This is a genomic window from Salegentibacter sp. Hel_I_6 (assembly GCF_000745315.1).
Taxonomy (GTDB): Bacteria; Bacteroidota; Bacteroidia; order Flavobacteriales; family Flavobacteriaceae; genus Salegentibacter.
In genome coordinates, this window is sequence record NZ_JQNQ01000001.1 from 115343 (window position 1) to 346028 (window position 230686).

At 36.9% G+C, this 230686-nt stretch carries 226 protein-coding genes, 1 tRNA gene, 3 pseudogenes and 1 riboswitch (2 of these 231 cut by a window edge); of the genes and pseudogenes, 102 read left to right on the forward strand and 128 right to left on the reverse strand.

Going from position 1 to position 230686, the window contains the following annotated elements; translation table 11 throughout:
• The 4 genes from FG27_RS00480 to FG27_RS00495 all read left to right on the forward strand — a co-directional run.
• A protein-coding gene (locus FG27_RS00480; RefSeq protein WP_037314130.1) for an ATP-dependent DNA helicase RecQ crosses the window boundary here: on the forward strand, positions 1-898 show its end. 1004 nt of this gene lie to the left of the window's left edge; only the last 898 of its 1902 coding nucleotides appear in the window; the start codon falls outside the window, past its left edge; its stop codon occupies positions 896-898.
• Positions 898-1845 carry a methionyl-tRNA formyltransferase gene (fmt, locus tag FG27_RS00485; protein ID WP_037314133.1) on the forward strand — a complete coding sequence of 316 codons (948 nt, stop codon included), beginning with the start codon at positions 898-900 and terminating at the stop codon, positions 1843-1845. The genes FG27_RS00480 and fmt overlap by 1 nt, the downstream gene beginning before the upstream one ends.
• 186 nt (positions 1846-2031) lie before the next feature.
• Entirely contained in the window at positions 2032-2304 is a 273-nt protein-coding gene (locus FG27_RS00490; RefSeq protein ID WP_006990442.1) for an HU family DNA-binding protein, read from the forward strand.
• 121 nt (positions 2305-2425) lie between these two features.
• Positions 2426-2986: a YqgE/AlgH family protein gene (locus tag FG27_RS00495; protein ID WP_037314139.1), complete on the forward strand. Its 561-nt coding sequence runs from the start codon at positions 2426-2428 to the stop codon at positions 2984-2986.
• 1 nt (position 2987) lies between these two features.
• On the opposite strand, the gene FG27_RS00500 is transcribed toward FG27_RS00495, so the two are convergent.
• A complete protein-coding gene (locus FG27_RS00500; protein WP_037314142.1) occupies positions 2988-3833 on the reverse strand; it encodes an aminotransferase class IV in 846 nt (281 codons plus the stop codon).
• Positions 3834-3884: 51 nt separating this feature from the next.
• The gene (locus FG27_RS00505) at positions 3885-4274 is read right to left on the reverse strand and encodes an START-like domain-containing protein (protein WP_037314147.1); all 390 of its coding nucleotides are present in this window, start codon (positions 4272-4274) and stop codon (positions 3885-3887) included.
• Between the two features lie 183 nt (positions 4275-4457).
• Here FG27_RS00505 and FG27_RS00510 point away from each other — a divergent pair.
• Together FG27_RS00510 and FG27_RS00515 are read left to right on the forward strand one after the other, a co-directional pair.
• Positions 4458-4531, forward strand: a tRNA-Met gene (locus FG27_RS00510).
• 484 nt (positions 4532-5015) lie between these two features.
• Positions 5016-5417, forward strand: coding sequence for a hypothetical protein (locus FG27_RS00515; RefSeq protein ID WP_037314149.1), 402 nt, complete (start codon positions 5016-5018; stop codon positions 5415-5417).
• On the opposite strand, the gene FG27_RS00520 is transcribed toward FG27_RS00515, so the two are convergent.
• Positions 5414-6034 (reverse strand): SOS response-associated peptidase, encoded by a 621-nt coding sequence (locus FG27_RS00520; protein WP_037314152.1) that lies wholly within the window; start codon positions 6032-6034, stop codon positions 5414-5416. The two genes, FG27_RS00515 and FG27_RS00520, sit on opposite strands and share 4 nt — an antisense overlap.
• Positions 6035-6143: 109 nt before the next feature.
• Here FG27_RS00520 and FG27_RS00525 point away from each other — a divergent pair, with 109 nt between their 5' ends.
• Positions 6144-6563: a hypothetical protein gene (locus FG27_RS00525; protein WP_037314155.1), complete on the forward strand. Its 420-nt coding sequence runs from the start codon at positions 6144-6146 to the stop codon at positions 6561-6563.
• A gap of 123 nt (positions 6564-6686) precedes the next feature.
• Here FG27_RS00525 and FG27_RS00530 read toward each other — a convergent pair whose 3' ends face one another.
• From FG27_RS00530 to FG27_RS00565, 9 genes are all read right to left on the reverse strand, one after another.
• A complete protein-coding gene (locus FG27_RS00530) occupies positions 6687-7598 on the reverse strand; it encodes a pentapeptide repeat-containing protein (RefSeq protein WP_037314158.1) in 912 nt (303 codons plus the stop codon).
• Positions 7599-7662: 64 nt separating this feature from the next.
• Positions 7663-8172 carry a hypothetical protein gene (locus FG27_RS00535; protein ID WP_037314161.1) on the reverse strand — a complete coding sequence of 170 codons (510 nt, stop codon included), beginning with the start codon at positions 8170-8172 and terminating at the stop codon, positions 7663-7665.
• Positions 8173-8478: 306 nt separating this feature from the next.
• Entirely contained in the window at positions 8479-9660 is a 1182-nt protein-coding gene (locus tag FG27_RS00540; protein WP_051935714.1) for a serine hydrolase, read from the reverse strand.
• Between the two features lie 31 nt (positions 9661-9691).
• Positions 9692-10714: a hypothetical protein gene (locus tag FG27_RS00545; RefSeq protein ID WP_037314164.1), complete on the reverse strand. Its 1023-nt coding sequence runs from the start codon at positions 10712-10714 to the stop codon at positions 9692-9694.
• A 6-nt stretch (positions 10715-10720) separates the two neighbouring features.
• On the reverse strand, positions 10721-11431 hold the full coding sequence (locus FG27_RS00550; protein ID WP_369794078.1) for a DUF5655 domain-containing protein: 711 nt from the start codon (positions 11429-11431) through the stop codon (positions 10721-10723).
• Positions 11403-11636: a hypothetical protein gene (locus tag FG27_RS19570; RefSeq protein WP_369794079.1), complete on the reverse strand. Its 234-nt coding sequence runs from the start codon at positions 11634-11636 to the stop codon at positions 11403-11405. Before FG27_RS19570 ends, FG27_RS00550 begins: the two co-directional genes overlap by 29 nt.
• Before the next feature lie 131 nt (positions 11637-11767).
• Positions 11768-14785 carry an AAA family ATPase gene (locus FG27_RS00555; RefSeq protein WP_037314171.1) on the reverse strand — a complete coding sequence of 1006 codons (3018 nt, stop codon included), beginning with the start codon at positions 14783-14785 and terminating at the stop codon, positions 11768-11770.
• Positions 14786-14791: 6 nt separating this feature from the next.
• Positions 14792-16540, reverse strand: a complete 1749-nt coding sequence (locus tag FG27_RS00560) for a hypothetical protein (RefSeq protein WP_037314174.1) — start codon at positions 16538-16540, stop codon at positions 14792-14794.
• 52 nt (positions 16541-16592) lie between these two features.
• Entirely contained in the window at positions 16593-20384 is a 3792-nt protein-coding gene (locus FG27_RS00565) for a TaqI-like C-terminal specificity domain-containing protein (RefSeq protein ID WP_037314176.1), read from the reverse strand.
• 363 nt (positions 20385-20747) lie between these two features.
• Between FG27_RS00565 and FG27_RS00570 the strand changes: the two genes are divergently transcribed.
• Entirely contained in the window at positions 20748-21722 is a 975-nt protein-coding gene (locus FG27_RS00570) for a hypothetical protein (RefSeq protein WP_037314179.1), read from the forward strand.
• Positions 21723-21776: 54 nt separating this feature from the next.
• Positions 21777-22502 (forward strand): annotated as a pseudogene (locus FG27_RS00575) (IS110 family transposase); the annotation flags it as partial.
• A gap of 40 nt (positions 22503-22542) precedes the next feature.
• Here the strand turns inward: FG27_RS00575 and FG27_RS00580 are convergent.
• On the reverse strand, positions 22543-22956 hold the full coding sequence (locus tag FG27_RS00580) for a cytochrome c oxidase assembly factor Coa1 family protein (protein WP_037314181.1): 414 nt from the start codon (positions 22954-22956) through the stop codon (positions 22543-22545).
• Between the two features lie 10 nt (positions 22957-22966).
• Entirely contained in the window at positions 22967-23368 is a 402-nt protein-coding gene (locus FG27_RS00585) for a hypothetical protein (protein ID WP_037314183.1), read from the reverse strand.
• A 340-nt stretch (positions 23369-23708) separates the two neighbouring features.
• On the opposite strand from FG27_RS00585, the gene FG27_RS00590 reads away from it, so the two are divergent.
• Positions 23709-24674, forward strand: a complete 966-nt coding sequence (locus FG27_RS00590) for an IS110 family transposase (protein ID WP_037321858.1) — start codon at positions 23709-23711, stop codon at positions 24672-24674.
• A gap of 55 nt (positions 24675-24729) precedes the next feature.
• Here FG27_RS00590 and FG27_RS18560 read toward each other — a convergent pair whose 3' ends face one another.
• Positions 24730-27024 (reverse strand): restriction endonuclease, encoded by a 2295-nt coding sequence (locus tag FG27_RS18560; protein WP_051935715.1) that lies wholly within the window; start codon positions 27022-27024, stop codon positions 24730-24732.
• A 416-nt stretch (positions 27025-27440) separates the two neighbouring features.
• Between FG27_RS18560 and FG27_RS00600 the strand changes: the two genes are divergently transcribed.
• From FG27_RS00600 to FG27_RS19495, 4 genes are all read left to right on the forward strand, one after another.
• Positions 27441-28406, forward strand: coding sequence for an IS110 family transposase (locus FG27_RS00600; protein ID WP_037321858.1), 966 nt, complete (start codon positions 27441-27443; stop codon positions 28404-28406).
• Between the two features lie 311 nt (positions 28407-28717).
• The gene (locus FG27_RS00605; protein ID WP_369794080.1) at positions 28718-29422 is read left to right on the forward strand and encodes a tyrosine-type recombinase/integrase; all 705 of its coding nucleotides are present in this window, start codon (positions 28718-28720) and stop codon (positions 29420-29422) included.
• A 2-nt stretch (positions 29423-29424) separates the two neighbouring features.
• A complete protein-coding gene (locus tag FG27_RS00610) occupies positions 29425-30549 on the forward strand; it encodes an IS91 family transposase (RefSeq protein ID WP_037314187.1) in 1125 nt (374 codons plus the stop codon).
• 2 nt (positions 30550-30551) lie between these two features.
• Complete coding sequence (locus tag FG27_RS19495; protein ID WP_255351501.1) at positions 30552-30674, forward strand: hypothetical protein; 123 nt, start codon at positions 30552-30554, stop codon at positions 30672-30674.
• Between the two features lie 168 nt (positions 30675-30842).
• Here FG27_RS19495 and FG27_RS00615 read toward each other — a convergent pair whose 3' ends face one another.
• Genes FG27_RS00615 through FG27_RS00625 form a run of 3 tightly spaced genes read right to left on the reverse strand, consistent with a single transcriptional unit; the run spans position 30843 to position 32087 of the window.
• Positions 30843-31271, reverse strand: coding sequence for a protein-export chaperone SecB (locus tag FG27_RS00615; RefSeq protein ID WP_037314190.1), 429 nt, complete (start codon positions 31269-31271; stop codon positions 30843-30845).
• A gap of 2 nt (positions 31272-31273) precedes the next feature.
• Complete coding sequence (locus FG27_RS00620; protein WP_037314192.1) at positions 31274-31516, reverse strand: hypothetical protein; 243 nt, start codon at positions 31514-31516, stop codon at positions 31274-31276.
• Between the two features lies 1 nt (position 31517).
• Entirely contained in the window at positions 31518-32087 is a 570-nt protein-coding gene (locus FG27_RS00625) for a hypothetical protein (protein WP_037314195.1), read from the reverse strand.
• Positions 32088-32774: 687 nt separating this feature from the next.
• Here FG27_RS00625 and ltrA (FG27_RS00630) point away from each other — a divergent pair.
• Positions 32775-34037, forward strand: coding sequence for a group II intron reverse transcriptase/maturase (gene ltrA / locus FG27_RS00630; RefSeq protein WP_037314197.1), 1263 nt, complete (start codon positions 32775-32777; stop codon positions 34035-34037).
• Positions 34038-34148: 111 nt separating this feature from the next.
• Here ltrA (FG27_RS00630) and FG27_RS00635 read toward each other — a convergent pair whose 3' ends face one another.
• From FG27_RS00635 to FG27_RS00645, 3 genes are all read right to left on the reverse strand, one after another.
• Positions 34149-34556 (reverse strand): hypothetical protein, encoded by a 408-nt coding sequence (locus FG27_RS00635; RefSeq protein WP_156101169.1) that lies wholly within the window; start codon positions 34554-34556, stop codon positions 34149-34151.
• A gap of 289 nt (positions 34557-34845) precedes the next feature.
• Positions 34846-35760: an AraC family transcriptional regulator gene (locus tag FG27_RS00640; protein ID WP_037314203.1), complete on the reverse strand. Its 915-nt coding sequence runs from the start codon at positions 35758-35760 to the stop codon at positions 34846-34848.
• A gap of 9 nt (positions 35761-35769) precedes the next feature.
• A complete protein-coding gene (locus FG27_RS00645; RefSeq protein ID WP_037314205.1) occupies positions 35770-36648 on the reverse strand; it encodes an NAD(P)H-binding protein in 879 nt (292 codons plus the stop codon).
• A gap of 757 nt (positions 36649-37405) precedes the next feature.
• Here FG27_RS00645 and ltrA (FG27_RS00650) point away from each other — a divergent pair.
• On the forward strand, positions 37406-38668 hold the full coding sequence (ltrA, locus tag FG27_RS00650; protein ID WP_037314197.1) for a group II intron reverse transcriptase/maturase: 1263 nt from the start codon (positions 37406-37408) through the stop codon (positions 38666-38668).
• Positions 38669-38801: 133 nt separating this feature from the next.
• On the opposite strand, the gene FG27_RS00655 is transcribed toward ltrA (FG27_RS00650), so the two are convergent.
• The 3 genes from FG27_RS00655 to FG27_RS00665 all read right to left on the reverse strand — a co-directional run bounded on the left by FG27_RS00655 (position 38802) and on the right by FG27_RS00665 (position 41354).
• Positions 38802-39191, reverse strand: a complete 390-nt coding sequence (locus FG27_RS00655) for a RidA family protein (RefSeq protein ID WP_037321860.1) — start codon at positions 39189-39191, stop codon at positions 38802-38804.
• A 173-nt stretch (positions 39192-39364) separates the two neighbouring features.
• Positions 39365-39928: a Crp/Fnr family transcriptional regulator gene (locus FG27_RS00660; RefSeq protein WP_037314208.1), complete on the reverse strand. Its 564-nt coding sequence runs from the start codon at positions 39926-39928 to the stop codon at positions 39365-39367.
• 202 nt (positions 39929-40130) lie between these two features.
• On the reverse strand, positions 40131-41354 hold the full coding sequence (locus FG27_RS00665; RefSeq protein ID WP_037314212.1) for a hypothetical protein: 1224 nt from the start codon (positions 41352-41354) through the stop codon (positions 40131-40133).
• Positions 41355-42090: 736 nt separating this feature from the next.
• Between FG27_RS00665 and ltrA (FG27_RS00670) the strand changes: the two genes are divergently transcribed.
• Positions 42091-43353 carry a group II intron reverse transcriptase/maturase gene (ltrA, locus tag FG27_RS00670; RefSeq protein ID WP_037314197.1) on the forward strand — a complete coding sequence of 421 codons (1263 nt, stop codon included), beginning with the start codon at positions 42091-42093 and terminating at the stop codon, positions 43351-43353.
• Positions 43354-43444: 91 nt separating this feature from the next.
• Here ltrA (FG27_RS00670) and FG27_RS00675 read toward each other — a convergent pair whose 3' ends face one another.
• Entirely contained in the window at positions 43445-44416 is a 972-nt protein-coding gene (locus FG27_RS00675; RefSeq protein ID WP_156101170.1) for a hypothetical protein, read from the reverse strand.
• Between the two features lie 433 nt (positions 44417-44849).
• On the opposite strand from FG27_RS00675, the gene FG27_RS00680 reads away from it, so the two are divergent.
• From FG27_RS00680 to FG27_RS19500, 3 genes are read left to right on the forward strand one after another with little or no spacing between them, the layout of a single operon-like run.
• Positions 44850-45554, forward strand: coding sequence for a tyrosine-type recombinase/integrase (locus FG27_RS00680; RefSeq protein WP_369794080.1), 705 nt, complete (start codon positions 44850-44852; stop codon positions 45552-45554).
• A 2-nt stretch (positions 45555-45556) separates the two neighbouring features.
• A complete protein-coding gene (locus tag FG27_RS00685; protein WP_037314187.1) occupies positions 45557-46681 on the forward strand; it encodes an IS91 family transposase in 1125 nt (374 codons plus the stop codon).
• 2 nt (positions 46682-46683) lie between these two features.
• Positions 46684-46806: a hypothetical protein gene (locus tag FG27_RS19500; protein ID WP_255351501.1), complete on the forward strand. Its 123-nt coding sequence runs from the start codon at positions 46684-46686 to the stop codon at positions 46804-46806.
• A gap of 174 nt (positions 46807-46980) precedes the next feature.
• Here the strand turns inward: FG27_RS19500 and FG27_RS00690 are convergent, their stop codons facing one another.
• Together FG27_RS00690 and FG27_RS00695 are read right to left on the reverse strand one after the other, a co-directional pair.
• Entirely contained in the window at positions 46981-47691 is a 711-nt protein-coding gene (locus FG27_RS00690; RefSeq protein WP_156101171.1) for an N-acetyltransferase, read from the reverse strand.
• A gap of 162 nt (positions 47692-47853) precedes the next feature.
• The gene (locus FG27_RS00695; RefSeq protein WP_037314222.1) at positions 47854-48132 is read right to left on the reverse strand and encodes a hypothetical protein; all 279 of its coding nucleotides are present in this window, start codon (positions 48130-48132) and stop codon (positions 47854-47856) included.
• Positions 48133-48852: 720 nt separating this feature from the next.
• On the opposite strand from FG27_RS00695, the gene FG27_RS00700 reads away from it, so the two are divergent.
• The 3 genes from FG27_RS00700 to FG27_RS00710 are packed head-to-tail and all read left to right on the forward strand — an operon-like array spanning position 48853 to position 56150.
• Positions 48853-51843 (forward strand): SusC/RagA family TonB-linked outer membrane protein, encoded by a 2991-nt coding sequence (locus FG27_RS00700; protein ID WP_037314225.1) that lies wholly within the window; start codon positions 48853-48855, stop codon positions 51841-51843.
• A gap of 10 nt (positions 51844-51853) precedes the next feature.
• Positions 51854-53260, forward strand: coding sequence for a RagB/SusD family nutrient uptake outer membrane protein (locus FG27_RS00705; RefSeq protein WP_037314228.1), 1407 nt, complete (start codon positions 51854-51856; stop codon positions 53258-53260).
• A gap of 1 nt (position 53261) precedes the next feature.
• Complete coding sequence (locus FG27_RS00710) at positions 53262-56150, forward strand: pitrilysin family protein (protein WP_037314231.1); 2889 nt, start codon at positions 53262-53264, stop codon at positions 56148-56150.
• Between the two features lie 63 nt (positions 56151-56213).
• Here FG27_RS00710 and FG27_RS00715 read toward each other — a convergent pair whose 3' ends face one another.
• From FG27_RS00715 to FG27_RS00725, 3 genes are all read right to left on the reverse strand, one after another.
• Positions 56214-56501: a DUF6520 family protein gene (locus FG27_RS00715; protein WP_037321861.1), complete on the reverse strand. Its 288-nt coding sequence runs from the start codon at positions 56499-56501 to the stop codon at positions 56214-56216.
• A 218-nt stretch (positions 56502-56719) separates the two neighbouring features.
• Positions 56720-57643: an AraC family transcriptional regulator gene (locus FG27_RS00720; RefSeq protein WP_037314234.1), complete on the reverse strand. Its 924-nt coding sequence runs from the start codon at positions 57641-57643 to the stop codon at positions 56720-56722.
• 13 nt (positions 57644-57656) lie between these two features.
• Positions 57657-58034, reverse strand: a complete 378-nt coding sequence (locus FG27_RS00725; protein ID WP_037314236.1) for a hypothetical protein — start codon at positions 58032-58034, stop codon at positions 57657-57659.
• 224 nt (positions 58035-58258) lie between these two features.
• Here FG27_RS00725 and FG27_RS00730 point away from each other — a divergent pair, with 224 nt between their 5' ends.
• From FG27_RS00730 to FG27_RS00750, 5 genes are all read left to right on the forward strand, one after another.
• Complete coding sequence (locus tag FG27_RS00730; RefSeq protein WP_037314239.1) at positions 58259-60676, forward strand: aminotransferase class I/II-fold pyridoxal phosphate-dependent enzyme; 2418 nt, start codon at positions 58259-58261, stop codon at positions 60674-60676.
• A gap of 102 nt (positions 60677-60778) precedes the next feature.
• Positions 60779-61612, forward strand: coding sequence for an RteC domain-containing protein (locus FG27_RS00735; protein WP_037314246.1), 834 nt, complete (start codon positions 60779-60781; stop codon positions 61610-61612).
• 251 nt (positions 61613-61863) lie between these two features.
• On the forward strand, positions 61864-62145 hold the full coding sequence (locus tag FG27_RS00740; protein ID WP_037314261.1) for a helix-turn-helix domain-containing protein: 282 nt from the start codon (positions 61864-61866) through the stop codon (positions 62143-62145).
• A gap of 3 nt (positions 62146-62148) precedes the next feature.
• The gene (locus FG27_RS00745) at positions 62149-62868 is read left to right on the forward strand and encodes a hypothetical protein (RefSeq protein WP_037314265.1); all 720 of its coding nucleotides are present in this window, start codon (positions 62149-62151) and stop codon (positions 62866-62868) included.
• Positions 62852-63514, forward strand: coding sequence for an ATP-binding protein (locus FG27_RS00750; protein WP_037314268.1), 663 nt, complete (start codon positions 62852-62854; stop codon positions 63512-63514). The genes FG27_RS00745 and FG27_RS00750 overlap by 17 nt, the downstream gene beginning before the upstream one ends.
• Before the next feature lie 16 nt (positions 63515-63530).
• On the opposite strand, the gene FG27_RS00755 is transcribed toward FG27_RS00750, so the two are convergent.
• The 5 genes from FG27_RS00755 to FG27_RS00775 are packed head-to-tail and all read right to left on the reverse strand — an operon-like array spanning position 63531 to position 67105.
• Positions 63531-64025, reverse strand: coding sequence for a GNAT family N-acetyltransferase (locus tag FG27_RS00755; RefSeq protein ID WP_051935716.1), 495 nt, complete (start codon positions 64023-64025; stop codon positions 63531-63533).
• Between the two features lie 14 nt (positions 64026-64039).
• A complete protein-coding gene (locus FG27_RS18565; protein WP_051935717.1) occupies positions 64040-64942 on the reverse strand; it encodes a bifunctional helix-turn-helix transcriptional regulator/GNAT family N-acetyltransferase in 903 nt (300 codons plus the stop codon).
• A gap of 10 nt (positions 64943-64952) precedes the next feature.
• Positions 64953-65885 (reverse strand): NADP-dependent oxidoreductase, encoded by a 933-nt coding sequence (locus FG27_RS00765; RefSeq protein WP_037314271.1) that lies wholly within the window; start codon positions 65883-65885, stop codon positions 64953-64955.
• Between the two features lie 12 nt (positions 65886-65897).
• A complete protein-coding gene (locus FG27_RS00770) occupies positions 65898-66251 on the reverse strand; it encodes a RidA family protein (RefSeq protein WP_037314274.1) in 354 nt (117 codons plus the stop codon).
• A 44-nt stretch (positions 66252-66295) separates the two neighbouring features.
• Positions 66296-67105, reverse strand: coding sequence for a hypothetical protein (locus FG27_RS00775; RefSeq protein WP_037314277.1), 810 nt, complete (start codon positions 67103-67105; stop codon positions 66296-66298).
• Between the two features lie 367 nt (positions 67106-67472).
• On the opposite strand from FG27_RS00775, the gene FG27_RS18840 reads away from it, so the two are divergent.
• The 8 genes from FG27_RS18840 to FG27_RS00810 all read left to right on the forward strand — a co-directional run bounded on the left by FG27_RS18840 (position 67473) and on the right by FG27_RS00810 (position 74462).
• On the forward strand, positions 67473-67760 hold the full coding sequence (locus FG27_RS18840; protein WP_037317126.1) for a hypothetical protein: 288 nt from the start codon (positions 67473-67475) through the stop codon (positions 67758-67760).
• A 37-nt stretch (positions 67761-67797) separates the two neighbouring features.
• Positions 67798-68082, forward strand: coding sequence for a hypothetical protein (locus tag FG27_RS00780; protein WP_037314279.1), 285 nt, complete (start codon positions 67798-67800; stop codon positions 68080-68082).
• Entirely contained in the window at positions 68069-70471 is a 2403-nt protein-coding gene (locus FG27_RS00785; RefSeq protein ID WP_037314283.1) for a TraG family conjugative transposon ATPase, read from the forward strand. Before FG27_RS00780 ends, FG27_RS00785 begins: the two co-directional genes overlap by 14 nt.
• Before the next feature lie 29 nt (positions 70472-70500).
• Positions 70501-71082, forward strand: coding sequence for a hypothetical protein (locus FG27_RS00790; RefSeq protein WP_034892241.1), 582 nt, complete (start codon positions 70501-70503; stop codon positions 71080-71082).
• Entirely contained in the window at positions 71082-71927 is an 846-nt protein-coding gene (locus tag FG27_RS00795) for a hypothetical protein (RefSeq protein WP_369794081.1), read from the forward strand. The genes FG27_RS00790 and FG27_RS00795 overlap by 1 nt, the downstream gene beginning before the upstream one ends.
• A 78-nt stretch (positions 71928-72005) precedes the next feature.
• Positions 72006-72620 carry a conjugal transfer protein TraK gene (locus tag FG27_RS00800; RefSeq protein WP_034892238.1) on the forward strand — a complete coding sequence of 205 codons (615 nt, stop codon included), beginning with the start codon at positions 72006-72008 and terminating at the stop codon, positions 72618-72620.
• An 11-nt stretch (positions 72621-72631) separates the two neighbouring features.
• Positions 72632-73618, forward strand: coding sequence for a conjugative transposon protein TraM (gene traM, locus FG27_RS00805; protein WP_037314289.1), 987 nt, complete (start codon positions 72632-72634; stop codon positions 73616-73618).
• A 10-nt stretch (positions 73619-73628) separates the two neighbouring features.
• Positions 73629-74462 (forward strand): DUF4138 domain-containing protein, encoded by an 834-nt coding sequence (locus FG27_RS00810; protein ID WP_037314292.1) that lies wholly within the window; start codon positions 73629-73631, stop codon positions 74460-74462.
• 34 nt (positions 74463-74496) lie between these two features.
• On the opposite strand, the gene FG27_RS00815 is transcribed toward FG27_RS00810, so the two are convergent.
• The 7 genes from FG27_RS00815 to FG27_RS00845 all read right to left on the reverse strand — a co-directional run bounded on the left by FG27_RS00815 (position 74497) and on the right by FG27_RS00845 (position 80942).
• Positions 74497-75474: a nucleotidyl transferase AbiEii/AbiGii toxin family protein gene (locus FG27_RS00815; RefSeq protein ID WP_037314294.1), complete on the reverse strand. Its 978-nt coding sequence runs from the start codon at positions 75472-75474 to the stop codon at positions 74497-74499.
• Entirely contained in the window at positions 75474-76199 is a 726-nt protein-coding gene (locus FG27_RS00820; RefSeq protein WP_034892224.1) for a DUF6088 family protein, read from the reverse strand. Before FG27_RS00820 ends, FG27_RS00815 begins: the two co-directional genes overlap by 1 nt.
• Positions 76200-76303: 104 nt before the next feature.
• Positions 76304-77893, reverse strand: coding sequence for a type IV secretory system conjugative DNA transfer family protein (locus FG27_RS00825; protein ID WP_037314297.1), 1590 nt, complete (start codon positions 77891-77893; stop codon positions 76304-76306).
• Positions 77894-77904: 11 nt separating this feature from the next.
• A complete protein-coding gene (gene mobB, locus FG27_RS00830; protein WP_037314300.1) occupies positions 77905-78936 on the reverse strand; it encodes a MobB family relaxase in 1032 nt (343 codons plus the stop codon).
• Between the two features lie 11 nt (positions 78937-78947).
• Positions 78948-79349 carry a BfmA/BtgA family mobilization protein gene (locus FG27_RS00835; protein WP_081912567.1) on the reverse strand — a complete coding sequence of 134 codons (402 nt, stop codon included), beginning with the start codon at positions 79347-79349 and terminating at the stop codon, positions 78948-78950.
• Positions 79350-80040: 691 nt separating this feature from the next.
• Positions 80041-80490: a RadC family protein gene (locus FG27_RS00840; RefSeq protein WP_037314303.1), complete on the reverse strand. Its 450-nt coding sequence runs from the start codon at positions 80488-80490 to the stop codon at positions 80041-80043.
• Between the two features lie 104 nt (positions 80491-80594).
• On the reverse strand, positions 80595-80942 hold the full coding sequence (locus FG27_RS00845; protein WP_037314305.1) for a single-stranded DNA-binding protein: 348 nt from the start codon (positions 80940-80942) through the stop codon (positions 80595-80597).
• A gap of 702 nt (positions 80943-81644) precedes the next feature.
• Here FG27_RS00845 and FG27_RS00850 point away from each other — a divergent pair.
• The 15 genes from FG27_RS00850 (at position 81645) to FG27_RS00915 (ending at position 91968) form a co-directional block, all read left to right on the forward strand.
• On the forward strand, positions 81645-82016 hold the full coding sequence (locus tag FG27_RS00850) for a metalloregulator ArsR/SmtB family transcription factor (protein ID WP_037314308.1): 372 nt from the start codon (positions 81645-81647) through the stop codon (positions 82014-82016).
• A 42-nt stretch (positions 82017-82058) separates the two neighbouring features.
• The gene (gene merTP, locus FG27_RS00855; RefSeq protein ID WP_037314311.1) at positions 82059-82682 is read left to right on the forward strand and encodes a mercuric transport protein MerTP; all 624 of its coding nucleotides are present in this window, start codon (positions 82059-82061) and stop codon (positions 82680-82682) included.
• A 16-nt stretch (positions 82683-82698) separates the two neighbouring features.
• Positions 82699-83061 carry a heavy-metal-associated domain-containing protein gene (locus tag FG27_RS00860; protein WP_225572116.1) on the forward strand — a complete coding sequence of 121 codons (363 nt, stop codon included), beginning with the start codon at positions 82699-82701 and terminating at the stop codon, positions 83059-83061.
• Positions 83062-83282: 221 nt separating this feature from the next.
• Positions 83283-84005: a hypothetical protein gene (locus FG27_RS00865; RefSeq protein WP_037314313.1), complete on the forward strand. Its 723-nt coding sequence runs from the start codon at positions 83283-83285 to the stop codon at positions 84003-84005.
• A 51-nt stretch (positions 84006-84056) separates the two neighbouring features.
• Positions 84057-85700, forward strand: coding sequence for a mercury(II) reductase (merA, locus tag FG27_RS00870; protein WP_037314316.1), 1644 nt, complete (start codon positions 84057-84059; stop codon positions 85698-85700).
• Positions 85690-86307, forward strand: coding sequence for a DUF2652 domain-containing protein (locus FG27_RS00875; protein ID WP_156101172.1), 618 nt, complete (start codon positions 85690-85692; stop codon positions 86305-86307). The genes merA and FG27_RS00875 overlap by 11 nt, the downstream gene beginning before the upstream one ends.
• A 19-nt stretch (positions 86308-86326) precedes the next feature.
• Complete coding sequence (merB, locus tag FG27_RS00880; RefSeq protein ID WP_013073413.1) at positions 86327-86938, forward strand: organomercurial lyase; 612 nt, start codon at positions 86327-86329, stop codon at positions 86936-86938.
• Between the two features lie 106 nt (positions 86939-87044).
• Entirely contained in the window at positions 87045-88391 is a 1347-nt protein-coding gene (locus tag FG27_RS00885) for an NAD(P)/FAD-dependent oxidoreductase (RefSeq protein WP_013073414.1), read from the forward strand.
• A 13-nt stretch (positions 88392-88404) separates the two neighbouring features.
• Positions 88405-88611, forward strand: coding sequence for a GDCCVxC domain-containing (seleno)protein (locus tag FG27_RS18845; protein ID WP_075325753.1), 207 nt, complete (start codon positions 88405-88407; stop codon positions 88609-88611).
• Positions 88612-88673: 62 nt separating this feature from the next.
• Complete coding sequence (locus FG27_RS00890; RefSeq protein WP_037321868.1) at positions 88674-89048, forward strand: metal-sensitive transcriptional regulator; 375 nt, start codon at positions 88674-88676, stop codon at positions 89046-89048.
• A gap of 158 nt (positions 89049-89206) precedes the next feature.
• Positions 89207-89479 (forward strand): thioredoxin family protein, encoded by a 273-nt coding sequence (locus FG27_RS00895; protein ID WP_013073416.1) that lies wholly within the window; start codon positions 89207-89209, stop codon positions 89477-89479.
• A 404-nt stretch (positions 89480-89883) separates the two neighbouring features.
• Entirely contained in the window at positions 89884-90132 is a 249-nt protein-coding gene (locus tag FG27_RS19045) for a hypothetical protein (RefSeq protein ID WP_156101173.1), read from the forward strand.
• Between the two features lie 74 nt (positions 90133-90206).
• A complete protein-coding gene (locus tag FG27_RS00905; RefSeq protein ID WP_037314326.1) occupies positions 90207-90605 on the forward strand; it encodes a hypothetical protein in 399 nt (132 codons plus the stop codon).
• A 145-nt stretch (positions 90606-90750) separates the two neighbouring features.
• Positions 90751-91455: a hypothetical protein gene (locus tag FG27_RS00910; protein ID WP_231563215.1), complete on the forward strand. Its 705-nt coding sequence runs from the start codon at positions 90751-90753 to the stop codon at positions 91453-91455.
• Positions 91456-91482: 27 nt separating this feature from the next.
• The gene (locus tag FG27_RS00915) at positions 91483-91968 is read left to right on the forward strand and encodes a heavy-metal-associated domain-containing protein (RefSeq protein WP_037314331.1); all 486 of its coding nucleotides are present in this window, start codon (positions 91483-91485) and stop codon (positions 91966-91968) included.
• 86 nt (positions 91969-92054) lie between these two features.
• On the opposite strand, the gene FG27_RS00920 is transcribed toward FG27_RS00915, so the two are convergent.
• From FG27_RS00920 to FG27_RS01000, 16 genes are all read right to left on the reverse strand, one after another.
• Entirely contained in the window at positions 92055-95135 is a 3081-nt protein-coding gene (locus tag FG27_RS00920; protein WP_037314334.1) for an efflux RND transporter permease subunit, read from the reverse strand.
• 18 nt (positions 95136-95153) lie between these two features.
• Positions 95154-96650 carry an efflux RND transporter periplasmic adaptor subunit gene (locus FG27_RS00925; RefSeq protein WP_037314337.1) on the reverse strand — a complete coding sequence of 499 codons (1497 nt, stop codon included), beginning with the start codon at positions 96648-96650 and terminating at the stop codon, positions 95154-95156.
• A 15-nt stretch (positions 96651-96665) separates the two neighbouring features.
• Positions 96666-96947: a hypothetical protein gene (locus FG27_RS00930; RefSeq protein WP_037314340.1), complete on the reverse strand. Its 282-nt coding sequence runs from the start codon at positions 96945-96947 to the stop codon at positions 96666-96668.
• Between the two features lie 15 nt (positions 96948-96962).
• Positions 96963-98147 carry a TolC family protein gene (locus tag FG27_RS00935; RefSeq protein WP_037314344.1) on the reverse strand — a complete coding sequence of 395 codons (1185 nt, stop codon included), beginning with the start codon at positions 98145-98147 and terminating at the stop codon, positions 96963-96965.
• Positions 98148-98218: 71 nt separating this feature from the next.
• The gene (locus tag FG27_RS00940; protein WP_081912569.1) at positions 98219-98650 is read right to left on the reverse strand and encodes a hypothetical protein; all 432 of its coding nucleotides are present in this window, start codon (positions 98648-98650) and stop codon (positions 98219-98221) included.
• 600 nt (positions 98651-99250) lie between these two features.
• The gene (locus tag FG27_RS00950; protein ID WP_011709190.1) at positions 99251-99883 is read right to left on the reverse strand and encodes a hypothetical protein; all 633 of its coding nucleotides are present in this window, start codon (positions 99881-99883) and stop codon (positions 99251-99253) included.
• Positions 99884-99894: 11 nt separating this feature from the next.
• Positions 99895-100584 carry a HupE/UreJ family protein gene (locus FG27_RS00955; protein ID WP_037314357.1) on the reverse strand — a complete coding sequence of 230 codons (690 nt, stop codon included), beginning with the start codon at positions 100582-100584 and terminating at the stop codon, positions 99895-99897.
• Positions 100585-100637: 53 nt separating this feature from the next.
• Positions 100638-100838 carry a hypothetical protein gene (locus tag FG27_RS00960; protein ID WP_037314360.1) on the reverse strand — a complete coding sequence of 67 codons (201 nt, stop codon included), beginning with the start codon at positions 100836-100838 and terminating at the stop codon, positions 100638-100640.
• A 72-nt stretch (positions 100839-100910) separates the two neighbouring features.
• Positions 100911-101177 carry a (2Fe-2S) ferredoxin domain-containing protein gene (locus tag FG27_RS19315; RefSeq protein WP_037314363.1) on the reverse strand — a complete coding sequence of 89 codons (267 nt, stop codon included), beginning with the start codon at positions 101175-101177 and terminating at the stop codon, positions 100911-100913.
• Between the two features lie 15 nt (positions 101178-101192).
• Positions 101193-102461 (reverse strand): MFS transporter, encoded by a 1269-nt coding sequence (locus FG27_RS00970; RefSeq protein ID WP_037314365.1) that lies wholly within the window; start codon positions 102459-102461, stop codon positions 101193-101195.
• A gap of 36 nt (positions 102462-102497) precedes the next feature.
• Positions 102498-103691, reverse strand: a complete 1194-nt coding sequence (locus FG27_RS00975) for an efflux RND transporter periplasmic adaptor subunit (protein ID WP_037314368.1) — start codon at positions 103689-103691, stop codon at positions 102498-102500.
• Between the two features lie 32 nt (positions 103692-103723).
• Complete coding sequence (locus FG27_RS00980) at positions 103724-108124, reverse strand: CusA/CzcA family heavy metal efflux RND transporter (protein WP_037314370.1); 4401 nt, start codon at positions 108122-108124, stop codon at positions 103724-103726.
• A gap of 216 nt (positions 108125-108340) precedes the next feature.
• A complete protein-coding gene (locus FG27_RS00985; protein ID WP_037314372.1) occupies positions 108341-108742 on the reverse strand; it encodes a hypothetical protein in 402 nt (133 codons plus the stop codon).
• A 164-nt stretch (positions 108743-108906) separates the two neighbouring features.
• Entirely contained in the window at positions 108907-109329 is a 423-nt protein-coding gene (locus tag FG27_RS00990) for a DsrE family protein (protein ID WP_037314375.1), read from the reverse strand.
• 2 nt (positions 109330-109331) lie between these two features.
• Entirely contained in the window at positions 109332-109733 is a 402-nt protein-coding gene (locus tag FG27_RS00995; RefSeq protein ID WP_037314378.1) for a DoxX family protein, read from the reverse strand.
• A 65-nt stretch (positions 109734-109798) separates the two neighbouring features.
• Positions 109799-110161, reverse strand: coding sequence for a hypothetical protein (locus tag FG27_RS01000; RefSeq protein ID WP_037314380.1), 363 nt, complete (start codon positions 110159-110161; stop codon positions 109799-109801).
• A 140-nt stretch (positions 110162-110301) separates the two neighbouring features.
• Between FG27_RS01000 and FG27_RS01005 the strand changes: the two genes are divergently transcribed.
• The gene (locus FG27_RS01005; protein ID WP_037314385.1) at positions 110302-110688 is read left to right on the forward strand and encodes a DUF302 domain-containing protein; all 387 of its coding nucleotides are present in this window, start codon (positions 110302-110304) and stop codon (positions 110686-110688) included.
• 18 nt (positions 110689-110706) lie between these two features.
• Positions 110707-111039 carry a DUF302 domain-containing protein gene (locus FG27_RS01010; RefSeq protein ID WP_051935720.1) on the forward strand — a complete coding sequence of 111 codons (333 nt, stop codon included), beginning with the start codon at positions 110707-110709 and terminating at the stop codon, positions 111037-111039.
• Positions 111040-111240: 201 nt separating this feature from the next.
• On the opposite strand, the gene FG27_RS01015 is transcribed toward FG27_RS01010, so the two are convergent.
• From FG27_RS01015 to FG27_RS01020, 3 genes are all read right to left on the reverse strand, one after another.
• The gene (locus FG27_RS01015; protein ID WP_037314388.1) at positions 111241-111534 is read right to left on the reverse strand and encodes a hypothetical protein; all 294 of its coding nucleotides are present in this window, start codon (positions 111532-111534) and stop codon (positions 111241-111243) included.
• 114 nt (positions 111535-111648) lie between these two features.
• Positions 111649-111810 carry a hypothetical protein gene (locus tag FG27_RS19050; protein ID WP_156101174.1) on the reverse strand — a complete coding sequence of 54 codons (162 nt, stop codon included), beginning with the start codon at positions 111808-111810 and terminating at the stop codon, positions 111649-111651.
• A gap of 205 nt (positions 111811-112015) precedes the next feature.
• The gene (locus FG27_RS01020) at positions 112016-113047 is read right to left on the reverse strand and encodes a c-type cytochrome (RefSeq protein ID WP_037314391.1); all 1032 of its coding nucleotides are present in this window, start codon (positions 113045-113047) and stop codon (positions 112016-112018) included.
• 245 nt (positions 113048-113292) lie between these two features.
• Between FG27_RS01020 and FG27_RS01025 the strand changes: the two genes are divergently transcribed.
• Both FG27_RS01025 and FG27_RS01030 read left to right on the forward strand, forming a co-directional pair.
• Positions 113293-114816: a bifunctional UDP-sugar hydrolase/5'-nucleotidase gene (locus FG27_RS01025; protein WP_231563217.1), complete on the forward strand. Its 1524-nt coding sequence runs from the start codon at positions 113293-113295 to the stop codon at positions 114814-114816.
• Between the two features lie 24 nt (positions 114817-114840).
• Positions 114841-115368, forward strand: a complete 528-nt coding sequence (locus FG27_RS01030) for a DsrE family protein (protein WP_051935721.1) — start codon at positions 114841-114843, stop codon at positions 115366-115368.
• 44 nt (positions 115369-115412) lie between these two features.
• On the opposite strand, the gene FG27_RS01035 is transcribed toward FG27_RS01030, so the two are convergent.
• The 38 genes and pseudogenes from FG27_RS01035 to FG27_RS01200 all read right to left on the reverse strand — a co-directional run bounded on the left by FG27_RS01035 (position 115413) and on the right by FG27_RS01200 (position 150865).
• A complete protein-coding gene (locus FG27_RS01035; RefSeq protein WP_037314398.1) occupies positions 115413-116183 on the reverse strand; it encodes a DUF2490 domain-containing protein in 771 nt (256 codons plus the stop codon).
• A 115-nt stretch (positions 116184-116298) separates the two neighbouring features.
• The gene (locus FG27_RS01040; RefSeq protein ID WP_037314401.1) at positions 116299-117726 is read right to left on the reverse strand and encodes a bifunctional UDP-sugar hydrolase/5'-nucleotidase; all 1428 of its coding nucleotides are present in this window, start codon (positions 117724-117726) and stop codon (positions 116299-116301) included.
• A 61-nt stretch (positions 117727-117787) separates the two neighbouring features.
• The gene (locus FG27_RS01045) at positions 117788-119842 is read right to left on the reverse strand and encodes a protein-disulfide reductase DsbD (protein ID WP_037314404.1); all 2055 of its coding nucleotides are present in this window, start codon (positions 119840-119842) and stop codon (positions 117788-117790) included.
• Positions 119843-119865: 23 nt separating this feature from the next.
• Entirely contained in the window at positions 119866-120498 is a 633-nt protein-coding gene (locus tag FG27_RS01050) for a TlpA disulfide reductase family protein (RefSeq protein ID WP_037314406.1), read from the reverse strand.
• A gap of 8 nt (positions 120499-120506) precedes the next feature.
• The gene (locus FG27_RS01055) at positions 120507-122162 is read right to left on the reverse strand and encodes a bifunctional UDP-sugar hydrolase/5'-nucleotidase (protein WP_037314409.1); all 1656 of its coding nucleotides are present in this window, start codon (positions 122160-122162) and stop codon (positions 120507-120509) included.
• Between the two features lie 2 nt (positions 122163-122164).
• The gene (locus FG27_RS01060; protein ID WP_037321871.1) at positions 122165-122581 is read right to left on the reverse strand and encodes a sulfur reduction protein DsrE; all 417 of its coding nucleotides are present in this window, start codon (positions 122579-122581) and stop codon (positions 122165-122167) included.
• 1 nt (position 122582) lies between these two features.
• Entirely contained in the window at positions 122583-122987 is a 405-nt protein-coding gene (locus tag FG27_RS01065; RefSeq protein WP_037321872.1) for a DoxX family protein, read from the reverse strand.
• A gap of 73 nt (positions 122988-123060) precedes the next feature.
• Positions 123061-123420, reverse strand: coding sequence for a hypothetical protein (locus FG27_RS01070; RefSeq protein WP_037314412.1), 360 nt, complete (start codon positions 123418-123420; stop codon positions 123061-123063).
• A gap of 64 nt (positions 123421-123484) precedes the next feature.
• Positions 123485-123985 (reverse strand): annotated as a pseudogene (locus FG27_RS01075) (Crp/Fnr family transcriptional regulator); the annotation flags it as partial.
• Between the two features lie 137 nt (positions 123986-124122).
• Positions 124123-124357, reverse strand: a pseudogene (locus tag FG27_RS18855) (ArsR family transcriptional regulator); the annotation flags it as partial.
• 119 nt (positions 124358-124476) lie between these two features.
• Positions 124477-124689, reverse strand: coding sequence for a hypothetical protein (locus tag FG27_RS19575; protein ID WP_346014347.1), 213 nt, complete (start codon positions 124687-124689; stop codon positions 124477-124479).
• Between the two features lie 5 nt (positions 124690-124694).
• Complete coding sequence (locus tag FG27_RS19320; protein ID WP_075327055.1) at positions 124695-124889, reverse strand: hypothetical protein; 195 nt, start codon at positions 124887-124889, stop codon at positions 124695-124697.
• Between the two features lie 415 nt (positions 124890-125304).
• Positions 125305-125469 carry a hypothetical protein gene (locus tag FG27_RS19180; protein ID WP_197051650.1) on the reverse strand — a complete coding sequence of 55 codons (165 nt, stop codon included), beginning with the start codon at positions 125467-125469 and terminating at the stop codon, positions 125305-125307.
• A 335-nt stretch (positions 125470-125804) separates the two neighbouring features.
• Positions 125805-126125, reverse strand: a complete 321-nt coding sequence (locus FG27_RS01085) for a four-helix bundle copper-binding protein (RefSeq protein WP_034892172.1) — start codon at positions 126123-126125, stop codon at positions 125805-125807.
• 113 nt (positions 126126-126238) lie between these two features.
• Complete coding sequence (locus FG27_RS01090) at positions 126239-127246, reverse strand: potassium channel family protein (protein ID WP_051931249.1); 1008 nt, start codon at positions 127244-127246, stop codon at positions 126239-126241.
• Positions 127247-127324: 78 nt separating this feature from the next.
• Positions 127325-127603: an AraC family transcriptional regulator gene (locus FG27_RS18570; RefSeq protein WP_051931248.1), complete on the reverse strand. Its 279-nt coding sequence runs from the start codon at positions 127601-127603 to the stop codon at positions 127325-127327.
• Positions 127604-127943: 340 nt separating this feature from the next.
• Positions 127944-128516 (reverse strand): DUF3347 domain-containing protein, encoded by a 573-nt coding sequence (locus tag FG27_RS01100; RefSeq protein ID WP_051931246.1) that lies wholly within the window; start codon positions 128514-128516, stop codon positions 127944-127946.
• A gap of 37 nt (positions 128517-128553) precedes the next feature.
• Positions 128554-129261, reverse strand: coding sequence for a PepSY domain-containing protein (locus tag FG27_RS01105; RefSeq protein ID WP_034892168.1), 708 nt, complete (start codon positions 129259-129261; stop codon positions 128554-128556).
• 102 nt (positions 129262-129363) lie between these two features.
• Complete coding sequence (locus tag FG27_RS01110) at positions 129364-130860, reverse strand: FMN-binding glutamate synthase family protein (RefSeq protein WP_037314417.1); 1497 nt, start codon at positions 130858-130860, stop codon at positions 129364-129366.
• A 9-nt stretch (positions 130861-130869) separates the two neighbouring features.
• The gene (locus FG27_RS01115; RefSeq protein WP_075327981.1) at positions 130870-131556 is read right to left on the reverse strand and encodes a DUF2231 domain-containing protein; all 687 of its coding nucleotides are present in this window, start codon (positions 131554-131556) and stop codon (positions 130870-130872) included.
• Positions 131557-131957: 401 nt separating this feature from the next.
• On the reverse strand, positions 131958-132131 hold the full coding sequence (locus FG27_RS19055) for a hypothetical protein (protein WP_156101175.1): 174 nt from the start codon (positions 132129-132131) through the stop codon (positions 131958-131960).
• Positions 132132-132146: 15 nt separating this feature from the next.
• Positions 132147-132533, reverse strand: coding sequence for a DUF302 domain-containing protein (locus FG27_RS01120; RefSeq protein WP_037314420.1), 387 nt, complete (start codon positions 132531-132533; stop codon positions 132147-132149).
• Between the two features lie 48 nt (positions 132534-132581).
• Positions 132582-133154 (reverse strand): hypothetical protein, encoded by a 573-nt coding sequence (locus FG27_RS01125; RefSeq protein ID WP_037321876.1) that lies wholly within the window; start codon positions 133152-133154, stop codon positions 132582-132584.
• 74 nt (positions 133155-133228) lie between these two features.
• Positions 133229-134908, reverse strand: a complete 1680-nt coding sequence (locus FG27_RS01130) for a multicopper oxidase family protein (RefSeq protein WP_037321878.1) — start codon at positions 134906-134908, stop codon at positions 133229-133231.
• 107 nt (positions 134909-135015) lie between these two features.
• Positions 135016-136332: an APC family permease gene (locus FG27_RS01135; RefSeq protein WP_037314422.1), complete on the reverse strand. Its 1317-nt coding sequence runs from the start codon at positions 136330-136332 to the stop codon at positions 135016-135018.
• A gap of 5 nt (positions 136333-136337) precedes the next feature.
• The gene (locus FG27_RS01140; RefSeq protein ID WP_037314424.1) at positions 136338-138782 is read right to left on the reverse strand and encodes a multicopper oxidase domain-containing protein; all 2445 of its coding nucleotides are present in this window, start codon (positions 138780-138782) and stop codon (positions 136338-136340) included.
• An 11-nt stretch (positions 138783-138793) separates the two neighbouring features.
• On the reverse strand, positions 138794-139288 hold the full coding sequence (locus FG27_RS01145; protein ID WP_037314426.1) for a DUF305 domain-containing protein: 495 nt from the start codon (positions 139286-139288) through the stop codon (positions 138794-138796).
• Positions 139289-139316: 28 nt separating this feature from the next.
• Entirely contained in the window at positions 139317-139865 is a 549-nt protein-coding gene (locus tag FG27_RS01150; protein ID WP_051935723.1) for a DUF3347 domain-containing protein, read from the reverse strand.
• 76 nt (positions 139866-139941) lie between these two features.
• Positions 139942-140484, reverse strand: coding sequence for an AraC family transcriptional regulator (locus FG27_RS01155; protein WP_081912647.1), 543 nt, complete (start codon positions 140482-140484; stop codon positions 139942-139944).
• Between the two features lie 307 nt (positions 140485-140791).
• Positions 140792-141244, reverse strand: a complete 453-nt coding sequence (locus tag FG27_RS01160) for a heme-binding domain-containing protein (protein ID WP_034892144.1) — start codon at positions 141242-141244, stop codon at positions 140792-140794.
• Positions 141245-141832 carry a DUF3347 domain-containing protein gene (locus tag FG27_RS01165; RefSeq protein ID WP_034894378.1) on the reverse strand — a complete coding sequence of 196 codons (588 nt, stop codon included), beginning with the start codon at positions 141830-141832 and terminating at the stop codon, positions 141245-141247.
• Positions 141833-141956: 124 nt separating this feature from the next.
• Positions 141957-142289, reverse strand: a complete 333-nt coding sequence (locus tag FG27_RS01170) for a P-II family nitrogen regulator (RefSeq protein WP_037314433.1) — start codon at positions 142287-142289, stop codon at positions 141957-141959.
• Positions 142290-142326: 37 nt separating this feature from the next.
• Complete coding sequence (locus tag FG27_RS19185) at positions 142327-142773, reverse strand: hypothetical protein (protein WP_037314436.1); 447 nt, start codon at positions 142771-142773, stop codon at positions 142327-142329.
• A gap of 73 nt (positions 142774-142846) precedes the next feature.
• Complete coding sequence (locus FG27_RS01180; protein ID WP_034892138.1) at positions 142847-143359, reverse strand: DUF3347 domain-containing protein; 513 nt, start codon at positions 143357-143359, stop codon at positions 142847-142849.
• Between the two features lie 43 nt (positions 143360-143402).
• On the reverse strand, positions 143403-145232 hold the full coding sequence (locus FG27_RS01185) for an efflux RND transporter periplasmic adaptor subunit (RefSeq protein WP_037314438.1): 1830 nt from the start codon (positions 145230-145232) through the stop codon (positions 143403-143405).
• Positions 145233-145257: 25 nt separating this feature from the next.
• A complete protein-coding gene (locus tag FG27_RS01190; protein WP_037321882.1) occupies positions 145258-146466 on the reverse strand; it encodes a TolC family protein in 1209 nt (402 codons plus the stop codon).
• A gap of 64 nt (positions 146467-146530) precedes the next feature.
• On the reverse strand, positions 146531-150313 hold the full coding sequence (locus FG27_RS01195) for an efflux RND transporter permease subunit (RefSeq protein ID WP_051935724.1): 3783 nt from the start codon (positions 150311-150313) through the stop codon (positions 146531-146533).
• A gap of 135 nt (positions 150314-150448) precedes the next feature.
• Positions 150449-150865 (reverse strand): hypothetical protein, encoded by a 417-nt coding sequence (locus FG27_RS01200; RefSeq protein ID WP_037314440.1) that lies wholly within the window; start codon positions 150863-150865, stop codon positions 150449-150451.
• A gap of 256 nt (positions 150866-151121) precedes the next feature.
• Between FG27_RS01200 and FG27_RS01205 the strand changes: the two genes are divergently transcribed.
• From FG27_RS01205 to FG27_RS01340, 28 genes are all read left to right on the forward strand, one after another.
• On the forward strand, positions 151122-151538 hold the full coding sequence (locus FG27_RS01205; RefSeq protein WP_027884435.1) for a hypothetical protein: 417 nt from the start codon (positions 151122-151124) through the stop codon (positions 151536-151538).
• A 176-nt stretch (positions 151539-151714) separates the two neighbouring features.
• Positions 151715-152296 (forward strand): AraC family transcriptional regulator, encoded by a 582-nt coding sequence (locus tag FG27_RS01210; RefSeq protein WP_037314444.1) that lies wholly within the window; start codon positions 151715-151717, stop codon positions 152294-152296.
• A 182-nt stretch (positions 152297-152478) separates the two neighbouring features.
• A complete protein-coding gene (locus tag FG27_RS01215; protein WP_034892122.1) occupies positions 152479-152706 on the forward strand; it encodes a hypothetical protein in 228 nt (75 codons plus the stop codon).
• 10 nt (positions 152707-152716) lie between these two features.
• Positions 152717-152929: a heavy-metal-associated domain-containing protein gene (locus FG27_RS01220; protein WP_027884438.1), complete on the forward strand. Its 213-nt coding sequence runs from the start codon at positions 152717-152719 to the stop codon at positions 152927-152929.
• Between the two features lie 22 nt (positions 152930-152951).
• A complete protein-coding gene (locus FG27_RS01225) occupies positions 152952-153176 on the forward strand; it encodes an SHOCT domain-containing protein (protein ID WP_027884439.1) in 225 nt (74 codons plus the stop codon).
• Positions 153177-153188: 12 nt separating this feature from the next.
• Positions 153189-153464, forward strand: coding sequence for a DUF5676 family membrane protein (locus tag FG27_RS01230; protein WP_027884440.1), 276 nt, complete (start codon positions 153189-153191; stop codon positions 153462-153464).
• A gap of 94 nt (positions 153465-153558) precedes the next feature.
• Positions 153559-154377, forward strand: coding sequence for a helix-turn-helix domain-containing protein (locus FG27_RS01235; protein ID WP_037314446.1), 819 nt, complete (start codon positions 153559-153561; stop codon positions 154375-154377).
• Positions 154378-154509: 132 nt separating this feature from the next.
• On the forward strand, positions 154510-154971 hold the full coding sequence (locus FG27_RS01240) for a universal stress protein (RefSeq protein WP_037321886.1): 462 nt from the start codon (positions 154510-154512) through the stop codon (positions 154969-154971).
• On the forward strand, positions 154968-156323 hold the full coding sequence (locus FG27_RS01245; protein ID WP_037314448.1) for an NAD(P)/FAD-dependent oxidoreductase: 1356 nt from the start codon (positions 154968-154970) through the stop codon (positions 156321-156323). The genes FG27_RS01240 and FG27_RS01245 overlap by 4 nt, the downstream gene beginning before the upstream one ends.
• Before the next feature lie 7 nt (positions 156324-156330).
• Positions 156331-157686, forward strand: coding sequence for an APC family permease (locus tag FG27_RS01250; RefSeq protein ID WP_037314450.1), 1356 nt, complete (start codon positions 156331-156333; stop codon positions 157684-157686).
• Positions 157687-157705: 19 nt separating this feature from the next.
• Positions 157706-158719, forward strand: a complete 1014-nt coding sequence (locus tag FG27_RS01255; protein WP_037314452.1) for a type II glyceraldehyde-3-phosphate dehydrogenase — start codon at positions 157706-157708, stop codon at positions 158717-158719.
• An 11-nt stretch (positions 158720-158730) separates the two neighbouring features.
• On the forward strand, positions 158731-159792 hold the full coding sequence (locus FG27_RS01260) for a class I fructose-bisphosphate aldolase (protein ID WP_037314454.1): 1062 nt from the start codon (positions 158731-158733) through the stop codon (positions 159790-159792).
• An 8-nt stretch (positions 159793-159800) separates the two neighbouring features.
• Complete coding sequence (locus FG27_RS01265; RefSeq protein ID WP_037314456.1) at positions 159801-161141, forward strand: dicarboxylate/amino acid:cation symporter; 1341 nt, start codon at positions 159801-159803, stop codon at positions 161139-161141.
• A gap of 2 nt (positions 161142-161143) precedes the next feature.
• Entirely contained in the window at positions 161144-162115 is a 972-nt protein-coding gene (locus tag FG27_RS01270) for a 6-phosphofructokinase (protein ID WP_037314458.1), read from the forward strand.
• A 10-nt stretch (positions 162116-162125) separates the two neighbouring features.
• A complete protein-coding gene (locus FG27_RS01275; protein ID WP_037314460.1) occupies positions 162126-162476 on the forward strand; it encodes a phosphomannose isomerase type II C-terminal cupin domain in 351 nt (116 codons plus the stop codon).
• A 9-nt stretch (positions 162477-162485) separates the two neighbouring features.
• Positions 162486-163568 carry a pesticidal protein Cry7Aa gene (locus FG27_RS01280; protein WP_037314462.1) on the forward strand — a complete coding sequence of 361 codons (1083 nt, stop codon included), beginning with the start codon at positions 162486-162488 and terminating at the stop codon, positions 163566-163568.
• Positions 163569-163652: 84 nt separating this feature from the next.
• Positions 163653-165989: a glycosyltransferase gene (locus tag FG27_RS01285; RefSeq protein WP_037314464.1), complete on the forward strand. Its 2337-nt coding sequence runs from the start codon at positions 163653-163655 to the stop codon at positions 165987-165989.
• Positions 165990-166042: 53 nt separating this feature from the next.
• On the forward strand, positions 166043-166816 hold the full coding sequence (locus tag FG27_RS01290; RefSeq protein ID WP_037314466.1) for an SDR family oxidoreductase: 774 nt from the start codon (positions 166043-166045) through the stop codon (positions 166814-166816).
• Positions 166817-166842: 26 nt separating this feature from the next.
• A complete protein-coding gene (locus tag FG27_RS01295; protein ID WP_037314467.1) occupies positions 166843-167673 on the forward strand; it encodes a universal stress protein in 831 nt (276 codons plus the stop codon).
• A gap of 2 nt (positions 167674-167675) precedes the next feature.
• Entirely contained in the window at positions 167676-168518 is an 843-nt protein-coding gene (locus tag FG27_RS01300; protein ID WP_037314469.1) for an ATP cone domain-containing protein, read from the forward strand.
• A gap of 41 nt (positions 168519-168559) precedes the next feature.
• Entirely contained in the window at positions 168560-168814 is a 255-nt protein-coding gene (locus FG27_RS01305; protein ID WP_013072813.1) for a hypothetical protein, read from the forward strand.
• A gap of 15 nt (positions 168815-168829) precedes the next feature.
• Positions 168830-170206, forward strand: coding sequence for an MBL fold metallo-hydrolase RNA specificity domain-containing protein (locus tag FG27_RS01310; RefSeq protein ID WP_037314473.1), 1377 nt, complete (start codon positions 168830-168832; stop codon positions 170204-170206).
• Positions 170207-170234: 28 nt separating this feature from the next.
• The gene (locus tag FG27_RS01315; protein ID WP_037314474.1) at positions 170235-171737 is read left to right on the forward strand and encodes a thymidine phosphorylase family protein; all 1503 of its coding nucleotides are present in this window, start codon (positions 170235-170237) and stop codon (positions 171735-171737) included.
• A 6-nt stretch (positions 171738-171743) separates the two neighbouring features.
• Positions 171744-172637 (forward strand): ribose-phosphate pyrophosphokinase, encoded by an 894-nt coding sequence (locus tag FG27_RS01320; RefSeq protein ID WP_034886808.1) that lies wholly within the window; start codon positions 171744-171746, stop codon positions 172635-172637.
• Positions 172634-173278 carry a hypothetical protein gene (locus FG27_RS01325; protein ID WP_037314483.1) on the forward strand — a complete coding sequence of 215 codons (645 nt, stop codon included), beginning with the start codon at positions 172634-172636 and terminating at the stop codon, positions 173276-173278. The genes FG27_RS01320 and FG27_RS01325 overlap by 4 nt, the downstream gene beginning before the upstream one ends.
• Positions 173279-173284: 6 nt before the next feature.
• Complete coding sequence (locus FG27_RS01330; protein WP_009778877.1) at positions 173285-173578, forward strand: hypothetical protein; 294 nt, start codon at positions 173285-173287, stop codon at positions 173576-173578.
• Between the two features lie 18 nt (positions 173579-173596).
• Positions 173597-175699, forward strand: a complete 2103-nt coding sequence (locus FG27_RS01335) for a copper-translocating P-type ATPase (protein ID WP_037314489.1) — start codon at positions 173597-173599, stop codon at positions 175697-175699.
• The gene (locus FG27_RS01340) at positions 175700-176953 is read left to right on the forward strand and encodes an MFS transporter (RefSeq protein WP_051935725.1); all 1254 of its coding nucleotides are present in this window, start codon (positions 175700-175702) and stop codon (positions 176951-176953) included.
• 267 nt (positions 176954-177220) lie between these two features.
• Here FG27_RS01340 and FG27_RS19060 read toward each other — a convergent pair whose 3' ends face one another.
• On the reverse strand, positions 177221-177433 hold the full coding sequence (locus FG27_RS19060; RefSeq protein WP_156101176.1) for a hypothetical protein: 213 nt from the start codon (positions 177431-177433) through the stop codon (positions 177221-177223).
• 345 nt (positions 177434-177778) lie between these two features.
• Entirely contained in the window at positions 177779-179110 is a 1332-nt protein-coding gene (locus FG27_RS01345) for a site-specific integrase (protein ID WP_037314492.1), read from the reverse strand.
• Between the two features lie 452 nt (positions 179111-179562).
• On the opposite strand from FG27_RS01345, the gene rlmF reads away from it, so the two are divergent.
• Entirely contained in the window at positions 179563-180510 is a 948-nt protein-coding gene (gene rlmF, locus FG27_RS01350) for a 23S rRNA (adenine(1618)-N(6))-methyltransferase RlmF (RefSeq protein ID WP_037314495.1), read from the forward strand.
• A gap of 328 nt (positions 180511-180838) precedes the next feature.
• Positions 180839-181501 (forward strand): haloacid dehalogenase type II, encoded by a 663-nt coding sequence (locus FG27_RS01355; RefSeq protein ID WP_037314498.1) that lies wholly within the window; start codon positions 180839-180841, stop codon positions 181499-181501.
• Here FG27_RS01355 and FG27_RS01360 read toward each other — a convergent pair.
• Complete coding sequence (locus FG27_RS01360) at positions 181498-181950, reverse strand: hypothetical protein (protein WP_051935726.1); 453 nt, start codon at positions 181948-181950, stop codon at positions 181498-181500. The two genes, FG27_RS01355 and FG27_RS01360, sit on opposite strands and share 4 nt — an antisense overlap.
• A 258-nt stretch (positions 181951-182208) precedes the next feature.
• Here FG27_RS01360 and FG27_RS01365 point away from each other — a divergent pair, with 258 nt between their 5' ends.
• Positions 182209-182421 carry an MMPL family transporter gene (locus FG27_RS01365; RefSeq protein ID WP_156101177.1) on the forward strand — a complete coding sequence of 71 codons (213 nt, stop codon included), beginning with the start codon at positions 182209-182211 and terminating at the stop codon, positions 182419-182421.
• Between the two features lie 153 nt (positions 182422-182574).
• Positions 182575-183531, forward strand: a complete 957-nt coding sequence (locus FG27_RS01370; RefSeq protein ID WP_037314504.1) for an aldo/keto reductase — start codon at positions 182575-182577, stop codon at positions 183529-183531.
• Positions 183532-183717: 186 nt separating this feature from the next.
• Here FG27_RS01370 and hisS read toward each other — a convergent pair whose 3' ends face one another.
• Positions 183718-185088 (reverse strand): histidine--tRNA ligase, encoded by a 1371-nt coding sequence (gene hisS / locus FG27_RS01375; protein ID WP_037314507.1) that lies wholly within the window; start codon positions 185086-185088, stop codon positions 183718-183720.
• Positions 185089-185254: 166 nt separating this feature from the next.
• Between hisS and FG27_RS01380 the strand changes: the two genes are divergently transcribed.
• Positions 185255-186502 carry an ABC transporter permease gene (locus FG27_RS01380; RefSeq protein WP_037314510.1) on the forward strand — a complete coding sequence of 416 codons (1248 nt, stop codon included), beginning with the start codon at positions 185255-185257 and terminating at the stop codon, positions 186500-186502.
• A gap of 103 nt (positions 186503-186605) precedes the next feature.
• Here FG27_RS01380 and FG27_RS01385 read toward each other — a convergent pair whose 3' ends face one another.
• From FG27_RS01385 to rpsF, 4 genes are all read right to left on the reverse strand, one after another.
• The gene (locus FG27_RS01385) at positions 186606-187082 is read right to left on the reverse strand and encodes a DUF6495 family protein (RefSeq protein ID WP_037314513.1); all 477 of its coding nucleotides are present in this window, start codon (positions 187080-187082) and stop codon (positions 186606-186608) included.
• A gap of 243 nt (positions 187083-187325) precedes the next feature.
• Positions 187326-187775 carry a 50S ribosomal protein L9 gene (gene rplI / locus FG27_RS01390; RefSeq protein WP_037314515.1) on the reverse strand — a complete coding sequence of 150 codons (450 nt, stop codon included), beginning with the start codon at positions 187773-187775 and terminating at the stop codon, positions 187326-187328.
• A 12-nt stretch (positions 187776-187787) separates the two neighbouring features.
• On the reverse strand, positions 187788-188087 hold the full coding sequence (gene rpsR / locus FG27_RS01395) for a 30S ribosomal protein S18 (protein WP_037314517.1): 300 nt from the start codon (positions 188085-188087) through the stop codon (positions 187788-187790).
• Between the two features lie 2 nt (positions 188088-188089).
• Positions 188090-188431, reverse strand: a complete 342-nt coding sequence (gene rpsF, locus FG27_RS01400) for a 30S ribosomal protein S6 (protein ID WP_037314519.1) — start codon at positions 188429-188431, stop codon at positions 188090-188092.
• Positions 188432-188688: 257 nt separating this feature from the next.
• Between rpsF and FG27_RS01405 the strand changes: the two genes are divergently transcribed.
• Positions 188689-189402 (forward strand): LytTR family DNA-binding domain-containing protein, encoded by a 714-nt coding sequence (locus FG27_RS01405; protein ID WP_037321890.1) that lies wholly within the window; start codon positions 188689-188691, stop codon positions 189400-189402.
• Positions 189403-189528: 126 nt separating this feature from the next.
• Here the strand turns inward: FG27_RS01405 and priA are convergent, their stop codons facing one another.
• The 5 genes from priA to nadC all read right to left on the reverse strand — a co-directional run bounded on the left by priA (position 189529) and on the right by nadC (position 194884).
• Positions 189529-191982, reverse strand: a complete 2454-nt coding sequence (priA, locus tag FG27_RS01410; protein ID WP_037314521.1) for a primosomal protein N' — start codon at positions 191980-191982, stop codon at positions 189529-189531.
• A gap of 81 nt (positions 191983-192063) precedes the next feature.
• A complete protein-coding gene (locus FG27_RS01415; protein WP_037314523.1) occupies positions 192064-192501 on the reverse strand; it encodes a DUF2147 domain-containing protein in 438 nt (145 codons plus the stop codon).
• Positions 192502-192512: 11 nt separating this feature from the next.
• Entirely contained in the window at positions 192513-193076 is a 564-nt protein-coding gene (locus FG27_RS01420; RefSeq protein WP_037314525.1) for a chalcone isomerase family protein, read from the reverse strand.
• 26 nt (positions 193077-193102) lie between these two features.
• The gene (locus FG27_RS01425) at positions 193103-194023 is read right to left on the reverse strand and encodes a YihY/virulence factor BrkB family protein (protein ID WP_037314526.1); all 921 of its coding nucleotides are present in this window, start codon (positions 194021-194023) and stop codon (positions 193103-193105) included.
• A gap of 3 nt (positions 194024-194026) precedes the next feature.
• The gene (nadC, locus tag FG27_RS01430) at positions 194027-194884 is read right to left on the reverse strand and encodes a carboxylating nicotinate-nucleotide diphosphorylase (RefSeq protein ID WP_037314528.1); all 858 of its coding nucleotides are present in this window, start codon (positions 194882-194884) and stop codon (positions 194027-194029) included.
• A gap of 51 nt (positions 194885-194935) precedes the next feature.
• On the opposite strand from nadC, the gene rlmH reads away from it, so the two are divergent.
• The 4 genes from rlmH to FG27_RS01450 all read left to right on the forward strand — a co-directional run bounded on the left by rlmH (position 194936) and on the right by FG27_RS01450 (position 198678).
• Positions 194936-195409: a 23S rRNA (pseudouridine(1915)-N(3))-methyltransferase RlmH gene (rlmH, locus tag FG27_RS01435; protein ID WP_037314530.1), complete on the forward strand. Its 474-nt coding sequence runs from the start codon at positions 194936-194938 to the stop codon at positions 195407-195409.
• A gap of 10 nt (positions 195410-195419) precedes the next feature.
• Positions 195420-195992: a non-canonical purine NTP diphosphatase gene (locus tag FG27_RS01440; RefSeq protein ID WP_037321891.1), complete on the forward strand. Its 573-nt coding sequence runs from the start codon at positions 195420-195422 to the stop codon at positions 195990-195992.
• Positions 195993-196055: 63 nt separating this feature from the next.
• Positions 196056-197846, forward strand: a complete 1791-nt coding sequence (locus FG27_RS01445) for a DEAD/DEAH box helicase (RefSeq protein ID WP_037314533.1) — start codon at positions 196056-196058, stop codon at positions 197844-197846.
• 76 nt (positions 197847-197922) lie between these two features.
• Entirely contained in the window at positions 197923-198678 is a 756-nt protein-coding gene (locus tag FG27_RS01450; protein WP_037314537.1) for a carboxypeptidase-like regulatory domain-containing protein, read from the forward strand.
• Here the strand turns inward: FG27_RS01450 and FG27_RS01455 are convergent.
• The 4 genes from FG27_RS01455 to FG27_RS01470 form a co-directional block, all read right to left on the reverse strand.
• Positions 198675-199217, reverse strand: a complete 543-nt coding sequence (locus FG27_RS01455; protein WP_037314540.1) for an SRPBCC family protein — start codon at positions 199215-199217, stop codon at positions 198675-198677. The two genes, FG27_RS01450 and FG27_RS01455, sit on opposite strands and share 4 nt — an antisense overlap.
• Before the next feature lie 22 nt (positions 199218-199239).
• Positions 199240-199899 carry an RNA methyltransferase gene (locus FG27_RS01460; protein ID WP_037314543.1) on the reverse strand — a complete coding sequence of 220 codons (660 nt, stop codon included), beginning with the start codon at positions 199897-199899 and terminating at the stop codon, positions 199240-199242.
• A 136-nt stretch (positions 199900-200035) separates the two neighbouring features.
• On the reverse strand, positions 200036-202003 hold the full coding sequence (locus FG27_RS19190) for a CHRD domain-containing protein (RefSeq protein WP_197051651.1): 1968 nt from the start codon (positions 202001-202003) through the stop codon (positions 200036-200038).
• A 426-nt stretch (positions 202004-202429) separates the two neighbouring features.
• Complete coding sequence (locus tag FG27_RS01470; RefSeq protein WP_037314545.1) at positions 202430-203272, reverse strand: CHRD domain-containing protein; 843 nt, start codon at positions 203270-203272, stop codon at positions 202430-202432.
• A 210-nt stretch (positions 203273-203482) separates the two neighbouring features.
• Between FG27_RS01470 and FG27_RS01475 the strand changes: the two genes are divergently transcribed.
• Entirely contained in the window at positions 203483-204172 is a 690-nt protein-coding gene (locus FG27_RS01475) for an NAD-dependent deacylase (protein WP_037314548.1), read from the forward strand.
• A 97-nt stretch (positions 204173-204269) separates the two neighbouring features.
• Positions 204270-205607, forward strand: a complete 1338-nt coding sequence (gene purB, locus FG27_RS01480) for an adenylosuccinate lyase (RefSeq protein WP_037314550.1) — start codon at positions 204270-204272, stop codon at positions 205605-205607.
• A gap of 60 nt (positions 205608-205667) precedes the next feature.
• Here purB and FG27_RS01485 read toward each other — a convergent pair whose 3' ends face one another.
• The 5 genes from FG27_RS01485 to FG27_RS01505 all read right to left on the reverse strand — a co-directional run bounded on the left by FG27_RS01485 (position 205668) and on the right by FG27_RS01505 (position 209139).
• A complete protein-coding gene (locus FG27_RS01485; protein ID WP_037314553.1) occupies positions 205668-206864 on the reverse strand; it encodes an IS256 family transposase in 1197 nt (398 codons plus the stop codon).
• Between the two features lie 229 nt (positions 206865-207093).
• A complete protein-coding gene (locus FG27_RS01490; RefSeq protein ID WP_037314556.1) occupies positions 207094-207639 on the reverse strand; it encodes a DUF4252 domain-containing protein in 546 nt (181 codons plus the stop codon).
• Positions 207640-207659: 20 nt separating this feature from the next.
• Entirely contained in the window at positions 207660-208187 is a 528-nt protein-coding gene (locus FG27_RS01495) for a DUF4252 domain-containing protein (RefSeq protein WP_037314559.1), read from the reverse strand.
• A gap of 6 nt (positions 208188-208193) precedes the next feature.
• Positions 208194-208643: a hypothetical protein gene (locus FG27_RS01500; RefSeq protein WP_156101178.1), complete on the reverse strand. Its 450-nt coding sequence runs from the start codon at positions 208641-208643 to the stop codon at positions 208194-208196.
• The gene (locus tag FG27_RS01505; protein WP_037314565.1) at positions 208624-209139 is read right to left on the reverse strand and encodes an RNA polymerase sigma factor; all 516 of its coding nucleotides are present in this window, start codon (positions 209137-209139) and stop codon (positions 208624-208626) included. The genes FG27_RS01500 and FG27_RS01505 overlap by 20 nt, the downstream gene beginning before the upstream one ends.
• Positions 209140-209260: 121 nt before the next feature.
• Here FG27_RS01505 and FG27_RS01510 point away from each other — a divergent pair, with 121 nt between their 5' ends.
• Positions 209261-210751 carry a S41 family peptidase gene (locus tag FG27_RS01510; protein WP_037314567.1) on the forward strand — a complete coding sequence of 497 codons (1491 nt, stop codon included), beginning with the start codon at positions 209261-209263 and terminating at the stop codon, positions 210749-210751.
• 89 nt (positions 210752-210840) lie between these two features.
• Here the strand turns inward: FG27_RS01510 and FG27_RS01515 are convergent, their stop codons facing one another.
• Together FG27_RS01515 and FG27_RS01520 are read right to left on the reverse strand one after the other, a co-directional pair.
• Positions 210841-211890 (reverse strand): YncE family protein, encoded by a 1050-nt coding sequence (locus tag FG27_RS01515; protein WP_037314570.1) that lies wholly within the window; start codon positions 211888-211890, stop codon positions 210841-210843.
• Positions 211891-211893: 3 nt separating this feature from the next.
• Positions 211894-213735 (reverse strand): TonB-dependent siderophore receptor, encoded by a 1842-nt coding sequence (locus tag FG27_RS01520; protein ID WP_037314573.1) that lies wholly within the window; start codon positions 213733-213735, stop codon positions 211894-211896.
• A gap of 32 nt (positions 213736-213767) precedes the next feature.
• A riboswitch (cobalamin riboswitch) is annotated at positions 213768-214063 on the reverse strand.
• Between the two features lie 186 nt (positions 214064-214249).
• Here FG27_RS01520 and FG27_RS01525 point away from each other — a divergent pair.
• The 3 genes from FG27_RS01525 to FG27_RS01535 all read left to right on the forward strand — a co-directional run bounded on the left by FG27_RS01525 (position 214250) and on the right by FG27_RS01535 (position 217450).
• Entirely contained in the window at positions 214250-215404 is a 1155-nt protein-coding gene (locus FG27_RS01525) for an ABC transporter substrate-binding protein (RefSeq protein WP_051935727.1), read from the forward strand.
• Between the two features lie 217 nt (positions 215405-215621).
• A complete protein-coding gene (locus FG27_RS01530; RefSeq protein ID WP_037314576.1) occupies positions 215622-216653 on the forward strand; it encodes an iron ABC transporter permease in 1032 nt (343 codons plus the stop codon).
• Positions 216654-216655: 2 nt separating this feature from the next.
• A complete protein-coding gene (locus FG27_RS01535) occupies positions 216656-217450 on the forward strand; it encodes an ABC transporter ATP-binding protein (protein WP_037314579.1) in 795 nt (264 codons plus the stop codon).
• Here FG27_RS01535 and FG27_RS01540 read toward each other — a convergent pair.
• Genes FG27_RS01540 through pelF form a run of 5 tightly spaced genes read right to left on the reverse strand, consistent with a single transcriptional unit; the run spans position 217447 to position 227374 of the window.
• Complete coding sequence (locus FG27_RS01540) at positions 217447-221451, reverse strand: DUF2194 domain-containing protein (protein ID WP_037314582.1); 4005 nt, start codon at positions 221449-221451, stop codon at positions 217447-217449. The genes FG27_RS01535 and FG27_RS01540 overlap by 4 nt on opposite strands.
• Positions 221451-223427, reverse strand: a complete 1977-nt coding sequence (locus FG27_RS01545) for a hypothetical protein (RefSeq protein WP_037314585.1) — start codon at positions 223425-223427, stop codon at positions 221451-221453. Before FG27_RS01545 ends, FG27_RS01540 begins: the two co-directional genes overlap by 1 nt.
• A gap of 8 nt (positions 223428-223435) precedes the next feature.
• Positions 223436-224227: an endo alpha-1,4 polygalactosaminidase gene (locus FG27_RS01550; RefSeq protein WP_197051652.1), complete on the reverse strand. Its 792-nt coding sequence runs from the start codon at positions 224225-224227 to the stop codon at positions 223436-223438.
• 7 nt (positions 224228-224234) lie between these two features.
• Positions 224235-225848 (reverse strand): exopolysaccharide Pel transporter PelG, encoded by a 1614-nt coding sequence (locus tag FG27_RS01555; RefSeq protein ID WP_037314590.1) that lies wholly within the window; start codon positions 225846-225848, stop codon positions 224235-224237.
• Positions 225849-225850: 2 nt separating this feature from the next.
• On the reverse strand, positions 225851-227374 hold the full coding sequence (gene pelF, locus FG27_RS01560; RefSeq protein WP_037314593.1) for a GT4 family glycosyltransferase PelF: 1524 nt from the start codon (positions 227372-227374) through the stop codon (positions 225851-225853).
• Positions 227375-227653: 279 nt separating this feature from the next.
• Between pelF and FG27_RS01565 the strand changes: the two genes are divergently transcribed.
• From FG27_RS01565 to FG27_RS01575, 3 genes are all read left to right on the forward strand, one after another.
• The gene (locus tag FG27_RS01565; protein WP_037314596.1) at positions 227654-228634 is read left to right on the forward strand and encodes an endo alpha-1,4 polygalactosaminidase; all 981 of its coding nucleotides are present in this window, start codon (positions 227654-227656) and stop codon (positions 228632-228634) included.
• Between the two features lie 83 nt (positions 228635-228717).
• On the forward strand, positions 228718-230121 hold the full coding sequence (gene rmuC / locus FG27_RS01570) for a DNA recombination protein RmuC (RefSeq protein ID WP_037314599.1): 1404 nt from the start codon (positions 228718-228720) through the stop codon (positions 230119-230121).
• A gap of 78 nt (positions 230122-230199) precedes the next feature.
• Positions 230200-230686: the start of a serine hydrolase gene (locus tag FG27_RS01575; protein ID WP_037314602.1), read on the forward strand. 656 nt of this gene lie beyond the right edge of the window; only the first 487 of its 1143 coding nucleotides appear in the window; the start codon lies at positions 230200-230202; its stop codon lies off the right edge, out of view.

The window sequence follows — 230686 nt, forward strand, 5'->3', positions numbered from 1 at the left end:
TCCGGTTTTAAAAAATCAGTTTTTGGCAAATTTACCCCAACTGGAAGATGTAAAACTGGTATATAAGAAACTCAATACTTATTTTAGGATCGCTTATGGCGAAGGGGAACAAACCGAACATAATTTTAGCTTTTCAGAATTTTGTGCTCAATATGAACTTCCGTTCTTAAAAACCTACGAGGTACTTCAGCTATTAGACCGATGCAGCGTGCTAAAACTTTCAAAGGAATTTCATAAAAAAACCAGCATCCATTTTACCATTTCAGGAAAGCAACTTCAGTATTATTTAGACCAAAATGGGAAATTTGAAAGTTTTGTAAAGTCCCTGCTAAGAACTTATGGCGGAATTGTAGATAACAAAACCAATATAGATCTTGCTTCAATTTGTAAAAAATCTAACATAGACCAGAAAAAGGCGCTAAAATTCCTTGAAGAACTTCAACAAGACCATGTTTTGGAATACATTTTTGCTGAACAAGACGTGACCATCCTTTTCCTGGTACCAAGGGAAGACGATTCAGTTATTTTTCCACTAGCACCATATATCAAGCAGCATAACACCTCTAAAAAAGAGAAAATTGATTCGGTTCTAGCTTACCTAAAAAACAATGAAACTTGCAGAAGCAAGCAACTATTGGCTTACTTTGGTGAAAAAAAAGAGGAAAACTGTGGGATCTGTTCAGTTTGTGAAATACAAGCTGCGCCCTTAACCCGGGAAATAAAAAATGCCATTTATAAAGAGATAATAAAGGTTTTGAAAATCTCTGAAGCTTCTTCCCGAAAGCTAACCGAAACTATAAATTATCCTGAAAACCAGGTTATAGAGGTTTTAAGGCTATTATTAGATAAAGAATTAATTTCCCTGAAATCTGGGAATATTTACAAAATAAATAGATAATGAGATCATTAAGAATAGTATTTATGGGCACGCCAGATTTTGCTGTGGCAAGTTTGGAAAGTATTCTAAAAGCCGATTATAATGTGGTTGGTGTTATTACAGCCCCCGATAAACCTGCAGGACGCGGAAGAAAACTACAGGAAAGTCCGGTGAAGAAATTTGCGGTGAGCAAAAATTTAAAGGTTTTACAACCTACTAATTTAAAGAATACAGCATTTATTGAAGAATTAGAAGCACTTGCGCCAAATGTGCAGGTAGTGGTTGCCTTTAGAATGCTGCCTAAAGTAGTTTGGAATCTACCAGAATTTGGCACCTTTAATTTGCACGCTTCTTTGCTTCCGCAGTATCGCGGCGCCGCCCCTATAAATTGGGCAATTATTAATAACGAAACAAAAACAGGAGTAACTACTTTCTTTTTAGACGAAAAAATAGATACCGGCGCCATGATCCTTCAAAAAGAGATTGATATACCTGTTAAGGATACCGTTGGTGAGCTCCATGATAAATTGATGGAATTAGGATCTGGATTAGTAGTCGAAACGCTAGAACTTATTTCTAAAGGCAACATCACCCCCACTCCGCAACCCAATAATGATCTATTAAAAGAAGCACCAAAATTAAACAAGGAAAATACAAAGATTAACTGGAACGATTCTTTAGATCAAATTTACAACCTTATTCGCGGGCTAAACCCGTATCCAGCGGCCTGGTCAATTTTGTTTAACGGTGAAAAAGAGGAAAAAGTAAAAATCTTCCATTGCACAAAAGAAATTACCGATCATTCCTTAGAAAATGGAAAAATTTTAATTGAAGATAAAACGCTGAAGGTAGCAGGACAGGGAGGTTATCTAATTATTAAAGAATTACAGCTACCCGGAAAGCGTAAAATGGATGTAAAATCTCTCTTAAACGGATATAATTTTTCGGAAGGGGCAAAATTCCGCTAAGGCCTTATGGTTACTGAAACAGTGAAAAATCAACTAAATCAAGACTTGTTTATTAACAAAATAGCCGACTTATTAACAATAATCTGCATTTCCCTTGATATTACTTGCACGGCCGAGAATTCCATATAAATTTGTAAAGCAATTTAACAGAATGTTTAACCAACAATTTATTTAAAAATTCAAATTATGAACAAAACAGATTTAATTGACGCAATGGCTGAAAACGCTGGAATCTCAAAAGCAGCGGCAAAAAAAGCCTTAGAATCTTTTTTAGAAAACGTAGAAAAATCTCTTAAAAAGGGAGATCGCGTTTCTTTAGTAGGATTTGGTTCATGGTCAGTTTCAAAAAGAGCTGCACGTGAAGGAAGAAACCCACAAACCGGAAAAACCATTAAAATTGCTGCTAAAAATGTAGTTAAATTTAAGGCTGGTGCAGACTTACAAAAAGCTGTAAACTAATAATTTGTATTAGTAAAACATTGAAAGCCTCCCAAATGGGGGGCTTTTTTAATTAAAAATACTTTAGCATTTAATTTGATTTTTTTCAAATTAATGGTAGCTTAGATAAAAACATGCTAAAATGATCGCTTTAAAACCAACCAAAGGCCATCTATTGGTATCTGAACCTTCCATTATTGGGGATGTAGCATTTAACCGCTCTGTGGTTCTACTTGCCGAGCATTCTGAAGCGGGTTCTGTGGGTTTTATACTCAATAAAGTTTTAGATTTCACCTTAAAGGACCTCGTTCCTGAGCTTTCGGCAAATTTTAAAATTTATAATGGAGGACCTGTAGAACAGGATAATCTCTATTTTATTCATAAGATACCAAATCTTATTCCGCAAAGCGTAGAAATAGCCAACGGCATTTTCTGGGGTGGTAACTTTGATGTGGTTACAGAACTTATTAACCAGGGGTTAATAAGCGAAAAGGAAATAAGATTCTTCCTTGGTTATTCAGGTTGGGATGCAAACCAGCTAAATGAAGAATTAAATTCACATTCCTGGATCGTTACTACTAACGAAGATCCTAAAGACATTATTGAACGTCCCTACCATTCCTTCTGGAAGGATAAAATTATGCAATTGGGGGGCGAATACCTTTTATGGTCTAACGCGCCAGAAAATCCCAGCTACAATTAAATTACCCTAATCTTGCTTTTACATTTAATTTTGAAAGCAGGTCTTTAGCCACTTTATTATCAAAGCTTTTCTTTCGGTATTTTGTTACAGGCTGAATTCCCGTTATCACATTGGTAATAAATAATTCGTCGGCTTTTTGAAGTTCAAAAGGAGAAATTGAAGTTTCTTCCAGATTCAGATCTGGTAAAGTCTTAATAATTTCCAATAATTTCTTCCGGGTTATCCCATTTAATGCACCATCGGTAAGTGGTGGCGTTTTTATTTTATCACCTTTTACAAGGAATAAGTTTCCATTTAAGGCTTCAACCACATTTTTCTTTTCATTGATTAGAAAACAGTTTTCATATCCGTTTTCTGAAGCAAAAATACTTCCTAATACGTTTATTGCGCGATTGTTAGATTTAATTGTAGAGAATAAACCGCTGGTGATGTAATGATCTTTAAAAAGTTCTACCTCATAATGCTCTTCATTGAGTAAATAGAAAGCATCGGCAAGTTCTTCTGTGGTAATTATAAAGCCAATTTCCCTGGTCGTGGGGCGGTAATAACCCCCTTCTTCACGATATGCTGAAAATTTTACGCGGGCCGCCGTAGTATCTAATCCGTTTTCTTTAACCAGATCCAGGATCTCTTCTTCCAAAAATTCAGGAGAGAAATTTGAAGGTATTTCCATACGCATAATACGCATAGAAGCCATAAGTCTAAAATAATGATCTTCCCAGAACATTACTTTTCCGCTAATTACGCGAATGGTTTCAAAAACTGCATCTCCATAAGCAAATCCCCTGTTGGTTATTGAAAGTGATGCCTGATTATCTTCTATTAAATTTCCGTTTAGATTTATCATAAAAAAGCCCCGTTTTAGAACGGGGCAAAGGTAATGTTTATCTTAGGAATATTAAACCGATCCAAGCACCTGTTTAAGGTTTGAGATCATATTTTCCCATAGCATTTTGCCTTCTTCAATTTCATCGTCATCTTCGGCAAAATCTGTAATCATTATAGAAACGTCTTTGGTAATTTCGTCTACCTGAATTCTTATTTCGAAAAAATATGGAGTATCTTCATCGTCCAACCATTTAAATTTCACCCTCTCGTCGCTCTTTTTGCTTACCAACTTGGCTTTTTCTTCGCTGCCTTCCCATATAAAGGTGAACAATTCGCCTCGTGAATTTACATTATCTGCATACCATTCACTTAATCCTGAAGGTGTTGATATATATTGGTATAACAATGAAGGAGAAGCGTGAATGGGAAATTCCATTTCGTACTTGATCTTATCTTCCATTTATTAGATTTAATTAGTTTCGGGCAATATAGATATTAATTGGAAAGATAAAAAGAAAACAAATTAAATATTTTAGAAAATAATGTTTGCGCCAATACAAAATGTTTATATATTTGCACCCGCATTCACAGCCAGCAAGAATGCTTGTTAAGCCACGCCAACAGGCAGCTTACAACAAATAATGGCGAGGTAGCTCAGTTGGTTAGAGCGTCGGATTCATAACCCGGAGGTCCCGAGTTCAAATCTCGGTCTCGCTACTAGGAAAATCAAAGCCTCACAGAGATGTGGGGCTTTTTCTTTTTACACATAGTACAGAATAAGTACAGAATGAAAAATTTTGCATAAAAATTGTTGAAAAAATTTTCAATAATATCATTTAGTAGTAATTGAAAATAAAATTTATTTTTATTCACTCAGATTCAACTTCATAGCCCTAACCGTAACTTTCTGAACGATTTCCTATACTCTTAAAAAGGAGACCTTTCGATTTCTTAGCAAAATGACTTGGGATCAGCACCTCTCTTAAAATATTGTAAAATTCTAAAATACAATTGTTTGTATTTGGGACTCGTTTTTTATCGGTGAATTAAATCCATATTTCTGATATTGTATGTTGGAATTGCATTGAATATCCTAAGGTTCTCGTTCTGCAAAACATTACTACTAATTATTTCTTTAATTGGAATAATTCCTGATATTGGATATATTCCTATATTTGAGATAAATTATTATTCTAAAATTATGTACGAATCACCCTTAAAAGAATTTTCAAGAACTGATTTTTTTGATAAAACTACCATCCACAGTGATATGGCTGAATACAAATTGGATTATTTCTTTTGCGGCAAACGTATAGGATCAGGTAAGAATCTTATAGATCTGTTTGTTGTAACCTGGATTATGGATGATGCTGAAAATTTATTTATTCGTTACGTTAATTATTCCGGGGATAAATCGGCCTGGAGAAACAAAATTAGCGAACAGTTAAAAAAGCTTATGTATGATATAGATGTAAGTAAGGAAGTTGCTAGTGGACGGTTGCGATATTTTGAAGTGGAATCAGAAAAATTTTTACCTACTGAAGCTTTTGAAAAAAAATTCTTGGAACTCAAATCTAAAATGAAACGATTTAAAGAAAATTAAGCAACTTCCGTTGCAATTAATGGTACTTCATATGGAAATGCAAAATTAGAATGATCATGACCATTTAGCCAGGACTGGTGGTCCTGCTGTTTTAGGACTACTGGCATTCTTTTCATATTATTATGAATTTCAGCCATCAACTCATTTGCTTCCGTAGTTACTATGGAATAAGTATTAAGAGCTTCGTTTGTTTGTGGATTTACCCAGGTAGAATAAATTCCTGCAAAAGCAAAAATTTCCTGATCTGTCGGAGTAATTAAAAACTTCTGTTTATTCTTGCCTTTAGGATCTTTCCATTGCCATTCATAATAGCCGTCAGCGATAATCAAGCAACGTTTTTTTACTGAATTTCTAAAGGAAGGTTTTTCCGATATAGTCTCAATTTTAGCGTTAAGAGTCATTTTTTTAATCTTATCATCTTTAGCCCAAAATGGAATTAATCCCCAATTAAACATTTGAATTTCTCCCTGGTTTTCATCCGAAATTACAGGTGTTTTAGAAAACGTAAAAGCATTGATTTCCAATTGTGGTTTATAAGCATCTGGCTCAATAAAACGAGCCTCTAAAGTCCGCTCTATGTCGTTCAATTTTGAATTGAGTTTAGTTCGGTAGCACATTGTTCTAATTTTATATCAATTTACTAAAATCTGTTGAATTTTATGAGTAAGTTAAACCAACACATAATCCTACCATCATAATCAATTTAATATCATATCTTTAATATGAATGAAAACGCTTTGTCTGATAATATTACTTATACCATCATTTTTTATTGGACAGGAAGTTTATTATTCTCCTTTTACTGAAACCTATCCTAACATATATAGATCAGAATTTGAACAGATTAACCGTAGAATTGTTTTTGAACCCAATGCTGTTACTATTGTAACAGAAACTCCAAAAGGAAAGGATATAGAGATTTTAAATATCCAGGAAACCCAAGTTTTAGATGACAGACTTACGCTAATTTGTGAAAACAGAAGTAAACGTAAAATAACAATCGTATTTCCTAAAGAAAGGGAGGATTTTTTGTACATAGATTATTATTACCGCTCCCCTACCACCAATGAAGAGATTCAAATAAGGTTACACGTTGAAGAAATGCAAATTGACCCAAGGGAGCCGATCAAAATTAGGAATGGTTAAAATTGTTAGGAGTCAATTATCTTATTTTACATTAAAAAGTAAAATTTGCTTAAAAGGATTTTAACTTACCTGGAAAATAAACCAGGAGGACTAATTCAGATTCTAATTAAAAATCCACAAAGTTTATTCTGAAAAAGCCTCTTTACTTTTCCAGCTTTCAAGGTATTTACAAACGTGAAACAATTCTTCTTCAATTTCATAATCCATTCTTAAAGGGTCTAAACCTGTCCGGGGAAATTCATTTCGAACTTCCTCGATAAATTCTTTTGAGGTGCCTCTAAAAATACCTTGTTCTTTATTTTTCCAGGAAGGCAGTTTCCACCAGACCACATCAGAATCTATGGCATACAAAACCCTACTGTTTTCATTTTCTATTTCAGTAAACCTCTCTCTTTTTGTAAAATCAAAATAAATATCGTGAAGATTAGAATCCCAGAAAAAAAGTTTTGATATATCCTTTACATATTCCATACTACACTCTTTAAATGAGCAACTTAAAAAAGTGGTATTATTCATCCAGCCGGAATTAGGTTGAGGATGCACAAAACTGGAATTATCAAGTCGGCATTTATTAAAAATAGTTTTTAAAAGATCGGTGGTGTGAAAACCTATATGAGTTAGATCACAATTATAAAAGGAAGCATATGCCAGTTCACATTCTATTAAAAAGCTACTGTGCCAGGTAGAATTTCTAATATTGGTGTGGCTTAAATTACTTTCGGCGCAATACAAACTTTTAATTTTGCAGTTTTTGAATATTGAACCTGCCAAATCGGAAGATGTAATACCTAAAAAATCATATGTACAATCAATAAATTTGTTTTTCTTCATTGAACAATTCTCAAAGCTAAAAGAACTCGAACTCGCTCCTTTCCAATCTACATTGTTTATTTCTTCATTTACAGCACGTAAACCTGTTAAATCAATCCCCACAGAAATAGCTTCAACAAGTACAGAACGGTAACTGGGAAAAAGTTCAGATTTCTCCAATTCGTAAAGAACTTTATTTTCCCTCGTTTTTAGTTGAATTTTCATTATTAATTTTAACTGAGATATTTAAGAATGCGGCTTACCGGATATTACTTAGGTTTATAAATTTTTATTCGAGAATACCATATTTTTTATATTTTCTAATCAATTTTATCAAGCCCTGCATCGAAATGGTTTCAGCATTATTTACGTAAGTTAGTCCTTTTTGATCAGCACTCCTGGTAACTTTAGCAATTCCCCTTACTGTACTTTCTGAAATAAGTTCCTGGGTATTAAGGTTGTAAATTTTAATCAGAATAGCGGCTTCATTTGTTTTGGTTGTACTCCCCATTGCCGGTTTAGATGGAAAAGAATTCATTTCATCTTTAATCATATTTGATTGTACGTTGATCAAATAATCTTTATCCGTCGCAGTTTGTAAGTCCTGGAGGTATTGCTTTGAAGGATCAAAAGTTAATTGTGCCGGAACAAACATTTTTCTCCTTAATTCCTCTATTGGAATTAAGGAGTCGTCAAGAATTTTTTTGAATTCTCTATATGCTATATTCCCAATTCTTTCTACATTATAATTAGTGTAAGGCCTGTTAAGAATCCATTCCCCTTCCGTAAAATCTATCATTCTTCCTCTTTCAAAATGGTAATGATATTTGGTGTTGCCACAGGAGCTAAAAAAAAAAAACTAAAAAAGCAAGAGCTATAAAATTTTTAAATATCAAGGAGAAGATTTTGATCTGAAATTTCATTTTATAAATAAATATTGGAGTTTATTACAAGTGCTTTATGTTACCGTTTTTTTAAGCAGTAAATAAATTTATCATTCTTCATGAATTTCACCCAGTACTTTAATTAAACTAGTTGGTTAAAGTCAACTAGTACTTTTTTATCAAAGCCTCGGGAATGGAAACAAGATTAAATTATGACTGAATTAATTCTTTTGCCTGTCCAAATCCAGGTTTTGTTCATTATGCTTTCTTACACCCTCAATTATTTCATCAACGGCCTTTTTCATTTTTGAAGCTGTATCTTTTCCACTTTGATTGGTGATTATAAAAATTCCCAGTTCGTGTTTAGGAATAATAAATAGAAAACACTGCGATCTCGGAACTCCTCCATGGTGTGAATAGTATTTTCCTAGCTTAGGGTTTGAAGAATCAACCTCCCAGAAATAAGCTACTCCCACTTCATTGGAATAGTCTTTTAGCACTTTACGGGATTCCCTGGCTATCTTATTATTATCCAACTGGAATTCCATGAACTTAAGCATATCTGGAACAGTAGATTTGATGCCTCCACCCGCACCCCAGGGTAACTTTCCCATGGGTGAAGTAATCTCTGGATGATCTGCGTGATAGCCCACGGCAAGATTTTTCTGCCTATCCTCGCCTAATGTAATAATGCTTTCTTCCATTCCTATTTCGGCGGAAAGAAAATCAGTCAGTAAGGTTTCGAATTCTTTTTGATATACATTCTCCAATATGCCAGCGATTAGTTCTGTTCCGGCCGTTGAATAAGAATAATTGATGCCAGGGATTGTATCGATCTCAAGATTATGTAAATCTTTGTAAAAAAACTTTTTATCATAACCACTTAAAATGCTATCGATCTTTGAAGGGGAATCTTGTTTCAAAAAATCGCTGGTCATAAGTGGGTTTAAATTTAGGGGAAGAATATTTGGTAGACCACTTGAATGTGTAAGTAAATGTTTGATTTTCACTGGCTGATTCTCATAGCTCAAATTGGGATAGTCTTCCTCCAAATATTGCTGCACATCATCTTCCAGATTCAATTTACCTTCCAATACCGCCTTTGCTACAAGAGTTCCTGTAATTACTTTACTTAAAGATCCTATCTCATAAATCGTTTTATTAGTAGGAGGATTTCCCTTTGTCTTCTCCAGTTCCCCATAATGTCCTGTATATTTTTCACCTTTATACACTACTCCTATAGAAGAAGAATTGATCAAAGATTTATTTATTAAACGAAAGGCAGCGCTATCAAATATTCGATGGATCTCGTTATTCTTATTCTTTGAAAAACTTTCTTTTTTTGAATTCTGATTACAACTTGTAATGATTATAATGAAAAGAAAAAAAAGGTATTTATTCATAGTTTTAGTTTAGAGGAAGCTACAGGATTTTTTAATTCTTAATCTCTGAAATACTTTTAAGCTTATAATTGCTATCCCATTTGGTGATGAGCTTTAAGTCAAAAACTTTATAATCTTCTGTAATCTTTGATTTAGATTTATAAATCATTTCATAAGAAACGTGGTAATCTCCATTACTTTCTTGTACAACCTTAAAACTATCCCAGTCAATATCCGAAGCCGAAAAAGGGTACTTGCCGCGGTGGGCTTTAGCATTTCTATAGATCCATTCCCGAGAGGGATTTTGTTCCCCATACCAGCTAGTAACCTGCGGACTAAGAAATTCTGGTAATTTTTCCACCTGGTTACTATTCATAGATTGGTAGTAATCAGCTACAATTTCTTTTAAATTTTCTTCAGGAGTTTTTGAAGAAGCCTCGTCGGAAAAAGCGAAGCTGTAAATGGTCATAATGATGGCCAGCAAACCGACAGCTGCTAAAGCCAGGATTTTGGAGTTATATTTTTGAAAACTATTTTCTGATTCTGTTTTTTTCTTTTCTTCAGCAGGTAATTGACCTTCTTTTGGCTCACTCTCTTTTTCTTTTTCCACTTCTTGTGGGATAAAAAACTTATTAGGGTAATGAGTCTTCTCGATATTAAAAGAGTGAACTTCGCGAGGCGAAATTTTTGAACTGTTCACTTGATCCAAAGGAATCAGGCTAACATAATTTGGATTCGAGGCTTGACCTCCATAGCCAAAAGCAATAAAAACTGGTCGCTCAGGAGAATTGATTGCAGGAAAAGATTCAAATTGCTTATCACTTAAAACCTGATATAAATCTTTATAAGGTTTTGCTCGCCATTTTGCTTCAACATAAAATTCTTTCCCCGTGACTCTACATCTGAAATGAAAATCGGGTTCTAATGATTTTTTAACGAAACGTCTCCTATTTTGTGTACTATCGCTGGTTTTGTAAATTACCTCATAATGTGCTTCTGGAAAAATTGTTTCCTCAACATACCTTTCAAATTGTTCTCCTTTTCTAAAGGATTCTTCGTTGTAATCGTGTTGCATTCAGTGTTATTTATTATTAAAAGCCTGTTTCACCAGGCTCATAATATATTCAAGATTATCGTCATTTTTTATAACCAATTCATAGTCCCCGTTACCCAAATGGCCAATTTCGGAAACGTCTCGCATTAGATTTTTAGGATCATCCAGGCTACCTTTCTTCAAATTGATCCAGAGTTTTAAACCCTTTCTTTGAATATTTATATCTGCAAAATTTGAATTTTTTCTAAAGGCAATATATTCCTTTCGATATTCAACTTCTATGTCGTCTGCGAGGTTGAGAATGGAGGTTTTAAAAGTTTCGTAGAGCTCAATAATATCATCTGATTTTCCTTTTAAATGATCTTCTTCTATGTAGACTTTTAGTTGTTCTGTGACCGACTTAAGCTTCTCATTATTTTGAGTAATGGGTTTAATACTCTCTGCTGAATTACTTTTACGTACCTCATTAATACTAATAAGATTATTTTCGTACCGCTTAACTTCCCATAGCTCAATGGCTATATCCTTAAAGTTGGTAGCTGTTTTTTGATTTTCGGTAAAGCTGGTGGAAACAAAAGCAACCCGGGTTTGAGTCCAATCCACTTCATTTCGCTTTAAATTGTTTTTTAATGTTTCGTTGTATTCAATAATAAAGTCTGCCTTATTTTCCAGCATTAAACTTAGGTAGGTAAATCCCTGGTCCACCACGCTAATGTTTTTTATTCCTTTTATACCCAATAATGATGAAGGCTTTAGATTCCGGGTCAAAGGCCAGCGTGTCTATTCGCTTGTCTTTTATAGCAAATTCACTCTTAACCAAATGCAGCCCCATTACCTGGGTTAGATTTGATTCAAATAGGTTTTGAATTTCCCGTTCTAATTTGAAGGGATATTCTTTTAAATTGGAAATGGAGGATTGATTCTTAAGTTGATATAATTTCACTTTTTATTCTGTCTTTAATTAATTTTCGATACTAAAAGTCAGTGGTAAAATATTTCACGTAGGAAGATTTTTTAGGATTACTTGGGATATAATAAATAAACACCTTTTTTAGCCTAAGCTTAGATCCCACATTATCTTTCCAGTTGGAATTCTTTAAATACTCCCTCTCCCAAAAAATCAAATTTCTTTTTAAATAATGCGGAGAACTTTTTGTTAGCCGTGGCAAAGAAAATCTGTTTATTTTCTTTAACTATGAAATAACGCAGGAAATCTAAAAATGATAATGCGTTAAAATCATCAATAAAGGTAACAGGATCATCAAAGATTAAAATATTTGGTCCATTTTTCAGTTTCCTATTCAAACTGATAAAAATAGACAATACCAATGCAGCTCTTTGACCGGTACTTATTTCAGAAATTTGAAATTCCTTATTCTCTTTAAATAATACCAAATTTTTATCTTGGTATTTTATATCTGAAAACTCTTTAGGAGTATGTATCGTCCTATAAATATCTTTAATCTCATTTAGATTTTTCCTAAAGTACCCTTCTAAAATTGCATCCTCACTATTTGATGATAATTTATTTAAAGATTTAATAGCCTTAACTAATCTACTGTTTAACCCTTTAATTTCGGGTAATTCATTTTTTATCTTTTCGTTCTCAGCTAATAACTTTTGTATTTCTCTTTGACTAATTTCAATTTCTCTATATGATTTTAAATTCTCATTCAATAAATTCAACTCCTTAGCTATAGCATCTATTGACTTGTCATTAGGAACGCTTAAATAACTTTTTAGATTTTCAAAACTCGATGCTATCGAATCAATTTTAGACTGGTTTGATTTGACAATATTCTCGATATTTTCAATATTGTCCATAAACTCTTTTAGATTCAGGGATATGTTTAAATAGTTAATAATCCTTGCATTATCATTTTGGAATTTTTCAATATTATTCGAGTTATCGACCCTATCTTTTTCCAAGGAATTATTTAGTAATTTCAATGATTCCAATCCTGAAATCTCCTGGCCAGAAAACTCCTTAGCTAATTCCCCCTTTAAAACATTATATTCAGAAACACTTCCCTCAATATTATTTAATTGATATATTAAGTTTTCTAATTCATTTTTTTCTTTAGCTACTACGTTTTCTTTTTCTACTACCTCCTTAACTTTTTTATCTATATCCATGAATGTCAAAACTTCAGAGTTTTTTAAATACTGAGAGACAGTAGAATAATATTTTTTCAGGCTTTGAAGTTCTTGTTGTAGAAGATCTATTTCTTTTACTGTTTCATTTAATTTGGATTTTTTTTCGTTTAAAATACTTTTATCAAAATTTTGTTTAAACTCATTTTCAAGTTTTACGAGTAAATCTGCACTAGAGATTTGTTGTTCACAGAGCGGGCAATTTTCCGTATGAGCATCATGAGCCAATATTTCCTTACCTAGAAGTTTTATCTGGCTAGTTAGATTCTCCAGGGTAGAAAAAGTCTCTTCTATTTTTTTTACTTCCATCTTTTCCTGATTTAATAGCTGCTGTTTTTTATCTATTAGATCTTGTTTTTCTTCCAATAGTATTGGTAAATATTTTGTTTCGTTTTTCAATTGAAGAATATCCAATTCAAGGTTATTCAGATCTTTCAAAGTATCAATTATGGAGAGTTCAAGTTTAACTTTTGAAAGATTTTCTTCTAAACCATCTATTCTTGAGATGCTTTCCAATTCGAAATATTCCAATAGGCGATAAACCTTGGTTTCGAGTGATTTTAGTCTCTGATTTTTTTCAGTAAGTAAAGCGATTTGTTTATTGTTAAGATTAAATTGCTCTTTACTTTCTGAAACAAGTAAATTACGATTATGAACCTTTTGTTTGATCTCAGTAAACCTATTAAAGTCAGTGATCCAATCCTCTGATTGTAGAAATGTAATTTCATTACTAATTTCATTAATATACAATTCAGAAATTGAATATTGGGATTCGGTAATTGAGCTTTTATAACCTAGTTTAAGAATATTTCTCTTTATATCCTCTTTTAATGCTTCAAAGTTTTTTTCAGATTTTAATTCATCAATACGGTTCTCGTTTTTCTGAAAATTATTATTTTTTCTTTGAATTTCTTCCTTAGTTTTATTTAATTCAGGACGTAATCTGTTTTCTACTTTAATAATTCGATCCTTTAAAATAGTATATTCTTCACCTAAAATTATCTGTTTCAAAGATTCATTTATCTGATTTTTATGATCTGAGTTTGCAAACACTGAAGCGGTATCAGTGTTAAAAAAGTTGAATTGATTAAAAGACTCATAGGTTTTATTGCCTTGCTCAGATAAACGTCTTTCATACCATTTCGCCCCTCTTTCTTTATAATATGCATTATTGTGGTTATAGCTATCTTTTATATTGTCATTATAAACAGCCTCAATTGAACCATCGTTAGCTTTCTTTTTATTTCTTAATGTTTTACCTGTTAGCACGAATTCAATTGCCTCCATCAGGCTTGTTTTCCCCACACCATTCGAGCCAGTAAATAAATTGACTTTTCCAAAATGGAAGTGCCTTTTTAAAGGATATGACCTATAGTTATCTTGTAAGCTTAAAGAATTTATTTTCTTTACAATGGGAACATGTTCCAGATTTTTTTCAGTCTTTTCTACGATCTCTTTAGCTGAATCTGCTTTAAAATTTCTTAAAATTCCCTCTACTGAATTTGAACTATACAATTCTTGTAAACCAACAGATTTCAATTCTTCTTTCCAGGTGGAAATAATATCAGGTAAATCTGATTGTTGGGATTTTTCCAGTTCAAAGTAATCTAGGAATTCAGTATCAGTAAAAACTAATTTACGTCCATATTTATCGTCCCTTAAAATCTTTATTTTTAATTCTTCCGTAAGATTACTATTAATAAATAACAAGTAAATATTCCATTGTAGAGATTTTTCTTGTTTATAGAATTCATCTGCCAGGTATTTATACTGTAATTTTTCAAAATCGTCTTCAGTGATTTTATTATTAAAATTTAAGTAGTATATCCCTGCAACTTTATCGTTGATAGGTAATTTGGCTTTATACAAATTGTCATTTACCTCCTGAAGATCAGTAAAGATTAATTTTGTCCGGTCAATTAATTGTTCTGTGTTCATAGAAATTTAGAATATTGAACTATCGTCTTTAGGGGGTTCGGTTATACTACCTGCATCTGGGTTAGATTTGTCTAGAATATCATTCCCATTTTTGAAAAAGACTACAATCGTATTTTTACCCGGAGAATCGGGATCAAATAATTTTTGCAATTCATCGTATGTTTTATTAACCAATTGTTGTGATACGGCACTTCCTATATAGCATACAGTAGCTTTTTCTATATCCTCGTGCTTGTTAACAACATTATATTTATACTTATATGTGTCCGCATTTTCAGCAAATGCCAATTTAATTTCTTTTTCTGCTAAATGTCTTATACTATGAGGATATGTCCCTTTATCTGAAATAATGTTGACATCCAACTCAATGAGATTAGAACAATTTATACTCCTTATACGTTCGCTAGATTCATAGCTGTCTTCTAAATATGTTAATCTGTTATTGCATTCATCTGATTCATTTAAAATAAAACTATTCAGATGTATTACTTCAGCCCACTTATTTTCTTTGTTTCCTTCTACTTGACCGTTCGAAATATTGAACAATCTCTCCTTATTAACGACTGAAATATCTCGATCTAGTAAATAGCTATTAGTAATACCTCTATCCTCTAGAAAATCTATATGATTGTCTTCTACTTTTTCAATTTCTTCTATTTCATGAAAATCATCAAATACATAAACATTGCTGGCCGTTGGGCCTTCTCTTCGTTGTTGTTCGTCAACTCCTTCGGCAATATCTACAGACTTGTTATGAATTTTAAATAATTCAATTTTTCTATTTAAAAAGTAAACTCGTTTCTTACGCTTTATCTGTAAAAAATATAAACCTTTTTGGTGATTATCTATAATCTTTTTTGGCTTATAATCTAATTCTACATCCGATGTTTTAAAGTATATACCACTTCTAGGCGCATTGTACTCATCATATAATTTCTTACCATTTGGGAAACAAGTCTCCATACCCCAATTTAAAGTGATCAATTCTCGTTTTTCCCTGGTTAAAACAAATTTTTTGAAATCAATAAAGTTTTGGTGAGAGGGATTGGGGTTAAACTGAAGACTTAAAAATAAAAATGGAGAGTCCACCCAACCATGATTATCGATTAGATTTTGTTCCAAGGTTGGATTAAAATTCATTGCTTGGGAACAAATTAAGGATATTAATCTAACTGAATTTTCATCATTCTTAATTACGTAAACATCGCTGCCTTGAATAAGGTTGTCTGGCTCTAACTGACTAGACCATAAACCTCCCATGTGCCAACTCTTAAATTGAATTAATACAATAAGTTTTTCAGTTCCATCATGTTGGCCAAGGAATATGTAGTATAAAGGATCAACATAATTTTTATCCGAATCATTGTGAACATCTTCAAAATGAATGTAAACACTATCATTATTTATTTCAGACAATTGATTTAAATCATCTTTATTTAAAGATTCTCCACCTAAAGACCAAAGTTTATTATTAGAGGGTCTTAGACTTTCATCTTCAATAATTAAATCTACGACAGATTTAGGACAGGAATATTCAGGCGATACAACTAATGAAATATTTTCAACCTTGGCTTTTTTTAAAAGTTTAATAAACTTTTTTTCAGCATCTTTCTGATCATTATTTCCAATCCGGTTTTCATCAGCAAAAAAGACTCCTTTATGTTGATAAATTAAGAGACTATAACGTTGGGTCCCTCGTCTTAACGCATCCAGTTCTGTATCGATATTTAGAGTAGAAATATCTACGAAATTCATTTTTTGGACTAACTTAAATTATTCAATTATTGCAAATCTTTTTCTGCATTTCCTATATGAGGGCCTCCTCCACAATCCCAATCTCCTCTTCCGTTAATCCATAAAGTTCATAAACCAACCGGTTAATTTGCTCTTCTAATTCATTGGTATCTTCATCAAGTTCCTTAGCTGTAAGGATTTTATTAACTAGATCAATAAATATTTGTCGCTCTTCAAACTGGAAATCTGGAATGATAAATTTTTCAATAGATTTTTTCTTTAATACAAAAGCTCCTCCAGCTGTATATTCTCCAACGTGAATGAAGTAAAATTGATAAAGCTTAGAATTTAATAAGGCCAAAATAAATTTTGGGTCTATAGAATCTGAGACTAGAAAAAAGGATGCACTTGTCAGGAAAAAACCAGCATCATCGAAAGCGAAGTCCCAATTACCAGAAATTAAACCCCAAACTATTTTAGGTTTTGAAAAATCCTGTATGAATGCACAGCTTCTTAGGTTTGTCCAATGTTTTCCCTGATCAGATCGATTTTCAACTCTCCCATTTACTTCTAAATTTATGTTCACCAGATGATCAAAAATTAATGGAAAGTCTTTTTCCAGTTTAATTGGTTCCTCAATCCCTTTAATTCCGTTATGTGAGTTTATAAGCCAACGATTATGAAAATTTACTTTATATCTGTTTATATCCTGTCCCTTTAGAACCTTTTGGATAATACTGTTGGAATTAGTGCCTCCACTAAGTTTATCGTATTTCTCTTTATTTATTATAAAAGCATCATCAAAACCAGTAGTCAACCCTCTTTTAATTTGTATTCCAGAAATATTGGCTATAGTTTTTCCTTTAGCCTGTATTTTATTAATTATAGCACTGGAATTAAGATCATTAAAAAGCCAATTATCATTCTTAAGGAATGATTGTTCAATTATAACACTACGCTTATTTATCTCCTCTGGATTTTGAAGTGTATCAACTTTCTCTTTAAAATATTTCACATATTCAAAATTTTCAAAGTCATTATTATTAGCAATAGTGATAATTGCACTTGAAACAAGAGCTTCATCAAAAATTGGTACTTGTTCAAAATTTATAATTGAAACAAAGGAATAGTTCGATAGATAATTCCTGAGAGGTTTCCCATATTCCGTATTAAAAAATTTATTAGAATTTATGACACAAATAATTCCATTTAGATTCAAAACCTTGGTAAATCTTTCAAAAAAATATGAGCTAATATCAGCCGTCCCAGAATAAACTGAGTAGTTCTCTTTAAAATTAGCACGAAAATGCGCTAACTCTCTATGCTGCACGTACGGCGGATTCCCAATCACCACATCAAAACCTAAATAATCCCCATTTTCATCTAACACTTCCGGAAATTCAAATCGCCACTCAAAGGCATTTTCATAGATCTTGTTGTCTTTTATTTCCTGGATTTCAGTTTCAAGTTTTTTGCTGTCTTTAGTGAGTTTTTGCAGCTTTTTGTTCCAGCCTGCTTTTTCCTTATTAGAAATTTCAAACATCTTAGGCTGTTCCGACATTAAAAAGATCTCACTTTTTATTTTCTGAAGCTTCTTAAATTTAGGATCATTTCCTGAAATCTCACTTCTAAAATCACTTTTAATATCCTGGATAATCTTTTCCATCTCACGTTTCTGCTCCTTGTTTTGAGCGTTCCGGTAGGTATCTACGGCACTGCGATAGCTGTCAATATTCCATTTACTTTTCTTAAGCGCCTTGCTTAAGTCGGCATCCAGGTCAAATCGGCTTATCAGGGAGTTTCCGCATTTAATATTGATGTCAATATTTGGAAGGGTTTCCAGTTCCGTTTCATTCTTGTAGTAAGCATTCTTCAATAATTCTATCCACAACCGCAGTCGACAGATCTTAACTGAGTTAGGATTAATATCCACTCCAAAAAGACAGTTTTCAATGATCTTTTGCTTCTCGTGGAAAAGCGCCTCCTGTATCCGCTGGCTTTCTTTTGCTGTAGGATTATATTCAAAAAGTTCCCCGTCCTCATCAGTTACGATAAGTTCATCATTTACCACTTCCACCTGGTATTCCTTAAGCCGTCTTCCGGAGCGATCCTGTAGAATGTTCAGATCGTTTTTAATGGCGATCATCTCATTAAGCGCCGAAACTAAAAAATGACCGGAGCCGACCGCAGGATCACAGATTTTCAGGCTATTAATAAGCTCATTGGCTTCCTGCCGGTCTTCAATACGATCATATATTTCATCCAGATCTTTACAATTCCAGTCTTTGGCTTCATTAAACTTTTGTACCACAGCTTTCCTAATGGTCTCGCGGCACATATACATCGTAATAAAACCGGGCGTAAAGAAAGAGCCATCTTTATAGCCGTTTATCTTTTCAAAAATAAGCCCTAGTACCGAAGCATTAATGAGGGTCTTATTATCTTCCTGTATGGTCTCCCCGCCTTCACTGCTGAAGTCGTAAGCGTTAAGGAACTCAAATAAATATTCCAGGGCATTGAGTTCACCGCTTCTTTTCTTTCCTTTTTTATCTTTTAGCACCGTAGCGCTGTAAATAGGCAAAGTCTTATCGTCTCGAAGATTACTTATAAAAAGCGTACTATGCTCAATATCTGTAGGCTCAAAAAGGGAAGAGTTGAGATACGGTACCTTTTCAAAAAGGGCTTTTACATCATCATTTCTTTCAGAATATTGACGAGCTAATACCTGGAAAAACAAGCTATTTAGATCATCATAATTGTTTATTCTGTCTAAGCTAAGAAATTCATAGGATCTATCTCCTTTGTGATAAGTAACCAGTTGCGCTTCTAAAAGCTTTAGGAAAAGGATTCTGTTTAGCCAGGTTATGCTAAGTTCCAGCCCAACATTAAAAAGCCGTTCCTGGTGGTTTTCTCCAAACTGAGATGCATTTTCCAAGCGGCCAATCTTATCCATACTATCCAGCTGAATAATGGCATTTTCCAAAAATGAACCGGTATTTCGCTGCCCTTCTTTCTGGCGTTCAATTATTTTTTTACCGCCCTGCTTGGTTTCGGTTAGACCTATAATATGAAGTAGCTCGCCATAAAAACGCTTATCCAGGCTATTACTGTCGTTGGTAAAAGGAAGCTTTAATAGATGTTCCGGCGACAATAATTTATAAAGGGCAATCAGCTTATTGTCATCCTTAGGATTATTATTCCGAAGTGGCTTTTCGTAATTATTAATATCGAACCAGGTAAACTCCAGTTCCTGTTTCATTTCAGCAATAAAAGGTTCAGCTATATTCTTATAGAAGAAGTCGGTATTTGTTCCACTAAGTCTTCCGGCTTCAAAATCGGTAAACTGACCTACCAGCTTTTTGTTCTGTGCAAACGCCTTTTCAAAAACATTGGCATCAAAGATAAACCACTGATTGATGTTGGTGGCGATCACATATTTTATTTCCAGATTTTTATGGGTAATGCGCTCCCGCAGATAATAAAGCACCAACTCCTGGAATGCTTTAACGTTTATCTTATCCTTAGTCAGCATCTCTGCCCGGTTAGTGGGCTTCTTTGCTTCAATAATAACCCCTACATTGCTTTTGGCTTTATTGCCGTTATGAATAACCAGGTCATTTCTTCCCTTGGTATTTATAAAGTGATTGGGATCGTAATATGTTTTCTTAAGAAAATCTGTTACAAGGTTCTTATGGAATTCTTCACTTTCAGTATCATTAGTTCTATCCAGTAACTGAATAAGATTAGCTTTAAACTGCTCGATCTGTGAGCGGTTTGGTTTTACCTTTAAAAAAGCTTTATTGAGAGCTTTGCGAGGCTTGAGTATAGATAGATTACCAGAATTTACTTCTTGTTCCGTCTGCATGCAGAAATTGGGGTTTATTGATTAAGGCAAAAGACTGTAGGGAGTTGCTTCTGCCCGTTCTCTGTTAAAGAGGTCTTAAAAATAGGAAAAATATTGAAGTTTTTGTGGATTAATCTTAGAAATAGTAGAGATTTCTGAAGATTTCAAATCCGGGTATTTTCCCATTTCAATTTTTATATTCTCAAGCAAATTGAATTTTTAAAATCAGAATTATAAGGATTTCCCCTATTTAATAGTTAAATCAGGATTGATAACTTTAATATTGATTCCCTACAAACACCCCCTTCTTAACTATGAAGGATTGCATATAGGTTCATACCAGAATCTTTTTAATACACTATTAATAAAAAAAACCTTTTTAAGATGGAACGTTTAAACCAAAGAACAAATTTCATTTTAAGCTCGGTGTTTGTCATTTTTACCTTTACTACTACTGCACAAAATTTGGAGCTTAATACAAACGGATTATATAATGCCGAATTGTTAGATAATATTTTCAGGGGTCATTTTGAAAATGTTGATATTAAACGAGACGATTCAGATTTTATTCAAATCTATGCCAACTACCTAAGAAATTACGGAAAACGATGCGATGATGCTCTTCCCTCTTCTAAAGTAATGATCATGGATGATGTGTGTAATAAATGGAGAGTTGAATATAATGGTTATGGTGCTGAGATAAATAGATACTGTATTCGCTATATAAAAGAACCCTCTGGCTTCTATGCTCGCAAAGACTTATACGAAGCTCAATTAGAGCTTGAAAAATTTCTGGGAATTAATTATCTGGGCGAATTAGTTTCAGAAATGAATACCGGTAATGCAATAGGCTTTTCTGTTGATAAAATTCACAAATCCAAAGCATTACTTTATGATATGTCGCATATTCTCAATATAAATAGCTGCGATAGTCCTGCAATTAGAAGACTGGAAGAAAACCTTAGAGCCTTTGCTTTAAACGAAAAACCGATAGTTATGGCGGAAGAAAGCAAATATACAGCTATGAAAAAAACAGGAGGCCCTACTGGATCTCACGATTATACCAAATTGATAGACGATCTGGTTTCAGACCAATCAAGAACCTGGGCTTTCAATAGATACCAAAGAGGAAGTATAAGCGGATTAAACATTTTATCTAATGATAACCAGGGAAGACCTACAGCAATTAAAGCAAATTATCTTTATAAAGGGTTTGGAGGAGATAGCCGTGGTTGGGTTAAAATTACTTTTTCCAACGGTTTACCAAATGGAATTTACTTTTTTGATTTTCCCAACAATCGGAAAACTCCCAGTAGCACTATTGTAGCATCATATGCTGAAGGGGAGTATGGTAATTGAAAAAATAAGTTTAATGATTGACTCTTTTTCTAGTTTCTAGAATTAAAGAGGAGTAAACGTTTTATTCAGATGAAACTCTCAAAGATTAAAACCGATAAATCTGATGCCAAAGCGATATGTGAATACGCTAAAGCTAATGAGGTTCCTTTGTACACGGCAAGAGACAAGAACCAGGCCGAGGCTCTTCAATTACTTCGTCTGATAGATATCTACACTAAGCAGAGTACAGCCCTAAAGAATAAGCTTCATGGAGAAAAGGTTCTGGGGAAACCGTCAAAAGTCGTTTATCACTCGCTAAACAGATCACTTAAAGTAGTACAAAACGAGATAAAAACTCTGGAAGTTAGACTAACAGAGATTGTTAAGGATGAGCAGCAAAAACAACTGACACTCCTTAAAAGTATTCCGGGAATGGGTAATAAAACAGCCATTATGTTATTGGTGTTAACCGATGGTTTTACCAATTTTGAGAATGCACGCCAGTTATGTTGTTATGCAGGAATCACTCCTATCATCCGAGAATCTGGATCCAGTGTAAGAGGAAAAAGCAGGATTAGTAAAATGGGAAATCCAAAACTTAGAAACTTGCTGTTTATGTGCAGCTTTACAGCTTGTAAACATAATAAGGCCTGTAGAGAAATATACGAACGAATAATAGCAAAAGGTAAAAGTAAGAAGCTCGCCCTTATCGCTGTGTGCAACAAACTCCTTAAGCAGGCTTTTGCAGTGGCAAAATCGGGTTTGCCATATGATGAAAACTATGTATCAAAATTAGGATAAAATGCTTGGAAGTTAGCTTAGTTCTTTGTTGCCTGCAATTTTAGGGCAGGTTTATTATTTCAATAGTTTTTTTCTTCTTTTCAGGATCTTCAATTCGAATTTTCACCTTTTCGTAACGCCAGCTTTGATTTTCTCTTTCTGCTGTTAAATCTAATTTTCCATTTCCTTTTGAACCCTCAACTTTTATAGTTGAATTTACTGTTTGATTATCATTTGAAAAATTGACTTCTCCGTTTAAAATAGTCATTTTGTCTATAGGCTGAATTTCTCCAATTTCATCTAATACTCTTTGGTCGGAGTTAGCCTTCTCAATAGCATTATTGTAGAGTTCTTGATCTGTATATGCCTGGGTTAAATCAGTTGCAACTTTTCCCATTCCGGATGATGAAAACAAGTAAAAGACAACTGCTAAAACAACTATTATTGGAATTATCCATTTTAGACTTCTTCTCATATTATCTTGATTAGTTTTTAGTAAATGTTTTATTCGCTTTTTTTCTAGCTTTTTCGAAAGACTCTTTTCTAAACCTTGGATCCACATATCCGAAGAAGCTTATTGTACTATCTTTTTTATGTACTAAAGCAATAAATTTTTCACCTTCTTTAAGGCGTGCTTTAATGTTTTCTTCGTATCCTTCTAATGGTTTTTCTTTTCCAAGAAAGTATTCGTAAAATAGAATATTCGTTTTTGGAATATGGTAACTCAATCTATTTTCTTTGACTCTGCCAATTACTTCATAAAATTCTTCTGGATCGTAATCTTCATATTCTAATCTTTTATTATTCTTTGAATTTGAACAACTAAGAATTGAAGTGCCTGTTATTATTAGAAAAATTAAAGTCAGTATTCTTTTAGTCAAAATCATTCTGAAAATTGCTGGCAACGGTCTCCGCAAGTTGGCGGAGTAGGGAACGCGGCGTTGTCGGCTTAGACCTGGTTTGTTGGTGAATTTAATTATTTTCTTACTAACGGTACCGGCTATTTGCGATGAATCGTCTTAAGTTTAAATTCTCTAAATTTTGATAGTTAACCAGAAAGAACAAAAGAGAGGAGTAAGGTTATATGAACCGTAGGAACTTAAGATTCCGTCAACATTGATAATCCCCTCTCTTTTCTACTTTAATTTCGTTTAGTTCTATGAGACGTGGATCTCGTTTTTAAGTCGATGAAAACCAAAGTAGGTGTCCTTTCTTAATCAATTTCTTATGAATAAAAATAATCAAATTTATGGAGTAGACATCAGTAAAGGAGTATTTGATGTGGTCAACTCCACGGGAGAACATTTTCAATTCAAAAATAATGTCTCAGGCTTTAAAAGTTTTTTAAAGATTTTAATAAAAGAAGATCTGGTGGTTATGGAAGCTACGGGATATTACCATTATAGGTTAGCACAATTTCTTTATGAGAAGGGGATCAAGGTCTCGGTAGTAAACCCTTTGTCTGTGAAGCGTTTTATCCAGATGAAATTATCAAAAATTAAGACTGATAAGTCTGATGCCAAAGCGATATGTGAATATGCTAGCACCAATGAAGTTCCTTTGTACACAGCAAGAGACAAGAGTCAGGCCGAGGCTCTGCAAATACTTCGTTTAATAGCTATCTATACAAAGCAGAGTACCGCTTTAAAGAATAAACTTCATGGAGAAAAGGTACTTGGTAAACCTTCAAAAGTAGTTTATCACTCGCTCAACCGATCGCTTAAAGTATTGCAAAATGAGATAAAAACTTTGGAGTCCAGATTAACAGAGATTGTTAAGGATGATCAGCAAAAACAACTGACGCTTCTAAAAAGTATACCTGGATTGGGTAATAAAACAGCCATAATGTTAATAGTGTTAACCCATGGTTTTACCAGCTTTGAGGACGCAAGTCAATTATGCTGCTATGCTGGAATTACGCCAACCATCCGTGCCTCTGGATCTAGTGTACGAGGTAAGAGTAGGATCAGTAAAATAGGAAATCCAAAACTTAGAAATCTACTCTTTATGTGCAGTTTTACAGCCTGCAAACACAATAAAGCCTGTAGGGATATCTATGAACGAATAATAGCCAAGGGTAAAAGTAAGAAGCTTGCGCTTATTGCTGTATGTAATAAACTATTAAAACAGGCATTTGCTGTGGCTACATCAGGTTTACCATACGATGAAAATTATGCGTCAAGATTAGGATAAAATGCTTGGAAGTTAGCTTAGTTCTTTGTTGGCAACTGTTTCTTATCCTTTTATTTTATCTTTCGAAGATTGAATCTATATCATCTTCTGAAGAGTAACTAGATCTATAGCTTCCTCTATAATCTTCATCGTAATAAGAATCACGTGAGTAACTCTCTAAATAGGTGTTAGCCATATGATCCATATCTAAATTAGATACAATATTCCCAATATTAATATCAATTCTTTCTAAAACCGATTGATTAAAGTCCGATAAATAATCGCTGAGTCTGTCATGTGCTTCAGACTCTGCTCCGGATATGTCAATTTCAATGTCACTATATCCGTCTGGATAATATCTGTTATTTATATATTTGGAAAAATCAATATCTAAATTAGATCCTGATGACATTTCTTCTAAAAAAACTTCTAAGTGATTCTCTACCAACGATAATATATAGGAGTCTTCGACGTTAAATTCTTCAATAAAATCCAACAATGTCTTAAGGGTATCTTCATCTAAATCACGATCAACAAAACCATGTAAAAAATCAAAATTATTGAATTCAATTTTTGGTTCCACTTCTGATAAAATTATCAGAAGTTCATATAGATTTTTACCATTTGAGTATTCAGAGTTTATGATAGACTGAATGAAATGTTTTATTTCGCTATTTAGCTGAATATTAAAACAATCTAGATAAACTAATATTATTAAAAAATCCCAGTTTTCTTCTTCTAATTTTTCTTGAAAAAATTCAGAAAATAAATTTTCTTGAATCTTTCTGGAGTTTGATTTTTTTACCTTTTCCGATAAGGATATACTTTTAAAGTAACTTATTGCAGCTTCATCATTTAATGAAATCAAAATATTTGAAATTAATTGATTTTCTTCCGAATACGAATTAAGAATAAAATCTGCAATAGATGGATTAAATAACGTGTATTCATATTTATTCACTCCAGTTTGATTTCTATTCAACAAAGATCTCGTGGCAAGTTTTCTAACTGCTTCAAAACTTTTATCAGAATGATCCCCCAAATTAACGGGATGAATTTTGAGAAACCGGTCATAAGATTGTCTTAGTGCATCTTCTGGAATTTTTCCATTATTATATACGGTTAGAAATGTCAAAGCACGTACACAATCATCTGTTTGATTTTGAAAGTAATCAGCCCAAATATCTTCAGGATGTTCTAAACTCTTTTTTATATAATTCCAATATTTTTCAGGAGTAACATTACCAACTCTAATACTATCTGTTATAAAATCTATGATTCTAGGATTAAAATTCCTGTGCTTAATGATTTCCTTATAACGCTTTTCTTGATATATCTTATCGATATATTCTTTAGCTAAGTGTGAATGATATATATGATTATATAAAATTTTCGCTTTATCAATCAAGGTCAAATTTTCTACCCTAAGTAAGAATTCATTATCACGGATCCTATTATTTTGAAATTGATGACTAAAGCTATATGCCTTATTTAAAATATTAGTTCTTGAAGTCAAGATGAATTTTTTCGAATTATCTTGAACAACTCTATTAATAAATTTTACAATATGAGAATCCCTTTTGTTATTAATGGCATCATAAAGATTACTTCCCAGAAAATCATCACAATAAAATAATATCTTTCTTTTTTCTTTTTGTCTAAATAAACTTTCAGCTTCGCTAATACTTTCTTCAATATCACAGAATTCATAACCTTTAGCGATATAGATTAATGCTAAATTATCGGCCAGAGTAGTTTTGCCGATGCCTGGTTCACCAGTTAAAATGATTACATTTTTTTCCTCTAAAATTTTTAATCCTTTTTGGTGATTTTCAGTTATCGCATATTTATAGTTACTTTCTTTTATTTCACGGATAGTGCTTTCGCTTCTCCCTTTGATCGCATTATTATAAATGCTGTCCAGAATTGAAGAACTTGTAATCCATAGTTTGAAATTTTCCTCAACAATGTCCTTATTTTCTCGTTTTGACAAAAACCTATTTAGATCTTCTCTACCATAAATATCATCTTCTCTAAGAATGAAAGGATCAAAAATTTGCTGTATTTCTTCTTTATTAGCTTTGGATAGATTTTTAGAAGTAACGAAAATGTAACGACTAGGATTTAGTTTTTGGACCTTTTTAAATTCTTCGGATTTTAATTTAGAAATAAGATTTTTATAAGGCGTTTCGAAATAATGTTTGCATTGAATAATACCCTCTTTATCTTTCCCTATCCAAAATCGACCATCGACGCCTCCATCTCTTCCTGCCTTAAAAATCTCAACCCTTTTAGATAGAATTCTCTCAATTATTGAAGCTGATAATGCCTCAAACTCCCTATCGTTAAGTTTTGAAAAATCAAACTCCATATTAGATTAAGCGTTTCTCAAATTTAGTTCTTTTAAATAAGTTTATTTTAATGAGGATTTGAAATGTTCTAAAGAAATTGTTGCCAACGGTCTCGGTTATCGCAAGTTACGGGAGTAGGGACGCGGATTTGTCGGCTTAGTTGATTTAATAATTGGTCTCTAAAATAACAATTTTCAGATAACTACCCGTTATTTGCGATGAACCGACTTAAGTTTAAATTCTCTAAATTTTGATAGTTAACCAGAAAGAACAAAAGAGAGGAGTAAGGTTATATGAACCGTAGGAACTTAAGATTCCGTCAACATTGATAATCCCCTCTCTTTTCTACTTTAATTTCGTTTAGTTCTATGAGACGTGGATCTCGTTTTTAAGTCGATGAAAACCAAAGTAGGTGTCCTTTCTTAATCAATTTCTTATGAATAAAAATAATCAAATTTATGGAGTAGACATCAGTAAAGGAGTATTTGATGTGGTCAACTCCACGGGAGAACATTTTCAATTCAAAAATAATGTCTCAGGCTTTAAAAGTTTTTTAAAGATTTTAATAAAAGAAGATCTGGTGGTTATGGAAGCTACGGGATATTACCATTATAGGTTAGCACAATTTCTTTATGAGAAGGGGATCAAGGTCTCGGTAGTAAACCCTTTGTCTGTGAAGCGTTTTATCCAGATGAAATTATCAAAAATTAAGACTGATAAGTCTGATGCCAAAGCGATATGTGAATATGCTAGCACCAATGAAGTTCCTTTGTACACAGCAAGAGACAAGAGTCAGGCCGAGGCTCTGCAAATACTTCGTTTAATAGCTATCTATACAAAGCAGAGTACCGCTTTAAAGAATAAACTTCATGGAGAAAAGGTACTTGGTAAACCTTCAAAAGTAGTTTATCACTCGCTCAACCGATCGCTTAAAGTATTGCAAAATGAGATAAAAACTTTGGAGTCCAGATTAACAGAGATTGTTAAGGATGATCAGCAAAAACAACTGACGCTTCTAAAAAGTATACCTGGATTGGGTAATAAAACAGCCATAATGTTAATAGTGTTAACCCATGGTTTTACCAGCTTTGAGGACGCAAGTCAATTATGCTGCTATGCTGGAATTACGCCAACCATCCGTGCCTCTGGATCTAGTGTACGAGGTAAGAGTAGGATCAGTAAAATAGGAAATCCAAAACTTAGAAATCTACTCTTTATGTGCAGTTTTACAGCCTGCAAACACAATAAAGCCTGTAGGGATATCTATGAACGAATAATAGCCAAGGGTAAAAGTAAGAAGCTTGCGCTTATTGCTGTATGTAATAAACTATTAAAACAGGCATTTGCTGTGGCTACATCAGGTTTACCATACGATGAAAATTATGCGTCAAGATTAGGATAAAATGCTTGGAAGTTAGCTTAGTTCTTTGTTGAACTAAACCTAAAGGTAGCTTCAAGAGATCGCTAAATCACTATTCACTACCTTTAGGTATTGTGTAATTAATTCATTGAAAGTTATGAAAAAAAAGTAGTACCCTCATTGAAAGGGCCTGTAATTCTGTACCCGAGTTTGATCAGCTGTACCGTAAATTAAAGCGTTCCGTAGCACTCGCCGGCAAAAGCCAAAGTACCCTTACCAACTATGCCCGCTGCCTTGCGCATATGTCCCTCCATTTTAAATGTAGTCCCCTGGACCTCGATGAAGAACAGGTTTTGGACTACTTGCACCTTCTAAAATCCCAGCACAAAACACCATCGGACAGTTTCTTTAAGCATACGGTCTATGGTCTTCGCTATGCCTATCGAATCTCCGGGATGAAAGCGATGCGGGTCATGCTACCTTCCATTGAACGGCCCCACAAACTCCCGGTGGTGTTAAGCCGTAGCGAGATTAAACAACTGCTTAAAACTCCCAAACTTCTCAAACACCGGTTGGTACTGGCAATGCTTTATGGCTGCGGCCTTCGCTGCTTCGAACTTCGTGGCTTGCAACTCAAAGATCTGGATTTTGATCGTAAGATGCTTCACATCCGCCAGGGCAAAGGCAGAAAAGACCGCTATGTTCCTTTATCCCAGATGCAAATCCGTGGCCTAAAAAAATATATCGCTGCAGACCATCCTACCACCTGGTGTTTTAATGGCAACGACAGGAAAGGTGATCCAGCCCAGTTATCTGCCATGGGGGTGCAATGGATCGTTCGGGAAGCCCGTAAACACAGCGGGATCCAGAAAGATATCACTACCCATAGCCTTCGGCACAGTTATGCCACCCACCTTTTGGAGATGGGATTGGATATTATCAGTGTCAAAGATTTACTGGGACACGCAGATATCCAAACCACGCTCACCTACCTTCACGTGGCACAACTCGGTAGGCAGAAGCCGTTCAGTCCGCTTGATCGGCTCTACAAGGAGTAGCCGTGAAACCTGCTGCTCACGAGGTGGCCCAGGTACTGGAAAGGAACACGGAATCTTTATCCAAATACTGTTACAACAGCTGGCAGGCAAGAACCCTGCACGCCTTGCGTAAATGCCGCACTGCTGCCCTGGGTGGCCATATCGACCGCTGTAACAACCCTTCCTGCCATAGGCTCCATCTTAGTTATAATAGTTGCCGGAACCGCCATTGTCCCAAGTGCCAGGGACATAAAAAGGAGGAATGGATCCGGGCACGGGAAGAAGAACTCCTAAACGTGCCTTACTTCCACGTGGTCTTCACATTGCCATCAGCGCTCAACCGCCTATGCCTGTACGAACCTAAAAAAATGTATGGCCTACTCTTCAAATTAGCCTGGCAGGTGGTTCAGGGTTTTTCATCGAACCATAAATTCCTGGGTGCCAAACCGGGGATGATCGCCATCCTGCACACCTGGGGGCAAAACCTTTCTTTACACCCACACCTGCACTGTATTGTTCCCGGGGGTGGTATTGCTCAAAGCGGTCAATGGAAATCTGCAAAAAGCAAAGGTAAATACCTGTTCCCGGTTAAGGCTATGAGCACCGTTTTTAGGGCTCGTTTTGTGGCTTCCCTTCGCAAGGAACTGGAACCGCAATCCAAAGACTTCTACGAAAGCCTTTTTAAAAATGATTGGGTAGTTTATTGTAAACAACCCTTTTTAGGTCCAGCCCAGGTGGTGGAATACCTCGGTCGCTATACCCACAAGATCGCCATCAGTAACCACAGAATTAAAAACCTGGATAATGAAAGCGTTATATTTGCTGTAAAGGACTACCGCCACGGGGGAAGAAAATCCTTGTTGCGTTTATCCGATGCAGAATTCATCAGGCGGTTCGCGCTTCACATACTTCCCAAAGGATTTGTTCGCATACGGCATTATGGAATCTTGAGTTCCTATCATAAAAAAATTACACTTACCCAGCTACAGAAAAGACTGGGACGAGTACAACTCACAGAGCGTAAACCACTTCAACACCGCCTGTGCCCGGTATGCAAGAAAGGAAAATTGGTGACCCTTACTACCTTTACCCCGCGAGGCCCACCAGGATACTGGATGGAAAAACTAAGAAAACAATCAAATAAATAAGTATGAAAAACGATCCTTCCGGGCGTAACAGGAAACCTATGGCTCAAAACGATCAAAATTGTATTAAATCCTATAAGTACCAGGGAAAAACCATAGTAAAAAGCAGCTTGACCTTAGGTCAATAGCCAAAAGCCGATATCTTGCATAGAGGCTAGGTTTACTATCCGACAAATACTACCTCCTAAAAACAGACTAATCCCCATATATGGCTGACCGGCAAAGAACCGGTTTAGTCAACAGGGCGTTCATGTTCGGCCGTTCCGGCCACACGAACGCTTAGTTATTGGCAACAGTTATAAAGAATTCTCTTGTTGATTTGATTGATCTTCTTGATCCTTTTGAGAAGCTAACTGTACAAAATTTATTGAAGGAAGTATAATAGGATCGTAGCCACTATTCAATGTTAAGTTTGATATATAGGTACGAACATACGGGAAAGCAATTGCAGGAGCATTGATTGATACAAAGGATGATTTTTGAAAATCATCATCTATATCTTCTTCTGTACTAAAGTGGGCTGTAGCCTTAAGATTTAAGCGAAACTTATCATCAGCACTTTTCAATTTAATATCGAAATTAACTGCAAATGCCTTGTTGTTATCTGAAGCAAAACTACTTCCAATGCCAAAGGAAGTTTCTAATTCGTGAGTTACCTCTGGATCATAAGTATCTACTTGATAGTCTAAATTAGTAAACTGTATTCTACCTAAACGGATTTGCATTATTACGCTGCTGTGGGAAAGTTTATATTATTTGAATGTTTTTCTACGTCAATAAGTTCTTGTTTGTCATTTGATTGTTTAACAACATTAAACTCATTGAGTTTAATAAAAACCTTTTGACCTTTTTTAAGACGTTCATCCCTTTCTCTTTCTTCGGCAAAAGTTAACCACTCCGAAATATCTTTATCTGATAAAGAGTCTAGGATTGAATTAAAACCTTTTCTTAGTTCTTCTATGTTCAACATCTTAGTTTAGTTTGTCTAAATGTAGGACAAAATTATGAATATTATTTTTATTAAATATTACTATTTGGATTCTCTTATGATAATAGAAGAATTTTAGCTTACTATTTTCTTCATATTCTACGACAGAATACTTTCTATTAGGCCTTCTATTAGGATTAGTAGGAAGATCATCATAGATAATACCGGTAACACCTAATTTTGTCCAAAACTTATCTCTTAAAAAGTCGTGAACCCTTTGAAGAGTTACAGTTTTATCAGCATCTTTAAATCTTTGAATTGCGTTTTCAACACATTCTTTAAAAAAGAAATAGTGATCTGCATCAAATGTACAATTCAAACATTGAGAAGTATCTAAATTAGCTTTATAAATGTCATAATAGCCAGTTTCTTTCTTTTTAAAATCTTCACCCCAATAATGTGCAAACGTTATGTCTGTCCAAAAGTAGTATCCAATTCCTAACCAAGAATTTATTGATTTACACCTTTCAGGTAGTGTTAGCTTTTCATCTGTGCAGTATTGAGTATGAAAACCAGTGATATATGGTTTTTCATCAATAGTAACTGTCTCCATTAATCTTTGTTCGAATTCTTCTGCAATATAATAATAATCGGATGCTTTCTAAATAATTGTTGCCAACGGTTACGGTTACCGCAAGTTGCGGGAGTTGGGATGCGGACTTGTCGGCTTAACCATTTTCTTTCCTGATTTCTAAAATTACACTTTTTCGATATAACCCGTTATTTGCGGTGAACCGATGTGTGTGCCCAGCATGGGCATCTTTTCTTTTACCGAAAGGTAAAAGATTAATCTAAAGGGTGCAAGTCCCTTATGGGCAGGGGTGACGCCTTGAACCATTAGTAAGCCGCAAGGTTGCCAACTGCGAAGTTGGGACTGAAGGAAGCGGGACTACAAACCCTGGTGCTGACGAACAGGAACCGGATATGAGGCTACAAGGTTGGATGAGCAAGCACATCATTGTGATGTCCTAAACATTTCTTTCGAAATGAATACCGAAGTAGTAGATCCGGCAGGAATCAGGGGAAAGAAGATGTTCTTACCTGGGGAGATCTCCATAGCCACGGGATGGCTTGATGGAGAAGTCAGCCGAAGTCATAGTAGCCGGTCACCTGATAAGCCGGTGAAGGACTGAACGATAATGGTCTTTAATGAACCTTGGAGTTATTTTATGTTACGGATAGCCTTCCGGTAGAATAATAGCCTTCGATCAAGCGAGACAACAAATTTGTTTTAGTATTAATGATTAAAGAATTAACAAGTAAAAAGAACCTAAACCAAGCCTTCCGTCAGGTGTATCGCAACAAAGGAGCAGCAGGTATAGATAACGTCCAAATAACAGGACTCCAATCTATTCTAAAAGCTCACGGTAAACAATACGCCCGGCAGATAGAACGAGGGGAATATCAGGTGGCTCCAATACTGGGAGTTGAAATACCAAAAAGCAACGGGAAGAAACGTTTACTCGGTATTCCCACGGTTGTCGACAGGGTATTTCAGCAAGCATTACATCAGGTTTTGCAACCAGTATTTGAGCCAGCCTTTCAAAATTATAGTTATGGATTCAGACCAAACCGCAATGCCCATCAAGCCGTTGCACAGAGCCTTGAAAATATCAATTCTGGCTACCAAAACATCGTCGATATTGATTTAAAGAGCTTCTTTGATGAAGTGGCCCACGATGTACTGTTAGACTTGATATTCAAAAAGGTAAAATGCCGGGCTACTTTAAAGTTATTGCGGTCATTTTTAAGAGCTCCGATACAAATTAACGACAAGTTGCATAAACGCAGGAAAGGAGTCCCGCAAGGTTCTCCCTTAAGTCCTTTGCTCTCCAATATTCTGCTCAATGAGCTGGATAAAGAACTGGAAAAGCGAGGACACCGCTATGTAAGATATGCCGATGATTTTAGTATTTACGTTCGAAGTAAACCCGCTGCGAAACGCGTAGGTAATAGTATCTACAAATTTCTCCGGGACAAACTCCGGCTTCCAATCAATAGGGAGAAAAGTGGCATACGTAAACCTTTAACCTTTAAGGTATTGGGATTTGGTTTTGTACCAACCTACAAGAAAGGAGAAAAGGCCAAATACCAGCTTGTGGCAGAAGCGTCAAAATGGGAAATATTTAAGTCAAAACTTAAATATATTACCAAAAAGACAATTCCTGCAAGCTTTGAAGAACGTATCCACAGCATCAACTTATTGTTAAGGGGCTGGATCAATTACTTTAAACCGGCATCCATTCAGGGAAAGCTTAAGAAGCTGGAAGAATGGCTAAGGAATCGTTTACGGTATTGCATCTGGCATCACTGGAAAAAGCCCGAACGAAAACGGAAAAACCTTATTCGATTGGGTATTAATCCAGATCAAGCCTATGCCTGGAGTCGCACCCGAATGGGCGGCTGGGCTGTAGCCCAGAGTCCTATCTTGCGTACCACTATTACCATAAAACGCTTAAAAATGAAAGGTTATGTTGGTTTAATCGAATACTATAATCGATAAGTTTCATTATCGAACCGCCGTATACGAGACCCGTACGTATGGTGGTGTGAGAGGCGCACTCCGTCAATTAACGGCGGAGCCGTCTACTCGATTGGCAAACGTTTTAATCACCTACTCTTTCTTAAAAACTAAATTTGGTCCGTCAACGTAAGATTGACCTAGTATCATTTCTCCATCTATAAAGTTATATATCCATTTAGAGGTGTTTATTTTTACCAATAAAGTTTTCGGGTCATTTGTATTACCACCTAAATAATCTTTTCCAAAGAAATATTCATATTCACCACTTGGATAACCAGCATTTTCTTCTCCAGTAACTTTTAGAGTTCCATTTGATTTAAAATTGTAGATAATATCTTTATCTGAATAATTTATTGAATTTTCTCCCTCGAATCCATAGAACTCAGCTCGCATTAATTTCCAATTTCCAACAATTTCATTGTCTGAATTGGAATCATCATTTTTTGAACAACTTATTAAAGTTGGAATTATCATTAAGATTAGTAAAATACGTTTCATAAATTATAAGTGTTTATATGTAGATGCAATAATAGCCAATTGGTTGCTTTTAAAATGTTTGCCAACGAGTTTGTATATGGCTCGTAGCGTGCAAATTAGCGATTATTTTTCGGTTGAGCACAAGCCAGATTTTTAAATTTTACTATTTATCTTTTTTATTGGAAATCGTCAAATTTAAAAATTTGGCGACTTTCCAAATACGCCTTAACTTCGATTAAGCAACTAATTAGCTATGAGCTATATACGTTGTTATGCGCTGGCTTTCTACGTTCAATTTGTCTAACCAAATTCAATTATAGCTTTTTCTAAATTCTAATGGTGTCATTTCTGTTTTTTTCTTGAATAATTTCCCAAAAGATTGTGGATGTTCAAAACCCAATTCGTAAGCTATTTCATTAACGGACAGCTCGGTAATTGATAGCTTTTCTTTAGCTAATTGTATTATTTTCTCGTGTATAAATGATTTTGTACTTTTTCCTGTGATTGTTTTTAAAAGCCTAGTTAAATAATTTGGCGAGATATTTAGTTTATTAGCTATTTTTTCGACAGTTGGTAATCCATTTAATGCCAACTCTTCGTCACTTAACAAGTCATTTAATACAAATTCAAAATGTTCTAAAATTGTATGATTAGACTTTTTACGAGTGATAAATTGACGTTGATAAAAACGCCTTGAATACGTTAGTAATAGCTCTAAATTAGAAATAATAACGTCTTGACTAAAATTATCAATATTTGAGTTGTATTCTTGATGAATATCTTCCATAATTCGAATAAGCATTTTTTCTTCTTTTTCTGAAAGATGAAGCGCTTCTTTTAATTGATATTCAAAAAAGTCATACGTTTTAATTTTGTTAGCTAAAGCTGTGTTCCACAAAAAATCTGGATGGAAGATAAGCAACCACCCAGAATGATTTAGTTTGCTAGCGTTTTCAACTTCAATAGACATTACTTGATTAGGTGCAACAAATGCTAAAACGCCTTCGTCAAAGTCATATTCTTGTTGTCCATACTTCATTTTACCATCATACAAACGTTTTAATGCGATGCAATAAAAACCGTGTGTAACATTTAAAGAAGTACCAGCTTTATGTTTAACATCTGCAAAATTAATGACACTCACTAACGGATGTAGTGGTTTTGAAAGGTTATTAACTTTATGGTATTCGTTAATACTATTAATATGAACAATTTCTCTTAACATTTATGATGTTTATTTATTATACAATGTAGCAAATTCATTTGCAAAATCTGAAAGACTTTCTCTACCCATTTTAGATGGTTTATTATTGTTGTAATTTTCAGTGAGTCTGCCATTTTCAAGACTGTGATACATTTCAGTAAATAGACTAGCTATATTAGCAGGTATTCCACTTTGTTGCATTCCTTTTTTTACGTCTTCATCTGAGACTATTGTCCACTTCAAATCTGATATCCCAATTGCTTTACCTAATGTAGTTGCAATTTCCTGTCCTGTGTGTTCTGAACTTGCTATATATTTAAACAATTCACTTTTATTGTTTTCCAATTCTTGGGTAGCAATCTCTGCAATGTCTTTTGGTGAAACAAGTGGAAATTTAGTAGAACCATAGTTAGCTAAAATTTGACCTGTATATTTTATCATATCAACATAATTGTTGAGATTATAATAAAAATAAGTCGGTCTTAAAATTGTCAAATTTATTTTCGGTACTTGTTTAATGATTTCTTCTGAAAAATGAGAACCTAATATTGAGCCTGTCCCGTAATTTAGATGAGCTCCGAAACTACTTAAAAGTACAACTCTGTAAACTCTTGTTTTTTCAATTGCTTTCGCGAAGTTCGTACTTATTTGTCTGTAATATTCTCTAATATCAGGTTGTGAGTAATCAGGTGGGTTCATTAAGAAAACAGCATCTGCTCCAGAAAATGCCGAAACTAAAAACTCTGTATCTTGTAAAGAACCTATTAGTGGTTTACCATTTATATTTTCAATTTCCGCCTTTCGCTCTAACGAGTGGCTTATAATAGTTACTTCGTGACCGTTTTTGATAAGATTTTCGGCAAGTGTTTTTCCGATGTTCCCTAGTGAACTTGTAAGTGTTATTTTCATTTTATTTAATATTGTGTTAGCCACAAAGGTTAAATAACGATTATAAACTTATGTAGTCAGATGATGCTATTCACAAGCCAAATCTGATAATTACTTATGTTTGATATTAAGCACGGATTTTTTCAGCTTGCGCATAACGGTCTAGTATAAGAGCAGTAGCGGATTAAAACACTCTTGCTTTTCGGATAACAATATACTAAATTAAACACAATAGCAGTTCAAGTTTGCAACCGAACCGCTATTGCTTTTATACATTGTGTGTGCCCAGCATGGGCATCTTTTCTTTTACCGAAAGGTAAAAGATTAATCTAAAGGGTGCAAGTCCCTTATGGGCAGGGGTGACGCCTTGAACCATTAGTAAGCCGCAAGGTTGCCAACTGCGAAGTTGGGACTGAAGGAAGCGGGACTACAAACCCTGGTGCTGACGAACAGGAACCGGATATGAGGCTACAAGGTTGGATGAGCAAGCACATCATTGTGATGTCCTAAACATTTCTTTCGAAATGAATACCGAAGTAGTAGATCCGGCAGGAATCAGGGGAAAGAAGATGTTCTTACCTGGGGAGATCTCCATAGCCACGGGATGGCTTGATGGAGAAGTCAGCCGAAGTCATAGTAGCCGGTCACCTGATAAGCCGGTGAAGGACTGAACGATAATGGTCTTTAATGAACCTTGGAGTTATTTTATGTTACGGATAGCCTTCCGGTAGAATAATAGCCTTCGATCAAGCGAGACAACAAATTTGTTTTAGTATTAATGATTAAAGAATTAACAAGTAAAAAGAACCTAAACCAAGCCTTCCGTCAGGTGTATCGCAACAAAGGAGCAGCAGGTATAGATAACGTCCAAATAACAGGACTCCAATCTATTCTAAAAGCTCACGGTAAACAATACGCCCGGCAGATAGAACGAGGGGAATATCAGGTGGCTCCAATACTGGGAGTTGAAATACCAAAAAGCAACGGGAAGAAACGTTTACTCGGTATTCCCACGGTTGTCGACAGGGTATTTCAGCAAGCATTACATCAGGTTTTGCAACCAGTATTTGAGCCAGCCTTTCAAAATTATAGTTATGGATTCAGACCAAACCGCAATGCCCATCAAGCCGTTGCACAGAGCCTTGAAAATATCAATTCTGGCTACCAAAACATCGTCGATATTGATTTAAAGAGCTTCTTTGATGAAGTGGCCCACGATGTACTGTTAGACTTGATATTCAAAAAGGTAAAATGCCGGGCTACTTTAAAGTTATTGCGGTCATTTTTAAGAGCTCCGATACAAATTAACGACAAGTTGCATAAACGCAGGAAAGGAGTCCCGCAAGGTTCTCCCTTAAGTCCTTTGCTCTCCAATATTCTGCTCAATGAGCTGGATAAAGAACTGGAAAAGCGAGGACACCGCTATGTAAGATATGCCGATGATTTTAGTATTTACGTTCGAAGTAAACCCGCTGCGAAACGCGTAGGTAATAGTATCTACAAATTTCTCCGGGACAAACTCCGGCTTCCAATCAATAGGGAGAAAAGTGGCATACGTAAACCTTTAACCTTTAAGGTATTGGGATTTGGTTTTGTACCAACCTACAAGAAAGGAGAAAAGGCCAAATACCAGCTTGTGGCAGAAGCGTCAAAATGGGAAATATTTAAGTCAAAACTTAAATATATTACCAAAAAGACAATTCCTGCAAGCTTTGAAGAACGTATCCACAGCATCAACTTATTGTTAAGGGGCTGGATCAATTACTTTAAACCGGCATCCATTCAGGGAAAGCTTAAGAAGCTGGAAGAATGGCTAAGGAATCGTTTACGGTATTGCATCTGGCATCACTGGAAAAAGCCCGAACGAAAACGGAAAAACCTTATTCGATTGGGTATTAATCCAGATCAAGCCTATGCCTGGAGTCGCACCCGAATGGGCGGCTGGGCTGTAGCCCAGAGTCCTATCTTGCGTACCACTATTACCATAAAACGCTTAAAAATGAAAGGTTATGTTGGTTTAATCGAATACTATAATCGATAAGTTTCATTATCGAACCGCCGTATACGAGACCCGTACGTATGGTGGTGTGAGAGGCGCACTCCGTCAATTAACGGCGGAGCCGTCTACTCGATTGGGCATTCGTTTTTTTAATTTTTAATACCTTAATCAAACACTATTTTACTACCGTAACTTCTAATTCTATTTTTAATGTTTCAAAAAGACTTCTTACTTCCAATACAGTACTTGCCTGTTTTATGTTATGTTCAGCTACCCAATTTTGAAAAACATCAAAACAAGTAAATAGCTCTTCAGATGAAGTTGTATAAATGTTTAATCTCACAATATTTTTACATTCATATCCAGCTTCCTTTATAACTCTTTCCAAATTTTCTATAGATTGAATTAATTGGGCTTTCATATCGGAAGTGCTTGATTTCCCATCATCATCTATTGCTGTTTGCCCAGAAATATAGAGTGTGCCTTCTGGCTTTGTAACTTCAACGGCTTGTACATAACTTCTTTCATTTTGCCATTTCCACGGATTAATTATTCGTTTTTCCATTTTTTCTTCTTTTTTATTTTGCGCTAATGTTGACACAGTTGACACAATAGTTAATAATATAATTGCTAATATTTTATTTCTCATAATTGTAATTTTGTTTTTACACTACAAATATTTGAATAATAGCATTAATCGAGCGTGACATACATCACAATTATAAAGAAGTTTAAATATTAAGAGGAAAGACGACTAAGTGTCTCACGCGAAACACCTAAATAAGAAGCTAAAAGAATTTTGGGAACTCGTTGAAATAATAAAGGATATTGTTTAAGAAGTTGTTCATACCTTTCTTTAGCATTTGATGTTAAAAAAGATAAAATTCTATTTTGTGAAGCAATATGTCCTGAGTTAGATTTTTCCAGAAAGAATTGTTTCATTTTGGGTGATTCAGCTGATAATTTTTGATAATTTTTAAAACTTAAGGAAAATACTACAGTGTCTTCAATGCATTGTAAAGACATTTTAGCTTTAGTTTGTGAGAAATAAGCTGAAAAATCACTTTCCCACCAGTCTTCCATTGCAAATGACACAATATGTTGTTTTGCGTTTTTGTCATCGTAAACTAATTTTAAAAGCCCAGTAACAACTAAATAACAATTCTTTACATTTTCTCCTTCTTGAATAATAAAATCATTTTTTTTAAATTTTTCAAATGAGAAATGTGATATAACAAGTGAGAACTCATCATCAGTAAGAGATATTAAATTTTCAATATGTTCTTTTAATTTTTCTTTCATCAAACAAGAATTCTAATTTGGATGCTATGGGTCAAAATGATGCCCAACGGGTTCGCTTATCGCAAGTGTGCGGAATTTAGCACACGGAGTTGTCGGCTTATTGTTTTGTTATTTGGAGTTCTAAGTTATCGATTTTTTTCGAATACCGCATATTTGCGATGAAGCGGTGTTAGCTTTAGTGCGATAGCAGATAAATTTATCTCTAGTATCTGTTTAAATTCATTAATGATTCATTATATGAATTTACTCCGTTTCTCATTTGATTAATATTCATTTTAATTTTATCTAGTAAATTTCCTTTAATATTCGTAATTGTGAATATGGGTGTCAATTCTTTAATTATTTTATTTTTTTCAATGATTCTACTAAAAAATGTTATTTCATTTTTTTCTAGTTTCACATTTTCAATCATAAAATTTGAAAATCCTTCATCATTTAAAAATTCACTTGAGAACTCTAATCTAATTTTATTCTCACTTTCCTCTACTATTTCTCTATACAGTTCACCTTCTGCATCCTTAAATGTCCAGTTAGCACCTACTCTGAATATTTGAGATATTTTAATGTGATTACCCGAATTAACATACAATATCCATCTAGTTAAACCTTCCACAATTTCATTATCTGGTGTATAAAGAAAGGATAATTGTTCTGGAGCAAAATCATTATATAAATAAACATCACCGTTCAAAATATTTGAAAAACTCTCAATGTTTTCAATTTCTCCAACCTCTATAGTAGCGCGATTTCGCTTTTTTTCCTTTATCCAGGCTTTTTGATTAATTCTGTTTGTTGATCTTAGTAAGTCTGCTGCTCCGGCACCACCGCCTCCCGCCATGATTTTTAACCATTGTTTATCAGTCAGACCATCTGCCCCCCGATTTTCTTCAAAATTTTTGACGGAATTTAATTCAGTGTTTATAGAAGAAATTCGTGAAATATAGGGTCTCCCTAATGTGCGTCGATAATCAATAATTTCAAGATAAAAACCCCTGGCATAATTTATATTTTGAATGAAATTATTGAAATCTAAGTAAAGAAGAATATCCTTGTTTTCTAAAGATCTTTGGCTAGATCTTTTTAATTTAAGCAAAGTGCTTTCTCTAAGCTCATTGAATGTTGTACTTATTGTAAAGGACTTAGGTGCTATTTTATTTCCTGAAACGGATTCAAATATATTTTCGGAAACTTTATACATTTCGAATAAAAGCAATTGAAGTTTACTTGATTCAAAATTATTATCTAATTCTTCAGTAATTAATTGATCGGTTATATCGAAATATGCATAACCTAAACTGTCAATAATCCTAGTGATACCATTTTGTTCTGATTGATTTTTTTCCTTTGTAGGATCACTAAAAGGTAACTGAGCAATTCCGTTGTTGAATGCAAATAAGAAGAATATGATCAAACTTTTTTTAAGCATATTCCAATTTACAATTTACTTTTGATTAAACTTTAAGAGCATTAAAGCTAACTGTCTTGTATATGGCTTGTAGCGTGCAAATTAGAAAATTATTTTCAGATTGAGTACAAGCCAGATTTTTAAATTTTACTATTTATCTTTTTATTGGAAATCGTCAAATTTAAAAATTTGGCGACTTTCCAAATATGCCTTAACTTTGAATTAAGCAACTGCCAAGCTATGAGCTATATACGGTGTGTGTGCCCAGCATGGGCATCTTTTCTTTTACCGAAAGGTAAAAGATTAATCTAAAGGGTGCAAGTCCCTTATGGGCAGGGGTGACGCCTTGAACCATTAGTAAGCCGCAAGGTTGCCAACTGCGAAGTTGGGACTGAAGGAAGCGGGACTACAAACCCTGGTGCTGACGAACAGGAACCGGATATGAGGCTACAAGGTTGGATGAGCAAGCACATCATTGTGATGTCCTAAACATTTCTTTCGAAATGAATACCGAAGTAGTAGATCCGGCAGGAATCAGGGGAAAGAAGATGTTCTTACCTGGGGAGATCTCCATAGCCACGGGATGGCTTGATGGAGAAGTCAGCCGAAGTCATAGTAGCCGGTCACCTGATAAGCCGGTGAAGGACTGAACGATAATGGTCTTTAATGAACCTTGGAGTTATTTTATGTTACGGATAGCCTTCCGGTAGAATAATAGCCTTCGATCAAGCGAGACAACAAATTTGTTTTAGTATTAATGATTAAAGAATTAACAAGTAAAAAGAACCTAAACCAAGCCTTCCGTCAGGTGTATCGCAACAAAGGAGCAGCAGGTATAGATAACGTCCAAATAACAGGACTCCAATCTATTCTAAAAGCTCACGGTAAACAATACGCCCGGCAGATAGAACGAGGGGAATATCAGGTGGCTCCAATACTGGGAGTTGAAATACCAAAAAGCAACGGGAAGAAACGTTTACTCGGTATTCCCACGGTTGTCGACAGGGTATTTCAGCAAGCATTACATCAGGTTTTGCAACCAGTATTTGAGCCAGCCTTTCAAAATTATAGTTATGGATTCAGACCAAACCGCAATGCCCATCAAGCCGTTGCACAGAGCCTTGAAAATATCAATTCTGGCTACCAAAACATCGTCGATATTGATTTAAAGAGCTTCTTTGATGAAGTGGCCCACGATGTACTGTTAGACTTGATATTCAAAAAGGTAAAATGCCGGGCTACTTTAAAGTTATTGCGGTCATTTTTAAGAGCTCCGATACAAATTAACGACAAGTTGCATAAACGCAGGAAAGGAGTCCCGCAAGGTTCTCCCTTAAGTCCTTTGCTCTCCAATATTCTGCTCAATGAGCTGGATAAAGAACTGGAAAAGCGAGGACACCGCTATGTAAGATATGCCGATGATTTTAGTATTTACGTTCGAAGTAAACCCGCTGCGAAACGCGTAGGTAATAGTATCTACAAATTTCTCCGGGACAAACTCCGGCTTCCAATCAATAGGGAGAAAAGTGGCATACGTAAACCTTTAACCTTTAAGGTATTGGGATTTGGTTTTGTACCAACCTACAAGAAAGGAGAAAAGGCCAAATACCAGCTTGTGGCAGAAGCGTCAAAATGGGAAATATTTAAGTCAAAACTTAAATATATTACCAAAAAGACAATTCCTGCAAGCTTTGAAGAACGTATCCACAGCATCAACTTATTGTTAAGGGGCTGGATCAATTACTTTAAACCGGCATCCATTCAGGGAAAGCTTAAGAAGCTGGAAGAATGGCTAAGGAATCGTTTACGGTATTGCATCTGGCATCACTGGAAAAAGCCCGAACGAAAACGGAAAAACCTTATTCGATTGGGTATTAATCCAGATCAAGCCTATGCCTGGAGTCGCACCCGAATGGGCGGCTGGGCTGTAGCCCAGAGTCCTATCTTGCGTACCACTATTACCATAAAACGCTTAAAAATGAAAGGTTATGTTGGTTTAATCGAATACTATAATCGATAAGTTTCATTATCGAACCGCCGTATACGAGACCCGTACGTATGGTGGTGTGAGAGGCGCACTCCGTCAATTAACGGCGGAGCCGTCTACTCGATTAGCTGCTGCCATTTTCCGAGTTATTATTCCTTTCAATCATTTTATCTACTAATTCTTGGAAAGCAACATCTCTTCTGTCGAATGATTTTTTCGTTCCAATAGTTTCCCCTTTGTCAGTTAGCATATAAGTTAATTCCCATTCTTCTTTTTCGTTAAACATAAATTGTATTTTCTCTGCTCCAAAAATGTTTTTTGAGGTTTCGACTTTTTGTTTAATTGAGTCAACTTTACTTTTATTAAATGCACCAACTACAAAATCAGGATTATTTGATTTAATTAGCAATTCGATTATTACGCTTTCTTCGTGAATTTCAAATATAAATGTGATAGGTCGTAATTTTGGAATTGCTCTTTGAACCATTCCAATAACACTTGCTCGGACAAGTTTATAAAATTTAGCAACATCTTCTCCAATTGCTTCTCCAGTCTTTTCAGTTACTTTACTGGCAATTATTCCGATTCCTACAGCCAAAATCCCAGTTAATTTTATAACCATTTCTGGGTCTGGAATATGAGACTTTCTTAATAAATGTTGTTTAGAAAATTCAATTCCAGAAGCTTTTTCAATGTCATCCACAAAAGCCTCCATTTCTTCTCTATTTTCAAAATTTGAAGGGTCAGCATTTATTTGAATTTTATCAACTACATCTGGTTTTGCCTCTGCAAAAGGTTTACCACCATTTTTAAAATATTCAATGTATAGTAGGGAACCATCTTTTAATGTAGTTTGTTTTCTTTCGTCAAAATATTCTCTGTAACCAACTAAATAATATTCTCCATCCTTTCCTTTTATAACTTCTGCATCAGTTATGCGACCTAAAGGTGGAAAAGACATATCGTGTTCAAGTCCAACTCTCGGATTTCTATCAGAATTTACCATTTTTGCCGCATCTTCAAGAGCTTTTTTGGACATTCTCATTCCGTGTAAGTCAATATGCGTTGACGATAATGTAATTCTTTCTCTATTCATTCGCGGATGTTTTTTTTGGTTGCAGCTAACGGTCTCGTATAACCGTCAGTTACGGATTTAAAGTTAATAATTTTCGGTTAAGAACTGGCGTTAGCAATTCCGAGTGGATTCGGACGTAGTCGAATCCGCCGTAATTGCGGTTATACATTGTTGAACTAAACCTAAAGGTAGCTTCAAGAGATCGCTAAATCACTATTCACTACCTTTAGGTATTGTGTAATTAATTCATTGAAAGTTATGAAAAAAAAGTAGTACCCTCATTGAAAGGGCCTGTAATTCTGTACCCGAGTTTGATCAGCTGTACCGTAAATTAAAGCGTTCCGTAGCACTCGCCGGCAAAAGCCAAAGTACCCTTACCAACTATGCCCGCTGCCTTGCGCATATGTCCCTCCATTTTAAATGTAGTCCCCTGGACCTCGATGAAGAACAGGTTTTGGACTACTTGCACCTTCTAAAATCCCAGCACAAAACACCATCGGACAGTTTCTTTAAGCATACGGTCTATGGTCTTCGCTATGCCTATCGAATCTCCGGGATGAAAGCGATGCGGGTCATGCTACCTTCCATTGAACGGCCCCACAAACTCCCGGTGGTGTTAAGCCGTAGCGAGATTAAACAACTGCTTAAAACTCCCAAACTTCTCAAACACCGGTTGGTACTGGCAATGCTTTATGGCTGCGGCCTTCGCTGCTTCGAACTTCGTGGCTTGCAACTCAAAGATCTGGATTTTGATCGTAAGATGCTTCACATCCGCCAGGGCAAAGGCAGAAAAGACCGCTATGTTCCTTTATCCCAGATGCAAATCCGTGGCCTAAAAAAATATATCGCTGCAGACCATCCTACCACCTGGTGTTTTAATGGCAACGACAGGAAAGGTGATCCAGCCCAGTTATCTGCCATGGGGGTGCAATGGATCGTTCGGGAAGCCCGTAAACACAGCGGGATCCAGAAAGATATCACTACCCATAGCCTTCGGCACAGTTATGCCACCCACCTTTTGGAGATGGGATTGGATATTATCAGTGTCAAAGATTTACTGGGACACGCAGATATCCAAACCACGCTCACCTACCTTCACGTGGCACAACTCGGTAGGCAGAAGCCGTTCAGTCCGCTTGATCGGCTCTACAAGGAGTAGCCGTGAAACCTGCTGCTCACGAGGTGGCCCAGGTACTGGAAAGGAACACGGAATCTTTATCCAAATACTGTTACAACAGCTGGCAGGCAAGAACCCTGCACGCCTTGCGTAAATGCCGCACTGCTGCCCTGGGTGGCCATATCGACCGCTGTAACAACCCTTCCTGCCATAGGCTCCATCTTAGTTATAATAGTTGCCGGAACCGCCATTGTCCCAAGTGCCAGGGACATAAAAAGGAGGAATGGATCCGGGCACGGGAAGAAGAACTCCTAAACGTGCCTTACTTCCACGTGGTCTTCACATTGCCATCAGCGCTCAACCGCCTATGCCTGTACGAACCTAAAAAAATGTATGGCCTACTCTTCAAATTAGCCTGGCAGGTGGTTCAGGGTTTTTCATCGAACCATAAATTCCTGGGTGCCAAACCGGGGATGATCGCCATCCTGCACACCTGGGGGCAAAACCTTTCTTTACACCCACACCTGCACTGTATTGTTCCCGGGGGTGGTATTGCTCAAAGCGGTCAATGGAAATCTGCAAAAAGCAAAGGTAAATACCTGTTCCCGGTTAAGGCTATGAGCACCGTTTTTAGGGCTCGTTTTGTGGCTTCCCTTCGCAAGGAACTGGAACCGCAATCCAAAGACTTCTACGAAAGCCTTTTTAAAAATGATTGGGTAGTTTATTGTAAACAACCCTTTTTAGGTCCAGCCCAGGTGGTGGAATACCTCGGTCGCTATACCCACAAGATCGCCATCAGTAACCACAGAATTAAAAACCTGGATAATGAAAGCGTTATATTTGCTGTAAAGGACTACCGCCACGGGGGAAGAAAATCCTTGTTGCGTTTATCCGATGCAGAATTCATCAGGCGGTTCGCGCTTCACATACTTCCCAAAGGATTTGTTCGCATACGGCATTATGGAATCTTGAGTTCCTATCATAAAAAAATTACACTTACCCAGCTACAGAAAAGACTGGGACGAGTACAACTCACAGAGCGTAAACCACTTCAACACCGCCTGTGCCCGGTATGCAAGAAAGGAAAATTGGTGACCCTTACTACCTTTACCCCGCGAGGCCCACCAGGATACTGGATGGAAAAACTAAGAAAACAATCAAATAAATAAGTATGAAAAACGATCCTTCCGGGCGTAACAGGAAACCTATGGCTCAAAACGATCAAAATTGTATTAAATCCTATAAGTACCAGGGAAAAACCATAGTAAAAAGCAGCTTGACCTTAGGTCAATAGCCAAAAGCCGATATCTTGCATAGAGGCTAGGTTTACTATCCGACAAATACTACCTCCTAAAAACAGACTAATCCCCATATATGGCTGACCGGCAAAGAACCGGTTTAGTCAACAGGGCGTTCATGTTCGGCCGTTCCGGCCACACGAACGCTTAGTTATTGTGCTTAGTATTTTTTATTGACTTACTTTTCTAATTATCATAAATCCTGGATAGTCGCATAAATCTATTCGTAAATATTTAACTTTAATTGATTTTAATTTTTCTCCATTTAGGGTTAATTCCGTATGCCAATCTCTTGAAACAGGGAAAATTATTGGTCGTATTAAAGTTTCATTATCTGCTTTGAAATTCAAATTCCAAATCCACTTTTCATTTTTTTTGTCAGCTTGATGTGTTCCGCAATTCCATAATTTAATTGTCGAATTTCCATCTGTCTTTTCAGTCGATTTTAAAGTTTCTACAAGTGGTTTAAACATATAAATTTGTGAATCATCAATAAATTTTGGAAAATTTTTGAAACCTACTTTTTTCCAAAATTTCTCTGAATTTTCGGGTTGACAATATAATTTAGCAACTAAAATTCCATTTTGTTTTAAAATATCTAAAGTTCCGTCTATTAACTTTTTCGCAATTCCTCTTTTTCTTTCCGATGGTTTTATCTCTGCAATATCAATCTCTACATCTAAGTCAGAAGCTCTAAATACTACAAATCCGATTGCATAATCATTTTCCGTTATAATATTTAATCGTTTATCTCTAAAAGCTTTTGGTATCATACTCCAATTTGAGTAGAATCCACTTCCAGAATTATTCCACTCCTCAATCAACCAATTTTCAATATCAGCAAGATGTTTTTCGGTAGGATTAAAGTTTAATTTTAGCACGATTTCAATATTAAGCACAACTCGTTATATCCCAAATAATTTATTTTTTTAATAAGAAATATGCCGGGATAAACGCAGTTTTCCCAAATATAAGACATTAAAGGGAAAGGAGATTACGGGTAATTGTAAATGATTAAAAATTGTAGTTTAAAAAATTATTGATTATCGGAATAAATCATTGTCGAAAAATTCTACAAGATTTATCCCGATAATATTACAGAATTCTTGAATAGAATAAATAGTAATACCTCTACCAGATTTAGCACCAGTTTTTGGATTGGTTTTGATATGACTTTCCCAACGATTTATGATTTGTTTTTCAACATTATACTTTCTAACAAAATCCATTTGAACAGGACCTGTTGTTTCTTCACGCAATTGTTTAATTCTTGTAGCTATTTTATTAGCAAGGATAATATTCTCTTCGGTAAGTTCAGCCATATACGGCAATGTCGAAAAAGTAAGAAAAAATATAGTAAACCATTTGGCTTACTATATTTATTTTTATATATTTACTTCATTATAATATATTTGCGAACTTCTTAAAATAAAATATTAGAAGCATTCGCTTTGAATCTCAAGTAGAAAACTGGTAATTTTTAGCAACGAGATGATAAGCAAGGATGCTCACGACCTAGGCGTGGGCTCTCTTATCGTTGCAAGGTATACCAGTACCTCTACTTGATAAGTTGAGTCTCCACGCTTTTTTTGGTTTATACTCGCCTTAATTTTCAAAGTAATCTTCTTCAATTTATAATAAAGTCTCGCTTACATTAAAATACTTCCTTTAGGCCATAATGGCTGACAGTAGCTATTACTGTATTCACTAATTCTTGTTTGCGGGAACAAGGAAATCTTATAAACAATCCCGTGGGTTGCTGTTATGTGCCCTAATATTTATAACAGCTTTGGGTGGGACAAGCCCACTAGCCCCCAATGGGGGGAATAAAATAGTGGGCTTTTGGGAAAATTTGATTTGGGTTAATAGGTGTTAACGCAAAGGGTCATTAAGTTAGCGAAAAAAATTGTTATGTAAAGAAAAAATGAATTAGCCTTAGTTAAAGGTGTTAAGCCAAAAAGCCTTCCCCTAAGATTGGAGTCTGAGCGGGGAAGGCCTAAGCTTAAATAAAACAATGTTTCATTAAAAACACACGTAAAATTATGAAAAATAATTACTCGCGCCTCAAATGGGTGGCGCTAATTATTCTTGGTGGGATACTCTTCTTCCTATCAAAGTCTGCACAGGCAGCAACCATTACTCCCCTTCCCTTGCAGCAGCAAGCAGTAGTGGGTGTAGTACAAGATCAGAACGGCCTTCCCATTCCAGGCGTAACTATAACGGTTAAAAATACCAGTAGAGGAACAGTAACTAACCTGGATGGCGAGTATAGTATTACTGCCCCTGCCAATGGGACTTTGGTTTTTTCTTATATAGGTTTTAAAACTGTAGAAATTCCGGTAGATAACAACGAAGAAATTAGTATTCAATTAGAGGAGGATGTTTCTGCCCTTGGTGAAGTGAAAATTAATGCTGGTTATTATACCACAACTGAAAGGGAACGTACAGGGAATATTTCAAGAGTTACCGCAGAGGAAATAGAACTACAGCCGGTGGTGAGCCCCATACAAGCCTTGCAAGGGAGAATGGCTGGGGTTGAGATTACTCCCGGAGGCAGTAATCCAGGGACAGCTTCCACCATTAGAATAAGGGGCACAAACAGCCTTCGAGAAGAAGGAAATTTCCCATTGTATATTATTGACGGTGTCCCTATTAATTCAATCCCCGTAGAGACTAACACTATAATAGGGAATGCTGGTTTAGACCCACTCAACAACCTTAATGTTTCCAATATAAAAAGTATTGAAGTTTTAAAGGATGCTGATGCTACTGCTATATACGGGTCGCGTGGGGCTAACGGGGTGATCTTAATCACCACCAAAAAAGGAAGAGGAATTGGCACCGGCATCGAAGCAAATTTTTATACCGGTGTAACGACTGTCCCGAATCGATTGGATTTATTAAACACCCAAGAATATCTAGAAATAAGAAGAAGAGCTTTCGAGAATGATGAAGTTGAACCGACGGAGAATAATGCTTATGATCTATTATTGTGGGACCAGGATCGGTACACTGATTGGCAGGATTTTTTATTTGGGGGCACATCGGAGACCACTAATGCCAATTTAACTTTCTCAGGAGGAGACGAATATACTTCTTATAGATTAGGTGGTTCTTATTTTACCCAGGGTACGGTCTATCCAGGAGATTATGATTATCAAAAGGTAACCGGTAATTTAAATCTTAATCACCAGTCAAAAGATGATAAATTCAATTTAAACCTTTCGGTTAATTACGGGGTAGATATTAATAATTTAGTAGGGAATATAAATCTTACTTCATCCATTTCAAGGCTGCCCCCCAACGCACCTGAAGTTTTTAATGATGATAATACTTTAAACTGGGAAGAGTGGTCATTGGCCGGTTTGGATAATCCACTTGAAGGGAATTACAACAATAGTGTAACTACCACAAATAACCTTATCACCAACTTAAGTTTATCTTATAAACTTATTTCCAATTTACGATTTAAAACCAATTTAGGTTACACTTCATTTGATAGTAAAGAGAACATAAAGTTACCGAGACGTTCTTATAACCCGGCAGAAGCTATTGACAATAGTTCATCACATCTATATACCAAAAGGAAATCTTGGATTATAGAACCGCAGCTTATCTATAATACGAGCATAGGAAAACTAAGTATAGAATCTATTATAGGTGCTACACTGCAGGAAAATAACAGTAATCGAATAAGGTTTCAGGGAAGTGGTTATTCCTCTGAAATTCTCATTGGAAATTTAGCAGCTGCCGAAAGAATTCTAAATGCTGAAAGTGTAACTACAGAATACAGATACAGTGCCTTGTTTTCACGCATAGGTATCAACTGGCAGCGCAAATACTATATTAATTTAACGGGGCGTCGGGATGGTTCTTCACGATTTGGTCCGGACAACCGTTTTTCAAATTTTGGTGCAATCGGAGCTGCATGGATTTTTTCTGATGAACCATTTATAAAAAAAGCATTCCCGTTCTTATCTTTTGGTAAATTTCGAGGCAGTTTTGGAACCACAGGAAATGACCAGATTGGTGATTATGGTTACCTTGATGCCTACGAGGCTACTGTTGGACCAGGAGGTTTATACCCTACCACACTGGCAAACCCCAATTATTCATGGGAGGAGAATAAAAAGCTTGAAGGTGCTGTAGAGCTTGGCTTTTTTGAAGATAAATTTAGATTAGGTGTAAGTTGGTACAGAAACCGATCTGACAACCAGCTGGTCGGCTATCCTCTTCCGGCTATTACAGGGTTTAGCTCAGTCCAGGCTAATCTCCCTGCCACTGTAGAAAATACAGGCTGGGAAATTGAGGCTACTAGTGAAAACTTCAGGAATGACAATTTTCAATGGCAAACTTCTTTTAACATAAGTTTTCCTCGTAATGAATTGGTAAACTATCCCGACCTGGAACAATCATCTTTTGCCAATACCTATAAAGTTGGCCATCCTTTAAATATATCGCTTTTGTATGAATATACGGGACTTGATCCTGAGACTGGATTTTATACAGTACGGGATGTTAATGATGACGGCAGTTTTGATTATCAGGATCGAACAATAATACAGGATTTGAATCGAGACTTTTTTGGTGGTATAAATAACTCCTTCTCCTATAAAAATTTCTCATTTCAATTTTTATGGGAATTTGTAAAACAAAAAGGACGGTTTACTGTCTTTAATGCAGGTAGGCCTCGGAATGTATCGACTAAGGTTTTACCTGCTTTAGAAAATGAAGGTAATTACCAGACCATTTCTCAATCAAGACAGGCAAATACTGCATTTAACTTTGTAGAAAATTCTTTATTTCCTATCCAGGATGCTTCATTTCTTAGATTAAAAACTATTTCTCTCGGCTATAATTTATCTGAAGAATTTCTAGATAAAATAGGCATTGAACAATTGAGACTTTTTACTCACGGACAAAATCTAATCACACTTTCCCCTTATGAAGGAATGGATCCTGAGTTTCCTTCTTCTGGCTCTAGTTTTAGAACGTTGAAAACAATTACTGGAGGCTTACAAATAATTTTTTAAAACTAATCTTATGAAAACGAAATTACCAATAAGCATTTTAACGATTTTGATCTTGAGTTTTTTATTAATCTCCTGTGAAGATTTCGTTGAAGTAGATTCTCCCAACAACAAATTAATTAGAGACGAGGTTTTTGGGAGTGATGAAACTGCTATTAGTGCCATGCAAGGTATTTATAATGAACTGTTTGTTGCAGATTTTAGTGGCGGTTATACCCGTAGCGTCACGTTTCTATCTGGCTTATCGGCGGATAACATACAGAATATAACAACTACCAATCCTGAGCGCATGGCGTTTGAGGAAAACGAATTATTCCCAGACAACCAAAATAACCTCGCTTTGTGGTCAAGTGCTTACAACATAATTTATATGGCTAATTCCTATATAGAAGGAATAGAGAATGCAGAAAATCTCTCTCCAGATCTTATTTCGCAATTAAATGGAGAAGCAAAATTTATTCGAGCATTCACCTATTTCTATTTAGTAAATCTTTATGAGGAAGTGCCTCTGATTTTAAGTACAAATTACCAGAATAATGAACTGGCACCAAGAGTCTCCGCAAGTGAAATCTATAAGCAAATAATAGATGATTTAGAAATTTCCAGGGAATCATTAACTGTGGAGTATCGAAATGCAGATCGGACCCAGGTTAACAAATTTGCTGCTACTGCCCTATTGGCCAGGGTATATCTATACTTAAAGGATTGGGAAAAAGCAGAAGAACTAAGTTCGCAAGTTATTGCTGAAGAAAGCCTTTATGAATTACCGGATGATCTTGACGAGGTTTTTCTAGCCAATAGTAGAGAAGCTATATGGCAAATTTCCCCGTTAGGAAATGGATCAATCGTTACTCATACCAATGAAGGAAATCTTTTTATAATAGATCCTTTCTTTTCCTTCTTTGCGATTGCTAAACTTCCGGAAAGTTTATTAACCGATTTTAGGCCAGAAGACAAAAGATTATTGAATTGGATAGATTATAATGCTAGTAGGGATGCCTATTTCCCTTATAAATATAAAATTAGAAATAGCAGCGAACTTCCAATCCTGGAAAACTCGATGGTATTACGCCTGGCAGAGCAGTTCTTAATTCGATCTGAATCCAGGACTGAACTCAATGACCTCCCAGGGGCTAAAGAAGATTTGGATCAGATTCGAACTAGAGCTGGTCTGGATCCTATATCTGAAATATTTCCGGAATTGAGTAAAGAGCAACTATTAAAGGAAATAGCAGATGAGCGCAGAAGGGAATTATTTTCGGAATGGGGTCATCGGTGGCTAGATTTAAAACGAACTGGAAGAGCCAGTACAGTTTTAGGAAATAGTAATCCTACGTGGGAAGATACAGATGTACTTTATCCAATACCTGCCCAGGAGCGAATGAAGAATCCCAACCTTTCTCAAAATCCTGGTTATTAAAATGAAAAATATATGTATTATTTTTGGAGTTTTAGTAACACTCCTTTCTGAAGTTGGCTACTCTCAGTATAATCTAGATAGTACTACAAAAACTAAGGAAATAGATACCAGTATCTTACATGGTGTTTTAGATAATGGCTTAACTTATTATATAAAACCATTAAACAATGTATCTGGTGAAGTTAAAATGAACTTCATTGTGAAGACTGGTAATTTTAAAGAAAAACCTCACCAAAATAATTTTGCTCACCATATTGAACATTTAGGCTTTCGGGAAACAACGAATTTCCCGGAAGGTTTAAAGAGTAACGAAAAACTACTGGTATCACTGGGAATGAATGCTCGGGATGTAAGTGGTAAAACCGGAGGAAAAGCAACTGTTTATAATTTTGAAATTCCCCGACCCAGTACAAGGTCAATATTGGTTGGACTAAAATGGTTCCGGGATATTGCTACAGAATTAAACTTGTCAAAAAATAATATTAACAGAGAAAGAGGGGTCTTATTGCAAGAATATTTAGCAATGTCTGCATCCAGGGAGGAGTTAGCTACAGAAGAAATTTTAAATGGTAAGTTATTCCCATGCATGCATAAAGATAATCAGAATTTTATAGTTCATAACAAGACCTTTCCTTATAAGGATTTACAAAAATTTCATAGAAAGTGGTATCGCCCAGACCTTATGGCTATTAGCATTGTGGGAAATATTGAAAATCCAAAGGAGTTAGAATCCCTGATCAAAAAAAACTTCTCAGCCATTAAAAGAAGAACTAAGGTTCTTAAGGAAGAGAATTGTACTGAATTATACTTTAATAGCGATCATAAATTTTCAATTGTCAAAAGAGAAGTAAATTCAATTAAGAAATCTTTTGGCAAACCCATAAATTTAAACCTCTATTTTAGAGATCAGACTACTTTAGAGAAGCGAAATTCTTTATCTGGTTATAAAAGTCTGCTGGAAGCTCATTTTATTACTAAGATTCTAAACACGCGTTTTAGAGAAGAAGCGAAGGTTTACAACCACAACGCAAGAAGATTTAGTATCCATACTATGGAAACAAAAACTTCCAATTCGGGAAAACCGGAAAGCGCTTTAAAGGTTATTATCAGAACCAGAATGCATGAGGAAGTAGCAGCCCTTGAAAAGACTATCTCTATAATTCAACAACTTAAGAAATATGGAATTTCAAAAAGAGAATTAGAAAAAACCAGAGAACAATTTCTAAAGGATTTTTCCTTAACTCAAACAAGAAATACAGATTATTGGCTTGCAGAAATCAAAAAACATTTTGTATATCACGATATATTACCTAAAAATAAAAATGCCTGTACCAGGGATATTATAGCGAATTTCAGCAAAGAAGAGATCGATAAAAGCATCCAGCGATTATTCTCAAATGAACCCGAAGATATAGGAATTATTTTACCTCTAGATTATTCTAGCCTTATAGAAAACGAAAAACATGTTCGAAGAAAAATAAGAAGTGTGTTTAAATCACCAGCCAATCAATATCAAATTCCTCAAGCTCCTGCCAAATTACTAACTGAAAAAGAGATTCAAGAACTAGAGCCACGAAAAATCGCATCAACCTTTGAAAAAAGCAGTAATATTCAGGAGTATGTTCTTGAAAACGGCCTCAAAATAGTATTAAATCCGTTAAAACGTAATTCATCCTCAGGCAAATTATCACTTCAAGGCTTTACCCCATTCGGGGCAGCCTGTTTCCCTAAGAACGACTATTTTTCGGCTATATATGCGCCTTCCATAGTTAAAAATACAGGAATAGGGCAGTTTTCAAAATTTGATCTTGAACGTTATTTTCAAAAATTTAATTCAATTCAAACTGGTATTTATCCTTACATTTCTTTTAAAGAAGCTGGTATTAAGGGTGAAGTTACTAAGGAGGAATTTGAAGATTTCTTACAAATAATCTTTTTATATTTTTCACAACCTCAAATAAATGAATTGGCATTTAAAGATTGGAAACACCAAAGTTTAAGCAATTCCTATAATTCTTTAAATCCTGTGAATGATTTAATTGATGCCATAAATAGGCTCACAAAAGATTCGACCCAACCACCATATTCCTCAGATAGAATAAAAGGAATTAAAAAAGTGAATTTAAATCGCGCTTTCGAGATTTATAGAGCTCTATTTAGCAGTGCGGAAAATTTTACTTTTATTGTTACTGGTCATTTTGATAAAAAAGACATTCTTCCCTTACTCCAGAAGTATTTAGGAAACTTACCCAATCATAAAAAATTAGAATGTTCCAATCAGAGGCATTCAGAAACTTTAACTCAAGGACCTGTTTTTAAAAAGGGTAACATTTCGGATTTGTATACCAATATAAACTCCTATTTTGGTTTGGAGTTTGTAAAACCTCGTGCGAAAAAGGATACTTGGAAAGAAGAGGTTAAGGTAAAGGTATTAGGGATGATTCTAAACGATTTATTATTTAAATTCCGGTCAGATGAAGGACTTTCACTTTATCACTACGGAGCTGGCGGTAATTACAATAGACCTCTAGGAAGGTATGAAATCATGTTTAGATTCAATTGTGTCCCTGAAGAGCTTCCTAAAATTAGGAACTTAACCAAAGAACTTATAAGTAATATAAAACTGGGAAAAATAGATCAAAATATTTTTTCTAACGCCATAAATAAGCTTTTAGCTCAATATAGTAGAATAAATCAAGAAAAGCTTAGTAATAAATTGGACAATTTATACAAGCATTATAGGTATGGTGAGCGAATAAATGGTTCCAAAGACTGGGAAGAATATTTAAATTCTTTAAAAAGAGAAGATATTACAAATACTGCAATAAAATATTTAAAAGAGGATCATTCATATGAATTAATATTGCACCCAGAAGAGTTAGCTGAATAGAAATAAGATATAAAAAGGCACATCCCAATTAGTGGTGATGTGCCTTATACCTAAAGTATTCAATTAGGGATTAATAATGGTCGGATCTTCAGAGGTACTCGATTTACGCGTATTCCTGTCCATTTCATCATAAACATCATAAACAGGACCATTTTCACCAAACTGAACTTGGCAAATTTCTCCTCCCGGATCACAAGCTTGTTCTGGTATAGACTGCCAAGATCCATTGAGCAGCACATAATCATTCGCAACCGGTTCCGGTTGAATATCGGTTTCACTTCCTAAACTTGTAAAGGACATACCTAAAACAACAAGAAGCGCCATTGCTGGAATTAAAAATAACTTTTTCATAATATAAAGTTTTAATATATACCTACTCTTTGAAGGATTTTCGGCTTCTCCTACTTTCTGCGCAAAAAGATTTGTAACATTTCTTTTATGGTGTAAATATTCCAGTGCATTCCTGAAATTTGAAAGTAGTATAAGCTTATGGCTACTATCATTTACAATAGTAAAATTCATCAAATAAACTCAAACAAAATGGTCGCTAAAGCCGAAAAACTATTCTGTTATTGAATTGACCAGGCATTTTCCATTCTATATTGCGAAGGCGTCTGACCATATTGAAGCTTGAAATTTTTAGAAAAATGTGAGTGATCTTTAAAACCGCATTTCTGCATAATTATGGAAATAGGCAATTCCGTACTTCGAATTAAAAGAGCACCTTTTTCGAGCCTTTTTTTCATATGGAACCGAGGTATGGTAGTGCCATACATTTTCTTAAATTCTTCTTTGAGCTTGGTTTTATTCGTACGGTGAATAAGTCCCAATTCCTTAAGGGAAGGTAGTTCCGTATGTAGGTTCCGGAGAATATAGAGACGCACTTGTTTTAGGAGTAATTTTGTTGCTGTACTTTCCTTCTTTCCTGATTTTGAAGAACGGGTGGTATTCCTATCTTTCTCGTCCTCCTCAATCCTATTTTCGAAACGAAAAGCGGTAATTACATAAGAACATTCTGAATTAATTCCCGTCATCTTCTGAATAGTGCAGGGAGTCCTGTATAGGCTTTTATTTTCAGTTAGAAAGTCTAATGAAATTAATCGCTGATAAGTTTTCCCTCCATTAGACTCCAATTCCTCTTTTAAAATAGTTACAGAATTATTTGAAAGAATTTCTGAAACTGGCCTATCAATTTTTTTGTCCTCCCAATTCAGGATTTTGGGAGTTTTGGTAGTATAGGAAGTTATATGATAGCTATTATCCAGGAATATTGAAAAATGATATTCCGGAGGTTCCTCCTGCTCCTGGGATTTGAAACAGGAATTATAAATTTCCTCGGACATCATATTTAGTAATACGCCAATAGTATCTAGTGGGTCTCGGCGACCGGTCGGTTCCTGGCGAAACATAAAATTACCACAGGCAATCTCGATGATTTGTTGGTACAAAGAATTGAACCTCATTTTCTCCTCGTTGCTGATTTCCTTTTCCATAATTATTATTTTATTAATGGTTACTTTTATAGTCCTGCAAGAACGAAAGCGCCTTTTCCTTATTAGTAAATACCCGGGTAGGATAAGCCGGGTTATTTATTTTAATATACATCTGGGTGATTACCTCGGCGTGCTCATCTTTAACCAGGAGTGCGAGAGCCGTTGTCATATATGCACCTTCAATAGCCAAATAGTCCCTGGCTTGTTTTTGAGCAAGGGTGACAGCCCTTAGATCACAAAATATAGGATATGAATTTTCATTTTGCAGCTGTAATCGCTGGCTTACGATCTGTTTGGCCATACTCCTATTAATCTCATAAATTTCTTTATAGATAAAATAAAGGATCCCATTGGAAATCCACATTTTTGCATAAGTACCATCCACAACCATCCCGTAATAATTTGGATATCACTAATATAAAACAAAATTTCAATACGTCTTACCAGAACATTTTTCTTGAATTATATATTATTTGATAAAGTTATTCTCATAAGTTTTAAAGCTATTTGAACGAAAAGCCGAATAACTGTTCTGAAAAGACTTTTTATTATAACGCACAGAATTATAATAGATATTTATCATAGCTTGAAAAGGAAATTTTTATATCAAAAGTTATGGCTAAAGTTAAACACAATAATTTCCTGGATACGGTTGATGAAGTAATCACCAATGCAACCAATGCTGGGGTAATCCATCTCCATGCAGAGGGCAATGAATTAAACGGGCGGCGTATAACCATTAACGGGAAACCTTCTTATCACTTCGGAACCACGGGTTACTTAGGACTTGAACAAGATAAAAGATTAAAAAAAGCAGCAATAGATGCTATTGAAAAATACGGAACCCAGTTTCCTCTATCCAAAACATATATTTCCCATCCGCTCTATGCTCCGCTGGAAGAAAAAATATTCGAAATGTACCAGCACCCCATACTCATTACTAAAAATAGTACACTTGGGCATTTAGCAGTCATTCCCACAGCTGTAAGGGATGGTGATGCGGTGATCTTGGATCACCAGGTACATTGGAGTGTTCAAAGTGCCACGGAGGTTTTAAAATCAAAAGGAGTAACAGTAAGGATGATCAGGCATAGCAATATGGATATGCTCGAACACTATATCAAAGATTTAAGAAATAAGGTCAATAAAATTTGGTATATGGCAGATGGGGTGTATTCTATGTACGGAGATTTTGCTCCTTTACAAGACTTAATGGAGTTATCCAAAAAGTACCCACAATTACATCTTTACATAGATGATGTTCATGGAATGAGCTGGAAAGGAAAGCACGGTTCGGGTTATGTTATGTCTGAATTGAAAGAACTTCCTCAGAATCTACTCTTATTCGGCACTTTAAGTAAAACTTTTGGAGCTAGTGGTGCAGTGCTGGTATGTCCTGATAAAAAGTTGCATAAAAAAATAAAAAATTTCGGAGGACCCCTTACATTTTCAGCCCAATTGGAACCTGCTTCAGTTGCTGCTGCAACCGCTTCTGCAGAGATTCATCTCTCTCCTGAAATCTATGAACTACAGTCAGGTTTAGCTGCTAAAATTGATTTTTTTAATCAATTATTAGAGACTTCAAATCTACCGCTGGTACATAAGAATACCTCCCCGGTATTTTATATCGGTACAGGGTTACCGGCTACAGGATATAATTTTGTAAGCAAAATGATGAATGCCGGTTTTTTTGTTAATCTTGGTTTGTTTCCGGCAGTTCCGGTTAAAAATACGGGAGTTAGAATCACGATTTCCAGGCATAATGAATTGAAGGATATTAAGGCATTGGTAGATGCGATGAGCTATTACTTTCCCCTGGCTATGGAAGAAACCCATACTGATTTAACCAGGATTTACAAATCATTTGGAATTCAAACAACCGAAAAGAATAATCCTGTAACTACTCAAATGGAAGAGCTAAATCTGGAATATACCCAAACCATTCAACAAATAAATAAATCGGAATGGGATACCTGTTTTTTCGGAAAAGGTACATTTGATTGGGACGGTCTTGATTTTTTAGAGAAAGTGTTTACCAATAATAATTTAAAGGAGCATAATTGGGCCTTCCATTACATTACCATAAAAGACAAAATAGGGAAAATCATTTTGGCGGCACCACTTACCAGTGCGCTTTTAAAAAACGATATGCTGTCTGATGCAAAAACCTCGAAAGCCATTGAAGAAATGCGTGAACAGGATCCCTATTATATGACCGATATGGTGCTATCCTTAGGATCCGTTTTTTCAGAAGGAGCCCATTTGTTTTTAGACGATGATCATCCTCTACATATTCAAACCATGCGATTATTTCTAGAGAAAATTGATGAAATAAAATCTAACGTAGGGGCTAAACTTATCATTTTACGGGATTTTGAAAAAACAAATACGTTGAACGCTTTTCTTCACAAGCAAGGTTTCATTTCCATAGACATGCCCGATTCCTGTGAAATTGCCAATCTCAATTGGCGAAATGAAGAACAATATATTTCCACGCTCAGTAAACGCTCCAGGAAACATTTTAAAAAGGACATTAAGGCATTTGAGAATTACTTTAACACCAGGATTGTAGGCTCCCCTACCCCAGCAGAAATTGACAAATATTACCAGTTATTTGAAGAGGTTTGGAGTAACAATTTAGGAATTAACACTTTTAAATTTCCCAAAAAGCTATTTTTCAAAATGGCTAAAAGTCCGAAGTGGGATTTTCTAACCTTTTATCTTAAAGCAGATAATCACGACGCATCGGATAAGATCGTTGGCGTGATGTTTATAACGCGATCCGGTAAAACTCTCATACCCGCTTTTGTAGGCATGGATTATGAATATAATGAAAAATTCAATATCTATCGCCAGCTTTTATACCAGGCAATAAAAACCGCCGGGATTTTAAAATTCGAAAAAATTAATTTTGGCTTTAGCGCTAGTTTTGAAAAAAAGAAATTGGGAGCCACTCTAATACCTAAAATAGCCTATGTCCAAGCGGATGACAACTTCATTCTTGAAGCTTTAAATTGGTTACGAAAAGATTAACACCCCCCTTTGAAGTATATTTTTTAATATTTACCCTTTTAAAAAGCCGTATTGAAAATAGCACAGCAAAGGCATTATTTGTTTTCATTAAATACAAATCTCATGTTCGAGAAAACAATGTCGATATTCAGCGAAAATGTTGAAAGCTTAATTCAGTCAGGTAAATCTGATTTGAAGAAAGCTGAAGACGGCATTAGTTTATGTATTAAAATTCTTTCCAAATTACAAAAGCAAGTAGATAAGTACGATTTTGAAGATACTCAAGCAGAAATTGAGTTTTTTAAAAATATAAAACCCTTTCCTATGAGCTATCTTATTTATTTTACCGAAGTCCGCTCTTGTGAATTAAAGCTCCCAAAAGTCGGTAACTCTCATAAAGTTCGTTATTTGGAAAAGGAGATTAAAAAGATCAATAGATTTTTTTCTGAAAATAACAGTTTTGTCAACTATATGGAGCAAAACCACAATTACCTAGATCCACAATTTTTCAGTCGCAGTGGTAAGATGGATTTTTCCTTTAGCCCTACTATAAACTATTATCAAAATCCTGAATTTTCGACCAGTCACGATATGCTTTGGTCAAAGGTACAGGCGCTTTACCGCTATATACATTATATTCGGGAGAAGTTAGAACTGATTCAACCTGGGAGTAGCGGAGATTTCCGAGAACGCCAACCAAACCTTCTACTATGGTCCGGATCCAAAACTTCTTTAGTAGAAGTAATCTATAGTTTATACCTTAAAGGAGATATCAACCATGGGACTGTAGATCTTAAAACGCTTATCGCTGCTTTTGAAGATTTTTTTAATATTAAGCTCGATAATTACCATAAAACATATAGTGAGATGAGAGCCAGAAAAGATCCTAGGAGTAAATATCTTCACCTAATAGCTGCAAAGTTGGAAGCCAAAATGCGCCAGGATGATGAAAAGTAAATTTTCGAAGTAAGTCGTAACTACGAAAATCAGCTCTCCATTAATTTTACAAAGAATTTCTACCTCTTCCCTCCTACCTGAATCTTAAATTGAATCAATTCTCATCATTTTTTATTAAATGTTAAACTTTTTCGTACTACGAAAAACCTAGGGAATTATTTCCTGGAAACAATTTCAATTTTATAGAGCAATTATAAACCAGGTCAGGAACAAACAAATGAAATGTTCCAAGCCATAAAATTTGTTCTATTATGCCAACATCAATTATTACTACAGACGATCTTCAGGATTTTAAAATGGAGTTACTCGAAGACATTAAACAACTGCTGAACCAGCAAAAATCAGGTAAAATAAAAAAGTACCTGAAATCTGCAGAGGTAATGGATTATTTACAAATAAGTCCAGGAACACTTCAGAATTTACGAATAAAGGGTATCCTTCCCTATACCAAAATAGGCGGTATTATTTATTACGATGCTCAGGAAATCCAAAAAGTAATGGAAGAAAATCGTGTACATCATTTAGAATATTAAGCAATGAATTATATAAAGCTTTTAAACGCCGCTTTCGAAAAATTTTATTTTGATGATCGTCTAAATCCAACGCATATCAGCTTGTATATGGCATTGTTCCAGGAATGGAATAGCAGCAGGTTTGCGTCGGATTTTTTCGTGAACCGAAGAGATTTGATGAATGCGTCAAAGATAGGTTCCAAATCCACCTATCACAGGTGTGTAACCGATCTTGATACCTGGAATTACCTGAAATATTTTCCTTCCAACAATCCCTACAAAGGCAGTAAAATAAAGATGTCCATAATGGGGACAAGTAATGAACCTGAAGAAGACCATTACGATCCCAAATTAGAACAACTTGCAGAACGCTACCATCCCATAAAGGAACAAGTAGTAGACCAGCAGCGTCCCGTCAGTGGACAAGCTTTGGTATCTACTATAAACAATACTAAACCAATAAAACATAATAAACACCCAAACAGTTTGAAGGTAGTACTGGAATTTTTTAGTAATAAAAAATTTGATCCGGAATATGGCAAAGAGTTCTACGAGTACTATGAAGACAGGCAGTGGCAGACAAGCGATGGTTCTGATGTGAGAGATTGGCGAGCTCTTGCAAAATATTGGGTTGAACAAAAATCGCTTATGAAAGAAAAAAATAGATTAAATAAAAAGCCAGCATCTCATTTTAAGGACAACCTGCGAACCACTAAAAATAAAGATTATGGACAACCCCTCTAAAATAACCGAAGGCGGCGTTGAGTATTCCCTAGGAAAATTTGACGGGACTTGTGTGCATTATGATTTCCCAAAAATCTTGATTTATCTTAATGCAAAGGGAAAGCTGCTATTCGGTAAACATTTTAAAATTTATAAAAAAGATAAAGCTGTTCTATTAAAACTCACATCGTATTTCATACGGGATGAAGCTACTTGTAAACGATTTGATATTGACATCAATAAGGGAATCTTACTTTCAGGGCCCGTGGGTTGCGGTAAAACCTCTTTAATGAAATTATTAAGGCACCTGGTTCCCGCGCAACGCCCTTACGAAATGATTCCTTGCCGAAATGTAACCTTTAGCTTTAATCATTTAGGATATAAAACTATCGAAGACTACGGTAATTCAAAATATTTTTGTTTTGACGATCTGGGTGTAGAGCCCCCGGGAAGATTTTATGGAAAAGACTTAAATGTTATGGGTGAAGTCTTACTCTCTAGGTATGAACTTTTTACAGAAACCCGTCAAAAACTAAAAACCCATGCCACTACCAATTTGAATGCTGAGGAACTGGAAGACCGCTACGGAAACCGGGTACGTAGCAGGATGCGGGAACTTTTTAATTTAGTAGCTTTTGAAAAAAACAGTAAAGACAAAAGGATTTGAAAAAAAGCTTTATATTCTAATCTGACGGCCAATTTCTTACCATTTTTATCGTCGCTCTTTCTACTAAAGGATTTTCAAGTCTGGTAAAACGAAATCCGTATTTAGAATATAGGTTTAGTGCTTGGACAAGTTGATGATTGGTAAACAAAACTAAACTATCCAATTTCAACTCTTTCGTTTTTCTTAGGGCTACTTCCATTAATAGCTGTCCTACCTTTAACCCCCTGTAGCCAGGTTTAACACCCATTTTAGCCAAGGTATACTCCTTATCGGTAACTTTTTCCAATGCAACAGAACCAATTATCTCGCCCTCCAAACGTGCTAAATATATAAAGCCTTCCTTCTCTAAAATCTCCTTCCTGGGATCATCAAAGAAACGTTTATCCAAATCGGTTACCTCAAAATATGATTCCAACCACTGATAATTTATTTGTCTAAAGTCTTCTTTATAGGAATCTTTGTATTCTATAATGTCTATATCCTGACTAGTGAAAGTTTTCGTCTTACTCATTTTAATATCATTTATTAGTTTGTATTTCGCAGCATACGAACATGATTATTCGCCTTTTTCATATTGACACCTTTGGCTATTACAAAACCTAAATGCTCGAATAATCCCTTTTGCTCAATATCACAGGTTAATTCGAGGAATTCTTTTTGAGAAAAGTATTGTGCCAGGTACTTTACAATCTTTGAGGATATGCCTGTATTCCTATATTGTTCCAGGACTGCTATCTTTTCAACTTCCACTTTCTTTTCGCTTGTAGCCAGCACCCGTGCATAACCTGCTGGAAGGCCATTGACACTGGCAAGAAAGTATATTGCTTTCTGCGACGGAAATTTATTATTCTGGCCAGGGAAACTGTTCTTTTCAATTGCCCTGGCAAGATCCAGTCTCAGATGATCCTCACATTTTACGATGCTTACGGACTTTTCTTCCGCCAACTTAAAAATATGAGCTGCTTTTTCGTTTAATCGGTCTACCAAAGGCTTTTCTTCCAATCTTCCTTCTACTTCCGAAAGCGCCAAATAAAGATTATGGGCGTTGAAGGTGATTTCAGATAAGGTTCTGGAAATAACTTCCCAATAAGGCTTAAGGGCAGTAACTGTTTCTCGACCTTTTGTAGTGAGCATCAGATTCCTTTTCCGTTCATCCCTGGGATCTTTGACCGAAGTAATCAAGCCATTTTTTTCTATTTCTTTAAACAGGCTGATTGCAGAAGGATGACTTAAGGCGATTTCCCTTGCTAGCTCTGTAACGCTCAAATGGTCGACTACCGATAAAACGTAAATTGGGGGGAACCATTTGCTTTCAAAATTCATTTCATGTGTTTTATAAAATGAATTTCCAGCATCTCTAAATTCATCCAAAATGTACTGTAATTTGGAAGCTATAGCAAGTATTCCAGCCTGTTCAACGGTATTCATTCTATTTGTTTTAAAGTTCCACAACTATTTTACCCACGGTATGGCCTTCGGCTAAATGCTCGTGAGCTTTTTGCATTTGAGTAAAATGATAAACATTTGAAATATGAGGCTTTAAAATTCCATTTTCAAGATAGTTCGCAATGGTCTGGATATCTTCCCGACTGGATGCAACAGTAAATTTCAAACCGAGCTTACCATTATTTTGTGCCTTTTCAATAACCTCTTCATTCTTTCCAGAAGGAATCGACATTATTTTGCCTCCTTTCTTCATTAGGGATAAAGACCTGTCGATAGTCTCTCCTCCAACAGGATCAAAGACAATATCAAACCTTTCCACCTCTTTTTCCAATTGATCGGTATGATAATCAATATGCTTATCCGCTCCTAAACCCATAACAAAATCCTTATTTTTTTGAGAGGATGTACCAACCACAAAAGCACTAAGGTACTTTGCTATTTGAACGGCAAAATGACCTACCCCACCTGATGCTGCATGGATTAACACCTTATCCTTGGATTGGACTCCCAACTTTTGCATCGCCTGGTAGGCAGTTAGCGCTGCCAGACTGGTGGCTGCCGTTTCAAGATGTGTACAATTTTTCGGCTTTTTTGCGAGATGATCCGCCGGACATGCTATAAATTCAGCATAGGCTTTTCCATGACCCGGGAAATTAATCAAACCGAATACTTCATCACCCGAAATAAAGTTTGCTGAATTAGATTTTATCACCACCCCTGATACATCCCATCCCAAGATAATAGGATCCTGATCTTTTAGCCTTTCATAAATTCCTTTAAAATCTTTAGTTTTTAAATCTATAGGATTTATTCCGATGGCTTTCACCTGAACTAACACTTCATCTTCACCTATTTTAGGAATGGGTAATTCAGCATATCTAAGCTTATTTTGGCCTTTTTGTTTCTTTAATATGATGGTTTCCATATTCCTTAGTTATTATTGTGATAGATGAGCGATTCCTGAAATTTCAACGGAGGCACCCAGGGGCAGGTCCAAAACGGCTATACAGGTTCTGGTGGGAAATTTATCCGTAAAATAAGTGCTATAAATTTCATTAAAGGCCTGGTAGTCTTTCATGCTTTTTAAATAGGCAATAACACTTATCAGGTTTTCCATATCTCCTCCATTTTTTTCTAATTGTGCTTTTAGGTTTTCCATCATTTGCTTTGCCTGGCTTTCAAAGTCATTACCTGCAAGTGATCCAGTTTCAGGCTCAATACCCACCTGTCCGGAAATATAAATCGTATTTTCAATCCTTAAGGAAGGGCTGAGTGGTGCTTTGTTTTTCATCTTTATAATTTTAGTGTTTAAAAAATAAATTAGAGAGGAGCATATTAAATGCGGTTTTTCAATACTTTGATCCAGTTATCTAAAAATTGATCCTGCTTCGCTTTCGGTAATAACTCAATGGATAGAAATGGATTAAGATCTTCTAGTTCTACCAGTAAAAGGGAATCATCTTCCATTCTACAAGCATCTACTCGGGTAATGCCTGTTTCGATATTATTCCAGGCTATAAATTGTTGGGCAAACTCCAAATCTTCAGAGCTCGCTTCATATTCCTTAAGTTTCCAGCGCTTATCTTTTTCTGGCGCATAGAGCGCATATTGAAATTTGTCATCCAGATAATAGAAGGATACTTCATATTTAAAATTCAGAAATGGCTGAATCAATTTTCCTGTGGGTTTTGCCTTTAGAAGTTCCTCCTTTGTCAAAATTTCCATTCCAATGGAATCCGCTCCGTTCTTTATTTTGGTAATATATTTCTGTGTATCACCCAGAACCTCAATTTCTGAAATATGCTCTACAGTGGGAATAACAGGATAGTTGGTGCCCGTTAAATTCAATAGATATTGCTTCCCCTTTATATCAGCCTTCCCATCAAACGAATTGAAAATATTTATATTTTCTTTCTGAACAATCTCTACAAAACGATCGAAATATTCCTGGTATCCAATAACTGCTCCTGTATTTCTAAAGACGATAAGATCTGCTTTATCAAGTAAGGCGATCGCTTGTTGAGGATGTCCAATTAATATATTAAAATGCTTTTTCAACCTGGAGGTAATAAATAAATCCTCTTCGTAGTAGTTTCTACCCTTGGCATCAAAGTAAAGATCGGTTATATAAAGTAATGTTTTCATAGCTAAAATTATTTATGTTCAAAATTACGTAAATACTTACATAATATGAAAGCTCTTGATATTTTATTCGAATAATTGGATAGAAAGGCCTTATGCTTAATTAAAAATAATGCAAGCAATTACTAATGGTTTTCAAGTTTACTTTTAAAAAACTGACGTTTTAGATGCTAGGCGTTAGGACATCCTTTCCACTTATCAACAATCCACTTTCAAAATTCCATAATATTTACTACCAAATGAAAGTATTGAAATTCAACTAACTACAAATTATATTTTATTCACAAATTATTGAATTTCAATTATTTAAGTCATTAAATTTCTAATTTTCTCATAATGAAAACGAGTCAAAAATTTAAAATCCTTCGTTATGAAAAAATCAATCTTTCTGGCAACATTCTTCTCGTTGCTATCCACGTCACTTTTTGCGCAAATCGGTGGGATCGAAGATTCCGTAGCCGATATTTCCGATACTATAAGGAATATATTTCCCATCATCCTTGGAGTCATCTTTTTAGTCGGCTTCCTTTTTAATGCCGGCCACTTCTTTGGGGAAAACTCCGACCTCAAAAAAGGAATAACCCGGGTGTTGGTCTTTGTTCTTATCGCAGGCGCTGTGGTGGGAATCTTCACCTATTTGATCACCATTGTAGTTTAAGTCGCTAAGCGACATTTAAAAAAATAAAGGAACAGTTATGAAAAAGTATGAACCTTATAGGAACATTCGAAAAGGTGCGGTAATCTTTGGGCTTACCCTTCCCCTATTCGCGCTAATGATGCTTTCGATAATCGCATCCCTATTGGTGATCATTTTCTCCTTCAGTCTGGGTGTGATTATTAGCGCCCTGCTCTTTAATGCATTCTTGTATATCGGGTTAAACCGTATCAGTAGGCTCCTGGAATTTCTACAGATGACCGGGGCATTTCCAAAAATGATCAGTAATAAAAGAAACTCAGGTATCCATTATGAAAAAGATTAACCTCGCCTCTCACTGGCCTATTACCGATATTCGGGACAATGTTGTTTTTGCCGCAATCGGTAACGTCGTCCTATGTTACCGGCTTGACCTGCCTGAAATTTACTCCTTATCGGAAAAAGATTTTGAAGACCTGCACGCCACCTGGTTTCAGGCGCTTAAGTCCCTGCCGGTGGGTACAGTAGTGCATAAGCAGGATATTTATGAGAAGAAAGCATTCACTGCGACGTCACTTCCAAACAAAACCTTTTTGGAAAAAGCCACACGGGATCATTTTAAAGATCGGGAATATATAGCGCACCGCTCTTTAATATTTTTCACCCTGACCAGGAACAAAGCTTTAAACAACTCCAAATATGTAAACCCTTTTCGAAAAGTTTCCAAAGAAATTGTCAGGGAACTGGATGCCAACGTTAAAAGCTTTATCGGCTCGGTAAACGATTGTGTTTCCTTTATTGCTAACAGCCGAAAGGTTTCTATAAAAGCAATACCATCAGAAGAAATCACCAGCCTAACTTCCGAGTACTTCAATGGTTTCAATGAGGGTTTCGATACCGATTTCCTACTCCAAAAACAACATATTCAAACGGGGGACAATTATTTTGATGCCCTGGCTATCAATAGCGAGCTGTGCTTTGGCGAAAGGGTACAGTCGAGCAAAACCAATGAGAAATTCACATCCGATGATTTTGTATTTCACCAGGGGTTTATTGATGGGCTGGGGCTTCATTTAAGAGAGAACCATATAGTCAACCATATCCTCTACCTGGATGATAAACACAAGTGGCGCAAGCTACTGGATAAAAAAGTAGAAGAGCTTAGCAAAAGTTCCAACTTTGGCTCTCATAACAAAGTTGTTCTTGGAAAGATCCAGGAAATCCTGGAGAAGATCAATAGCGATGAGAACGCGCGGATTATCCGGGGCCATCTTAATGTCATTTTTTGGGATCGGGATCCTCGTAATTTGGAAGGCATTGCCTCTAAAATTAAGGCTGAGTTCAAGGAACTGGATATCATCCCTTATGCTCCACGCGGCGAGGAACGAAAGAATTACCTACTGAACAGCTACTGCTGCCACGCTTCCAATTTTTCCGATGAAGATCTTTATGTGACCGATTTGAAACATGCCTTGTGCCTCCTTATCAATAACACGAATTACAAATCGGACCCTACCGGCATCATTTTTAATGACCGTGAGCATAACATTCCAGTACTAAAAGATGTATGGGACAAGGGGAAGAAACGGATCAAGGCGCGCAATTTTGCCATTTTTGCCCCGACCGGGGAAGGAAAATCCTTTTTGGCCAATAACATTCTACGTCAATATTTTGAAAACGGGGTACGGCTGGTGATTATCGATCTTGGGGGTTCTTATACCAAGTTCGCTAAACTCTATCCTGATAATTACACTGTATTGCGCTACCAGAGCGGAAAGAACTTAGGGATCAATCCTTTTTACATATCCAATCCCGACGATGTAAGTCCTGAGTGGCTGGAAGATCTTTCGGTGTTTCTATTAGAACTCATTGCTGCAAATGATAAAGTTACCAAAGCACAATCCGTAGCCATTAAAAAGATCCTCCGTTACTATTACAAAAACACCACGAAAAACCATTCCTTAGATAGTTTTTACCGTTTTATCGAGCAGCGAAAAGATGAGCTGCTGGAACCCCTTAAAATCCATCCCGACTACTTCAATGTAACCAACTTTTTGCACGTGCTCTCGGAGTATGTCGGCGATGGTCTATACAGTTTCTTATTTGAAGTTAGCGAAGATCAAACTTACAAGATCGAAGATAAGCGGCTGATTGTCTTTGAACTCGATGAAGTCAAAGACAATAAAGAGATCCTCTCGGTGATGCTCAAACTGATAAAATCGGCCATCCAACGCACCATCTGGAAAAACCGGGCCGAAAAAGGAATTATCCTCTTTGATGAATTTGCCAAACAACTCAAGTTTGAAAATGTCCTGGAAAGCGTGGAATTCTATTACCAGGCGATTCGTAAACAAAACGGGGCCATTGGAATCATCCTACAATCCATAAACCAGCTCCCTAATAACGCTACTTCCTCAAGCATCCTGGAAAACACCCAGGTGGTCTACAGCCTGAACAATGAAAAAGGTTATGAAGAACTAGCTAGGCGCTTAAGCCTCTCCAGCCACGATCTCAACCAGTTGAAATCGATCAGGAATAATTTGACCGGCAAGCGCAAGTACACCGAGATCTTCATTAAGATCGGCAAGGAAAGCAACATTTTCCGCCTGGAAGTACCACCCGAAGTTTATGCTGCCTATCTCACCGACGGAACCGAAAACGAGGCCATCATGGCCATTTATAATGAGACAAAAAATATGGAAAAGGCTATCAAGGAATTCATCAGGCAATCCTAAACACTCCTTAATATTTAAAACAATTCGATATGAAAAACAATCACAAAACCTGGTTACTCACACTGGCATTAGCATTATGCTTGCCCGCAGGCGCTGCCTGCCAGGGGATGCCGGTGTACGATAACACGAACTTTGTCAGCCTGGTCAAATCCCTGGTGGAATCGGCCAAGCAAACCGCCAACCTGGTCAAGACCGTTAACTTCTTAAAAGCACAGAAGGAAAATATTGAAAAAGTCAATAGCGTGGTACAGAATTTAAAAGCTGTGCGCGAGATCGGTCGTAACAATCAGCGTCTTATTGCGGTGATGCAGGACGACCTTCGGGATATTTTGAACTCCCCCTATATCAAGCCAGAAGAAGTAAGCCGTGTTACCGAATCCTTCAGTGCCGTGGTTGAAAACTCCCTGGAGACCGCAAGCTTTATCGATGAGATTTTATCGAGTGATCATTTAAAAATGAGTGATGCCGAGCGGGCTCAAGTTTTAAAACAAAAAGAACTCGAGTCCAAAGAAATGGTCATCGATGTGCGGTTAAAGACTAAACGCTACCGCGAGATCATTTCCTTTAGGAAAATGCAGGATAAGATCAATAACCGGGAAACAGGCTTTTGATGATTAGCGGGGTAATCATACTGGCTGTAGGCGTCGAATATCTCGATAGCGTTTTCCAAACCATCCAGGAGAGCGAGTTTTCACAGTACACCATCGTGGGCATGAAAACTTTGGCGGTACTCTTCTTTTTAGTAAACATCCTTAAAAAGTATAATGAAGGCGTAGCTGATAGACAGGGCTATACCTGGGGGCTTTCACCCGGGGATCTGGCTAAAAATTTTGCAGTGGTACTGCTGGTTATTTTCTCAACCCAAATCCTGGGGTTCTTTGACAGTATTCTCGTAGCTATTGAAAATCAGTACCGCGATACCGCCCCTGCCCTTCTCCCCTTGCAAATGCAGGAAATTCCCATCGAGGAAGATGTCTCCCCTATGGGGGCGATGCGTAAAGCCATGGCTTTACTTTATGAAGCCCTGGTGACCCCCCTCTACGGCTTTAAAACCTTTGCATTTCTAATCAGCCTGTTTTTATGGATCCTTGATTTATTCATCTACCCGCTATTTTTGGCAGAGCGTTATTTCCTCCTTGGAATTATGCAAGCCTTTTTTCCGCTGGTGCTTAGTCTGGCGGTAATTGAAAAGTTCCGTTCGATGGCCTATGGATTTTTCAGGTTGTATGCCGCAGTGTATATGCTGGTTCCGGCTTTCTTCCTGGTTAATGTGTTTATCAACGCCCTTTATACGGAAATCAACACCAATTTCTGGGAAAACCTATTTGGTACAGATTACGGGAGCGGTTTTTTCGCCCCGGTTATAGAAATGGGTTCGATAGTTTTTATCGTGTTTTTAAAATTCAAACTCTACCGACGGGCCATTTCTTTTACCCTAAGACTGTTCACCACGTGAAGCCTATAAAGAGAATCTAAAATGGTTCTTTTAATAAGCTTCGATATAACCTATTTAGTCATAAAAAATAGTTCAAAAATGAAAACACCATATAAAAATATCTATTCGATATTAAGGCTCAACCGCTTTATAGTACTGGCCGTAGTACTTTGTTCGCTGTTTTGTAGTGTCTTTGCTATTTGGATGGCCATCTCCACAAGGAATATGGCATTAAACAGCGCCTTTGCCATCAATACCGATGGGAGCATCATTCCCTTAAAGCTGGTGACCCAAAAAGAAAACTTCCGAGTAGAAGCCCTGGCTCATTTGGAGCTGTTTCACACCTACTTCTATAATATTGATGCCAGCAATTATGAGAAAAACCTGGAAAAAGCATTATGGCTGGGCAATAGTTCGGTAGACAACCTATACAGGCAGAAAAAGGCCGAAGGGGTTTACAACCGCTTATTGCAGTACTCGCTGGTCCAAAAGGTATTAACGATCGATTCGCAGCTGGAAGAAAAGGAGGAATCGTTTCATTTTAAAACTACCGTTATTTTCGAGATCAACCGCGGCAGCATTGTGGATACCTACGAACTGGTTACCACGGGAAAACTACTCATCGTAGATCGTCACTTCCCCCATAACCCACACGGGCTCCTCATTACGGATTATTTCGAAAACAGTTTAAGAAAAGTACCCTCACAAAATTAAAATTAGAACCGATGAAAATTGAAAAGAACAAAATCGTATTCATTAGCGTCCTGGTGGTCATTGTGATTTTTCTTGTCACCTATACCATAATGATCACCGGGGAGGATGAAGAGCAACAGGAAAACCTCAGGCAAACGGAAATCCCAGCCCTTGAAGAAGAAAGCCAGCAAACCTATGATTCTAAACTGGAGGCTATTGATAACCTCAAAGAAGTTCGGGATAAGAATGCGCCAAGTATTTATGATGAAACGTTTTTGGATTCCTTAGGCTATTACGATACCAAGCTTTTGGAAAAAGAAAAAGAGCGCAAGATCGATAGTATTTATGAATTGGGAAAAGCCCGACAAGCACAAATTGCCAATCTTACGCAAACCCGTCCAAGCAGACCACCGGAGAATAATAGCCCAGCCCTAATAAAAACAGTACCAAAGGTAGATACCACGGAAATTGAGGAAACGCGAAAAATTGAAGCCAAAGAAATGGGTTTGGAACATCAATTATTCTTTGCTTCTGCTCCCAAAAAAGCTAATGATCGTATTACAAGTACTACCGATAAGGAAATTAAGGTGATGGTTGATGGTACCCAGGTGGTTAAAGCAAATTCCAGGCTTCGGATGCGACTTGCACAACCTGCCAGAATTGGTGACAAATTTATCCCCAAAAACACCCCGGTTTTCGGCTTTGTGAGTTTTCAGCCAAATCGGGTCCTGATCGAGATCGAAAATATCCATAAGCATCAAACTAACTTAAAAGCCTTTGACCTTGAAGATGGTAGCGAGGGTATTTACATCGAGAATAATTTCCGGGCGGAAGTAACCACGGAGGTTTTGGATGATGTAATCGGTGATATTAATATTCCAAGCGTGCCACAGGTCAGCGGAATAAGCAAAGTATTTCGAAGAAATAACCGCAATGTAAAGGTGACCATTCTAAATAATTACAGATTAATTCTCAAAGCCAATAAACCTGAACTAAACTGGGGATTGGCTAAACAATAAAACAATCATTATGAAAAAGTATATTTTAACCAAGGCTGCTCTACTGGTTTTTATTTTCACCAGTGCACAAACCCAGGAAAAACTGGACACTATCTACGCCAATGATCATAAAAATGTTGCGCTATTTTTTCCCGAAGCGATTAGCCAGGGGCTTACTGGAGCAGCACATTTTGTTTTTACTTATAACCGGGATAAGCAGCAGCACTTTGGGCTCCTACAGGCCAAATCCGGCAAGGAAAGTAACTTATTAGTTATCGGTGTCGATGGTTCTGTCTTCTCCTATATCCTAAAGTATAAAAAACAGCTTTCCCGGCTGAACTATTTTATCCCTGAAGCAGAAAGTATAGGAAAGGAAAAGCCTGTTGCTATGGTTTCTATTAAGACCAGTAATTCACAAAAATACTTAAGCGATAAGGAAGATTATTACCGAAAATTCTGCAGCTACTTGCTTAGTAAGAAACAACGTATTGGCCGGATAAAAAAACGTAAGTACGGTATCATATTAAGTGTTGAGGATATCGTTTTTAATAAGGAGCAGCTCTATTTTGTGATCAAAATTGAGAATAGATCAGGTCTGGATTACGATCTCAATTTCTTAAAATTGGTCAGTGAAACACGCAAAAAGGGAAAGAAGAAATCCCTGCAGCGTTTATACCAGGATCCGGTTTTTAAATACAAGATGCCGACCAAGGTTCGAAAAAATAAAACTGTAAAAATAGTTTATGTACTGCCAAAGTTTTCATTGTCTAAAGAAAGGAGGGCGATTTTGGAGCTCAATGAAAAAGACGGGGAACGAAATTTAAAACTAAAGGTATCGCATCGGTTAATTAATAATCCGAATTGATAAGGAAAGCTTATCAAATTAGAAGCTCTAAAATTTAAATTTCCCATTTCACTTCTTTTAACCTTACCGAAATCCTCATCAGGGATTTTAGAACCTCCCTCTCTTCGGGAAGGTCTCCGGTTAGCAACTCACTAAACGAACCAGAATAAGTTTTGCTCAAGGATTTCCAAACCATCTTTGTTTGACTAAAGAACAGGGACTGGGACGGATGTTTCAGTAACCACTCCTTATCCTTGGGAATGGCCTTATCATCATCTTTACCTACTTGCAGCAGCATTTTTTCAAAATCATCTGATTGCAAAAACGATGAAATTCTATCTCGTTGCAGCAGTTGATGGATATCATAGGTATGGCGAACCTTATCTTTTAAATCTTCTAAAGGATTTTCAGTATAGGAAAACCTGATCAGGCTTATTATTTTTTCACAAAATGTACGTTCTATACTTAATGCCGTAACCTTAAAAGGTTCCAGGTGATACGCATTGATAAGGTCTACATTATTAGTCGTGGCAATAAAAGCCGCAATCATGGAATGGACACTGACTATTTCCGATGGATGGGATTTGCCCAGACTTGAAGCTTCCACTACAATATGATCCCGGATCTGGCCAAAGGCACCCGCCACGCCTACTTTATCGTAACCATAAACCACTTTTCTAATTTTGCCCCGTTTATTTTCTAAAGGATGGTCGGGAATAACAGTCATAACAGGTTCCAGTGCACCAGTGACTTTTTTGAGTTTTCGCTTTAAGGAATTATCGGATTCCCCCTCCTCTTTTATAACGACCAAATCGATATCTTCGGAAAAGCGCTCAATTATGCCAAAGCATTTAGATAGGGATGTTCCACCTTTAAACACGGCGAGTTGCCTGGTTGATTTATTAGTAAAAATCTCTTTAAGTGCTAAAGTAACCCAATAGTCCTTTTCTACATAGATTTCAGAAATCCCAAAGTGTTGGGCAGTAGCTACAATAGCTCCCTGAAATGCAGTTTTATAATTATGTAAATTCATCAGGAGATCTTCCAGTTTGAAATGGTGGGCAATATATTTTCGGGTATTCCGAATTCATACTTACTTAAATAATTAAGGGTGTTTTTAAGAGGTTCACTCACCTCGTTAAATGAGAGTGCCTCAAGAAGAGCGCCTAACAATGCCCTTACTTTGGGAGGATAAGATTTAGCAAGATCAACTAGTTGTATTTTATCGGTATCGGAAAGCCCTTTGATTTTTTTCTTTAAAAAATTAACCCCCTTCTTTTTATCCAAATCTGGAATTTTCTTAAAATCCTTCATTACGTCCAGTAATTGCAAGAAGGGAATACTTTCTTTGGATACAGGTGCATAACTTTTAGCAGGCTTTACAACAAGGTTTCCTATCTTGGTTTTTATCACCTTATCCCAACTGGCCACTCTTACCGTAGTAGGGATTTGAGTAGTAAGGCCAAGTTCATTATATAACCGAGTGCCTGTTATGTATGCCATTGGCTGACCGTTTTCAAAAAGATGACTATAAAGTAATTCTTCCTCACTTGGTTTTATTTCCCCAAAAATAGTTTGTTTGGGCTTATAATACATCCCATTTTTATATCTTTTAATCACACCCCTGGCAGCCATCCTGCTTAAAGCTTTTGCAGCAGCAGAAAATTCGGTTTGGGGAATAGATAAGCTATCATAGGTAAATACCTTTCCGGTATTTATACGATCTACTTTAGACTTTATGGATGTCGCAATATTCATAGCACCACAAAGATAGTGAATTAAAATATAAAATGTCAAGTTTTTTACAGTATTTACTTGACATATTGTAAAAATGAATAGTAATAATTAATAACTATTTCCGCTTACTCAAATATAGACCTGGCCTCCTTATAAACTCTTTCAAAATTAGATTCCAAATCAGCTTTAGAATAAGGTTTTTGTTCTTTAGCCGAAGGTAGATCTCGCCCAATCTTCTGCAGTTTAAACTGTATTTTTTTATCCTTACCATCGGCGTAGGTTATAAACTCTCCCTGTTTCAGACGGAAGAAAACATCGGCACGGATTTTTGGGATTTCCTTCTCTCCGGTGGTTACCCGAGTATCAAAATCAAGACTGTACCCGCGATTCACACTGGTGGTGGGTTTCTTCACAATTTCAAAAAAGCGCTCGTAGTATTTCGCGGTGTCGGGATCATTAACCTTCCCAAAAAACTGATAGGACAGGTTACTTAATATAGCCTTGCTGGCTTTATCCCCATACATCATATCGTTTTGGATCTTATCCTGCATTACATAAATTGTAGCGATATCATAACTCCTCAAAGTGGCCGGAATGCGGTGCATATTCAGCAAACGAAGAGTCGGTGCCTCTTCCATCAGCAGGAAGGAAGCTTTGGAATTACGCACACTCATTTGCTTAGTTATGGTATGGATGATGGTGGCTATGACCGGAGAGTAGGAAGCTTCGTATTTGGGATTGTTCACTACGGAAATAACCGAAGGGTTTTGCTCACTATTAATATGAAGTGGTACTTCATCTTTAGAAAGGACCATAAAAATCTGTTGGGTACTGATCCTTTTAAGGGCATTGGCCAGGGTACTTTTTACCCCGGCCGTTTGCCGCTCAGAATCTTTACCGCTAATAAAGGCATCGGCCATCGCTCGGGAGGTGGTATTGGTTTCCAAAAACTGGATCAGGCTATCGGTATCCAGGTATTGGTAGATAGCGATAAGGTGCGGGAGGGTACAAAACTTCGGATAATCAGTTTTTAATTTCCAGATCAATCCTCCGATTAGCCCTTCTGCGGCATCATTAAAAAATTTTGTAGTCCCCGAGGTACCTGATTCCCGTTGTTCGAGGAGGTTTTCCACTAGTACCCGGGAGACTTCATTGACGCTTTCCTCGTTTTCCAGGTATCTTAGAGCGATGGGATTCACCCTATGGATGATTTTATCAAAGGAAATCACCTTAAAAGGAATTTCCCGGTCTTTAAAAAGCGGGTAGGCCATTTCAGTGAGCTCAAAATCTTTATAGTCGTGAATCACCCCACAAAAATTTTCTTTTTGAAAATGCTTTAAAAAGCCATACACCACGCTTTCGGTCTTCCCGCTTCCGGCAGAGCCAATAACGGAAGCACCGCGTTTAATATTCTCCAGTTTAAATTTTCCTTTGGTGGTCGCAAAACCGACCTGGTATTTTCTATCGATCTTTTTATTATCCTGATCCTTATGTAAAAATACATACATCAGGGTATTGATTAGGAGCAACGGACACCCCAGGAATAACAAAGCCGGAATCCACTGGTTATCCTGGCCCCCATAAATACCAAGGACCACCATCAGCAATAAATTCAAAATAAAAGCAAAGCGGTTGATAAGCTTAAAACATATATAGAACAATATGCTTACCAGCCCGATGATCAGAAGCAATCTAAAAAGGTTTTCTATGTCCATAACAATTAAAATTAAATTCCGATTGAACTTGATTTAACGGCTACCTCTACCCCTTTTTTGAGCCTGTTAAAAATTTTGAGGGCAAGTTGTGCCTGGGAAGTTGGAATGCTGGGCATCATCGGGATACCTGATTCCCGAATGAGCTTAAAAGCAAGTGCTTTTTCGTTAGCCGGTAATCCCATTAGCGCGGTAAAATAGTGGTTCGGGTTTTTGATAAATTCCTTTCGTGCCGTATAGGTTTCCACAAAGTTACGCTGGTAACCGAAAGTTTTATCAAAGGTCTTTTCTGCCTTTTCAAAAAAGCGGTCCCGGTCAAATCCGCGTTTAACGGTCTTGCCATTAAAGTTAACTTCTGAAGCTTTGTATTTACTACCCGGGGACAAGCTTACCGAATTAGAGGCATCCTTTCTACTTACGATAATATGGATATGGCTTTGGTTTCCTGCTTTGGGCATCCCCTGTACGATTCGCTTACCATCTTGCCGATGTGGAGCCCTGGCTTCCAGTTTCTCAATTTCCTTTTCCCGTTTTTGAATACTTCCCTGCATCAGACCGGTTTCTATTTTTCGGATTTCACTTTTGAGTTGAAGGATTTTGGTCGCATAAGGCTGGTTTTCCCGAATCTGGCGGTCGATACCTTTAAAGCTTCGGGTATGTTCAATTTTAGCGTAATATTTAATATCATTAATATTAATCGGCCTTCTGTCTATTTCCCGGTTAAAACAGGCCACATAATCTTTCATCAGTTCCCGGGTATACCTTTGTAGATCCTTACTACTATTTTGCAGCCGTTTTAATTCGTATTTGGAAGGGCTAACGGTAATGGAATAGAACTTCGGTTCTTTCTTTTTGAGCTTGGCGGTATTGTTATCAATTTCTTTGACAACTTTCTCCGGGTTTATGGCATCCTTATATTGATTAAAGAAATGTTCCTTTGCTTCTTCCGCTACCCCTTCATTTTCTTTTTCCAGGTAGCTAACAAAACCGGCCGAACTTTGCGAGTAATTCCCGCCTAACTTTTGAGGTGTAATGGTGATATACATAGCCGAAAATTTTACAGGTTATTATCAGAAAAATTCTTTTCACCCCTACCATCTTGTTCCTGTTTGGGAATACCATCTTTTTTCTCCCGGAGGATTTTCTTTTCCAGGATGAGTGGTTTCTTTGGAGGTGCTTCGCTTTGGAAAAGTGAGGCGATCATCGCCGCGGTAGGTTTGGTTTGCGTTTTTTCCATATCACGCATAATGGCAATAACCGCATTGATACGTTTCTTAAAAGAAGCTTCGATAGTCCTGCCGGTTGGGCCTAATTTTTCGTGGGGAGAGATTTCGTTATAGAAGAAAAAGTCGAGCATTGTTTCCAGAGCTTCGGTGTGTGATTTGAAGTGTATTCTTGAAAATTCCTGAAAACGTTTTGCTGTTTCCTTTTTGAACCTGATGCCGATAAATGAGTCCATAATTCGCCGATTTGTCGCAAATTCTTCCCTAAAAATGGGCGTTGGCAGGGCATTTGTCGCAAATTGCTTAAACTCAGGAATTTAAATAAATTATAAATAACTGATTTACAGTTATTTAAAAACGAAAAGGAGTGCTTAACATCGCGTAGCGTGTTACCCTCTTGCTACTCCTTTTCGTCCCGCAACGCGGGACAAAAATTCCGTACAATTTGGTCTGTTGGCTGTCTTAATAGACAGTCAAAAGCCACTTGCCAATTCCCGGAAAAAATTTCCGAATTAATATTTTTTTGATGTGCAGGATTATCGGCGAAAGTCAAAAATGGATAGCCCTGCATAAATTTGAATGCTGAAGATCAGCGAAATAAATATAAGGATTTTTTTAGTAACAGGTAGCGAGTAATAAATAATTCTTATTCAAAAGGGTGTCCAGATTCAAGATTTTTTTTTATCTTTATTGAGTAGGTTTCAATGACCTAAAAAGAAAGGGAAAATTCAGGTAACAGCGAATTTTCCCTTTTTTAATTGATTGAGCTTGAAATGCTCCTTACTGTTAAGCACTACCAACCAAGCTATTTTTATATGACCTTTTATAGAACTGCTTTGCTTAGAAGATTCATTGAAATATTTGAGCCTAAAAAAACACTTCTAAAATTAGAAGTGCTTACAATCTAGTTAGAATGTGCCAGGTAAATTACAAAATTCCTTCATCTGCAAAACTGTAGTAATTACCATCAGGCATAAGGATAATATGATCCAGGACTTTCACATCAAAAAATGATGCCGCATTTTTAATTTTCCTGGTCAGGCTTTTATCCGCTTCACTTGGTCTAAGGGTTCCGCTGGGGTGATTATGCAATAAGATTAGTGCCGTGGTTAAAGACTTTAATACAACTGCGAATAAGATTCGAACATCGACCAGTGTCCCGGTAATACCTCCTTTAGAAACTTCGTAAATACCTTTTACTTTATTAGCATTATTAAGTAGCATTATTTTAAAAGTTTCCTGCAGTTCGATCTCGTTTTTATTCCATTGTGCGAACGCTAAATCTGCTGCACTTCTGGAACTTGAAATTTTGGGTAGCAAATTTGTTTTTAAACTTCCGGTGTAGCTTATCGCTATTTCATTAACTTTGGATTTCATTATTATCTTATTTAAAGGGTTACTAATTAAAAGAGGGAGCAACTTTCGAAGGGAGCGCCCTCTTTATTTTTTTGATAATTAAGAATTAAAAGATCTTCGATATTTTAATTAAATGAACTTTCATTACTACCTAAAAACAGGATTTCACTTACTAAAATTTCAGTTACATATCTTTTTTCTCCTGTTTCGGTTTCATAGGATCTGGAAGTTAGTTTTCCGCGGATGGCCACTTCTTTACCTTTATCGACATATTTCTCGATAAGCTCAGCCTGCTTTCCCCAGGCCACTACATTGTGCCAGTCGGTTTGTTGAATTTTTTCCCCTTCCTTGTGGTAGTATTCATTGGTAGCCAGTGAAAAAGTGCTTACTTTTTTTCCACTTTCAAAGTTTTTGATTTCCGGGGTGTTCCCCACATTTCCGATTAACTGTACTTGGTTTCTTAGATTACTCATAATTAAAAGATTTAGATACCTGCTTTCTAAGCAGATTGATTAAACATTGATTTACTTATTATATCCGGAGCGTTTTCCTTTTTTGATTTTTTCACTTTGCTTCCGGGTATGTTGTTTTGAAATGATTTCATAATTTTTATTTGTTGATTTACTTCCTATAGCGCCGTTTGCTATTACCTTTTTTGATGCTGATACATTTTCAATATTTAGAATTAGGGAAGGTTTATAAAAAGGAGTAAGCGACTGGCTTATGCAACCTGGACTAACTTCTAAATATTGGTATTTTGCATTACAAAAAAGGTAGGGACAGCAACGGCCGGGAAGGAAATGGAAATACTGAAATTGAAAAACAACTGGAAGCGAAGTAAATGCAAGAATGGAATTCCGATTTAGCGGGCGTCCTTTTTTACTTAATTAAGTATAAGATTACACGAAGAGCGATAACTACTATATAGCGGATACATCATTAGGAAAATAAAAAGGATGCCCAAGATATTCTTAGGGAAGCTCTTTACCCGAAATGGAGCATTTCGCAGAATGAAGCGGTAATGTGCTGACCGATTTACAACCAGAAGGTCTTTGAAATTAGTGGTCATAATCTCTTAAATGTATGAAGCAGAATATTTATACTAACTATTATTTAATAATTTGCTTAAATAATATATTAATGATACATTTGTTTCGTAATTAAAAATACTATTTATGAGTTTAGAAATAACCTGTACCAGAAATGAAGCTGATCATAAGCAAATATTACGCTGTAAGAACACTATTGACAAATCTTCTTCCAGCTTTCAAACAATGAGTAAAATTTTAACGCTTGCGGGAAATGAGGTACGTTTAAAAATCCTTTTCCTGTTAGATATGGAAAATGAACTTTGTCCTTGTGATATCGCTGATATTTTGGAAATGAGCGTGCCGGCAGTTTCCCAGCATATCCGGAAAATCAAAGATGCCGGTATCATTTCGTCACGACGGGAAGGTCAAACCCTATTTTATTCTTTAAACGATGGAGGGGAAAAAATCCTTTCTTATATATTTCAAGGAATAAAACAATCTAAAATAGCCGTTTAAATAGTTTAATAAATAAATCACAAAAATAAAATAGCTTAAATAATGAAAACGAATTCTAAATCACCTAAAAAAAATGAATCCAGCGGACTTTTAGGAGCTGGATTGCTTACAGCGGCGGCGGCCTCACTTTGCTGTATCACACCGATATTGGCCTTGATTTCAGGCAGCGCCGGCATCGCCTCCTCTTTTTCCTGGATGGAACCCTTCAGACCATATCTTATTGGTATTACCATCTTAGTACTGGCTTTTGCCTGGTATCAAAAATTAAAACCAAAAACCCAGGAGGAGATAGACTGTGCCTGTGATGAAGACGAAAAGCCTTCTTTCTTTAAATCCAAAGCTTTTCTGGGTATAGTTACTATTTTCTCCGTGTTAATGTTGGCTTTTCCTTACTATTCTGAAATCTTTTATCCTGATAATAAAAAAGATATTGTAGTGGTGAGCCAGTCAGATATTCAAACTATAAAGTTTGATGTTGAGGGAATGACTTGTGCTGGTTGTGAAGAAAGCGTAAAACACGCAGTAAATCAATTGGATGGGATTTTAGATGTAATCCCTTCTTATGAAAATAAAAACACCGAGGTTAAATTTGATAATACAAAAACTTCTAAAGAAGATATTGAAAAAGCGATTAATTCTACCGGATATAAAGTGGTACATAAGTAAATTCAAACAAAATATTATGAAAAATCTATTAGTAATAACTGTTATAGTTTTATCATTAACCTCGTTCCAGGTTAAAGCGCAACAATGTTGCCCTACATCAAAAAGCCAAACAATAATGGAAGCAAGTATCAACCAGCAAACAACAAACACAGTTAAGTTTAAAATTGACGGAATTACCTGCGCGGGTTGTTCTAATGCTATTTACAATGCGCTTAAAGAAGTAGAAGGTGTTGTGAAACATTCGGTTGAATATCCCGGGGATATTGCCATTATTAAGTTCGAAAACACTAAAACAAATATCGAGGCCTTAAAAAAAATTATAGAAAATAAAGGCTATAAAGTTGAAAAGGTAATGGAGACTACCCAAAACGAGTTATAATTTTTTATTTACCCATATACTTAAGAAGTTACTTATATAATTAAGGAACAACTTACCTTTTTACATATTCAAAAAAAACAAAATTAAAATGGAGTGGTGAATCGTTATTTTATGCCTTCTACAATTTTAAAACAATATAAAGGAACTGAAGCTGTTGCAGGTGAACTTGATGGGTTAGTTAGTAATATTATTGCAGAAGTAACAAAATAAATCTATAAGCTATGTTGAATAAAAAATCTTTTTTATCCTTATTAGCCTTGTTTACAGGAGGATTTGTGCCTATAAACTTAATTGTGCTTTCTTTTGGCTATGCCCAATATTTCAAGGGAATCACAATGGGACCGAAAGTCATTAAAACAGCCCATGAATTTGGTGAGCCATATATGCTATTTGTATATATCCCTTCTATGCTCATCTTAACATGGATTATTTTTTACAGCAAGAAAAATTTCCCTGATCTATATAAACGAATTGTCGTGGGTCTTTTAGCAGGGGCAATAGCTACTATAGGCCTGGACTGGCTTCGTCAGATGGGGGTGATAGCTAGCTGGTTACCGGGAGATACTCCGGAAATGTTCGGGAAGATGGTAACGGGTAGTTCCGACTTTAATTCGTATTACTGGCTAGGCCAGTTGATCCATTTTGTGAACGGTGCAAGTTTTGGATTGATATTCACTCTGGTATTTGGAAATTTTATCTCCAATACTAAAACCGTTTTATGGGCCATATCATTGCTACTGCTCATGGAGTTAGGTATGATGACCGGCCCTCCTATGGGACCGATGGTGGGACTCTTTGGAGTTAAATGGATGTGGCCTCAATTGTTTTTGATCACGCTTGCGGCCCATATTGTCCACGGTACCATTTTAGGATTGTTGGTACACCACTGGCTGGGGATTAACCATACTAAATGGCTAATTCCATTTTTAAAAGATAAATCATAATCAAAAATAAATTGGGTAGTAATTACCCTCAATATAAAAAATAAAATAAATATGCAGAAAGAGATCACTTTGCCCATTCAGGGTATGACCTGTACCGGTTGTGCTACAGGCATCGAAAAAAAAGTAAAGCAATTAGAAGGAGTTATAGCATTAGATGTATCTTATCCTAAAGGCGAAGGAAAATTCATCTTTGATTCCAGCACCACATCTCAGCAAGATATTATTGACAACATAGAAATGTCTGGCCAATATAAGGTTAGTAACGGCCAACAGGCTTCAGATAAAAATAATTTTGACCTTATCATTGTTGGAGGAGGGTCAGCTGCATTTTCAGCAGCTATAAAAGCTGAAAGTTTAGGACTTAAAACCCTTATGGTAAACGCGGGCCTGAATTTTGGCGGCACTTGTGTTAATGTAGGCTGTGTTCCTTCAAAAAACTTAATAAGAGCTGCCGAAACGGCATATCACGCAACCCATTCTAATTTTCAAGGGATCAGGCCTAAAGGTGTAGATATAGATTTTAGCCAGGTTATTAAAGATAAAAAAGACCTGGTAGCGGCCCTGCAGCAACAGAAATATATGGATGTGGTAAAAGATTTTAAGAACCTGGCCATGTTAACAGGATGGGCTGAGTTTGTGGATAAAGGTACCATTATTGTTGATGGGAAAGATACTTACACAGCCACAAACATTCTTATTGCGACCGGAGCTACCACCTACATCCCTAATATTGAAGGATTAAATGAGGTTGGCTATCTAACCAATGTATCCTTATTCGATTTAGAAGAAAAACCGCAAAGCCTGACCATTATGGGTGCGGGCTATATCGGGTTAGAAATTGCCATGGCATACAATAGATTGGGCGTAAAAGTGCGTATCATAGAATTCACCGACAGGCCTTTAAGAAGCCAGACCAAGGACATAACAGATGTGCTCGAAGCACAAATGAAGAAGGAAGGAATAGAAATCCTGCCTAATTTTCGAGCCTTTAAATTTGAAAAACAGGGAGCGGATACTATTATTCATTGTAACTGTCCCGACGGTACTACCACACAAATTATTGAAAAAGGCAAAATAGTGGTTGCCACAGGAACAAAACCTAATACTTCTAAACTAGGACTGGATAAGATCAAAATGAACCTTTCAGCGGTGGGACATGTTTTGGTGAACGAAAAGATGGAAACCAATATATCCAATATTTTTGCTGCCGGGGATGTTACCCAGACCCCTCCTTTTGTTTATACTGCAGCCACTGAAGGAAGTACTGCTGTAAGCAATGCGTTCTCACTTTCAAAAACCGGTATCGATTATTCTTCATTGCCTTGGGTAGTATTTACGGACCCTCAAGTTGCTGGGGCAGGTATGGACGAAATAGTAGCCGAAGAAGCCGGCCTTCCCTTCGAAGTGTCTAAATTAGACCTTAGCCATGTTCCCAGGGCTTTGGCCGCACAGGATACCAGAGGGTTTATTAAACTCATACGTAATACTGAAACCGATAAATTAATTGGCGCCAGAGTAATCGCACCCGAAGGAGGTGAATTGATACAACAATTAAGTATGGCCATAAAGTTTGGTATAACCGTAAAAGATTTGGCAGAAAGCTTTTATCCTTATTTAACCTTAGGAGAAGGGATAAAACTGGCAGCTATTACTTTTGGAAAGGATGTTTCTAAATTAAGCTGTTGTGCCAGCTAATAGTATGGGAGTTTCACGATGTGTTCAATTGAAGAAAGGGATCATGCCGGGATTATTGCTAATCCCGGATATTACTGGCTTTACTAAATATATTAACGAGGCAGATCTACAATACAGTCAGATTACTATCGCACTCTTGCTGGAGGCAATACTTAAAAACAACAAATTAGGGCTTCAGGTTTCAGAAATAGAAGGTGATGCCATACTGTTTTATAGTTTCAAAAAAGATTATACTGTAGATGAAATTATAGAACAATGTTTTTTAATGCATCGAGCGTTTCACCATCAATTAAAGCAAATAATTGAAACAGATTGTTCGTGTGGGGCATGTACGCTTTTAGGAGAGCTTAGTTTAAAGTTCATTCTCCATTATGGAGAATTGGGATCTGTTATGATCAATGATTTTTGCAAACTCTATGGTAAGGAAGTAATTATAGCCCATAGATTATTGAAAAATGATTTGGCACTCAAAGAGTATATCCTTGCTACGGAAGATTTCTTTACCCAGTACGGAACTAATTATATAAGAAATTTACAATTTGAAAAAACATCTCAGGTTATTGATGAAGTCGGGATTATAAATTATCGATTTCTAAAATTTTATTAATTGTAATTATTAAAAGCATATGAAGAAACAGGAAATAATATTTGACGGTCATCAATTTGTGAATGGTTTTGAAAAGATGCTCAAGGAAATGAACCTTCCCAATAGTGATAAAGTGTATTGGGAATTACTTAAGGGAAGACCCCTGCCTCGAGGTCGCTTTTCTGAAGTGATGGATGTCCCTATAGATAAAGCACATCAAATAATACAGCAATACGGAGAGGTCAATAAAGAAGGTGAAATTGTGGGTTATTTAGGACTTTCTTTAAATAAAACTGTACATCAACTAAACTTTGACAATAAAACTTTGTATGCCTGGTGTGCAATGGATAGTATTTTATTACCCCGGTATCTAATGCATAGATGGGAAATAATATCAATAGATCCTATAACCGACATTCCTGTAAAATTGTCTATTTCAGATAATCTTCTAGAATGGACCAGGCCTGTTCCCCTCTTTATTTCATGGGTCGAAAAGGCCGATAGTTGTGATATCAAATCAAGTTTCTGCCGGCACTCCTTCTTTTTTGGTTCAGAGGATGCCGCAAACAAATGGTTAGAAAAAAATCCATTAGGAAAAATTTCAAAAGTAGAAGATTTTTTTTCCAATTCTAGCGGGTTTAAATGTTGTTAATTCTATTTGTATGTATATCATAAAGTTATTCTAAACCTTCTTTGGTTTTTAGGAAAGAAAACGAGATTTATATAAATTAAAAACTAACCAATCTAAAATTTAAATTATGAAAAAGTACGATGTATTTGTAATAGGTTCTGGTATGTCAGGTATGACCGCTGCCAATAAATGTGCCTCCAAAGGCCTTAAGGTAGGCATTACCGATGAACTTCCCTATGGTGGAACCTGTGCCCTAAGAGGCTGTGATCCCAAAAAGGTGATTATAGGCGCAACGGAAGTACGTGATTTTGCAGAAAGGCTTAAAGGAAATGGAATAGATACAGTGCCTAAAGTCAATTGGGAAGATATTATGGCATTTAAACAATCTTTTGTGGATGCCATGCCTCCTAAAATTGAAAAAGGATATAAGAATAAAGACATAGACACCTATCATACTTCAGCTAAATTTTTATCTGATAACACCTTAGAGTTAGGTGATGAAGTTATTGAAGCCGATAAATTTGTGATCGCAACCGGAGCAAAACCCCGGGTACTGGATTTTGAGGGTGGAAATTTGGCTCTTTCAAGTACAGATTTCCTTAACCTGAAAAAACTACCTGAATCGCTTTTATTTATTGGAGGTGGCTACATTGCCTTTGAATTTGCTCATATCGCTGCACGGGCTGGTGCCGATGTTACCATATTGCATCGTGGTGATCACCCATTAGAAAACTTTGATCATGACATTGTACAACATCTTGTGAATGCAACCCGAAACCTGGGAATTAAACTTGTTTTGGAAACTGAAGTCTCTAAAATTGAAAAGAAAGAAGATCATTATGTAGTTACAGGAAAATCAAATGGAAAAGAGGCCACTTATAAGACTGACTCTGTCTTTAACTCGGCCGGTCGTCCTCCCGCCATATTTGATTTAGATTTGGAAAAAGCAGGGATATCTTTTTCAAAAAAAGGAATTGCGGTAAATGAATACCTTCAAAGTACCTCTAACGCCAATATTTATGCAGCGGGAGATTCGGCAGATTCAAGAGGATTACCCCTTACCCCTGTTGCAGTAATGGAAGGGCATGTTGTGGCATCAAATATCATCAAAGGGAACAAGAAAAAAGTTAATTATCCACCAATGCCTTCCGTAGTTTTTACTTTGCCTACCCTGGCATCAGTAGGATTAACCGAAGCAGAAGCCAAATCAAAACAGATAGAATATCAGGTCAATTATAACCATGCGGAAAGCTGGTTCAATGCAAAAAGACTGAATGTTAAGGAATATGCCTACAAAACTATCATTGATAAAGAGAATCAGACTATTCTTGGCGCACATTTAATAGGACCTAACACGGAGGAAACCATCAATTTATTTGCCATGGCGATAAAGACCAAAATGAAAATCAATGAGTTAAGGACGATGATCTTTACGTATCCAACTTTGTCATCAGATATCCCTCATATGCTTTAAAAATAAATAGATTATGGAAATAGAACTAGTTTCTACCATTACATGTCCTGGTTGCGGACACACAAAAGAAGAGGAAATGCCCACAACAGCCTGTCAGTTTTTTTACCAATGTGATAATTGCAAGCATTTATTAAAACCAAAAGAAGGTGATTGCTGTGTTTATTGTTCTTATGGTAATGTTGCCTGTCCACCCATTCAGGAAGGAACAAATTGCTGCTAAAAATTTAAAATACTTTTGGTGACCTCCCCCACTCCAGATGTATCTTGCTGAAAATTAAAAGTATGATTCCTAGAGATCTAAGTAAAGATATAAAAACTCGCTTGCAGAGCATCAGCGGCCAGCTTAACGGACTTATAAAAATGCTGGATGAAAATAAAGATCCAGAAAAGATTCTGATCCAGTTCAAAGCGGCGCAAAAAGGACTTGATAAGGCGCATTTTCTTCTTTTAGATGAAGTGTACCGCAAAGCGCTGGCGATCACAATTTCAGAAACTGTGGAAGCTTGTCCCGGCAACTGCGGTAATGAAGAGCGAATTGAATTTATTCGTAAACAATTTCCTGACCTTGAGCTTAACAGCCTTACCGATAAAATGAAGGAGATTGATGAACTTAAACGAAGGCTGGAATCTTACATTTCCGAAAATAGATCAGGGTAAAACATTCAAAAATTTTCCATTTAATTTTAATACTAATAAAAATCTGTCGTAAAAAAGCAGGTTTTTTTATTTGGAGACCACCCCGATTCCGCTCTTATCTTTGGATTGTTCTTTAATAAGAAGGATAAAACTGATTGTTAATTTAAATTCAAAAAAAAATGAAAAGACAAATAGAAATATTTACGGCAAATTGTCCGGTTTGTGATCCGGTTGTAAAAATGGTGAAAGAGTTGTCCTGCGATAGTTGCGAGATTACCACCTATAACCTGGTAGAACAATGTGAGGATAAGACCTGTATAGACAAAGTGCAGGAGTACGGTGTAAAGAGAATTCCCGCGGTGGCGGTTGATGGAAAATTGCTTGAGTGCTGTACAAACAATGGTATAAGCAAAGAAAAACTTATCGAAGCAGGAATAGGAAAAGCCAGTTAACAAAACCATCGTACTGAAATTAAAACCTGAAACTTTTTATGGCAGCCATTTTTGGCTGCCTTTTTTTTTAATCAAATTAAAATGTTAAATCTTTATTAATCGGCTTGCCTATCCCCCGGGCTATGAGTCGATATTTGAAAAGAGGTTCGGCTCTTAATCTTTTATTTCTGATTTCCGAGCAAATCTGGAAGTAACTAAAACCATTTAAATTATGAAACCATTAAGTTCAGAAATGCAAAAATGTATCGATGATTGCAACGCCTGCATTACTGCGGCGAGAATTTGCCTTGACCAACATTTGGGGGAACCCGACATGAAACAATGCCACAAATTTTGTCTGGATTGTATTGCTTTATGCAGTGCGTGCGTCCAGCTATTAGCCAGCCAGTCTGATTACTCAAAACGTGTTTGCGGAATTTGTGCCGACTTATGTAAAGCCTGTGCTGATGAATGTGCAAAGTTTGACAGTGAAGTTTGCCAGCAATGCGCAGAAAAATGTTGAACCTGTGCCGAAAGCTGTAAAGAAATGGCAGCTTAAAAAAAATGTGAAATTTTTTTTAAAAGGAGCGGCTAAAAAGTTGCTCCTTTTTTATAAATGGGATTATAAAGTAGGGAAAAATACTATCCAATCTCTCATCCACAACCACCTATAAAAAAAAGCCTCTAGAAGTTTGGATACCACCCGGGCTTCCGGTGTACATTTAATCCCTTGTTTAAAAAAATAAAGATGTTTGCCAAAATAAAAGAAGATTTTGTAAGTATAGGATCGCTATTCACCTCCGTTTCCACACTCTTATGTTGCGCGTTACCATCATTATTGGTAGCTCTGGGAATGGGAGCTGTGGTGGCCGGCCTGGCTTCAGATATTCCCTGGTTGTTTAGCCTGAGCCGCTATAAAAGCTGGACTTTTTTGATTGCCGGGGTAATGATTGGCTTTAACTTTTGGCTTTTCTACGGAAGAAAACGGCAGCAGAGTTGTGAAATAGACGAAGACGGAAATGAAACGGCCTGTGATACAGCAGCTAAATGGAGCAAAGGGATCTTGTGGTTTTCCTTTGTGTTATATCTCTTTGGACTTTTTGCAGCCTATTTACTTTTTCCCATTCAAAAATTTTTAGAATTATAATATAATTAAAATGAAGACATATTTTTTGATCCTGGGTATAGGATTATTGACGTTGTATCAAGTAGAAGCCCAAGGACATGGCCCTATTTATGGTTTGCAGACGCCCACTCTGGCGAAAGGCGGTATAAACATGAGCGCTGCCGGAATGAGTATAGCGACCGAAGACGATGCCTCTTATATGCTTCGGTATACATTTTTCTATGGCATTACGGAAGATTTACAGGTTACCCTTACCACTCCTACTGTGATTGAGCGTCTGGAAAATGCTCCACGAACCCGTGGAAATAGTATGATGCCTTCCAATGGAGATATCGAGGCTGCTTTGTGGTATCGTTTTTTTTCAAATGCTTTTGGGGTAGGAAAGAGGTTTGAATCCACAGCAATTTTAGGTGTATCTGCCCCTACTGAGGATGTTCGCGGACAGGTGAATGTAGGGAACTCTATCCATGGGGCCATTTCTACGGGATATGCCTCACGTACCTGGTACGCCTGGTTAGGTGGCGGTTACCAATATTATTTTGAAAAGGACAACCAGCAATTAGGCGATTTACCCTATGCAAGCATGGTGATAGGTTATCGTCCCGATGTTTTTATGGGGGATTATCCTAAACCCGATTGGCGGGTTTTTATTGAATCATTAGTCGAGTTTCCAGGAGACAATAAATATACCGGTCAACAAAATTTTACAGACGAACGTAGCAAAAAAGTATTAGTGGGACCTTCATTCTTAGGACTTTACGGGGCTTGGGGTATTTCTTTCGGAGCGCTGTTTCCAGTGGTACAGGATTTAACCCCAAAGGCAATCAAAGAAAACTATCGGGTATCCATTAATTTAAGTTATTGGTTATAGTATAAATAAATTTAATAAAATAAACAGATGAAAAAAATAGTATTATTAATTATAGTTGTGGTATTTGGAAGTTTTAGTTCCAATGCCCAGATTCAGAAAATAGATCAGGAAGTGTTTGGAATGGACTGTGCCCCCTGTGCTTATGGACTGGAGCGAGGTCTTGAAAAATTGGATGGCCTGGAAAAAGTGCAGGTTAGCCTGAATGACGGTAAAGCTTATCTTGATTTGGCAAATAACAATAACTTGAGCCTTAGGCAAATTCAGGAGGAAGTAAAAAAGAATGGTTTTTCAGCTAAGAATGCCGAAATAGTTATAAAGGGCAACTTCGTTGAGCAGGATGGCACTTATGCAATACAAACCGGGAAAGAAACTTTTAAGATAGCTGAAGCAACTTCTACCAACTTACGTTCCAGGTTAAAACCCGGAATTGTAAAAGTAAAAGGGATAGTTCAGGATGAAGAAGACGGTAATTTAACTAATAAGTGGAAATTAAATATCACCCAGGTTTATTAGCCGGAAAAAGGGAGTTTTAAAGAACATTAATTAATGGCGGACTCTACATCGAGCCCGCCAATTTTTTTTAAAATTTTAGAAATGAATTAATCTTCCCTCGTAACTAATTCATACACACAAGGTATCACAACCAGGTTTAGTACCGTTGCTGAGAGCAATCCTCCAAGTATCACCACCGCCATTGGGCTTTGAATCTCACTTCCCGGTTCGCCTCCTTTTAAAGCTAGCGGAATAAGTGCCAGTCCTGTGGTAAACGCGGTCATCAGAATTGGATTTAACCTGTCGAGCGCACCAGATTTAATGAGCTCATAACCCCTAAGGCCTTCCTTCCGCAGATCTTCATATCTCGAAACCAGCAGAATTCCGTTTCGTGTCGCGATCCCAAATAAACTGATAAAACCTATCGTGGAAGCTATACTTACAATTCCTGAAGTAAAGTATACGATTAAGATTCCACCAATCAAAGCCAGGGGTAAATTGATAAGCACAACAAAAGCGAGTTTCACATTGTTGAATTCAAAATACAACAGGAGGAAAATCACGAAGATTGCAATAATGGCAGTGATCAACAGCATTTGTGAAGCTCTGGATTCACTTTCAAATTGTCCGCCATATTGTACCCTGTAACCTTCGGGAATAGTCACTGAAGAATTCACGGTTACCTGGATCTCTTCCACCGCACTTCTTAAATCCCGACCCTGCACATTGGCAGCAACAACAATTTTCCTTTGCACATCTTCCCGGCTAATGGTATTGGGACTGCTTACCGAGGAAACGTTCGCGAGCTGTTCCAATGGAACCTGTGAACCATTTGGCAATCCTATCAAGGCAGTTCTGATTTTTTCAATGCTGTTTCTAACATCCTCCTTATAACGCACCACCAGGTCAAAATACTTCTGACCTTCATAAATCTCACCAACTTCGTGACCGGCAAAAGCGATATCCACCTGCTCCATTAACTGTCCTACGGTCATTCCATAAGCTGAAAGGATCTGGCGTTTTGGAGTGATCTTGATTTGTGGTACTTCAATCTGCTGATCAACAGCTACATCCGCAAGCCCATCGATAGGAGTAATATTCTCCTCCACGTTTTTACCAATTTCATATAGCTGCTGAAGATCGGGTCCAAAGATCTTAATTGCAATATTGGCCCTGGTTCCCGAAAGCATATGATCGATACGGTGGGCAATTGGCTGTCCCAGCGTAATATTAACTCCCGGAACAATACTTAGTTTTTCCCGTACGTCCTCAAAGAATTCCTCTTTCGATTTATCTTCCAGGGTGAATGGTACATCGATCTCGGCGGCATTTACTCCCTGGGCATGCTCATCCAGTTCAGCTCTACCGGTCCTTCTGGTAACCACATCCACTTCGGGCATTTCAAGCAATAATTGCTCTACCTGATTTCCAGTCTTATTACTTTCTTCTAGCGACATGGATGGAGGCCCTACCACACTTATCACGAGTGATCCCTCGTTGAATTCAGGAAGGAAACTTCTTCCTAATTGCGTAAATAAAGCAATACTCAGTAAAAAAGCAACCACTGTTACCGCGATCACGGTCTTAGGGATCTTTAAGGCTCGATTTAGAATATCGGCGTAAGCCTTCTGTAACCATCTTTCCACTTTTGTTCCTTCGGACTGCTTTTTCAGCATTTTCTCCTTTTTCAGAAGATAGCTACACAGCACCGGAGTAACGGTTACCGCTACAATCAGCGATGTCAATACTGAAGTGATAAAAGCAATTCCCAGAGGTTTGAGCAATCGGCCTTCCATTCCGCCTAGGAAAAACAGCGGCACAAAAGAGACAATAATGATAAGGGTTGCTATGATAATGGAACTTCTAATTTCCACCGACGCATCCCTTACCACGGTGATCACCGACTGCCTTTCAGCTTTCGGTTTTTGAATATTTTCACGCAAGCGTTTATAAACATTCTCAACATCAATAATAGCATCATCTACCAGTGCTCCAATTGCAATTGCCATCCCTCCCAAACTCATGGTATTGATGGTATAGCCCAGCATTTTTAATACGATAATCGATACCAGTAACGAAATTGGGATCGCCAGTAGCGAAATTAGGGTAGTACGCCAATTCATCAGGAATATGAATAACACGATGACCACGAAAAAGGCACCTTCCAGCAGAGTCATATTCAGATTGCTGATGGAAGCATCAATAAAGTCTGCCTGTCGGAAGATCTGACTTTTGATCTCCACGCTTTCCGGCAAACTGGTTTCCAGTTCAGCAATGGCCTCATCCAGTCTTTCGGTGAGTTCCAGCGTATTGACATCGGGCTGCTTGGAAATTGTCAAAATAACCGCAGGTTCCGCATTCAGGGAGCCATCACCGATCTTATCGGCAGCGCCTATCTGTACTTCCGCAATATCCTTTATTTTAATACTTTGGCCGTTCACCTGTTTTACCACAGCTTCTTCCAGATCATCTATCGCATAAGCTCTACCACTTCCTTTGATTATATACTGATTTCCGTATTGATTCAGAAAACCACCGGGAGCATTCGTATTCGCCTCTTTAACCTTCTCGGTTAATTCTTCGAGACTTACATCGTAATATTTCATTTTTCCGGGATCGGCGAAAACCTGGTATTGTTTATAATCTCCTCCAATCACTACCACGTTTGCAATCCCTCCGATGGCCTTTATCCGTGGACGGATCTGCCAGTCAGAAAGGGTTCTTAATTCCATTGGGCTTAGACTATCCGAGGTTACCCCCAACAGCATTACTTCCCCCATAATCGAGGAGATGGGTGCCATGGTAGGCGCTCCTATTCCTGTTGGTAAGTTTTCACGAACCATTGGAATACGTTCACTTACAATCTGTCTTGCCTTGTAAATATCGGTGCCCCAGTCAAATTCAACCCAAACGATGGAGATCCCAGCCGCTGAGGAAGAACGAATCCTTCTTACATTTGGCGAGCCGTTCATCGCTGTTTCGAGCTGATAGGTCACTAGTTTCTCTACCTCTTCACTTTCCATTCCGTGTGCTTCCGTTAGTATGGTTACGGTAGGCGCGGTAAGGTCTGGGAATACATCCACGTTCATATTACGTGCGAGGTAAAACCCGGTGACGCTCAGTACCACAGCCGACAGAAGAACCAGAAGCCGGTTTTGAAGCGAAATCGATAATATTTTATTTAACATCTAATTTCTATTTCTTTATTAATGATCATGACCGTGTGCGGGTGTTTGTCCGGACATTGAAGCCATCTTAACCTGGTAATTTCCTGTTGTTACGACAACCTCTCCGACATCAAGTCCGCTAAGTACCTGTGCTTTCTTTCCGTTACGTTTGCCTATCTTCACAGGTCTTCTCTCGAAACTTTCACCCCCGGTTTGTACAATCACAGAAAAATTACCATAATCTTCCAGCAGTGCATCTTCAGGCACCACAATTCCGGTTTCAGCCTCTCCAAGAGCGATCTGTACTTCAGTAAAACTGCCTTCAGGCATTTCAACTACATCGTTCACTTGGATATAAACAGGGATCATAGGCTTACGATCCTCTACTTCCTTGCCTACGGAAACAATAGATCCTTCTTCCACTTCACTCCAGGTTCCTTTATCATTTCTGAACCAAACACTCGCGATAGCTTCTTTACTCGGATTATAAGAAGCACTTAATTGCGTTTTAAGCAAACGTGACTTGTCGGTTCCAATGCTAACAAGGTTAGCACCCTGGTCTACATAATCCCCGTTTGAGGTGCTGATGGATTTTATAAATCCGTCAAATGGAGCCCTGATTTGCTTCCCGCCTGCTCCGTAATTGGAGGCCAGTGCACGATAATTTGATTCGGCTACACGAAAGTCGCTTTCCACCCTTTCAAATTCCGCCTTGGGAACGATCTTATCCTCATAAAGTTCCTTTTTCCGCTCATATTCAGCTTTCGCCTGATCATATCTGGCTTTGGCCTGGGCTATCTCCGCCTGAATATTATTGGAAGAAAGGCCTTCACTGCTCAAGGTCATCAAAAGCTGGCCTTTTTTAACTTCGCTACCTTCTGTTAAGTTATCTAAAGCAAAATTCACCATTCCATTGGCTCCTGCCGCAAGGGTTTTGTAAGTTCCCGGCGCGGCTTGCCAGACTCCGGATGTATGAACAATGTCATAAACTTCACTATCTGTAACAGGCTCGGTTTGAAAATCGATCTTCCAGGCCTGCTCCTTTAAAAAGCTAATGCCAGCATCTTCTGCTTCCGTTACATTTTCTGATGCTTCTTCAGTCGAGGCATACACCTGAACGTCTTCTATGACGATCCTGTCTGAATATTCAGGAGTTTTCAGATCAAAAATGAGGTCATAGGTTCCCGGATCTTTTGGTTGCAAGGCTGGAGAAAAAATTCCAGGTGAAGAAGGTGATTCCACCTTATGCCGAATTCCACTATCTCCCTGAATAAGGCTCACTGTAACCGAGCCATTTCGAACCGGCTGGTGTTTATCTAGAACAGTAAAGTGAGCTGCAAATTTGCTGGTTTTCCCTGTCACTAAAGCTGGAAATTCAACGAAAAGCTCCGTCTGGTCTGTCCAGATGGTTTTGCTGATCGCAGGTACTTCTGAACCTACGTGGTTCCCTTCAGCATCGTGCGCATGGTCTTCTTCCGGGTTATTTCCGCAGGAAAAAAGCAAAAACGAGATGCATACTATATAAATATATTTCATGTCTAGTATTGATTTTTAATGTTCCTCATGTTCCGTTCCGTCGTCATGCCTATGATGATCAGACCCTTCATCTATTTCCAAAGAATCCCCCCCTACCCTGAATTCTTCCTGTTCCATATGGTCTTCCTCCATATGACTGCCATCTTCATTGTGGGGATGGCCATGCTCCTCTTCCTCCTTTGCATGGGCCTCAGCTCCTTCTTCATGTTCATGGCCGTGGTCTTCTTTTGCTGTATCTCTACAAGCTGAAAAACCAAATACTAGTATTGCTGCGAAAAATAAATTCTTGAAATTCATATTATTTCTTTTAAATTATAATTGGTGTTTTAAAAGTGTTGCTCTAAGCTGAAGGAGTTCTTTTTCCATCTCCAGCATATTATTATAAGCCTGCCGGTAGAACTCCACTTCCCGGTAATAATCCAGAAATGAGAATTCCCCAAGTTCGTAGGCTTTAAATAAAAGTTCTTCGGAATTCAGGTCCTGAAAAGTCTCCTGGTATTCCTGGTATTTTCTCTTTAATAATTGATATTGCTGATAATTCTCCTGAAATCTGGTATATAGTTCAGCAGTTTCAGCACCGGTATTGGCCTGGGTATATTCCAGATTGGCTTCAGCAGCTTTTACCTTATTCTTGCTGTTCCAGAGCGGGATGGATAGTCCGCCCAGGAATCCTGAATAATTGCTGGAATTCACTCCCTGGTGATTATACCCAATGCTTAGATCTGGAAGAATCTTATTCTTTTCCAGTTTTACCTGCTGCTGGGCAAGGTTCTCACGAGCTTTTAACTGCTGAATTTCGGCATCTGCGGAAAGTTTTTCGTTCCAAAGCACCTCCATTTCGGCAACCTCAGCATCTTCCATGAACAAGATTTCATCTACTTGAACCGTGTTTCCCCCATTCAATTTCTGAAGTTCTAGCAATGTGTTCCTGATCATGATGTTGACCTGATCCAGTTCAAACTGCTCCTGTAACCAGGCTACTTTGGCTTTATTCAATTCCAGGATACCGATTTGTTCTGCATCGAATAAACGCTGAATTTGATCATACACCTGTTTGGCCTGCTCTACTCTTTTTTCCTCCAGCTCTTTTCGTTTCTGCAGAGTCTGCAATTCCAAAAGCTGTTTTTTGGCATTCAGTAATATTTCCTGACGCAGCGTTTCATATTCCAATTCCAATAATTCCTTTTGCTTTTCAATTCGCTTGCTTCGGGCACCATAAACGGTAGGAAACTCAAATTGCTGAGAAACCTGATATTCAGTATAATCACCGGTTTGATGTTCGCCGAATGGAAGATAAAAGGCTGAAACCTCAGGATCCTGTAGGTTGTTCTCAGTTTTATTACCAAGATTCTGACTTGCCATATACGACTGGTATGCCTTAAGTTGCCTGTTATTCTGGCTTATCTGCTGCAAAATACCGTTCATACCGGTATCCTGGGCAAATGAGGCTATAGAGATTAGTATTCCGCATACAGCGGAAACTATATTTCTGTACATAAATTTTGATTTTAGTTTAATCTATATGAAAAGGTCGGCCAGCTATTTTAAGTAGTGGCCTGACTAGCTGATCAAACTAAGTCGGGAGGTCCCCGAAGTGAGAGTAAAGATAAATAGGGATTAAAATATTCGTTGGGAGGCTGATAAATTATAAAATTTTCTGAATCCTGATCAGTTAAAACCCAATTAGTAACCAAATATACTTGAAGTATATTCTTTTTGCTTTCCGCCTTTTTAAACCTAAAGTTTTCAGAATATTCCTTTAAAACCGGAATTTCATTAGAAGTACTCGTGTGGGAATGAATAGCCAGCAAATAAGACAAGAATCCGCCCTGCTCATCTTTCTGTTTCTTTTCGTGGTGATGATCTTCCCCGGAATGATGATGTGCTACCTCGTTCTCCTCATCATGTGCATGATGTGCATGAGGTATGACCTGATGAAAAGACATCAGCATAAATACACCTAAAAGGAATAAGGCTTTTATATGATTTTTTATTTGCACAGGTTACAAAAATAGAAAATTATTACAGAGATTCGAGGTAAAATAGAATAAACCATAAGAACCTTAGCTCCTATGGTTTATACTTCAACTAATAAAATCTCTATGCTGTAAAGACCTGTCTTAAATGTTGAACTATGTACACCTAAATATCGTAAAACACTTTAAATCAAACCGATAAACTTTTAAAACAACAGTGTTAAATGCTGGTAGATATATAAAATTATCCCTAAAACGACTATAAAAATAAAAATTAGCGAAAGAAGATCCGAAATACTCCATTTGCCCCCTTTCTCCTTAGATCCTGCTCTAAAACCTGCTCTTTTGGAGGTTCCGGAATTAGCACTTTTTTTTCTTTTGTTCCTGCTTTTCATGGATGTTAACTGAACTATGTTCGAAATATGTAATTTTAAAATTCAAAGTAGTTTTAGAGGCTTCTCCTATTATGGCTTCTTGTTTTTCTTTGGTTCAATAGTATTTTAGGAAATTCTAAATAGGCAGAAATCAATTTCTTTTAAAATGGCCACAAAGTATTTGTGCCTGCTGAATGGAAGGCTATTTCAGTTGAGGGCAGAAATTCACCTTCCATTGCAGGACTTAAAATTATAATGAATACTGACCTTTAAGTCTCAAAGTTACCGTGACATCCTCATTACCGGTGTTTCTGAAAAACCAACCATGTTTTCCGTCATATGGGGCCAATAAGGTTCCCACCATATTATTGGAGCTGGAAATAGTATAACTCTCGAAGTAAACCTCTTTAACTTTTTTTTCCTGTTTTACTTCTCCGTGAAAATCAAAATAAAGAACCTCACCGTTAGCGGTAGTCCATTCATATTTCATTTTTCCATATTTGAGCATATCTATTTTGAACTCAATTCCTTTTCCTGCCGGAACCACCACTTTAGTTTCATCCTCACGTGATTTTAATTGCGTAGTTGGAGGTGGGTTATCGGCCTCAGCAGGTCTTTCCACATTTGGCCCTGAACCTGCCTTTTCTAATTTAATGAGAGGAGTGGTTGAGTTTGTTGCCATTACTCCCAAACTATTTGTTCCGGATTCTTCTGGAACGTATAGTTTGCTAAATCCTATCAGTTTCCCCACACCTGTAGGATCCATTCCATATTCGGCTGGCAAAACAGCTATCACTAGTAATAATGCTCCTACGATAAGTGAAATAAGAGTTGCTTTTATAATTTTATTTTTTTCCAATAATGGAGGTTTCATTTCTGACATAGTTATATTTTTTAAGATGTAAAGTAGCCTGTTAATTGAAAGCCGAGCAATAAAAAACCTGCGGCCATTAAAGCTGTATTTGTAATTGTTGAAAATTTCATAAAGCTGCGATGTCTTCTCCAAACCGTGATAAGAATCAATACTACTGCTAAAGCAATAAATTGCCCTATTTCTACTCCAATATTGAAACCAATTAGATTAGTCAAGAGACCCTCACGGTCGAATTTAAATTCTTGTAACTTACTTGCAAGACCAAAACCGTGAAACAACCCGAATATCAAAACCGCCGCCTGGGTATTCGGCTGTTTACCAAAGAAGCGCTTAAAGCCGCCTAAATTATCAAAGCCTTTATAGACGATAGATAAGGCGATAATAGCATCAATTAGGTACGCATTAATATTGATATCGGCTAAAACACCTAATAACAAAGTGGTGCTATGCCCAATGGTAAAGAAACTAACATATAAGAGTACTTGTTTCGGTTTATACAGAAAGAAAATAACACCGACCAAAAATAGTAAGTGATCATAGCCGGTAATCATATGTTTAGCTCCTATGTATAAAAATGGGCCAAATGCCACGCCACTATTTCCCAATAGAAACGTTTGTGTGTTTTCATCTACTCCGTGAGCATATGCCAGAGAGCCGAATGCTCCGCATAGAAAAAGAAAGAGAAAGGCATATATTTTTTTAATTTTCATAATAAAATTGTTTAAGTCCCATTGCACATCGCAGTACATTGGCACTTCGATTATTAATGGGCATGCCCATGTGATTTAACCTGCTCTAAACTATCCATTGTTTTTTCGCGGGCCATTTGGATACTATCTTGGATCCTAACCATTTCTGCATTATTATCCTTTTTCGCATTGGGACCAGTTTCTTCCTTCTTAGTTTCTTTACACGATACTAACAGGGCCAAAACAACTGTTGTGATAAAAAATACTTTTTTCATAATTTATTTATTTTGAGATTTATTGCTTTTTAATTTTTGAGATACTCTTCCCATAATTGACTTAGATACAGCCTAGTTGGATTTTTTATTCAAAATATATCTTTTAGTAACTGTTCCTAAATCTTTCTCCGAAAACCAAATATCGTCTGGATGAAGATGGAGAACAGGGGCTTGTTGACATCTATTGTTACAATCTATTATATCAACTTCAATTTTGTTTTTCAGTTTATATTTCTTCATATAATAATGTAAAAGCTTGCCTTTTTTCTTTCGGCAGTTTACTCCATTACACTGATAAATAACGGTTTTATTGTTTTTATGATCTACCATAATATTCATACTCTTAGTTAATGCCTAACCTACTTTCCGCGATTTTAAATGTTCTGATTTTCCAACACTATCCTTTGGCCTGAGAAACAGAAAAACAATCGTCAACAATGTCAAAGTGATAATTCCACCATAGAGAAATTCCCTATCTGGGAAATTAGTCCCAAGGTATCCTGCTATTGGATAAGAAATCGCCCACCATAGATGGGAAAAAGCGAAATGGGAACCATATACTTTTCCCTGTTCACTATCTGATATATTTTCCCCAATAAGGGTTTCTGAAGGAATTTCTGCAAGACTTTGTCCCAACCCTGCAAAGATCCAGAACACAAAAAGCAAAGAAAAATTAAGATAGTTTGCGGCACTAATTGACAGTCCCAATACTAATGCTCCCAATAATAAGGAAACTTGTCTCGATTTAGATTTATCAATAGCTCCTGAAACAAAAGCAGCCACTGTTGCACCAATACCAAAGGCCGCCATAATCAAACCATAATCCTTATCAGTTAACTCTAAACCACCTTTAACCAGTATTATAGTATTAACCAGGATAAATGCTCCTGCCATCGCCGATACCAGTTCTATGAAAAGTGCAAAACGGATATACTTATTTTGAAACAAGAGCCTGGCTCCTTTAGTAACATCCTGCCAGGTGGTTAGGTGTTTACTGGGAACTTCTTCCTTAGGTGCATTTAAAAAGGTTTTAGGGAGTGTTAAAAGTAAAATCCCTGCGATAATAAATGTTCCCGCATCAACCAGGAATATCTCCCTGGCTCCCATCCAGACTGCAAGTATTCCCGCTAAACCCGGACCTAAAACCCCTAATAACTGATACGTAGCAGCCGATAATCCAATAGCTTGCCGATATAATCTTTTATCCACAATCTGAGGGATAACAGATCTATAAGTAGGGCTAAAGAAAGCATTGAAAACATTCATAAGAAATACGATTGCATAAATTTGCCATTCGGCCGTAATGAACGGCAGTAGGGCAACCAGACCCATCCTAATAAAATGCGTCGTATACAAAATCTTTTTTCGATCCATACGATCTGCAAGTACACCGGCAAATGGCGAAAAGATAATAAAAGCAGTGACCCTCAATGTAAGAGCGGTAGCCAATATTATAGCAGCCCTTTCTTCTCCAAATTGATAGGCAAGCAAGGCAAGGCCAACCCAGGTAAAAGCATCCCCTAGCAGGCTAATAGTCTGTGCCAGATATACTTTCGCGAACAGCCTATTTTGCAGCGCCTGAAAAGGTTCTGTTAATTTGAATATCACCTTGCCTATTTTCATCCTAATATTTTGAAATTAGTTTCCAAACACCCTTTATTATTCTTCTTCAGAATTTCTTAATGCAGATAAAATGGAATAAGCATTCTTTACCACGGGCTTTAGATTGTTAATATCAGTATTTTCAGCAAAGCTTATGGCCGTATATCCTTCCTGCTCAAGGCCTTTTTTAACCTGCTCTAACCTAAAAGTATAAGCATTCGCCGTCTCCCGGGTTTGTAGAACAACAAAGTCCTTCCCCTGATATTGGACAATTGCTTCAGAGGGTACCGCATTTTGTTGCTCCGTACCAGTTTCTACCCAGGCTTTTACATACATGCCAGGTAAAAGACCTTTTTCGTCCTCTGAAATGTGGGAATGAACGGGGGTTATCCTATTCTCTCCTGTAGCTTTTCCTATCAGGAACACCTCTGCAGTACGGTCATAAGTATTGTCATTAGAAAGGGAAAATTTCACGGTTTGGCCAATCTCTATTTTTTCCAGATCTTTTTCAAATGCATTGAGTGCAATATGAACATCATCAGTATTTACAATTTCAAATAACACTTCTTCAGGGGAAACGAAATCACCTATGTTAACGTTGCTCTCTTTTATAAAACCTGTTATAGGGGCGTATAAATTTGCAGTTCGAGCTATATTACCATTTTGAACATTACTTCTACTAATACCCGCAAGGGCAAGTTGCTGTTCGTATGCCTTAACCCGTCCTTGTGTAATTTTATAGTCGGAAGAAACCTGTTGAAAGGTTTTTGCCGAATTGATATCCTCTTCCCTTAGCTGTTTTTGCCGGTTATATTCTTCTTCAAGAAATTGTAGCCTGCTCAAACTTTCCAAATAGTCCTGTTGTATCTGGATAAATTCGGGATTTTCGATCGTAGCCAGGACTTGCCCTTTTTTGACCTCTTCCCCAGGTAATCTCCCGGCAGTTTTTATATACCCCCCTAATGGCGCAGATACAGAAGCCATGCTTTCAGGTTCCACATCAATAACCCCATTTAATTTAATGATGTTGCTAAGATTTCTCATTACAACTTCCCCGGTTTCTATTCCGGCGAGGTTATATTGATCCTTTGTAAAAGTGACCTGTTTGGCCCCGTTAGCAACAGGCGTTTCTTTTTGCGTAGAAGATTCTGCGGAAGTTTCGGTCTTTTCAGAATCATTATTGCCACACGCCACTACCAAAAGGATGGATAAAATGAGTAGAGAAATTTTTGTATTGAATTTAATTTTCATCTTTTATATTTTTAATGTGATATCATTAGGTTTTACAGTCCCAACAGGGCTTCAATAACTATAATGGATTGATTGTATTGATAAAGGGTGTTTAAGTACTCTGTCTGAATACTATTCGCTAAAGTGAGGTTCTGCAGGTATTGGGCATAAGAAACATTTCCGCTTCGAAAACTTTTTTCGGAGTTATCAATAATCAGTTCTGCTTGTGGCAGGGCCTCATTTTGATAGTAATTGAGAGTTCCTTGTAACTTGTAATATTCCTGTAGTAAATTCTGAAGTTCTCCCTCTAACTGGGTTTGGTTCAGTTCTATTTGAGATTGTGCAATATTCTCTTCAATTTTAGCCGCCTTTATCCTGGAACGATGCCCCCCCGGGAATATGGGGATAGCCACACCAACCTGAAAAAAGGAAAATCGATCACCGCTATCATATTGAATATCCTGGCCATCTATAAATTGATCCCCAATAAAAGTTTGGCTGTTATACCCGAACATTAGGTCAGGTAAAACTTTATTTCTTTCCACGTTGGTCTCCCGTTTCCTTAACTCCAATTGTTGTTGAAAATAGAGGTATAAAGGGCTTTGTTTCACCGATTGGCTTTCAATAGTAAAATCTAACTCCATAGGAGTAAGTTCTGTATTCGTAACACTTATATTATCATTGGTGTTTAGCACCACCTGTAGTTGTTTTTTAGCGATCCTTAAATCGGCTTCATTTTGCTGAAGCCTGTTCCTTATTTGCATCGATTGCGTTGCCGAGGTCACACTTTCCAGTTTTGTGGATTCACCTGTTTTGTAGCGCATCGAGCTTGATCTGTCAAGATTGCTGTACAGACTATCCTGGCGCTGCAACAAACGTTCATTTTCTTTTAAATACAGGTATCTCAAATAGGCAGATTTAACATCTGCAACCAGTTCGTTTTCCTCTATAACCTTGAGTTGTTTACTGTTTTTGACTCTGGCTTTAGCCAGCTTGAACTGACTGGTATAAACCGTGGGGAAATTGATCCGCTGTGTAACTCCGTACAAATTATCCTTTATTGTCGGGGTATTGAATTCGCCGTTAGAATAGGAGAACTCTGTTTTAGGGATGGTAATCGCTCCATATTTTCCTGTTTTTTCAACATCTATTTCATATTGGGCAATCTTAATGCGGTTATTATTTTCAATTGCCATTTCAATAGCTTGTTCTAAGGAAATTTCACGTTCCTGAACCGGGTTTATTTCCTGTGCTTGCAATTGCATGGCCGGAAAGAATATTCCCCCAATCACGAGTAAAGTGGTGGCTATTTTTCTTTTTCTGAAATTGAATTTGACTTTCCCTTCAGTAAAATATATATACAGGACCGGAAGCACGATTAGGGTTAAGGCCGTAGCCGTAATTAACCCACCTATTACCACAGTGGCCAATGGCCGTTGTACTTCGGCACCTGATGTATTAGAAAGCGCCATAGGAAGGAAACCAAGAGAAGCAACTGTAGCCGTCATTAATACCGGCCTTAAACGTACCCTGGTACCCTGAAGGACCCGCTCATATATATCACTAACGCCTTCTTTGTCGAGCCTGTTAAATTCTGCAATGAGTACAATACCATTCAGTACGGCTACACCAAACAGAGCGATAAAACCAACTCCCGCCGATATGCTAAAAGGCATTCCCCTAAGTAGTAAGGCAAAAACACCACCGATGGCAGATAAAGGTATAGCTGTAAAAATCAGCAGACTTTGCTTTATAGAGCCAAATGTAAAATATAATAAAATCAAAATAAGCAGCAGGGCTATTGGTAATGCTATTAATAGGCGTTGATTGGCTTCTTTTAAATTTTGGAATTGCCCCCCGTAGGTTACATAATAACCAGCAGGAAGATCAATATTATCGCCAATGATAGATTTTATATCGTCAACAATACTTTGAACATCCCTATTCCTTACATTAAATCCAATAGTTACCCTCCTTTTTGCATTGTCCCTTTGGATTTGCACCGGGCCCGGTTGAAACGAAATATTAGCTAATTCGCTGAGAGGGATCTGTTGTCCTGCGGGAGTGCCTATAAATAAATTTTCCACATCCCTGATATCACCACGACTTGCCTCTTCCAATCGTACCACCAAATCGAAACGTCTTTCCCCCTCGAATACCATTCCGGCAGCTTTACCTGCAAAACCGGTTTCTATGGCATTATTTATCGTTTCTACATTAAGTCCATATTGTGCTATTTTATCCCTGTTCAACTGTATTTGAATTTGAGGAAGTCCCGTAATTTCCTCCACGTATAGATCTTCAACACCTTCTACAGATTGAATTTTTCTCCCGACATTTCCTGCTAAATCAGAAAGAGTATTAAGATCTTCCCCATATATTTTAATAACCACATCCTGCTTTGCACCAGTTAATAATTCATTAAAACGCATTTGAATAGGCTGTTGAAAACTAAATGTAGCATTGGGGATCACCGATAATGATGCCTGCATTTCTTCTATTAAGCCTTCTCGATCTTCGGCACTGGTCCATTCGTCCTTAGGACTCAAAATCACCATCATATCACCAGCCTCAATGGGCATAGGATCTGTAGGGATTTCCCCGGAACCTATTTTATTGACCACCTGGGTAACCTCATCTGGATACTGACTCAATAATATGGTTTGTGCTTTTTGAGATACATCTATCATTTGATCTATAGAACTCCCCACAGGAACCCGTGTTTCAACGGCAAAATCCCCTTCATCCAACTGTGGGATAAACTCCCCTCCCATTCGGAAAAAAGCAATTAAAGCCAGGGCAAATAGTCCCACCGCAATTCCAACAACCAATAATTTTGTATGGATGGCTTTTTCAATAATTGGTTGATATCCTCGTTGGAAAAAATCCATCATTTTATCGGAAAAGTTTCTTTTATGTTCTGTTTTTTTACTTAAAACCAAGGCAGACATCATAGGAACATAAGTAAGTGAAAGGATAAAAGCTCCTAAGATGGCAAAAGAAACGGTTTGGGCCATAGGATGGAACATTTTACCTGCAACACCTGTTAATGCCAGTATTGGCAGATAGACAATTAATATTATTATTTCTCCAAATGCAGCTGATGTTCTAATTTTACTGGCAGAATCAAATACTTCTGCATCCATTTGAGCTTGAGAAAGTTTTAGTACTCCCGGATATTTGCGTTTAGCTTTATTGATACCATGCATTACCGCTTCAACAATGATCACGGCACCATCCACAATAATTCCAAAATCTATTGCTCCAAGACTCATTAAATTACCCGATACCCCAAAAATGTTCATCATTGATATAGCGAACAGCATGGCTAGAGGGATAACAGACGCAACTACCAATCCTCCCCTTAAATTCCCAAGAAAAAGAACTAATACAAAAATTACTATAAGTGCCCCTTCGGTAAGGTTCGTTGTTACCGTACTAATAGCACGGTCTACTAATTTCTTTCTATCCAGGTAGGGTTCAATAGTGACTCCTTCGGGCAGGGTTTCTTTAATTTGTTCAATTTTATCTTTTACATTATTGATTACCGCAGAAGAATTTGCCCCTTTAAGCATCATTACAATACCGGTTACTACTTCACCTTCGCCATTTCGTGTTGCAGCCCCATATCGCACCCCGTGCCCAAATTGTACTTTGGCCACATCCCTAACCAGTATTGGGGTTCCACTACTTTCTTTAATTACTATTTTCTCAAGTTCTTGTAGGTTATTAACCAGACCTTCACTTCTGATAAAGAATGCATTTGGTCCTTTATCGATATAAGCCCCACCGGTATTCTGGTTGTTTTTTTCAAGAGCGGTAAAAATTTCTTCAATAGTAATATCCATACTTTGAAGTTTATCGGGATCAATAGCTATTTCATATTGTTTAACGAACCCCCCAAAACCACTAACCTCTGCTACACCAGGGGTTCCTAAAAGTTGACGCTTGATAATCCAATCTTGAATTGTTCTCAATTCAGTTGCATCATATTCGTCTTCATAACCTTCGTCTGGATGCACCACATATTGATAGATTTCCCCTAACCCAGTGGTTACGGGTGCCATCTCAGGTTTTCCAACACCCTGGGGTATCTCGTCTGCCGCAGCAGATAATCTTTCCTGAACCTGCTGTCTTGCCCAATAGAGGTCAGTATCTTCCTCAAATACTATAGTTACTATTGAAAGACCAAATCGCGAGAAAGATCGCATTTCTTTTATTTCAGGTATACTTACCATAGTTTGTTCAACAGGAAAAGTTACCAGTTGCTCTACCTCCTGGGCTGCAAGGGTAGGAGAAACAGTAATGACCATTACCTGGTTATCTGTAATATCCGGTACGGCATCTATAGGCAACTTTGTAAGCGAATATGTTCCCCAGCCTATAAGGAACAGGGTTAGTATTCCGATAACCAGCTTGTTATTTATCGAAAACTGAATAATTTTATCTAACATTATATACTACTATTTTAAAAGCTCGAGTTAAAATTGAAAACATGAATACGCCCCTCCGCTGCTCAGAAAAAGAACATGAGGTTAAAAATTAATTTATTGAAGGGTATTCAAATGGAGGCTTATTCCGGGATTAGACGGAAAATCCTGGTAACAAAACTTTATTCAATGGGTTTGATCCATTTGATATAAAAGTTTTATTAAAGTGAAAGGTGTTAACTACGAGATAGGAGGGCCCCGAAGGGTATGAGATGATAATGTAGAAAAATATGGAATTAAAGGATAATCCCTAAAACGTTGCTTTTCAAAATTGCTATACCAAATGAATTGATCATCTATATCAATTATTGCAGCAGAATTTTGAAGTAGTTGAATTTTGACATTCAGGTTTTTTTCGATCCCTTTTACATATTCAAAAGCTCTTTCATTTGAAGAATGCTGAAAATGCTCAAAAATGTGACCTAATTCTGAATGTTTTTGATCTATATGTTGAGAAGCTATTATTGATTCCTGCGAAATAGCATTTTCTTTATTTTCTGCAAGATCATTATGGGGCACAATATCGTGACCTACCATGATGATGGCAGCAGTAAAGAACAATATATTTCTAATTAGTTTCAAATATATAGAGTCGAAATTTTATTGACAATGCGAAAGTAATAATTATTTTTATTCTTTTTTTAGTTTACACTATATTTTCCTGAAATTCTATTCAGATAGAAAAATAAACCATAAGAACCTTAGCTCCTATGGTTTATACTTCAACTAATTAACTTACTGAATATTTAGAGTTCTATACTCAAATAACCTTTCTTTTGTAGTTGAAAATCATGCAGAATACCATTGTCCACCACTTCAAGTACCTCTGGGATATCTTCTTTATTCACTTTGAACTTTTTTAAGGAGAACCCACATACCACAATTTTTACGTGGGCTTTTTCAGCTTTTTCAATAAAGCTTTTCATCATTTCTTTATCTGTAAGTTCCTCTACGGTTTTTCCACAGATAATCGCCTGGAAATCCCCGAAACTCTCCCCATCTTCTTCCGCCAGCGCCTCAGCAGTTAAAATAATTGGCTGAAGTTGGGGGATTTTTTTCGTAAGCACCACATAATTATGTGAGTGATGGTCCTGTGTGGATGTTTGTGCAATTAGAGCATTCGAAAATGCGAGTGTTAAAAGAAACACTCCTAAAATTAGCTTTTTCATAATTATTGTTTTTTAAATGTTTGAATATCGTTTAATATAAAAAATAGAAGCCCTCCTAATATGGCTATATTTTTAAAAAGAGGACCTAAAGTGTGAATCTGTCCTACCTGGACGGTTAAAGTAATTGGAATTATCACTGCCGCCAGGGCTACTGCTGCCCATCGGGTTTTATAGCCGATAAGCAAGCAAAATCCAGCGATCATCATTACAATTCCCGATATGACCACCAAATATTCAGGATTACCAAAGAAGTAGGCAATGCCTTTAAACCTCGCCTGATCAATCCGATTTAGCGTTTTTTCCAGATTCAAAATATGATTAAAACTCGCTACTAAAAATATTCCGCTAAGTAAAATGCGAAATAGCTGTACCGATCTGTAGGATACAGAAATAGTTGCTTTCATATAATTCAATAAAATTTAGGAATAATTAAGGCTGAAAAATATATTTTTCCAAACCATTTTAAATCCTATGAGATTAATGAATTTTTGGGAGGCGGATATAATTTTCTGGGATGAACGCTTATAACTAATGGCCTAACATAAACAAATTCCCTAAGATTCTGATCTTGAATTTCAGGAATTTCAATTTCATCTGTAGACTGATAATTATTTGAACAGATCCTGGCTAGTTTCAATAATTGTATTGGAGAAGAGGTTCCAAAATGGTCACCGTTTTCCTGAAGATTATTATTTTTTCTTTCACAGAAAGGATTTAGCAGGATTACCTGATTAGTATCCAGTATAAAACTGAAAATATCAGAATCTACCGTGATAAGTTTTCCTGAAAAAATTATCATCAGTAATATCGCTATAGATTGTTTTATTATCATAGATTATTCAAATGTATGAGAATTAAATACCACTCCATGTAACCTTTGTTACACTGAAAATTTAACATATTTATGTAACAATCGTTACGTTAAGGGTTTTTTATCTTCTTATTTTTACAATGAATTAAAAAATATGAGCTATGGAGTATTATTTTAACAAGAAAATTACGGGAGAATTTGAAGAAGTAATCAAAAAAGTTACTGATGAACTGGAAAAAGAAGGTTTTGGGGTATTAACAGAAATAAATGTCACCGAAACCCTTAAGAAAAAACTGGATATCGATTTTAAAAAGTATCGTATTCTGGGAGCCTGCAATGCCCCTTATGCCCACCAAGCATTGAAAGCAGAAGATAAGATTGGCACCATGTTACCTTGTAATGTAATTGTCCAGGAAATGGAAAACGGAAAAATTGAAGTCGCTGCGGTAAATCCAATGGCATCTATGCAGGCGGTAAAAAACAAAAACTTGGAACAGGTCGCCACAGAAATTGGAGATAAGTTAAAGCAAGTAATAGCCAGGCTATAATTTTTCAATTATACAAAGATGGATAGAAAAAATCCAGCCAAAAAGAAAGGGATTGAAAACCAGAATTATACTGAAAGCCAGCATACCGCTTATTGTATAAGTCAGCGGTATGGTTCCCAGCCATTTGCTGAAATTTTAGATAACGTAAAGGGAGCATTAAAAAGAAGGGGATTTGATATTCTTTTTGAATTAAACCTAAAAGATTATTTAAAAGACCACTTAAAAGATATGCCCTCACAGGTTATACTATCGGTTTGTAATTCGGAGACGGCTTCCAGTGCAATTTCAAAAGATCCACAAACCGGTATTTTTCTGCCTTGTTCTGTAACTGTAAAAGAAGTTGAACAGTGAAATATAGAAGTTTCCATTGAGGATACTGGTATTACCTGGTCCCCGTCTAAGGAACTAACCCAAATTGCAAAAAAAACTACTGAAACCTTAAAGGAGATTTTATCCGAGGCTGAACAGCCGGGAATGAAATTATGAACTATGACTCTGAATTAATAAATTTTAAGTATTGTGAAAGTTTAATTTCTGTATTCAGTAGATATTTTAAAAGTTATAGTTCAATATAAAATCTACATGAAATAAATCTGTTTTATTCAGGTAAAAATTAGGATTGTTAGGAAAATCCCCATTTGCAAATTTGGTCACAAACAAGAGTTCCGGTTTTAAGTTTTTCAATTGCTTAACTAAGAAAAATAAATCAAGATTTATCTGGGTATAATCAGGTACCGCATATATGTTTGCTTCAGTATCCAGAACAGATGGCTTCCACTGATGGCCTATACTAAGGATTGTTTGACTTGTAGATCCATGATCCCTTAAAATATCTACTGAATACATAATTAAGGCATGATTATCTGCAGAGCCTTCACTCCGCTCCCTCTTCTGAAAACTGAATAAAATATCTCTACCCCATTCTCGTGGAAAAATAAACTGAGTAAGGGGAGTTTTTTGTCATTTTACTTTTACTCCAAGGATATCCGAGGAATTAGCTGGATTTCCGGTCCAGTCCCTGCCCACGGCATACGTACCTATGCTTTCTCCAATACATAAAATTCCCCGTAGACCTAGGCGCCACCGCATTAAATATTCCTGTCCGGAAAAAGATGTTATCATCAGCTTCAAATTGATAACGTATTCCTTGGACTCGAAATCATTCTCCTTTCTTCAGAGTTTACCAATGGCCTTTATTAGAAATATTCATATGATAAGATCGTAATTGACCACTGAGTATACTACGGCTTTTTCTTCTTTAACTTCCTGGAAAATTAAAACTTGTGGTATAAGAAAGCTATTAGTTTTGAAGAAGAAATTATTATTGTCATTTGCTTTTTGTTATACCGTATTCCAATTTGTAATATTTAATAATAGTTGGAAAGGGTCCGTTTTTATGTTGATCTGCTAAAAAATCGTCTGCCCAAGGGCCGTACGGGGTTGAAACTGGTTTTAATTTTAAATCTGGATAATCCTTTTCCAGATTACTTTTTCGAGGGCGCTCAAAACTATTGATGTACCCAGCCAAATGGTAGGCCTCTTCATCGGTTAATTTTGGATTATCCCATGTTGCCTGTCCGAATGGCATATTCCCCTTGATAAATTGGGCGGCGGTAATTACCCGATGCATCCCTGCTCCGTTATTATAACTGTCTGCCCCCCAAAGAGGTGGATATTTATACCCCTTGGTAGAATCTGTAAAACGTTGCCCCTTTCCATTTTCACCATGGCAAACGGTACATTCTTTAGAAAATAATGCTTTTCCTTTTTCCAGATCAACCGCAACTTCAGGAATGGAAATTTTAGGAAAACCTTTAAATTCTTTTTCTCTTTCCTTTGGCAAACCTTCACCCAGCCATTCCATATAAGCTACAATCGATTTCATTTCCCTGGATAGAACACGGAGTTTATCCCCATCCATACTACGTTGCATGCAGCCGTTGATCCTGTCTTCAATGGTTCCTTCACTATTTGATCTTCCCCGGAATTGTGGAAAACGATCCGTAACTCCTATCCATGATGCTGATCCCACCTGTGTACCTGCTTTCAAATGGCAATTTACACAAGCCAGGTTATTTCCTGCATAACGCATATCAGGATCTTCGGCCATAGGCCCCATGTACTTCGGTGATTCTGCAATAAGTTGATAGCCATATTTTACATCCGATGGCATAAAACCTGAGGCTAATTCTGCTTCTATATCTTTGGGTTTCCAGTCTTTCGCAGAAATTTCAGTTTTAACAAATAAAGAAGGATTAAATTCAAATAGTAATACGCCCGAGAACAATACAACTATAAGTACAATTAAGGAACAAAAAAAATAAGCAATGGATTTTATTAAAGATCTAAAATCCTTCATATTGAAATATTTAAATCACTCAATTTAAATTACTTTTGAGAATATTATGGTTTTCAAACATATAGTATACCATTAAAAACCTACGTAACAAATGTTGCATAAGTTTAGTCAAAGAGGTTTTATATTTGATAGTTTTAAGGAAATTTCAAATGAATAAAATGTCACATCTTAAGTTATCTGTTCTCCTATTAATATCATTTCCCCTTTTCTTTAATAGTTGTAAAACAACTAATGATACAAGTACGATGAATGCTGAAAAGCCGGATATAAACAAACGAGTTTCAGTATTGCACACTAATGATATACATGGCTCCTATATGCCTTTTCAAACAACTTTAGATAATGCTACCGCTCAAACCGGAGATTCCATTGATAACCCTATGAGGTTTAAAAAATTGGGTGAAATTGGAGGAATGGCGTGGATGGCAACAGCCGTCAAATCGATTAGACAGAAAAAAGGGACGGAAAATGTAATTCTGCTTGATGGCGGGGATACATTCAGTGATGACCAGTTAGGTAATTTGACTAAAGGAGAAGCGATGATTCGTATGATGAACGAATTAGATTATGACCTGATGGCTTTGGGAAACCATGATTTCGACTATAGCCTAAAAAGAACACGAGAGTTAGAAAAAATGGCTAATTTCCCTATGCGTGCAGCAAATATTATAGATCAGGAGACAGGTAAGCCTATTTTTAAAGAACCTTACATATTGTTCAAAAGAGATGGTTTGAAAATAGGTGTACTTCCAGTAGGATATCGAAATACTCCTTTAACAGGTAACCCAAAGAATATTCAAGGTCTGAAATTCACCAGCGGCCTGGAAGCCATTGAAAAATATCTCCCCGAATTAAAATCAAAAGCCGATATTGTTATTTTACTTTCTCACGAAGGTATGGCTGTAGATAAAATTATTGCTGAAAAAATAAGTGGGATAGATTTAATTATTGGAGCTCACAGTCATGATATTATTGAACCACCTATAAAAATAAACCAGACCTATTTAGTTCAGGCTTTATCTGATGCCGCTGTATTGGGAGAAACCGAGTTACTTGTTTCAAATAAAAAATTAACGGGTATCAATACACAATATCATTATTTATGGCATGACAAATATACCGCAGATCAGAATTTAGAACAACTAATCCAAAAACTACGAGCACCATATTTAACGAAGCTGGAAGAAAATATAACCCGAACTGATACGGTGATTGGAAGGCAATACAAATCTGAAAGCCCTTTTGACAAAGTTGTAACTAATATAATGAAAGAAGAGTACAACACAGACGTGGCTTTTCTTCCTGGAGTTGGATATGGTATTTCTTTGAAAGAAGACATAACAAGTGAAAACATCTACAAGCTTCTCCCTCACCCTGCGAAGATTGTTACTCTGGAAATGACTGGATCGCAGATTCGAAAAACTTTAGAACAAACTGCAGCTAATTTAAAGCCAGAGAATAAAATGGAGGTCGTTGGAGGCCTTATACAGTCATCGGGTATACATTATCATATAGACTTATCTAAAACAATAGGAGACCGGGTCTCGGAAATTAAAATTAAAAATCAGCCTATTGTAGATAGCGAGATATATAAGGTGTCCACACATTCTGGTATGCTCAGCGGGATTCATAATTATGTTGAATTTGCTAAGGGTACTAATATTCATAAAACTAAGGTTGTCCTTAATGAGTTTATTTTAGAAGAATTCAGAGAAATGACAAAAATTGAATATCCTGAAAACATGGGAGAAGTTACTGTGGTCAAATAATCACTCTTGTTAATGAAGATTTAGATGAAAAATATATTCATACTCCTAGGGGCGCTTACTATCAGTTTTCAATTCAATGCTCAAGAATGGCAAACACCTGCGATAGAAGGTTATGGACAAGTTAAATATTATGAAGAGGTTGCCGAATTACCGGATACTTCCCTTACGTATAAAATGATTTTTAATATTGAAAATGAAAAGGAGAAAGAAGGTGTTAATGTAGGGCTATGGAAAATCGCGCGAACTCTCAATTTATTAAAAGCAGGAAATGTAGTTCATAAAAAGATAGATATTGTTGGGGTTATACATGGAGAGGCGACTTATGCTATCCTTTCCAATGAAGAATATAATAAACGATTTAAGACTCAGAACCCTAATTTGAAACTATTGAAGCTTTTAAAAGAGAACGGTGTGACAATTTTTGTTTGTGGCCAGGCGATGGCTTCGAGAAAGATAAAAAAAGAAGATATGAATGCATATACTGAAATGGCACTATCCGCTTTAACTGTATTGCCTCATTATCAATTGAAAGGTTATGCACTCATCCCTTAATTTCATAGAATCTTAACCAAGAAAGATTGTTTATATTTTTCCTTTTATAAGGTGTATTTCAGGGTAGTCTCTAAAATATTATTAGAAGTTTGAGAATCTTTTAGACTATCAAAACTATAACTGTACAAGTACCCGGAGGAGAACGTTAATTTTTCAGATATTTGAATATCATAACCCAGAAACAAACGATTTTCATCTATAGTTTTTGGAATAAAACTTTTATTGGTTTTCATCAAAATTTCTTCCTTAAAGCGCAATGCTATATATTCAAATATTTTTTCGTTTCCCACAGGGATTTTAATTGTAAACCGATATCTAAGACGGTTTTTGTAATTATACCCCTTCACCAGATAACTTCCCCCATCTTCAATAATATTTTCCTTAAACCGTTCTTCCAACCTAAACCGGTGAAAAATCCTAAAATTTTCGAATCCCTGCTTAAATAGGATTTGCTGCCATATATTTTTCTCTGAATTATCTATGGGAACATCTAATTCAAATGATTGATAATTTTTACTGTAGGTTACTCCCAACCCAAGCTGAATATCCGGCTTAATACTATATAATATTGCTGGCCGGATGAGAAATTGTTGCCAGGTTTCTATAAAATTCGTTCTACGAAATTTAATTTCGTTTTTTAGCGATAAATTCTTCTCTAGTTCTAGATTTATATTAATATTATTCCATGAACTGAAATGAACCTTATTTTCTTGTGCAGCTAAGAGATTCGAGAATAAGCAAAACTTCAAAAAAATTAAAAGAGATATTGCTCTATTAAAAGTTGAGCTTTTGTAAAAGAAAAAAGAAAGGGTCATTGAAACACAATATTTAAACTTAAAAAGTTGTTTTACAGTGAATTAAAAAAAATGCTTATGTAAATAAAATTAGTATTACAAAGGTGTTTGAGGTTTGTTTTGATGTAACTATTGATTATACTAATCTGAAGATTTCTTTATTGCCTGGTGCAAAATTTGAATTTTCCTTTAGATAGTCCTTCATCGCCTCGACAGCATTTTTATCGTACTTTTTTCGATTCTTACCATACTTACTAGCTACACCCTGAGTTGTAACAAAGCTGACCTTATAGGTTTTTTCAAAATCAATATGTCTTCCTTTATAGTATATTTCCTGTATACGATGTCCTTTAGGATTTTCAATTCGAAGATTTACTTGTAGCCCTAAACAGCGTTTTACATATCCTCCCATTTGACCTAAGGGATTACAGGAAAAGCTACGTTCCAGATTTTCTTCTAACATCTCTTTTATTTCTCCCCCTGTAAGTTCTACAGTTGAAACAGGTGGGTTCATTGGGGCAATATTATATAAGTGATCCTCAGTGATGTTTCCTTTTGGAATGGGTGCTCCATAACGCCAGCCATTAGAAAATGCAATTTCAGTATCTGTACTACTGGCAATTGCCCTGAGGAGTAATTCATCCATGGTAGAATTTGTAGTGCTGTATCTATGTAAAATCTTACTGGTAGTGCCAATAGCAACTGTCCTCATCTTTGTATATGGTTTCAAAATATCCTGAACCATTCTATCCATTTCTGGATTTATTGGTAAAGAAGCATCAACCCTAACCAACTCATAATCGAAATATTTAATTTCTTTATCCTCAACTTCGATGGTAAAATTACCTATAAATGCACCATGACATCCGCACTGTACTATTCTTGCTCCATTTATTTCAATTGGTGTGTAAATTCTGTTATGGGTATGGGCACTCAAACAGATATCTATACCTTCCACTTTTTGCAATAGTTCCACATCCTGTGGAAATCCATTATGGGAAAGCAGGATAATCATATCAGATCCTTTGGCTTTTAAATTTTTTATATGTTCTGGTATTTCATCCAAACCAGAAGTAAACTTCAGGCCTTTACTCATCTCAGTAGGCATTACTTTATCTACAATCATTGAGCAAATACCAATCACCCCAATTTTGAAATTTTCGTTCTCAAAGAAGGCTGTGGGTTGCATGAAATTTGAGCCATCTTCAGAAAATACATTACAGCCCAAGACAGGAAAATTTAACTGACTATCTATTTCTTTTAAGACATCTGGGCCATAGGCAAAGTCCCAATGTCCGACAAGGGCGTCAAGTTTTAAAGCGTTTAAAATGGAAACCATCGCTTTCCCGCCGGAATCTACCACTGGTTTTGTACCGTGTAGGGAATCTCCGCCATCAAAGACCAATGTATTTGGATTTTCTTTACGCACCTGCTCAACAAAGCCGGCAATATAGGCATAGCCTCCAGCAGTTTCTACAACCTCTCCGGATTCATTATAAAACAGCTCAGGATGTGGAGCGATGTAACCATGTACATCGTTTATAAATAAAATATTTAATTTCATGTTATTCACTTTTTAAAGAATCCAATATTTACGGATAATAAGTTGTTCAATATTTAAGGTTCTATTCATTCTGTCTCTGGATTATCCTGGAAGAAGCCATATTATTTCCTTGTCTTCCCTGGAATTCCTGTATACCATTGTCCAAAAATTCAACAAAATTTTCAACATTCAGATCATAACCTTTTGGTGCGCTTAATAAAGATCCTTTATTATCTACCAGTGTATAATATGGTTGGGCATTGGCATTGAGCTTTTGGATCATAAAATCCAAATTTTGTTTACCAATTGTTTTTTTAACTTTTTGATCATGTGCAGATACATACCACTCAGATTCCGGTAATTCTGTTTTCTCATCTACATACAAGGCCACTACTACATAATCATTCTTTAACCGTTTCAGTACTTTGGGATCGCTCCAAACAGTGGCTTCCATTTCACGACAGTTCACGCAACCATGTCCTGTAAAGTCAATAAATAAAGGTTTATTTTGTTTTTGAGCACATTCTAAAGCCTGTTCATAATCAAAATATCCCTGGATATTATGTGGTAATTCCAAAAACTCATCATATTTAGGAGTTGCGCAATTTGCGATACTGTTATCACTTTCATTCCCCATTTCGGGAACTGAAGCCTGTATATCAAAATTCTGGCTGCTCATAGGTGGCAGGTATCCTGCTAATGGTTTTAATGGTGCTCCAAACAACCCGGGAATCAGGTAAACCACGAAGGTGAAAACCAAAATGGCTGAAATGACCCTGTATACCGAGGTATTTTCGGTTTTCTTTTCATGTGGAAACTGAATTTTACCCAACAAATAAAATCCCAGGAATGCAAAAATAACGATCCAAAGGGCTAAGTATATATCTCGGTCCAGTAAATTCCAATGATAGACCTGATCTACAATACTTAAAAACTTAAGAGCCAGGGCTAATTCTATAAAACCAAGTATCACCTTAACAGTATTAAGCCAGCCTCCGCTTTTCGGCAATGATTTTAACCAATGGGGAAATATGGCAAATAATGTAAATGGAAGTGCAAATGCTAATGAGAAGCCAAACATCCCAATAAGGGGCTTAATCGTTTCCCCATTTGCAGCCTGCAAAAGAATAGTGCCGGCAATTGGGCCCGTACAGCTAAAACCAACCAGCACGAGAGTAAAAGCCATAAAGAAAATACCCAAAATGCCCCCTTTATTAGAATGAGCATCCATTTTATTTACAAATGAATTGGGTAATCGAATCTCAAACAAGCCGAAAAAAGATAGCGCAAACAGAAGAAAGATAAAAAAGAAGAAAAGATTAGGAATCCAGTGGGTACTTAAAAAATTTGCAAAATCGGCTCCAAACAATAGTGAGAAAACGGTCCCTATCAAGGTATAAATTAAGATAATTGAAAACCCGTAAAGCAAAGCCTGGTTTATTCCATTGGCGCGACTCCCGTTGGATTTTGTAAAATACGTAACCGTCATAGGAATCATAGGAAAAACACAAGGAGTCAGTAAAGCTGCCAGCCCCGCACCAAACGAAATAAAAAAGAATACTAATAAAAACGAAAAACCTTCTTCAGATTTGGTGTTAGATTGAAATTCATTCTGAAAAGCTTCCATTTTAAATACCTCTCCATCGTTATTTTTTTCGGAAGGGGATTCTTTAAAACTCGTCACAGAAATCTCACTGGTAAATGGTATACATTGCCCATTTACATCAGAACATATCTGGTAAGAAGCTTCAGCTTTTATGACCGGATCTACGTTCTTAATCATGATTCTCTGTTCAAAAACGGCTTCATTGGTGAAATACGTGTATTCTCCTTCATAAAGCTCATCATACTTCCTTTTCGCTCCGACGGGATTAACTTCACCTACCACCTTAAATTCAGGTTTGTCTTCAAAATGAAACTCGGTGACAGTTGGCCCAAGGTTCTTACTAAAATCACTGGAATACATATACCAGTTTTCCGCTATTTTAGCCGTGAATCTGGCGGTGACGGTGTCACCTGGGATATAAGTATCTTCTAAAATCTCTGCATTCCACTCTGGCGCTTCCATAAGCTGACCATAGGTATTTGTACCCACAGCCAGCATTATAAAAGCTATTATAAATCTAAACATCGTCATGACCTCTTAATTACCTTCTGAATTTATTTTAAACTATTCAGAAATTTTTTGAATTCATCAGTATTATAATCGGCCATTCCTTTATGCGTAAGTGCCAAATTTCCTTCAGCATCGATTACAAAGGTTGTTGGCAAGGCTGAAGATTGATACATCGCCGGCAACGGTCCTGCCAATTCATAAATTGGCAGCCCGTAATCCTTTTTTTCTTTGAATGCCACCGCGGTATCGAAATTCTGATCCCTGGAGAGCATAACGAAGGCCACTTCATCTCCCATTTCTTCATGTAATTTATCAATGGCCGGCATCTCTGCTACACAAGGTGGGCACCAAGTAGCCCAAAAATTCATAAAAATCACTTTTCCTTTAAATTCAGATAAAGAAACTATATTTCCTTCCGGATCACGAAGTTGAACATTCATGTTTGCTTTCGGATCTTCGCTAATTTCTTCCATAGATTCGGGTCCAGATGTACTCGCTTGTGCCATTTCTCTTGTTTCCGTAACATCAGGATTCATCAATCCTGTTTCAAGTAAGCCTCTCTGCGCAAACCCGATAACCTCAGTATGTAAACCGGTGGCATATAATACAAGGGCTATAGCACCAAAAATGAGATACTCCAGCCATTTTTTATTTCTTTTATTTTTTGTCTTATTCATAATACTATTTAATTAAATTTATATTCTGTACCTGGTACCGTGGAAAAAGAATATTTTCCTAAATATTCACAGTAAGCTCTTCCTTCCAGGCCAGGAGAAACAGGGGAATTTTCCTTTAGGTATTCCTCAACCACGTCATGAATGGTATAATCCATTATTTCAACATCTTTTACATTAGGCATTCGGCATAAATTATTCAATGGATCTCCCGGTCTCACACAGGCCGAAATCGTATAAAGTTTTTCATCCTGAACTGGTTCTCCATTAACAGTTATCTTTTGAATTCTATCTCCCATATTGTTCTGGCTATTAAATTCTACCTTCATTCCTGAAAATCTTACCAGCCATCCTCCGAAACGTTCGGTAGGATTCTGTGAAAAAGCATTATGCATTTCAGTTTCCAGCCAGTTTTTTATCTGTTTACCAGAAGCTTTCCCTGTTTTTACTTTTTCGTTTACAGGGAGAAGATTCCAAAGATTTGCCCGGGTAATTGGAGCTGGCTCTCCGTTTTCAGGTACGATGGGATTCCCGAAACGGAAGCCATTGGAAATGGCTATATCTACCCCGGTTTTCCACCTGGCTGCATCTGTTATCATATTATCCATAGGATTCTCAACGGTTAAGTACCTGTACAGTGGTTCAGTAGTGTATCCTATTACGGTTTCCAGATGTTCCCTGTAAGGTTCCTTTGCTTGATCCACCAGAGATTGTATCCTTTCATCTGCCGGAAATTTTTCAGGATCTACTTCTATAAGCTCGTACGAATCACTGACGAGCTTGTTATCAACAAAATTTAACTGTAGTTTACCCACAAAAGAGCCGAAAGCTCCGGGCTCCGTAACCTTAGCATATTTACCCTGAATGAGTTCCTGAACTCGCTCGTGAGTGTCATTCCCCAGAATATAATCTACAGGCTCTGCCAATGGATTATTTGCAAGTTCTACCTGCTTAAAAATCCCAATATGAGTTATAAGGAAAAGAACATCTACCTCTTTCTCCTTTTTTAATTTTTCAAGAGTATTGGTAAATTCCTCATCCATTCCGCTAAACTCAATCCCTTGACTAAAGATGGGATTTTGTCTTACCGGCACATCGGGATCGTTAAGTCCTACAAAACCAATTCTAACACCTTCGATTTCTTTTATCCAATAAGGAGGAAAGAGATCCTCCCCAGTTTCCTCGTGATGCATGTTATGTGCGATAACTTTTGTATTATAGTTTTTCATTACATCCAGCATCACTTCTTTGCCATAGACCACCTCCCAGTTACCGGGAATAATTACATCATAGCCCATATTTTTAATAATATCGGGGATTACTTTACCTTCTGATAAAGCCGCATAACCACTTCCCTGAATAAGGTCTCCCCCATCCACGATAAGTGTTTTACCCGGATTCATTTTACGTTCCCTTTCAAAAAGAGTCTTTATATTGGCCAGGCCACCTCTATTCTTAAAAACAATTTCTTCATTTTCCCAGAACAATTCTGGATGAGTATCCAATTGCCCATGTATATCGGCTGTTTGTAACACCGTAATACTTAAGGTGTCCTTGACCGTTTGATTACTGCTTTTGTGGGTTTTCTCGGTTTTAAAGGATATGATAATAATAAAGGTTCCTATTAAACCAAAAGTGATCAGTAATTTACTTCTGAATTTTTTCATACTTACAGACTTAAACTTTTATATCCTTTTTTTTGAAGTTGGAAATTGTACAGGATTCCGTTCTCCACAATTTTCATCTCCTTGGGGACTTCCTCTTTATTCACCTTGAACTTATTCAACGAAAAGCCGCAGGCTACAAGTTCAACCCCCAGGTTTTCAGCTCTGGCTATAAATTCTTCCATTTGGGCAGGGTCGGTTATATCACCTATTTCTTTTCCACAGATGATCACTTCAAATTTCCCAAAATGTTCTCCATCTTCTTTTTTCAAATTTTCAGCCGTAATAAGTATGGGCTGTAACTGTGGAACTTTTTTGGTGAGTACCACATAGTTATGTTTCATGTCCTGCTGTGCATTTACCTCAGTTCCTGCAAATAATGTAAGCATCAGTAAGATGCTGCTAAAAAATATCGTTTTCATTTTATTTCGTTTTAAAAAGTTTATCAGTATCATTTATTATAAAAAACAGAAGGCCACCCAGTATTGCTATGTTTTTAAAAAGAGGCCCCAGTGTGTTTATTTGTCCTACCTGTACCGATAGGGTTATGGGTAGTAATACAAGTATTAATACGATTGCCGCCCATCGGGTCTTATATCCAATAAGGAATAAAAAACCTGCTGCCAGCATTACGATTCCGGAGAGAATTACAAGCCATTCTGGTTCGCCAAATAAGTAAGCGATACCTTTGAAGCTGGCCTGTTCAAGCCGGCGGACCGTTTTCTCAGTGTTGAGCAGATGATTGCTGCCTGCCACCAGAAAAATGCCACTAACCAATATTCGTAATAACTGAATGGAACGACGACTTATAAAAATTTTGTTCGTCATTATGTATGTTATTGTAATTGATAATTTGGTCTGAAATGGTATAACTAACCATTGCAAGAAACTAAAATCTCAACTACACTAACTTTGGAGGTGGTGAATGACTATCCAGATACAGATAGCTTAATTTTGAAGAATAAATGGTATTTTTCTCGAAGAACACCTCCGATAATCTAGGCGTCCAGGAAAAAATATTAAAATTGAATTGAGGAGTACAAAAACTGCTAATCTCAACCATCAAATTCTGATTCTCTACATTTTGAACAAACTCATACGTCTTCTCCTTATCAGAACTCAAAGCTTTTTTTTCGCAGTAAGGATTTACAAAAGAAATTGTCCCCTTTGACAGCAGGTTGATAAGACTTGCATCTACAATCAATAACTTCCCTAAAAATAGAGGGATCAGAAATAATGATATAAGAGCTTTTGTACTCATTGAAACAAACTTACAAATTGCTTAGGATTTAAAAGGTAACAAATGTTACACATAGAAAAGATAATTATAAATCTAGTACCACTAAACTGTTTCTTCGTAATGAAATTTTGCCATCCATTTCGAGGGTTTTAAGCAATCTTGAAATCACCACTCGAGAAGTATGAAGGTCGTAAGCGATCTCCTGATGGGTTATTTGTAAGGTTTCATTTTGATTGATTTTAGCCTTATCCCGGAGGTAATGCAGTAATCTTTTATCCATCCTAAAGAATGCTACAGAGTCAATAGCGTCTAGCATTTCCTTAAGTCTTAAACTATAACTCTGAAAAACAAATGTTCTCCAGGATTTATATTTTACAATCCATTCCTCCATTTTTCCTACAGGAACCATAATTAATTTCGTATCCTTTTCGGTAACCGCTTTTATATCACTTTTGCTTCTATTTAAACAGCAGGTAAGAGTCACCGCACAAGTATCCCCTCTTTCTAGAAAATAAAGTAATAATTCATCTCCATCGCTATCTACCCTTGAAATTTTTATAGCCCCATTCAGTAACAATGGTATTGAGATTCAGGATAGGTGATTTCTGATTTTAATATAGTAGTTTCCATTAACTTTTTCTTTTGTCGGTTACCTTATAACGTGTTGTGTTATTTGTTTGCTAAATTTCCATATCGCTTGTTCCAGCAATTAGTGTCAAGACAGATATTCTGAGATACGGAGGGAACACTCATTTTAAGAATGTCAGCTATATCGCAAGGGCACAATTCATTCTCTATGTTCAACAGGAATAGGATTTTCAGTCGTACCCCGCTTTCCGCAAGAGACAGAATTTTGCTTATTGCCTTAAAGCCGTCCGAATTATTATATTGTTTCCTTGGAAGACGATATTTGCTTCTTGTCCCCTTCATTCCGTGGAGAAGTTATTTCTAGGCTCATCTTTTTTTACTCAAAGTAACAACAATTATATATTTATCGTATGATTTAACAAAATACTTGAATAATAATGCAAATAACTGTAAACTTTTAAACAATCCTTGGTTTTTAAAATCCTTTAATCAAATCTCATCCAATGACTTTCGGTGTTTGTCCACAGATTTCTTAAACTGCGTGGGTGCTATTCCCATTACTTTTTTGAACTGATTGCTTAAATAGGCAACGCTACTATAATCTAGTTTAAAAACTATCTCACTTAAAGTCAATTTATAATAATCAATGAATTCTTTAACACATTCAATTTTCTGGTTGATGATGTATAACTCAAATGCTATGCCTTCTACAGCAGAAAAAAAGAGCTAAGGTACTTATAGTTAAGATGTAATTTTTCACTTATAAATTCTGGCCATTTTATATCGAGTAACTTATTGGAGTGGTGAATTTTTTCCACTACCAGGCTTTTCATTTGTTCAATGAGTTGACTTTTTCGATCGGTTTTTAGACTAAAACCAGAATTCCGAAGTTCTTTTTTCAAAAGGTTTTTGTTTGTTCATTTAATTCTTATTCTAAATATACTTCACCCAGTTTGATGACACTGTAAGAAATTTTCAACTTATCTAAGATAAACGCGACTGAGCTTATACAGCGTGCACACACCATATTTTTAATATAAAGAGTTGGAGTTATAAAGTTAATTACCGGGACCATAGAATATTCTTAGTCTGCCCAAAAATGCGCAAAGGAGCCACGAATCCACCAATAAATTGTAGAAAGTATTCGTGGATTAGTGGCATAATATAATATAAATATGTCTTTAAGGTAAATTCATTAGGCCCAAACATCTTAAATTATTTAGAAGTACCCGCATTATTCTGGTCATTTAAAATGGAACTTAAATTGATAACTCGATAAAGAGTATTAATCATAATTTAGGTTTTAAATATATACTTTTAAGCCATAAAAGCAACAGAAATAGCAGCAAATAAGGCTGCGAAAAATAAAATAACCAAAGCAAGAATACCATAAATTTTATCTTTTTTAGAAATAGTATCTTTCTTGTATTTTGTCTTTTTCCGGTTTTTATTTTTTCTTCTATCTCTTCTATTTGCACTCATTATATTATATTTATATGATTGGTAAAATTGTCCAGTTAAGAGTTATTTCTTATAATTAGCTAAGAATCAAAAGATATGATCGTCCTAATTTTATTAAGTAACCTCAGGCAAAAAACCGCCCTGAAATTACTTTAAACGCATATATGAAAGTGAAAGGAAAGAGTAGTTTTTAAGGACTGCGAAAGCACAAAATATTATAGATTAAGAGCATCAAACTGGCAATTGACCAGTTGCGACCTCAAAAACATTGAGGTAGTTTTCAAATAGGTTCAAAAACTAACATAGCCTGCTAAATCGTAAATAAAAACCCGGCCTAAACCGGGTCCCAGTTACAATTAAGCCAGATAAGCTTCACAAGCTTCTACACATTCTCTACAAGCCTGCGCACAATCCTTGCAGTGTTGATGATCATGCTTATCGCATTCATCTGCACAATCCTGACATACCTTTTTACAATATTCAACCAGGGCATTCACATCGCTATAACTCGTGGCTAAAATTTGATTTAAAGCAGCACAGGCTTCAGCACATACCCTGTCAATTCTAATGCAATCTTTCATCATCTTTACATTGTCTTCATCAAGACAGGCATCAGCACAATAATTGCAATGGTTAATACAATTTCCAAGTGCATTAATTAATTTTTCATTTCTCATAATATTTATTTTTAATGGTTTATGTCGAAATTATAAACTAAAAACCAAAGTGGGTTTTAAAATTATGCTAAGATCTTTCAATTTTAAAGGTATTTAACAAAGTCCTTAAAATTTTAAGGCTTTTTTTCTTCTAATTGTGTCCATTTCCAGCCATCCTGCAATAATAAGGTCTTGAAAAATCTGCGTTTTTTCATAAATTTTTCTTCTATATCTTTTTGTTCTATAGTGGTAGACACCAAGCCGTGTTCCTGCAAAATTGCAACCGAAATTTTTGCAGTATTTTTTTCTTTAATATTGATATGGGTAACTTCAGATATAATTTTAAAATAATTTTCAAAAGCTACAATCAAAGGCCGAATATCTTCTAAGGGGGGCTGTTTTTCCTTTTTTATTTTATGGGTAAGGATAACTAATGCCTCGTATAGGCGCGCCAGTTGCAAAACTACATTGTTACTTTGATTTGGGTTGTGGAAATAATGAATAACCGGATATGTTCTATGATGCTGGCTGTATTTAATAATAGAGTCGGATATATCATCAATTTTATTCGTCAGTCTTGAAAAGTCTTTTTTATTCCAGGAATTAAGTACAATTTCTTGCGGTGTGCTTCCTAAGGTACTAAGTTTTATCCCCAATTTTTGTTGGTCTATAACTGCTGAAAGAACGGGAATAAAATAAGTTACCGACATAGTAAGAAGAATAAGACCTGTAAAGGAATAAATAGTGGTTAGTAGCCTCCAATAATTTCCTGCCGCTATAAAATCACCAACGCCCAGAGTGGAGAGGGTAAAACCGCTATAATATATTACCTCCCATAATCCTGCGGTGGTCTTGGTGGAACTTTGAATTATTGATCCAGGATTGGAATATAAAATCAACACCATACTACTCCACAGGGCAAAGACCCAAATTATTACAATTGCAATAAGCAGGATATAACCTGCATGACTTAAAAATTTTGAGCTTCCGTCTTTGCCAGAAATATTTAAAAATCCTTTCCAGAAAAAATGGGAAAACCGGCTGGTTAACCACCCCCCACCCTGCAAGGAAAGAGTTGTTTGAATAACATCTAACACAATTAATAGATAAATAATTATGCCTAAGATTGAAAGAATGTTCATATTTTATGCTTTATTTTATTTGACCTAAGTAGCCCCTTGAACAAGCTAACCCTGTTAAACTTCCATACCAAGGGAAACTTAGACCATATTTATACTTTTCCGGTCTTTTACTTGTAACTTCCTATAACCTGAAGGGGAAAGCCCAGTTGCCTTTTTAAATGAAGTTGAAAGATAGGCGGCTGTGGAATATCCAAGGTTATCTGCAATCATCGCGATACTCCAATCATCGTAATTTAAAAGTTCTTTTACGCGTTCAATTCGAACCGAGATGTAAAGCTGCTGAATACTCTGTCCCTCCCTATCTGTAAAGATGTGGGTTATATGTCTATAATCGAAGTGCAGGTGCGAGCTAGGCATAGTTGAAAATTTATCGTTTGCGGTGTCTTTTGAATAAACCTTTTTAGTAATTAAGGATTTTATCTAATTAATTTTTCATTACGGCTTTCAATGATCTCGAACCCTAATTTTTCAAATTCTGTTTATAGTTGCTCTTTCTCAACAGCAGAGAGCTTCCTTTCTATAATGGCCTCACAAAGGTTTACCACGGAAAAAGGAATATTCAAATTATTAAAAATTTCTTTTACCACTATAAGCACCTCTAGCACACCACGTTTATTTATGCACCCTTTATTTACTTTGACCCAAAAACTTTTGAACAACCTACAAGGTGCGAAAACCAAGCAAGTTATTCTTACGCTTATTTGATTGTTTCTTGAACTCTACCACATTTCAACATTTTATTTCCGTAATATGGATTAAAAATATCTTTTGAATTTGAATACCAATAGTCTCCTTTTCCTTCAAAAGCCATGGGGCAGTATTGCTTATAGATTTCTCCAGAGGCTAATGCATTCCTTAAAACAGGTTCCATAGCTTCTGTAAGTTTAGAAAAAGCTTCCCGCTGCTTATTTATATTACCGCTTTCTGCAATTTCATTTGCAATAGCCACTATACCCTTCTTATTGGTTGCCGTTTCCGCAAGTTCTGCTGCTTTTGCACTAGCGGCTTGGGAATTGGTATTTACAAATGCGTCTTTAATAGCTACATACAGGTCATAGAGATCAGCAGTTTTTTCATCCTTAAATTCTGCTTGCAATCCTTCATCCTCATAGCCTTTTGCTTCAGCATTTTCATCAATGTTTGGCTGGTGCATTTCATTTTGCATAGGCTTTGGGGCATCCTTTGTGTTTTGGTCATTTTTACAGGAGAATATCGCTAAACTTCCAGCAATGAGACTTAAAACTGTTATGCTTCTAATTATTTTTTTCATTTTCCGATTTTATCGCTATTAATGTTCAAAATTAGGTTTATTTGAATTTTTTTTGAAATTTTCTTATTGATGGTGATGAAATATACCAGAGTAAAAAACCGCTCAAGACCGTTATAAGGCCCATAAGAGAAAAAATACGTAGTACAAGGTTATTAAAATCGTCCCTTCCTTCGTAATCCATGGTATGGGTCATCCAAAGAAAATCGAACCAACGCCAGTCGCGATAACGTACCGTTTTAAAACTTGCATCGGTAGCACCCACATAGGCTTTTAGGTTTTTAGGTTGGGCATAATTAATAACATAAGCCGGAAAAGATCCACTACGGTATTCATGATGATCCCCGACTTTGTTGATTTTTTCTACTGAAATTATTTTAAAATCATCTTTTACATATCGTTGCGCAATATTCTTGGCATCTTCTTCTGAAATTTCATCGATAACTTTGCCATCTTGTGCGTGTACCAGTTTTTCGTTGTTTACAAAATAGTAAGGCATTCCCGAAACTTCTTTTAAACTAATACTATGAATTTTCATTTCTGGAATGAGCGTGGAAATACCGGCAAGATTTTCAAAATTTGAAGTTTCAGGAGGCAATTTTTTAAAGTGATCTCCGTGAATTTCATCGATATCGGTCCAGCTAAAATACATCCCGCTAATAGTCCACATCAAGAACTGAATGCCTATAAAGATTCCCAGATATCGATGGGCTTTACGAATTTTCATCGCTGTTTTTCTCTTCACCATTTCTAATTAACTTCCATATATTAGATTATTCTTTTTACGTTTGCAATTATGTTTACGTTTACCTACGTAATCCATTACAAATTTACTTTTAGTCATTAAAGATCACTTATAAAGTTCACTATAGGATTTACTATCCGACTCACTAATTTTTCTTACAATACTGGTTTTGTTTATTCCATTTCTATCTGAGATACCCATTGATAGTAACAATTCCTTTAAACCCTGAATGGTGTTTTTATGATAATTAGCCACTTTGTGTTTCTTATCCTCAACTACCAAAGCCTTTACCCGCTTTGAATCCATAGTGGTTATTCCGGTAGGGCAGGTATTTAAATTGCATTTTAAAGATTGGACACACCCCAGGGCAAACATCATACCCCTGGCACTGTAACAAGCATCGGCCCCAACGGCTAATGCTTTATAAATATCGAAAGAAGAAATTATTTTTCCCGCAGCTATAACCTTAATATGTTTGCGCAGATTATATTTTTTTAAAGTTATATCCACAAAGTGGAGCGCCTCAATTAAAGGTGTTCCGCCCCAATGTAATCCATCCATGCTTGCAGCCCCAGAACCACCTTCTGCTCCATCTACCGCAATAAAATCTGGAAAATTATTTTCTTTATTTTTCGAAAATATTTCAATCATCTCATCAAATTCGAGTTTTAAACCAATACAGAGTTTAATCCCTATAGGTTTTGCAGAGGAAAGATCACGTAATTCTTTGATAAATTTAAGCAACTCGTTAGGGTTACTGAAAGCACTGTGGTGCGCCGGGGAATGAATCTCTGTATGTGCTTCAATATCCCTATATTCTGAAATCTCCCTGGTATTTTTACTGGCAGGAAGTATAGCACCAAAACCTGGCTTAGCTCCTTGTGAGATTTTAATCTCGATCATTTTTACGAGATCATTCTGGGCTATTTCAGTGAACTTTTCAGCATCAAAATTCCCTTCAGCATTTCGGCATCCAAAATATCCGGTGCCAAATTGAAAGATTAGATCTGCCCCGTATTTTTGATGATAAGGTGTAAGCCCCCCTTCACCAGTGTTTTGTGCAAATCCCGCTATTTTAGCCCCTCCATTAAAAGCCAGGGTAGCATTTTTACTAATAGAGCCATAACTCATTGCCCCTAAATTCAAAATACTTGAACTGTAGGGCTTAGTACAATTTGGACCTCCAATATTAATACGAAAATTATCGCGAAATTCCTTTGAGGGAAATGTAGAATGCAAAAACCATTCACGGCCAGTACTCTCATAAGATAACTGGGTGCCAAATGGCTGATTCATGTTTGCATTTGCGGCCCGCTTATATACAATTTCCTTTTGGATCCAATTGAAGGGCATACCTTCGGCGCGGTTGAGAAACAAAGCTTCTTGCAAAACGTGACGTTGTTCTTCTAATAAATTGGTAAGCCTACCAAATAAAGGATAATTACGCTGAATATTGTCTGCTTTTTGAAAATAATCTTTAAAGCCCAATATATAAATAGGAAGCAATAAAATCGCTATCCACCATAGATGCGGCCGCCACAATATAATTAATATAAGTCCTACCGCGGATACTGAAGAACCTATTAAAAAAAAAATTCTCATAAATCCAATTTAATGCGAGTGTCCTTCGCCTTTGCTATTTCCATCTGTTTTTTCAGTTTCAAGATATTCGCCCTGCGGGCCCACTCCTTCTATATATACCAGCTGGGAACCATAATGTCCTGCTTCTGCAACAGAATATGCTGAAAAAGCAAGAATTAGGAATACAAAAATTTCAAAAACCCGGTTCTTCTTCAATAAAAATAAGCTGATCAATTTTAAGGTAGCAGCAACTGCGCTGGAATAAATGGTCCATTCGGCAAATTTATCATGCTGTTCTAATACTTTTTTGGCCATTTCAGTTAAATCCTGGGTATGGGGATGGGCATACACCCCGGCTATATAGGCACCGATAAACCCTCCGCCTACGGTTAAAAGGATTATCCAATCCAGATTCCTTTTCAGAGTAAAAATCTGAATTAGCTGCAAAAATGCCCCCAGTAAAAGCAAAACAATGGGAAAATGAACCACCAAAGGATGAAGATTTGGAAAATCATCAAGCGCCGCCTTAACTTCCCTGAAACTATCTTCTGATCCTAAAGCCGGATCCTGCCTGGTATTTTCTGTAGCTATATTTGTGGTTATAGTATCGGGGTCTAATCCCTGTTCCTGACCTAATGGAGAATGATTATGATCGTCTTGCGCCGGGAGTAATAATGGCAACATCATTAAAAAGAATATAAAGACAAAATTTTTCATAAAAATAAATGGAGTTATAAAGTTAATTACCGGAAGCATAGAATATTCTTAATCTGCCCAAAAATGCGCAAAGGAGCCACGAATCCACCAATAAATTGTAGAAAATATTCGTGGATTGGTGGCAGAGTATAATGTAAATATGTCTTAATGGTAAATTCATTAGGCCCAAACATCTTAAATTATTTAGAAGTACCCGCATTATTCTGGTGATTTAAAATGGAACTTAAATTGATAACTCGAAAAATAAATTTAAAATCCATACCGGGTATCTTAAATATCTGCCATATCGCTATATGGTTTGGAATTCTACAATGAAAAAAGAAAAAGGAGGGAAATTAAGACTTCAACTAATTATCATAAACAACGATCCCTCCATTTCCTTTAAACTTTAATCCCAGATTCTAATCATGATCCATAGACTCATTATGGTCCATTTCCATATCGTCACCTTCCATCCCTCCCTGTTCCATTTCCATATCGCCGTGGTCATCTTCGGTGGTTTCCCTACAGGAAATCATGGTAAGGTTAAAAGTTCCCACAAATAAGACTAACAGTAAAATTCTGAATTTTTTCATTGTTCAATTATTTAATTAAAGGTTCGAAATAACTTTTTGAAGTTTTACCTTGATCTCTTTAGCCACTTTGCCTAGCGCATCATCTTCCACCGCCTGCATGGAAGCAATGGGATTTACCACCGCTACTTCTATCTCTCCTGCCTCTTTTTCCTGTACAATCACATTGCAGGGCAGCATAGCCCCAATCTTGTCTTCCGTTTTTAGAGCTTTATAAGCGTAAGGCGCGTTACAGGCTCCAAGAATGCGATAGTTTCTAAAATCCACATCCAGCTTTTTCTTCAAAGTTTCAGTAACGTTGATCTCTGTTAATACCCCAAAACCTTCTTTTTCCAATTCCTCGGTAACTTTAACGATTACCTCTTCGAAATTTCCTTTAAGGCTTTTGTTAAAATAATAGTCCATGATTTTTTATTTAATGCGTTTTACAATTTTTTTGACTGCATTTAAAATTTACATCTTTTCCTGATGTGCCTTCATTTTGGCTTTCATCTTTTCCATAAGCTCAGGATTCTCATGCAAAAACTGGATCATTTTATCCATCATCTTCTCGGCCATTTCGGGATTAGATTTCATCTTGGAATGCATCTCTTCCATCATTGCTTCTTTCATAGCCGGATCTTTCATCATTTTCTCTTTCATCTTTTTCTTCATTTCTGGATTCCTGTCCAGTCTCTCCTGCATCATCTTATGCATTTTTTCTTTCATTTCAGGATCATCCATCATTTTCTCCATGTGGGATTTCATCTTTTCTTTCATCCCCGGGTTCTTTTGCATCATGGCTTTCATCTTGCCAGATTCCATCATTTGCATATGGCTTTGCATCATGAGTTTTCTTGCCCCTTCGTCTTGTTGTGCCAGATCAATAAATTCATTGAATTGGTTTGGGTTCGAAATAATTTCCTGGTAAACAGCGTTTCGATTGTCTGGAACATCCATTGCTTCAGAAGCGTTAAATGTTGATTTACAGCTTACCAATGTTCCTACTGCTACTATAATCATTAAGGTTTTTACAATTGTTTTCATTTTACTTTGTTTTAGAGTTAATAAAATTTTCATCGTTCAGTTTTATTTTTTATAATTCCCTTATCCTGTCCTTTCTACACTATTTTAAAGTTTCTCATCATGCCCATATCCTCATGCTCCAGATTATGGCAATGGTATAGAAACAATCCTTTATAGTCTTCAAATCGCATGATCAAATCCATTTGCATTCCTGGTAAAAGATAAACGCTGTCCTGCCAGCCTTCGTTGATAAAACCGTCTTTGGTTGCTTCCCAAAGCTTATCATCTACCTTATCAGCGTTTCGGTTTAAGATGTTGAATTGTAATTGGTGGATATGAACAGGATGTGGCATTTGCATCATATTTCCCATGCCTCCCTGACCGCCCATCATTCCGCCGTTGCCATGCATTCCGCCGCCCATCATTCCGCTGTCATCATCAGGATCTGAAGAAAACTGGTTTCCATTATTGATACGCCAAATTTCGGTAGTATCTAATTTCACGGTCTCTTCTTCGGCTACTTCGGTGCCATTATAGGTGCGACCGTTAATGGTCCATTCCATCATTCCGCCCATAGCGAAGGTGAAAGTCCTGGGATTGTCTTTATTGATGGCATCTGTGGCCGCCAATGTATTGAAAGAACTGAGCTCACCAGGTAATTGAGCATTGTTTTCTGCGAAAGCCCCCACATTTATTTCCAGAATATCAAACTGAGTGTCATAAGGCAAGTGATTGCTACTGCTATTTCCCATCATCCCGCCATTCATCATGCCACCACCCATCATGTCCAGTGGGATAGGTAAATGGACCAGTTTAATACGACTATTTTCTGACTGTTGAGATAAATCCAACCATACATCTACCCGCTGCGCTGGCCCTAAAATTAGATAGGGCAATTTTTTTGGCGCTTCCAATAGCCCCCCGTCCACACCAAATACTGTGATAGGTTCACCATTGTCCCACGCCAACTTATAAGCCCTGGAATTGGAACCGTTTAAGAGCCTTAAACGATATTTCCCGTTTGCGCCCAGGTTCAGGGTATTATCAATTTTACCATTGATCAATATTTGCTCACCTAAAAAACCCTGCATTCGATCCATCTCTCCATCGCCCAGGTATTGGAGCTGTTTATTATCATTAAAAGTCCTGTCCTGGATCACCACGGGAATATCATATTCACCCTGGGGTAGATTTAATTTTCCTTCTTCTTTATCAGATACGATAAACAATCCTGCCAGTCCCTTATATACCTGTTCCCCTGTATGTTTATGCGGATGTGGGTGGAACCAATACGTTCCAGCCCTGTTCATCACTTCAAATTCATAATAATAGGTTTCTCCTTCACTTATTACATGCTCTGGGTGGCCATCATTCTCGTGAGACACGTGCAGGCCATGCCAGTGCACAATAGATTCGGCCGGAATCTGGTTTTCATACCTCACCCTAACCTTATCCCCTTTCTTTACCCGAATAACAGGTCCTAAATAGCTACCCTCTATATTTTGTAAATTATCTTCGCTACCTTTTATGATAGATGCTTTATAGGAATATGTTTTGGTACTACTGTTTGGATAGATGCTGGTCTGGGAAGGTAATGCGGTAAGTTGTAGATCTAAATCGGCAATAAAATCCTTGTCCATTTTATTTACGGTCTCAGGATGCCGGGTGGAGGTATCCGATTTACAGGAGGCAAAAAAAGGCATTACATAGAAACCTGCTGCTGCCAGGCTTGCAGTTTGTATAAAATTCCTTCTGTTTACGTTTTTTTTCATCATTATATTATTTTGAATGGCATCCGTAACAATTTCAGCACAAGGAAAGTTACAGCCCCGCTTAAATTTTAGATACTTCGACAACTTAAAAGTCGCAGGCCGCTTAACAGCTAATCTACCGCCCCTTTTTCTGGAGGTTTTCGATTTAGAAACCATTTTTCACCTAAAAATATGAGCAACATAGAACCAAATGCTATCCAAATTAGGGTGGGATCACGTTCTATTTTAATATAAACGAAGGAACCCAAAACTACCACATCCAGAATTATTGCGCTTATTACGATCCCAGCTTTGGCTTCTATGTCCTTTCTCATTTTGGTAAGCACTCCCCAATGAATAATAATATCCATCACCAAATAATATATTGCGCCAAGGGAGGCTATCCTGGAAAGGTCGAAAAAGATAGTAAGCACAATGGCAATTACTATAATATACACCAGCATATGCTTTTGTATACTCCCTTTCATACCAAAGTGACTGTGAGGTATCAACTTCATGTCGGTTAACATAGCAGTCATTCTTGAAACTGCAAAAACACTGGCAATTACTCCAGAAATAGTGGCGATAATAGCAATAGCCACGGTAAACCATAAACCAAATTGACCAAATAATGGCCTGGAAGCTTCAGCTAGACTATAATCTTTGGCCTCAATGATTTCAGGAATATTTAGATTGGAAATAACCCCCCAGGAAACCAGTAAATAGGTCACCCCGCAGATCAATAAAGATATAACTATGGTCCTGCTCACGTTTTTGTGTGGATTCACAATTTCACCACCACTATTGGTTATAGTAGTAAAACCCTTATAGGCAAGGATAGATAAAGCCAGTGCTCCAAGGTACTCCATTACCCCCCTTTCCCCGCCGGTACCTCCTGAAGGCACCAAATCTGACACTACAAAACCCGAGGCATAGATAGCCCCTCCGGCAAAGATCAATAATCCACCGGTTTTGAGGACCGCCATGGCAAGGGAGGATTTCCCTATTACCTTATTGCCCGAAATATTAATTACAAAGGCTAAAATGAGTAGGCCCACCCCTAAAACAGGAATGAGATAACTGTCTTTTGGCGCATCGAACAATTGCAACGTATAACTACCAAAGGTTCTGGCCACCAGACTTTCATTAATAATCATAGAGAACGTCATCAGCAAAGCTGCAAAAGCAGTTACAATACCTTTTCCATAAGCTTTCTCCAAATACATGGCGATACCTCCTGCAGATGGATACGCATTGGACATTTTGGTATAAGAATAAGCACTAAATCCTGATATAATTCCACCCACAATAAAAGCTATTGGAAAATACTCACCAGAAAGTTCTGCCACTTGACCAAGAAGCGCAAAGATCCCTGCACCAATCATAACATTGGTTCCCATGGATATTGCACCCACCAGGCTTAGACTGTTTTCTTTATAATTTCCCATATTGTTTAGAATCGTAATGATAATCCGCCTCCAGCGCCAAAACGGTTGTCATAGCTTCCCATCAAGGAAAAATTCTTGGATAAAAAATATTCAATACCTGTACTCCAGGTAACCTCTTTTTTGAAATTATCTCCTTGAGGCAGTTCATCTACCCACCCAAAATCTGCCTGGTACTCGTACACTCCGAACAATATTGTTCGCGGAAAAATACTGATCGCACGGCTCAGGCTAATTTGCGGGCGCAATTTGCTGTCCATTCGCACATCCAACGTAAATAAGTAAGGAGTGAGATATCGTACACCTGCTATTGCTGTTGTTGTTATCTCATCGAGGCTATCCTCCATTCCGTTTTCGACATTTATACCGCCAAAAACAGTCAAATAATCATAAAGGTATCTATCATAAGCAGCTTCTACCTCCATATTTTTGTTCCAACCATATTCCCCCCGGAAACTAAACTGATTTCGGATATTAGACGATATCAGGTTCAATGTGGTCATATGCGATGCCGCATCTATCATTCCATAGGAATAATACTGATCGGTCTCATCCAGAAGCTTGGAGACCGGATATTCTTCTAGCCTTGGATCCCTAGGGGTGTCATAGCTGACAATGCGTGCCATACCGCTTACTAAATGGTAAAGAATATGGCAATGGAAAAACCAATCGCCGTATTCATTGCCATAGAATTCAATGGTCACTTTTTGCATTGGCGGTACATTGACCGTGTGTTTTAGAGGGGAATATTCCCCATTTTCATTGATGACCCTAAAGAAATGGCCGTGAAGGTGCATGGGGTGGTGCATCATAGTCAGGTTGTTGAAGGTAATCCTGGTCACCTCGTCTCCCTTGATTTTTATTTTATCTGCCTCAGATAAAGGGACACCGTTCATACTCCAGATATAGCGTTGCATATTCCCGGTAAGGTTCAGTAGGATTTCGGTTACGGGCACATCGGGATCATAGCTGGTCTTCTCTGGCGACTTCAGGTAGTCATAGTTGTATTGCGAAAACATAGCCATTCCCTGCATGCCATCTGCTTCGTCCATTACTTCCCGTCCGGCAGTCGGGTTCGTCTTGTTCATATCCTCCATTTCAGAGGCCTCATTCATTTTGGAATCCTTTTCCGTATCCATCCCGACCATATTGGAACGGTCCATCTGCATTGAATCCTTTTTCATATCCATTTGCATTCCGTCCATTTTATCCTTCTTCATTTCCATATTTTTCATATTGGACTTGTCCATATTCATCATATCCATTTCCTTCATTCCTTCCATCTGCAAATTATTGTCCATTTGCATCCCCCATTTCTCTTTCATCTCGTATCGCTCGTCTTTACCTGGTCGAAATTTTAAAGCGGGTGCGCCCATTTTCATTTTCATTTTAGCCATTTGCTGCATCATCCCGATTTTATCCGGTTTGGTAACGTCAGGGGCGGCAACGATAGGGCCTTGACCTAAGTAGGCAGTTGCGGTACCGGAGCCATCCTGTGCCATTATTTTAAATTCCAGTTTGCCATTCTCCGGTATGGTCACGATAAAATCGTAGGTTTCTGCAACGGCAATAAAAGTCTTGTTCTTCTTAACAGGAACAACATCTTTACCATCTGCAGAGACAAGCAAAGGGTCTGGGCCGCCAAAGGCCATCCAAAATGAAGTGGAGGCGGAACCATCAATAATACGCATCCTCACTTTTTCACCTGGTTTAAAATCTGGGTATTCAATTTTATCCTCGCCATTAATTAAGAAGGCAGGATAATAAATATCAGCAATATCCGCGCTTTCCATACGTTGCCTCCAAAAATCGAACTGTGCGCCCAGTGCCCCCCTGGCAATAACCTGGTTGAGCGGTGTGGCCGTTCCTTTTCTTATGTTGTACCATTCGGTGCCCCGTTTTAAAAACCGCATTACATCCCTGGGCTTTTCATTGGTCCAGTCAGACAATACCAAAACCTGCTCTTTATCATACTCCAATGTTTTTTCTTTCGGTTGTATGACGATGGGACCAAAAACACCACTCTGTTCCTGCAACATCGTATGGGAATGGTACCAATAGGTACCATTTTGCTTTATTGCAAATTCATATTTTAAGGTTTTGCCGGGTTCTATAGGTGGGGTAGAAAGGTAGGGTACACCATCATAAAAATTGGGCAGCAGCATACCGTGCCAGTGAATGGAAGACTCTACGCTCATTTCATTCTTCACATAAATTATGGCATATTCCCCTTCATTAAAATCTAATGTGGGCCCGGGGATCTGACCGTTTACGGTCATACCCATAACCGGCTTGCCAGCCTTGTTGACCTGTTCTTCCCGCAAGGTCAACGTGTATTCCCGCACAGGCAGATCGTCAACGTTTCCTTCTACGGATGCCTCTAATTCTTCCTGGCTGTAACCCGAAAAACCTAAAAATATCAGTAGGATTAGAAAGTAATTTTTCAATATCATAGTTTGTTATTTTATTTGTTTACGTTCTCTAAACGATAAATAATCTTCTTCATTTGGGCAATTTCGCGTTTCTGTGCTTCAATGATCTCCTCGGCTAGTTTCTTGGTTTCAGGATCTTTAATATCTGCCCTTTTACTGGTTAATATCGCTATAGAGTGATGAGGAATCATTGCCTTCATATATAAAACGTCGCCAATAATAGGTCGTTGTGCTCGTACTAAACCTAAAGCAGAGACAAACAGCACCAGGCTACCCACGTAAATTGCTATATTCTTCTTCTTATTTTTATACATTTTCAACATCAACGACAACATAATTACCGCCATTGCCGCTATCCCCAAACAGGTCATATAAAAACGGGTCAAGCTGAAATAAACATGATCAAATTCGTAGGTATTCAGGTACATGGTAATGTACATGGCTATAAAAGATAACCCGAGCATTAGAAAAAATCTACCGTAATTGCTACCACCAGTTTTATGGTGGTTTTTTGCTTCTGAATTCATTATTTTTTGGTTTTGGTTAGGTTGGTTTTTACTTTTTAATTGTCTTTTTTACGGAACCACAATTGGGCATTTTATCACCGAAATATGGATTGTTTATTTCTTCGATATCGGCATACCAGTATGCGCCCTCGTTATTGAAAGCCATAGGACAGAACTTTTTATAGATCGTACCGCCAGAAAGTGCATTTTCAAACATAGGCCCTGCTTTTTCTGTGAATGATGCGAATAATTCCCTTTGTTTTTCCAGCTCGCTGGTTTCAGATAATTGTTGTGCAATAGCTTTCAGTTCTGCTCTTTCTTCTGAAAAAGAGGCTACCATACTTTGAGACGCATCCTGTACCTGGTCTGCATCAGCATTGGTTAATGCTATTTTTATTTCCAGGTAATTATGCCAGATTTTTCCCGTCATTCCATCTATAAAATCCTGATCGGCAATATCTGCTGTTTTCTCTTCGGCTTTTTTAACCTCTTCAGGGGTGTTTATTTCAACCGATTGCTTCCCTTTGTTATCTACACAGGAAAATAGGGCAATAGCTAGTAAGAGAACAACACCAAAATTTAAAATTTTACTTTTCATTTTTTTCTGGTTTTAAATTTGATTTTTAAAATTAATGGTAAGAAAAAGGATTTATTGTCATAATTTGGTTAAACATCTATAAAATTTGGTCTAAAGAATTTCTAAAATTGTTATTAAGTTTTTTATATTGAGATAAATTCATCCCTGTTTCTGCTTTAAATTGCCTGGAAAGATAATTTACATTAGTATAATCCAATAGCTGACTAATCTGGGTAAAATTATATTGTTTGGACTGAATGAGCTCTTTTACTTTTTCAATTTTCAGCTTTATAAAATACTTTTCTACCGTTATGTTTTCGGTATAGGAAAAAATTCGACTCAAGCGCGAATAATCAGTTTCGGTTTCTTTGGATAAGTAGCTGGATAAAGTCCCCGTTTTTTGCAGGGGAAGGTTTTCCAAAAGCCGTATAAGACTTTGTTTTACCTTCTCGACTAAAATTTTATCGGATCCCTCCAATATTTCAAAACCATTTTCATCGAGGACCTTTTCTAACTTTTTAGAATCACGAGCTATATTTTTGCTTTTATAAACTACCCGGCCTAGTTCTACTTTTGTTACTTCCACCCCGGCTTCAAGTAACTCGTTTTTAATTACTTTTATACACCGGTTACAGACCATATTTTTAACAAAGACTTCTACCATGATAATTTTTTGGTAATGTTTTTTAAAAATTTATTTTTTATCATACCCTAAGCATTTATTTAAGCTACCACGCCCATGTTTTTCCCAGTAGTCTAACAATATTTCATTTTTTGGTTTTTGTGCCTGTCAAGGGAAGAGGCTTTATAAACTAATTAAATTTAAGAATACCCTTCCCTCACAGGACTTTAACATCATACTCTCAAAAGAAAAAGATTAACTAACCAATCAATGAAAAAATTCCTTTCCTTTTTTGGGATATGATATTGTTTATTTTAAAAATCCCCTATAAACTATTTTTAAGCTGGGTCATATATTGTATCATTTCTGTTTTTTCTTCTTTGGAAAGTTTCGCATCCCCATGAATAAAAGTGTAGGAGTCCAGTGGCATTTCATCATCTTCAATCTGACTGATGATTGACCGGAGTTTGCTGTTTTTTCTTCGGTCGGAATATTCACCCCATTCATTAAAATTCAATTCATCTTTTCCTTCTTTTATATGATCCTCTAAAAACCAGGCAGCTGGTTGTATTTTATTGTACCAAGGGTATGCTGTATTGTTGCTATGGCAATCATAACAGGAAACCTTTAATTTATCCTGTACGTCTTTCGGGACATTGTTCACCAGCATAAAATCTGATTTTGGCACCACTTCACTTTGGTTGCGATTGGTGGGCACAAACTGGATGCCCACCAACACAACTAAAAAAACCAGTGCAATGATTTTGATTGTCTTCATTTAGTTAATTTCTCTTTGCACCTCTCCGCAATCCATCATTTTACTTCCATAATAGGGATTTTTGATTTCTTTGGTTACACTCAACCACTGTGCACCTTTGTTATTATTGTACATCGGGCAATAAGCTTGGTACAACTTTTGGCTGGTTCCGACAATGTCAATCAAGTCTATCATGTCCTTGCTCAAAATGTCGAAATGTTCCCGCTGGTGGCCTATGGGGCTTTCCGCAATGTGTTCGGCATGCTCAGTGGCGTCTTCTATGATATCTTGCAGTTCTTGTTGGTCGTTCTGTTCGTAGTTTTCCGTTTTAAAGGTCTTTAACTGTCCCACCATTTTTTCCCCGGCTTTGGCCGCGGCCTCCTGATCGTCATTTACCAAGGCATTTTTAAGCTCCAAGTATGTGGTCAGGCTGGCATCGGTTTGGGCAGCATTGCTGCTTTCCATCCTGTTTTCTTCCATCGGGACAGCGCGCTCGGTCGCCGCGTCTTCAATAGTTGTATTGCTGTTTTTCTCGTTGTTCTTGCAAGAAGTGCTTATTACGGCAAATGCCATAGCCATCACTCCCAAACTTACTTTTACTGTTTTCATTTTTCTTGTTTTTAAAAGGTTGATATTTCTGTTACTGCAATTAATTAAATTTTCCGGATGCCATAAAACACAGCCCGGAACTTAGTATTTTACTTGGTTGTTCGACCGGAAACAAAAAAAGCACTTACCGGCTTTCCTTTTCCCCAGTCCTTATTTTTATACGCTGTTCCACGTCGCTTACATAGATGAGCCCGTCCCCGCTTTTGCCAGTACGGGCACTTACTTTTATAATATTTACAATTTTATCTACATCCTCTTTTTCGCACACTATCTCCATTTTAATGACTTTGCTGTGCATAAATGGAAAATTCAAACTGGGGGAAGCGGTTTTGGAATCAGTGTAATCTCCAACCCCCTCGCCTTGAAATACGGTAAAACAACAAAAGTTTTCTTCCCGCAGATTCATGGTCACTTCACTAAGTCTTTCGGGTCTGATAAAGGCTTTGATCTCATTCATATCTTCTAAATTTAAGTTGAAATAAGTTTTGTTATGCTTAGCTCTTTTTTGTGTAAGCTGTGTAATTCGCTTCTGAATTAAAATAGCCAACCCGGCCATTCGCGTCAAGCAGTACAATAAAGGCTTCGGTTTTATCCACTCTTTCCCCTGTTTGGGGATCGGTGGCCATCCTTGCAGATTCTTCGTTGTTCAAGGTGCCCACGCACATCTCGCAGCAACCATAATAGGTTTTCCCGTTTACCGGAACCGGGATTTGCGGTTTGGCCATATAGGCATCGTTTACCATACATACCAGGTCATTAGGCAACTTGTCTCCTATCTGAAAATCTAAAGAAAAGGTTTGTTTATTGGCGGTACTTGTACTAATTTCTGTAGCCAGTTTGTCTTGCTTTTTTTGTTTTTGCTGCTCCCCAGAGGAGTTACAAGCACCAAAAACCACGGCCAGAAGAAATACCGCTGTTAGAACTTTGAATGTATTTTTCATTTCATTCTAATTTTGTGCCTGCAAAATGGATAGACCTATAAAAAAGAGTCTATCCATACCTTGCAGGACTTTATTAATTGATAGTTTCTTTTACACTACCACATTTCAGCATTTTTTGGCCCATATATGGGTTCTTGATCGCCTTTTCATTGGAAAGCCAATAGCCGCCTTTATTAGAGTTTGCCATAGGGCAATATTCCAGGTAAATTTCACCTTTGGCAAGCTTCCCATTTTTAACCAGTTTCAACATTGCATCGCTAAGAGCATTAAAATTGTCACGTTGGTCTTCCAGAGAAGTGGCACCGGCCATTTGCGAAGCTTCTTTGCGAGCCGTCTCAGCATTTTCCACTTTTGCCAAAGTTTTCTCGAGTTTCATCGAATGCTTGGCGGCCTTTGCATCATTGGAAGCCACTAAAGCGTCCTTTACCAATAGGTAATGTTCATAAGCAGCGCCCAGATCTTTGTCTTTGAACTTAGGCGACATTTGCATTTCTTCACCATGACCAGCCATATTGTCGTGGTCGTGTTGTGCATAAACTCCCATGCTTAACAAAGTTAGAAGGAGCATCATCATTGTTCTTTTCATCTTAATAGGTTTTAAAGGTTATAAAAATTTGTTCTTCCCTGCTTTAGTTTATAGTTTCCACGATTTCGCCGCAGGTTAACATTGCGCTACCGTAATAAGGGTTTTTGATCTCTTCTGAACGGCTGAGCCAGTAGGCTCCCGCATTGTCATCTGCCATAGGGCAAAATTGCTTATAAACGGTCTGTCCCACTCCAAAAAGTTGCATCGCTTTGCTCAAATGGGCAGACAGGTGTTTAAAATGATCCCGCTGAGTAGAAATATCTTCACTCTCCGTTATTTTTTCCGCAGCACCAATTACTTCTTTTGAAATCAGCATCCAGTGGTCGTGAGCTTCACGATCCTCTAAAAGACTCATATCTATCTTGTTCATTGCTTCCAGTACTTTATTTGCAGTTGCTTGGGCGGTTTTGGCCTCATCTTCCACCAGGGCGTTTTTCAACTTCAAATATTGATCAAAAACGCCATTTAGCTGGTTGGTGAACTCTTCAGGTACCACGATGCGTTCCTGCATTTCGGTATGGTCAACGTTGCCGGTTCCTGCCGTTTCCATATTGGCATTACCCTCGCTACCTGCCATGTCCATACCGGCGTGGCCCTCGTGACCGGTAGATGTCTTGCCTCCGTCCTTGTTCATCATAGACTTTTTGCCCTGGAGTTGTGCGGCAGCATCTACGGTAAAGGCACCGTTTACCACAATGCGCTCTCCGGTACTCAAGCCATCTGTAACCGCATAATTACCACCCGCTGCGGCACCCAGGCTCACTTCCCTCATTTCAAAGACAGGCCTGTCTGGATTGGGTTGTACGTAAACCAGCGAACGTTCCCCGGTCCACATCACGGCCGATTTTGGCACTGTAATAAGCTGGGGTTCTTCAATATCTGCATTTTTTTTCTTGGCCGGTGCCACTTTTCCACGCACGAACATTCCGGGTTTTAGACGACCTTCCTTATTGGGCAGGACTGCACGTACAGTTACCGTACGGGTGGCAGTATTAAGCAGTGGTTCAATAAAAGTAATGGGCACTTCATATTCTTTTCCCGGCAAGGCATTGGCAGTCACGCTAATCTGTTGCCCTTCTTCAAGCTGGGCAATCTGGTTTTCATAAGCATCAAATTGTGCCCATACAATACTAAGGTTGGCAATCTCATAAAGGGACTGGCCCTGCTCTACATAATCACCTTCTTCCACCAGTTTTTCGGTCACCGTACCTGAAACCGTAGCATAAATAGGGAAATATTCTTTAACTTCCCCAGAAGCTTCAATTTCTTCAATTTGCTTGTCGCTGAGTTTCCATAATTTCAATTTTCGGCGTACAGATTCGTATAACCGGGACTGAGAGTCCTTCATCCCCGCAGCGGTAAGCAATTCCTGCTGGGCAGAGACCAGCTCTGGGGAATAAATAGTGGCCAACACCTGCCCGCGGCGTACTTCCTCCCCGGTGTAATTTATATAAAGTTTTTCTATCCTGCCGCCAAAATAAGAAGCCTGCACACTTTTCACCTCTTCGTTCTCCACGATCTTCCCGGAGAGCACCAGGTCGTGATCCCCTAAGAGGCTATCGCCGATCTCCACGGTGTGGATATTGGCCAGAGCCAGGGCGGTTTCAGACATTTCTATTTGTTGCGGCCCAACCTCGCCGCCGCCACTCTCGGCAGGGATAAGGTCCATCCCGCAAATGGGGCAATCGCCCGGTTCGGGCTGCATAATCTGCGGGTGCATAGAGCAGGTCCACAGCTGGTTTTCCTCCTCGTGATTGTGTTCTTCTGTAGTGGCTGTTTCGACATTTTTTTCAGACGAATTGCCACCAAAGAACAGATAGCCAAGGAGCAATCCTGCTAACACTAATCCGGTGTAAATGATATATTTCTTCATCGTTTTTGTTTTAATTTATTCTGAATTATTCACTTAAATAATTAATGTTCGCACTGGCTTGGTAATAGTTTTTTACCGCTTCTATCAGGTTCAGCTCAAAATTTAGCTGTAACTCCTGTACGTCCAGCACATCATTGAAATCTATGGTACCGGTTTCGTAATTCCGCCTGAGGATTTCTTCGGCATCATTGGCTTGCTCGATGTTGAGCAACTGGGTACGGTAGCTTATGCGTGCCTCTGCCCTATTGCTCACCGCGGCTTCCAGGCGCGACACCAATTCGTTGTGCCGGTTCTCCCGTTGTGCATTTAGCTCACGTTGCTTCAGTTCATTTTGCCGCGTAACCGATTTGTATTTATTACCGAAAATTGGAACCGTTATAGAGACCATCGGCATCAGGATATCTTTCCCACTATCCGGGGCTTCCATCGCAGTGGCTTCGCCTACCGAAACGTAATCCAGGCCAAATCCCAGATCGGGCAGGGCTTCCTTTCGGTTCATTTTTTCTGCTTCCCCTACCGATTCATACAGCTTGTCAAAACGCAACAACTCCGGGTGCACCTGTGGAACTTCTGGCAACTGTACCGGGTCTTCCTGTGGCACCGCCAGAGAATCGTAAACTTCTACCGCGGCACCGGGCCTGGTATTGAGCAAGGCATTGAAAGTAGCTTGTTCAGCTTTAAATTCTTCATCGAAGTTTTCAAAACGTTCCCGTAGCTGGTTTTGCCGCATTTGCAGGCGAAGCACATCTACCGATGAAGCTTGGTTCACTTCAAGGGAAGTAAGTGCAAGCTGCTCATAGGCTTCCAGCAGGTCTATATTTTCCTCCAATACGCGTTGCTTTGCCCTAATGGCATAAAGCCTGTAATAATTTTCGGCCACATTTAGCAGCAGTTGCCTCTGGGCCGTGGCGATTTCCACATATTGTGCATCGGCAAGGCTTGATGCATAATTCTCTCTTGCCGTAATAGTCCCAAACCACGGAATCATTTGCTGTACCGATAGTTTGTACTGCTGCGGGCCTGTTCGGGTCTCCGGTTCGCTGGCAAAATAGCCTACGCTGAACTGGGTTTCCGGGAGCACCCCCACTTCTTCCACCTTTTCTTTTGCCGTCTCATAGCGCAGTTCAAAGGCCTGTATGTCCGGGTTGTTTTCCAAAGCCTCGGTAAGATAAGGCTGTAGCTGCTGGGCTGTTCCTGTAAGAAAAAAGAAAAGAGAGACAAGCACCGTCAGCATTCCGCTTCTTCTATTCAATTTTATTATTAAAATATCTTTTGATTTCATAGTAAAAAGCTTTCTTCTAATTTCTATTTTCTATTCTCTTGTCATTATTCGCCGTCTCCAGGGTTTTTAAACCGGCCTCTTTTCTCCAACTAAACAACACCGGCACTACAAACAATGTGATTAGTGCTATAGACATACCTCCAACCGCGGGGATGGCCATAGGGATCATAATATCGCTGCCACGCCCCGAAGACGTCAGTACGGGCAGGAGTGCCAGGATTGTTGTAGCCGTGGTCATCAAGGCGGGGCGAACACGCTTGGACCCTGCTTCCACTACTGATTTACGGATTTCCTTTCGGCTCTTGGGCTCGTTCCGGTCAAAAGTTTGGGTAAGGTAGGTACCCATTACAACGCCATCATCAGTAGCGATACCAAAGAGGGCGATAAAGCCTACCCATACCGCCACACTCAGGTTTATGGTTTTTATCTGAAACATATGCCGAAGGTTTTCGCCAAAAAAGTCGAAATTCAGGAACCAACCCTGGCCATAGAGCCAAATGAGGATAAACCCACCGGAAAATGCCACCAGGATGCCGCTAAAGATCATCAATGAGGTCGAAACCTTTTTGAACTGGAAATACAGGATCAAAAAGATGATCATCAGTGCCAGTGGCACCACAACACTCAGCGTTTTTTCAGCGCGAATCTGGTTTTCGTAAGTCCCCGTGAATTTATAGCTGAGGCCTTTGGGCACGCTAAGCTCCCCGTTATTGATTTTATCCTGAATAAGGGCCTGGGCATTTTCTACTACATCCACTTCGGCAAAACCATCGAGTTTATCGAAAAGCACATAGCCAATAAGGAAGGTATCTTCACTCTTTATTATCTGCGGCCCCTGCTCGTAACGGATATCTACCAACTCATCTAACGGCACCGGCGAGCCGCCCTCAACCGGAACATAGATATTGCCCATATCTTCCGGGCTGTCCCGCAATTCCCTTGGGTAGCGCACGCGTACACCGTAGCGTTCGCGTCCTTCCACCGTTTGACTTAGGCGTTTTCCTCCCACAGCAACCTCCAAAAGTTGCTGAACTTCTTCTATGCTAATACCATAACGAGCCAAACGTTCACGCTTGATATCAAGAAGCAGGTAAGGTTTTCCAACAATACGGTCGGCAAAAACGGCTTCGTCTTTTACACCTTCCACTTGCTTTAACAGGTCTTCCAGTTGGAGTCCAAAATCTTCTATTTGTCGAAGGTTTTGCCCCTGCACTTTGATTCCCATAGGTGCGCGCATCCCCGTTTGAAGCATTACCAGCCGTGTCTCGATGGGCTGGAGCTTGGGCGCCGAGGTTACCCCCGGCAGCTTGGTGGCGGCGGTGATCTCGTTCCAGATATCATCTGGCGACTCTATTTCGGGGCGCCAGTTACGGTAATATTCCCCGTCATCATCTGGAATGAGCTGTTTGTTTTTTACGCGGTGGAATTCCACGATTTCGCTGTCATTATAACTGCCAGCTGCATCTTCGTCCACCTCTAAACTTGGGTTTATTGCCAATTTGCCATTTTTTAACATAAATAAACCGTCTTCATTTACCTGGTAGCGCTGGCGTTCGCCGTGTTCATTCAGCATATATTCAGGTTTGTATTGGATTGTATTTTCATACATGGATATAGGTGCAGGGTCCAGGGCAGACTCTGTACGACCTGCCTTGCCCACTACCGTCTCAATTTCCGGGATAGCGGCCACGGCCATATCCAGCTGCTGCAAGACCCGCTTGTTCTCCTCTACACCTGCATGGGGCAGCGAAGTGGGCATCAACAAGAAGGAGCCTTCATTGAGTGAGGGCATAAATTCCTGCCCAATGTTGCGCATAATCATAAAACCGAGAATAACCAAAACGGTGGGCACCGACAAGAACAACAACTTATTGCGCAAGGCCCAATTGAGGATGCGGGTATAAAATTTTTGGAACAGGGCAAAAACACCCAGCAAACCAAAGGATATAATCCCTACCACAATAAAATTCCAGAAAACACTTTTTTCCAGACCCAACGGACGCCAATACTCGGCTAAAAGTAGCACTATGGCGAAAGCCGAAATAGCTATATTGATAACATTTGATCTTTTGGAACTAATTTTCTTTTTAAGAAGCAGTATTCCGGTTACGCCAAAAGCAATTAGGACAATACCGATGAAATATCCAAAAACAATAGCGGTAAGCCCTGCAATTATCAGAATCCCCTGTATTACCCAGCCCGCGGAAGTACGCCGGGTCCGTTTCTTAAAGAAAGATGCGGCAAATGGCGGAATAAGGAAAAGCGCAACCACTAGGGAAGCCACCAGTGCCATGGTCTTGGTAAATGCCAGTGGGCGGAACAGTTTCCCCTCTGCCCCCACCATAGTAAAGACGGGAAGGAAACTGATAATGGTGGTAAGCACGGCCGTCATAATTGCCCCGGAAACCTCGGCAGTGGCATTGTACACGATTTCATTCGTGGTCAAATATTTCCGTTCTTTGTCCTGATCGAGATGCCGGATGATATTTTCAGATAAGATCACGCCCACATCCACCATGGTCCCAATAGCAATGGCAATACCGGAAAGGGCCACGATATTGGCATCGACATTAAAGAACTTCATCGAGATAAAGACCATTAAAACCGCTACTGGCAATAAACCGGAAATGAGGATGGAGGCCCGTAGGTTAAAAACCATAACGATAATTACGAGTACCGTAATCAGGATTTCCAATGTAAGGGCTTCATTAAGCGTGCCCAGGGTTTCCTGAATCAGTTGCGTACGATCGTAAAATGGAACAATAGTTACCTGCGACTCGCGACCATCTTCCAGCACCTTGGTGGGCAGGCCGGGGCTAAGTTCATTTATTTTATCCTTTACATTATTGATTACTTCCAGCGGATTTGCGCCATAACGAGCCACAACCACTCCGCCAACCACCTCGGCACCTTCTTTGTCCAGGATACCACGGCGGGTTTCCGGACCCAGGTTTACTTTGGCAATGTCGCTTATTTTGATACTGGTAAATTCTTCTGAAGTTACCACGGCATTTTCAATATCTTCTATTTCCTGAACGTAGCCCAGCCCACGTACCAAATATTCGGCCTGATTTATTTCCAAGGTTTGTGCACCAATATCACGGTTGGTTTCCTTTACGGCCTTTACCACCTGTGCCAGGGAAATATCGTATTGACGCATCAGTTCGGGATCCACATCTACCTGATATTCCTGCACATAGCCACCTATGGATGCAACTTCGGAAACCCCGCTGGCACCGGAAAGTCCATATTTCACATAATAATCCTGAATGCTTCGCAGTTCGTGCAAATCCCAGCCCCCGGTAACATTGCCATCTTTGTCACGTCCTTCTAAGGTGTACCAAAAAACCTGGCCCAGCCCGGTAGCATCGGGACCCAGGGCAGGGTTTACACCTTCGGGAAGCAGGTTTGCCGGCAGGGAATTGAGTTTTTCCAAAATCCGGCTACGGCTCCAGTAGAACTCAATATCCTCTTCAAAAATGATATAAATACTGGAAAACCCAAACATAGAGGAACTCCGGATGGTTTTCACACCGGGAATTCCCAGGAGCGAAGTAGTAAGGGGATAGGTAATCTGGTCTTCTATATCCTGGGGGGATTTCCCCTCCCATTTGGTAAAGACAATTTGTTGATTCTCGCCAATATCGGGGATGGCATCTACCGCCACGGGATCGCGCGGAATTAAACCGGTTTCCCAATTAAAAGGGGCATTTACCACGCCCCAGCCTACAAAAAGGACTAGGAGGATAATTGCTACTAGTTTGTTTTCTATAAGAAATTTTATGCCTTTATTTAGCATCTTTATTGATAATTAAACAGTTATACATTGAATAACTTTCTGATAATATCAGAAAATTAAACACAACAAAGTAAGCCCAAGATGGAAGTAACCATAGAGCAAATCTTTCCGATAATTATCGGAAACTGTTTAAAATCAAATTAAATAAGTTTCGTGTAGTTTTTGTACGTTCCTTACAAGATAAGGAGGTGTATAATCTCTAAATGGAACAATGTTCTTATCCAGTCCATCAAAAAGATTAATATAAGTATAAAAGAAAGTAGCAACAAAGGCTTGATGCTCAAAGCTTAAATTGGTGTAAGATGTTTTTAAATCATCTTGACCGTCATTCACTATTTGTGCATCTGAACAGCAAGATTTTTCCGAAAAACCTGCTTCACAACTTTTTTGGGATGATTGATTTTCCATTCCACAGGTTTGAGCATTATGAAATAAAGCAAAATCAACCAAAGAATCTCCACAATAATGCATATCTACAGTAAACGACATAGTGGTAACAAATACCAAGCTCGCTAAGGCTACAGATAATATTTTATGGAAAAATGATTTCATAAGACTGCAAATATATATAATATATATAAAACAACGAAATATAAAAACATTAATAATTCTTTTCGTTATGTTAAACTTTTACTTCCTATACTATTTTCGACAAAAAGAGAATCAAATTTCTAAAAATATGATAAATATCATATTACCGTCGTCTTTTTTTGCAGTATCTTCGGTTAAATAAGGTGTTAAAAAACACATTACTAAAAATTATATTAAAAATATAGTTAACATTTGTTATTTTTTTTATATTCGTATTATGCAAAGCTTTAATAAAATAATAGCTGTTTCATTGGTACTTGCAGTAATGTTTGCTTCATCGTCTTTTACTGTGAATATGCATTTCTGCTGTGATAAACTCGTGGATATGGCGGTTTTAAATAAAGCTCAGGTTTGTGATAATGCGGTGAAGGCTCAGACCAATCCTTCAAAAAAATGTTCGTTCGAAAAAAAAGGTTGCTGTGCTAATAAATCTATAGTTAAAGAAAGTGGCGATAACTTTCAAAAAGCTTCATTTGAGATGGAAAATCATAAACTGATTTTCCTACACACATTTTTTTACACTTACGTAAATCTATTCGAAGGGTTGGAACAAAATATAATCCCTTTTAGGGATTATGACCCACCCCTCATACCGAAAGATTTTCAAGTACTCCACGAGGTATATTTAATTTGATTTCATCCTAAGTAGGTTCTTTTTCAAACAACCTACCTTATATGTTGGCCTGTACTACGCAAAGGCTAACAACTGGTGCGCTCTATCCTGAGCATACCACACTTTCAACTATTTGAAAAACAGAAATTTATAATCTATTAGAATAAATACCATTCTAAGAATAAATAATTAATACTATGGATTTACAGAAAGAATTCTGGATAAAGAATATGGTATGTAGCCGTTGTCTAAAAGTAATAACGCAAGAACTGGAAGAGATGGGAATAACCGTACTCTCTTTGGAATTAGGTAAACTATTGGTTGAATCTTCAAAAAACACCAACACGGAGGTTACGTATAAAGTTACCAAAGTACTTCATTCCAATGATTTTGAAATAGTACAAAGTGAAGGGGAAATGCTGGTTGAAAAAGTAAAAATGATTCTAATCCAACTGCTTACTCAGTTACCACTTCATTTGAAAACAAATACTTCAGAACATTTGTCTTCAACGCTCAACAGGGATTATAAAATACTGAGCAGGCTGTTTTCTAAAAATGAAAACACCACCATTGAAAAATACTTTATAAAACTGAAAATTGAAAAAGTAAAAGAACTTATTCAATTAAAACAATATTCTTTTTCAGATGTGGCATATATGCTGGATTATAGTAGCATTAACCATTTATCAAGACAGTTTAAAGAGATTGTGGGAATGAGTATGAGCGACTATAAAAACACAGAAAAATGGAAACGAAATTTCTATGATGAAATTATATAAATAACAACGAAAGTTATGCAGATGAAGTAGCATAAAAACAGATAGCTTTCGTGTTAATTATAATATTAAAAACCCTAAAGCCCGAACTCCCTAAGGCTTGTGTTGATAATCCCCCAATTACAACATAAGCCAGTTCAGGTCTTAAAAAGGCGAGGAATAAACATTAATTAAAATAAAAAACAATGAAAAATCACTGGTTATGGATGGTCCTCGGTTGTGGACTGCCGCTTTTACTCATCTTTTTAGCACCATCTATTGGAATTGGTGGTGGCACCTGGCTTTTTGCATTTATTATAATAATGTTCGCAGTACACTTGTTAATGCCCATGCGGCACGGGAGCCATACGCACGGATTGTCCAATGAGAACTTAAAAAAGAAGGATAAAAAAAAAGAAGGACAACATCACTAAAATTTATGTTATGAAACGAAAATTTCAAATTAATGGTATTAGTTGCGGCGGCTGCATTAGCAGGGTCAAAAAGACATTGGAAGAACATCCAAAGATTGAAAAGGCAGAAATTTTTCTGGCACCAAAAGGAGCTACAATCATCACTATGAAGGAAACGCTTTCAGTAGATGAATTACAAAAACAACTCAGCAACCTTGAGGGTTACACAATTGAAAAACTATAAAAGTAACTTAAAATCAAAAATTATGTTTTTTCACGACGGAAGTTTCGGAGGTATGCACCTGATATGGTGGATTATTTGGATGGCGTTTATCATTTGGATTTTCTTTATCCCAACTGATATCCCATACCAAAAACCAAAAAAAGAAAAGCCATTGGACATCCTAAAAAACAGGTTTGCCAAGGGCGAAATTTCAAAGGAGGAATTTGAAGAATCCAAAAAATTATTAAAATCAGATAACCAATCTTAAAACATATAAATTATGTATCGATTAAATGTAAAAAAATTCGGTTTTGCCCTCGGTCTAACAGTATCCTTAATTTATTTGGGCTGTATGATCGTGATGGCTACAGCAGGACAGGAAGGAACGATTATATTTTTCAACAGCCTTTTACACGGTCTGGACACCAGTAATATTATAAGAATGGACGTGCCACTATTAGAAGCATTTTTTGGTATTGTGCAAAGCTTCATTTTAGGCTGGTTGATTGGAGCGTGTATTGCGGCATTTTATAATGCCCAAATAAAAAACAGATGATTTTGCATTAAATAGGATTGTTTAATCGAAAGTTTAGATAAGGCCCTCTTGAATTTAGAACATAATTATATCAAAGATTCATAAACCGCTAAAAATGATAAACAGTAATACTTATAAAAATATTAAGATCATTTTGACTCATTTATTTATTGGGGCAGGTATTTTTTATTTCCTGGTACACCCTTTTACAATGGTAATCTACTGGTTTGAGTTCAGTGATACGCCCTTCTCTTTCCCCTTGTTTCAGCAAGTCTTAGAAGAACGTTTTTTGGAATCTTTCAGTTTCAATATGCGGGGCATGGGCGGACTCTTAACTTTATTGGGAGGATTCTTGGGGATAGTTTCAGGTTTATTCTGGATAAACCTGAAAAAGAAAAATGAAATTATTGGCACACAACAGCGGCTGCTTGTTCGTGATATTGAAGAATTAATCCAGGCCGGTGAAAATGAACGGGTGGAATTCAAATCTTCCATACGCTATGATTATTACCGTAAAACAACCAATCGGGAACTGGAGTTGGTCATTGCCAAAACCATTGTGGGCTTTATGAATGCCAAGGGTGGAAAACTTATAATTGGTGTTGATGACGACGGAAATGTTCTGGGATTGGAAAAAGATTATAAAACTCTAAAGCATAAAAACATGGATGGGTATGAACGTGCGGTGTTCAGGATTATCTCTACACAATTGGGTCACGAGGCTTGTTTCAGCAACCATATTTCGTTCTACAGTATTGATGAGAAAGATGTGTGCGTGGTGGATATCGAACCTTCCAACGAACCGGTTTATGTGAGTGATGAAGGAAACACCACTTTTTATGTACGCACAGGAAATGCTACGTATCCACTATCGGTAAAAGAAACAGTGGATTATTTAAAAACCAAAAAGCTTAAGCTTATGCAATACAACTAGTTTATAAGAGAGGTTGGAAATGAAATATCCAAAATGATTCGATTACTAAATTCTTTGGCTTGACATGTAAATCTAATTCGGACAGAATTAGTGGAATTAAACCCGAAATCAGAGATTAAAAAGACGAAAAAAATGAAAATACTATTGGCCATAGATGGTTCAGATTTTAGTAAAGTAGCCATTCACGAACTTATAAAAATGACCCTATCCTCAAATAGTGAAATTCATATTATAAATGTTTATGAAGTTCCGAAAACAACCGGCCTGGGATTGCATACTATGGGCGGCAGGATAGGAAATTACATAGAAGAAATTAGAAGTAACGCTCAAAAATTGGGAAACAAAATCGTTTCAGAAGCTTTCGATAAAATCAAGGCCGAAAACAAGGCACTTACCATAACCACAAGTGTTGTTAGTGGCCTGCCCAAAAGTACTATTTATGAAAAAGCAGAAAATTGGGGTGCAGATTTAATTGTAGTAGGCTCTCAGGGTCACGGTGCTTTTTCTCGCTTAGTATTGGGCTCAGTATCCCAATATTTAACCACAAATGCCAAATGTTCAGTACTGATTGCAAGAGATAGAAATAAAAAATGAAAGAAAAGCAAACACATAGCATTACGTTGGAATCCACCTGTAAGATAACAGATGAGATATGTCTTCCCGATACTAAATTACCTCGTGTGGTTATCGTTGGTGGAGGATTTGCAGGTTTGGCATTGGTTGAGAAACTGAAACACAAAGAAGTTCAAGTGGTTTTACTCGATAAAAATAACTTCCATCAATTTCAACCTTTATTATATCAAGTGGCAACGAGTGCCCTGGAGCCTGACAGTATTGTATTTCCATTCAGAAAACAAATCAATGGCTATAAAAATGTTTTCTTTCGTTTGGCTGAAGTTGAGGAAATTCAACCTGATTCAAATACTATATTGACCAATAAGGGAAGTGTTTCTTATGACTATTTAGTGTTGGCTACTGGCACGACCACCAATTTCTTTGGGATGGATTCTGTGGCCGAAAATAGTTTGGGGATGAAGGATATTCGCGATTCCCTCAACATCCGTCATATGATGTTGCAAAATTTGGAACAGGCAGCTATTACTTGTGATGATAAAGAACGCGACGCGCTGACAAATTTTGTAATTGTAGGTGGTGGTCCAGCAGGCGTAGAAATGGCAGGAGCATTGGCTGAATTCTGTAAATATATTCTACCCAAAGATTATCCAGAGTATCCTGCTTCCATTATGAACATTTATTTAATAGAAGCCATTGATGAGTTGTTAAGTACAATGTCTGATAAAGCATCTTCGAAAACCCTCAAATATTTAGAGGATTTAAATGTAAAAGTATTATTAAATGAAGCTGTAAGCAATTATGATGGAAAGGAAGTCACTACCAAAAGTGATAAGACCATATTGGCTAAAAACCTTATCTGGACGGCTGGCGTAAAAGGACAATTCCCAAATGGTATTGATGGAAAACACGTAGTCAGAGGCAACCGTATTAAAACCAATGCCAATTTAAAAGTAGAAGGCTACGAAAATATTTTTGCCATAGGTGATATCGCAGCACTCATTTCCAAAGAAACCCCAAAAGGACATCCACAAGTAGCACAGACCGCTATTCAACAAGGTAAATACCTGGGCGATTCGATATTAAATATCATAAATAACAAATCCATAAAACCTTTCAAATATAAAGATAAAGGTTCCTTAGCAACCGTAGGTAAACGCAAGGCAGTTGCCGATTTGGGCAAATTTAAATTTGCAGGCTATTTCGCCTGGTTGCTGTGGTCCGTTGTTCACTTGATGTCCATAAGTGGATTTAGAAATAGATTGATGGTTGGTTTTAATTGGGCGGTAAGTTATTTCACTTATGAAAAGAGCAACCGCCTGATTATTAGAAACTTTAAACCGAAATCTTCGGTTAAAAACAGAACAAAATAATTTTGAAATGAAAAACACCACAGATAAAAATAATAAGCTTTCCCTAATAGGTTCCATATCTCTTGGTACAGGCGTAATGATTGGTGCTGGCATATTTGTCCTTATGGGGCAAATAGCAGAGTTGGTGGGTGATCTATTTCCCATTGCATTTATTGCAGGTGCTGTTGTGGTGGGTTTTAGCTCATATTCCTATGTCAAGTTTTCAAATGCTTTTCCATCGTCTGGAGGTGTGGTTAAATTCCTTAACAAATCCTATGGACCTGGAACAACAACAGGGTTTTATTCTTTGCTGATGTACGTATCAATGGTAGTTTCCGAAAGTCTGGTGGCGGGCACTTTTGGAGCATATACGTTGAGACTATTTCCCGAGTCCTATGCAGGTTATGCCTCTACCCTGGGTGTTGGGCTAATTGTTGTTGCTTATATAGTGAACATCCTGGGCAATAAGGTTATTGGTGCCACCGCGACATTTACCGCTATTATAAAGGTAGTGGGAATAGCAATTTTAGCTATTGCCGGCCTTGCAATTTCAGGTTTTGCCGATATTACGGGAAACTATATTCCCAAAAATACTGAGACATTACCACAAGGCTTCGGATTTGTGGCCGCTTTGGCGTTATCTATCCTTGCTTATAAAGGCTTTACCACTATCACGAACCAAGGAGCCGATATTAAAAACCCGCATAAAAATCTTGGTAGGTCTATCGTGTTTTCCATACTTATCTGCACACTGATATATGTAGCCTTGGCATTAGCTGTTGCGGGAGGTTTAAGCATTCCTGAAATAATCGAAGCTAAAGATTATGCCCTTGCAGCCGCCGCAAAACCTGTTTTTGGGGAATGGGGTTCCTGGATTACCATTGGCATTGCCATTATTGCCACGGTTTCTGGGGTCATTGCCAGTATCTTTTCCTCTTCACGCTTGTTGGCAATGCTCAGCAATATGAAACAGGTGCCTTCTTTAACCAAACTTGGTAGCTTAAAAAATCCAGCACTAGTATTCACGTCTTCCCTCGCCATTTTACTGACCGTGCTTTTCGATTTGACAAGGATAGCATCCATTGGGGCTATTTTTTACCTTATTATGGATATCGCTATCCATTGGGGGCTGTTCCGTCACCTTAAAAACAAAGTGGTTTTTCAGCCTATCATCCCATTAATAGCCATCGTATTGGACATTGCGGTATTGGCAGCTTTTCTTTATATAAAATATCTGAACGATCCTTTGGTGCTTATCGTAGCAGCGATTGGGATTGTTCTAATACTTGTGGCGGAACGCCTTTTTATGATTTCACATACAGACGATGAAGGTAATATGCCGATGGGAATGAAGAATACAAGTGACAAAAACAAAAAAACATAATTAATTAAAAACAATTTATATGAAAAATGTAGCAGTTATAGGTTACGGAGTCATTGGAAAAAGGGTGGCAGATGCCATCAACTTACAAAACGATATGAAGCTTTCGGGAGTATGTGATATCATCAGCGATTGGCGTATTCAAAATGCCGTAAGAAAGAATTACAACATATACGCAGCAACTCAAGATGCAGCTGATAATATGAAATCTGAAGGGATTTCTGTTAAAGGCAATATGCAGGAACTTTTAAAGAAATCAGACCTTGTAGTGGACTGTACGCCTAAAAAGATTGCTGCTCAAAATGTAGCGATTTATAAAGAACAGAATATAAAATTTATTTTGCACGGTGGCGAAAAACACGAAACCACAGGGCATTCCTTTAGTGCAGAAAATAATTACAAATCCGCTCTAAACTTGAATGCGACAAGAGTAGTTTCTTGTAATACTACGTCTATTTTAAGAACCTTGACCGCTTTAAAAAGAGCCGATTTATTGGATTATGCCAGAGGTACACTTTTAAGAAGAGCTACAGACCCTTGGGAAAGTCATTTAGGTGGTATTATGAATACGATGGTTCCCGAAAAAGATATCCCAAGCCATCAAGGTCCAGATGCTAAAAGTGTTGACCCAGAACTGGATGTCATCACCGCAGCGGTAAAAGTACCCGAAACATTGAGCCATATGCACTACTGGAATGTGAAATTGAAAAAGCAGGCGACAAAGGAAGAAGTGCTAAATGCTTTCAAAACTTCAAGTCGTATTAAATTAATTCAATATGACCAAGGTCTGGTTTCTAACAATACCATTAAGGAAATGTTCTTGGATATGGGAAGACCTTGGGGCGATATGTATGAAGTTGCGCTGTGGGAAGATATGCTCAAAGTACAGGGAGATGAACTTTTTTATGCCTATGTAGTCGATAACCAAGCCATTGTAATCCCGGAAACAATCGATGCTATTAGGGCATTAACTGGAATTGAAACAGATGGTACAAAATCCATAGCCAAAACAAATGAAAGTTTAGGAATCCATTAAATACTATCAAAATGAAAACAGACAAGAATATAGTAGAACTTTTAGGAGAAAAAGCAGACTTCTATTTAGAACACGTTTGTGAAAAAATAACAAAGGATGAATTGCAAGTGCCAAGCAAAAATAGTTTAGAAAAAGTATTTGGCAATAGCAACAGAAATTCACAGGTACTTCGTAGCCTTTCCCAATTATACAATCACGGAAATCTGGCAGGAACTGGTTATTTAAGTATCCTTCCTGTTGACCAAGGTATTGAGCATAGCGCGGCCTTTTCATTCTATAAAAACCCAGATTATTTCGACCCAGAGAACATTATAAAACTCGCCCTTGAGGCCGGTTGTAATGGGGTGGCTTCCACGTTTGGGGTTTTGGGTTTGAATGCCCGAAAATATGCCCATAAAATCCCTTTTATCGTTAAGATTAACCACAATGAACTGCTTACCTACCCGAACAAATATGACCAAACACTCTTTGGTAAGGTAAAAACCGCTTGGGATATGGGAGCAATTGCCGTAGGAGCTACGATTTATTTTGGTTCAGCGGAAAGTAACAGACAACTCAAAGAAATAGCAGAGGCTTTTGAAGAAGCTCATAATCTTGGTATGGCTACCATTTTATGGTGCTATACACGAAATGAAGCTTTTAAAACCGAAAAAGAAGATTACCACGCGGCTGCCGATGTTACTGGGCAGGCCAATCATTTGGGCGTAACTATTCAAGCGGATATCATCAAACAAAAATTACCAACCAATAATTTCGGGTTTAAAGAAATAGGATTTGGAAAATATGATGATGAAATGTATAAAACGTTGACGACAGACCATCCCATTGACCTTTGTCGATTACAGGTAGCAAATTGTTATATGGGTAAAATAGGACTGATAAATTCTGGCGGTGGTTCTAAAGGGAAGTCCGATTTAGTTGATGCTATAACTACTGCCGTCATCAATAAAAGGGCTGGTGGCTCTGGGCTGATAATGGGAAGAAAAGCATTTCAAAAGCCTTTTAGCGAAGGCGTGAAAGTATTACAATCTGTTCAGGAAGTTTATTTGGACGATAAAATTAGTATAGCATAATCAACAGAATGTTTGATACAGAGATAAAATCATTAAAATCACTTAACCACTACCTCCTTAAACTGGTAGAAAGCCGTCTATGGCTTAAAGTAATCATTGCCTTATTTTTAGGTGTTGGATTTGGTCTGCTATTGAGTCCACAAAATGGATGGATTTCTAAAGAAACAGCAGATATCGCGGGGAATTGGCTGGCATTGCCCGGTGTACTATTTCTGAAACTGGTTCAAATGATTATGATTCCGTTGATTGTGGCTTCCATCATCACAGGAATCGCAAGTAATGATAAGGACAGTTTAAAAAAATTAGGTGGTGGTGTTTTACTATATTTTTTGGGCACAACAATAGTTTCGGTTAGCATTGGTACGATACTATCCCAAATTTTTAGACCGGGTCGTTTTCTTCATCAACAAGCACTAAAAGAGCATAATGAAATTACGGCAGTTTCAACTGATGAACCCGAGCTTTCCTTCGGAGTTGAAACGATTCCTGATGCCATCTCAAACCTGCTTCCTGAAAATCCATTGGCATCTATGGTAAGTGGTGAAATGTTAAGTATTGTCATTTTCACAATCATTATTGGTGTAGCTGTGCTATCTCTTGAAAATGATTTACTGCGCCCAGTAAAGCTGCTTCTAAGTGCCATTCAGGAAGTCTGTATGACGGTGGTAAAATGGTCTATGTTATTAGTCCCTATTGCTGTTTTCGGACTTATGGCACAGCTTACCTCTAGTGTTGGTTTAAGTTCTCTTTCCGGTCTCACCTATTATGTTGGCGTCGTCCTGCTCGGTCTATTACTTTTGGTAATTTTCTATTTAGGGCTAATTGTGCTTCTTGGAAAAGCAAACCCTATGCATTTCTTAAAAAAAATAAGGGACGTTCAATTATTGGCCTTTTCAACCACAAGCTCTGCGGCCGTGATGCCACTTTCCCTTCAAACAGCCGAAGAAAAATTAAAGGTGGACAAGACCATTAGCAATTTTATCATTCCCATTGGCGCAACCGTCAATATGGATGGTACTGTACTTTATCAAACGATAACAACCCTTTTTATAGCCCAAGCCTATGGACTGGAAATGAGTTTACTCAATATTATTGTGGTCATTGTAACTATCGTTGCTGCTTCAATCGGCACACCTGCCATTCCCGGAGGTGGTGTGGTGATACTCGCTTCTGTTTTGGGAAGTGTTGGTATCCCAGCCGAAGGCATCATCATTATTATTGGTGTAGAAAGATTGTTGGGAATGTTCAGGACTGCTGTAAACGTAACGGGTGACCTTACAGCTTGTATGGTTTTTAATAGGTTGTATGGTATAAAAAACATTGAAATTCTTAAAAAAGAAGCTTTATAACTATGGATAGTACTATAAAACATATAGGTGTATTTACCTCTGGAGGTGATAGTCCAGGGATGAATGCAGCCTTGTACGCCATTACAAAAACGGCTGAAGTAAATGGTATAAACGTAAGCGGCTTTCGAAAAGGATATGAAGGATTGATAGACGGTGACTTGGTTCAATTAAAATCGCACGAATTACAAAAACTGACCCAAAAGGGTGGCACTATCCTTAAGACAGCCCGAAGCAAACGTTTTCTCGAACTGGAAGGTCGAAAAAAAGCCTTGCAAACTCTAAATGTAAACAAAATAGACGCTTTAATTGCCATTGGTGGTGATGGTACATTTAAAGGATTACTTGCTTTTTCAGAGATATGCGATATCCCATTCATAGGGATTCCCGGAACTATTGACAACGATATTTCGGGTACGGATTACACCCTTGGTTTCGATTCCGCAGTTAACACAGCCATTGAAAGCATTGATAAAATAAGGGATACTGCCGAATCTCACAATCGGGTATTTATCGTGGAAGTAATGGGTAGAGATTCTGGCTATATCGGCATTCATTCAGGATTGATGGTTGGCGCTGATGCCATACTCATCCCAGAGAGCGATACCGACTTTATTAACCTTTTGGATAAGGTAAAACATTACGATAGCGACGATGCTTTTCTAATCGTAGTTTCTGAAGGTGACGAAATTGGTGCCGAACTTGTTTCTTCAAAAATAAAGGAAGTCAATCCCAATGTCGATTTACGCATAACGAAGCTTGGCCACGTGCAACGAGGTGGAAACCCATCTGCTTTAGATAGAATGCTTGGTATTAGGCTTGGAGTGGCAGCAATAGATGCACTTTTGCAAGGGAAAAACAACGTAATGGTAGGGATTTTAAACAATCAATTGCACTTAACACCTTTTGAAGAGGTGGTTAAACAACATAAAATAAATGATGAGCTACAGGATCTTTTGAAACTATTTAGCTCATAAAACAAGAAAAATGAAAAAGTATAAAGAAGAAAGGCCTTGGGGAAACTTTGAACGCTTTACCCATAATGAGGTAAGCACCGTAAAGATACTCACGGTTATTCCAAACGAAGAACTAAGCCTCCAGTTTCACCACAACAGGGAAGAATTCTGGAGGGTACTGGAAGGAATGGGAAGTTTCGTAATAGGCGACAAAACAACAGTGGGCCAAAAAGGAGACGAATTTTTTATTCCAAAAGAAACCGTACATCAAATAAAAACATCAGATTCTTCGGTAAGCATCCTTGAAATAGCCTTTGGCAATTTTGATGAAAACGATATTGTTAGACTGGAGGATAAATACAACAGGGAAGACCCAAAATAATACAGAGACATGGAACATACAATTCAGATTAATACAGAAGTACCCATAGAAAAATTAGGGATCCTACTTAGTCCCACTAAATTGGAATTTGAAAATAACGGCGTGCTCAATCCTGGAATATTTCAAGAGGGTGAAGAGGTGCATATCTTTTACCGTGCGGTGGAAGATGGCAATTACTCTACCATTGGATATGCCAAAACCAATGAGCATTTAGATCTCATAGAAAGGAAATCAAGCCCGTTAATAACTCGTGATTTTGATTATGAAAAACATGGTGTGGAAGATGCTCGTATTGTTAAAATTGAAGATACCTATTATTTAACTTATACAGCTTATGACGGGTTCAATGCCATGGGTGCTTTGGCTACCTCCAAAGACATGAGACATTTCGATAAAAAAGGGATTATTACTCCAAAATTGAATTACAAGGAATATAAATACCATCTTGAATGTTGTAGTCAGGAAAAGTTAAACCCAAAATACTATCACTATTACAACCTTTTTGCTAGCATAGGTTTAGCAGATGAAAAACATAGATTTTTACGGGACAAGGATATTGTACTCTTCCCAAAAAAAATCAACGGGAAATTCGTCATGCTCCACCGTATATGGCCGGGAATACAAATAGTACAATTTGAAAAATGGGAAGACCTTACCAAAGAATTTTGGATAAATCATATAAGGAACCTCACCGATCATATCCTTATGGATCCGTTCTTCGATTTTGAAGTGAATTATCTGGGTGCGGGAGGCGCACCCATAGAAACAGAAGATGGTTGGCTGATAATATACCACGGGGTTTGTGAAACCAACATCGGAAAAACGTATCACGCGGCAGCTGCGCTATTGGATATTGAAGACCCTACAAAAGTAATCGGGAGGTTGCCTTATCCCTTGTTTTCCCCTTCAGAAAAATGGGAATTAGAAGGAGTGGTGAACCACGTGGTATTCCCTACGGGAACCTCATTGTTTGATGATGATCTCTATATCTATTATGGGGCAGCAGATAAACATATTGCTGTGGCCAAACTAAGCCTCAAACAATTATTGGGTGAGCTAAAAAAACATCCTTCACAGAAAAACACACCATAGTAGATAGCTGATAACGATTAATGTAATAACGAAATTAAAGTAACAAAATAGGTAACAGGAAACTATTGCACAAAAATCAAAATTATGGACACAACCCTAAAAATGATACTCATTTCTTCCTTTCCTCCCAGGGAGTGTGGTATTGCTACATTTTCACAAGACCTTGTCAACGCCGTGAAGAATATTTATGGCTGTACACTGCCTGTGGAAGTATATGCTTTGGAAAACGATCCGGAAAGATGTAAGGATAAAGATGATGTTACAGATACATTGCACAGCCCCACTCTAACCGATTACAGGAAAATCGCCGATGCCATAAACGAACGTACAGATGTGGGGATGGTATGCATTCAGCACGAGTTTGGTCTTTTTGGAGGAGACTATGGGGAGCATATTTTATCGTTCATGCTGGCCGTAAATAAACCCATAGTAACGGTTTTCCACACGGTATTGCCCAACGCGGACAGCAGGAGAAAAAGTATTGTAGCGGCTATCAACGATTTTTCTGAAAGATTAATTGTTCTTACCCATAATTCCCGTAAAATATTAATGAACGAATATGGTATTGCTTCCAAAAAAATTGAAGTGATTCCCCACGGTACACACATTGTTTTATGGAAAGAAAAAGGAACGCTAAAGAAGAAATATGATTTTACGCAAAACATAATCTTATCTTCCTTCGGGCTTCTTAGCGAAAATAAAAGTATTGAAACCGTGCTATATGCATTACCCAAAATTGTGCAAAAACATCCTAATGTATTGTTTTTGGTTTTAGGGAAAACACACCCTGAGGTTTTTAAAAGAGAAGGGGAAAAATACCGGGAAAGATTGGTTACCATTATTGATAAATTGAATCTAAAAGACCATGTAAGGTTTATCAATAAATACCTAGCACTTGAAAAAGTGCTCGAATACCTGAACCTTTCGGACATATACTTATTTTCTTCCAAAGATCCACATCAAGCGGTAAGCGGGACCTTTGTATATGCAATGAGTACAGGCTGTCCTGTGGTCTCCACCCCTATTCCCCACGCAAATGAATTGATAGATGATTCCAACGGGATACTGCTGAATGATTTCAACGATCCCGCACAATTCCAAAAAGCCATTCTCTATTTAATAGAAAATAAAGAGGAAAGGATAAAGATGGGCAAAAGCGCATTTTCTAAACTGCGCGCCACCAGCTGGCAAAATGTGGCCATTGGCTACGGCAGGGTGTTTTGGGAAATAACCAATAAAGATAAAGATCTATGTTATCAACTTCCCCCTGTAAAAGCCGCGCATATCGAAGAGCTCACTACCAATTTCGGAATGCTTCAATTCTCGCACTTTGATACACCCGATCCTTGTTCCGGCTATACTTTAGATGACAATGCCAGGGCATTGATTGCGATGACAATGTACTATGAGAGATATAACAATCCCGATACCTTAAAGCTGGTAACCCGGTATTTGGAGTTTATGGAATTTGTTCAACAAGAAAATGGATGGTTTCAAAACTATGTGGATTTTAACGGTAAAATAACTGCACAGAACAAAGAAGTTAATCTGGAAGATGCTAATGGCCGAGCCTTATGGAGCCTGGGATATGTGGTATCAAACAACCAATTGCTACCTGAGGCTGTTACTGAAAAGGCTAAAAAGTGTCTCGAAAAAGCATTGCCAAACGTTGCCAACTTTACTTCGCCCAGGGCTATCAGTTTTACTTTAAAAGGACTTTACTACTATCACACCACTTCTAATACCAGTATTGAAATATTGACGGAGAAATTAGTGAATAAATTAATGCGATATTATGAGCTTACTTCAGACCAAGACTGGAAGTGGTATGAAGATTACCTCACCTATGCCAATAGTGTCTTACCGGAAGCTATGATGTATGCCTATTTAATTTTAGGGAACAAAAAATATAAAGAAATAGCAGAAGTGACTTTTGATTTCCTGTTGTCCCAATATTTTATGAAAGGTGAAATCCAGGTAATTTCTAATAAGGGATGGTTTCACAAACGCAATCAACGCACTTTTTTTGGAGAACAACCCATAGAAGTAGCCTACACCATTTTTAGTCTGGAGTTGTTTTTTAAAGTAACACAAAAAAGCAAGTACAAAGAACAATTGCAAATTGCCTTTAGTTGGTTTCTGGGCAACAACCATCTTAACCAAATTATGTATAACCCGGTAAATGGGGCCTGTTATGACGGGCTGGAAAAGAACCACATCAATATTAATCAAGGAGCGGAATCTTCCATTTGTTATTTTATTGCCCGATTGGTTATGGATCACTGGGTAACGAAAAGTACAGAACCCTTTCAATTAAAAAAAGGTAAGTTATTTATGTGTGATTGTAATGATGAAAAACAGTGTGAACAACAGGAATATAAAGGAAGAAAGAAAAATATAAAAATTAAAAATTCGATATAGGTGCAAGAAAACCCACACCTAAGAAAGCTCTTATAAACACTTAAATCTTAATTATGGATCGAGTAAAAAATAAAATAGCCATTGTCACGGGAGGTGCCTCTGGCCTCGGAAAATCAAGTGCTATTTTGTTAGCACGTGAAGGAGCAAAAATAGTGATAACAGATTTGGACGAAGAAAACGGAAATGTAGTAGTTCAACAAATTAAAGATAATGGCGGTAAAGCCATATTCATCAAACAAGATGTATCCAAAGAAAATCAATGGAAAAAGGTAATCGATACTGCGCTCAAAACATTTGGAAAACTCCATATTCTGGCTAACGCTGCTGGAATAGCAGTTGGTAAAAACGTGGAAGAGATAACGCTTGGAGACTGGAAAAAACTTTTAAGCATCAATTTGGATGGCAGTTTCCTAGGCACCCAATACGGCATTAAGGCTATGAAAGAGACCGGGGAAGGTGGTTCAATCATTAACTTTTCTTCTATTGAAGGCCTTATTGGCGACCCCAATTTAGCTGCATATAACGCAAGTAAGGGTGGTATAACTTTATTTACCAAGTCTGCTGCACTTCATTGCGCGAAACAGGGTTATGGCATCCGTGTCAATTCCATTCATCCAGCTTATATATGGACACCAATGGTAGAAAATTTCCTTAAAGCCCAAGGTAATTTAGAAGAAGGAAAAAAGCAATTGGAAAGTTTGCACCCTGTTGGACATATGGGAGAGCCAGATGATATAGGTTATGGAGTGGTGTATCTGGCTTCGGATGAATCTAAATTTATGACAGGTTCTGAATTGGTAATCGACGGTGGTTATACTGCACAATAAAAGACAAATTTAAAAAACAATAAATTATGAAAAACATACTCGTACCTACAAATTTTTCCAAAAGCAGCCAGCAGGCTGCACAACTAGGAATAAAACTTGCCCAGACCTTTAAAGCAGAGATCCACTTCCTGCATATGATCCAAACCCCGATGGACTGGGTAGATCTGGATAAAACCAAAGAAAAAAGATATCCCGAAGTTTTGGGAAGAATAGGCGAGGCAAAAACGGAATTAAGGGAACTGGAACGGACTGCCGAGAAAAAAGGCCTAAAATGCAGGACTTTTATAGATTACAACCCTGGTCAGAAAAACATCCTCCACCACTCGGGACATTTTGAACATGATTTTATCGTGACAGGTAGTAGTGGAAAAAAAGGCTTTTTGGGAGAACTTATGGGCAGCTATACCGACCAAATCGTCAGAAATGCCGACGTACCCGTAATCGTGGCCAAGGAAACCGAAGCAAGTTTTCCTTGGCAAAATATCCTTTTTGTTTCCGATTTTCAAGAAGATGTGAGCAGGGCTTTTAAGGAAGTAATCCCACTGGTCCAAAAACTGGATGCAAAGCTAAACCTGCTCCGTATCAATACCGAGACTGACTTTAATAGTATTAACGATGGTCGGGCCCCAATAAAAGATTTTTTAAAAGGTTTCCCTGAACTGGAACAGGCAAAAACCCACGTGTACAATGGCCCGTCGGTGACCGAAGGGGTCAGTCATTTTACAAAACACAACCCGGTGGATATTATCGTGATGAGTACGCATGGAAAAACCGGTTTCCTAAGCCTTTTTTCCAAAAGTGTCGCAGAGGGCGTTGTACAAAAATTTGACCTGCCGGTAATGACTATTAAGGTATAACGATGAATAAACCACTCTTAATAAAAAAAAATTCCGGCGAGTACGAAGCTTTTGATATAAACAAACTCATCAACTCCCTACGTCGCTCACGGGCAGATGAGGATATTATTCAGGATATAGCCCGGAAAGTACAAGAGCAGATTGAAGAAGGAATGACAACCAAAAAAATCTATCAGTTGGCTTTCAAGATGCTAAAACGAAAATCTAGGGTAAGTGCCTCAAAGTACAAGCTCAAAAAAGCTTTAATGGAACTAGGTCCAACCGGTTTTCCATTTGAAAAGTTAGTAGGCAAACTATTGGCACACGAAGGATTTTCAACACAGGTTGGTGTCATAGTTCAAGGCAATTGCGTTCAGCACGAAGTGGATGTGATAGCGCAAAAAGGAAATAAACATTATATGATTGAATGTAAATACCATAGTGACCAAGGCAGGTTTTGCAATGTAAAAATCCCATTATATATCCATTCACGGTTTTTGGACGTGGAAAAGCAATGGAAACACCAAAAAGGTCACGAGGCTAAACTTCATAAAGGCGGGGTTTACACCAATACGCGTTTCACAACCGATGCCATTCAGTACGGGAAATGTGTTGGAATGCTTATGACCAGTTGGGATTATCCAAGAGGAAATGGTCTCAAGGACAGAATAGATAAATCGGGGCTACATCCCTTAACCGCTTTAACAACACTTACCAAAGCTGAAAAAACAAAATTATTGGATCAAGGCATCATACTCTGCAAGGAGCTACACGAAAATCCAGACTTTTTGGAACAAATGGGTATCAGTAAGCTAAGGCAAAATAAGATACTCGAAGATTCAAGAGAATTATGTAGATCCCATTAATTCAAATAATGAATAATTACTAATTTTTAAAAATAATACAAATGAAAACTGAAGAATTGCAAAAACAGGGCAACATAGATTTAGAACCATTTTACCAGGCATTGGAAGATGACTCAAAACTACTTGAAGAAGCCCTTGAGATATTATTGGAAATGGTTCACTTTGAACCTAAATCAGTAAAGAAATTGGCTCTTTTTATTAAAGAGGATTCTCGTAATCTATATAAAGAAATAGTGGAATTGAGCAAATCAAAACAAGATAAAGGAAATACACCTTCCTGCTGTGGTGGACTCTAAATAAATACTATAACGATGAAAAACAAAAAAATAAACATCCACTTTTTGGGAGCGGCAGGCACCGTGACTGGCTCAAAATATTTGGTGGATACAGGAGATAGAAAGATACTTATAGACTGTGGCCTCTTCCAAGGGTTAAAGGAATTACGCCTTAAAAACTGGGAGTACCCACCTGTTAATGTAGGTGATATTGATGCTGTTTTGCTCACCCACGGCCATATGGACCACACAGGTTATCTGCCGAGATTGGTAAAGCAAGGTTTCAAAGGGCCCATCTATGGTACCAATCCCACCTTGGACATTGCAAAAATCATTTTGAATGATAGTGCAAAAATTCAGGAACAAGAAGCAGAACGTGCCAATAAAGAAGGCTATTCCAAACATAATCCTGCTGAACCACTTTACGATTTAAATGATGTAGAAAAAACTATCCCTCATTTTAAAGGAATTCCGCAATCACAATGGATTCCATTGTTTGATGGCATAAGGGCTCGATTTCAATATAATGGACACATTCTGGGAGCAACTTACATTGAGTTGGATGTACACAGGAAACGTTTTGTGTTTTCTGGCGATATAGGCAGAACAAACGATTTATTACTGTTTCCGCCATTAAAGCCAAAAAAGGCAGATGTATTATTTATTGAATCCACCTACGGAGGAAGATTTCATCCTGATGAAGTAGAAGCACTTCCACAGATAGAAAAATTGGTCAATGACACCATCAACAGAGGTGGCAGCCTATTTGTTCCAAGTTTTTCAGTAGAACGTGCCCAATTGATGATGCTGATTTTTTGGAAATTATTGAAAGAGAAGAAAATACCAAAAATACAAATGATAATGGATAGCCCAATGGGAGCAAGTGTATTAGAATTGTTTCATCGCACAAGAGATTGGCACAGGTTGGAAGATAACGAATGTGACGAAATGTGCTCGCACTTTACGGTCGTAAGCAGTTATCGGGAAACAATGGAATTACGAACAGATAATAAACCGAAAATCGTGATTGCAGGAAGCGGAATGCTCACAGGCGGAAGAATGCTAAACTACCTTGAAACACAGGCACAAAACCCCAACAACACCTTGCTTTTTGTGGGTTATCAAGCTGAAGGTACGCGAGGCAGAAAATTATTGGAAGGCGATAAGGAACTAAAAGTCTATGGAAAATGGGTGCCCTTTGATATGGAAGTTGCAGAAATTGAAGGGCTTTCGGCACACGCAGACCACGCAGAACTTATGGACTGGATGGATAAGATAAAAAACAAACCCGAACGTATTTTCATTGTACACGGTGAAAAAGAGAGTGCAGAAGCATTGCAAAAAGGCATCAAGGAAACCTATGGGTGGGATGCAGAAATTCCGCAATTATACACCATCGAAGAAATAGAATAAATCGAAAAATCACAACAACCAATAAAATATGGACACACACTCAAACATATTAAAATATAAACATCTCGGAATCTATACCCAAAACGAAAATGTAGTGTATATGCGCGAAGATTGCCACGTCTGTATTTCAGAAGGGTTTGAGGCACTTACCCGAATAAGAATATCCAATGCAAATACATCAATCGTAGCAAGTCTTAATGTCCTGAATTCTGATATTCTGTTGCCTAATGAAATCGGACTATCAGATGCTGCTGCGAAAAAACTCAATGTTTCCCCAAACGATACATTATATGTTTCCCATTTAGAGCCTATTGAATCCTTAAGCCACGTCAGGGCAAAAATCTATAACAAAAAACTGGATTATAAGGCCTATAACAACATCATAACCGATATCGTGGAAGGCGATTATTCCAACATCCACCTTTCGGCATTTATTACTGCCTGTGCTGGCGACCGAATGGATATTGATGAAATATCCGACCTAACGAAAGCAATGATTGCTTCCGGAAAGCAACTGAACTGGAACAAGGATATCGTGGTCGACAAACATTGTATTGGCGGATTGCCTGGCAATAGGACAACACCATTGGTAGTTGCCATTGTTGCCGCGTATGGGCTTACTATGCCAAAAACATCCTCACGGGCAATCACTTCGCCAGCAGGCACAGCAGATACAATGGAAGTACTGACCAATGTTACGCTCTCTTCCGAGGAAATAAAGACCGTAGTAGAAAAAGAAGGCGGATGTTTTGTTTGGGGCGGTACAGCGCAGTTAAGTCCTGCCGATGATGTGCTCATTAAAATTGAAAAAGCCTTGGATATTGATAGCGAAGGTCAGCTCATCGCTTCAGTACTCTCTAAAAAGGCAGCAGCTGGTTCTACTCACGTGGTCATTGATATTCCCGTGGGAGAAACCGCCAAGGTTCGCAGTACCGAAATGGCAGAAAAACTAAAAAATCATATGGAAACCGTTGGAACTGCTGTTGGGTTGAATGTAAAAGTTGTAGTTACGGATGGCACGCAGCCTGTTGGAAGAGGTATCGGTCCAACTTTAGAAGCCATAGATATATTAAAAGTTTTGAAAAATGAGGAAGATGCACCTAAAGACTTAACAGAAAGAGCATTGCTTTTAGCTACTGAACTATTAGAACTTTCTGGAAAAGTAGAAAAAGGAAAGGGACAGGAAACCGCACATAAAATTCTCAAATCTGGAAAAGCATATGAAAAATTCGTAGCCATTTGTAAGGCGCAAGGTCAATTTTCAAAACCAGTTTTAGCACCTTATAAAATTGAAATTAAAGCTGAAAAGTCAGGCGTTTTGCAACGAATTGATAACCGTAAAATTGCAAAACTGGCCAAGCTTTCTGGAGCACCACAATCTAAATCGGCAGGGATTCTTCTAAATGTGCATTTGGGAGAACAAATCGAAGAGAACCAACTGCTTTATACCATATATGCTGAATCCAAAGGTGAACTTAATTATGCCTTGGAATATGAAAACAACCATAACGACATCATAACTATAATTTAAAAAACTATGAAAACAATATTATTCAGTCTTCCCGGAAATGAAGAACTCACAGAACTTATGGCTACAAAAATGGATGCTGAAGTGGGCAAAGCCACTTTGCGTAATTTTCCTGATGGGGAATCGTACACACGTATATTATCTGATGTTAAAGATAAATGTGTGGTACTGGTATGCACCTTACACGAACCGGACGAAAAACTGTTGCCGCTTTATTTTTTAAGTCACACAGCCAAATCATTGGGGGCAATGTGTACCTGTTTGGTAGCACCCTATTTGGCGTATATGCGGCAGGACAAAGTATTTAATGAAGGTGAAGGAGTGACTTCTGGTTTCTTCGGAAAATTGATATCAGGTTTTGCCGATAGCATTACCACGGTTGACCCTCACTTGCACAGAATTAGTTCGTTGGGAGAAGTATATCAAATTCCAAATAAAGTGATTCACGCTGCCGATGCCATTTCAGAATGGATAAAAGAAAACATTGAAAACCCGGTACTTATCGGACCTGATTCTGAAAGTGAACAATGGGTATCAGAAGTCGCCAAAAATGCAGGAGCACCATTTACGGTATTACAAAAGGTGCGTCACGGTGACCGTGATGTAGAAGTCTCTGTTCCCGATGTGGATATATATAAAGATGCTACACCCATTTTGGTAGATGATATTATTTCCACAGCCCGAACAATGATTGAAACCGTACAACATCTTAAAAAAGCAGGAATGAAACCACCTATTTGTGTAGGCATTCACGCCGTTTTTTCAGGAAACGCCTATCAAGATTTATTGGATTCCGGAGTAGAAAAAATAGTGACTTGTAATACCATCCCACACTCTTCAAATGGAATAGATTTAAGTGATATTATGGCAAAAGAGGTAAAAAAATTAATGCACCATATATGAGAAAACAAGGCTTTATAGTACTAATCACTTTATTCAGCATCACAATGACTGGACAAACTGAAATGCTCATTGGGCAGATTTCAGGCAGAGTTGTTATTCGGGAAAACTTTGATGAAAATGGTTCTTTTTTAAATAAACAAACTTTCAAAGCCAGTGAAACAATAAAGAAAAATGGATACTATGAAATTGAGGTAGTTACGGAATTGTTTGATAAAGACAAAAAATCGACCGATAAATACACCACAACCTATCGCTGTAAGCCTGATGAGGCAAGTGTAATGGTAATGGCTTTTCCGTTTTCAAACCCAAAATCAAAGGAGACCGAAATTAATACCACCTCTAAAAAATTTAAAGAGCTCTACGATTTGGACAACCTTGAAGATATAGAATTGGAAATGAGTTTTGATTCGGGCTTGTTGAATTTTTTTGGCTCAAAAAGTACCATAAAAATTTACGACCGAAAATTTAATAATAGCGAAAATAATATTAATTCAAAAATTAACATTAAGGCCTATGCCTTGGGAATTCGCATTAAGCAACTCAATTATACTGTTAACGAGAAATTAAATGCACAAGGTCTATTGACCTTTCAAAAATTTACCGAAGAAGACAACAGTTATTTTACAATGACTTATAAATAAAAATAAATGAAAAATTATAACACCCTTTCAGAAGCTATTAACGATTTGCAGACAAACGAATACCCTTATGATTTCAACTTAAAACCTGAATGTCTGGAATGTGCTTCCCTGAAAATTGAGATTCGACCAGAAGATTTTAAAGTGGATAAAATATATCGCTTTGAAGGAATGAGCAGTACCGATGATAACAGCATTTTATATGCAATATCTTCCAAAAAAGAGCTTAAAGGTCTTTTAGTAGATGCCTATGGCGTCTATGCCGAAAACATTTCGGAAGCTATGAGAAAAAAATTACGATAACACTTAAACAAGACAATAATGGAAAATCACGAACACCACAATCACGATGAAATGGACCATTCTAAAATGGACCATTCGAAGATGAAACACAAAAAAGAAGACCATTCTAAAATGAACCACAAAGGTGGAGACCATTCTGGCCACAATCCAGGGCACGGAGAACACGGGCACGACCATCATAAAATGATGATTGCCGATTTTAGAAAACGGTTTTGGGTAACCCTTGTACTTACTATTCCCATACTGTTCTTCTCGCCGATGATTCAGGACTTTTTTGGATATGAGTTTTTGCTTCCCGGAAATCCATATATCCTTTTTGCACTTTCCACAATCGTATATTTCTATGGTGGTTGGCCATTTTTAAAAGGATTCTGGTCTGAAATCAAAAAAGGTGCGCCAGGGATGATGACCCTTATTTCTATGGCCATTACCGTGGCTTACGTTTATAGTTCGGCAACCGTGTTCGGCTTAGAAGGAGTTGATTTTTTCTGGGAACTGGCTACCCTTATCGCTATTATGTTGGTAGGACATTGGATAGAGATGAAAAGCGTCTTGGGAGCATCAAAGGCCTTACAGCTTTTGGTAAGTATGATGCCCGCAGAAGCGCATAGGGTAAAGGATGATACCATAGAAGATATTCCGTTGGAAGATTTGTTAAAAGATGATGTGATTTTGGTTAAACCAGGTGAAAAAGTTCCTGCTGATGGGATTATAGTAGACGGTTCAAGTTACCTGAACGAATCTATGCTTACAGGCGAATCCAAACCTGTAAAAAAAGATGAAAACGATAAGGTTATTGGTGGTTCGGTAAATGGTAACAGTACCTTAAAAGTAAAGGTTGAGCATACTGGAAAAGATAGCTATCTCAACAAGGTCATCAAAATGGTCGAAGAAGCGCAAAAAACCAAATCAAAAATGCAAAACCTCTCGGATAGAGCTGCAAAATGGCTTACCTATATCGCATTAGGTATTGGTTTTGGAACATTAGCGGTATGGCTGATTTTAGGCTTTCCATTTGTCTATGCTTTAGAAAGAATGGTTACCGTTATGGTCATTGCTTGTCCACACGCATTAGGTCTTGCTATACCACTTGTGGTTGCTATTTCTACTGCTGTTTCAGCTCAAAACGGGTTATTAATTCGAAATAGGACAGCTTTTGAAGAATCCCGAAAAATATCAGCTTTATTGTTTGATAAAACGGGAACATTGACCAAAGGCGATTTTGGCGTTACTCGAATTGAGTCTGTTAGCGAAACTTATTCATCTGAAGAAATTTTAAGGCTTTCGAGTGCATTGGAACAAAGTTCGGAACATCCTATCGCCGTAGGTATTATTAAAAAAGTCAAAGAAGATAATATGACCATCCCAAAGCCTGAAAACTTTAATGCAATTACAGGTAAAGGCGTTGAGGCCAATGTAGAAGGTAAGCAAGTAAAAGTGGTTAGTCCTGGTTTTTTAAGGGATGAAAAAATCACTATTCCCGAAGACGCATACAGTGATGCCGCTGAAACAGTTGTTTTTGTCTTGATTGATGGAAAATTAGCTGGTTACATTGCTCTTGCCGATGAAATACGACCAGAATCTGCCGAAGCCATAAAAGTCTTTAAAAAGAATAACATTAAAGTTTTGATGGCAACAGGAGATAACGAAAAAACAGCCAAAGCTGTAAGTGATAAGCTTGGCTTGGATGGTTACTATGCTGAAGTGCTGCCACATCAAAAGGTAGAAATTGTAGAAAAGTTACAAAACAAAGGAGAATTTGTGGCTATGACTGGCGATGGTGTAAACGATGCGCCTGCACTTGCAAAAGCTGATGTTGGTATTGCCGTTGGTTCAGGTACTGACGTGGCCGCTGAAACCGCGGATATTATTTTGGTAAACAGCAATCCGCAAGATATTGCTAACCTGATTCTTTTCGGCAAGGCTACCTACAATAAAATGATCCAGAACCTTGTGTGGGCTACAGGATATAATGTCGTGGCTATTCCTTTAGCAGCCGGTGTATTATATTCTTCAGGCTTTGTTTTAGGTCCTGCGGTTGGTGCGGTATTTATGAGTTTAAGTACGATTATAGTAGCTATTAATGCGCAATTATTAAAGCGAAAAATCGGTAAAAAATAGATGGAAAGAAAAGAAAAACTCAACAGGATATCTTTAATCCTGTTGAGTTTATTTGTAGTGATGTTGGGTTATGGTATTTTATTGCCAACCCTTCCCTACTATACCGAAAGATTAGCTTTAGGAGATAACCTAGATACTGATTCGATTAACTTTCATATTGGTTTTTTGACCAGTATTTATCCGCTCTTCCAGCTTCTTTTCGTTGTACTCTGGGGCAGGCTATCCGATAAATACGGACGTAAGCCCATTATCATGGTTGGGCTAATCGGCTTTGTAATTATGCAATTACTTACCGGTCTTGCTACATCATTGACGATGCTCTATATAGCTAGAATCTTCGGAGGTATTTTTACATCAGCTGTAATTCCCGTTAGTAATGCATATCTTAGTGATATCACTTCTATAAAGCACAGGACCAAGGTTATGGCCTGGTCTGGGGTAGCGATAAGTTCAGGGGTTATTTTTGGCCCTGTTTTAGGTAGCCTTCTATCCCAAACCAATCTACATTTCAAGTATTCCTTGGGAATATTACATTTGGATCGCTTTTCAATCCCCTTTCTCCTGGTTGCTCTTTTGGGTTTTGTTATATTGAGCATACTCATAAAATGGCTTGGGAACACAACACCTATAAGTCGGTTTGTTTCAGAAGCACAAAAATTGAGCTTTAGCTTTAGTAGGTTCTTTACTGTCCTATTACTGCTTTCTTTTGTAATGCAATTCGTAATTACCCTCTTCGAAACGGTTTTTTCAATTTACGGAAAAAATGAGTTGTTATTTTCTAGTAATCAAATAGGCATTGGCTTTATGCTTTGTGGAGTGGTAATGGCCGTATTACAGCCAGTATTTGCAACCTATGGGGAAAAACTATTAACGGCAAAGCAGCAAATTGCAGCCGGGTTGTTTATTTCAGGAATTTCAATGATTGCATTCCCATTTTTTAATAATGAATTTGCCGTCTATTTATTAATCATCATATTCGCCGCAGGAGGTGCTATGGTGACCCCAAACCTACTTTCAGCTGTTTCCCAACTTTCAAAAGAAAATGCGGGCAGCAATATTTCTATCCAAACATCGGCAAATAGTGTGGGACAAATTTTAGGTCCGGTTATAGGGACTTGGCTTATTACAGGTGGGTTTTATTTTCCCTTTATTATTGCCGGCATCATTATATTGACCGCCATTGGATTACTTTATTTTTATAAAAGCTTTAATAGTAAAACAACTAAAATAGGACAAGACAACAAAGTATCCTAAGAAAAGCAATAATCTTATTTCTTAAAAATATATTTAAATTTTTATTATCTCATAATCATTTAATTTTTTAAGGCAGTTCCAGAGCGCCATCAGCATCACTCTGATTGGTGAAATAAGTCCGTCCATCTGCTAAAAAATGTGATCCTAATTGGTCACCTACGTTTTTTGTGGTACAAACTTTTACTATTCTGATTTTAGCTATTTATATATATTGTAATATCACCCCAATTTCATAAGAATCAGTTCAATACTACGACGGAAAAGACTTCACAATTCCTCGCGCTCTATATTACGTATAGTAATACTATCCAGACGACCGTCTATAAGTTTCCGACTAATGAGCTGAGTGTCCATCCTGTCATTTGTGGTGTATTGCTCCTTTCCTTTACGGTCTGTATCAGCGGGATTCACTAATAGGGATTTCCCTCTAAAGGTCTCAAAGCTGCGATAGGCACAATAGAATAATCTTAATAATATCAATTAAAATATAAAGTTCATTCGGTAGTCACTTCACCACAATATTTGATAAAACGAAATAACCAAGTCTGGGCTATGGCGACCATATTTATCCCGGTTATCATAAGGTTTTATTCTGAATAATTTTAATTAATATTAAATTTCAGGGAATTCGGACTTTCAAAAAATGTTGTACCCAGTCCAAAAAAAAAGATTTCAATTTCTTGAAACCTTGTCAATGCCAGTAGAGGGACTTGGACTCGAGAGACCTTCTGGTTATAAACTTGGTATTACCAAATGTCAGATATTTATCAACGGTTGATTAACCATCATAAATCATGTTATTACAGACTTTTAATCCATATAAATTTAAAAATTAATAACTTCATCAAGTGCTTCATCAGCATCCCGGTGCATAAAATTAGCTTGATAATTCAAGGTAGTTTTTAAATCACTATGACGATAGAGCTTTTGTAACATTAATGGATGAATTCGATCGCCAGCAATATTACCAAAGCTATGCCTAGCAATGTGATTAGATAAGTTTTTTTCGATTCCACATTCCGTGGCAATTAGCTTTAAGCATTTATTAAAAACCTTCGTAGCACTTTTTGTTTTTATATAAATTTGTTCAGCATCCTTAGGATTGGTATTTCTTAAAAAGGGGAATACAAAACCTTTATTAAGGTGTTTCTCCTTTTTGTAATAATTTAAAATTTTTTCCGCTTTCAAAGGAATTTTAAGGCTGAGTGCTTTTTCATTTTTGTTCATCACATAATAAAGACGATCGTCCTTAAAATCAGACCACTTCATTTTAACCACATCGGAAATACGAATTCCTGCGAAATAAAAAGAAAATAACCATATGTTGTGCGTATGCCAGATAGAAGTATTTTCCTCCAATTTCAACTGTTCAATTTTCTCAACCTCTTCTACGCTAAGTCCTACTTTATTACCAGAACCAATTCTAATTTTTTCCTTATCTCCGGCAAAAGGATAATATTTTTGATCAATAATTCCTTGCTTAATTGCTAAATTAAACAGGGTTCTAATTAAAATAAGCTGATTAGTAATAGTTCTGGTTTTTTGTCCTAAATAAGAATAGCAAAAGGTTTTGTATTTATTAATGAATACTTCATCGATATCTCTAAAAGAAAGAGCTTTACTTTTTTTGAAATGCTCTACCCCATCCATCCATACATATTTATTACGACGAGCATTACTGATACGTTTCAATCTGCGTTCCTTTATATCCTCAATGATCGCTGACTTCCTTTTAGTCCTTTTAAAGTTTAAAAATTCTTCAATATTATACAGTATAGATAAATCACCTTTTGCAACTGAGAATATTCCCCTCTCATATTTTTCCATTATACGTTCAGCCGCTAATTCAAAAAATGATTTTTGCCCCCTGGCTCCCTTTAATTTTTGCTTGATCTGTTTTGGAGTAACACGATCTTCAGAGTGGAAAAATAGGTTATTAGCCTCAACCATTTTCTTCATTAAAAAAATGTTGAGCTGTTGCGAGTTTGGATGACTATTCTTAGCCATTCCAGCATTTTTATCCCAATCTTTTTCAAAAACATACTGTCCAAGCCACTTGTAATTAGTTTTATAATTCTCACTAATTCTCAGTGCTAGAGGAATTCTTCCATCTTTTCGAATCATATTCTTCCTTAAAACTATTTTTATACTAGCCATAACTATTTAATTTAGAACTTTATAAAGATAAATAATTAGTTTAAAAACTAGTACAGAATAAGTACAGAATAAGTACAAAATCACTTGATTTTAACAGAATTCAATTGATTGCAAAAAATACGTAATTAACTGATAATCATATATTTTAACGGTTTTTAATCTATTTTGAATAACTACTTGTCGATGTTCATAACCCGGAGGTCCCGAGTTCAAATCTCGGTCTCGCTACAGGAATAACAAAGCCTTCGAGAAATCGGAGGCTTTTTTTTATTCTATGGGTACAGAATTAAGTTTAAAAATAACCTTAATTTTATTGTATTATGACACGGAAAATTCACCTCATCACAAATAAGCCTGGCAGATTAGCCTATACTTATATTCAGTTTTTTAAGGATCCTAAGCTTTTGAAATTTGAGCATTATCTAATGCATACCTAAGAAACCCAGTATTCTATGCAATCAAAAAATCAACCTCTCAAAACCAGGCTTCATAATCGGAATAGAAACCGGAAACCTTATGACTTGAAGGCCCTGGTAGCTGCCATTCCAAAATTAAAAAACCATATTAAGCCCAATAAATACGGAGGTGATTCAGTAGATTTTTCAAGCCCAATCGCCGTAAAACTTCTAAATCAAGCGCTACTAAAGCATTATTATGGCATAAACAATTGGCAGTTTCCAGATGAGAATTTATGCCCGCCCATCCCGGGTAGAGCTGATTACCTACACTATATTGCCGACCTACTGAGCGAAAGCAATGCCGGTAAAATACAAAAAGGGAATCAAATTTGCGGTCTTGATGTGGGAGTTGGAGCAACGTGTATCTACCCTATTATTGGCGTCACAGAATACGATTGGAACTTTATAGCTTCTGACATTGATCCCAAATCAATTTCCTCAGCTCAGCAAATTATTGATTCAAATCCATCTCTAAGAGACAAAGTTGATTGTAGATTACAAAAAGATCCAAATGCAATTTTTGGAGGTATAATCGATAAAAAGGATAAAATTGATTTTACCATGTGCAACCCACCCTTTCATGCCTCCATTGAAGAAGCTCAAAGAGGTAGTCGACGAAAAGTAAGGAATCTCTCAGGCAAAAAAGTAACTGAAGCTAAACTAAATTTCTCAGGATCTAAAAATGAACTTATCTACGATGGTGGAGAATATCAATTCATCAAAAATATGATTCGCGAAAGTGAAGAATTTACTAAAAGCTGTTTGTGGTTTTCAACTTTGATATCAAAGCAATCTAACCTTAAGGGTACTTATAAATTATTAGAAAAAATTAAACCCACTAAGCTTAAGACCATCGCTATGGGAACCGGCAATAAAAGCAGTCGCATTGTAGCCTGGTCGTTTCTTTCACAGGAGGAACAAAAGGTATGGAAAGTAGAATAGGAAGTAATAAGCTGTGAAATTCTATCCAAACAAATGAACGACAATGACAATATTTTTAGATAGAATTGGATGTGGGAGCAAATTGGAGCTCACTTCGGAATTAAAGCAGATGGAGCAAGAAGATGAACCTGAAAATCTATTGGAACAAAATATCATCTCAAGGAAGTGATTTATCTCAACTGGCCTCTGCCATACCAATATTGTCTTAAGAATTTCTAGAAATTTGAGGTCGAATTTTTTATTTGAAAAATTAGTGGTTTTTAATTCGTAATTTCAAATCTCTCAATTCTGAAAGAGTTAAAATATTTTTCAATTCAAAAACCGAAAAATGAAGCCCAGGATTATAATTTTTGATGTTAACGAAACCCTTTTAAACTTAATTCCACTTAAGGAGGAAGTAAATGCTGCGCTGGAAAATGAAATGGGTTTTGAGGTATGGTTTCCTAAATTATTGCATTACTCCCTGGTAGAAACTTCAACCGGAAACTATAGTGATTTCAGTGAAATTGCAGCTGCGACTTTTAAGATGATTTCAGGAAAATTTGAAAAAAAATTTTCTGATGAAGAAATTAAGAATATCCTTTCTGAAATTACTAAACTTCAAGCCTACCCCGATGTAAAACCCGGTTTAGAGCAATTAAAGAACGCCGATTTTAAACTTATTGCCTTTAGCAATGGCAAACCCGATGTGCTAAAAGCGCAGCTAAAGTATGCCGAAATCGACTTTCTTTTTGACGGAATTCATAGTGTGGAAGAGATAAAAAAATACAAGCCAAACCTTGAAAGCTATCGGTTTATTCTGAATAAATATAAAATTAGTCCTGAAAGCGCTTTAATGGTCGCGGCTCACGCCTGGGATATTCTAGGCGCCCAACGTGCAAATTTGCAAACTTGTTTTGTTGAAAGACCTGGAAAAAGTTTATATGAATTAGCTGAAGACCCCGATTTTTCAGTTCCAAAGATCACTTCAATTTTAGAAAAAATCAGCTAAAAATAAGAAATTACCAGCGCCGCACTTATTCCAAATAGAATGTGAGCGATAATTAGTTGCAGATAAAATTGGCTAAAATCAATATTAGGCGGATTTCTATTTAATTTAAACATCAATTTCCAACCAAAAATTCCAATAACTCCCACTAATAGTCCCAAAATACTCCCTGAAAGTATTCCTGCGAAAAAATTAGTAAACTCCCATATAAAGCTAAAAGCGAAAACAAAAAACCAACCTATCATAAAATGAATAATCCAACCTAAAATATTATTTTTTGAAATTTTCAATTTAATTATTTCAGATCTCGAAATTAGCGCATTCAATAATTCTGGTTCTCTAAATTGTTTAGATTTAAAATGAGACACTACATAGCTAAAAATGGTCATTACTGTAGTTGCGATAACTCCTGAAATAAAAATTGTTAGAATATCCATGATTATATTTTCCATCAAAACAATTAAATATAAGAATTACAAACCTATCTCTTAATTTAAAAAATTGCTAAAATTTTAAGTGATCTGATTTAGAGTAGTTAAATACCGGTATTCGAGGAAAATCAATCTTGCCATATTTAAAATCAAAAGCAAAGCTTAACAATTTATTCAACTTAGATTCACCTTTGGATAATTCCACTTGCTTAAATTAAAAATCGATAATTATTCTGGCTAAAAAATCTTAGATCTGTAGCCTTTGAAAATGAAGAGTAAATGAAAATGTTAGGAAAAATAATAATGACCCTGGGGGTTTTATTGGGTAGCTTTGTACTTGTTGGTTCCTTTGTGTTTGACCAGGAAAATGCATTAAATGCCCCTCCTATGATATTTGCTCTAGTTTTAGGATTAGGAACAATTGCCGCAATTTTCGTTATTTGGCGAAGAAAAGGCAACACACCAGAGGAAGAAAACAGCACCGACTTTTAATATTTTATTCTCTCCAATTAATTTTTACAAATTAATAATTTCATTTTCTCATAATTTCTAGATTACCAGTTTTAGAAAGTTAAATCGTTCTAAAAACATTGCTATTATTAGCCGTTCTTAAAATTGATACTTAATTTTAGGAAAAGCAGAAATATGAAAAGCATTGAATTAGGAAAATCAGGATTGAAATCGGCACCAATTATTTTTGGTGGTAATGTTTTTGGATGGACTTTAAATGAGAAAGAATCCTTTAAAATGTTGGATGAGCTTTTTGAGCTTGGTTTTACTACAATAGATACAGCTGACGTTTATTCCCGTTGGGCAGATGGAGTTCCCCACGGTACTTCAGAAAGAATTATCGGGAAATGGATGAAAGAGCGCAAACTAAGAGATCAAATTACTTTAATCACCAAAGGCGGCTCAAGTTTACAACCCGGTGGGCCAAAAAATAATTCGCGGGATTATCTTAGCGGAACAGTCCAGGATTCTCTTTCTAGGCTACAAACCGATTATATAGACCTTTATTTCACGCATTTTGATGACGGGGAAACTCCGGTAGAAGAAGCTCTGGAAGCTTATAAAAAGTTTATTGAAAATGGAAAAATCAAACATATTGGCGCTTCAAATTTTTCTGCTAAAAGATTACAAAAGTCTTTAGATATCGCGTCTAAAAAAGATTTACCGGCTTATAAAGTTTTTCAGCCAGAATATAATTTAATGGTGCGTGATAAATTTGAAGGTGAAATTGAAGAAATTTGTAATAAAAATAATTTTGGCGTAATCCCCTACTTTTCCCTTGCCAGCGGATTTTTAACCGGGAAATATCGTAAAAAAGAAGATTTTGACGGGAAAGAAAGAAAAATGTTTACCGATAAGTTTTTAAACGAGCGAGGCAAAAATGTTCTAAAATCTCTGGATGAAATTTCAGAAAAGCATAATATTTCACAAGCAGGGGTTGCTTTAGCTTGGTTAATCAATAGCCCCGGAGTTAGCGCACCAATTGCCAGCGCCACTAAATCTTCGCATTTAAAATCTTTTAAAGAAGCTATTGATATTTCCCTTTCAAAAGAAGATATAGAAGTTTTGAATAAAGCCAGTAAGCAAGAATAACAAGAAATTAAAAACTTCTTATTTCGAAAAGATTGTTTAAGCTAAAAAGCTTCGCAATTTCGTTAGAAACAAGCTATACGTCATTGCGAAGTCGCTTTTTTAAGCGGTTGAAGCAATTTCACCCAAGGAACTTGAAAAAGATTAAAGAACTAAGAAAAATTTCTCCTAAAGTCAAAAGACTCCTATTTAACCTAAAACCTTTACTAACTCAGCAAAATCTAATTTTTGCTGATCGCCGGTTTTCATATTTTTTAAGGTAAATTTTTCAGTTTGCATTTCTTCGGCGCCGGCCAGGATCACGAATGGAATTTCACGTTTATTGGCGTAATTCATTTGTTTTTTCATCTTAGCGTCGTCCGGATATAATTCAACGGTTATATTTTCTGCACGTAGGCTATTTACGGCTTTCAGCGCATAGAGTGCTTCTTCATCCCCAAAATTAATAAATAGCGCTTTTGTGTTTTGAGTAACAGCTTCAGGAAACAAATTCAATTCTTCCAACACGAGATAAATTCTATCCAGTCCAAAAGATATTCCTACGCCACTCATATCTTTTAATCCGAAAATCCCGGTAAGATCATCATAACGGCCACCGCCACCAATAGATCCCATTTTTACATTTTCGGGAGCCGAAACCTCAAAAATGGCCCCGGTATAATAATTAAGTCCGCGGGCAAGAGTTACATCTAAATCGAGTTTTGCAGTTTTTAAAGGCATTTCCCTGATAGCTTTTTCAATAAACTCCAACTCTTTAATCCCTTCTTTTCCTGTATCAGAAGTTTCCAGTATCTCTTTAATTACTTTAATCTTTTCGGCAAATCCGCCTTTTAGACCAAAAATAGGTTGGATTTTTTCAATGGCACTTTCAGAAATACCTTTTTCAAGCATTTCTTTCTTAACGCCCTCCTCGCCTATTTTGTCCAGTTTATCTAAAGCAACGGTAAAATCGATAAGCCTGTCTTTTTCGCCAATAACTTCGGCAAAACCAGATAATACTTTTCGGTTATTGATTTTAATGGTTACACCTTCTAAGTTCAAGGCTGCAAAAACGGCATCGTATAATTGCACAAACTCTACTTCCTGCCACAGGCTTTTACTCCCAACAACATCTGCATCACACTGAAAGAATTCTCTGAAACGACCTTTTTGGGGCCTATCAGCTCTCCAAACCGGCTGAATTTGGTAGCGTTTAAATGGGAAATCTATTTCATTTTGGTGCTGTACCACGTAACGGGCAAAAGGCACCGTAAGATCGTAGCGCAGGGCTTTTTCACTAATGGAAGAAGTGATCTTTAAACTGTCTTTGGCCTGGTAAGCTTCAGGATCCACCTTTTTAAGAAAATCCCCGGAATTCAAAATTTTAAAAATCAACCTATCTCCTTCTTCCCCATATTTTCCCATAAGGGTATCTGAGTTTTCAAAACTTGGAGTCTCTATAGGCTGAAAGCCGAACTTTTTAAATTCGGTTTTAATTTTATCAAAAATAAAATTTCGCTTAGCGACTTCGGCTGGATTAAAATCTCGGGTTCCTTTTGGGATTGAAGGTTTTTGTGCCATAAATTCTAATAAGTATAAGTACTTTTTTGGTTTAAAAATTCGCCGAAAACCGGCCAAAACAATGCTGCAAATATCTAAATTTTTACCCTAACCCAAACAAATTTCAGATTTTAAGTAACATTATACCACTTATGAAGTCTAACTTAATAGCACGAAAAAACTTTCTATGTTCGGATTGTTAAAAGAAAACATAAGCATCGCTTTTAATTCAATTAAAAGTCAGTTACTTAGAACCATACTTACGGTTTTAATTATCGCCATTGGAATCACCGCTTTGGTAGGGATTTTAAGTGCAGTTACTGCACTTGAAAATACAATTAGCAGCGATTTTGCTTCCATGGGCGCCAATACTTTTAATATTCAACGTTATGAATTCAATTCACAACGCCAGGGGGGCGGAGAAGTTGAAAAGATAAATCCCATTATAAGTTATCGAGAAGTAAAGAAATTTGAAGATAATTATCAATATCCACAGGCACAAACTGCGGTTTCTTTCACAGGAACTTCTGGTGCTGAAGTAAAATATATTAACGATAAAACCGATCCTGAAGTTCGTGTTCTTGGAGTAAACGAGAACTTTATGGAAAACTCTGGTTTAAATGTTGATTCAGGACGGGAGTTTAACATTTTTGATATTGAAAATAATAATAATGTTGTAATCCTGGGAGCCGACTTCGCAAAAGAGGAAGGCTTATTTAAGGGAGCAGACCCAATAGATAAGATAGTTAGTATTAGAGGAGGAAAATTCAGAGTTATTGGAGTTTTAGAATCAAAAGGTTCTACGTTTGGAAATAACCAGGACTTACGCGTGCTTATGCCTATACAGGTAGCCAGATCTATGTTTACACAGCCGCAAATAAATTACAGTGTAAGTGTAAAAGTTGATGATAAAGAACTTTTAGAAGGTGCACAAGATGAAGCAATACTTACTTTTAGAAATATTAGAAAATTGAATCCAATAGAGGAAAATAATTTTGGTCTGGAACGCAGCGACGATCTAATTAACAGGATTTTCTCTATTACCAGCTACCTTAATTTTGCTGCCTGGATAATTTCAATAATTACCATTTTTGGATCTTCTATTGCACTCATGAATATTATGCTTGTAAGCGTAACTGAAAGAACTCGCGAAATTGGAGTTAGAAAAGCCCTGGGCGCCAAACGAAAAACTATTGCCGCACAATTCTTTATGGAAACCCTTATCATTGGTCAAATTGGAGGGCTTGTAGGTATTATCTTCGGAATTTTAATTGGTATGGGCGTTTCTGCAGCAGCAGATTTTAATTTCACCACTCCCTGGGTTGCGATGATTTGGGCCACCGCTATCACAATTTTAGTAGCTATACTCGCCGGAAGTTATCCCGCAGCCAAAGCAGCAAAACAAGATCCTATTGAATCGCTTAGGTATGAGTAAAAGTGAATAGTGAAATTTAGAGGTTTTTAGTTAGACTTAATCCTTCAAGATAAATATTGAATAAGAATATAAGCTTATCTAATACTCACGCTGCTATTCAAAATTATTTACTCTCTACCATTTTATCAAAATAGCGATAAAGATCTCCTTTGGTAATGTTTGCTCCTTGTTTAATAAGTGCGAAAATATCTTTATTTCTGTCGTCACTTAAAGCTTTGGAAGAAGTATAAATATTCACTGATTCGTCCAGTAAATTGGTTTGCAACCAGCTATAGCCCTTTCTAGTGGTAAGGTCTATTCCTTCATGCTCAATTTTAATTGCGATAAGATGAATAGTGACTTCGGTAATATGAAACAGGTAAATTTGGTTAGCAGAAAAATGTTCCAGGTATTCTACTTTATTTAGAACGCCTTCCCAAATAAGATCACTAAATACGTCCAGCTCCTGCTCTGCTGCTTTTGGTTGCTCTTTTTTTATTTTCTCCCATTCATCTGCAGTAATAGATTGTGAAGCCAGGAAATTAATAAATTCCTGCTTCATTTCTTCAAACTGTTCTTTGGTTAATCTGGAATATTTCATTTTGGTAAAGATTAAAATAACTTTCGAATTGCAATATTTAAAATCGTCATCCTGAATTTATTTCAGAGCCTGCCCAGATTTTTATTCGGGGATCTAAGTCTTTGGAATGTTAACATGTTAGAAGCTGAAACCAGTTCAGCTTGACGAAAACAATAACTCTGAATGCTACTTGTAAATTAGGGTCTCATTAAAATAAGAAAAGCCCACTACTGGAGCGGGCTTTCACTTTAATATTGAAATAAATTATGCTTCAGCAACAACGTCAAAATTGTAGGTAGTCACTACTTCACGGTGAAAACGCAAAGTTGCTTCGTACTGTCCCAATCTCTTGATGTTCCCACCAGCGATATTTATAAATTTCTTATCGATTTCAATTCCTTCCTTAGCGAAAGCATCAGATAAATCTGCGTTGGTGATAGATCCAAATAATTTGTCTCCGGCACCAGCTTTAGCAGTTAACTTAATCTCTACGTTATTAAGTTTTTCTGCCTGCTTCTTAGCTTCGTCGATATGTTTCTGTTCTTTATAGGCTCTTTGCTTCAGGGTTTCAGCTAAAACTTTTTTAGCCGAAGGAGTTGCAAGTTGTGCATATCCCTGAGGAATAAGATAATTTCTACCGTAACCGTTTTTCACGTTTACAACATCATCTTTAAAACCTAAATTATCTACGTCTTGTTTAAGTATCAATTCCATAATTGCCTCTTTTTATTTTAGTAAATCACCAACATATGGCATTAACGCAAGGTGACGTGCTCTTTTCACAGCAACAGCCACTTTTCTTTGGTACTTTAAAGAAGTTCCTGTTAAGCGACGAGGCAATAATTTTCCCTGCTCGTTTACGAAACTCATTAACCAATCTGGATCTTTATAATCTACATATTTAATTCCAGATCTTTTAAAACGACAATACTTTTTCGTTTTACTGGTCTCTATATTAAGAGGAGTAAGATACCTGATCTCTCCGTCTTTTTTTCCTTTTGCTTGTTGTTCAATAGATGTAGCCATAATTACGCTTTTTCTTGTTGTCTTCTATTTCTTCTTTTCTCAGCCCAGTCGATAGCGTGTTTGTCTAACTTTACAGTTAAATAACGCATCATACGCTCGTCTCTTCTAAAAGCAAGTTCCAACGGCTCTATAGCCTCTCCTGGAGCTTTGAATTGAAACAGGTGGTAAAACCCGCTCTTTTTGTGTTGAACTGGGTAGGCTAATTTTCTAAGCCCCCAATCTTCTTTCGATACCATCTCGGCCCCTTTAGAAACAAGAAATTCTTCGTATTTCTGAACTGTCTCCTTTATCTGCTCATCAGATAAAACGGGATTCAAGATGAAAACAGTTTCATAATTGTTCATAAAAATTTACTTTAAATTAAATTGGCTGCAAAAGTAGCTCATTTATTTCTATTTTCAAAGCTTCATAGTAAACTAACTTCAACCCTTCACTTATTAGTATTCATAATGAAAACTGCTTATTTCCATATTAATAGTAAAAAAGACAAATCTTACTTAATTAGCGAAGGATAATCTTCATCTTTATCCGACGAATGCAAAGTTTATCTTGTAATAATGAGATTTTATGTTTAATATTGTTATTACTTAACCTAACTACCGTGGAAGAAATTTTACTCAAATGTATTGTTGTTGACGATTCTAGCTTACAACGATTATCTATCGTTAAGCTAATTAGAGACCATGCTAACCTGAAGCTTGTTGCAGAGTATAATAATGCTATTGAAACAAAAAATGGCCTTCTCGATAATGAAATCGATTTGATTTTTCTAGATATCGAAATGCCCGTTTTAACAGGTTTCGAACTTCTTGACGATCTTCCTAATAAACCGCAAATTATTTTTGTAACGGGGAAAACTCAATACGCGTTTAAGGCTTTTGATTATGATGCAGTAGATTATATTCACAAACCGGTTACAAAAGAGCGTTTTAATAATGCAGTGAATAAAGCGATAAATCTTTATAAATTAAAACACCAAATTGCTGTACCCCCGGAAGATGATGACTATATTTTTGTAAAAAGCAATCTTAAAAATCGCAAGGTTTTTCTCAATAAGCTTAAATATATTCAGGCTCTGGGAGATTATGTGAAATTTGTAACTGAAAAAGAGAATTTTGTGGTTCTTGCCACTATGAAATCTTTTGAAGAGCAATTACCAAACGATAAATTTCTTAGAACCCATAAATCTTATATCGTAAATCTCGATAAAATTGAACGCTACAATTCTAAGAATATCGAAATCGACAAGCAAAAACTTCCACTAAGCCGTCATAAAAAGAACAACCTGGTTGAAGCTTTAAGCGCAATTCAGTAAATTCTAATTACCCTATATACTATTATTTTACTATCGTCAACCTGAACTATTTTTAGGTTTTAACTTGGTACCACAATAGATCCTGAAACAAGTTCAGGATGCCATCCAGGAAAAGTCAGTTTAATATTATATAGGATCTACATTAATCACCACCTTCACACTCCTAAAAGCACCAATAGATTTAAAACTTTCCATAATTCGTTGTAATACTTCCTTTGTTTTTCCCAAAGATTGTTGCTGAGGAATTTTGAGCAAAATATTCTTATAATATTCATTCCTTATCCTTGCTACCGGAGGAAATTCTGGACCGAGTACATTTTCTTTAAAAACATTTTTTATCCCTACAGCCAGCCAATCTGCAGCGTCGTTAGTTTTTGAAAAATCCCGACATTTTAAAGTGATTCTAATCAATCTATGAAATGGCGGATATTTATAGTTATAACGCTCTTCTAATTGATCTTTGTACATTCCCGCATAATCTCCCATAGAAACCTGCTGAATAATCTGGTGATGTGGATTATAACTTTGAATCAATACTTTCCCGCGCTTTTTAGTTCTCCCTGCCCTACCAGCTACCTGGAGCATCAGTTGAAAACTACGCTCATGCGCTCTAAAATCAGGGAAATTCAACAAATTATCGGCATTCATAATTCCCACTAGATTTACTTTTCTAAAGTCAAGTCCTTTAGTAAGCATTTGTGTCCCTATTAAGATATCTATTTCCTGTTGCTCAAAGGCAGTAATCAGTTTTTCGTAAGCATATTTCCCACGAGTAGTATCCTGATCCATTCTGGCAGTTTTATAATCAGGAAAAATTGTTTTTAATTCGGTTTCAATTTGTTCGGTTCCAAAACCTTTGGTGGTAATTTCTGAACTATCACAGGCCATACATTTCTTTTGCATTGCTATATGATAACCGCAATAGTGACATCTTAATTGATTATTATGGCTATGATACGTTAAACTCACATCACAATTGGGACATTGTGGCGAATGCCCACAAGTGTTGCATTCTAAAACCGGGGAAAAACCCCTGCGATTTTGAAATAAGATTACCTGTTCTCCACCATCCAGAGTCTCCTTAATCTCAGCGAGCATTCTATCAGAAAAATGCCCTTTCATTTCTTTCTTCTTGTATTTAGTTTTTATATCTACAATTTCAATAGCAGGTTCTAACACATCGCCATATCTGCGGTTTAATTCTACAAAAGAATATTTATGATGCTTTGCGTTAAAATATGACTCTAAAGAAGGTGTCGCAGAACCTAAAATGGTTTTAGCTTTGAAAAAATTCGCCAACACAATCGCAGCATCCCTGGCGTGATATCGAGGTGCAGGATCAAATTGTTTGAAAGAAGTTTCATGTTCTTCATCTACAACCACTAATCCCAAATTAGCAAAAGGTAAAAATATTGAGGAGCGTGCACCAATTACAATTCTTGCTTTATCTGAATCTTCCAAGATATGCCTGTACACTTCTACCCTTTCATTTACCGAATATTTGCTATGGTAAACCAAAACCTTATCACCAAAATAAGCTCGTAAACGTTCAATTAATTGGGTAGTTAAAGCGATTTCCGGTAAAACATAAAGTGCCTGCTGGCCTTTAGCGATAACTTCTTCAATGAGTTTGATGTAGATTTCAGTCTTTCCCGAGGAAGTTATTCCGTGAAATAAACAAACCTCCTGTTCTTTTAATCCGTTTTCTATTTCTGAAAAAGCTTTTTGCTGAAGTTCACTTAATTGAATGCCTGTTGCTGAAGATTCTCCCTGGAAACTTACCCTATCGGTTTTTTCATAATACTCAAGTAGAATTTCCTTTTTCACAAGGCTTTTAATGATCGCTGCAGAAACCCCCGATTTATCGCTTAGCTCCTTTACTTTTAAAGGTTTCTTATGCTGCGCTTTTATACTAAAAAAACTTAGTAAAGCTTCTTTCTGCTTTGGTGCTTTTTCCAGTTCATCTAAAAGCTGGTGCATTTTAGCTTCTTGATCATAAACCGGATTCAATTTTACAAAGCGTATTTTTTTAGGTTTATATTGCTCGTAAATTTCCTGGTTTAAAACCACTAAACCTTTCTCAACCAAAGCATTAATAACTGGTAGGACGGTTTTTTTATCCAGGATTTTCATTACTTCCTGTATCTTTACCGAAGACTGCCGTTGCAAAGCTTCAATCACCAAGTATTCTTCATCTTTCAGCTCATTTTCATCAATCTCAGCATCTTTAATAAGTTGTACAATGCTTTCACTTTCCAATAAAAAAGCTCCAGGAAGAGCGGCTTTTAAAACATCCCCTTCAACACACATATAATAAGAAGCAATCCACGACCAAAATTTAAGTTGATGTTTTGTTACTAAGGGGTTTTTATCTAAAATCTGATTTATGGGCTTCGCTTCATAAACCTGTGGCGCATTTTCGTGAATTTTAGCCGTAATACCGGTATATACTTTAGTCTTCCCAAATGGAACAGCAACACGCATACCTTCCTCTAAAAATTCTGCTTCTGCTTTAGTTATTGAATAAGTGAAGCGTTTCTGTAAAGGGAGCGGTAAAATAACATCTATAAAATAAGCCATAAGGAAACAGAAAGTTTAATCAAAAATAAAAACCATCCTTAAAAAAGAATGGCTTTTAGTATTCTAAATTTTAGAAAGTTTTTATTCTACTCTTTCCCAAACCTTTGTTTTATAGAAAAAAGCGATATATCCTCTCACATTTAATTTATCTGGATTGCTTTCGTCAACCCAAATTTTACCTTTATACTCTTTCCCAGATTTTGGATCTATTAAAGTTCCATCTACATATTCATCGCCTTCTTTAACAAAATCGCGAATCACATTTAGACCTTCAATAGGTTTGTTTTTGAGTTCTCCGGGACATTCGGTGCATTTACGATCGCGATGTTCCTCCTTGGTAATGCGTATTACTTTACCATGAACTATATCATCCTCTTCATAAATTTCTATTATAGAATTTACCCGGCCGGCTTCATTCACCACTTTCCATTTGCCAAACACTCCTTGCGCCTGTAGCCCTGAAGAAATCAGGATTAATCCGAAAAATAATAGGTTAAGTAAGTTGAATTTGGTTTTCATTATCTTTATATCTATTGTTTACCCAGCATACCTTCTTTAAGGTCTTCATCTGCCGGGTTGTTGGAAAGCCATATTCCAAATAAAGCTTTTTTAAACTCCATTCCTTTAATAACTCCGCTTTCATTTCCATTCTTATAGATTACCGAACCTTTTCCTGGTAGGTAAACGATATCAAAAACGTCTTCTTTATTGATCTCATCCTCAAAAAAACTTATAAATTTTTTGATTTCAGAAGAAATTGGAGCAGTATTTCCACCGGTTGAATTTTCAAAACCTTCGGTTACCGCATCAATCATTCGCTTACTGGTAATCATTTTTGAAACAATGTGCAATTTTATTGCCATAGCTTCATCTTTATTCATGATTTCTGAAGCCTTATTTGATTTATTTTTAAGGTAGAGTCCACCGGCATACATATCCATCCAGAATTTCTCTCTTACTCCGGCGCCATTAAGCGTTAATTTTTCAGAACCGTATTCTACAGTATTTGGTAAGGTTGCACCACCAATTTCGGTTTGTGCTGAAGTCAGGTTTAAGCCAAGAACGGCAACAAAAAGTACTAATAGTTTTTTCATTTTTAATGTGGTTTTAGGGTGTTAAGTTATTTAATTTTTTTCTTCATTTTTATTAAAGATGCATTTAATTCGAATCCTAAGAGCAATATATTAGAATTCAGCCAGATATACACCATTAATATTAATAATGCACCAATCGAGCCATAAAGCTCATTATAAGTAGAAAAATTTTCAATATATAAACCAAATAAATAGGTAAAGGTCACAATTAGCAATGTTGTAAATGAAGCTCCTACTGAAAAGAAACGAGCCTGGCGCGCTTCCTTGGTACCAAAATAATATAAAGTAGCAACCGCTGTATAAATGAGTAATATAAATACAAAATACTTCACTACAGATGGGTTAACATCCATAAAACGCAGTCCCAACTCATTAAAATCGGTTACCGCGTAGGTTAAATAGACGGCTAGAATTACCGTAAGCAATAAAAGCAAAGACATAATTAGTGAAACTCCTACCGCTACCAGATACTGTCTTATTATAGACCTGTTTGCATTGGTATGGTAAGAGAATTCAAAACCGGTGAATATGGCGTTTATCCCATTGGTCATCAAAAAAATGGAAACTATGAAAGCAATAGAAAGTAAACCCCCACGAGGAGTATTTGCAATATCCAGAAATATGTCATTGAAAAAATCTGATGTATTTGGAGGTAAAAGTGAATCCATAAATACAAGAAATTGCAACTGAAAATCATCTATAAAGTTTACATACGGAATTAGGTTAAGCATAAATAGCAAAAAAGGAAAAAGCGCCATAAAAAAGCTAAACGCGATAGCGCTTGCACGGGTAGAGAAAGTTCCTTTTATAATCCCACCTGAATAAATTTCCCAAAGATCGTAAAGCGACAATCCATCAAAACCGGGCAATATTATTCCTTTGGTTTTAGTCTCCCACCAATTGGAAAATTGCTCTAATTTAGACAGAAAGGCTTTCTTTGGAGCCATATATTAGATTGCTTTTAGACTGAGATCTAAATTATAAACCGAATGCGTTAAGGCACCACTAGAAATATAATCTACCCCACACTCCGCATATTTTAGGGCCGTTTCCAGTGTAATCCCTCCACTGGATTCTGTGAGGCATTTTCCATTAATCAAGCTTACCGCCTGTCGCGTATCTTCATAATTAAAATTATCAATCAAAATGCGGTAAACCCCTTCGCTTTTTAGAATTTCTTCAATTTCCTTTAAATTTCTTGCCTCTACAATTATTTTAAGATCAAGTTGATTGCTTTTAAGGTAATCTTTAGTTTTGTTGATCGCCTTGGTAATTCCACCGGCGAAATCTATATGATTGTCTTTAAGCATGATCATATCATATAAAGCAAACCTGTGATTTTCGCCACCCCCAATTTTTACAGCCCATTTTTCTAAAGCTCTTATCCCCGGGGTAGTTTTTCGGGTATCCAAAATTTTTGTTTTTGTTCCTTCTAATTTTTGAACAAATATGTTGGTTTTAGTTGCAATGGCACTCATTCTTTGCATGGCATTCAACACTAACCTTTCGGCCTTTAATATAGATTGTGAACTTCCATCAACATAGAAAACAATATCGCCACGATCTATAGCATTACCGTCGTTTATAAGAACTTCAACATTCAATTTTGGATCAACCTTTTCAAAGACTTTTAAAGCAAAATCTACTCCGGCCAGAATTCCTTTATCCTTCACCAGTAGCTTGGCTTCCCCCGTAGCATCAGCAGGAATACAGGCTAGGGAACTATGATCACCTTCTCCCACATCTTCCCGAATGGCATTATCTATAATTAAATTTATTTCTTTTTCAAATTGTGCTTTTGAGATCATTTGCAATACTTATTTTTGTAAATGTAGCAAAGTCTACGCTAAATATACCGAATGACTATAAAATTACTGTGCATAGGAAAGACCGACAACAGGGAGCTAAAACAGCTTATTGAAGTTTATAAAAACCGCCTGCAGTTTTACAATAAATTTGAAATTGAAATTATTCCAGATCTTAAAAAAACAAAGAACCTGGATGAAAATCAACAGAAAGAAAAAGAAGGTGAATTAATCCTGGCCAGGGTTCAAAATTCAGACTTCTTAGTCCTTTTAGATGAAAACGGAAGAGAGTTCTCTTCGGAAAAATTTTCAGCATATATTCAGAAAAGATTGAACAGCGGTCTAAAACAGCTAATTTTTGTGATTGGCGGACCATATGGCTTTTCTGAATCGGTTTATCAAAGAGCTGATGCTAAAGTTGCACTTTCACAAATGACTTTCTCACACCAAATGGTGCGATTATTTTTTACCGAACAATTATACCGTGCTTTTACCATCTTAAGAAATGAACCCTACCACCACCGCTAAAACCCTATCTATGGAACTCGTATTCGCTACGCACAATAAAAATAAACTCATTGAGATTAAGGCACTTTTGCCACATTATATTACACTTTTATCCTTAGATGATATTGGGTGTAATGAAGATATTCCTGAAACTGCTGATACTATAGAAGGAAATGCTATTTTAAAGGCAGAACATGTTAGGCATCGTTATGGCTACAATTGTTTTGCAGACGATACAGGGCTTGAAGTTGAGGCATTAAATGGAGAACCGGGAGTTCACTCTGCCCGCTATGCTGGAGAAGAGAAAGACGACAAACAAAATGTTGCTAAACTACTGGAGGAATTAAAGGATAAGAAAAATCGTAATGCACAGTTTAAAACTGCTATTGCATTAAATTTAAACGACAATCAAAATCTTTTCACCGGAATTTGCAAAGGTGAAATTATAAAGGGGAGACTTGGAGATAAGGGCTTTGGTTACGATCCGGTATTTAAACCACTTGATTTTGAAACTACTTTTGCCGAAATGAGCTTAACTGAAAAATCTGAAATAAGTCACCGCGGAAAAGCTTTTAGAGCGCTAATAGCCTATCTTTCAAAATAAAAGAAGTAGATAGGCATATATTGCTATCTAAGCCGTACCTTTGCCGCTTATTTAATTTTTTATATGAACAAATTTGAACAATTAGGTTTAAACCCTTCAATTCTTAAAGCAGTCGAAGAAATGGGTTTTACAGACCCGAGTGAAATACAGGAAAAAGCGATTCCTGTTTTACTAAATGAAGATACCGATATGGTGGCATTAGCCCAAACCGGTACAGGAAAGACAGCTGCTTTTGGATTCCCGCTTATCCAAAAAATAGACGTAAGTAAAAAACATACCCAGGCATTAATTCTTTCACCAACCCGTGAACTATGCCTGCAAATTACCAATGAATTAAAGAATTACTCTAAATTTGAAAAAGGCTTAAATCCTGTTGCCATCTATGGTGGTGCCAGCATTACAGACCAGGCCAGACAAATTGAACGTGGCGCACAAATTATTGTAGCTACCCCGGGACGCATGCAGGATATGATTAATCGTAACCTGGTAAATATTTCTAAAATAGAATATTGTGTTTTAGATGAAGCCGATGAGATGCTTAATATGGGCTTCTTTGAAGACATTAAGGCCATTCTTTCTCATACCCCAAAAGAAAAGCATACCTGGTTATTTTCTGCAACAATGCCAAAAGAAGTTGCAACTATTGCCAAGAAATTTATGCGTACCCCTATTGAAATTACCGTAGGTTCTAAAAACCAGGGAACATCTAATGTTTCCCATGAGTTTTACCTGGTAAATTCAAGACAACGTTACGAAGCTTTAAAAAGATTGGCAGATGCTAATCCAGATATCTTTTCGGTGATTTTTTGTCGAACAAAAAGAGATACTCAAAAAGTTGCTGAAAAACTTATTGAAGATGGTTATAGCGCCGCAGCTTTGCACGGTGACCTTAGCCAGAATCAACGTGATTTGGTTATGAAGAGCTTTAGGAATAAACAAATCCAGATGCTGGTTGCTACTGATGTTGCCGCTCGTGGAATTGATGTAGATGATATTACCCACGTAATCAACTACCAACTTCCTGATGAAATTGAAACTTACACTCACCGTAGTGGCCGTACCGGTCGTGCAGGAAAGAGCGGAGTTTCCATGGTAATTGTTACCAAAAGTGAAATGCGTAAAATCAAAAGTATTGAACGTATTATTCAGCAAAAATTTGAGCAAAAAGATATTCCAGACGGAATGGAAATTTGCCGTGTACAATTGTTTCACCTTGCAAATGACATTAAGGAAACGAAAATAAATCACGATATAGATGCTTACCTCCCTGGAATTAACGAGGTTTTAGAAGATTTCACTAAGGAAGAGCTTATTAAAAAGTTCTTTTCTGTAGAATTCACAAGATTCTTCAACTATTATAAAAATTCTGAAGGCTTAAGTTCACCTTCTGCTCCTGCAGATGGAGGTGGATCTGGAGATTCTACACGTTACTTTATAAATGTAGGTGCTAAAGATGATTTTGACTGGATGAGCTTAAAGGACTTCCTTAAAGCCACTTTAGATCTTGGACGGGACGATGTTTATAAAGTTGATGTCAAAGACAGCTTCTCTTTTTTTAATACCGATGCAAAAAACACTGAAACTGTTTTAAGTACTTTTAAAGACTTTAAACATCAGGGTAGATATATTAATGTTGAAGAAACTACAGATACCGGCGGACGTGGAAAACGTGGTGGCGGTGGCGGTGGCCGAAAAGGCGGCAAATTCAACAAAGGCGGCGGCAAACCTGACTTTAAAGGAGGTGGACGTAGACGTTCAGACGATTTTAAAGGTGGATCGGGTAAAGGAAAAAAATCTGGAAACCGTAGCAAAAATATTGAAAGCTCTATTAAAAGAAGACGCAGCAAAAATTAAATTCACTTCTGGCGTCTAAATTTTAAATTATGGCATTGTTTTTTATATGTATTTTATAATTTAGGCGCCAATTGTTATGAAGAAATCCCTTTTTACCCTTTTACTACTTTTTTTTACTATTCAGGCATTTTCACAGGATGTGGTATCGGGAACCGTTATGAACGCCGCCGATGACAAACCTATTGAAAAGGTTCATATCGTTAACCTCAACCAGGTTAAAGGTGCCGTTAGCCAGGAAGATGGAACTTTTGAGTTACAGGCCACTGTTAATGATACTCTTTATTTCTCTTATCTAGGCTTTAGACCCATAAAAGTGAGAGTAACAAACGACTGGCTTAAATTTGGAAATGTAAAGGTAAAAATGACCGAGTTGGGAATTGCTTTAGAAGAAGTAGTTTTAAAACCGGTTACACTTACTGGCTATTTAGAGATTGACGCTAGAAATATTCCTATTTATGAAAATACACGTTACAGCATTTCTGGATTAAATTCTGGTTATGAAGGCGAGGACAATTCTGCCAGTGCTGTTTCCCGTACCCTGGGAGCCATTTTCAATCCTGCAGACCTAATGAATAACATTTTTGGTAAAAAGCCACAACAAATGCGAAAGTTAAGGAAGATGAAGGAAGATGATGAAATAAGAACACTTCTTAGAAATAAATTTGACAGAGAAACGCTTATAGCACTACTTCCTGTAAATAAAGTAGAGATTGACGAAATTTTGCAACGTTGCAATTACTCGAAAGATTTTTTAAGATCGGCTAACGATCTTCAAATACTGGATGCGTTAAGTGGATGTTATGAAGAATATCGAGTTTTACAACGGGATTAGATCTTTATTGATTTCTCCATCCTGGTTTTTAATTTAGTAAGCCCTTTCTCAAGATCTTGACCCATTAATTTATCTGGACTGTAGAAAAGGCTAATTACAGATAATGGACAAGGTAAACTTCCCCTAATTCCCCATACTACTTTAGATTTACCAGGTTCCAGCTCCTTCACAGCAAAATAAGTTAATAAACTCACCTTAATTGGCTTTACAAATAACACCCTGGTTTCAAAAACTCTTGGATGTTTCACTTTTATAATCTTCTGCGTTCCCTCCCCTATTTCATTATTTTTAGATTTCCAGTATATAGCTGCACCAGGTTGCCCATCATCTCCCTTAAATTTTAAGATTGCACCCGGATATTTTGAAAACCAGGGCACCCACAACGGATGTTTTTTCAATTGCCTTACATTACTAAATACAACATCACGGGGAGAATTAATCACCATGGTTCGACTTATATCATATCGCTTCTTCGCCCAGGCGTGTAAAAAAGCAATGAAAGTAATAAAAGCTATAAGCAGGTAGAAAAAGAGGGTCATTCGAGCAAATTATTCCACTAATTTAAGGATTTTCTAAATTGTATTGTGATATTATTGAATCTGAATTTTTAATACACTTTTTCAGCCATTCATATTTCAGATCTAGTTTCTCATTTTCAGAAAGATACCAGGGAATTTCACTGCTTCTTAAGTTTGAAGTAATAGATTGCAAAATAATAGCTGCTGAAACTGAAATATTAAGACTTTCAGTAAAACCAAACATAGGGATTTTCAATCTGCAATCTGCTTCCTCCAATATTTCATCGCTTAAACCGTCCTTTTCGGTTCCGAAGAAAATAACGGAAGGTTTTTTAATATCGAAATCTTCAAGATTTGTACTTTCACCGTAAGGAGTGGTTGCCACAATCTGGTAACCTTTATTGCGTAATGTTTCTATACACTCCTTTGAAGTTGAGTATCGATTTACATCTACCCATTTTTGAGCACCCATAGCAATCTCCCGGTCTATTCGTTTTGGTTTGCGCTCTTCAACCACGTGTATATTTTGAATTCCAAAAACTTCACAACTCCTTATCACCGCACTGGTGTTATGCAACTGATATACATCTTGTGTGGCCACGGTGAAATGATTTGTACGTTCAGCGATTACTTTATCGAATAAAGCAATGCGGCGTGGTTTTAGAAAAGTCTCAAGATGAGTAATAATATCTATTTTTTGCATGGGCTAAAATTAAAAAACCCGACAGGAAGTCGGGCGTTTTCAGAAGAAATATTTGGAAATTTTTCCTGATTAAAAATAAAAACCCGGCCTTTTCGAGACCGGGTTTTCAATTAATAATGTAATTGGGAATTAAATTCTAAGAATTAGAACCTACATTTCCCTGAGCTACGAGAGTGTCTAAATCTTCTGCACTAAGGTGCACGTTTAGGTAACCATTATACTCTAAAAGACCATTATAATCTATCATATCGCCATCTTCACCATCAAAGGCAGAAACATTGGTCATACTCATTCCGGTATCACCATCTACTGAATTTAAAGAGATCGCAATATCACCAGGAGCATCTGCAATAGATCCTACGTGAATATGTGCAGGGTGTTCTCCACCATCAGGTGTTCCATCTAACATAATAGTTACTAGAGTTTCACCATTTACACGTTCTTCAAACATGGCTGTTCCCATAATTCCGGCAACATCTACACTTGCAAGATCATAAGAAGCTGATTCTCCGGTTAACTCATTTTGACCAATATCGCCCTGAGCTACAATAACACCTAGTTGGTCTGCACTTAAGTGAACGTTTACATAACCATCATAATTTAGCACATCTTCGTAACCAAATTCAGTATCATCGTCAAGCATTCCTACGTGAGTCATGCTCATCCCGGTGGCTCCATTAACTGGATTGAAAGTAAAAGCTATATCGCCAGGACCTTCAGCTGCAGTTCCCATATGAATGTGAGCTGGGTGCATTCCGTCTTCTGGTGTACCATCTAACATAATAGTTGCAAGCGCCTCTCCACTCATTCTTTCTTCAAAAATTACAGAACCACTAATCCCTTCAACATCTTTTTCTCCTAACTCGTAAGTTTTGCTCTCACCGGTTAATTCATTAGCCCCGATATCTCCTTGTGCTACTACAACACCAAGTTCATCTGCGCTTAGGTGAACGTTAACATAACCATCATAATTTAATACTTCTTCGTAACCAAATGCGGTATCATCGTCTAACATTTCAACCTGAGTCATACTCATTCCGGTTGCTCCATTAACAGGGTTAAAGGTAAAAGCTATATCGCCAGGACCTTCAGTAAAAGAACCCATATGTATGTGCGCTGGGTGCATTCCATCTTCTGGAGTATTTTCTATATTAATGGTTGCTAATGCAGCACCACTCATACGTTCTTCAAACATTACGGTTCCGCTAATCCCTTCTACATCTCTTTCATCAAGATCGTAAGATTTGCTTTCACCAGTAAGTTCGTTTCCTCCTATATCATTTTGGGCAACTATTGTCCCAAGTTCATCTGCACTTAGGTGTACATTTACATAACCATCGTAGCTTAATACATCGTTATACATAAATGCTGTACCATCATCTAAAGCTGCAACGTTGGTTTTACTCATTCCAGTTGCTCCATTTACAGGATTAAAACTAAATGCAATATCTCCTGGAGCTTCAGCTACAGATCCCATATGGATATGTGCAGGATGCTCACCATCCTCCGGAGTACCGTCTAACATAATTGTTGCCAGGGCTTCTCCATTTACTCTTTCCTGAAACATTACATTTCCAGAAATTCCTTCTACATCTTTTTCTTCAAGCATATAGTTTTTAGATTCTCCGGTAAGCTCATTTTCACCGATATCTCCCTGTGCTACTAAAGTACCTAGATCATCAGCGCTCAAATGCACATTAATATATCCATCAAAATTAATGGCTTCCTCATAAGTTATACCTGTACCATCGTCTAAGGTAGAAAAAGTGGTAGTACTCATTCCGGTAGATCCATCTACAGGCTCAAAAGAAAGTGCAATATCACCACCTTCAGCGGCAGTGTTATAATGAATGTGTGCCGGGTGCATCCCGCCATCTGGTGTTCCATCCAATTCAATTTCAACAGTAGTACTGTTATCTTCATTTTCCATAAAAGTGGCAGTACCTGATATTGAAGGATCAGCAACAGAAAATAAATCAAAGGATTTTGTCTCTCCTTCAAATTCATCTCCGCCACCATCTGGATCTACAGCATCATCATCGCTGCTGCAACTCATAAACATAAAAGGTAATGCTATAAAAATAGCAAGTAAGAATTTTTTCATAATTTAAAAATTTTTAGTTTTTAGTAGGTTTAAATTAAAAAAGTGCAATTTTTTTACACTTTCATTTATCTAATCTATTTATAGTTACGAAGCATAATCCTATGACGGATGTTAAGAATTACTAAAATGACGCATAAAATATGTTAATCCTGAAATAATTATTTATTTGAAAGATTCTATAAATTGAATTTATTAGAGGTAAATGAGAATACTAAAATTTTAAAAATACTGATCTACAGTAAACTAGCTAAATAAATATGCAATGGTCTCTATAAAGAGTATTTATTTAATATTAAGCCGAGCCAAAAGCAATAATCGCAATTAATAGGGAAAAATGACCTAAATTTATTAATTGGACAAAAAGGGAAAAATAAAAAAGCCCGACTCAAAGTCGGGCTTTTAATTAAAAGAAATATTTTACAAAAACTATTCTTCTGAAGCGTTAGCTCCAACATTTCCCTGAGCTACAAGAGTGTCTAAATCTTCTGCACTAAGGTGCACGTTTAGGTAGCCATTATAATCTAAAAGACCATCATAATCGATCATTTCTCCATCTTCACCATCAAAGGCAGCAACATTGGTCATACTCATTCCAGTATCACCATCTACTGAATTTAAAGAGATCGCGATAGCACCAGGAGCGTCTGCAACAGATCCTACGTGAATATGCGCAGGATGCTCTCCCCCTTCAGGAGTTCCATCTAACATAATGGTAACCAAAGTTTCTCCATTGTTACGTTCCTCAAACATAGCTGTTCCCATAATTCCGTCAACATCTACGCTTGCAAGATCATAAGAAGTAGATTCTCCGGTTAATTCATTTTGGCCAATATCGGTTTGAGCTACAACAGTAGCTAACTCTTCAGCACTTAAATGAACATTGATATAACCATCAAAATCCAACAATTCTTCATAAGATACGCTTGTACCATCATCCAAAGTTGAAACTTCAGTAGTACTTGTTCCAGTTGCACCATCTATAGGCTCAAAAGAAACAGCGATTTCACCAGTTTCAGCTGCAGTTCCCATGTGAATGTGTGCTGGGTGCATTCCATCTTCTGGAGTACCATCAAGATCAAACTCTACGGTAGTAGAACCATCTTCATTTTCCATAAAAGTTACGGTTCCGCTAACGCCAGAATCACCAATTTCATTTAAGGTGTATTCTTTTGTCTCTCCTTGAAATTCCGGTGTTTCTACTCCATCGTCGTCGCTATCACAACTTGTGAATCCTGCGACCATCATTAAAGCAAATGCTAATTTTTTCATGTAAATTTTAATTTTTGGGTTATTGTTTTATTCTCTTTCGAGATGCATAGAACAGAAAAAGGTTGCGTTTTATTTTAGCCTTTATCAACACTTTAACAGGGTTTTAAACTTAAACTTCTGAAATTCAGAAATCAACGTATTTAATTTTAACATTTCAATTTTTATTAAATTAACGTTACATTACAAATTGAGATGAGATAACAATTAATAATGAAGAAAAAAAAAGTAGTAGTTCTCACCGGCGCTGGTATAAGTGCAGAGAGTGGAATAAAAACATTTAGGGATGCCGATGGGCTTTGGGAAGGCCACGATGTTATGGAGATTGCTTCGCCAATTGGCTGGGAAAAAGATCAAAATCGGGTTTTAGAATTTTATAATCAAAGACGACGCCAACTACTAACAGTTGCACCAAATGCGGCGCATTTTGCCCTGGTAAAGCTTGCCGAAAAATTTGATGTAGAAATCATTACACAAAATATAGACGATCTTCACGAACGCGCTGGCAGCGATAAGGTTACTCATCTTCACGGTGAGCTTTTAAAAGCCAGGAGTACTTTTAATGAAAATCTTGTCATGGATTGGAAACAGGATATTAACCTAGGTGACTTTTGTGAATTTAATCATCAATTAAGGCCACACGTGGTTTGGTTTGGAGAAGCTGTACCTATGTTTGAAAAAGCTATGGAGATCGTGGCAGAAGCTGAAATACTTATTATTATAGGAACATCAATGCAGGTTTATCCTGCCGCAGGTCTCTTAGATTTTTCACCTCGAGGAATTCCTATCTATTTTATAGATCCAAAGCCTAATATTTTAGAAAAAGGAAATCTTAGTATAATTACTAAAACCGCATCAAAAGGAGTCCCTAAGTTGGTTGATGAATTAATAAATTCAGCATAAAAACCGGAAAGTTTATAAGTGAAAAGAAATGCCATTGCGGTTTTAAAGATTAACGGGAAGCAGTATATTTACGCCTTTTAATTTTTAAAGCAAGAATATGACACCGCTAACCGCCATTTCACCTATAGATGGAAGATATCATTCCAAAACCCAACAACTTTCAGCCTATTTTAGTGAAGAGGCTTTAATAAGATATCGTGTAAAAGTTGAAGTAGAATATTTTATTGCACTTTGTGAGTTACCTCTACCTCAACTCAAAAATATAAATTCTTCGGTCTTTGGTGATTTACGTGCGATCTATGAAAATTTCACCACTATAGATGCCCAGGCAGTTAAAGAGATTGAAAAAACCACCAATCACGATGTCAAGGCTGTAGAATATTTACTAAAAAACAAGTTTGATGAATTAGGTTTAGAGGAGTATAAAGAATTCATACATTTTGGACTTACTTCTCAGGATATTAATAATACTGCTGTCCCCTTAAGCCTAAGGGATGCTATTGAAGAAGAATATATTCCAGAAATAGAGCAAATTACTGCAAAATTAACTCAGCTTTCCCAGGATTGGGCTAACGTTCCTTTACTTGCAAGAACGCATGGCCAACCGGCTTCTCCTACCAGGCTGGGTAAAGAAATAGAAGTTTTTATAACTCGTTTAGAGTCGCAATTAGATCTTTTAAATAAAGTACCTCATGCTGCTAAATTTGGTGGTGCCACAGGAAATTTTAACGCACATAAAGTGGCTTACCCAAATATAGATTGGAAGGAATTCGGGACTAATTTTGTTCAGAAGAAACTGGGCTTACATCATTCTTTCCCAACGACCCAAATTGAGCATTATGACCATATGGCTGCTTTATTTGATGGTTTAAAGCGAATAAACACTATTTTAATAGATCTGGATCGTGATATCTGGACCTATGTTTCTATGGATTATTTTAAGCAGAAAATTAAAAAAGGAGAAATAGGTTCTTCTGCAATGCCACATAAAGTAAATCCTATAGATTTTGAAAACAGCGAAGGTAATTTAGGAATTGCCAATGCTATTTTCGAACATTTATCGGCTAAATTACCACTTAGTAGATTACAACGTGATCTTACCGACAGTACGGTTTTAAGGAATATAGGTGTGCCTATGGGCCATACCAGTATCGCATTTAAAAGCACCTTAAAAGGTTTGAATAAATTACTGCTGAATGAAGAAAAACTAAATGCCGATCTTGAAGCAAACTGGGCGGTGGTTGCCGAAGCAATTCAAACAATTTTAAGACGTGAAGGGTTCAAAAACCCTTATGAAACACTAAAAGGTCTTACCCGAACCAATGAAAAAATAAATAAAAAGAGTATTGCCGATTTCATTGAAACTTTAGAGATTTCAGAAGAAGTTAAAGAAGAACTTAAAAAAATAACCCCGCAGAATTATACGGGGATTTAATTTAAAAAGGACACTATCCCGCAAAGTGTGTAAAGTTAAAATAACAGGGGTTGGACTTTTTTAAAGTCTGACCCTTTTTTCATAGATCGTAAGGAACTGATTTAAGATAATGCCCCAGTTCCTGATAGGCATTGACCATTTTTTAGTGGCTTCCCTTGTAGCCAAATATACGGATTTCATCACTGCCTCATCTGTAGGGAAAGACAGTTTATTTTTGGTGTACTTCCTGATTTTTCCATTGAGGTTCTCGATAAGGTTCGTTGTATAAATGATCTTTCTTATTTCCAGGGGGAACTCAAAGAATACCGTAAGGTCTTCCCAGTTGTCCCTCCAGCTCTTAATAGCATAAGAATATTTACTTTCCCATAGCTCTGCAAAATCATTCAGGGCAGCTTTAGCAGCTTGCTGGTTAGGTGCATTGTAGATATGCTTCATATCTGCTGTAAAGGCTTTTTTGTCCTTCCATACCACATACCTGCAGGCGTTGCGTATTTGATGCACTACGCAGATTTGGGTTTTGGATTCAGGGAACACGTTCCTGATGGTATCGGTAAACCCGTTTAAGTTATCAGTAGCCGTGATAAGGATATCTTCGGTTCCCCTAGATTTTATATCGGTAAGGACACTCATCCAAAAGGCTGCAGATTCATTTTTACCCAGCCAAAGTCCCAATACTTCTTTCTTCCCATCTCTGCGAAGTCCTACTGCTATGTATATTGTCTTGTTGATCACCTTGGAGTTCTCACGGACTTTAAAGACGATCCCATCCATCCAAACAATAAGATATACGGGTTCTAAAGGACGGTTCTGCCAGGCCACGATATCCTCGGTGACCTTCTCGGTAATCCTGGAGATGGTAGAAGTGGAAACTTCAAAATTATAAACTTCTCTGATTTGTTCTTCGATATCGCTATTGCTCATTCCTTTGGCATAGAGCGATACGATAACATTTTCAATACCATCAACCATATTGCCCCGTTTGGGAACAATCATCGGATTAAAGGAAGCATTTCGGTCTCGGGGGACCTGGATCTGGGATTCCCCGAAAGAAGTGCGTACCTTTTTCTGGCCAAAACCATTGCGGGTATTGGGATTATCGGACTTTTGGCTCTTGTCATAGCCTAAATGACCATCCAATTCGCCTTCCAGCATTTTTTCAATGCCACGTTTCTGCAGTTGTTTTAAAAAGCCATTGAGCTCATCTCCACTTTTGAACTGCTTTAAAAATTCATCGTTAAATAAATCCTCTTTTTTCATACTGTGTAAAATTTAAAATTAGACAAAAAAATAACAGGGGTCGCGACCCCTGTTATTTTTCTATTTACACAGTTTATGAGATAGTCCTTTAAAAAGAGGTTGTTTGGAAGTATTTGTTTATCTGCAAGAAGCTTCGGGATTATTCATATTCTAACCTGGTAGCCCCTGAAACAAGTTCAGGGTAACGCAAGATCTTCCAAACAACCTCACTTATAGATACAACTAAAAACTATTCTTCAATTTCGGTTTTAAACATCCCTGTAATTCCTTTCAGACCTTCAACATCAAGATCGCCTTTTTCCAAAGATTTCATTAATTCCATTAATTTCTGCGGATTCATATCCTCACCTAAAACTCTTGCTACCCCTACTCCTTTTGTTTCGTCATAACCATAAACAATTATTTCATCAATTGCATCTTCATCACCGGTAAAATAAATCTCTGCTTTACGATCATTAGATCCATATTTCATTAGAAGCTGGTATTTTTCATCCTTTAAAATACTGGACAATTTTTCTTTTTCAGATTCATATTCTTCTTTACTTTCTTTTACCGGCAATGCCAGGACATTAATCTTTTTTACACTCTCTAAGGTTTCCCTCTGTTTCTCATCAAGATTCTCAGAATTAGTAAACATACTTGTAGGCACATCTAAAGCGATAAATTTATTATCCTGCTGATTCTCTACATAGTACTCCTGCAAACTTGGTTCATTTGCGCAAGATATAAATGCTAGAGTTCCAAGCGCTAAACTTAAAATTTTTATTGTTTTCATATTTGTTTTTTAAAGTTGATCTAAGATTTCTTTTCTACATTTTTAAGCTCTTCCGCCCCAGGTATTTTAAGATCAGAAGTTAAACGAGAAAGATGCGAAAGGTCTATTTGCCCGGTAATACTTAGAATGACTGAAATTGGCTCGCCTTCCTTTTCACCTTCCATAAACATAAAAAGCTCACTCACATAGTTATCACTTTTTCCGCTTTTTGAATAAAATCTAATGTTTTTACCCTCTTCTTTTACGCGCATGAGTTGATCTAATGAGTTTGAATTTAAATAAGTTTCAACATCTTTTTGCATCTCGCTCCTCACTGAAGCCTTAGTACTTGTAAACATCTTAATTTCATCAAGATTTTCAATAAGTTCCAGATACTCCTTTGCTTCAGGATTATCATCACTTAAATCAACTTTGGCAAGCATTTTAAACATTTTGCTGGTCATCACCATCGCATCAACATCTCTCATATTCTCATACTTGGCAAAAGACTGGGCCTGCGTTATTACTGGTAACAGACCAATTATAAATACTATTATTATCTTTTTCATTGTTATTCAGTTTTTAAAAAATTTATTCTTAGTATTATTAAATTCTTTTAAATAAACCAGGTCCTCTTTTCCCTCGTTCATTAATTCAGAAACCATTCTTAAGGTTTCCATACTTTTTTGTAATGCTTCTTCTTTATCCTGAATAGTGCCAAGATTAGAATCTTGCATAGCTATGGGTTCATTCTGAAATAAAAATAGACCTAATAATAAAACTACGCTGGCAGCAATAGCCGTCCAAAGATATTTCCCATTCTTTTTATCACCAGGTAGCTGTACTTCCCTTTCCATTTTTTGCCTCCTGGATTTTTCAGCATATCCAAAAATTAACCGGTAACTCATTAATTCTTGAGGCACTTCATTATGATTAAAATAATCTCGAAGTGCTTCTTCTTGCGCTAATGTTGTTTTACCGGCATCATATCGTTCCAATAATACTTTAACCGCTCGTAAGTCCATAGTTATGTTCGTTTGTTAATTTTTCTCTTATTTTTTTTCGGGCCCTGGATAATGCGACCCTAACTGCAGTGGGTTTCATTTTTGTAATTTCAATAATTTCGTCAAATTCCAGTTGCTCAATATCCCTAAGCTGAAAAACAATTTTTTGTTGCTCTGGTAATTCATTTACAATTATTTCTATATGGTGTAATTCATCCTTTAACTCCAGTTCCCTTTGAAGCGAAAGTGATTTATTTTCATAATTTTGATGAACAAGTCTTAAATTATTATTCTTTTTGGCTTTTAGCTCATCTAAACAGTAGTTTTTAGTACTCGTCATTGCAAAAGCCTCAATGTTGGTATAATCCTTGACACTATATTTCCTGTCCCATAATTTTAGGATCACTTCCTGGGTAGCATCTTCGGCTGCTTCTTTAGAAACCAGCAGTCGCAGTGCCAACCGGTACATTTTATCGCGTACCGGGTTTATTTTTTCCAGGAAGGCTTGTTGTCTCATATTTACTTGGCTTAATAACCTTCTTATCTATTAAACGATTAGCGGTAATATTTGTTACAATAGGATTTTGAATTTAAATTATTGTGGGTATTTTTAGCAATCTAAAACAAACTTAACACTTATGAAGATTAATAAATTAATTTTACTTCTATTCTTAACCACCGGAATATTCACCTCCTGCTCTACAGATGAAGATGATGAAAGATTTCCCGTTGCCCCAGGAGGAGAGAAGCCAAGCGAAACACCAAATTTGGAAATTGAAAATTACCTATATAATGCAATGGGTATATGGTATGTCTATGAAGCTGATGTACCAGAATTTAATGAAAATTATTTTGACTCTGAAGCTGATAAAGAAGAATGGTTAGCCAGCTTTAATTCTCCTGAAGATCTTTTTAATAACGGACTTAAAGTACCTGCGCCAAAAGACAGGTTCAGTTTTATTTTAGATGATTATACGGTTCTAGAAAATAATCAAAGTGGGATAAGTACTACAACGGGCATGGATTACGGTCTGGTAAGATATGGAGATAATGGCGTTATCGCTTATGTTCGTTATGTAATACCCGGAAGTCCAGCCGATAATGAAGGCGTTGAAAGAGGAATGCTTTTCACTGAAATTGATAGGGAAGCAATGACGCTGGATAATTATCAATCTCTTTTAAGAAGAAGTGGGTATGAAATAACAGTAGCTGAAATTAATGATAATATTATTAGAAATACCGATAAAATCATAGCGCTAAATAGAATAGAAATCACCGAAAATCCTGTTCTTTTATCTAAGGTTATAGAAGTAGATGGTGTAAATATTGGATACATCATGTATAATAGGTTTACAGCGGATTTTGACGATGAACTAAATGCTTCTTTTGGAGAATTAAAGGCTGAAGGTATAGACGAATTGGTATTAGACCTTAGATATAACGGAGGTGGTTCTGTAGAAAGTGCGGTAGATCTTTCCAGTATGATTACCGGGCAGTTTGAAGGAGAAATATTTTCTCAACAAACCTGGAACAATTTTTTACAGTCCCAATTTTCTGAAGATCTATTGGTAGACCGATTTAATGATGAAATCAGAACAGGTGAAATGATCAATAGCCTGAACCTTAGTAAGGTTTATATCATTGGCACAGGTTCTACCGCCTCGGCCAGCGAGTTGGTAATAAATGGTCTTGCTCCTTATATAGATGTAGTACAAGTTGGGGGAAATACTGTTGGTAAGTTTCAGGCTGCAGTAGCGCTGTATGATTCTCCTGCTCCTAATTTTAACAGACAAAACCGGAACCCAAACCATAAATATGTAATTCAGCCATTGGTTTACGAAGCTCAAAATGCTAATGGTGATGCTTATTCTGAAGAAGGTTTAACTCCTGATATTGAAGCGGAAGAAGATATTTTTAATTTAATGCCTTTAGGCGAGCCTGACGAAACACTACTTGCAGCGGCGTTAGCCGATATTACAGGGAATAGAATGGCTATCCCGGCGGTTTCTTACGATTCACGATTTACTAAAATTGGAGAGCGTGGAGATACCGATGTTAATTACCAAAGAATGTATATAGAAGAAATTCCTGAAGAAATCAGGAAGAAAGCTTCTGAAATGAAGAAGTAATTTTTGAAAAGCTTATAAAGAAAAAGCCCCGTTTCTTACCTGAAACGGGGCTTTTTTTTGCAAATTCAATTTAACAGAAAAACATTTATTTAATCATTAAAGTAGAATCCGTTTGGGCCAATTCCTCCCGAATCAAATTCTGCTGATAAATCACCATTCAAAGTATAAACTCTAATAGTTCCATTTGCCGTAAAGGAAGGGTGAGCTTCAGCCATATAAATATTTCCTTCCTCTACTTCAAAACCATAAACTGCATAACTTGAATCAACATTATAATCTAAAATAGGATCTTCTGCTGCTTCTAAATCATTTACTTCTATTCTATAAACTGCAGATCCTATCGTATAATAGATGATTTCGTCTTCAATATCCATTTTACCGGCATTACCTTCAGCAAATTCTATATAACTCACAATTTCAGCAGAAGCTATATCTATTTTCTCCAATTTAGAAGTACTTAAAGCATAAATGAAACCATCTTGAACATCAAAATCAGATAATCCGGTGTTAGTTTCATAAGTATTTTCAATAGAATTTGTGGTAGGATTTATAACGCTTATTTGGTTTCCTGTTCCGTAAGAAGCATTTTTTACATATAGCAATCCATCTTTCTCCATGATATATTCTGCGGTTGCGTTCATTACGATAGTTTCTTCCACTTCTAGAGTTTCTAAATTAATTACCGCCACAAAATCATCAGTATCCGTATCAAAAGAAGCTAAATTGGTTACATAAGCTTTTCCATTTTCAACTGCCCCGTACATTGGTATATTCAGGTTATTTTCTATTTTTCCAATCAGCTCAAAAGTATAGCGATCTACTACACTTATAAGGTTAGAGCCATTAGAGATTATAAAAGCATGTTCATCATTAAAGAAAATAGATTGCGTATAAAGTCCAACATCTTCTCCATTATTAACTGTTTGAAAAATTTCCTGTTCAATATTTTGAAGATCATTATTTACAAAACTAACATTACCTCCGCCAGAGCTTCCTTCATTAAGCACAAAAAAGCCGTCGGTATAAGTACCCTCAGGTTGTGGTTCAACAGGATCTACAATATCATCATCATTACTACACGAATTTAAAAACAAGCCACTTAAAATGGCCAGGCTTAAAAGTTTACTGATTCTTCTCATTGGTTAAAAATTAAGGTTTAGGTATATATTAAAATTTCTGCCGGGCATCCACCGGTCTTCTACACTTTGGTATGCTTCATCAAAAATATTATGCACTCGCGCGCCAACTTTATAGGTATTATTATTTCCAAAATCGTAGGCAATTCCAAGATTTGAAACTAAATAAGCATCCATATTATAGCGGGAATTATTATCAGATCGGGTAAAAACTTCGCCATTATATAAGAGTTGATAATCCAGGCTTAAATCTTTATACGAATAGGTAAGCGCTCCAGTAGCTTTATGAAACGGCACATAGATAAGCTGGTAGCCGTTATTCATATTTTCTGAAACGGTATAGGCATAAGTATTTGATGCACTAATTTCATGCCATTTAAATATTTCTTTTTGCCAGCTGGTAAGTATTTCTAAACCATAGGTTTCTACTTTTTCTTCATTCCTGGGGCGCCAAACGCCATTTTCTGAAGGTAACCAGCGTATCATATCATCTATTTGAATATAGTACCCGGTTAGGTTAAATTTAAAATCCCGATGATGAAAATGATTTCCTATTTCTACCTGGTTAGAAGTCTCAGGGCGTAAATCAAGATTTCCGGCCCCCGCCCAATAAAGATCATTGTAAGTAGGAATTCTAAAATTCCTGGAAGCATTTAACTTTAAACTATAGAAATCTGAAAAATCATAATTTGTCCCGGCTGAGAACAACAACGGACTCTTATAATTATCGGTAGCTTCTTTCCTTATTCCTAATTCATATTGAAATTTCTCAAACGGCCTATGTTTCATTAAAAGTGCAGTAGAAAAAATATTCCGAGTATTTTGCTCAATTCCAGAACCCGCACCATCGGTATAAGTATTGGTCAAAATAGAATTAAACTGTAGTGTATTTGATACTGAATATTTTAAATCGTATTTCCCAATAAAGGTTTGTGCTTCTCCAAAAGAATAATTTTCGGAAGCTATATTCTCGTAATATCGATAACTTTCATCCAAGTGCGCCAACCTGGCAACTGAAATAAAATCACCAAATTCACTCACCCATTCCAGTAAATTTCGAGTGTTAAAATCGCGGTATTTAGTCCGGTTTTCTGAAGGGCGAATCAGCGAAAAATGCCTTTCTCCATCAAAGATCTCGCTAAAAAATTTCAGCGTATTTTTTTCATTTAAAAGGTAAGCCACGCCAATATTTAGATTATTATTGTAAAATTCTCCGTTTTCATTAAACCGGCCTTCCACCGGCCATTCATAATCATTATCTGATGAATTTCGAGCCAGCGCAACACTTAAACTCCACTTTTTTCCTGAAGTTTTAATTTTATATTGCGCGTCCAGCGTATTAAAACTTCCGTATTGTAAGAAAAAATCCTGCTTTGTTTTTCCGCTAAAATCGAGATTGGTATTTAAGTGAATTGTACCACCAATCGCGCCGGTACCATATACAACGCTTCCACCCCCACCACGAACACTAATATTGTCAAATCCGCCGGCGTTTAGCGTATTGAAATCGGTTTGACCGTTAAACTGGGAATTGATATTTATTCCATTCCACAAAACTGCAGTCTGTGAGGCCGTAGTTCCTCGAAAAGATGGCGAAGAAACCATCCCCAGGCCATTTTCTTTAAAATAGATATTCGTATTGAAATTTAAGGCTGAAGTAAGCAGCGCCCCATTTTTCTTTAAAATTGAATCGTTAAGCACAGTCACCTGCTGTCCTGTAGAGAAATCTTTCAGCTTTACATCTGTCAAAAATACCTCGTCGAGCACGTTAACCGTGTCGGTTTGAGCAATGGTAGGCACGCTCAAAAGCAAGCCAAAAATTAGGATATAAAAATGCGTTTTTTTCATCTGCCCCTGACTTTTATCCCGAAAGTCTAAGAATTTATTGGTTATATTCTGGCAGGTCTCCTGGCTCGCGTCTTGTTGTTTACCTTCCCATGCCGATAGCTATAGGCACAGTGGTTTTTGAAGTGATAACAACAAGCATCCCAATCTAAAATTGGAACTTAGCTTACAGTTGCGGGAACAGCTCAGGCTTAATAAAGTTAGATGGTAGAGGTTTGAAATATGAAGTAAAAAAACTTCTAATTTCTAATCTCGTACTTATAACTTCTCCTGATTCCCTTTTAATCGGCGTGAAAAAACTCACATCCGAACCAAAAATTTCAATGCGAAATTAAACATTTATCTCAGTTGCAGCTATAAAATTCCAATTAATATTACTTTTGAAATTTCCTTTAATAAATATTCTATATAAAAATGTTCGTCATTTTGAACTTGTTTCAGAGCTTGCCCCGCAGTTTATTCGGGTGTTTAAAATTAGGATAAAGTCATATTAATTGAATTTCATTAAAACAAAAAGATGAAAACAAAGATTATAAAAACCCTTAATTTTTTAGTTTTACTTCTAGTACTTAGCGCTTGCAAAAACGACAAAAAAGAACAAAATACCGTTTCTGTACAGCCCGAAAATTCAGTTGAATTAAAACACGCTAATAATTTTACTATCAGGGAATTCAAAGATTTTTATATTCTGGAAATTGAGACGCCCTGGCCAGACGCCAAAGAAGGATTTACTTATCTCCTGGCAAAAGAAAATGCTCAAATTCCTTCTGATTTAGAGTACGATCAAAAAGTACAAATTCCGGTAAAAAAGATGGTGGTGACCTCTACTACCCATATTCCTGCCTTGGAAGCTTTAAAAGAAGAAAACAGTTTAATAGGCTTTCCCGGACTCGATTATATTTCTTCGGAAAAAACCAGGAAATTGATCAATTCAGGAGAAATTAAAGAATTAGGAAAAAATGAAAATATCAATACCGAAGTTCTTATCGACCTTGAACCAGATATAGTGATTGGTTTTGCAATAGACGGAAACAATAAAACCTTTGAAACCATCCAAAAAACCGGAATTCCCGTGATGTACAACGGCGACTGGACAGAGAAAACTCCATTAGGAAAAGCGGAATGGATCAAATTCTTCGGTGCGTTTTATGACAAATTGGAGGAAGCCGAAAACATTTTTAATCAAATAGAAACCGATTATACTGAAGCGAAAGAATTAGCCAAATCGGCTAAAGAAACACCGAAAGTCTTAAGCGGTGCGATGTATAAAGATCAATGGTATTTACCTTATGGCAATTCCTGGCAGGCACAATTTATAAGAGACGCGAATGCGAACTATATCTATGCAGATACAGAAGGAAACGGCAGTATGGCGCTATCTTTTGAAAATGTGCTGGATAAAGCTCAGGATGCCGATTTTTGGATAAGTGCTGGACAATACACTACTTACTCCCAACTTTTGGAAGAATCTGCGCATTACCAGCAATTTGAAGCAGTGGAGAACAAAAAAGTTTATAGTGTAAGTCTCACAAAAGGCGAAACCGGCGGTGTACTTTATTTTGAGCTTGGTCCACAGCGCCCAGATTTAGTACTTAAAGACCTTGTTTCTATTTTTCACCCCAACTTGCTTCCTGAATATGAAAACAGGTTTTTTAAGGCTTTAGAGGAATAATGTATGTTTGGTGTTCGCGTCATTGCGAGAACTGCGATAGCGGGACGTGACAATCTGTTGTGAGGTTTCAGTTGAATTTAGGATTAGGGTTAAAGATTTAAAAAAATATAAAACCTTATTATCTTAATGGAGATCAACTAAAATTCCATTATCGTTCTTCTTTAATTTTATCTCCTCATTTTATTTCAGATATTTACACAGAAATAAATCACCGGCCTTGCTGCAATCCCGAAAATATTTTATAATCCTTCTACTCCTATTTCTGGGAGTGATCTTTCTTGGCTTTTTAAATATTAGTTTAGGGTCTGTCAGCATTCCATTTAAAGATGTTGTTGCTTCCATCTTCAACCTGGAAGTTTCCAAAGAGACCTGGCGTTATATCATTGTAGAATATCGTTTGCCAAAAGCAATCACCGCAATAATAACCGGATCAGGTCTTGCCATTAGCGGACTCCTAATGCAAACTTTATTTCGCAATCCGCTGGCTGGGCCTTATGTTTTGGGTTTGAGTAGCGGTGCCAGTTTGGGCGTAGCTATTGTAATTATGGGAGCTTCGGTTTTTGGTGGCGGTTTTGCTGGAATGCTATTATCAAAATGGAGTTTGGTGATCGCTTCCAGTTTGGGGAGTTTATTGGTTCTCATTGCCGTAATGCTGGCATCACTAAGGCTTAGGGATACTATGGCAATTCTTATTATTGGTTTAATGTTCGCGAGTTTAACTGCTGCGGTAGTGAGCGTACTCTCATATTTTAGTCCGGCGGCGCAACTTCAGCAATACGTATTTTGGTCTTTTGGAAGCCTTGGAGACCTGGCCTGGAACGAAGTGGGGATTCTTTCAATGTTCTGGTTAGTTGGAATTATATTGGCAATTTCCTGTATAAAAAACCTAAACACCTTACTTCTAGGCGAACAATATGCAAAAAGTCTTGGCGTAAGTATTCAGAAAAACAGGATTATTATAATAATAGCCACAAGTTTACTGGCCGGCAGTATAACTGCTTTTGCAGGGCCAATAGCCTTTATTGGTTTAGCGGTTCCGCATTTAATTAGGCAGGTAATTCCCGTTAACAACCATAGTATTCTGGTGCCTGCTGTTATTTTAGGCGGTGCTGCATTGATGCTTATTTGCGATATTGCGGCACAAATACCCGGGCAGGAATACACTTTACCCATAAATGCCATAACTTCGTTAATTGGTGCACCCGTAGTCATTTGGCTTTTGGTGCGTAAACGTAAATTTTTATTCTGAAGTTGAGCTCAAACGAACCACATAGCATCCTGAAAACCGAAAATCTAGATATTGGTTACAGCACTAAAACCGAAAAAATTCTTATTGCTAAAACCATTAATATTGAAGTAAAAGAGGGCGAACTGGTTGCTGTAATTGGCGTAAACGGAGTTGGAAAATCTACATTTTTAAGAACCCTAAGCGGAGTTCAGGACGCACTAAATGGAAAAGTTTTAGTGAAAAATGAGCAAATTCAGCAGATAGATTCTTTAGAACTCGCTTCATTAATTAGCCTTGTTTTAACAGAACAACCTATTTCTAAAAATTTAAGTGTATTTGAACTCGTTGCCCTTGGCCGCCAACCTTATACCAATTGGATTGGCCGCCTAAGTAAAAACGATTTAAGACAGATCAAAAAATCACTGCAAAATGTAGGTATTGAAGAACTTCAAAATAAAAAATGTTACGAATTAAGCGATGGGCAATTACAAAAAGTATTAATTGCACGAGCAATTGCGCAGAATACGCCGCTGGTTATCTTAGATGAACCCACTACTCACCTGGATTTGTATCACAAGGCTTATGTTCTAAAATTGCTTAAAAAACTTACCCGAAAAACCAATAAAGCCATTGTTTTTGCATCGCATGAGATCAACCTTGCCATTCAGCTTTGCGATAAGATTATTTTAATGCAGAATCAGAAAGTAACAACGGGCTCTCCCAATGAACTTTTGAAATCAGGTGCATTTTCTACTGTTTTTCCTGAAGGTTTAATAGTTTTTGATAAAGCTTCAGCTTCATTTAAGATTAATCCTTAGTTATTTCCATCCAGAAAATATTTCAGCCCAAAACTAAAACTATTGGAATAGAAATTTTTAAGGGTAAAGAATTCTACCTGGGTATTAAAATGTAAGTATTTTGAGATAGGCCACAGCATATTTCCGCGATAGCGCTGAAATTCATCTGAAAAAGTATCTAAAAAATATCCTGCATCCAGGTTAAGCTTCCAAAGGTTCTTTTCATTTTCATATTGATAAGCAACACCTAAACCACCGTAAAATCTTTCATCTAAAGTCCAGTAAGGAAATCCATTGGGCCGGTTAGAATTACCCAGCAGCCCGGAGAATTCGGTATAAGGCATAAATTTAGCTCTTCTATTCAGCTTAAAATCCATCGCCAAACTTGTAAGCGCCTGGATATCCATCACATCTTCGTCATTATAATGATTACCTTCTACATAAAGAACCGCCTGGAATTTCTCTTTAAATTGAAGTTCTTCGTAAACATTTAATTGCGTTTGGTATATATCAAGAACATATGCTGGACCGGTTAAAGCTGGTTTTCTAAAAAACTGAAAGGAACTATACAGACTATCTTTAGCAATAGATGCCGATGCTTCTAAATGAAGATATGCTTTTCCAGCTTCGTTGAACTCGAGACGGGATCCAAAGCCAAAATTAAATTTCTCTATTCTTTCCCTGGTTTTAAATCTATAAACCAGGCCATATAACTGCATATCTTCATTATTCTCTAAATCCTCCCCCTGGAATGGAATAGGATACGCGTTATAACGGCTTAGCCCAAATTGATGCTGATTGTATTTCTTATCTCTAGTGCCATATACTGCTTCTAAACCAAAAGAGGTAGGATCAAACCTGTCGCTAATAATATTACTCCCAATTTGCACAAAATCTCCCTCAGTTATTCTTAGGTTCTGCTTGATTATAGAAGCAACTTCAGGATAAAAAAGTGAAGGATACTCGTTTAAAAGTAGCCTTTTTTGTTCGTTACCAAGATAAATAACGCTGTTATTCAACTGCCTTTGTAAACGATCTTTATTACTTGAGTCTGACAATTTTGAAGCAAATTCCCAGGCTTTAATCATTTCGCTACGGCCCAAATAATATTCTGCCATAAAAACCTGAATAGCTTCTTTTTCTTTAGGGTTATTTTTTTCAGAATACCCTGCATACAATCGCTCTACTTCAACAAAATTTTCTAATGCATAGAACCATTGCATGCGTTCTACAAGTGGAAAATCTGGACTACAGGAAGACCATTCCAATGCCTTTCTATAACTTCCCTGCCCGCCATAAGCATAGGCGATAGTAGGCGCCAAATGTTTAAATTCTTCTCTACAGGGCTCGATTTCCAATAATTTCTGAGCCGCTTTTTTATCATTATCAGCAAGCAGATATTCTATATAAAGCGGAAAATTCTTTTCCTTTAAAAATGCATATTCTCCAGTTTGTACCCGCCAATCATCTACAATGTCTTCAGTAATTTCTTCAGCGCATTTAGACCATAAAATAGCTTGCTCAAAATCTTTAGCATCGGCAAAAACCCAGGAAATAGTAGAAGCCGCAAGCCTGTAATCTTCCCGGCAGGGTTCTATATCTTTTACTAAATTGAAAGCCGCATCTGGATGTTTTTCATTGAGTAATAAAAAATAGCTAAAACGCTCCTCGTCCAGTTTGGTCTCCTCTATTAAATTCAATAATTCCTCTTTGCTTAGCTGAATTCCGGTATTATTTCCAAAGTAGCCAATAAAATTTTTCCTAAGTTGTATGTTTTCCGGCTGCAATTCTATTTGTCTAAGCATCCATCGCTTCCTGGTTTCCAAATCTGGATAATCGCTTTGGGAGGTGAATTCTAAAGAAAGATGCACGTAGACCGAATTCTTATTTTCATTATATTTTTTTTCAAGTAAAGGCCAGATTTGATTTTGCCGGTTTTTCCAACCTAAATACTGAAATAATTTCAACCAATCTTCACGCTCAAATTTATTGTTTTGAGTAATTTTAGATTTTAATTCATTTATTTCTTCATCAATATCTTCAAGATCTTCTGCCGGTTTGACCAACAAATAAGAGTCATAATTCTCTAATATTGAACTGCCAACATTTTTACTGAAATTTTCTTTGTATCGGGGCAGGCTAAGTTGTCTTTTTCGCGCTTTAATATTAATTAAAAAACCATCTAAATATGGAGTTTTAGTAAAGTCTAAATTATTATCCTTAAAATATTCTTCAATATCATCAATATGGTTTTCTGAAATATATGCAAACCAGTAATTCTCAGCATCATTTAATTTTTTGGTTTTAGCAGTAACTATAATATTATTTTCAGTTTCAGAAAAATTATATGAAATATCCCTCCAGTTCCTGGTGATTTTAGCTGCTTCACTAACTTTTAAAAACCGGATAAATGGAAAGGTAGTTTTTACTTTTTTAAGATATTTATCAAACCTTGGCAATAATCCTGGAGAACCATCTGGAGAAATTTTCCAACCGTAATTATTCTCATTCCTTAAATTATAATTGCCTGCGCTTAAAAGTGGTTCTTCCCCCGGAATTTGGTAAATATCATCGGGGTGTACAAAATGTGACCATATCCCGGTATAGAGATAAATGGACTGTTGATTAAACTCCCTTGTAGGCGTCATTGCAAAACCACTGGTAATTCTCGGGTAATTAAAAAAGTGATAATTATGTGGTTCAGGATCATATTCCCTGTCTCCTCCTTCTTCAAAATCACCAAGGTAGATACTGGCATTATATACAATATTAGGAATGTTTTCCTGCAGGGCCACAAAACCTGTACTATCTATTATATTAGATGGAGGCACGTAAGAAACCGGCAAATCACCATAATTTTTAGCAGCCCAACGCTTTTTAACGGCCTCCAGGCTTAATCCCATGTATTGTTTATTAGGCCACTCTTCCAGGGTGAGTGAAGCGTGATTATATCCATGCAGTGCAATTTCGTGATTAGAGTTTTTAAAACTCTTCATAAGTTGGTCTGCCGCATTACTTTCATTAGAACCTTGTAAAATAGATTGCTCCCACTCACTAAAGTTAAAAGGTGGCGTAGTGTGGTTTGCATAATCAAAACAAACATATGCAGAATATTGGATGTTGTACTTCTCGGCCAGTTCTCGCATATCATTCCACCAAACATCAGTATAAAATCGGGCCTGACTTAAATCTAATTCTGAAGCCACGGGTTCTAACTTCAAATTATAGAGTGGAGCCGGAAAATCGTCTAACATAATACTGGAAGCATTTGCTATGGGATAAGGTACACTTTCTAAACCTTGCAGAATAGCAGAAAAGAATAAACCACGCTCCTGCTTTTGTGAGTATTGTTCGGTATTAAACGTAATTACAGAACCATTTCCTAAATTATTCTTTATAATTAATGGATAATCTTCTTCAGAAATTGAAGTTGCTAAAACTTCAATTTCATCTTTAAAATTTGCCGTTGCCAATCCATAATGTTTGGTTTTGTTTTTATAAGGTTTTCCTTTTAAGGCCGGTAAAAAATTTGTTTTAAACTTAAAGCCCTGGGCTATAGTATCTATTTCATAATTGGCATCTTCTTTTACTCCTGCAAAAAATCCAAAATTCTTATTGGTGCCAACCGTAGGTATAAATATATGCCCTCCACTGGCAACGAAATTTAGGAGGAAATGCATTGAGGATTTATTTAAAGGAGCCATATCGTAAACTACTATTACTTTTACAGAAGTAGATATTTTTTGATTAGCGTTAAAATCATTTAAATTAATGGCCCCAAAGGGAATTTTAGCATAGTTAAGTGCCTTCTTTATATGATTTTTATTCCCGGATATCATTTCATTTCCTGGTTCAGTAATATAAAGAACCCAGGGCTCTTTGCTGTTTTCATCATATATTACCTTTGGGTTATTTTCTAATGCCTGTTGTTCCTTCTCATCCTTCTCACAAGCCAGTATTGTGAAAAAACATAAGGCCAGATAGCAAGCTTTTATAAGTTTTTCTGGTAATTTTATTTTCATCAATATAGTAATTCATTTACGTTACTGGAACCTGTTTTATTCACGATGCGGTAAACAGTTAAATCCTTATTTTTATAATAAGGCCCTATCTCCCTTCCTTTAGCTCTTAAAAGTTTAATGCGCTCCAGGGCTATTTCCTGTTGTTCTTTTCTAGATTCCAACTTTCCAGGATTATTATAAATAAACACAAATAAGGCCTGGGGTAAAATTACATTAGGATTACTGTTTAGGTATTGTACATCGTTTTTATACCTATTGTACTGCCTATCCCTTTCTATATAACTATTGTTGAAATAATTATAATCATAGTAATAATGGCTGTTTTTACTAAAACTGGAATATGGTGAAGCATTTACTACTGCGTAGGAGTAAGGTAGGTGCCTTGATTGAATTTTAGAATATGCTTCAAATATTAAATTTCTGGTTTTATTTGTTTCGAAATTTAAATTTGCTGTCTCAGGAAATGTATAAAATACCAGGGCTGCCATGACTATCGCGCCCATTCCTACTTCAATAGCAATTGCTTTCCTGCTTGCAAGGTTTATAAACGAAAGAAAATCAATAATTATATTTAGTACAATTCCGAAGAAAACCGGAAGGAATATACAAAGCACCTGACTTAGAATATCTAAATCTACAATCATTTCGTTAAGTTGGTAAACAACGAAAATTATATTTATGAAGCTAAGAAAAACGATACTTGCAAGCCATTTTCGAGGGTTTCTAATGTACTTATATATACAAATAATTAAGAAAACTATGCCTGTTACCTGATAGTAATGCATAAGCTGGTTAAACGGAAGTACTAAGTAAGGATTATAGGTATAACTTTCAAAAGAATAAAGATTAGAAAGTATAAATGCTGTAAAATCTTCAGCTTTTATATAGGCGGCAATTCCATAAATAATTCCTATTAAAATAACTGCTGTTAAATAAGCCCCTAATAACTGTAAACTTTGTTTAAAATTCTTTCGGATTTTAAACGAGGTCAAGATCAGTAAAAATGGTAGTACTAAAACTAGCCCTACAAAAAGATCTATTAAAAATATAGCGCTAAACAGAATTACCATCCAGGTAAATTTCAAATTTCGGCTAAATCGAAAGCTTTGCGGATAAATAGCGATAAACATTGTTGGTAAGGCAATAACCAAAGCTGTAAAAACCGATTTATGTTCTGCCAGCAACTCTATATTTATAGGTAGAAAAGCATAAAGTAGCGCGAAACTTAGCCCTGAAACGATCCCTGAAGAATGCTTTCTGGTAATCTTAAAAACCACCCAGTAAATTATTAAAGAAAGCAAGGCAGATTCTAATATCCCAAAAGATTGTAGAGCCTGGGCATAGGTAATATTGGTTATTTTCGCATAAAGATTGATAAGTAAATAATCTCCCATCATCTCCCCCGGCTGAAAAAACCATTTCCCAATAGAAATACCATTTATAAGTTCCAGTTTATTAAACCAACTGGAGGAAAGTGTAAAAATGTCATTTTGAAAAAGAGAATTTCTAGAAATATAAGTGATTACCGGTAGTAAAAATCCTATAACTAATTGCCAGTTCTTATGATATTGGGATAAACCCTGCTCCTTATTTTTATACTTAGGCTTAATAATATTGTCCTTGTCTAAAAATCGTTCTCTTTTTTCAAGCTTTATTGTACTATATAAAATAGTACGGCTATAAATTCTTTGTATTTGCTCTTTTAAAGGTTTACTAAAATCTAACCTCATAAAGGTTAGAATAATAAGCATTAATGCAATGCTTATTAGAACAAATAGATCGAAGGTATAGGTTAAAACCAGTACAAAGCTTCCTATTAAAACCGCAGAAAGGCCAAGAGTTATAGTAGGAATTAAAAAATTTAAGGCCGTAAGTGCCGATACCCTTGTAGAAATTACTCTATGAACAATTAGGGTTAAGGCAAATAAAAGGATTATCCTTAAAGGACCAGAAAGTAGGTAGGGCTCTAAAAACATAGTATTGATTAGTTTTTATCAGGTATCTTTTGCAATTCAATTTTCCCGACAAAATATGGCCACGAGGTCTCTGCCAATCTTTTTTTTATCTCTTCTTTTAATTTTGGGGTATCTGCATATTCAATTAAAACAACCGGTATTTTAAAATCGCTGTAAGCTTTATCAAGTTCAGATAATAAATTGGTAAAAACTTTTTCATCTCTTAGTTGATATTTTTTGTTATTAAAATTATAATCGGTGGCGATGCTTTCTTTTGCCACCGCCTCAATATATGGATGTGTATCTTTTAGAATAGAAATTCCTGCGTTTTGCATCAAATAAATATCAGGAAACGCAATTTCTATAACTTCTAAAAAGTCTAAAAGAGCGTTTTTCTTGTTAGGTGTGGGGCCAAATTCAGTATAATTATCAATATTATCCAGAAACATCCCATCCAATCCTTTATTCATATTATAATTGAAAATTCTAAGAAGGGTCTCTTTTGTTTCTTCATTTTCAATATCTAAAATATGGCTGTTCCATATTTCATTCTTTCCAAAGGTAAAATCTTTTAAATCTGGAAAATGAGCTGCAGCTTCATTAACTTCTCCAAGGCTCACATATCCTAAAACGATATTATTATTTTCCTTTAAAACAGCGATGTCCTCACTATCAAAATGGGCGCTTTCAATTACCAGAATCTCATAATCTGAAACCTCTCCCGGGTAAAAATCACCATAGGTAAAAAGTACCTGTTTATCTTGAGTAAGTTTTTGACCAACTGCCTGTAAACACGATAAACCAATTGTGGCTGCTATCATAAAAATTTTAGTAAGATGCATAATAGTAATAGTCTATATTTTTAAAGAACCTATAGGTTACCCTGGTAGTTAACATGGCAAATACAAAAGAACCCACCAGCATTCCCAGCACACTGTATTCATAAGCAAACCACCTACTTGCAAGGATACCAATAAACAAATTAACCAAAAAGGCTATAACTATAGCTACCAAAGGCTTTCTATGCTGCCCCAGGGTATAAAGATAAAGAACATTCAACATTCCCAAACTAAGAAATAAATAGCCTATACTACCCAAAATGCAAACTTTAATACTCAAAGGACTAAGAATTTCCTCAAACCCTCTCGAATATCCCCAGGGCTGTGTAATAATAAGGTATAAAAATATAGCAATTCCAATAGCGCTAACGCTAAATAACCGTAGATGTTTAAAATACATCCTTTTCATCTTATTATTAAAGGTATAATATTCAGAATATTTTACTTCCAATTGATGAAAATCCATATGTCTAATGTAGGAATGTATAGCATACTCCATTACCCCACCTAGTAGAAAGAAAATTAAGATTGCGAGATCCATACCAATTTCATAGTTTTTCTCATAGTAAACTACATAAGGAATCTCCCTGTTTAGTGTAGAAGACCAGGCTACTATTCTATCTAAGAAAACAAATAGAAAAATAAAGGTCCCATAAACGAAGTAATTAAAATTTCTATACAAAGAAAGCATCACTTTAGGCTTCTTTTTTACAACCACATTTTGCTTTAGTTTATATCTAAAAAACATATAAATATAACCTACAGATATAGCCGAAGCGATAAATATACCAATCCAATGCACAAAGTAAGGATGCAAATCTGTATAAAAATGTAATAAGAGTGCTACAACAGTTCCTATAAAAACACTCACTGAAAGCATCCATCTTTGCTTAAGAGCGTATAATGGTGCTAAAACAAGTAGTAAAAAACCAATTAAAAGGGCATAAGAAAAGCTTATTAGAACAAATAATGAACTATAGAGCGGAAAAATGAAATTAAGAAGCAGGGAAAGTGCAAAAAAGCCAACAATAGCTAATGTTCCATTTTGAATTATTCGCCTGGTGGAATGCCCTGCCATATGATAATCTTCATTATACCAGTAATAAGACACCTGTTTTCCTATCACCTGAATAAAACCACCACTTATCACAAATCCAAATATTACACCAAGTACCACTGCTGTAGATTGCAGATTATTAAATTTTGAATAGGTCCAAAGAGAAAATCCAAAAAGAATAATTGCGAAAACCTGCAGAAAAACCGGGAATAGATGAATAAGACCTGAACTATAATCTACCAAAAAGCGTTTGGTATTTTTGGTGGTAATATATTCGGTTAGTGCCAGCCTTTTGTAAGTTTTTGCCTCAGCAATACGTTGGTTGTTATTTTTAAGATTAGCGAGAGTGACCGCATCATAAGCTTTGTAAATGTATTTAGAAAGATGCATAATACTTTCAAAACCGTAATCTACTTTTACATCTGCCTCCCTAATCCCAAAGGATTCTATAGTAGCTGCTACTACATAAACATTTACCGGTTTACCGTTACGTTCTTTAACTGCAACTACAAGTTTTGCAATAGCTTTTATTTGATCTTTATTCATTCTTAAGAGAAATCTTCAACTTTAGCCATTTTAGACTTTGCTTTTTTGTCCTTCATCAAGTCGTTATAAGCTTCTTCATATTCATTTACGAAAGTATTTAAGGTAAAGTTTTGTAATACTTTCTCCCTTGCATTTATTCCCATAGATTTTCGTAAATCTCTATCTAATAAAAGTTTAGTCACCGCAGCTCCAATTCCTTCTGCATCTTTGGGTTTGCAGGTAAAACCGCAACTTTCATCTAATGCTTCTTTAACACCACCAACATCAGTAGAAACGACTGGAATTCCACAGCCCATAGATTCAATAACTGTATAAGGGAAACCTTCAGAAATAGAAGTTAAAATAGAAAGATCGCCTTCAAGAAAAATATTTTGAGGATCGCTTCTGGGGCCCATAAATTTAAAGTTCTCCAAGAGCTTAAGTTCCTGAATAAGTTCAAGACATTCTTTAGTGTATTCAGGCACGGCTTGATCATCACCATATACGAGAAATTGTACGTTAGGAATTGTTTCCTTTACAACCGCGCAAGACCTTATCATGGTTAAAATATCTTTTAACTCGAACACCCGGGCCACAGCCACAACCGTGGGAATATTTATAAGATGTGCCGGTTTAGGGCCGGGTTTAAAAACATTAGGATCAATACCGTTATAAATTATTTTAAACTTGGCAGGATTAGCACCATACCATCTTTCCCATTTTTGATTAAAGGTTGTTACCGAGATAATGACATCGGCTTTATAATATGCTAAACGGGCTATGCCTTCAGAAAATCGTATTAATAAACTTTTTAGGAAATATGGATATTCTGAATTGCTGATAGCCAATAGTCTTTCCCTAATGAAAACACCGTGTTCTGTAAGCATAATTTTACTTCCATACCTATAATTTGCAATAAGTGCAGGAATAACAGGAAAACCACTAAGCGTTAAATGAGTAACATCTACTTTTGGAATATTTACAATAGCTAAAGGTATTAAGAAACGGTAAATCCACCGTAAGCCTATGGTAATATCTATTAAAGAGGCATCTGGGTTACGCTCACCAATTATAAATTTCGCAAGAGTATCTCTATAAGTAATCCAAACCTGACTATTTCTTATGGTTTCTTTATAGTCGTAATCTTCAAAATATAACCATAGCTTGTAGAATATATCATCCAGCTCTTTAATCTCCCGGTCATCACTATAAATAAACTCCAATAAATCCTGAAATAGCGGTACAAATTTTTCACCTACTACCTTATCAGTTGTAAATTCTTTTTTCGCTACCGTTTTATAATATTCTTCGCCATAGCTAATATAGTCATAAGGTTCATCTGGAGTCCATAATGGTACTTGTATAACCTCACTAATATTCTTACTTAATTCATACCTGGGTTTATCTTCAAATGAAGCATTTATGGAATATAACTTGAAATTTATGTTATCTACCCTATTGCACAGGTGATGCGCCCAGGTAGACACACCCCCACCATTATAAGGATAAGTGCCCTCTAAAATAAGCATTACCGATGGTTTCGCCATTTAAATCTCTTTTTGCCAAAAATATGTTAAATATAAAGTACTACACAATTTAAAAATCATAAAATTAAAGCGTTAGGCTTAATTTCTTTAAATCAGATTCAAATACTATTTCAGTAAATTCAAGGTGAAATAAGATCAAAAAATCACGAATATTATTATTAATATCTTAAAATTCTAAAAAAGCGTCTTTTTAAATACTTTATCTTTGTTACTAAATAAAAAAATTCATTTTTAGATTTAATTAAAATCACATATCAACGTTATGTTATATAAAATTTTATGAAGTTTTTAAATATAAGCAGCGTGTTAATCTATTGTTTTTTGGTTTCATGTCAAAATTACACAGCACAAGAATCTAATTTAAATATAGATTACCGTGAGGAGATGCGAAATTTTGTTATGGAAATAAGTTCAAGAGCTAAGGAGAAAAATCCAGATTTTAGTGTTATTCCACAAAATGGGGTGGAGCTTTTGCTTAAAGATAATAATAAAGTAGAAATCCCCGCCTTAAAGTATTTAGATGCCATAGATGCCGTAGCGCAGGAAGACTTATTCTTTGGGTATCCTAAAATAAATAAGCCTACGCCAAAATCGGCTAATCTATATTTAAAGAAATACCTTAATGTCGCCAAAAAAAATAATAAAGAAGTGCTGGTCATCGACTATTGTTCTTCCTCAAAACTAATCGAAAAATCTTATGCCCTAAATAAAGAAAATGACTTTGTTTCTTTCGCTGCCACAAGTAGAGAGTTAGATAAATTACCGGGCTATAAAATTAGAAATGAAAATAAGCTAGATATAACCGCGCTTTCTCAAGCTAAAAACTTCCTATACCTGCTAAATTATTCAGCCTTTCCAACCAAAGAAGAACTTATCGCAGAACTTGCTTTTACCAACTATGATCTTTTAATACTGGATCTTTATTTTCAAGATGGTTCCTTTACTCCAGAAGATCTAAAAAAATTGAAGAAGAAAGAAAATGGAGGTGAACGGCTCGTAGTCTCCTATATGTCTATTGGAGAAGCCGAAGATTACCGTTATTACTGGCAGGAAAACTGGAGTTTAAAAAATCAGGAATGGCTTGTTGAAGAAAATCCTAACTGGAAAGGAAACTTTAAAGTTAAATACTGGAATAAAGACTGGAAAAATGTTATTTACGGAAATGAAAATGCTTATCTCACCAAAATAATCGATGCTGGTTTTGACGGAGTTTATCTCGATATTATAGACGGCTACCAGTATTTTGAAGCCCAGAAATAATATTTAATTCTATACTAATCTAAGACCGAAATTCTTAAACAATTCCGGCAAATAAGTATCTTTGGGAAAACTCCATTTTCTCAATGAACGATTATTTACTCTTCGCCTTAATTTTTGTCGCACTCTTACTCGGCCTTTACTTCGGAAAACTAATTTCAGGATTGAAAAGTAAAAATAAAGAAGCCATTCTTGAAGAAAAGAATAATCAACTATCACTTCAGGTTGATGAGTTTAAAAATCAGATAAATAGCAATTTAGAAAATTACAAAACTGAATTGGTAGATTACAAAAACACGTTCCAGGTACACACTGAAAAACTCGAAAAAGAACGCGAAGAAATTCGAAGAGAAAAAGATTTTTTAAATACAGAGCTCACCCGTCGTAATGCCGAATTTGAAAATTTAGAGCAAAGAAATATAGAACAAAAAGCCGAAGTTGAACAACTTCAGGAGAAATTCGAGAAAGAATTTGAAAACCTCGCCAATAAAATTTTAGAGCAAAAATCTGAGAAATTCACCCTTCAGAATAAAGAAAATATTCAGAATATTCTAAACCCCTTGCAGGAAAAAATCCTTCATTTTGAAAAACGAATCGAAGAAGGAAATAAAGAAAGTATAGATCGCCACGCAATGTTGCGACAACAAATTATTGGTTTAAAAGAGCTTAACGAGCAAATGAGCAAGGAAGCCACCAATCTCACCAAAGCCCTTAAAGGTGATACCAAAACGCAGGGAAATTGGGGCGAAATGATCCTGGAACGGGTTTTGGAACGCAGCGGACTTCAAAAAGGCAGTGAATATTCAGTTCAACAAAGTTTTACCAATGCCGACGGGAAACGGGTTTTACCCGATGTGGTAATTAATCTCCCCGGCGATAAAAAAATGATCGTAGATTCTAAAGTTTCGCTAAACGCCTACGAACGCTACAGCAATGAAACAGATGAGCAGGATAGAAAACAACATTTAAAAAATCACCTTACCGCTATTCGAAACCGGGTAAGTGAATTGGGTAATAAAAATTACCACCAATTATACGAGATGGAAAGTCCCGACTTCGTTTTGCTTTTCATACCCATTGAAGCTGCGTTTGCTGTCGCTTCCAACGAATATCCGGGACTGTATGCTGAAGCTTTTGACAAAAATATTATTATCGTTACACCTACTACCCTGCTCGCTGTGCTCAAGACCATAGATAGTATGTGGCAAAACGAAAAGCAAAAACAAAACGCTATTGCCATCGCAACCCAGGCCGGCGCTTTATATGATTCTTTTACTGCTTTAACCGAAGAGCTCACAAAAATTGGCAGGCAGTTGGGAACGGTCCAAAATTCTTATGATGGCGCGATGAAAAAACTAACCGGAAAAGGAAATTTGCTGCGCCGCGTAGAAAAACTCAAAAAACTGGGTGCAAAAGCCAGTAAACAAATAGATCCTAAGATGCTATCGGCTATGGATGAGGAAGAAATTGAAGAAAATCATGAAAATTAACCCCTCTCCTGCAAGATTTTGAAAACCTTGTAGGTTGGTGATTATTATGCATTCAAGAAAATAAAACCATAAAATAATATGAAAATCTATACCAAATCAGTTTTCAGCTTTTTATTGATAAACCTTTTTGTGCTGAATATTTCAGCACAGGATATTTATTTTCCTGAAGCCGGAACCTGGGAAGAAAAAGATCCAAAAATATTCAACTTAGATTTCTCCGAAGCTATTCAGTTTGCTGAAGCAAACGAATATTCGGAATCCAAAGATTTACGCCAGGCAATATTAAAAGGTTTTCAACAAGAACCTTATCACGAAATCTTAGGACCTACCAAAAGACGCGGTGGCGCGGCGGGAATAATTTTAAAAGACGGCTACCTGGTTGCAAAATGGGGAGATACAAAGCGTGTGGATATGACTTTTAGCGTTACCAAAAGTTTTCTCTCTACCACGGCCCTACTCGCCTTAGATCAAAACCTGATCACTAATGTTGAGGACCCGGTAATTAGTTACGTTTGGGACAACACTTTTGAAGGCGAACATAACTCCAAAATCACCTGGAAACATT

Bases quoted from the DNA above. Each gene is read 5' to 3' on its own strand.
- fmt (WP_037314133.1), top strand. From the start codon at position 898: ATGAGATCATTAAGAATAGTATTTATGGGCACGCCAGATTTTGCTGTG.
- FG27_RS00490 (WP_006990442.1), top strand. From the start codon at position 2,032: ATGAACAAAACAGATTTAATTGACGCAATGGCTGAAAACGCTGGAATC.
- FG27_RS00495 (WP_037314139.1), top strand. From the start codon at position 2,426: ATGATCGCTTTAAAACCAACCAAAGGCCATCTATTGGTATCTGAACCT.
- FG27_RS00500 (WP_037314142.1), bottom strand. From the start codon at position 3,833: ATGATAAATCTAAACGGAAATTTAATAGAAGATAATCAGGCATCACTT.
- FG27_RS00505 (WP_037314147.1), bottom strand. From the start codon at position 4,274: ATGGAAGATAAGATCAAGTACGAAATGGAATTTCCCATTCACGCTTCT.
- FG27_RS00515 (WP_037314149.1), top strand. From the start codon at position 5,016: ATGTACGAATCACCCTTAAAAGAATTTTCAAGAACTGATTTTTTTGAT.
- FG27_RS00520 (WP_037314152.1), bottom strand. From the start codon at position 6,034: ATGTGCTACCGAACTAAACTCAATTCAAAATTGAACGACATAGAGCGG.
- FG27_RS00525 (WP_037314155.1), top strand. From the start codon at position 6,144: ATGAAAACGCTTTGTCTGATAATATTACTTATACCATCATTTTTTATT.
- FG27_RS00530 (WP_037314158.1), bottom strand. From the start codon at position 7,598: ATGAAAATTCAACTAAAAACGAGGGAAAATAAAGTTCTTTACGAATTG.
- FG27_RS00535 (WP_037314161.1), bottom strand. From the start codon at position 8,172: ATGATAGATTTTACGGAAGGGGAATGGATTCTTAACAGGCCTTACACT.
- FG27_RS00540 (WP_051935714.1), bottom strand. From the start codon at position 9,660: ATGAATAAATACCTTTTTTTTCTTTTCATTATAATCATTACAAGTTGT.
- FG27_RS00545 (WP_037314164.1), bottom strand. From the start codon at position 10,714: ATGCAACACGATTACAACGAAGAATCCTTTAGAAAAGGAGAACAATTT.
- FG27_RS00555 (WP_037314171.1), bottom strand. From the start codon at position 14,785: ATGAACACAGAACAATTAATTGACCGGACAAAATTAATCTTTACTGAT.
- FG27_RS00560 (WP_037314174.1), bottom strand. From the start codon at position 16,540: ATGAATTTCGTAGATATTTCTACTCTAAATATCGATACAGAACTGGAT.
- FG27_RS00565 (WP_037314176.1), bottom strand. From the start codon at position 20,384: ATGCAGACGGAACAAGAAGTAAATTCTGGTAATCTATCTATACTCAAG.
- FG27_RS00570 (WP_037314179.1), top strand. From the start codon at position 20,748: ATGGAACGTTTAAACCAAAGAACAAATTTCATTTTAAGCTCGGTGTTT.
- FG27_RS00580 (WP_037314181.1), bottom strand. From the start codon at position 22,956: ATGAGAAGAAGTCTAAAATGGATAATTCCAATAATAGTTGTTTTAGCA.
- FG27_RS00585 (WP_037314183.1), bottom strand. From the start codon at position 23,368: ATGATTTTGACTAAAAGAATACTGACTTTAATTTTTCTAATAATAACA.
- FG27_RS00590 (WP_037321858.1), top strand. From the start codon at position 23,709: ATGAATAAAAATAATCAAATTTATGGAGTAGACATCAGTAAAGGAGTA.
- FG27_RS18560 (WP_051935715.1), bottom strand. From the start codon at position 27,024: ATGGAGTTTGATTTTTCAAAACTTAACGATAGGGAGTTTGAGGCATTA.
- FG27_RS00600 (WP_037321858.1), top strand. From the start codon at position 27,441: ATGAATAAAAATAATCAAATTTATGGAGTAGACATCAGTAAAGGAGTA.
- FG27_RS19495 (WP_255351501.1), top strand. From the start codon at position 30,552: ATGAAAAACGATCCTTCCGGGCGTAACAGGAAACCTATGGCTCAAAAC.
- FG27_RS00615 (WP_037314190.1), bottom strand. From the start codon at position 31,271: ATGCAAATCCGTTTAGGTAGAATACAGTTTACTAATTTAGACTATCAA.
- FG27_RS00620 (WP_037314192.1), bottom strand. From the start codon at position 31,516: ATGTTGAACATAGAAGAACTAAGAAAAGGTTTTAATTCAATCCTAGAC.
- FG27_RS00625 (WP_037314195.1), bottom strand. From the start codon at position 32,087: ATGGAGACAGTTACTATTGATGAAAAACCATATATCACTGGTTTTCAT.
- ltrA (WP_037314197.1), top strand. From the start codon at position 32,775: ATGATTAAAGAATTAACAAGTAAAAAGAACCTAAACCAAGCCTTCCGT.
- FG27_RS00635 (WP_156101169.1), bottom strand. From the start codon at position 34,556: ATGAAACGTATTTTACTAATCTTAATGATAATTCCAACTTTAATAAGT.
- FG27_RS00640 (WP_037314203.1), bottom strand. From the start codon at position 35,760: ATGTTAAGAGAAATTGTTCATATTAATAGTATTAACGAATACCATAAA.
- FG27_RS00645 (WP_037314205.1), bottom strand. From the start codon at position 36,648: ATGAAAATAACACTTACAAGTTCACTAGGGAACATCGGAAAAACACTT.
- ltrA (WP_037314197.1), top strand. From the start codon at position 37,406: ATGATTAAAGAATTAACAAGTAAAAAGAACCTAAACCAAGCCTTCCGT.
- FG27_RS00655 (WP_037321860.1), bottom strand. From the start codon at position 39,191: ATGGAAAAACGAATAATTAATCCGTGGAAATGGCAAAATGAAAGAAGT.
- FG27_RS00660 (WP_037314208.1), bottom strand. From the start codon at position 39,928: ATGAAAGAAAAATTAAAAGAACATATTGAAAATTTAATATCTCTTACT.
- FG27_RS00665 (WP_037314212.1), bottom strand. From the start codon at position 41,354: ATGCTTAAAAAAAGTTTGATCATATTCTTCTTATTTGCATTCAACAAC.
- ltrA (WP_037314197.1), top strand. From the start codon at position 42,091: ATGATTAAAGAATTAACAAGTAAAAAGAACCTAAACCAAGCCTTCCGT.
- FG27_RS00675 (WP_156101170.1), bottom strand. From the start codon at position 44,416: ATGAATAGAGAAAGAATTACATTATCGTCAACGCATATTGACTTACAC.
- FG27_RS19500 (WP_255351501.1), top strand. From the start codon at position 46,684: ATGAAAAACGATCCTTCCGGGCGTAACAGGAAACCTATGGCTCAAAAC.
- FG27_RS00695 (WP_037314222.1), bottom strand. From the start codon at position 48,132: ATGGCTGAACTTACCGAAGAGAATATTATCCTTGCTAATAAAATAGCT.
- FG27_RS00700 (WP_037314225.1), top strand. From the start codon at position 48,853: ATGAAAAATAATTACTCGCGCCTCAAATGGGTGGCGCTAATTATTCTT.
- FG27_RS00705 (WP_037314228.1), top strand. From the start codon at position 51,854: ATGAAAACGAAATTACCAATAAGCATTTTAACGATTTTGATCTTGAGT.
- FG27_RS00710 (WP_037314231.1), top strand. From the start codon at position 53,262: ATGAAAAATATATGTATTATTTTTGGAGTTTTAGTAACACTCCTTTCT.
- FG27_RS00715 (WP_037321861.1), bottom strand. From the start codon at position 56,501: ATGAAAAAGTTATTTTTAATTCCAGCAATGGCGCTTCTTGTTGTTTTA.
- FG27_RS00720 (WP_037314234.1), bottom strand. From the start codon at position 57,643: ATGGAAAAGGAAATCAGCAACGAGGAGAAAATGAGGTTCAATTCTTTG.
- FG27_RS00725 (WP_037314236.1), bottom strand. From the start codon at position 58,034: ATGGTTGTGGATGGTACTTATGCAAAAATGTGGATTTCCAATGGGATC.
- FG27_RS00730 (WP_037314239.1), top strand. From the start codon at position 58,259: ATGGCTAAAGTTAAACACAATAATTTCCTGGATACGGTTGATGAAGTA.
- FG27_RS00735 (WP_037314246.1), top strand. From the start codon at position 60,779: ATGTTCGAGAAAACAATGTCGATATTCAGCGAAAATGTTGAAAGCTTA.
- FG27_RS00740 (WP_037314261.1), top strand. From the start codon at position 61,864: ATGCCAACATCAATTATTACTACAGACGATCTTCAGGATTTTAAAATG.
- FG27_RS00745 (WP_037314265.1), top strand. From the start codon at position 62,149: ATGAATTATATAAAGCTTTTAAACGCCGCTTTCGAAAAATTTTATTTT.
- FG27_RS00750 (WP_037314268.1), top strand. From the start codon at position 62,852: ATGGACAACCCCTCTAAAATAACCGAAGGCGGCGTTGAGTATTCCCTA.
- FG27_RS00755 (WP_051935716.1), bottom strand. From the start codon at position 64,025: ATGAGTAAGACGAAAACTTTCACTAGTCAGGATATAGACATTATAGAA.
- FG27_RS18565 (WP_051935717.1), bottom strand. From the start codon at position 64,942: ATGAATACCGTTGAACAGGCTGGAATACTTGCTATAGCTTCCAAATTA.
- FG27_RS00765 (WP_037314271.1), bottom strand. From the start codon at position 65,885: ATGGAAACCATCATATTAAAGAAACAAAAAGGCCAAAATAAGCTTAGA.
- FG27_RS00770 (WP_037314274.1), bottom strand. From the start codon at position 66,251: ATGAAAAACAAAGCACCACTCAGCCCTTCCTTAAGGATTGAAAATACG.
- FG27_RS00775 (WP_037314277.1), bottom strand. From the start codon at position 67,105: ATGAAAACATTACTTTATATAACCGATCTTTACTTTGATGCCAAGGGT.
- FG27_RS18840 (WP_037317126.1), top strand. From the start codon at position 67,473: ATGAAAAAATCAATCTTTCTGGCAACATTCTTCTCGTTGCTATCCACG.
- FG27_RS00780 (WP_037314279.1), top strand. From the start codon at position 67,798: ATGAAAAAGTATGAACCTTATAGGAACATTCGAAAAGGTGCGGTAATC.
- FG27_RS00785 (WP_037314283.1), top strand. From the start codon at position 68,069: ATGAAAAAGATTAACCTCGCCTCTCACTGGCCTATTACCGATATTCGG.
- FG27_RS00790 (WP_034892241.1), top strand. From the start codon at position 70,501: ATGAAAAACAATCACAAAACCTGGTTACTCACACTGGCATTAGCATTA.
- FG27_RS00795 (WP_369794081.1), top strand. From the start codon at position 71,082: ATGATTAGCGGGGTAATCATACTGGCTGTAGGCGTCGAATATCTCGAT.
- FG27_RS00800 (WP_034892238.1), top strand. From the start codon at position 72,006: ATGAAAACACCATATAAAAATATCTATTCGATATTAAGGCTCAACCGC.
- traM (WP_037314289.1), top strand. From the start codon at position 72,632: ATGAAAATTGAAAAGAACAAAATCGTATTCATTAGCGTCCTGGTGGTC.
- FG27_RS00810 (WP_037314292.1), top strand. From the start codon at position 73,629: ATGAAAAAGTATATTTTAACCAAGGCTGCTCTACTGGTTTTTATTTTC.
- FG27_RS00815 (WP_037314294.1), bottom strand. From the start codon at position 75,474: ATGAATTTACATAATTATAAAACTGCATTTCAGGGAGCTATTGTAGCT.
- FG27_RS00820 (WP_034892224.1), bottom strand. From the start codon at position 76,199: ATGAATATTGCGACATCCATAAAGTCTAAAGTAGATCGTATAAATACC.
- FG27_RS00825 (WP_037314297.1), bottom strand. From the start codon at position 77,893: ATGGACATAGAAAACCTTTTTAGATTGCTTCTGATCATCGGGCTGGTA.
- mobB (WP_037314300.1), bottom strand. From the start codon at position 78,936: ATGTATATCACCATTACACCTCAAAAGTTAGGCGGGAATTACTCGCAA.
- FG27_RS00835 (WP_081912567.1), bottom strand. From the start codon at position 79,349: ATGGACTCATTTATCGGCATCAGGTTCAAAAAGGAAACAGCAAAACGT.
- FG27_RS00840 (WP_037314303.1), bottom strand. From the start codon at position 80,490: ATGAAATCCAAAGTTAATGAAATAGCGATAAGCTACACCGGAAGTTTA.
- FG27_RS00845 (WP_037314305.1), bottom strand. From the start codon at position 80,942: ATGAGTAATCTAAGAAACCAAGTACAGTTAATCGGAAATGTGGGGAAC.
- FG27_RS00850 (WP_037314308.1), top strand. From the start codon at position 81,645: ATGAGTTTAGAAATAACCTGTACCAGAAATGAAGCTGATCATAAGCAA.
- merTP (WP_037314311.1), top strand. From the start codon at position 82,059: ATGAAAACGAATTCTAAATCACCTAAAAAAAATGAATCCAGCGGACTT.
- FG27_RS00860 (WP_225572116.1), top strand. From the start codon at position 82,699: ATGAAAAATCTATTAGTAATAACTGTTATAGTTTTATCATTAACCTCG.
- FG27_RS00865 (WP_037314313.1), top strand. From the start codon at position 83,283: ATGTTGAATAAAAAATCTTTTTTATCCTTATTAGCCTTGTTTACAGGA.
- merA (WP_037314316.1), top strand. From the start codon at position 84,057: ATGCAGAAAGAGATCACTTTGCCCATTCAGGGTATGACCTGTACCGGT.
- merB (WP_013073413.1), top strand. From the start codon at position 86,327: ATGAAGAAACAGGAAATAATATTTGACGGTCATCAATTTGTGAATGGT.
- FG27_RS00885 (WP_013073414.1), top strand. From the start codon at position 87,045: ATGAAAAAGTACGATGTATTTGTAATAGGTTCTGGTATGTCAGGTATG.
- FG27_RS18845 (WP_075325753.1), top strand. From the start codon at position 88,405: ATGGAAATAGAACTAGTTTCTACCATTACATGTCCTGGTTGCGGACAC.
- FG27_RS00890 (WP_037321868.1), top strand. From the start codon at position 88,674: ATGATTCCTAGAGATCTAAGTAAAGATATAAAAACTCGCTTGCAGAGC.
- FG27_RS00895 (WP_013073416.1), top strand. From the start codon at position 89,207: ATGAAAAGACAAATAGAAATATTTACGGCAAATTGTCCGGTTTGTGAT.
- FG27_RS00905 (WP_037314326.1), top strand. From the start codon at position 90,207: ATGTTTGCCAAAATAAAAGAAGATTTTGTAAGTATAGGATCGCTATTC.
- FG27_RS00910 (WP_231563215.1), top strand. From the start codon at position 90,751: ATGAGTATAGCGACCGAAGACGATGCCTCTTATATGCTTCGGTATACA.
- FG27_RS00915 (WP_037314331.1), top strand. From the start codon at position 91,483: ATGAAAAAAATAGTATTATTAATTATAGTTGTGGTATTTGGAAGTTTT.
- FG27_RS00920 (WP_037314334.1), bottom strand. From the start codon at position 95,135: ATGTTAAATAAAATATTATCGATTTCGCTTCAAAACCGGCTTCTGGTT.
- FG27_RS00925 (WP_037314337.1), bottom strand. From the start codon at position 96,650: ATGAAATATATTTATATAGTATGCATCTCGTTTTTGCTTTTTTCCTGC.
- FG27_RS00930 (WP_037314340.1), bottom strand. From the start codon at position 96,947: ATGAATTTCAAGAATTTATTTTTCGCAGCAATACTAGTATTTGGTTTT.
- FG27_RS00935 (WP_037314344.1), bottom strand. From the start codon at position 98,147: ATGTACAGAAATATAGTTTCCGCTGTATGCGGAATACTAATCTCTATA.
- FG27_RS00950 (WP_011709190.1), bottom strand. From the start codon at position 99,883: ATGTCAGAAATGAAACCTCCATTATTGGAAAAAAATAAAATTATAAAA.
- FG27_RS00955 (WP_037314357.1), bottom strand. From the start codon at position 100,584: ATGAAAATTAAAAAAATATATGCCTTTCTCTTTCTTTTTCTATGCGGA.
- FG27_RS00960 (WP_037314360.1), bottom strand. From the start codon at position 100,838: ATGAAAAAAGTATTTTTTATCACAACAGTTGTTTTGGCCCTGTTAGTA.
- FG27_RS19315 (WP_037314363.1), bottom strand. From the start codon at position 101,177: ATGAATATTATGGTAGATCATAAAAACAATAAAACCGTTATTTATCAG.
- FG27_RS00970 (WP_037314365.1), bottom strand. From the start codon at position 102,461: ATGAAAATAGGCAAGGTGATATTCAAATTAACAGAACCTTTTCAGGCG.
- FG27_RS00975 (WP_037314368.1), bottom strand. From the start codon at position 103,691: ATGAAAATTAAATTCAATACAAAAATTTCTCTACTCATTTTATCCATC.
- FG27_RS00980 (WP_037314370.1), bottom strand. From the start codon at position 108,124: ATGTTAGATAAAATTATTCAGTTTTCGATAAATAACAAGCTGGTTATC.
- FG27_RS00990 (WP_037314375.1), bottom strand. From the start codon at position 109,329: ATGAAAAAGCTAATTTTAGGAGTGTTTCTTTTAACACTCGCATTTTCG.
- FG27_RS00995 (WP_037314378.1), bottom strand. From the start codon at position 109,733: ATGAAAGCAACTATTTCTGTATCCTACAGATCGGTACAGCTATTTCGC.
- FG27_RS01000 (WP_037314380.1), bottom strand. From the start codon at position 110,161: ATGATAATAAAACAATCTATAGCGATATTACTGATGATAATTTTTTCA.
- FG27_RS01005 (WP_037314385.1), top strand. From the start codon at position 110,302: ATGGAGTATTATTTTAACAAGAAAATTACGGGAGAATTTGAAGAAGTA.
- FG27_RS01010 (WP_051935720.1), top strand. From the start codon at position 110,707: ATGGATAGAAAAAATCCAGCCAAAAAGAAAGGGATTGAAAACCAGAAT.
- FG27_RS01015 (WP_037314388.1), bottom strand. From the start codon at position 111,534: ATGTATTCAGTAGATATTTTAAGGGATCATGGATCTACAAGTCAAACA.
- FG27_RS19050 (WP_156101174.1), bottom strand. From the start codon at position 111,810: ATGATAACATCTTTTTCCGGACAGGAATATTTAATGCGGTGGCGCCTA.
- FG27_RS01020 (WP_037314391.1), bottom strand. From the start codon at position 113,047: ATGAAGGATTTTAGATCTTTAATAAAATCCATTGCTTATTTTTTTTGT.
- FG27_RS01025 (WP_231563217.1), top strand. From the start codon at position 113,293: ATGAATGCTGAAAAGCCGGATATAAACAAACGAGTTTCAGTATTGCAC.
- FG27_RS01030 (WP_051935721.1), top strand. From the start codon at position 114,841: ATGAAAAATATATTCATACTCCTAGGGGCGCTTACTATCAGTTTTCAA.
- FG27_RS01035 (WP_037314398.1), bottom strand. From the start codon at position 116,183: ATGACCCTTTCTTTTTTCTTTTACAAAAGCTCAACTTTTAATAGAGCA.
- FG27_RS01040 (WP_037314401.1), bottom strand. From the start codon at position 117,726: ATGAAATTAAATATTTTATTTATAAACGATGTACATGGTTACATCGCT.
- FG27_RS01045 (WP_037314404.1), bottom strand. From the start codon at position 119,842: ATGACGATGTTTAGATTTATAATAGCTTTTATAATGCTGGCTGTGGGT.
- FG27_RS01050 (WP_037314406.1), bottom strand. From the start codon at position 120,498: ATGAATAAGACAAAAAATAAAAGAAATAAAAAATGGCTGGAGTATCTC.
- FG27_RS01055 (WP_037314409.1), bottom strand. From the start codon at position 122,162: ATGAAAAAATTCAGAAGTAAATTACTGATCACTTTTGGTTTAATAGGA.
- FG27_RS01060 (WP_037321871.1), bottom strand. From the start codon at position 122,581: ATGAAAACGATATTTTTTAGCAGCATCTTACTGATGCTTACATTATTT.
- FG27_RS01065 (WP_037321872.1), bottom strand. From the start codon at position 122,987: ATGACGAACAAAATTTTTATAAGTCGTCGTTCCATTCAGTTATTACGA.
- FG27_RS01070 (WP_037314412.1), bottom strand. From the start codon at position 123,420: ATGAGTACAAAAGCTCTTATATCATTATTTCTGATCCCTCTATTTTTA.
- FG27_RS19180 (WP_197051650.1), bottom strand. From the start codon at position 125,469: ATGAGTGCAAATAGAAGAGATAGAAGAAAAAATAAAAACCGGAAAAAG.
- FG27_RS01085 (WP_034892172.1), bottom strand. From the start codon at position 126,125: ATGAGAAATGAAAAATTAATTAATGCACTTGGAAATTGTATTAACCAT.
- FG27_RS01090 (WP_051931249.1), bottom strand. From the start codon at position 127,246: ATGAACATTCTTTCAATCTTAGGCATAATTATTTATCTATTAATTGTG.
- FG27_RS18570 (WP_051931248.1), bottom strand. From the start codon at position 127,603: ATGCCTAGCTCGCACCTGCACTTCGATTATAGACATATAACCCACATC.
- FG27_RS01100 (WP_051931246.1), bottom strand. From the start codon at position 128,516: ATGAAAAAAATAATTAGAAGCATAACAGTTTTAAGTCTCATTGCTGGA.
- FG27_RS01105 (WP_034892168.1), bottom strand. From the start codon at position 129,261: ATGGTGAAGAGAAAAACAGCGATGAAAATTCGTAAAGCCCATCGATAT.
- FG27_RS01110 (WP_037314417.1), bottom strand. From the start codon at position 130,860: ATGAGAATTTTTTTTTTAATAGGTTCTTCAGTATCCGCGGTAGGACTT.
- FG27_RS01115 (WP_075327981.1), bottom strand. From the start codon at position 131,556: ATGAAAAATTTTGTCTTTATATTCTTTTTAATGATGTTGCCATTATTA.
- FG27_RS19055 (WP_156101175.1), bottom strand. From the start codon at position 132,131: ATGAAAAAATTCAGAATTTTACTGTTAGTCTTATTTGTGGGAACTTTT.
- FG27_RS01120 (WP_037314420.1), bottom strand. From the start codon at position 132,533: ATGGACTATTATTTTAACAAAAGCCTTAAAGGAAATTTCGAAGAGGTA.
- FG27_RS01125 (WP_037321876.1), bottom strand. From the start codon at position 133,154: ATGAAAACAATTGTAAAAACCTTAATGATTATAGTAGCAGTAGGAACA.
- FG27_RS01130 (WP_037321878.1), bottom strand. From the start codon at position 134,908: ATGATGAAAAAAAACGTAAACAGAAGGAATTTTATACAAACTGCAAGC.
- FG27_RS01135 (WP_037314422.1), bottom strand. From the start codon at position 136,332: ATGGGAAATTATAAAGAAAACAGTCTAAGCCTGGTGGGTGCAATATCC.
- FG27_RS01140 (WP_037314424.1), bottom strand. From the start codon at position 138,782: ATGATATTGAAAAATTACTTTCTAATCCTACTGATATTTTTAGGTTTT.
- FG27_RS01145 (WP_037314426.1), bottom strand. From the start codon at position 139,288: ATGAATTCAGAAGCAAAAAACCACCATAAAACTGGTGGTAGCAATTAC.
- FG27_RS01150 (WP_051935723.1), bottom strand. From the start codon at position 139,865: ATGAAAAGTAAAATTTTAAATTTTGGTGTTGTTCTCTTACTAGCTATT.
- FG27_RS01155 (WP_081912647.1), bottom strand. From the start codon at position 140,484: ATGGTCTGTAACCGGTGTATAAAAGTAATTAAAAACGAGTTACTTGAA.
- FG27_RS01160 (WP_034892144.1), bottom strand. From the start codon at position 141,244: ATGAAGACAATCAAAATCATTGCACTGGTTTTTTTAGTTGTGTTGGTG.
- FG27_RS01165 (WP_034894378.1), bottom strand. From the start codon at position 141,832: ATGAAAACAGTAAAAGTAAGTTTGGGAGTGATGGCTATGGCATTTGCC.
- FG27_RS01170 (WP_037314433.1), bottom strand. From the start codon at position 142,289: ATGAATGAGATCAAAGCCTTTATCAGACCCGAAAGACTTAGTGAAGTG.
- FG27_RS19185 (WP_037314436.1), bottom strand. From the start codon at position 142,773: ATGAAAAATACATTCAAAGTTCTAACAGCGGTATTTCTTCTGGCCGTG.
- FG27_RS01180 (WP_034892138.1), bottom strand. From the start codon at position 143,359: ATGAAAAGAACAATGATGATGCTCCTTCTAACTTTGTTAAGCATGGGA.
- FG27_RS01185 (WP_037314438.1), bottom strand. From the start codon at position 145,232: ATGAAGAAATATATCATTTACACCGGATTAGTGTTAGCAGGATTGCTC.
- FG27_RS01190 (WP_037321882.1), bottom strand. From the start codon at position 146,466: ATGCTGACGGTGCTTGTCTCTCTTTTCTTTTTTCTTACAGGAACAGCC.
- FG27_RS01195 (WP_051935724.1), bottom strand. From the start codon at position 150,313: ATGCTAAATAAAGGCATAAAATTTCTTATAGAAAACAAACTAGTAGCA.
- FG27_RS01200 (WP_037314440.1), bottom strand. From the start codon at position 150,865: ATGAAATCATTTTTCCATAAAATATTATCTGTAGCCTTAGCGAGCTTG.
- FG27_RS01205 (WP_027884435.1), top strand. From the start codon at position 151,122: ATGCAAAGCTTTAATAAAATAATAGCTGTTTCATTGGTACTTGCAGTA.
- FG27_RS01210 (WP_037314444.1), top strand. From the start codon at position 151,715: ATGGATTTACAGAAAGAATTCTGGATAAAGAATATGGTATGTAGCCGT.
- FG27_RS01215 (WP_034892122.1), top strand. From the start codon at position 152,479: ATGAAAAATCACTGGTTATGGATGGTCCTCGGTTGTGGACTGCCGCTT.
- FG27_RS01220 (WP_027884438.1), top strand. From the start codon at position 152,717: ATGAAACGAAAATTTCAAATTAATGGTATTAGTTGCGGCGGCTGCATT.
- FG27_RS01225 (WP_027884439.1), top strand. From the start codon at position 152,952: ATGTTTTTTCACGACGGAAGTTTCGGAGGTATGCACCTGATATGGTGG.
- FG27_RS01230 (WP_027884440.1), top strand. From the start codon at position 153,189: ATGTATCGATTAAATGTAAAAAAATTCGGTTTTGCCCTCGGTCTAACA.
- FG27_RS01235 (WP_037314446.1), top strand. From the start codon at position 153,559: ATGATAAACAGTAATACTTATAAAAATATTAAGATCATTTTGACTCAT.
- FG27_RS01240 (WP_037321886.1), top strand. From the start codon at position 154,510: ATGAAAATACTATTGGCCATAGATGGTTCAGATTTTAGTAAAGTAGCC.
- FG27_RS01245 (WP_037314448.1), top strand. From the start codon at position 154,968: ATGAAAGAAAAGCAAACACATAGCATTACGTTGGAATCCACCTGTAAG.
- FG27_RS01250 (WP_037314450.1), top strand. From the start codon at position 156,331: ATGAAAAACACCACAGATAAAAATAATAAGCTTTCCCTAATAGGTTCC.
- FG27_RS01255 (WP_037314452.1), top strand. From the start codon at position 157,706: ATGAAAAATGTAGCAGTTATAGGTTACGGAGTCATTGGAAAAAGGGTG.
- FG27_RS01260 (WP_037314454.1), top strand. From the start codon at position 158,731: ATGAAAACAGACAAGAATATAGTAGAACTTTTAGGAGAAAAAGCAGAC.
- FG27_RS01265 (WP_037314456.1), top strand. From the start codon at position 159,801: ATGTTTGATACAGAGATAAAATCATTAAAATCACTTAACCACTACCTC.
- FG27_RS01270 (WP_037314458.1), top strand. From the start codon at position 161,144: ATGGATAGTACTATAAAACATATAGGTGTATTTACCTCTGGAGGTGAT.
- FG27_RS01275 (WP_037314460.1), top strand. From the start codon at position 162,126: ATGAAAAAGTATAAAGAAGAAAGGCCTTGGGGAAACTTTGAACGCTTT.
- FG27_RS01280 (WP_037314462.1), top strand. From the start codon at position 162,486: ATGGAACATACAATTCAGATTAATACAGAAGTACCCATAGAAAAATTA.
- FG27_RS01285 (WP_037314464.1), top strand. From the start codon at position 163,653: ATGGACACAACCCTAAAAATGATACTCATTTCTTCCTTTCCTCCCAGG.
- FG27_RS01290 (WP_037314466.1), top strand. From the start codon at position 166,043: ATGGATCGAGTAAAAAATAAAATAGCCATTGTCACGGGAGGTGCCTCT.
- FG27_RS01295 (WP_037314467.1), top strand. From the start codon at position 166,843: ATGAAAAACATACTCGTACCTACAAATTTTTCCAAAAGCAGCCAGCAG.
- FG27_RS01300 (WP_037314469.1), top strand. From the start codon at position 167,676: ATGAATAAACCACTCTTAATAAAAAAAAATTCCGGCGAGTACGAAGCT.
- FG27_RS01305 (WP_013072813.1), top strand. From the start codon at position 168,560: ATGAAAACTGAAGAATTGCAAAAACAGGGCAACATAGATTTAGAACCA.
- FG27_RS01310 (WP_037314473.1), top strand. From the start codon at position 168,830: ATGAAAAACAAAAAAATAAACATCCACTTTTTGGGAGCGGCAGGCACC.
- FG27_RS01315 (WP_037314474.1), top strand. From the start codon at position 170,235: ATGGACACACACTCAAACATATTAAAATATAAACATCTCGGAATCTAT.
- FG27_RS01320 (WP_034886808.1), top strand. From the start codon at position 171,744: ATGAAAACAATATTATTCAGTCTTCCCGGAAATGAAGAACTCACAGAA.
- FG27_RS01325 (WP_037314483.1), top strand. From the start codon at position 172,634: ATGAGAAAACAAGGCTTTATAGTACTAATCACTTTATTCAGCATCACA.
- FG27_RS01330 (WP_009778877.1), top strand. From the start codon at position 173,285: ATGAAAAATTATAACACCCTTTCAGAAGCTATTAACGATTTGCAGACA.
- FG27_RS01335 (WP_037314489.1), top strand. From the start codon at position 173,597: ATGGAAAATCACGAACACCACAATCACGATGAAATGGACCATTCTAAA.
- FG27_RS01340 (WP_051935725.1), top strand. From the start codon at position 175,700: ATGGAAAGAAAAGAAAAACTCAACAGGATATCTTTAATCCTGTTGAGT.
- FG27_RS01345 (WP_037314492.1), bottom strand. From the start codon at position 179,110: ATGGCTAGTATAAAAATAGTTTTAAGGAAGAATATGATTCGAAAAGAT.
- rlmF (WP_037314495.1), top strand. From the start codon at position 179,563: ATGCAATCAAAAAATCAACCTCTCAAAACCAGGCTTCATAATCGGAAT.
- FG27_RS01355 (WP_037314498.1), top strand. From the start codon at position 180,839: ATGAAGCCCAGGATTATAATTTTTGATGTTAACGAAACCCTTTTAAAC.
- FG27_RS01360 (WP_051935726.1), bottom strand. From the start codon at position 181,950: ATGGAAAATATAATCATGGATATTCTAACAATTTTTATTTCAGGAGTT.
- FG27_RS01365 (WP_156101177.1), top strand. From the start codon at position 182,209: ATGAAAATGTTAGGAAAAATAATAATGACCCTGGGGGTTTTATTGGGT.
- FG27_RS01370 (WP_037314504.1), top strand. From the start codon at position 182,575: ATGAAAAGCATTGAATTAGGAAAATCAGGATTGAAATCGGCACCAATT.
- hisS (WP_037314507.1), bottom strand. From the start codon at position 185,088: ATGGCACAAAAACCTTCAATCCCAAAAGGAACCCGAGATTTTAATCCA.
- FG27_RS01380 (WP_037314510.1), top strand. From the start codon at position 185,255: ATGTTCGGATTGTTAAAAGAAAACATAAGCATCGCTTTTAATTCAATT.
- FG27_RS01385 (WP_037314513.1), bottom strand. From the start codon at position 187,082: ATGAAATATTCCAGATTAACCAAAGAACAGTTTGAAGAAATGAAGCAG.
- rplI (WP_037314515.1), bottom strand. From the start codon at position 187,775: ATGGAATTGATACTTAAACAAGACGTAGATAATTTAGGTTTTAAAGAT.
- rpsR (WP_037314517.1), bottom strand. From the start codon at position 188,087: ATGGCTACATCTATTGAACAACAAGCAAAAGGAAAAAAAGACGGAGAG.
- rpsF (WP_037314519.1), bottom strand. From the start codon at position 188,431: ATGAACAATTATGAAACTGTTTTCATCTTGAATCCCGTTTTATCTGAT.
- priA (WP_037314521.1), bottom strand. From the start codon at position 191,982: ATGGCTTATTTTATAGATGTTATTTTACCGCTCCCTTTACAGAAACGC.
- FG27_RS01415 (WP_037314523.1), bottom strand. From the start codon at position 192,501: ATGAAAACCAAATTCAACTTACTTAACCTATTATTTTTCGGATTAATC.
- FG27_RS01420 (WP_037314525.1), bottom strand. From the start codon at position 193,076: ATGAAAAAACTATTAGTACTTTTTGTTGCCGTTCTTGGCTTAAACCTG.
- FG27_RS01425 (WP_037314526.1), bottom strand. From the start codon at position 194,023: ATGGCTCCAAAGAAAGCCTTTCTGTCTAAATTAGAGCAATTTTCCAAT.
- nadC (WP_037314528.1), bottom strand. From the start codon at position 194,884: ATGATCTCAAAAGCACAATTTGAAAAAGAAATAAATTTAATTATAGAT.
- rlmH (WP_037314530.1), top strand. From the start codon at position 194,936: ATGACTATAAAATTACTGTGCATAGGAAAGACCGACAACAGGGAGCTA.
- FG27_RS01440 (WP_037321891.1), top strand. From the start codon at position 195,420: ATGGAACTCGTATTCGCTACGCACAATAAAAATAAACTCATTGAGATT.
- FG27_RS01445 (WP_037314533.1), top strand. From the start codon at position 196,056: ATGAACAAATTTGAACAATTAGGTTTAAACCCTTCAATTCTTAAAGCA.
- FG27_RS01450 (WP_037314537.1), top strand. From the start codon at position 197,923: ATGAAGAAATCCCTTTTTACCCTTTTACTACTTTTTTTTACTATTCAG.
- FG27_RS01455 (WP_037314540.1), bottom strand. From the start codon at position 199,217: ATGACCCTCTTTTTCTACCTGCTTATAGCTTTTATTACTTTCATTGCT.
- FG27_RS01460 (WP_037314543.1), bottom strand. From the start codon at position 199,899: ATGCAAAAAATAGATATTATTACTCATCTTGAGACTTTTCTAAAACCA.
- FG27_RS19190 (WP_197051651.1), bottom strand. From the start codon at position 202,003: ATGAAAAAATTCTTACTTGCTATTTTTATAGCATTACCTTTTATGTTT.
- FG27_RS01470 (WP_037314545.1), bottom strand. From the start codon at position 203,272: ATGAAAAAATTAGCATTTGCTTTAATGATGGTCGCAGGATTCACAAGT.
- FG27_RS01475 (WP_037314548.1), top strand. From the start codon at position 203,483: ATGAAGAAAAAAAAAGTAGTAGTTCTCACCGGCGCTGGTATAAGTGCA.
- purB (WP_037314550.1), top strand. From the start codon at position 204,270: ATGACACCGCTAACCGCCATTTCACCTATAGATGGAAGATATCATTCC.
- FG27_RS01485 (WP_037314553.1), bottom strand. From the start codon at position 206,864: ATGAAAAAAGAGGATTTATTTAACGATGAATTTTTAAAGCAGTTCAAA.
- FG27_RS01490 (WP_037314556.1), bottom strand. From the start codon at position 207,639: ATGAAAACAATAAAAATTTTAAGTTTAGCGCTTGGAACTCTAGCATTT.
- FG27_RS01495 (WP_037314559.1), bottom strand. From the start codon at position 208,187: ATGAAAAAGATAATAATAGTATTTATAATTGGTCTGTTACCAGTAATA.
- FG27_RS01500 (WP_156101178.1), bottom strand. From the start codon at position 208,643: ATGGACTTACGAGCGGTTAAAGTATTATTGGAACGATATGATGCCGGT.
- FG27_RS01505 (WP_037314565.1), bottom strand. From the start codon at position 209,139: ATGAGACAACAAGCCTTCCTGGAAAAAATAAACCCGGTACGCGATAAA.
- FG27_RS01510 (WP_037314567.1), top strand. From the start codon at position 209,261: ATGAAGATTAATAAATTAATTTTACTTCTATTCTTAACCACCGGAATA.
- FG27_RS01515 (WP_037314570.1), bottom strand. From the start codon at position 211,890: ATGAGAAGAATCAGTAAACTTTTAAGCCTGGCCATTTTAAGTGGCTTG.
- FG27_RS01520 (WP_037314573.1), bottom strand. From the start codon at position 213,735: ATGAAAAAAACGCATTTTTATATCCTAATTTTTGGCTTGCTTTTGAGC.
- FG27_RS01525 (WP_051935727.1), top strand. From the start codon at position 214,250: ATGAAAACAAAGATTATAAAAACCCTTAATTTTTTAGTTTTACTTCTA.
- FG27_RS01540 (WP_037314582.1), bottom strand. From the start codon at position 221,451: ATGAAAATAAAATTACCAGAAAAACTTATAAAAGCTTGCTATCTGGCC.
- FG27_RS01545 (WP_037314585.1), bottom strand. From the start codon at position 223,427: ATGTTTTTAGAGCCCTACCTACTTTCTGGTCCTTTAAGGATAATCCTT.
- FG27_RS01550 (WP_197051652.1), bottom strand. From the start codon at position 224,227: ATGATAGCAGCCACAATTGGTTTATCGTGTTTACAGGCAGTTGGTCAA.
- FG27_RS01555 (WP_037314590.1), bottom strand. From the start codon at position 225,848: ATGAATAAAGATCAAATAAAAGCTATTGCAAAACTTGTAGTTGCAGTT.
- pelF (WP_037314593.1), bottom strand. From the start codon at position 227,374: ATGGCGAAACCATCGGTAATGCTTATTTTAGAGGGCACTTATCCTTAT.
- FG27_RS01565 (WP_037314596.1), top strand. From the start codon at position 227,654: ATGAAGTTTTTAAATATAAGCAGCGTGTTAATCTATTGTTTTTTGGTT.
- rmuC (WP_037314599.1), top strand. From the start codon at position 228,718: ATGAACGATTATTTACTCTTCGCCTTAATTTTTGTCGCACTCTTACTC.